Annotated in this window: 207 protein-coding genes, 3 tRNA genes and 1 pseudogene (2 of these 211 only partly in view); 91 read left to right on the top strand and 120 right to left on the bottom strand. The window is 62.1% G+C overall.

From position 1 onward, the window contains the following. Positions 1–142, bottom strand: the start of a protein-coding gene (locus CJ178_RS21055) for a GntR family transcriptional regulator (protein WP_095887569.1). 566 nt of this gene lie to the left of the window's left edge; only the first 142 of its 708 coding nucleotides appear in the window; the start codon lies at positions 140–142; the stop codon falls past the left edge of the window. A 233-nt stretch (positions 143–375) separates the two neighbouring features. Here CJ178_RS21055 and CJ178_RS21050 point away from each other — a divergent pair, with 233 nt between their 5' ends. Together CJ178_RS21050 and CJ178_RS21045 are read left to right on the top strand one after the other, a co-directional pair. Continuing rightward, positions 376–1,158: an enoyl-CoA hydratase/isomerase family protein gene (locus CJ178_RS21050; protein ID WP_095887568.1), complete on the top strand. Its 783-nt coding sequence runs from the start codon at positions 376–378 to the stop codon at positions 1,156–1,158. Between the two features lie 96 nt (positions 1,159–1,254). Further along, positions 1,255–2,133 (top strand): PaaI family thioesterase, encoded by an 879-nt coding sequence (locus CJ178_RS21045; protein WP_095888079.1) that lies wholly within the window; start codon positions 1,255–1,257, stop codon positions 2,131–2,133. On the opposite strand, the gene CJ178_RS21040 is transcribed toward CJ178_RS21045, so the two are convergent. Further along, positions 2,108–3,379, bottom strand: coding sequence for an HNH endonuclease signature motif containing protein (locus CJ178_RS21040; RefSeq protein WP_257013291.1), 1,272 nt, complete (start codon positions 3,377–3,379; stop codon positions 2,108–2,110). The two genes, CJ178_RS21045 and CJ178_RS21040, sit on opposite strands and share 26 nt — an antisense overlap. Positions 3,380–3,579: 200 nt before the next feature. Between CJ178_RS21040 and CJ178_RS21035 the strand changes: the two genes are divergently transcribed. Together CJ178_RS21035 and CJ178_RS21030 are read left to right on the top strand one after the other, a co-directional pair. Further along, the gene (locus CJ178_RS21035; RefSeq protein WP_218833739.1) at positions 3,580–5,334 is read left to right on the top strand and encodes a glycoside hydrolase family 13 protein; all 1,755 of its coding nucleotides are present in this window, start codon (positions 3,580–3,582) and stop codon (positions 5,332–5,334) included. After that, positions 5,300–5,899, top strand: coding sequence for a histidine phosphatase family protein (locus tag CJ178_RS21030; protein ID WP_033235356.1), 600 nt, complete (start codon positions 5,300–5,302; stop codon positions 5,897–5,899). Before CJ178_RS21035 ends, CJ178_RS21030 begins: the two co-directional genes overlap by 35 nt. 6 nt (positions 5,900–5,905) lie before the next feature. Here CJ178_RS21030 and CJ178_RS21025 read toward each other — a convergent pair whose 3' ends face one another. From CJ178_RS21025 to CJ178_RS21000, 6 genes are all read right to left on the bottom strand, one after another. Continuing rightward, positions 5,906–6,895, bottom strand: coding sequence for an ABC transporter ATP-binding protein (locus CJ178_RS21025; RefSeq protein ID WP_033235355.1), 990 nt, complete (start codon positions 6,893–6,895; stop codon positions 5,906–5,908). Beyond that, complete coding sequence (locus CJ178_RS21020) at positions 6,895–7,992, bottom strand: ABC transporter ATP-binding protein (protein ID WP_033235354.1); 1,098 nt, start codon at positions 7,990–7,992, stop codon at positions 6,895–6,897. The genes CJ178_RS21025 and CJ178_RS21020 overlap by 1 nt, the downstream gene beginning before the upstream one ends. Further along, complete coding sequence (locus CJ178_RS21015; protein WP_230590249.1) at positions 7,989–9,083, bottom strand: ABC transporter permease; 1,095 nt, start codon at positions 9,081–9,083, stop codon at positions 7,989–7,991. The genes CJ178_RS21020 and CJ178_RS21015 overlap by 4 nt, the downstream gene beginning before the upstream one ends. Then, the gene (locus CJ178_RS21010) at positions 9,076–10,032 is read right to left on the bottom strand and encodes an ABC transporter permease (RefSeq protein ID WP_033235352.1); all 957 of its coding nucleotides are present in this window, start codon (positions 10,030–10,032) and stop codon (positions 9,076–9,078) included. Before CJ178_RS21010 ends, CJ178_RS21015 begins: the two co-directional genes overlap by 8 nt. A gap of 111 nt (positions 10,033–10,143) precedes the next feature. Beyond that, positions 10,144–11,760, bottom strand: coding sequence for an ABC transporter substrate-binding protein (locus tag CJ178_RS21005; RefSeq protein ID WP_095887566.1), 1,617 nt, complete (start codon positions 11,758–11,760; stop codon positions 10,144–10,146). Between the two features lie 192 nt (positions 11,761–11,952). Then, positions 11,953–13,548, bottom strand: coding sequence for a Na+/H+ antiporter (locus CJ178_RS21000; RefSeq protein ID WP_095887565.1), 1,596 nt, complete (start codon positions 13,546–13,548; stop codon positions 11,953–11,955). A gap of 46 nt (positions 13,549–13,594) precedes the next feature. Between CJ178_RS21000 and CJ178_RS20995 the strand changes: the two genes are divergently transcribed. Then, positions 13,595–13,915: a UBP-type zinc finger domain-containing protein gene (locus CJ178_RS20995; protein ID WP_033235431.1), complete on the top strand. Its 321-nt coding sequence runs from the start codon at positions 13,595–13,597 to the stop codon at positions 13,913–13,915. Between the two features lie 99 nt (positions 13,916–14,014). On the opposite strand, the gene CJ178_RS20990 is transcribed toward CJ178_RS20995, so the two are convergent. After that, positions 14,015–15,637: an ABC transporter substrate-binding protein gene (locus tag CJ178_RS20990; protein ID WP_033235349.1), complete on the bottom strand. Its 1,623-nt coding sequence runs from the start codon at positions 15,635–15,637 to the stop codon at positions 14,015–14,017. Between the two features lie 175 nt (positions 15,638–15,812). After that, positions 15,813–17,438 carry an ABC transporter substrate-binding protein gene (locus tag CJ178_RS20985; RefSeq protein ID WP_095887564.1) on the bottom strand — a complete coding sequence of 542 codons (1,626 nt, stop codon included), beginning with the start codon at positions 17,436–17,438 and terminating at the stop codon, positions 15,813–15,815. Positions 17,439–17,570: 132 nt separating this feature from the next. Here CJ178_RS20985 and CJ178_RS20980 point away from each other — a divergent pair, with 132 nt between their 5' ends. Next, entirely contained in the window at positions 17,571–18,476 is a 906-nt protein-coding gene (locus tag CJ178_RS20980; RefSeq protein ID WP_033235347.1) for an SDR family NAD(P)-dependent oxidoreductase, read from the top strand. A gap of 8 nt (positions 18,477–18,484) precedes the next feature. Here CJ178_RS20980 and CJ178_RS20975 read toward each other — a convergent pair whose 3' ends face one another. Together CJ178_RS20975 and CJ178_RS20970 are read right to left on the bottom strand one after the other, a co-directional pair. Further along, entirely contained in the window at positions 18,485–19,189 is a 705-nt protein-coding gene (locus CJ178_RS20975) for a hypothetical protein (RefSeq protein ID WP_257013289.1), read from the bottom strand. 171 nt (positions 19,190–19,360) lie between these two features. Further along, the gene (locus tag CJ178_RS20970) at positions 19,361–19,972 is read right to left on the bottom strand and encodes a hypothetical protein (protein ID WP_257013288.1); all 612 of its coding nucleotides are present in this window, start codon (positions 19,970–19,972) and stop codon (positions 19,361–19,363) included. Here CJ178_RS20970 and CJ178_RS20965 point away from each other — a divergent pair. After that, the gene (locus tag CJ178_RS20965; RefSeq protein WP_257013287.1) at positions 19,965–20,231 is read left to right on the top strand and encodes a hypothetical protein; all 267 of its coding nucleotides are present in this window, start codon (positions 19,965–19,967) and stop codon (positions 20,229–20,231) included. The genes CJ178_RS20970 and CJ178_RS20965 overlap by 8 nt on opposite strands. Here CJ178_RS20965 and CJ178_RS20960 read toward each other — a convergent pair whose 3' ends face one another. From CJ178_RS20960 to CJ178_RS20950, 3 genes are all read right to left on the bottom strand, one after another. Then, positions 20,232–21,128: a cutinase family protein gene (locus CJ178_RS20960; RefSeq protein WP_033235346.1), complete on the bottom strand. Its 897-nt coding sequence runs from the start codon at positions 21,126–21,128 to the stop codon at positions 20,232–20,234. A gap of 66 nt (positions 21,129–21,194) precedes the next feature. Next, a complete protein-coding gene (locus CJ178_RS20955; protein ID WP_095887563.1) occupies positions 21,195–22,247 on the bottom strand; it encodes a 2,3-butanediol dehydrogenase in 1,053 nt (350 codons plus the stop codon). Next, the gene (locus CJ178_RS20950) at positions 22,244–23,410 is read right to left on the bottom strand and encodes an LLM class flavin-dependent oxidoreductase (RefSeq protein ID WP_095887562.1); all 1,167 of its coding nucleotides are present in this window, start codon (positions 23,408–23,410) and stop codon (positions 22,244–22,246) included. Before CJ178_RS20950 ends, CJ178_RS20955 begins: the two co-directional genes overlap by 4 nt. A gap of 87 nt (positions 23,411–23,497) precedes the next feature. On the opposite strand from CJ178_RS20950, the gene CJ178_RS20945 reads away from it, so the two are divergent. Then, the gene (locus CJ178_RS20945) at positions 23,498–24,262 is read left to right on the top strand and encodes a helix-turn-helix transcriptional regulator (protein WP_045066158.1); all 765 of its coding nucleotides are present in this window, start codon (positions 23,498–23,500) and stop codon (positions 24,260–24,262) included. Between the two features lie 85 nt (positions 24,263–24,347). Here the strand turns inward: CJ178_RS20945 and CJ178_RS20940 are convergent, their stop codons facing one another. Beyond that, on the bottom strand, positions 24,348–25,799 hold the full coding sequence (locus tag CJ178_RS20940) for a glutamate synthase subunit beta (RefSeq protein ID WP_045066156.1): 1,452 nt from the start codon (positions 25,797–25,799) through the stop codon (positions 24,348–24,350). Then, positions 25,792–30,390 carry a glutamate synthase large subunit gene (gltB, locus tag CJ178_RS20935; protein ID WP_095887561.1) on the bottom strand — a complete coding sequence of 1,533 codons (4,599 nt, stop codon included), beginning with the start codon at positions 30,388–30,390 and terminating at the stop codon, positions 25,792–25,794. Before gltB ends, CJ178_RS20940 begins: the two co-directional genes overlap by 8 nt. 485 nt (positions 30,391–30,875) lie before the next feature. On the opposite strand from gltB, the gene CJ178_RS20930 reads away from it, so the two are divergent. The 4 genes from CJ178_RS20930 to CJ178_RS20915 all read left to right on the top strand — a co-directional run bounded on the left by CJ178_RS20930 (position 30,876) and on the right by CJ178_RS20915 (position 35,548). Further along, positions 30,876–32,315, top strand: a complete 1,440-nt coding sequence (locus CJ178_RS20930; protein ID WP_095887560.1) for a phytoene desaturase family protein — start codon at positions 30,876–30,878, stop codon at positions 32,313–32,315. A 223-nt stretch (positions 32,316–32,538) separates the two neighbouring features. Further along, positions 32,539–34,203, top strand: a complete 1,665-nt coding sequence (abc-f, locus tag CJ178_RS20925) for a ribosomal protection-like ABC-F family protein (RefSeq protein WP_095887559.1) — start codon at positions 32,539–32,541, stop codon at positions 34,201–34,203. Positions 34,204–34,271: 68 nt separating this feature from the next. Beyond that, positions 34,272–34,823, top strand: coding sequence for a DUF6226 family protein (locus CJ178_RS32845; protein WP_179300790.1), 552 nt, complete (start codon positions 34,272–34,274; stop codon positions 34,821–34,823). Positions 34,824–34,903: 80 nt separating this feature from the next. Further along, positions 34,904–35,548, top strand: a complete 645-nt coding sequence (locus CJ178_RS20915; RefSeq protein ID WP_095888077.1) for a DNA alkylation repair protein — start codon at positions 34,904–34,906, stop codon at positions 35,546–35,548. A 66-nt stretch (positions 35,549–35,614) separates the two neighbouring features. On the opposite strand, the gene CJ178_RS20910 is transcribed toward CJ178_RS20915, so the two are convergent. Next, positions 35,615–35,700 (bottom strand) — tRNA-Leu (locus tag CJ178_RS20910). A 254-nt stretch (positions 35,701–35,954) separates the two neighbouring features. Here CJ178_RS20910 and CJ178_RS20905 point away from each other — a divergent pair. The 7 genes from CJ178_RS20905 to pknB all read left to right on the top strand — a co-directional run bounded on the left by CJ178_RS20905 (position 35,955) and on the right by pknB (position 45,651). Then, positions 35,955–37,364 (top strand): DUF3662 and FHA domain-containing protein, encoded by a 1,410-nt coding sequence (locus CJ178_RS20905; RefSeq protein WP_095887558.1) that lies wholly within the window; start codon positions 35,955–35,957, stop codon positions 37,362–37,364. Between the two features lie 188 nt (positions 37,365–37,552). Next, the gene (locus CJ178_RS20900; RefSeq protein WP_033235336.1) at positions 37,553–38,017 is read left to right on the top strand and encodes an FHA domain-containing protein FhaB/FipA; all 465 of its coding nucleotides are present in this window, start codon (positions 37,553–37,555) and stop codon (positions 38,015–38,017) included. Then, a complete protein-coding gene (locus CJ178_RS20895) occupies positions 38,014–39,456 on the top strand; it encodes a PP2C family protein-serine/threonine phosphatase (RefSeq protein WP_095887557.1) in 1,443 nt (480 codons plus the stop codon). Before CJ178_RS20900 ends, CJ178_RS20895 begins: the two co-directional genes overlap by 4 nt. Next, entirely contained in the window at positions 39,456–40,907 is a 1,452-nt protein-coding gene (locus CJ178_RS20890; protein WP_033235334.1) for an FtsW/RodA/SpoVE family cell cycle protein, read from the top strand. The genes CJ178_RS20895 and CJ178_RS20890 overlap by 1 nt, the downstream gene beginning before the upstream one ends. After that, entirely contained in the window at positions 40,904–42,370 is a 1,467-nt protein-coding gene (locus CJ178_RS20885) for a peptidoglycan D,D-transpeptidase FtsI family protein (RefSeq protein ID WP_033235333.1), read from the top strand. Before CJ178_RS20890 ends, CJ178_RS20885 begins: the two co-directional genes overlap by 4 nt. Positions 42,371–42,373: 3 nt before the next feature. Continuing rightward, positions 42,374–43,723 (top strand): protein kinase domain-containing protein, encoded by a 1,350-nt coding sequence (locus CJ178_RS20880; RefSeq protein ID WP_033235332.1) that lies wholly within the window; start codon positions 42,374–42,376, stop codon positions 43,721–43,723. After that, positions 43,720–45,651: a Stk1 family PASTA domain-containing Ser/Thr kinase gene (pknB, locus tag CJ178_RS20875; RefSeq protein ID WP_033235331.1), complete on the top strand. Its 1,932-nt coding sequence runs from the start codon at positions 43,720–43,722 to the stop codon at positions 45,649–45,651. The genes CJ178_RS20880 and pknB overlap by 4 nt, the downstream gene beginning before the upstream one ends. A gap of 15 nt (positions 45,652–45,666) precedes the next feature. On the opposite strand, the gene CJ178_RS20870 is transcribed toward pknB, so the two are convergent. Together CJ178_RS20870 and CJ178_RS20865 are read right to left on the bottom strand one after the other, a co-directional pair. After that, the gene (locus CJ178_RS20870; RefSeq protein WP_045066105.1) at positions 45,667–46,338 is read right to left on the bottom strand and encodes an aminodeoxychorismate/anthranilate synthase component II; all 672 of its coding nucleotides are present in this window, start codon (positions 46,336–46,338) and stop codon (positions 45,667–45,669) included. 22 nt (positions 46,339–46,360) lie between these two features. Further along, positions 46,361–47,002 carry a DUF881 domain-containing protein gene (locus CJ178_RS20865; protein ID WP_080711785.1) on the bottom strand — a complete coding sequence of 214 codons (642 nt, stop codon included), beginning with the start codon at positions 47,000–47,002 and terminating at the stop codon, positions 46,361–46,363. Between the two features lie 222 nt (positions 47,003–47,224). Here CJ178_RS20865 and crgA point away from each other — a divergent pair, with 222 nt between their 5' ends. The 3 genes from crgA (at position 47,225) to CJ178_RS20850 (ending at position 48,684) form a co-directional block, all read left to right on the top strand. After that, positions 47,225–47,488, top strand: a complete 264-nt coding sequence (gene crgA / locus CJ178_RS20860; protein ID WP_033235329.1) for a cell division protein CrgA — start codon at positions 47,225–47,227, stop codon at positions 47,486–47,488. Between the two features lie 107 nt (positions 47,489–47,595). Further along, entirely contained in the window at positions 47,596–48,087 is a 492-nt protein-coding gene (locus CJ178_RS20855; RefSeq protein WP_033235328.1) for a PH domain-containing protein, read from the top strand. Between the two features lie 9 nt (positions 48,088–48,096). Continuing rightward, complete coding sequence (locus tag CJ178_RS20850) at positions 48,097–48,684, top strand: TetR/AcrR family transcriptional regulator (protein ID WP_051730599.1); 588 nt, start codon at positions 48,097–48,099, stop codon at positions 48,682–48,684. Here CJ178_RS20850 and CJ178_RS20845 read toward each other — a convergent pair. Continuing rightward, positions 48,677–49,525 (bottom strand): TauD/TfdA family dioxygenase, encoded by an 849-nt coding sequence (locus CJ178_RS20845; RefSeq protein ID WP_095887556.1) that lies wholly within the window; start codon positions 49,523–49,525, stop codon positions 48,677–48,679. The two genes, CJ178_RS20850 and CJ178_RS20845, sit on opposite strands and share 8 nt — an antisense overlap. A gap of 107 nt (positions 49,526–49,632) precedes the next feature. Then, positions 49,633–51,033 (bottom strand): FAD-binding oxidoreductase, encoded by a 1,401-nt coding sequence (locus tag CJ178_RS20840; protein WP_045066097.1) that lies wholly within the window; start codon positions 51,031–51,033, stop codon positions 49,633–49,635. 97 nt (positions 51,034–51,130) lie between these two features. Between CJ178_RS20840 and CJ178_RS20835 the strand changes: the two genes are divergently transcribed. Then, positions 51,131–52,996: a helix-turn-helix domain-containing protein gene (locus CJ178_RS20835; protein ID WP_095888076.1), complete on the top strand. Its 1,866-nt coding sequence runs from the start codon at positions 51,131–51,133 to the stop codon at positions 52,994–52,996. Here CJ178_RS20835 and CJ178_RS20830 read toward each other — a convergent pair. The 8 genes from CJ178_RS20830 to CJ178_RS20800 form a co-directional block, all read right to left on the bottom strand. Continuing rightward, the gene (locus tag CJ178_RS20830; protein ID WP_045066093.1) at positions 52,987–54,330 is read right to left on the bottom strand and encodes an MFS transporter; all 1,344 of its coding nucleotides are present in this window, start codon (positions 54,328–54,330) and stop codon (positions 52,987–52,989) included. The two genes, CJ178_RS20835 and CJ178_RS20830, sit on opposite strands and share 10 nt — an antisense overlap. Before the next feature lie 132 nt (positions 54,331–54,462). Continuing rightward, on the bottom strand, positions 54,463–55,416 hold the full coding sequence (locus CJ178_RS20825; protein ID WP_179300789.1) for a rhomboid family intramembrane serine protease: 954 nt from the start codon (positions 55,414–55,416) through the stop codon (positions 54,463–54,465). A gap of 17 nt (positions 55,417–55,433) precedes the next feature. Continuing rightward, positions 55,434–55,961 (bottom strand): peptidylprolyl isomerase, encoded by a 528-nt coding sequence (locus CJ178_RS20820; protein WP_033235424.1) that lies wholly within the window; start codon positions 55,959–55,961, stop codon positions 55,434–55,436. Positions 55,962–56,056: 95 nt separating this feature from the next. Continuing rightward, positions 56,057–56,245 carry a hypothetical protein gene (locus CJ178_RS32840; protein WP_155276690.1) on the bottom strand — a complete coding sequence of 63 codons (189 nt, stop codon included), beginning with the start codon at positions 56,243–56,245 and terminating at the stop codon, positions 56,057–56,059. 69 nt (positions 56,246–56,314) lie between these two features. Further along, entirely contained in the window at positions 56,315–57,712 is a 1,398-nt protein-coding gene (gene hydA, locus CJ178_RS20815; RefSeq protein ID WP_095887555.1) for a dihydropyrimidinase, read from the bottom strand. Beyond that, on the bottom strand, positions 57,709–58,095 hold the full coding sequence (locus tag CJ178_RS20810; protein ID WP_095887554.1) for an allophanate hydrolase-related protein: 387 nt from the start codon (positions 58,093–58,095) through the stop codon (positions 57,709–57,711). Before CJ178_RS20810 ends, hydA begins: the two co-directional genes overlap by 4 nt. Positions 58,096–58,127: 32 nt before the next feature. Then, positions 58,128–59,288 carry an NAD(P)/FAD-dependent oxidoreductase gene (locus tag CJ178_RS20805; protein WP_143547529.1) on the bottom strand — a complete coding sequence of 387 codons (1,161 nt, stop codon included), beginning with the start codon at positions 59,286–59,288 and terminating at the stop codon, positions 58,128–58,130. After that, the gene (locus CJ178_RS20800; RefSeq protein ID WP_095887553.1) at positions 59,278–60,246 is read right to left on the bottom strand and encodes a dihydrodipicolinate synthase family protein; all 969 of its coding nucleotides are present in this window, start codon (positions 60,244–60,246) and stop codon (positions 59,278–59,280) included. The genes CJ178_RS20805 and CJ178_RS20800 overlap by 11 nt, the downstream gene beginning before the upstream one ends. Before the next feature lie 158 nt (positions 60,247–60,404). Between CJ178_RS20800 and CJ178_RS20795 the strand changes: the two genes are divergently transcribed. The 5 genes from CJ178_RS20795 to CJ178_RS20775 all read left to right on the top strand — a co-directional run bounded on the left by CJ178_RS20795 (position 60,405) and on the right by CJ178_RS20775 (position 64,548). Continuing rightward, positions 60,405–61,427 carry a LacI family DNA-binding transcriptional regulator gene (locus CJ178_RS20795; RefSeq protein ID WP_033235320.1) on the top strand — a complete coding sequence of 341 codons (1,023 nt, stop codon included), beginning with the start codon at positions 60,405–60,407 and terminating at the stop codon, positions 61,425–61,427. A 220-nt stretch (positions 61,428–61,647) separates the two neighbouring features. Beyond that, entirely contained in the window at positions 61,648–62,508 is an 861-nt protein-coding gene (locus CJ178_RS20790; RefSeq protein ID WP_033235319.1) for an ABC transporter substrate-binding protein, read from the top strand. 76 nt (positions 62,509–62,584) lie between these two features. After that, positions 62,585–63,325, top strand: coding sequence for an amino acid ABC transporter permease (locus CJ178_RS20785; protein ID WP_095887552.1), 741 nt, complete (start codon positions 62,585–62,587; stop codon positions 63,323–63,325). Next, entirely contained in the window at positions 63,322–64,107 is a 786-nt protein-coding gene (locus CJ178_RS20780; RefSeq protein WP_033235317.1) for an amino acid ABC transporter ATP-binding protein, read from the top strand. Before CJ178_RS20785 ends, CJ178_RS20780 begins: the two co-directional genes overlap by 4 nt. 12 nt (positions 64,108–64,119) lie before the next feature. Then, positions 64,120–64,548, top strand: a complete 429-nt coding sequence (locus tag CJ178_RS20775; RefSeq protein WP_257013284.1) for a hypothetical protein — start codon at positions 64,120–64,122, stop codon at positions 64,546–64,548. Positions 64,549–64,612: 64 nt separating this feature from the next. Here CJ178_RS20775 and CJ178_RS20770 read toward each other — a convergent pair whose 3' ends face one another. The 14 genes from CJ178_RS20770 to dnaA all read right to left on the bottom strand — a co-directional run bounded on the left by CJ178_RS20770 (position 64,613) and on the right by dnaA (position 82,465). Next, positions 64,613–65,878 carry a lipase family protein gene (locus CJ178_RS20770; protein ID WP_441346845.1) on the bottom strand — a complete coding sequence of 422 codons (1,266 nt, stop codon included), beginning with the start codon at positions 65,876–65,878 and terminating at the stop codon, positions 64,613–64,615. Between the two features lie 140 nt (positions 65,879–66,018). Further along, complete coding sequence (locus CJ178_RS20765) at positions 66,019–67,686, bottom strand: alpha/beta hydrolase (RefSeq protein ID WP_033235315.1); 1,668 nt, start codon at positions 67,684–67,686, stop codon at positions 66,019–66,021. 130 nt (positions 67,687–67,816) lie between these two features. Beyond that, positions 67,817–67,889: transfer RNA gene (locus CJ178_RS20760), tRNA-Ala, on the bottom strand. Between the two features lie 175 nt (positions 67,890–68,064). Then, a tRNA-Ile gene (locus CJ178_RS20755) sits at positions 68,065–68,138 on the bottom strand. A 75-nt stretch (positions 68,139–68,213) separates the two neighbouring features. Further along, on the bottom strand, positions 68,214–69,446 hold the full coding sequence (locus tag CJ178_RS20750) for a DUF3566 domain-containing protein (RefSeq protein ID WP_179300788.1): 1,233 nt from the start codon (positions 69,444–69,446) through the stop codon (positions 68,214–68,216). Continuing rightward, entirely contained in the window at positions 69,446–71,977 is a 2,532-nt protein-coding gene (gene gyrA / locus CJ178_RS20745) for a DNA gyrase subunit A (RefSeq protein ID WP_033235313.1), read from the bottom strand. Before gyrA ends, CJ178_RS20750 begins: the two co-directional genes overlap by 1 nt. A gap of 93 nt (positions 71,978–72,070) precedes the next feature. Continuing rightward, positions 72,071–74,107, bottom strand: a complete 2,037-nt coding sequence (gene gyrB, locus CJ178_RS20740; protein ID WP_033235312.1) for a DNA topoisomerase (ATP-hydrolyzing) subunit B — start codon at positions 74,105–74,107, stop codon at positions 72,071–72,073. Positions 74,108–74,304: 197 nt separating this feature from the next. Continuing rightward, the gene (locus tag CJ178_RS20735; protein WP_095887549.1) at positions 74,305–75,228 is read right to left on the bottom strand and encodes an alpha/beta fold hydrolase; all 924 of its coding nucleotides are present in this window, start codon (positions 75,226–75,228) and stop codon (positions 74,305–74,307) included. Between the two features lie 27 nt (positions 75,229–75,255). Beyond that, on the bottom strand, positions 75,256–76,275 hold the full coding sequence (locus CJ178_RS20730; protein WP_373557485.1) for a PDR/VanB family oxidoreductase: 1,020 nt from the start codon (positions 76,273–76,275) through the stop codon (positions 75,256–75,258). A 104-nt stretch (positions 76,276–76,379) separates the two neighbouring features. Then, positions 76,380–77,273 (bottom strand): metal-dependent hydrolase, encoded by an 894-nt coding sequence (locus tag CJ178_RS20725; protein ID WP_045066069.1) that lies wholly within the window; start codon positions 77,271–77,273, stop codon positions 76,380–76,382. A gap of 86 nt (positions 77,274–77,359) precedes the next feature. Further along, positions 77,360–77,893 carry a DUF721 family protein gene (locus CJ178_RS20720; RefSeq protein ID WP_033235309.1) on the bottom strand — a complete coding sequence of 178 codons (534 nt, stop codon included), beginning with the start codon at positions 77,891–77,893 and terminating at the stop codon, positions 77,360–77,362. Then, the gene (gene recF, locus CJ178_RS20715) at positions 77,886–79,124 is read right to left on the bottom strand and encodes a DNA replication/repair protein RecF (RefSeq protein WP_095887548.1); all 1,239 of its coding nucleotides are present in this window, start codon (positions 79,122–79,124) and stop codon (positions 77,886–77,888) included. The genes CJ178_RS20720 and recF overlap by 8 nt, the downstream gene beginning before the upstream one ends. Positions 79,125–79,146: 22 nt before the next feature. Continuing rightward, the gene (gene dnaN, locus CJ178_RS20710; RefSeq protein WP_033235307.1) at positions 79,147–80,331 is read right to left on the bottom strand and encodes a DNA polymerase III subunit beta; all 1,185 of its coding nucleotides are present in this window, start codon (positions 80,329–80,331) and stop codon (positions 79,147–79,149) included. A 580-nt stretch (positions 80,332–80,911) separates the two neighbouring features. Next, complete coding sequence (gene dnaA / locus CJ178_RS20705; protein ID WP_033235306.1) at positions 80,912–82,465, bottom strand: chromosomal replication initiator protein DnaA; 1,554 nt, start codon at positions 82,463–82,465, stop codon at positions 80,912–80,914. Between the two features lie 816 nt (positions 82,466–83,281). Between dnaA and rpmH the strand changes: the two genes are divergently transcribed. The 6 genes from rpmH (at position 83,282) to CJ178_RS20670 (ending at position 87,248) form a co-directional block, all read left to right on the top strand. After that, the gene (rpmH, locus tag CJ178_RS20695; protein ID WP_003942540.1) at positions 83,282–83,425 is read left to right on the top strand and encodes a 50S ribosomal protein L34; all 144 of its coding nucleotides are present in this window, start codon (positions 83,282–83,284) and stop codon (positions 83,423–83,425) included. Between the two features lie 26 nt (positions 83,426–83,451). Further along, on the top strand, positions 83,452–83,832 hold the full coding sequence (gene rnpA / locus CJ178_RS20690) for a ribonuclease P protein component (protein ID WP_092805317.1): 381 nt from the start codon (positions 83,452–83,454) through the stop codon (positions 83,830–83,832). Then, positions 83,829–84,182, top strand: coding sequence for a membrane protein insertion efficiency factor YidD (gene yidD, locus CJ178_RS20685; RefSeq protein ID WP_045066062.1), 354 nt, complete (start codon positions 83,829–83,831; stop codon positions 84,180–84,182). Before rnpA ends, yidD begins: the two co-directional genes overlap by 4 nt. A 4-nt stretch (positions 84,183–84,186) precedes the next feature. After that, positions 84,187–85,302: a membrane protein insertase YidC gene (gene yidC / locus CJ178_RS20680; protein WP_033235304.1), complete on the top strand. Its 1,116-nt coding sequence runs from the start codon at positions 84,187–84,189 to the stop codon at positions 85,300–85,302. A 20-nt stretch (positions 85,303–85,322) separates the two neighbouring features. Further along, a complete protein-coding gene (locus CJ178_RS20675; RefSeq protein WP_033235303.1) occupies positions 85,323–85,895 on the top strand; it encodes a Jag family protein in 573 nt (190 codons plus the stop codon). A 393-nt stretch (positions 85,896–86,288) separates the two neighbouring features. After that, positions 86,289–87,248, top strand: coding sequence for an IS481 family transposase (locus CJ178_RS20670; RefSeq protein WP_095887546.1), 960 nt, complete (start codon positions 86,289–86,291; stop codon positions 87,246–87,248). A 13-nt stretch (positions 87,249–87,261) separates the two neighbouring features. On the opposite strand, the gene CJ178_RS20665 is transcribed toward CJ178_RS20670, so the two are convergent. After that, positions 87,262–87,663, bottom strand: coding sequence for an SMI1/KNR4 family protein (locus tag CJ178_RS20665; protein ID WP_095887545.1), 402 nt, complete (start codon positions 87,661–87,663; stop codon positions 87,262–87,264). A gap of 561 nt (positions 87,664–88,224) precedes the next feature. On the opposite strand from CJ178_RS20665, the gene rsmG reads away from it, so the two are divergent. The 4 genes from rsmG to CJ178_RS20645 all read left to right on the top strand — a co-directional run bounded on the left by rsmG (position 88,225) and on the right by CJ178_RS20645 (position 92,051). Beyond that, complete coding sequence (rsmG, locus tag CJ178_RS20660; protein ID WP_033235301.1) at positions 88,225–88,905, top strand: 16S rRNA (guanine(527)-N(7))-methyltransferase RsmG; 681 nt, start codon at positions 88,225–88,227, stop codon at positions 88,903–88,905. 60 nt (positions 88,906–88,965) lie between these two features. Next, positions 88,966–90,021: a ParA family protein gene (locus CJ178_RS20655; RefSeq protein WP_233363932.1), complete on the top strand. Its 1,056-nt coding sequence runs from the start codon at positions 88,966–88,968 to the stop codon at positions 90,019–90,021. Position 90,022: 1 nt separating this feature from the next. Continuing rightward, positions 90,023–91,111 carry a ParB/RepB/Spo0J family partition protein gene (locus CJ178_RS20650; RefSeq protein ID WP_095887544.1) on the top strand — a complete coding sequence of 363 codons (1,089 nt, stop codon included), beginning with the start codon at positions 90,023–90,025 and terminating at the stop codon, positions 91,109–91,111. Positions 91,112–91,367: 256 nt separating this feature from the next. Beyond that, positions 91,368–92,051 carry a hypothetical protein gene (locus tag CJ178_RS20645; protein WP_033235299.1) on the top strand — a complete coding sequence of 228 codons (684 nt, stop codon included), beginning with the start codon at positions 91,368–91,370 and terminating at the stop codon, positions 92,049–92,051. 12 nt (positions 92,052–92,063) lie between these two features. Here the strand turns inward: CJ178_RS20645 and CJ178_RS20640 are convergent, their stop codons facing one another. From CJ178_RS20640 to nox, 5 genes are all read right to left on the bottom strand, one after another. Continuing rightward, the gene (locus tag CJ178_RS20640; protein ID WP_033235298.1) at positions 92,064–93,251 is read right to left on the bottom strand and encodes an N-acetylmuramoyl-L-alanine amidase; all 1,188 of its coding nucleotides are present in this window, start codon (positions 93,249–93,251) and stop codon (positions 92,064–92,066) included. Positions 93,252–93,379: 128 nt separating this feature from the next. Further along, positions 93,380–93,703: a thioredoxin gene (gene trxA, locus CJ178_RS20635; protein WP_033235297.1), complete on the bottom strand. Its 324-nt coding sequence runs from the start codon at positions 93,701–93,703 to the stop codon at positions 93,380–93,382. A 38-nt stretch (positions 93,704–93,741) separates the two neighbouring features. Then, positions 93,742–94,749 (bottom strand): thioredoxin-disulfide reductase, encoded by a 1,008-nt coding sequence (trxB, locus tag CJ178_RS20630; protein ID WP_045066055.1) that lies wholly within the window; start codon positions 94,747–94,749, stop codon positions 93,742–93,744. Between the two features lie 110 nt (positions 94,750–94,859). After that, on the bottom strand, positions 94,860–95,441 hold the full coding sequence (locus CJ178_RS20625; protein ID WP_033235295.1) for a TetR/AcrR family transcriptional regulator: 582 nt from the start codon (positions 95,439–95,441) through the stop codon (positions 94,860–94,862). Between the two features lie 56 nt (positions 95,442–95,497). Then, positions 95,498–96,682 carry a 4,4'-dithiodibutanoate disulfide reductase gene (gene nox / locus CJ178_RS20620; protein WP_095887543.1) on the bottom strand — a complete coding sequence of 395 codons (1,185 nt, stop codon included), beginning with the start codon at positions 96,680–96,682 and terminating at the stop codon, positions 95,498–95,500. A gap of 98 nt (positions 96,683–96,780) precedes the next feature. Between nox and CJ178_RS20615 the strand changes: the two genes are divergently transcribed. Beyond that, the gene (locus CJ178_RS20615; RefSeq protein WP_045066051.1) at positions 96,781–97,344 is read left to right on the top strand and encodes a helix-turn-helix domain-containing protein; all 564 of its coding nucleotides are present in this window, start codon (positions 96,781–96,783) and stop codon (positions 97,342–97,344) included. A gap of 1 nt (position 97,345) precedes the next feature. On the opposite strand, the gene CJ178_RS20610 is transcribed toward CJ178_RS20615, so the two are convergent. From CJ178_RS20610 to CJ178_RS20590, 5 genes are all read right to left on the bottom strand, one after another. Next, the gene (locus CJ178_RS20610) at positions 97,346–98,056 is read right to left on the bottom strand and encodes a hypothetical protein (RefSeq protein ID WP_095887542.1); all 711 of its coding nucleotides are present in this window, start codon (positions 98,054–98,056) and stop codon (positions 97,346–97,348) included. A gap of 63 nt (positions 98,057–98,119) precedes the next feature. Next, complete coding sequence (sigM, locus tag CJ178_RS20605) at positions 98,120–98,701, bottom strand: RNA polymerase sigma factor SigM (protein ID WP_095887541.1); 582 nt, start codon at positions 98,699–98,701, stop codon at positions 98,120–98,122. 49 nt (positions 98,702–98,750) lie between these two features. Beyond that, a complete protein-coding gene (locus CJ178_RS20600; protein ID WP_045066047.1) occupies positions 98,751–102,659 on the bottom strand; it encodes a murein biosynthesis integral membrane protein MurJ in 3,909 nt (1,302 codons plus the stop codon). After that, complete coding sequence (locus CJ178_RS20595) at positions 102,656–104,995, bottom strand: DUF6049 family protein (RefSeq protein ID WP_373557484.1); 2,340 nt, start codon at positions 104,993–104,995, stop codon at positions 102,656–102,658. The genes CJ178_RS20600 and CJ178_RS20595 overlap by 4 nt, the downstream gene beginning before the upstream one ends. A 2-nt stretch (positions 104,996–104,997) precedes the next feature. Next, positions 104,998–105,477: an NUDIX hydrolase gene (locus CJ178_RS20590; protein WP_080711774.1), complete on the bottom strand. Its 480-nt coding sequence runs from the start codon at positions 105,475–105,477 to the stop codon at positions 104,998–105,000. Positions 105,478–105,669: 192 nt separating this feature from the next. On the opposite strand from CJ178_RS20590, the gene CJ178_RS20585 reads away from it, so the two are divergent. Continuing rightward, positions 105,670–107,121, top strand: coding sequence for a CCA tRNA nucleotidyltransferase (locus tag CJ178_RS20585; protein ID WP_092805294.1), 1,452 nt, complete (start codon positions 105,670–105,672; stop codon positions 107,119–107,121). Here CJ178_RS20585 and CJ178_RS20580 read toward each other — a convergent pair. From CJ178_RS20580 to CJ178_RS20570, 3 genes are all read right to left on the bottom strand, one after another. Further along, a complete protein-coding gene (locus CJ178_RS20580) occupies positions 107,118–108,413 on the bottom strand; it encodes an MFS transporter (RefSeq protein WP_092805292.1) in 1,296 nt (431 codons plus the stop codon). The two genes, CJ178_RS20585 and CJ178_RS20580, sit on opposite strands and share 4 nt — an antisense overlap. Positions 108,414–108,439: 26 nt before the next feature. Then, positions 108,440–108,874 (bottom strand): SRPBCC family protein, encoded by a 435-nt coding sequence (locus CJ178_RS20575; protein ID WP_033235285.1) that lies wholly within the window; start codon positions 108,872–108,874, stop codon positions 108,440–108,442. 100 nt (positions 108,875–108,974) lie between these two features. Continuing rightward, the gene (locus tag CJ178_RS20570; protein WP_095887539.1) at positions 108,975–109,916 is read right to left on the bottom strand and encodes an NAD-dependent epimerase/dehydratase family protein; all 942 of its coding nucleotides are present in this window, start codon (positions 109,914–109,916) and stop codon (positions 108,975–108,977) included. A 153-nt stretch (positions 109,917–110,069) separates the two neighbouring features. Between CJ178_RS20570 and CJ178_RS20565 the strand changes: the two genes are divergently transcribed. Continuing rightward, entirely contained in the window at positions 110,070–110,765 is a 696-nt protein-coding gene (locus CJ178_RS20565; protein ID WP_095887538.1) for a TetR/AcrR family transcriptional regulator, read from the top strand. A 12-nt stretch (positions 110,766–110,777) separates the two neighbouring features. Continuing rightward, complete coding sequence (locus CJ178_RS20560; RefSeq protein ID WP_033235282.1) at positions 110,778–111,383, top strand: YqgE/AlgH family protein; 606 nt, start codon at positions 110,778–110,780, stop codon at positions 111,381–111,383. Between the two features lies 1 nt (position 111,384). On the opposite strand, the gene CJ178_RS20555 is transcribed toward CJ178_RS20560, so the two are convergent. After that, complete coding sequence (locus CJ178_RS20555) at positions 111,385–112,365, bottom strand: bile acid:sodium symporter family protein (protein ID WP_095887537.1); 981 nt, start codon at positions 112,363–112,365, stop codon at positions 111,385–111,387. 4 nt (positions 112,366–112,369) lie between these two features. Further along, positions 112,370–113,503, bottom strand: coding sequence for an MFS transporter (locus CJ178_RS20550; RefSeq protein ID WP_095887536.1), 1,134 nt, complete (start codon positions 113,501–113,503; stop codon positions 112,370–112,372). 174 nt (positions 113,504–113,677) lie between these two features. Here CJ178_RS20550 and CJ178_RS20545 point away from each other — a divergent pair, with 174 nt between their 5' ends. After that, positions 113,678–114,346, top strand: coding sequence for a FadR/GntR family transcriptional regulator (locus CJ178_RS20545; protein ID WP_095887535.1), 669 nt, complete (start codon positions 113,678–113,680; stop codon positions 114,344–114,346). Here CJ178_RS20545 and CJ178_RS20540 read toward each other — a convergent pair. Both CJ178_RS20540 and CJ178_RS20535 read right to left on the bottom strand, forming a co-directional pair. Beyond that, complete coding sequence (locus CJ178_RS20540; RefSeq protein WP_095887534.1) at positions 114,343–115,299, bottom strand: DUF1648 domain-containing protein; 957 nt, start codon at positions 115,297–115,299, stop codon at positions 114,343–114,345. The genes CJ178_RS20545 and CJ178_RS20540 overlap by 4 nt on opposite strands. 5 nt (positions 115,300–115,304) lie before the next feature. Then, positions 115,305–115,784, bottom strand: a complete 480-nt coding sequence (locus CJ178_RS20535; RefSeq protein WP_045066030.1) for an SdpI family protein — start codon at positions 115,782–115,784, stop codon at positions 115,305–115,307. 102 nt (positions 115,785–115,886) lie between these two features. Here CJ178_RS20535 and leuS point away from each other — a divergent pair, with 102 nt between their 5' ends. The 9 genes from leuS (at position 115,887) to CJ178_RS20490 (ending at position 125,711) form a co-directional block, all read left to right on the top strand. Continuing rightward, positions 115,887–118,733 (top strand): leucine--tRNA ligase, encoded by a 2,847-nt coding sequence (gene leuS / locus CJ178_RS20530; RefSeq protein WP_095887533.1) that lies wholly within the window; start codon positions 115,887–115,889, stop codon positions 118,731–118,733. Between the two features lie 62 nt (positions 118,734–118,795). Then, positions 118,796–118,981, top strand: a complete 186-nt coding sequence (locus CJ178_RS20525) for a hypothetical protein (RefSeq protein WP_033235276.1) — start codon at positions 118,796–118,798, stop codon at positions 118,979–118,981. 177 nt (positions 118,982–119,158) lie between these two features. Beyond that, on the top strand, positions 119,159–120,664 hold the full coding sequence (locus CJ178_RS20520; RefSeq protein WP_095887532.1) for an MFS transporter: 1,506 nt from the start codon (positions 119,159–119,161) through the stop codon (positions 120,662–120,664). A gap of 63 nt (positions 120,665–120,727) precedes the next feature. Then, complete coding sequence (locus CJ178_RS20515) at positions 120,728–121,408, top strand: hypothetical protein (RefSeq protein ID WP_095887531.1); 681 nt, start codon at positions 120,728–120,730, stop codon at positions 121,406–121,408. A 65-nt stretch (positions 121,409–121,473) separates the two neighbouring features. Then, positions 121,474–121,848, top strand: coding sequence for a nuclear transport factor 2 family protein (locus CJ178_RS20510; RefSeq protein ID WP_095887530.1), 375 nt, complete (start codon positions 121,474–121,476; stop codon positions 121,846–121,848). A gap of 1 nt (position 121,849) precedes the next feature. Then, positions 121,850–122,806, top strand: a complete 957-nt coding sequence (locus CJ178_RS20505) for an alpha/beta fold hydrolase (RefSeq protein WP_095887529.1) — start codon at positions 121,850–121,852, stop codon at positions 122,804–122,806. Between the two features lie 33 nt (positions 122,807–122,839). Beyond that, a complete protein-coding gene (locus tag CJ178_RS20500; RefSeq protein WP_095887528.1) occupies positions 122,840–123,796 on the top strand; it encodes an SMP-30/gluconolactonase/LRE family protein in 957 nt (318 codons plus the stop codon). A 56-nt stretch (positions 123,797–123,852) separates the two neighbouring features. Next, a complete protein-coding gene (locus CJ178_RS20495) occupies positions 123,853–124,920 on the top strand; it encodes a Dyp-type peroxidase (protein ID WP_095888072.1) in 1,068 nt (355 codons plus the stop codon). Further along, the gene (locus CJ178_RS20490) at positions 124,917–125,711 is read left to right on the top strand and encodes a family 1 encapsulin nanocompartment shell protein (protein ID WP_033235271.1); all 795 of its coding nucleotides are present in this window, start codon (positions 124,917–124,919) and stop codon (positions 125,709–125,711) included. Before CJ178_RS20495 ends, CJ178_RS20490 begins: the two co-directional genes overlap by 4 nt. Here CJ178_RS20490 and CJ178_RS20485 read toward each other — a convergent pair. The 6 genes from CJ178_RS20485 to CJ178_RS20465 form a co-directional block, all read right to left on the bottom strand. After that, the gene (locus CJ178_RS20485; RefSeq protein ID WP_095887527.1) at positions 125,700–126,035 is read right to left on the bottom strand and encodes a hypothetical protein; all 336 of its coding nucleotides are present in this window, start codon (positions 126,033–126,035) and stop codon (positions 125,700–125,702) included. The genes CJ178_RS20490 and CJ178_RS20485 overlap by 12 nt on opposite strands. After that, positions 126,032–126,856, bottom strand: coding sequence for a DUF692 domain-containing protein (locus tag CJ178_RS20480; protein WP_095887526.1), 825 nt, complete (start codon positions 126,854–126,856; stop codon positions 126,032–126,034). The genes CJ178_RS20485 and CJ178_RS20480 overlap by 4 nt, the downstream gene beginning before the upstream one ends. Next, positions 126,853–127,731, bottom strand: coding sequence for a TIGR04222 domain-containing membrane protein (locus CJ178_RS20475; protein WP_095887525.1), 879 nt, complete (start codon positions 127,729–127,731; stop codon positions 126,853–126,855). The genes CJ178_RS20480 and CJ178_RS20475 overlap by 4 nt, the downstream gene beginning before the upstream one ends. Continuing rightward, complete coding sequence (locus CJ178_RS20470; RefSeq protein ID WP_095887524.1) at positions 127,728–128,627, bottom strand: TIGR04222 domain-containing membrane protein; 900 nt, start codon at positions 128,625–128,627, stop codon at positions 127,728–127,730. Before CJ178_RS20470 ends, CJ178_RS20475 begins: the two co-directional genes overlap by 4 nt. Then, positions 128,624–128,773 carry a hypothetical protein gene (locus tag CJ178_RS32835; protein ID WP_155276689.1) on the bottom strand — a complete coding sequence of 50 codons (150 nt, stop codon included), beginning with the start codon at positions 128,771–128,773 and terminating at the stop codon, positions 128,624–128,626. The genes CJ178_RS20470 and CJ178_RS32835 overlap by 4 nt, the downstream gene beginning before the upstream one ends. 116 nt (positions 128,774–128,889) lie before the next feature. Beyond that, positions 128,890–129,564 (bottom strand): SDR family oxidoreductase, encoded by a 675-nt coding sequence (locus tag CJ178_RS20465; RefSeq protein ID WP_095887523.1) that lies wholly within the window; start codon positions 129,562–129,564, stop codon positions 128,890–128,892. A 77-nt stretch (positions 129,565–129,641) separates the two neighbouring features. On the opposite strand from CJ178_RS20465, the gene CJ178_RS20460 reads away from it, so the two are divergent. The 3 genes from CJ178_RS20460 to CJ178_RS20450 are packed head-to-tail and all read left to right on the top strand — an operon-like array spanning position 129,642 to position 132,229. Then, positions 129,642–130,565, top strand: a complete 924-nt coding sequence (locus tag CJ178_RS20460) for a metal ABC transporter substrate-binding protein (protein ID WP_092805261.1) — start codon at positions 129,642–129,644, stop codon at positions 130,563–130,565. Continuing rightward, positions 130,562–131,293 carry a metal ABC transporter ATP-binding protein gene (locus CJ178_RS20455; protein WP_033235265.1) on the top strand — a complete coding sequence of 244 codons (732 nt, stop codon included), beginning with the start codon at positions 130,562–130,564 and terminating at the stop codon, positions 131,291–131,293. The genes CJ178_RS20460 and CJ178_RS20455 overlap by 4 nt, the downstream gene beginning before the upstream one ends. A 3-nt stretch (positions 131,294–131,296) precedes the next feature. Further along, a complete protein-coding gene (locus tag CJ178_RS20450; protein ID WP_218833738.1) occupies positions 131,297–132,229 on the top strand; it encodes a metal ABC transporter permease in 933 nt (310 codons plus the stop codon). Here the strand turns inward: CJ178_RS20450 and CJ178_RS20445 are convergent. The 4 genes and pseudogenes from CJ178_RS20445 to CJ178_RS32830 form a co-directional block, all read right to left on the bottom strand. Further along, positions 132,153–132,836 (bottom strand): ABC transporter ATP-binding protein, encoded by a 684-nt coding sequence (locus tag CJ178_RS20445; RefSeq protein ID WP_095887522.1) that lies wholly within the window; start codon positions 132,834–132,836, stop codon positions 132,153–132,155. The genes CJ178_RS20450 and CJ178_RS20445 overlap by 77 nt on opposite strands. Then, positions 132,833–133,963 carry an ABC transporter permease gene (locus CJ178_RS20440; protein ID WP_179300787.1) on the bottom strand — a complete coding sequence of 377 codons (1,131 nt, stop codon included), beginning with the start codon at positions 133,961–133,963 and terminating at the stop codon, positions 132,833–132,835. The genes CJ178_RS20445 and CJ178_RS20440 overlap by 4 nt, the downstream gene beginning before the upstream one ends. 143 nt (positions 133,964–134,106) lie before the next feature. Further along, positions 134,107–134,823 carry a cyclase family protein gene (locus CJ178_RS33060; protein WP_045066818.1) on the bottom strand — a complete coding sequence of 239 codons (717 nt, stop codon included), beginning with the start codon at positions 134,821–134,823 and terminating at the stop codon, positions 134,107–134,109. Next, positions 134,824–135,225 (bottom strand): annotated as a pseudogene (locus tag CJ178_RS32830) (TIGR03668 family PPOX class F420-dependent oxidoreductase); the annotation flags it as partial. It abuts the gene before it with no gap. Between the two features lie 60 nt (positions 135,226–135,285). Here CJ178_RS32830 and CJ178_RS20430 point away from each other — a divergent pair. Then, positions 135,286–136,287: a PHP domain-containing protein gene (locus tag CJ178_RS20430; protein WP_095887521.1), complete on the top strand. Its 1,002-nt coding sequence runs from the start codon at positions 135,286–135,288 to the stop codon at positions 136,285–136,287. A 23-nt stretch (positions 136,288–136,310) separates the two neighbouring features. Here CJ178_RS20430 and CJ178_RS20425 read toward each other — a convergent pair whose 3' ends face one another. Further along, complete coding sequence (locus CJ178_RS20425) at positions 136,311–137,222, bottom strand: cation transporter (RefSeq protein WP_095887520.1); 912 nt, start codon at positions 137,220–137,222, stop codon at positions 136,311–136,313. Positions 137,223–137,349: 127 nt separating this feature from the next. Here CJ178_RS20425 and ggh point away from each other — a divergent pair, with 127 nt between their 5' ends. From ggh to CJ178_RS20410, 3 genes are all read left to right on the top strand, one after another. Further along, on the top strand, positions 137,350–138,687 hold the full coding sequence (gene ggh, locus CJ178_RS20420; protein WP_045065999.1) for a glucosylglycerate hydrolase: 1,338 nt from the start codon (positions 137,350–137,352) through the stop codon (positions 138,685–138,687). Between the two features lie 62 nt (positions 138,688–138,749). Then, positions 138,750–139,496, top strand: a complete 747-nt coding sequence (locus CJ178_RS20415; protein ID WP_045065998.1) for a glycoside hydrolase family 25 protein — start codon at positions 138,750–138,752, stop codon at positions 139,494–139,496. Positions 139,497–140,463: 967 nt separating this feature from the next. Then, positions 140,464–146,952 (top strand): isopeptide-forming domain-containing fimbrial protein, encoded by a 6,489-nt coding sequence (locus CJ178_RS20410; RefSeq protein WP_143547528.1) that lies wholly within the window; start codon positions 140,464–140,466, stop codon positions 146,950–146,952. An 80-nt stretch (positions 146,953–147,032) separates the two neighbouring features. On the opposite strand, the gene CJ178_RS20405 is transcribed toward CJ178_RS20410, so the two are convergent. Beyond that, positions 147,033–149,120: a PhoX family protein gene (locus tag CJ178_RS20405; protein WP_095887518.1), complete on the bottom strand. Its 2,088-nt coding sequence runs from the start codon at positions 149,118–149,120 to the stop codon at positions 147,033–147,035. Positions 149,121–149,353: 233 nt separating this feature from the next. On the opposite strand from CJ178_RS20405, the gene CJ178_RS20400 reads away from it, so the two are divergent. Genes CJ178_RS20400 through CJ178_RS20380 form a run of 5 tightly spaced genes read left to right on the top strand, consistent with a single transcriptional unit; the run spans position 149,354 to position 153,082 of the window. After that, positions 149,354–149,590: a hypothetical protein gene (locus tag CJ178_RS20400; RefSeq protein WP_257013279.1), complete on the top strand. Its 237-nt coding sequence runs from the start codon at positions 149,354–149,356 to the stop codon at positions 149,588–149,590. Beyond that, positions 149,587–150,525, top strand: a complete 939-nt coding sequence (locus tag CJ178_RS20395; RefSeq protein ID WP_095887516.1) for an ABC transporter ATP-binding protein — start codon at positions 149,587–149,589, stop codon at positions 150,523–150,525. Before CJ178_RS20400 ends, CJ178_RS20395 begins: the two co-directional genes overlap by 4 nt. Continuing rightward, positions 150,522–151,304: an ABC transporter permease gene (locus CJ178_RS20390; protein ID WP_045065990.1), complete on the top strand. Its 783-nt coding sequence runs from the start codon at positions 150,522–150,524 to the stop codon at positions 151,302–151,304. Before CJ178_RS20395 ends, CJ178_RS20390 begins: the two co-directional genes overlap by 4 nt. A gap of 21 nt (positions 151,305–151,325) precedes the next feature. Further along, positions 151,326–152,471: a sensor histidine kinase gene (locus CJ178_RS20385; protein WP_095887515.1), complete on the top strand. Its 1,146-nt coding sequence runs from the start codon at positions 151,326–151,328 to the stop codon at positions 152,469–152,471. Next, positions 152,468–153,082 (top strand): response regulator transcription factor, encoded by a 615-nt coding sequence (locus CJ178_RS20380; protein ID WP_033237040.1) that lies wholly within the window; start codon positions 152,468–152,470, stop codon positions 153,080–153,082. The genes CJ178_RS20385 and CJ178_RS20380 overlap by 4 nt, the downstream gene beginning before the upstream one ends. Before the next feature lie 12 nt (positions 153,083–153,094). Here the strand turns inward: CJ178_RS20380 and CJ178_RS20375 are convergent, their stop codons facing one another. From CJ178_RS20375 to dapA, 3 genes are all read right to left on the bottom strand, one after another. Next, positions 153,095–153,838, bottom strand: coding sequence for an amino acid ABC transporter ATP-binding protein (locus CJ178_RS20375; RefSeq protein WP_033237041.1), 744 nt, complete (start codon positions 153,836–153,838; stop codon positions 153,095–153,097). Positions 153,839–153,842: 4 nt separating this feature from the next. After that, a complete protein-coding gene (locus CJ178_RS20370) occupies positions 153,843–155,654 on the bottom strand; it encodes an ABC transporter substrate-binding protein/permease (protein ID WP_033237042.1) in 1,812 nt (603 codons plus the stop codon). A gap of 133 nt (positions 155,655–155,787) precedes the next feature. Further along, positions 155,788–156,696 (bottom strand): 4-hydroxy-tetrahydrodipicolinate synthase, encoded by a 909-nt coding sequence (gene dapA, locus CJ178_RS20365; RefSeq protein WP_033237043.1) that lies wholly within the window; start codon positions 156,694–156,696, stop codon positions 155,788–155,790. Positions 156,697–156,768: 72 nt separating this feature from the next. On the opposite strand from dapA, the gene CJ178_RS20360 reads away from it, so the two are divergent. Then, positions 156,769–157,695 carry a LysR family transcriptional regulator gene (locus CJ178_RS20360; RefSeq protein ID WP_095887514.1) on the top strand — a complete coding sequence of 309 codons (927 nt, stop codon included), beginning with the start codon at positions 156,769–156,771 and terminating at the stop codon, positions 157,693–157,695. Here CJ178_RS20360 and CJ178_RS20355 read toward each other — a convergent pair. The 6 genes from CJ178_RS20355 to CJ178_RS20330 form a co-directional block, all read right to left on the bottom strand. Continuing rightward, positions 157,675–158,883 (bottom strand): GTP-binding protein, encoded by a 1,209-nt coding sequence (locus CJ178_RS20355; RefSeq protein ID WP_095887513.1) that lies wholly within the window; start codon positions 158,881–158,883, stop codon positions 157,675–157,677. The genes CJ178_RS20360 and CJ178_RS20355 overlap by 21 nt on opposite strands. A 115-nt stretch (positions 158,884–158,998) precedes the next feature. Continuing rightward, entirely contained in the window at positions 158,999–159,637 is a 639-nt protein-coding gene (gene nthB, locus CJ178_RS20350) for a nitrile hydratase subunit beta (protein WP_092805235.1), read from the bottom strand. Between the two features lie 26 nt (positions 159,638–159,663). Beyond that, entirely contained in the window at positions 159,664–160,287 is a 624-nt protein-coding gene (nthA, locus tag CJ178_RS20345) for a nitrile hydratase subunit alpha (protein WP_095887512.1), read from the bottom strand. A 28-nt stretch (positions 160,288–160,315) separates the two neighbouring features. Next, positions 160,316–161,881, bottom strand: a complete 1,566-nt coding sequence (locus CJ178_RS20340; protein ID WP_095887511.1) for an amidase — start codon at positions 161,879–161,881, stop codon at positions 160,316–160,318. A gap of 22 nt (positions 161,882–161,903) precedes the next feature. Then, complete coding sequence (oxdA, locus tag CJ178_RS20335) at positions 161,904–162,953, bottom strand: aliphatic aldoxime dehydratase (RefSeq protein ID WP_045066813.1); 1,050 nt, start codon at positions 162,951–162,953, stop codon at positions 161,904–161,906. Positions 162,954–163,165: 212 nt separating this feature from the next. After that, positions 163,166–164,164 (bottom strand): helix-turn-helix domain-containing protein, encoded by a 999-nt coding sequence (locus CJ178_RS20330; RefSeq protein ID WP_095887510.1) that lies wholly within the window; start codon positions 164,162–164,164, stop codon positions 163,166–163,168. Between the two features lie 250 nt (positions 164,165–164,414). On the opposite strand from CJ178_RS20330, the gene CJ178_RS20325 reads away from it, so the two are divergent. From CJ178_RS20325 to CJ178_RS20315, 3 genes are read left to right on the top strand one after another with little or no spacing between them, the layout of a single operon-like run. Next, positions 164,415–165,050 carry a TetR/AcrR family transcriptional regulator C-terminal domain-containing protein gene (locus CJ178_RS20325; protein ID WP_095887509.1) on the top strand — a complete coding sequence of 212 codons (636 nt, stop codon included), beginning with the start codon at positions 164,415–164,417 and terminating at the stop codon, positions 165,048–165,050. 36 nt (positions 165,051–165,086) lie between these two features. After that, on the top strand, positions 165,087–166,592 hold the full coding sequence (locus tag CJ178_RS20320) for a class I adenylate-forming enzyme family protein (RefSeq protein WP_095888070.1): 1,506 nt from the start codon (positions 165,087–165,089) through the stop codon (positions 166,590–166,592). Between the two features lie 10 nt (positions 166,593–166,602). Next, positions 166,603–168,294, top strand: a complete 1,692-nt coding sequence (locus CJ178_RS20315) for an acyl-CoA dehydrogenase family protein (protein ID WP_095887508.1) — start codon at positions 166,603–166,605, stop codon at positions 168,292–168,294. A gap of 53 nt (positions 168,295–168,347) precedes the next feature. Here the strand turns inward: CJ178_RS20315 and CJ178_RS20310 are convergent, their stop codons facing one another. From CJ178_RS20310 to CJ178_RS20280, 7 genes are all read right to left on the bottom strand, one after another. After that, positions 168,348–169,142, bottom strand: coding sequence for an LLM class F420-dependent oxidoreductase (locus CJ178_RS20310; protein ID WP_095888069.1), 795 nt, complete (start codon positions 169,140–169,142; stop codon positions 168,348–168,350). Between the two features lie 64 nt (positions 169,143–169,206). Further along, positions 169,207–169,935, bottom strand: coding sequence for an ABC transporter ATP-binding protein (locus CJ178_RS20305; protein ID WP_092805221.1), 729 nt, complete (start codon positions 169,933–169,935; stop codon positions 169,207–169,209). Continuing rightward, a complete protein-coding gene (locus tag CJ178_RS20300; RefSeq protein WP_095887507.1) occupies positions 169,932–170,777 on the bottom strand; it encodes an ABC transporter permease in 846 nt (281 codons plus the stop codon). Before CJ178_RS20300 ends, CJ178_RS20305 begins: the two co-directional genes overlap by 4 nt. Next, the gene (locus CJ178_RS20295) at positions 170,774–171,775 is read right to left on the bottom strand and encodes an ABC transporter substrate-binding protein (RefSeq protein WP_033237055.1); all 1,002 of its coding nucleotides are present in this window, start codon (positions 171,773–171,775) and stop codon (positions 170,774–170,776) included. Before CJ178_RS20295 ends, CJ178_RS20300 begins: the two co-directional genes overlap by 4 nt. After that, a complete protein-coding gene (locus tag CJ178_RS20290; protein ID WP_033237056.1) occupies positions 171,772–172,125 on the bottom strand; it encodes a 4Fe-4S dicluster domain-containing protein in 354 nt (117 codons plus the stop codon). Before CJ178_RS20290 ends, CJ178_RS20295 begins: the two co-directional genes overlap by 4 nt. Then, entirely contained in the window at positions 172,122–173,798 is a 1,677-nt protein-coding gene (locus CJ178_RS20285) for an FAD-dependent oxidoreductase (RefSeq protein WP_095887506.1), read from the bottom strand. Before CJ178_RS20285 ends, CJ178_RS20290 begins: the two co-directional genes overlap by 4 nt. 58 nt (positions 173,799–173,856) lie before the next feature. Beyond that, on the bottom strand, positions 173,857–174,558 hold the full coding sequence (locus CJ178_RS20280) for a Clp protease N-terminal domain-containing protein (protein ID WP_033237058.1): 702 nt from the start codon (positions 174,556–174,558) through the stop codon (positions 173,857–173,859). A 225-nt stretch (positions 174,559–174,783) separates the two neighbouring features. Between CJ178_RS20280 and CJ178_RS20275 the strand changes: the two genes are divergently transcribed. Then, the gene (locus tag CJ178_RS20275) at positions 174,784–175,392 is read left to right on the top strand and encodes a ClpP family protease (RefSeq protein WP_033237059.1); all 609 of its coding nucleotides are present in this window, start codon (positions 174,784–174,786) and stop codon (positions 175,390–175,392) included. Between the two features lie 5 nt (positions 175,393–175,397). After that, positions 175,398–175,985, top strand: coding sequence for an ATP-dependent Clp protease proteolytic subunit (locus CJ178_RS20270; RefSeq protein WP_092805219.1), 588 nt, complete (start codon positions 175,398–175,400; stop codon positions 175,983–175,985). A 1-nt stretch (position 175,986) separates the two neighbouring features. Here CJ178_RS20270 and CJ178_RS20265 read toward each other — a convergent pair whose 3' ends face one another. The 3 genes from CJ178_RS20265 to CJ178_RS20255 all read right to left on the bottom strand — a co-directional run bounded on the left by CJ178_RS20265 (position 175,987) and on the right by CJ178_RS20255 (position 177,754). Then, positions 175,987–176,355 carry a helix-turn-helix domain-containing protein gene (locus CJ178_RS20265; protein ID WP_095888068.1) on the bottom strand — a complete coding sequence of 123 codons (369 nt, stop codon included), beginning with the start codon at positions 176,353–176,355 and terminating at the stop codon, positions 175,987–175,989. A 61-nt stretch (positions 176,356–176,416) separates the two neighbouring features. Beyond that, a complete protein-coding gene (locus CJ178_RS20260) occupies positions 176,417–176,914 on the bottom strand; it encodes a TIGR04338 family metallohydrolase (protein WP_033237061.1) in 498 nt (165 codons plus the stop codon). A 3-nt stretch (positions 176,915–176,917) separates the two neighbouring features. After that, the gene (locus tag CJ178_RS20255; RefSeq protein ID WP_095887505.1) at positions 176,918–177,754 is read right to left on the bottom strand and encodes a DUF2786 domain-containing protein; all 837 of its coding nucleotides are present in this window, start codon (positions 177,752–177,754) and stop codon (positions 176,918–176,920) included. A 113-nt stretch (positions 177,755–177,867) separates the two neighbouring features. Between CJ178_RS20255 and CJ178_RS20250 the strand changes: the two genes are divergently transcribed. From CJ178_RS20250 to CJ178_RS20220, 7 genes are all read left to right on the top strand, one after another. Continuing rightward, positions 177,868–178,941, top strand: a complete 1,074-nt coding sequence (locus tag CJ178_RS20250; RefSeq protein WP_033237063.1) for an ABC transporter ATP-binding protein — start codon at positions 177,868–177,870, stop codon at positions 178,939–178,941. 169 nt (positions 178,942–179,110) lie between these two features. Further along, on the top strand, positions 179,111–180,400 hold the full coding sequence (locus CJ178_RS20245; RefSeq protein WP_033237064.1) for an ABC transporter substrate-binding protein: 1,290 nt from the start codon (positions 179,111–179,113) through the stop codon (positions 180,398–180,400). Positions 180,401–180,420: 20 nt separating this feature from the next. After that, positions 180,421–181,599 carry a carbohydrate ABC transporter permease gene (locus tag CJ178_RS20240; protein WP_033237065.1) on the top strand — a complete coding sequence of 393 codons (1,179 nt, stop codon included), beginning with the start codon at positions 180,421–180,423 and terminating at the stop codon, positions 181,597–181,599. Further along, positions 181,596–182,432 carry a carbohydrate ABC transporter permease gene (locus CJ178_RS20235; RefSeq protein ID WP_033237066.1) on the top strand — a complete coding sequence of 279 codons (837 nt, stop codon included), beginning with the start codon at positions 181,596–181,598 and terminating at the stop codon, positions 182,430–182,432. The genes CJ178_RS20240 and CJ178_RS20235 overlap by 4 nt, the downstream gene beginning before the upstream one ends. A gap of 54 nt (positions 182,433–182,486) precedes the next feature. After that, the gene (locus CJ178_RS20230) at positions 182,487–182,696 is read left to right on the top strand and encodes a hypothetical protein (RefSeq protein ID WP_095887504.1); all 210 of its coding nucleotides are present in this window, start codon (positions 182,487–182,489) and stop codon (positions 182,694–182,696) included. A gap of 112 nt (positions 182,697–182,808) precedes the next feature. Then, positions 182,809–184,968 (top strand): transglycosylase domain-containing protein, encoded by a 2,160-nt coding sequence (locus CJ178_RS20225; protein WP_033237068.1) that lies wholly within the window; start codon positions 182,809–182,811, stop codon positions 184,966–184,968. A gap of 118 nt (positions 184,969–185,086) precedes the next feature. Continuing rightward, positions 185,087–185,923, top strand: a complete 837-nt coding sequence (locus CJ178_RS20220; protein WP_045065938.1) for a mycofactocin-coupled SDR family oxidoreductase — start codon at positions 185,087–185,089, stop codon at positions 185,921–185,923. Between the two features lie 11 nt (positions 185,924–185,934). Here the strand turns inward: CJ178_RS20220 and CJ178_RS20215 are convergent, their stop codons facing one another. Both CJ178_RS20215 and CJ178_RS20210 read right to left on the bottom strand, forming a co-directional pair. Continuing rightward, positions 185,935–187,209, bottom strand: a complete 1,275-nt coding sequence (locus CJ178_RS20215) for a T3SS (YopN, CesT) and YbjN peptide-binding chaperone 1 (protein ID WP_045065936.1) — start codon at positions 187,207–187,209, stop codon at positions 185,935–185,937. A gap of 121 nt (positions 187,210–187,330) precedes the next feature. Continuing rightward, positions 187,331–188,065 carry an MBL fold metallo-hydrolase gene (locus CJ178_RS20210; RefSeq protein WP_095887503.1) on the bottom strand — a complete coding sequence of 245 codons (735 nt, stop codon included), beginning with the start codon at positions 188,063–188,065 and terminating at the stop codon, positions 187,331–187,333. 88 nt (positions 188,066–188,153) lie between these two features. On the opposite strand from CJ178_RS20210, the gene CJ178_RS20205 reads away from it, so the two are divergent. Further along, positions 188,154–188,699, top strand: coding sequence for an AAA family ATPase (locus tag CJ178_RS20205; protein WP_257013276.1), 546 nt, complete (start codon positions 188,154–188,156; stop codon positions 188,697–188,699). Here the strand turns inward: CJ178_RS20205 and CJ178_RS20200 are convergent. The 8 genes from CJ178_RS20200 to CJ178_RS20165 all read right to left on the bottom strand — a co-directional run bounded on the left by CJ178_RS20200 (position 188,664) and on the right by CJ178_RS20165 (position 196,950). Continuing rightward, positions 188,664–189,326 carry an enoyl-CoA hydratase-related protein gene (locus CJ178_RS20200; RefSeq protein WP_095887501.1) on the bottom strand — a complete coding sequence of 221 codons (663 nt, stop codon included), beginning with the start codon at positions 189,324–189,326 and terminating at the stop codon, positions 188,664–188,666. The genes CJ178_RS20205 and CJ178_RS20200 overlap by 36 nt on opposite strands. Then, entirely contained in the window at positions 189,323–189,982 is a 660-nt protein-coding gene (locus CJ178_RS20195) for a TetR/AcrR family transcriptional regulator (RefSeq protein WP_095887500.1), read from the bottom strand. The genes CJ178_RS20200 and CJ178_RS20195 overlap by 4 nt, the downstream gene beginning before the upstream one ends. A 193-nt stretch (positions 189,983–190,175) precedes the next feature. Continuing rightward, the gene (locus CJ178_RS20190; RefSeq protein WP_095887499.1) at positions 190,176–191,897 is read right to left on the bottom strand and encodes a CocE/NonD family hydrolase; all 1,722 of its coding nucleotides are present in this window, start codon (positions 191,895–191,897) and stop codon (positions 190,176–190,178) included. A gap of 13 nt (positions 191,898–191,910) precedes the next feature. Beyond that, a complete protein-coding gene (locus tag CJ178_RS20185) occupies positions 191,911–192,852 on the bottom strand; it encodes an MBL fold metallo-hydrolase (RefSeq protein ID WP_095887498.1) in 942 nt (313 codons plus the stop codon). A 1-nt stretch (position 192,853) separates the two neighbouring features. Continuing rightward, complete coding sequence (locus tag CJ178_RS20180) at positions 192,854–193,771, bottom strand: alpha/beta hydrolase (RefSeq protein WP_095887497.1); 918 nt, start codon at positions 193,769–193,771, stop codon at positions 192,854–192,856. A gap of 12 nt (positions 193,772–193,783) precedes the next feature. Next, the gene (locus CJ178_RS20175) at positions 193,784–194,911 is read right to left on the bottom strand and encodes an FAD-dependent monooxygenase (protein ID WP_095887496.1); all 1,128 of its coding nucleotides are present in this window, start codon (positions 194,909–194,911) and stop codon (positions 193,784–193,786) included. 14 nt (positions 194,912–194,925) lie between these two features. Further along, on the bottom strand, positions 194,926–195,879 hold the full coding sequence (locus tag CJ178_RS20170) for a phosphotriesterase family protein (RefSeq protein ID WP_045066811.1): 954 nt from the start codon (positions 195,877–195,879) through the stop codon (positions 194,926–194,928). Positions 195,880–195,936: 57 nt separating this feature from the next. Further along, positions 195,937–196,950 (bottom strand): aryldialkylphosphatase, encoded by a 1,014-nt coding sequence (locus CJ178_RS20165; protein WP_095888067.1) that lies wholly within the window; start codon positions 196,948–196,950, stop codon positions 195,937–195,939. A gap of 148 nt (positions 196,951–197,098) precedes the next feature. On the opposite strand from CJ178_RS20165, the gene CJ178_RS20160 reads away from it, so the two are divergent. Further along, entirely contained in the window at positions 197,099–197,686 is a 588-nt protein-coding gene (locus CJ178_RS20160) for a TetR/AcrR family transcriptional regulator (RefSeq protein WP_045065917.1), read from the top strand. A 12-nt stretch (positions 197,687–197,698) separates the two neighbouring features. Here the strand turns inward: CJ178_RS20160 and CJ178_RS20155 are convergent, their stop codons facing one another. From CJ178_RS20155 to CJ178_RS20130, 6 genes are all read right to left on the bottom strand, one after another. Further along, entirely contained in the window at positions 197,699–199,360 is a 1,662-nt protein-coding gene (locus CJ178_RS20155; RefSeq protein WP_095887495.1) for an MFS transporter, read from the bottom strand. 222 nt (positions 199,361–199,582) lie between these two features. Further along, entirely contained in the window at positions 199,583–200,506 is a 924-nt protein-coding gene (locus CJ178_RS20150; protein ID WP_095887494.1) for a LysR family transcriptional regulator, read from the bottom strand. Positions 200,507–200,530: 24 nt separating this feature from the next. Then, positions 200,531–201,658 carry an NAD(P)/FAD-dependent oxidoreductase gene (locus CJ178_RS20145; protein ID WP_095887493.1) on the bottom strand — a complete coding sequence of 376 codons (1,128 nt, stop codon included), beginning with the start codon at positions 201,656–201,658 and terminating at the stop codon, positions 200,531–200,533. Next, the gene (locus CJ178_RS20140) at positions 201,655–201,849 is read right to left on the bottom strand and encodes a ferredoxin (protein WP_045065909.1); all 195 of its coding nucleotides are present in this window, start codon (positions 201,847–201,849) and stop codon (positions 201,655–201,657) included. Before CJ178_RS20140 ends, CJ178_RS20145 begins: the two co-directional genes overlap by 4 nt. Then, positions 201,846–203,021, bottom strand: coding sequence for a cytochrome P450 (locus CJ178_RS20135; protein WP_095887492.1), 1,176 nt, complete (start codon positions 203,019–203,021; stop codon positions 201,846–201,848). Before CJ178_RS20135 ends, CJ178_RS20140 begins: the two co-directional genes overlap by 4 nt. A 75-nt stretch (positions 203,022–203,096) precedes the next feature. Then, positions 203,097–203,864 carry an IclR family transcriptional regulator gene (locus tag CJ178_RS20130; RefSeq protein WP_092805019.1) on the bottom strand — a complete coding sequence of 256 codons (768 nt, stop codon included), beginning with the start codon at positions 203,862–203,864 and terminating at the stop codon, positions 203,097–203,099. Between the two features lie 57 nt (positions 203,865–203,921). Here CJ178_RS20130 and CJ178_RS20125 point away from each other — a divergent pair, with 57 nt between their 5' ends. From CJ178_RS20125 to CJ178_RS20110, 4 genes are read left to right on the top strand one after another with little or no spacing between them, the layout of a single operon-like run. Further along, the gene (locus CJ178_RS20125) at positions 203,922–205,058 is read left to right on the top strand and encodes a cupin domain-containing protein (RefSeq protein ID WP_095887491.1); all 1,137 of its coding nucleotides are present in this window, start codon (positions 203,922–203,924) and stop codon (positions 205,056–205,058) included. Beyond that, positions 205,055–205,891 carry a fumarylacetoacetate hydrolase family protein gene (locus tag CJ178_RS20120; protein ID WP_095887490.1) on the top strand — a complete coding sequence of 279 codons (837 nt, stop codon included), beginning with the start codon at positions 205,055–205,057 and terminating at the stop codon, positions 205,889–205,891. Before CJ178_RS20125 ends, CJ178_RS20120 begins: the two co-directional genes overlap by 4 nt. Further along, the gene (locus CJ178_RS20115) at positions 205,888–206,586 is read left to right on the top strand and encodes a maleylpyruvate isomerase family mycothiol-dependent enzyme (RefSeq protein WP_095887489.1); all 699 of its coding nucleotides are present in this window, start codon (positions 205,888–205,890) and stop codon (positions 206,584–206,586) included. Before CJ178_RS20120 ends, CJ178_RS20115 begins: the two co-directional genes overlap by 4 nt. A 12-nt stretch (positions 206,587–206,598) precedes the next feature. Continuing rightward, complete coding sequence (locus CJ178_RS20110) at positions 206,599–207,852, top strand: FAD-dependent oxidoreductase (RefSeq protein ID WP_045066809.1); 1,254 nt, start codon at positions 206,599–206,601, stop codon at positions 207,850–207,852. A 10-nt stretch (positions 207,853–207,862) separates the two neighbouring features. Here the strand turns inward: CJ178_RS20110 and CJ178_RS20105 are convergent, their stop codons facing one another. Beyond that, entirely contained in the window at positions 207,863–209,131 is a 1,269-nt protein-coding gene (locus tag CJ178_RS20105) for a reverse transcriptase family protein (RefSeq protein WP_095887488.1), read from the bottom strand. 327 nt (positions 209,132–209,458) lie between these two features. Between CJ178_RS20105 and CJ178_RS20100 the strand changes: the two genes are divergently transcribed. After that, positions 209,459–209,929 (top strand): NfeD family protein, encoded by a 471-nt coding sequence (locus CJ178_RS20100; protein ID WP_033237083.1) that lies wholly within the window; start codon positions 209,459–209,461, stop codon positions 209,927–209,929. Further along, entirely contained in the window at positions 209,926–210,783 is an 858-nt protein-coding gene (locus CJ178_RS20095; protein WP_080711885.1) for a slipin family protein, read from the top strand. The genes CJ178_RS20100 and CJ178_RS20095 overlap by 4 nt, the downstream gene beginning before the upstream one ends. An 11-nt stretch (positions 210,784–210,794) precedes the next feature. On the opposite strand, the gene CJ178_RS20090 is transcribed toward CJ178_RS20095, so the two are convergent. Further along, on the bottom strand, positions 210,795–211,472 hold the full coding sequence (locus tag CJ178_RS20090) for a pyridoxamine 5'-phosphate oxidase family protein (protein ID WP_095887487.1): 678 nt from the start codon (positions 211,470–211,472) through the stop codon (positions 210,795–210,797). An 84-nt stretch (positions 211,473–211,556) separates the two neighbouring features. Here CJ178_RS20090 and pdxR point away from each other — a divergent pair, with 84 nt between their 5' ends. Both pdxR and CJ178_RS20080 read left to right on the top strand, forming a co-directional pair. Next, positions 211,557–212,951 carry a MocR-like pyridoxine biosynthesis transcription factor PdxR gene (pdxR, locus tag CJ178_RS20085; protein ID WP_095887486.1) on the top strand — a complete coding sequence of 465 codons (1,395 nt, stop codon included), beginning with the start codon at positions 211,557–211,559 and terminating at the stop codon, positions 212,949–212,951. Positions 212,952–212,992: 41 nt separating this feature from the next. After that, positions 212,993–215,113 (top strand): NAD(P)/FAD-dependent oxidoreductase, encoded by a 2,121-nt coding sequence (locus CJ178_RS20080; protein ID WP_095887485.1) that lies wholly within the window; start codon positions 212,993–212,995, stop codon positions 215,111–215,113. Positions 215,114–215,151: 38 nt separating this feature from the next. Here the strand turns inward: CJ178_RS20080 and CJ178_RS20075 are convergent, their stop codons facing one another. The 6 genes from CJ178_RS20075 to CJ178_RS20050 all read right to left on the bottom strand — a co-directional run bounded on the left by CJ178_RS20075 (position 215,152) and on the right by CJ178_RS20050 (position 220,604). Further along, complete coding sequence (locus tag CJ178_RS20075) at positions 215,152–216,165, bottom strand: isopenicillin N synthase family dioxygenase (protein WP_095887484.1); 1,014 nt, start codon at positions 216,163–216,165, stop codon at positions 215,152–215,154. Positions 216,166–216,380: 215 nt separating this feature from the next. After that, on the bottom strand, positions 216,381–217,484 hold the full coding sequence (locus CJ178_RS20070) for an inositol-3-phosphate synthase (protein WP_033237087.1): 1,104 nt from the start codon (positions 217,482–217,484) through the stop codon (positions 216,381–216,383). Further along, complete coding sequence (locus CJ178_RS20065) at positions 217,477–218,040, bottom strand: PadR family transcriptional regulator (protein ID WP_033237088.1); 564 nt, start codon at positions 218,038–218,040, stop codon at positions 217,477–217,479. The genes CJ178_RS20070 and CJ178_RS20065 overlap by 8 nt, the downstream gene beginning before the upstream one ends. Positions 218,041–218,154: 114 nt before the next feature. After that, positions 218,155–218,925 carry a DUF1707 SHOCT-like domain-containing protein gene (locus CJ178_RS20060; protein ID WP_033237089.1) on the bottom strand — a complete coding sequence of 257 codons (771 nt, stop codon included), beginning with the start codon at positions 218,923–218,925 and terminating at the stop codon, positions 218,155–218,157. Between the two features lie 9 nt (positions 218,926–218,934). Further along, a complete protein-coding gene (locus CJ178_RS20055) occupies positions 218,935–219,744 on the bottom strand; it encodes a DUF1707 SHOCT-like domain-containing protein (protein WP_033237090.1) in 810 nt (269 codons plus the stop codon). A gap of 20 nt (positions 219,745–219,764) precedes the next feature. Continuing rightward, the gene (locus CJ178_RS20050) at positions 219,765–220,604 is read right to left on the bottom strand and encodes a DUF1707 SHOCT-like domain-containing protein (protein ID WP_095887483.1); all 840 of its coding nucleotides are present in this window, start codon (positions 220,602–220,604) and stop codon (positions 219,765–219,767) included. A 128-nt stretch (positions 220,605–220,732) separates the two neighbouring features. Here CJ178_RS20050 and CJ178_RS20045 point away from each other — a divergent pair, with 128 nt between their 5' ends. The 3 genes from CJ178_RS20045 (at position 220,733) to CJ178_RS20035 (ending at position 225,529) form a co-directional block, all read left to right on the top strand. Further along, on the top strand, positions 220,733–221,173 hold the full coding sequence (locus CJ178_RS20045; protein WP_072782680.1) for a DUF5318 family protein: 441 nt from the start codon (positions 220,733–220,735) through the stop codon (positions 221,171–221,173). 574 nt (positions 221,174–221,747) lie between these two features. Next, entirely contained in the window at positions 221,748–223,898 is a 2,151-nt protein-coding gene (locus CJ178_RS20040; protein WP_033237093.1) for a transglycosylase domain-containing protein, read from the top strand. 17 nt (positions 223,899–223,915) lie between these two features. Continuing rightward, positions 223,916–225,529, top strand: a complete 1,614-nt coding sequence (locus CJ178_RS20035; protein ID WP_373557459.1) for a glycosyltransferase family 87 protein — start codon at positions 223,916–223,918, stop codon at positions 225,527–225,529. 1 nt (position 225,530) lies between these two features. On the opposite strand, the gene CJ178_RS20030 is transcribed toward CJ178_RS20035, so the two are convergent. After that, on the bottom strand, positions 225,531–225,767 hold the full coding sequence (locus tag CJ178_RS20030; RefSeq protein ID WP_306453204.1) for a LuxR C-terminal-related transcriptional regulator: 237 nt from the start codon (positions 225,765–225,767) through the stop codon (positions 225,531–225,533). 263 nt (positions 225,768–226,030) lie between these two features. On the opposite strand from CJ178_RS20030, the gene CJ178_RS20025 reads away from it, so the two are divergent. Further along, positions 226,031–229,876, top strand: a complete 3,846-nt coding sequence (locus tag CJ178_RS20025; protein WP_095887481.1) for an nSTAND1 domain-containing NTPase — start codon at positions 226,031–226,033, stop codon at positions 229,874–229,876. 7 nt (positions 229,877–229,883) lie between these two features. Here CJ178_RS20025 and CJ178_RS20020 read toward each other — a convergent pair whose 3' ends face one another. Both CJ178_RS20020 and CJ178_RS20015 read right to left on the bottom strand, forming a co-directional pair. After that, positions 229,884–230,636, bottom strand: coding sequence for a DUF4190 domain-containing protein (locus tag CJ178_RS20020; protein ID WP_095887480.1), 753 nt, complete (start codon positions 230,634–230,636; stop codon positions 229,884–229,886). 47 nt (positions 230,637–230,683) lie between these two features. Beyond that, a protein-coding gene (locus CJ178_RS20015) for a GNAT family N-acetyltransferase (RefSeq protein WP_095887479.1) crosses the window boundary here: on the bottom strand, positions 230,684–230,686 show its final stretch. The gene runs 582 nt beyond the window's last position; 3 of the gene's 585 nt are visible here — the last part of the coding sequence; its start codon lies beyond the right edge, outside the window; the stop codon is at positions 230,684–230,686.

Below are 230,686 nucleotides of genomic sequence, written 5' to 3'. Positions count from 1 at the left end.
TATGGGAGACTTCGTACTCCTTGGCCAGTACAGACGGAGAGAGCCTGGAACCGGATTGATAGTCACCCTGCGCAATTGACCGCTCGATCCGCCGCTCGATGAAAGATACGAGCGTTTCCGGACGGCCATCTTTTGTTGTCATTGCGCTACGTCTCCTTCTCGACCGAAGGTGAAGTGTGCATTCACCGACGCCACGCCGCTTACTTCCGCCTCCAAAGTAATATTCTATACTATCTTCCGGAACGTTCGCGTCGAAATCCCGGCGCGAGCCGTGGCCGGCAAATCACTCGCATCGACCCGCATTCTTACGAGGTTCGACGTTCTATCGTAAAATACTATATTATAGAGAGTACATTCATCCGATGAGGAGTCCACATGTCTGACATCGAGTTCACCGTCGAAGACGGCGTCGGCAAGATCCTGCTGAACCGTCCCCACCGCAAGAACGCGTTCACCTTCGAAATGCTCAAGGAATGGGCAGCTTTCATCACCGACGCGCAGTACAACGACGCCATCCGAGTCGTGACGGTAACCGGTGCCGGCGGCGCATTCTGTGCCGGTGTCGACCTGGGTGATTTTGCCGACGATCGCTCAACGCCGTACTCCGACAAGGCAATGCTGACCGATCGAGTCCACATCGTGGCGCGAGCAGTGGAAAACTTCGACAAGCCTTACATCGCAGGCGTTTCCGGAGTCGCGGTTGGCGCTGGGATGGACATGAGCCTGATGGCGGACATCCGCGTTGCAGCATCAAGCGCCCGCATGTCCGAAGGCTACATTCGCGTCGGACTCCTGCCAGGCGACGGCGGTTGCCACTACCTGCCCCGCATCGTCGGCAAGGCCAAAGCTTTGGAATTGCTGTGGACCGGCGAGTTCATCGATGCCACAACAGCACTCGAACTAGGCCTCGTGAACCACGTCTACGACGACGCAGAGTTCGAAACCAAGCTCAACGAATTTGCACTTCGGCTTGCGGCCGCACCCCCACTTGCAATGCGCATGATCAAGCGCGCAACGGTGCACGGTGAGACCATGCCACTTGCCGCATCACTCGACATGATCTCGTCCCACCAGGCCATTATCCAGTCCACCAACGACTCGATCGAAGCTATGGCGGCGTTCAAGGAAAAGCGCTCAGGCGTTTACGTCGGGCACTGATCCGGCCGTCGGCAACCGATACGCCAGAGGCATGAGAATGATATTCTCATTTTCATGGTCCTCGCGAACGGCTCGTCGCCACAGGTGCTTGCAAGCATGAAAACCTTCACCTCCGACTTCGGGCTGGCCTCGTTCCAGCCGACGCCGGAGCGCTCGCTGATGCGCGCCGATCTCACCGACAAACTGCGGTCACACGGGGGCCAGGCTTCCCTGGGGGTCCTGGTCACCGTGGCGGATTATGTGACCTCCGACCCGGCATTAGTGGCCTGTCGGCCCGATTGGACTGCAACCCAAGATCTCTCACTTCATTCAGCCGGCCCGCTCACCGAGGGACCGATCGTTGTCGACAGTAACCTCGTGCGCATCGGCAAGAAGACGATCATCGTCTCCGCCGATGTCTACGACGGCCACGGCCTTACCGACCTCCGTGAGTTGGCCGACGCAATCGACTCGGGCAGCGGTCCCACCCTCGCAGCTCGCGGACTCGTCACCTTTGCCCGCATTCCTCGTTCGGCCGCTGGGGACGCGGATTCGTACACCCCGGACCAGTGGATCGGCACACTCAGGGAGCATCCGACCCAAGCGGTCGAGGGAACGATCTACTCCCGATTGGGAATGCGGGTCATCGATGCTTCGGCCGGCGTGCTCGAACTCGAACTCACTCCGTTTGTGGTCAATCAGATCGGCACGATCATGGGCGGCGCGCAGGCCCTGCTCGTAGAGTCGGCGGCCCAGGCCATGCGGCCCGAGCTGGTTGCAACAGATATGCAGATGCACTACCTGTCGCAAGTCCGAACTGGACCAGCGCGGTCCTACGGCACGGTGATCCGCGACGCCGCGGATCACGCAGTACTGAGCATCCAGCTCGTCGACGCCAGTGCTGACGATCGACTGCTCGCATTGGCAACGGTGACTCTCCACAAGCCGCTGCATACGCAGCCCAACCGTCTTACGCAGCCCAACCGTCCAGAATGACGCTGACTGCGTGATTCAGGCGGAGAGCGTCGCCGCCCCAGTCGGGCACTATCGCATCGTCAGCGATCTCACCGCTGAGCAACCGATCCGCGAAACCCACTGACGGCGGCGCCGGTTCCATCACCGAACCGCCACGAAGCCGGAACTCGAATTGTTGCTCTCCAATCGCAGTAATCATGAACTCATCGCGGTGCAACGCTCGATGGCACGTGCCGCACAACATGATCAGGTTGTCGAGATCCGTCTTCCCACCAGCACGCCAGAATCGAACGTGATGAGCGTGTAGGAAGCGCGTGCGTCCGCATCCTGGTGTGCGGCAACACCCGTCGCGGTACATGAGCGCAGTCATCTGCTTTGCACTGGTAATGCGGGTACGCCGACCCAGGCTGAGCATGCACCCCTGCTTGGTGGTTGCGGCCCGCACTCTGGCGTCACACAGCACTTCGTCGGCATCAGCGTCCTCGAGCGCGGGCCCACCGGACACGCGTACAACCTTCTCCTCACGTAGAAACACCACTTCGGCTGAGCGGCTACGCTTACCCGCATCCGTTGCTACCGCGGCGATATCAGCCATCGCGACCAGTGCCGGACCGATGTTGCGCAGTGGGCGCCGCACCGTATTGGCAGCCGGTGGCTCTTCAGGCTCTACGGATTCCCCAGTTTCTTCAGTGGTGCGCGTGCGATCCCGCTCCGCATTTGTCAACGCCGCCAATACCTTTGCACCGTCTTGCGCTGCGAGGCGTCCCCGGAAAACGAAGTCGCCAGTATCCGGATCCCAGTGCCACCGGGTTTCGAACCGGTCCAGTTTCGGCTTGCCCTGATCATCGCTCGTTGCCTTACGTAAGCCGGCAACAAGACGGTCGATCTGGCCGGACGGAGCACTCGTGCCGAGGCGCACCATCTGTTTGTCGTTGAGCGGCGTGGCGACACGAGTCAAAGATCGGACTTTGGAATAGGACAAGCGACCTTCTTCAAACGCAGCACGCATGTTCGGCAGCGTGGTGAGAGCTTTTGCAACCCGGACATATTCGCGCCCGGTATGCTGGCTGAGCCCACACTTCCAGGACAGCCAATGGGCGCACGAATGCAGGCCAGGCCCCGTCCAGCCGCGAGTCTCGTCGAATCGCGCCACCAAAGTCAGAAATCTGGCGGTAGCTGCCGCAATGTGCCCGGCAAGTGCGCAGATTTCGGTACCGAGCCGGTCGGCTGTATCCCTATCTGTTGCCGCAACACTATCCCTGGTCACGCCACTATCCCTGGTCACGCCTCTGTCTGTTTTCGTCATGATGTCCCCCCACCGTTACGAATGTGCGTCGACAGTAGACGCGGGTACCGACAGGTTTGCCGAAAACGTCCCCGCGGGGACGTCTCGACCTCGAAACCTCGAGCTTCTCACTCAACAAGACTGCCGAAATTTGGCCGCACTCAGCCTGTTAGAACGGAAGGGTGCCCCACGAATCCCTGAATCTCACCCTGCCCGATAACACCTTCCGCGACAACGAATGGTGGCGCAGCGCCGCGATCTACCAGGTGTACATCCGCAGCTTTGCCGATGGCAATGGTGACGGCGTCGGCGACATCGCCGGAATCCGAAATCGCTTGAGCTATCTGGCAGAGTTGGGCGTCGATGCCATCTGGGTCAACCCGTGGTACCCGTCGCCGATGGAGGATGCGGGCTACGACATCTCCGACTACCGCAGCATCGAACCGTCATTCGGCACAATGGAACAGGCCGAGGCCATGATCGCCGAAGCCCATGATCTCGGGATGCGCGTCATCCTCGACCTGGTGCCCAACCACGTCTCCGAGGCGCATCCGTGGTTCCAGGAAGCCCTGCTCGCGCAGCCCGGTTCGGCCGAGCGCGACCGGTTCCACTTCCGCCCGGGCAAAGGTGCGGCAGGCGACGAGGCACCTAATGACTGGGTCAGCTCCTTCGGCGGTCCCGCGTGGACGCGCGTCAAGGATTCGGACGGCAATCCAGGTGAGTGGTACCTGCACCTCTTCACACCCGGACAGCCGGATGTGAACTGGCGCAACGCGGATATCCGCGGCGACTTCGAGACGACGTTGCGGTTCTGGTTCGACCGTGGTGTCGACGGATTCCGCATCGACGTCGCCCAGTCACTGTGCAAAGACGCGGATCTGCCCGACCTGAACGGGCTGACCTACCCCACGCCGGTCCCCGCCGACGGTTCCGAACCGGTGGAGCATCCGCACTTCGACCGCGACGAAGTCCACGACATCTACCGTTCCTGGCGAGCGGTGGCCGACAGTTACGATCCGCCGCGCGTATTTGTCGCCGAAGCCTGGGTGGGCAACCCCGCACGCCTCACCCGTTACCTTCGCCCGGACGAACTCCACAGCGCCTTCAACTTCAACTTCCTGCTCGCGCCGTGGAACGGAGCGACGCTGCGCAGCGTCATCGACACCACGATCACGTCGCATGCTGCGGTGAATGCATCTCCCACCTGGGTACTGTCCAACCATGACGGCGTCCGTCATCTTTCCAAATATGCGAGGCCGCAGACAGATTCGCGCACCTGGTTCCTCAGCCAGATCCGCGACATCCCCGGCGACTTCGAACTCGGCGAGCGCCGGGCGCGCGCCGCGGCGATGCTGATGCTTGCACTCCCCGGCGGGGTTTACATCTATCAGGGCGAAGAACTCGGCCTGGCCGAGGTGGAAGACATCCCGGACGATCAGTTGCAGGATCCGATCTGGAAGCGGACCGGACACCGCGAGCGTGGCCGCGACGGCTGCCGTGTTCCGCTGCCGTGGTCGGGCGACACCGCCCCGTACGGCTTCAGCCCCCCGAACGCCAACCAGGCGCCCTGGCTGCCACAGCCGCAGGGTTGGGGTGAGCGCACCGTCGAGTTCCAGACGGGCAAGGCCGACTCCACTCTCGAGCTCTACCGCAGCGCGCTGTCCCTACGCCGCAGCCTGTCGGCGCTGGCCACCGAGCCGCTGACTACCGCGACGCTGACGTGGATGAGCGACGACAACGATCAGGTGCTGGACTTCCGGCGCGGCAGTGCGCTGCGCTGCGTCGTCAACACGTCTTCCAAGCCAATCGCGCTTCCCGACGGTGACGTTCTGCTTGCCAGTGGTCCACTACCCGGCAACGGCACGATCCCCGCCGACACGGCCGTCTGGCAAGGTGTCCCGTGTGCAACTACTCCTGATCCGACACGCGCTCCCTGAACTGGCAGAGGTCACCGAGGGTCGTGCTGATCCCGCGCTGACAGACGAGGGCCACGCCCAGGCACACCGACTGCCTGCGGCGTTGGCCCCGTACCGGATCACGGGGCTGTTCAGCAGCCCACAAAAGCGCGCTCTGGAAACCGCGGCTCCCGTATCGAAAGTTCTCGGACTCCCGGTCACCGAGCTTGCGGGTCTGGCCGAGTACGACGCCGAGCAATCCCACTACATTCCGATGCACCAGGTCTTGGAGCGAGCACCACAGACCTACGAGCGCATCAAAGCCGGTTGGCTACCCGAATCGATCGACGCCGACGCATTCCGCACTCGTGTCCTCGGAGCGATCGACGACATCGTGGCGTCAACGGACAACGACGCCACCGTGGCGGTGTTCTGCCACGGCGGCGTCGTCAATATCGTTCTGCAGGAGTTACTCGGCCTGGAGCGTCCGCTGACGTTCCCGATCGAGTACGTTTCCGTCACTCGTATTCTCGTGTCCCGCAACGGTAATCGACGGGTTGCGTCGGTCAACGAAACAGGTCACGTCCGAAACATGTTGCGCGTCTAGCTCAACTCACACGTTGTGGCACGCCACCTGGTGTCCGCCGTCGACGAGTCGTAGCTCCGGAACTTCCTCGGCGCAGCGATCCGTGGCGAGAGGGCACCGGGTGCGGAACCGGCAGCCGCTCGGCGGGTTCAGCGGCGACGGAAGTTCGACGACCTTCTGGTCGACGTTCTGCGCCGCGGTCACCGTTGCGTCGGGATCGGGGATCGAAGACAGCAGCAACTGCGTGTACGGATGCAGCGCACGGTTCTGCATGTCTTCTGCGGGAACGATTTCGCAGACGCGGCCCAAGTACATGATCATCACGCGGTCGCTGATGTTCTTCACAACGGCCATGTTGTGCGCGATGAAGAGCAGTGACAGCCCGTGCCGCCGCTTGGCATCCTCGAGCAGGTTGAGGATCTGTGCCTGCACCGAGACGTCGAGACTGGAGACGGGTTCGTCGCAGATCAGCACCTTGGGATCGAGCATCAAAGCTCTTGCGATGCAGACACGTTGGCACTGACCGCCCGACAATTCGCGAGGGGTGCGATCCCAGACCACGTCGGGGTCGAGGCCGACCTCGGCGAGGACGGCGCGGGCGCGGGCCTCGATTGCGGCCTTGTCCTCACCACCCCAGATCGACGGTCCTTCGGTCACGAGCGCCTTGACCTTGCGGCGCGGGTTGAGCGAGGAAATCGGATCCTGGAAGATCATCTGCAGCTGAGTACGGCTGCGACGCAACTCTTCCGAGCCCAGCTCCGTCATCTCCACGTCACCGAGCCGGATGGACCCCGATGTCGGCGAGGGCAACTGCATGATGGCTCGCCCGGCGGTCGATTTACCGCAACCGGATTCGCCCACCACGCCGAGGGTTTCACCCGCAGCGACGGTGAAGCTGATTCCCGAGACGGCGTGAACTGTCTGTCCCTTGCCGACATTGAACTCGACAACCAGATCTTCGACCGTCAATGCGTCGTCGAGCTTTACCGGCTTCTTGGTATCGGTTGCTGCAGTCATCAGACCATCTCCTTCACTGCGAGCGAGAGGCCCGCTGCGGTCTTGCCGGCCTTCTCGTTGGCTACCAATGCCGCTGTGCCCTCAGGGGTGTCGACGGGGAAATGGCACGCAAACGAGTGGCCGTCGGACGTGTTGTCGCCCGGTCCGCCGAGCGCGAGTGCCGGGTCGCCGGTCAGGCAGTCGTCCTGCGCGTACTTGCAGCGTGCTGCAAAGCGGCAACCGGTCATCGGCTTTGTCATGTCCGGCAGTCCACCCGGAATGGTTTGCAGCACCGTGTGCGTCGGCGATTCGAGTCGCGGAATCGCGGCCATCAGCGCTTCGGTGTACGGATGCCGTGGACGCGAGAAAAGCTCTTCCGTCGCCGATGTTTCCACGACGGAACCGGCGTACATGACGGCGACGCGATCGGAACGTCCCGACACCACGCCCAGGTCGTGACTGATGAGAATCACGGCCATGTTGAGCTTGTCGTTGAGCGAGGCGAGCAGATCCAGGATCTGCTTCTGCACCGTCACGTCGAGAGCCGTGGTCGGCTCGTCGGCGATCAGCAGCTTCGGCTCGCAGGCCAAAGCCATTGCGATGACAACTCGCTGGCGCATACCACCGGACAGCTCGTGGGGGTACTGGTCGAGGCGACGCTTGGGCTCCGGAATTCCCACCATCGACAGGAGTTCAGCGGCGCGGTCACGGGCCGCGTCCTTCTTGAGTCCGAGATGGAACTTCAAGGATTCGGTGATGTGCGTGCCGATTCGCTTGAACGGGTTGAGCGACGTCATCGGATCCTGGAAGACCATGGCGATCTCCGGGCCCCAGAAGTGCTTCATCTCCGACTTTTTCATCGTCGACATGTCGCGGCCCGCAAACGTGACCGTTCCGGTGATGTCGAGTGCCGGACCCTTCTCCAGCAGACCCATGATGGTGCGGCCGAGAACCGACTTGCCGGAACCCGACTCACCGACGATGCCAAGAGTCTCACCCTCGGATACGTGGATGGACACACCGTCGACGGCCCGCAGTTTGCCTCGGGGTGTCGCAAATACGGTTCGGATGTTGTCCGCTTGCAGCAGCGGTACGCCATTTGTCACTGAAGTGGTCACAGCTTGCTCCGATACTTCTCACCGATGAGGTTGAACGAGAACACCGTCAGGAAGAGGAAGACGCCGGGCACCAAAACGATGAACGGGTGCTTCTCCACGATGCCGCCCTGGCCTTCTGCAATCATGTTGCCCCACGTCGGATCCGGCTGAGCGATACCGAGCCCGAGGAAGCTGAGCGATGCTTCGGCGACGATCAGGCCGGACACGGCGACGAGGCCGAGTGCTGCAACGGGAACCAGAACGTTGGGTACCAGTTCTCGCCAGATGACTCTCCATTTGGTGGCACCCATTGCCCGGGCAGCGAGCACGAACTCACGTTGGGCGACCACTATCGTATTCGCTCTTGCTATTCGAACCATGCTGGGAATGCAGAGAATCGACAGTGCGAGCGTGATGTTGCGCAGGTTCGACGTGAGGACAGCAGCCAGCGCGATCAGCAGAACCAGGGACGGAATTGCGAGCAGCGAGTTGGTGAGGATCCCGACTACCGCGTCGATCTTGCCGCGGAAGTACCCGGCCATGACGCCGATCGTGCCGCCGATGACGATGCCGATGAGCACCGCGCAGATTGCGACGGTGAGCGAGGCACGCGCTCCGTACAGCGCGCGGGCCAGGAGATCGAGACCGAAGTTGTTGGTACCGAGCGGATGCTCCGAGAGCAGGCTCGGAGGTGCAAAGCCGGGCTCGGCCAAAGTCTTGACCGTGTCCTTGTATTCACCGAGCGGCAGGAGCGGCGCGACGATGGCCGCAACAACCAGCGCTACGAGCCAGATGCAGGCCAGCCAGTACGACAGGTCGAATTGGCTTCCCCACCTGGCGATACCGATCTTCCCCAGTCCCTTGAACAGGAACACGAGCGAGGCCAGGCCGATGACGATACGAACGATCATCATGATGCCGGACCCGAAGAGGGCGGTGCCGAGCAGAGCGATACCGACGACGGTCAGGATCGTGCCGATCAGGACCAGATTCTTCGGCTTCTCCAGCGTTTCTATCGGACCGGGCGCAAGCAGGACGGTCTGCTGCCGATATGTCATCACCTCGGACGGGGCCGGCGCGGGGGCCGCTCCGTCGGGCGTCACTTCAGACATGGACACGACGACTCCTCGGGTCAAGATAGGTGTACAGAACGTCGATCGCACTGTTGACGACCACGTAGATGACGGCAATCACGACCACCGCACCCAACAGCATCGGCGAATCGCCTTGTTGTGCAGCCCGAACGATGAGTGTGCCCATGCCGGGCAGCGAGAACAGTGTCTCGACGATGACGGTGCTGCCGATCATGCCGCCGAGTGCCAGACCCATCATGGTGATGAGCGAGAACGACGACGGCCGCAGCGCGTCACTGAACAGGACGCGCAGCGTGGGCATGCCCTTGGCCTTCGAAGCGAGGATGTAATCCTCACGCAAGGTGGTCACGAGGTCGCTGCGCAGAACGCGGGTGAACATCGCCATCTCGAGAAGACTGATGGTGATTGCGGGAAGTATTGCGTGCGAAAGGTTTCCGGAGATGCTGTCACCGATTCGCACCCACTGCGAGCGCGGGAACCAACCCAACCAGTTCACCGTCACCATGATGAGGAGCAAACCGGCCAGGAAGCTCGGAATCGAGAGAACACCGAACGTTGCGGCGCTGATGACGCGGTCGATGACGCCACCCTCGTGATGTGCCGACCACAGTGCGAGCGGAACGGCGACAACAAGAGCGATGACAAGGCCCATCACTGCAAGCTGAACGCTGACCGGGAGAGCCGAGCCGATTGCGGAGAGAACTTCCTGCTGCGGCGGGACCAGCGAGGTACCGAGATCACCGGTAAGGGCGCTCGTCAACCAGTCCCAATAACGAACCAGGAGTGGATCGTTGAGTCCGAGCTGCTGGCGCATTTCCTCGTATTCGGCGGGGGTACGACCCTCACCCAATACCGCGACCGCCGGGTCACCGGGGATCAACGACGCCAGCACGAAGGTTCCGAAACTGACGATGAGGAGCACAATGACGAGCTGGCCCAACTTCTTACCGATTGCGCCGATGTTCATAGATTTCGTCTCCTTCGGGCAGCCAACTCGCAATTCACAGCAATTCCTCGTATCTCATTCGTCTCGGTTAACGTGTCCGGCCCCGCGAGGGCCGGACACGTGTAGGTCGAGTCAGGACTTCCAAACGCTGTCGAACAGCATGATTCCGTCGATGCTCTGCTTCAGGCCGTGAACGTTCGTGTTCCACACGTCCAGCGTCGGGACGTTGCCCCAGACGATCCACGGCACCGTCTCGGTGGCGCGTTCCTGAATCTTTGCGAGAACAGCCTTCTTGTCCTCGTCGTTGGTGGCAACACCGAGCTGATCGAGAAGGACGTCCATCTCGGCGTCGGCGTAGTTGGTGACGTTGTTACGGCCACCGGACTTGATGCCCGTGTACAGACGCTCGAACGGGTCTGCCTCGGACAGTGAACCGGCTGCGGTGCTCATGTCGTAGTCACGGTCGACGTACATCCGCTTGACCAGATCGCCTGCGCCGGTGACGTACTCGATCTGCGTGTCGAAACCGACTGCGTTGAGCATTGCCTGCACGCCGAGAGCGGTCGACTGTGCGGACGGCTCCTGGATGGAGAGGAAGGTGACCTTGCCGTCGAAGCCGTCTGCCTTGGCCTGATCGAGCAATTCCTTGGCCTTGGCCGGATCCACACCGGTCGGAGCGACGTCGTTGTGCCAGCGGGAGGTGTCCTGGAAGATCACCTGTCCGGGAAGGCCCTTGCCGTTGTTGACGCGGGTGTTGAGGGTTTCGGGGTCGATCGCCATTGCCATTGCCTGGCGCACACGGAGATCCGAACCGGGGCGACCTTCGGCCATGTTGACGTTCGCGATGTAGCCGAGCGACGGGATGTCGATGAAGCCCGGGTTGCCGTTCTCGATCAGATCGAGGATCGGGGTGAGCGTACGCATGTACGCCGCGTCGATGCCACCGGTCTTGAGAGCCTCGGCGGTGGGCTGAGCTCCGACGATGCTGATGAGCTTGAGCTTGTCGACCTTCGGTGCGCCGCCGAAGTAATCGGGACGGGCAGCGAGCAACAGCTCTTCGTTGGGAGCAAAACGCTCGAGGGTGAATGCGCCGGCGCCGATCGGGGTGAACTGATCACCCTGCTGCGCAGCCGGAGCGACGATCATGCCGGGACCGGTAGAGAGCATCGACTCGATACCCGTCCACGGATCGACCAGGTTGAAGACAACCGTCGACGCGTCCGGAGCGTCCATCGAGGCAACCTTGGCTGCCCACAGGCTCGACTGCGCTGCCTTGTTGTTGACGTAGCGGTTGATGCTGTCGACAACTGCCTTGGAATCGAGAGACGTTCCGTCACTGAACTTGACGCCGTCACGAAGCTTCAGCGTCCACGTCTTGCTGTCCGAGCTCGGCTCGAGCGACTGCGCCAACTGCGGAACGAACGTCTTCTCGATGGGGTCGTAGCGCATCAGCACGTCGTAGATCGCGCTGAGCTCACTGCCACCTGTTGCGCCGGCAACCTGGATCTTCGCCGGATCGAGCGATGTCACTGCGGAATAACCGCTGAACGTCAGCGTCCCACCCGTGGTCGGGGTGCCGGGATCAGCCTGTTCGTTGACCAATCCGATCTTGAGCGCGGAACCCGACTCGACAGATTCACCGCCGCCGCTCGACCCGTTGTCGGCGCACGACGCCAGGAACATACTTGCGGTGATCGCCAGCGTGACCGCAGCTAATCTGCGATGCCCGCGGCGGGAACTACGACTCATTCTGATGCCTCCAAGGCAGGAAAAACTGTGACTTCTTGTTGAACAAGAAACAGTGTGTGATGCGACGCACAGAATGGTTCGAACGAGTCCCGCTCAGTGGAATTGGTTAAGTTGCGGTCCTCAACGGTTATCTAAATCGTCCTGGCCTGCGCATTCCGCCAAACCAAAGAGACCTATCGGTCTAGTCCCGATCTAGTCCCGATCCAAGGTCGCTTCCTCCAGATCCAGCTCACGTAGTACCTTCCGTAGGACCTCGTCATCGATGCGGCCGCCATCGCGTTCGGCAATGAACACAGTCCGCTCGGCGTCGATCATCTCGAGACGCAGAGCCCGGAATGCGGCCGACGGACTCTCCCCCAGATCGTCGTCGCTACGCCCCAGCCGCTCCCACGCCGAATTGGCTCGGTGCGTGTTCCAGGTCCGCAAGATGTCCGCCGCTCGATCCCGCACCGCGGGCACACCTCCGTCCTGCTCGGCAACCAACTCGTCCAGCCGCGCTGCTGCTGCCCGTGCCGCCTTGTCCTGCGCCGCCGCCTCCGCTCTCGCGTCGGACTGCGCTTCCTCCCCCTGAACACCGAGCGTGCGGATAACCCACGGCAACGAAAGACCGTGCAGGAGCAATGTTCCGACCACGACGACAAATGTCAGGAACAAGATCAGCGAACGCCCGGGGAACTCCTCACCACTGTTCACTGTCAAGGGAATGGCAAATGCCGCTGCCAGCGACACGACTCCGCGCATTCCTGCCCACGACACGACAAATACCGACCGCACCGACACGTCCGGTTCCCGCGCGCGGATCCGCGGCGACAACCACCGCGGCAGGTACGTGGCCGGAAAAACCCACGCAATCCGCACAACCACAACGGTCGCGAGCACCGCAATGGACGCCCACACCACAATCGAGGTGCTGTACCCCTGCAATCCACTCACGACACTGGGTAATTGAAGTCCGATCAACAGGAACACAAACGACTCGAGGATGAGGTCGACGGCCTTCCACACGGCCGTATCCTGCAGGCGTGTCGCATAACTGGCCCGAGTGGAACGCTGACCCAGGAAAAGGCCGGCCACCACTACGGCAATGACGCCCGACGCGTGAATCTCCTCCGCAGCCAGGTAGGTGAAGAACGGAACGACCAAGCCGATTGCGCTCTCCATCACCGGATCGCGAAGTTTGCCACGCACTTTGGAGATCACGAACCCCACCGCAAGCCCGATCGCCGTTCCGCCGACAGCGGCGATCACAAACGTCTCGAACCCGCTCGCCAATGTGGCACCCGTGCCAACGGCCGCCGCCAAGGCAACCTTGTACGCCGTCAGGGCGGTGGCGTCGTTGAGCAGGCTCTCACCGCCCAGGAGTGTCATGATCCGACGCGGCAGGCCAAGCCTGCGTCCGATTGCGCTCGCCGACACCGCATCCGGCGGCGCCACAATCGCACCGAGAACCAACGCCGCGGCAATCGAGAACTCCGGCACGATCAGATACGCGACCAAGCCGACCGCTGCGGTCGTCGCGAGGGGCAGACCCACCGCGAGCAACCCGATGGGACGCAGATTCGATCGCAATGCCAGATATGAACTGTCCAACGCCGCCGAGTACAGCAACGGTGGTAACACCACGAACAGAACAAGATCCGGATCGAGCTCGAGATCCGGTACGCCGGGTACCTGACACGCGATCAACCCGAAGACCACCAGTATCAACGGCGACGACAAACCGAATCGACGCGCAACCGCTGCGACCAGCAAAGCCGCTACTACAACCCCCAGTAATATGCCGTTCACTCTGGCAGCATGCAGGATCGGCGGCCACCGTGCACTATGGATGGTGATGAAAAAAATCCTGAAGCGCGTCGCCGCCCGCACACCGGCACCCGAACCGGTGGCAAGCGGTTGCGAAGAATTGGCTGAAACGCCCGAAACCGACCCGGCCGCTTTAACTCCCGGCGTCTGTCAAGAATGCGCCAAGCTGGGCGAGGACAACTGGTCACACTTGCGAATCTGCCTCACCTGCGGCCACGTCGGATGTTGCGACTCCAGCCCGCACCAACACGCCACCAATCACTATCGCGAGACCGGACACCCCGTGATGCGGTCCCACGAACCTGGCGAGTCCTGGCGCTGGTGCTATGTCCACGATCTGATGGACTAGATACCGCGAAATACCTGGACACCCCGAAATACACCGAAGCCGGAGATGCAGTGCGCATCTCCGGCTTCAGCTTTGCCGTACTCAGTTATTCACGTTCCGTCAGTTGGTCTTCCACGCCTCGTCGAAGAACATGATTCCGTCGATGCTCTGCTGGACACCGTGAACGTTCTTGGCCCACACGCCAAGCCACGGCGTGTTGCCGAGGATCTGCCACGGCACAACCTCAGTGGCGCGTGCCTGGATCTTGGCCAGGACCTCTTTCTTCGCGTCATCGGACGTCGCGACACCCAACTCGTCGAGCAGCGTGTCCATCTGAGCGTCGGAGAAGCTTGTTGCGTTGTTACGTCCACCGGTCTTGAGGTTCGAGTACAGACGCTCGAACGGATCGGCTTCCGGAAGGTTGGCGGAGCCGGTCGACATGTCGAAGTCGCGGTCGACGTACAAACGCTTGACGACGTCGGCAACCGAGTTGACGTACTCGATCTGGAAGTCGAAACCAACGGCATTTGCCATCGACTGCAGCGCGAGAGCCATCGCCTGAGCCGAATTCTCCTGCATTGTCAGGTACGTGATCTTGCCGTCGTAACCGTCAGCCTTGGCCTCGTCGAGAAGCTGCTTGGCCTTGGCCGGGTCGACACCGATCGGAGCCTCGTCGTTGTGCCAGCGCGAGCTGTCCTGGAAGATGACCTGCCCCGGTAGGCCCTTACCTTCGTTGAGTCGGTTGTCGAGTGCAACGGGATCCGTTGCCAGAGCCAGTGCCTGACGCACGCGCACGTCGGCGCCCGGGCGACCCGGAGCCGTGTTGAGCAGTGACAGGTACGACAGCGACGGGATGTCGACGTAGCCCGGGTAGCCGGAGTCGATGAGGTCGAGCACGTTCGGCAGTGATCGCATGTACGCGGCATCTGCGCCGCCACTCTTGAGCGACTCGCTCGTGGCCTGCGAACCGACGATGCTGATCATGCGCAACTTGTCCACGTTCGGGGCACCCGCGAAGTAATCCTCACGAGCGTCGAGAATCAGCTCCTCGTTGGGAGCGAACTTCTCGAGTGTGAACGCACCCGCGCCGATCGGCGTGAACTGATCACCCTGCTGCGCGCTGGGCGCAACGATCATTCCGGGGCCGGTGGCGAGCAGCGACTCGATACCCGTCCACGGGTCGACGAGATTGAAGACAACCGTCGACGCGTCCGGCGTGTCGACCGACGCGACCTTCGACGCGTACAGGCTGGACTGCGGTCCCTTGTTGGTGACGTATCGAGCCAGGCTCGACGACACTGCCGCAGAGTCGACCTGCGTGCCGTCACTGAACTTCACACCATCGCGCAGCTTGAGCGTCCAGGTCTTGAAATCCGAACTCGGCGACATCGAGTTGGCGAGCTTCGGAACGAACTTCTGCGACGTGGGATCGTAACGAAGCAGGGTGTCGTAGATCGCCCCGAGCTCCGAGCCGGCCACCGAGCCGGCAATCTGTGTCTTCGAGGGATCGAGACTTGTCACCGCGGAGTATCCACTGAATGTCAGCGTTCCCCCCTTGACCGGATCGCCCTCGTTCGTCGATGCGTTGACGGGACCGATCGTCAGAGCTGAGCCGGACTCGGGTGCGTCGCCGCTGCCGCCGTCCGCTCCACTGTCGGCACACGAAGCCAAGAACAAACCGGCGGAAACAGCCAGTGCGACTGCTGCGACCTTTCGACTGCCGCGCCTAGAACTGCGACTCATTTACGAACCTCCAGATCGGACCTTCAACTGTGATGTGATGCGAAGCTGTCACAGTTTGTGACCTAAGGCACAAGTATTAATTCTCAGTCCCACTCAGTGGAAAGTACGAGGCCAATGGCCTGTGCGCCTTTCTGGCAGTGGGGGCTACCAGAAAGGCGCACGGGGGCGTAGCCCCCTACTTCTTCCACACCTCGTCGAAGAGCAGAATCCCGTCGATACTCGGCTGAAGTCCGTGCACATTCTGGTTCCACACGTCCAAAGCCGGTCCGGTGCCCCACACCTGCCACGGCAGGGTTTCGTTGGCGCGTTCCTGAATCTTCACGAGGACGGCCTTCTTGTCGTCGTCGCTGATTGCAACACCCAACTCGTCGAGCAACTGATCCATTTCGGCGTCCGAGTAACCCGTGGTGTTGTTACGCCCACCGGTCTTGAGACCCGTGTAGAGACGTTCGGAGGGGTCCGCCTCGGTGAGGTTGAGAGCAGCGGTCGCCATGTCGTAATCGCGATCGGCATACATCCGCTTGACCAGGTCACCGACATTGTTGACGTTCTCGATCTGGACGTCGAACCCGACGGCGTTGAGCATGGCCTGCACAGCGAGTGCCGTGGCCTGCGCCGACGGCTCCTGCATGGTGAGGTAGCTGATCTTGCCGTCGTAACCGTCCGCCTTCGCCTGATCGAGCAGTTCCTTGGCCTTGGCCGGATCCACACCGATCGGAGCGACATCATTGTGCCAGCGAGACGTGTCCTGGAAGATCACCTGACCCGGAAGCCCCTTGCCGTCATTGGCCCGGACATCAAGGGTGGCCGGATCGACGGCGTATGCCATCGCTTGGCGCACACGCAGATCCGCTCCGGGTCGACCAGGGGCCATGTTGACGTTTGCGATGTAGCCGAGCGAGGGAATGTCGATGAATCCCGGGTAGTCGGACTCCACCAGATCGAGGATCGGCCCCAACGTTCGTATGTACGCGGCGTCGATGCCACCGGACTTCAACGCCTCGGAGGTGGGCTGTGCACCGAGAATGCTGACCATCTTGAGCTTGTCGACATTCGGCGCGCCGCCGTAGTAATCGGGACGAGAAGCGAGCAGCATTTCCTCGTTGGGGGCAAACTTCTCGAGCGTGAACGCACCGGCTCCGATCGGCGTGAACTGATCACCCTGCTGCGCAGCCGGAGCGACGATCATTCCGGGGCCGGTGGAGAGCATCGGCTCGATTCCCGTCCAGGGATCAACCAGGTTGAAGACGACCGTCGTTGCATCCGGCGTGTCCATCGAGGCGACCTTGGCAATCCACAACCCCGACTGCGGTCCCTTGTTGGTCATGTACCGGTTGATACTCGCCGTGACGGCCTGCGCATCGAAAGGTGTTCCGTCGCTGAACGTCACACCGTCGCGCAGCTTCAACGTCCACGTTGTGCTTTCCGCATTCGGCTCGAGCGACTCCGCCAGCTGCGGTTCAAACGTCTGCTCGATGGGGTCGTATCGCATCAGCACGTCGTAGATTGCACTGAGCTCGCTGCCACCGGTGGAGCCGCTCACTTGAGCCTTGGCCGGATCGAGCGTCGTCACCGGCGAGTAGCCGCTGAACGTGAGAGTACCGCCCTTGGTGGGCGATCCGGGATCGGCCTGCTCGTTGACCATTCCGATCTTCAACGACGACCCGGAATCAGCCGACTCGCCTCCGCCCCCGCCCTCGTTGTCGTCATTTCCAGCACATGATGCAAGGAACAAACTTGCGGTGATCGCCAGTGCGGCAGCTGCCGCGCGGCGACTACCTGATCGGGAATTGCGGCTCATCGAAACCTCCAGGTCGGTCGTACAACTGCGGTGTGAAGCGAAGTTCTCACAGTTTGTGACCTGAGACACAGTGTTTCGCAAAATAGCCTAAGCTGCGCAAAACGACGGGGGAAACACATGAGACTGAACCGCATGGGACTACTGAAGGACATCGGGAGCTGGCGACGCGGAGCAAAGCTGCAGCGACGCCTACGCGACCTCACCGGAACACTCGTGGTTGTCACCGGAGCCGGCAGTGGCATCGGCCGCGAGACCGCGCTCGCTTTTGCCGCCGAGGGCGCAATCGTCGTTGTGTGCGACGTCAACCTCGAAAGCGCCCAGGACACAGCCGCACTCGTCAACTCACCCGCAAGTGCCGGCGGAGCCGAAGCCGTCTTCGGTGGAGGCGCACACGCGTATCACGTGGACGTTTCCGACGAGCTAGCGATGACTCGATTCGCGGAAACCGTAGCCGCACACCACGGAGTTCCCGACATCGTGGTCAACAATGCCGGTATCGGTTTTTCGGGAACCTTCGCAGACACCACTGTGGCCCAGTTCGAGCGAGTCATGAACATCAACTTCTGGGGAGTTGTGTACGGCTGCCGCGCCTTCTCACCGATGATGATCAAACGCGGCTCCGGCGGACACATCGTCAACCTCTCGTCCGCCGCGGCATACACACCCCAAAAAGCGTTGACCGCTTACTCGACCAGCAAAGCCGCAGTGTTCATGCTTTCCGATTGCCTGCGCGCAGAACTACTTCCGCACGGAATCGGCGTCAGCACCATCTGCCCGGGGATTGTCGACACCAACATCGTCAAGACCACCGAATTTGCCGGAACCACTGCAGCGGAACAACTTCGTAATCAAACCAAAGCGGACAACTTCTACCGTCGTCGAAACTTCACACCCGACCGGGTCGCAAGCGCCATCGTCAAGGCAGTGCGAACCAACAAGGCAATTGTGCCCGTTACCCCCGAAGCGAAACTCGGGTACCGGCTCAGCCGGTTCTACCCGAGTTCCATGCGCGTCGGAGCCCGCATCAATGCTTTATGAGGCGGCTGTTAGCTCCCGAATGAAAGACTTCCCGTAAATCCTTGTCGGACGTCGTCTTTCGATCGGGGAAGCACTTCATACGTGTCCGCGTACTGCCCACTGAAGCCGGTCACGGTGATCGGTCGGCCAACCAGAATGGACGCCGGGTCGAGACCCGCCTGCGTGTTCACGAAGATGACAGTGTTTCCTCCCGCTCCCGACACCAAGATCTTGTGTCCGTACGGCAGATCGTCGATGACCGGCGCGCTGACGATGCCGGACACCGTGACAAGCCGTCCCTCACTGCTCTCTCCGATTGCACTGAGCGGCAACCGCTCCGGCCGTACCGCCGGGGCGGAACCAAGACGCGTGACCGCGCTCGGACGAATGACAAGCAGGCCCTCCTGATCCGCGAGAACACCACTGACCTCGACCTGGTCACCAACAGTTACAACCGAGTTGTCAGGATCACTGACATAAATGCCCGAATTGCCGCTCTGGAGACCAAATCCCTTGTCATAGAAGCTGGATTCGAAATCCCCGGACGACGTAGTCGCAATTCCCGACACCGTAACCTCGGCGCCGATTGGCAGCGAGCGAGCGAGCTCGATCGAATTGACCGCTACCACCGATGGCACCGGAGGCAAAGGTTCGGCAACTACAGGTGCGCCAGTGAATATTGCGACTCCCACAGCACCTGCAGCCGTCCAAGTCAGAACTCGAACATGATTCATCGATGAATCTCCCCCGTATGTAGTGAACAGCAGACAATGACTTCCGCTGACAATACTGAGCTACGGGCAAATATGAGGCAACCGAAGCCGAAGCGCGGCAAGAACGGTCAGGAACCCGAGCTACCGCTCGAACCGAGTGAGCCTGTTCCACCACCGAGGTCGTCGAGCGGATCAGATCCGTCGATACCGCCCGGGAACAGGTATGCCGTGGACACCGTATTGAGCGACGTACCCGAAGTTGCCGGCGCCTTGGCGCGCCAATTGACGATCGGATTCAACACTCCGAACGGGCCACAACCACTGGCAGACGGAATAGCGAAATCGGTTGTCGCACTCTTGACCGGGCTGACCTTCAACGAGCCCGACGGGCGCTACTTCGAAAGCCGGACTGGAGTCGGCCGTAGGTGTGAGGTGGAAGTTCACCGGCGCCGTTTCGGATCCCAGGTAGCAGTTGTTGCCGAGGAACGCGTTGTTGATCTTCATCCGAACCGGAAGGCTGATGTCCATGTTGGTGATCAGATCGTTGAAGACGGGCACGCCCACCGCCTGCACCTCAGCCGTGACTCCCGCCAAACCGAATAGATTGTTGAACGGAAGATCGATACCGAGTACTCCACCCGGCACGGTCATCGGCTTGGCGTAAACACCGAAATGACCGTCATCGCGTGGCAGAAGAACAGTACTCACACCCTCGCCCGCACCGGCCTCTGCCGCGATGATCATGTCACCGTCACCAATGGGCAGGTTGAACCCGTTGTTGTTGAAGGTCCCGCTGTTGACCACAACGGACACACAGGATTCGGCGGTCGCCGGACAAACAGCAGCCCCGGGAATCGACTCGGCCATCCCCCCGAGCGGCATGGATTCCGCCGAGATCCTCTATGCCGACGGAACCTGCAACGCAATCGCCCAGGGCATGCCGCGATCCGAGGTGCTCGCAGAGTTCAAGGCAGTTGGCGACGTGTATGCCCAGATCACTCCGATGCCGTCACAGCGAATCGCCGAAATCTATGTGGAGACAGCAGAAAACACGTATTGCTGATCAGGCTTTACCGGCCAGCCAGTTGTGCAGCCACGACGTCGCCGTTGTGCCCGAACCATCGACCACATAGCGGGTGTAGTCGGTATGGACCTGCGATCCGTAAAAATCGACTAACTGATCGACACGTCGATCGTTGGCACCGGGATCAAGTTGTGCCATGAGAGCGGGAAGCCCACCAGCAGTGATCAAGTCACGAACGATCACAGCCGCCTCGTCGCGCAACGAGAGAGCCGTTGCCGGAGTGGGATCGGAAACTTGCGCCATGAATCCGGCCAGACGCATCACAAAATCGTCTTCGGGCGTCGAGCAGTACAGATCGCCCGCAGCACACAGAGTGACGGTATCGGCTGACAGCCAACCGAATCCGCCGATCCGAGCACCACTGGCGCCGTTACCGCCAACCCACGGACCGATCAACACATCGGACTCGGCGCGACGCGGATCGGACAGCAGACCGACTCCCGCAACACGATTGGGCGGAACGACGCCGATGCCTGTCCCGATTTCGGCTGCGAGGTCGCCGGCCGCGTCGGCGCCCTGGCTGTACCCGACTATCGCGAATCGAGTGTCGCCGCACGACGCCGCCATCGCCCCGATCATGCCGCGCGCATTGTCGACCGCCTGCCTTTTCGACCTGGCGTAGACATTCGATTCCCATGGGAAAGCGGTGGCCGAGTACGTGACGTAGTCGGTTCGCACCGACGACGGGAGGCCACTGGTGACCGGCGCGAGCATGCCTGCACCGGGCGAAGCGCCTGAGGGCTCCCACGTTCCCGGAATCGCTACGACATACAGTTCGGGGCAGGGCGCTGCGGACGCCGTCGGTGCGCCGACGGCCTGCACTACACCAGCGGCCGCAACAACCGACAACATCGCAACAAAGCGCTTTGCACCCATCAAACACCCCGCATCCGATCGGGCAGACCCCTGTAGTCACCGCAGATATTTGAGCAGCATACTTGGTCAGAGCCCTCCTGTGGCGACCTCAACCAGTACTTTCATCCGGCGACCAGCGGACGCCGCCTCAACTCCTTCGACCACGATGTCCGCAAGGGGGACACATTCCACCCAGTGGTCGAGTGGATAAGCGCCCGACGCCATCCGGTCGATGACGCTCTCGAATTCCTTACGCGAACACGAGAGAGACGACATCACTCGTGCCTCGGTCAACATCAGCGCATACGGGTTGAACTGGAGCGGTTCCTTGTACGTCGCTACCAGGACGACTGCGCCGCGCGCTCGCACCGATGCCAGTGCACTCTCGACTGTCGCTGCGACACCGGCACATTCGAACACCGCGTCGGCGCCGTTCCCGTCCGTTCGCTGGGCGACGGCCGCAGCCAGATCATCGATGCCGGGATCGATCACGTCGAACCCCATCTTCGTGGCCACGGCTTGGCGTACCGGCGACGGCTCACTCAGCAGAATCCGGTCCACTCCACCGGCCCGGAGGTTGAGGGCAGTCGCGATACCGATGGGCCCCGCTCCCAGGACGAGCGCAAACTGACCTGCCGCCGCGCCGGAGAGGTCTACCGCATGCAGTGCGACGGATAGCGGTTCGATCACCGCGCCCTGCCTGAGAGTCACGGAGTCCGGAAGAACATGCACGGCACTTGCCGGAACTGCGGTGCGCTCCGACAATCCTCCGCCATGCGCGTTGATCCCATGGAAGGCCGTCATTACACACAGATGCTCGAGACCGCTACGGCATCGCGCGCATTGACCACAGCAATAGTTGGGCGCCACCACTACTCGGTCTCCGACAGCCACGTCCACGACACCGGCACCGATCTCACAGATGATTCCGGAGAATTCGTGGCCGAGGACCTGCGGTCCACACGCGCCAGTCAAGGGATGCGGCTGATCGGAAATCCCGTAAGCGTGAATCAAGCCGAGGTCGCTGCCGCAGATGCCGTTGAACGCCACCTCGACCATCACGTAGCCCTCGCGAAGCTCCGGTTCCGGAATATCCTCGACGCGAAGGTCGTCGACGCCATACAGGACAGCCGCCCTCATGCCTTTGCCGCCAATTCGTCTTCGTACTTCTTTGTCATGTGCGCAATCGCGGCATGTTGTGCCTCGTTGTGACTTTCGCGTACCTTGCCCGCCCTGGTCGCCGCGTCGAATGTGGGCTGCGACTGTCCCTGGAAGTGCGGCGCCACTTGCTGCGCGATCAACTCGAACGAGCGCCGAGTTGCGGCGGGGTTCGCCCAGTCGGTACCCATGATCAGCATCGATCCGAACCCACCTGACTGCTCGACGAGTTTGCCGACCAGTTCCCGCGCCTGAGCCGGAGTTCCGATAACGCCCATGCCGGAGTGGTTCATGTACGCGATCATCTGTTCCATGTCGGCGCCGCCGGAGCCGAAGTGCGGGAACGCCGCGACCTTGCCGAAGTAGTCGATCCACTCTCCGAGCCCGAACCGCACATCTTCCTGCGCTTGCTCTTCCGTCTCCGCAATGTGCATGGGGCACACCAGTCGCCACTGGTCACGATCGACGACGGTACCGAACTCGGTGGCACGTTCCTCCATGATCCCGAAGTGATGACCGAGCGCGTCGAAGCCTTCCGGCGTGAGGGTCGCACCGATCGAGAGCAACCCCAGACCGTGCTTACCGGCCAACCGGGGTCCGGTCGGCGAGGCCACTCCGGCGACCACGATGTCGAACATCGGGTGCGAGTACGGACGAAGCTGCAGTTGCGCGTCGACCAGATTGTGCGTCTTGGTCTTAGCGGTGACGCGCTCACCGTTCAACAGTCGTACCACGATGTCGAGGTTGTCCTCGAGCAGTTCGCGGCACTCCGTGGGATCGAGTCCGATCATCGACGAGTCGGTCGGCAGTGAACCTGGACCGACACCGAGCATTACGCGGCCACGAGTGAGGTGATCGAGAAGCACCAACCGGTCCGCGACCCAAAGTGGGTTGTGGTAACTGAGCGACGTCACACCGGTGCCGAGCTTGATCCGTTTGGTGCGTTCTGCCGCTGCGGCGATGAAGATCTCGGGGCTGCCGATGATCTCACTGCCCGCGCTGTGGTGCTCACCGATCCACGCCTCGTCGAAATCGAGACGATCGAGGTGCTCCACCAGCTCCAGGTCACGTTGCAACGCGAGCGTCGGGTTCTGTCCAACCGCATGATGCGGTGCTACGAAAGCACCGAAACGTAGCCTGCCCATGGAAATACTCCTCAATATCGATTGAACCAGTCGATACGACGCTAGAATTAGTTCTAGCTCAGCACCAGTGCACTTTGGGGGACATCAGTGAGTGACATCGCGTTGACCGCCGTCGAATACGAGCGGGTTTTCGCAGTCCTCGATCGCTGCGATTCGGTGCGAACGGTGACGGAGTTCCGGGACGTCATAGTCGAGGCGATACCCGCAGCATTCCCCATCCGGCACGCATCCTGTTTCGTAGGCGACACCTTCGAGAGCCAGTTCACCGACCGGAACGCCACGGTCACAGCTGCCGGCTCCGGCTCCGGCAGCTGGGAGACGATCAAGGCGAATTACCAAGAACATTGGGCACGCCACGACGTATTCAATCTCCCGCAAGCACGGCAGCAGCTCCAATCGACAAGAGTCGCGTCACTTTCCGAGTTGGGCGGGCTACCCAAGCCTGCGGCGGTTTACGTTCACGAATATCTTCATCCGCACCAGATGCATTCGATCACTGCGATGCACCTCGATCTCGCGGCGGGCGGGCATGCACTGATCGGGCTGTTCGATCCCGACAAAGATGCGATAAGGCCGAAAGATCTTCTGGCTCTTCGACTCTTGGCCCGGCAGCTCTCGATACTCACTCGCGGCCTCCAGACCCTGCCAGGACTCGACCTGTTTGCAAAGCTCACGGCACGCCAACGAGAGGTAGCAACATTGGTCGCCGACGGCCGCAGTAATGCCTCGATCGCCGGGCAACTGAATCTCACCCAGGACACCGTCAAGAAGTACGTCAGCCGAATCCTTGCTGCGACCGGATGCGCGTCCCGCACCGAGCTGGCGATCGATGTTCGACGCCAATCTTTCTGATCAGTCGCCACTCGGATAAACCGGCTTCACGAAAAACCGCACCCCACCGTCGTGGTGGGGTGCGGTTTTGTCTTATCTCGTGCGACTAGCGCTGCGGAGCCGCCGTCGGGAGGATCGGAGCCGGAAGCGCCGTCTCACCTTCGAGGTAGGTGTCCACAGCGGCTGCTGCGGAACGCCCTTCGGCGATGGCCCAGACGATCAGGGACTGACCGCGGCCCATGTCGCCGGCCACGAAGACACCGTCGACGTTGGTGTTCCACTTGGACGTACGGGCGACGTTGCCGCGCTCGTTCAGGTCGACACCGAGATCGGTGAGCAGACCCGGCTTTTCGGGTCCGACGAAGCCCATCGCCAGGAACACGAGGTCGGCTTCGAGCTCGAAGTCCGAGCCCTCGACCTTCTCGAAGCGACCCGACTTCATCTCCACCTCGTGAGCCTTGAGGCCGGTGACCTTGCCGTCTTCACCGACAAACTTCTCGGTGTTGACGGAGAACAGGCGCTCGCCACCCTCCTCGTGAGCCGAAGCCACGCGGTACATCAACGGGTATGTCGGCCACGGAGTCTGCTCGGCGCGAGTCTCCGGCGGGCGCGGCATGATCTCGAACTGATGGACGCTGGCAGCGCCCTGACGGTGCGAGGTACCGAGGCAGTCGGCTCCGGTGTCGCCGCCACCGATGATGACAACCTTCTTGCCCTTGGCATCGATGGTCGGAGCATCGAGATCACCGAGCTGAACGCGGTTGGCGATCGGAAGGTACTCCATAGCCTGGTGGATGCCGTCGAGTTCGCGGCCGGGGATCGGCAGGTCGCGAGCTGCGGTAGCGCCGCCGGCCAGAACCACTGCGTCGAACTGCTCGCGCAGCTCGTCAGCCGTGATGTCCACGCCCACATTGACGTTGGTCTTGAACACGGTGCCTTCGGCTTCCATCTGCTCGAGACGGCGGTCGATGTGACGCTTCTCCATCTTGAACTCGGGGATGCCGTAGCGCAGCAGGCCACCGATGCGGTCAGCCCGCTCGAAGACCGTCACTGCGTGACCGGCGCGGGTCAGCTGCTGCGCTGCAGCCAGACCGGCCGGACCACTGCCGACAACTGCGACGCGCTTGTTGGTGGAACGAGCGGCGCGAACCGGCTTGACCCATCCCTCGTCGAAGGCCTTGTCGATGATCTCGACCTCGACCTGCTTGATGGTGACCGGATCCTGGTTGATGCCCAGGACACAGGACGCCTCACACGGCGCGGGGCACAGGCGACCGGTGAACTCCGGGAAGTTGTTGGTCGCATGCAGACGCTCGATAGCGTCGTGCCAGTGGTCCTTGTACACCAGGTCGTTCCACTCGGGAATCAAGTTTCCGAGAGGGCAACCATTGTGGCAGAACGGAATTCCACAGTCCATGCAACGGCTGGCCTGGGTCTTGAGGTTTTCCTTCGGGAACTCCTCGTACACCTCTTTCCAGTCGAGCAAGCGCAGTGGAACGGGACGACGGACCGGCAATTCGCGCGAACCGTGCTTCAGGAAACCGCTTGGATCACCCACGAGCTGCCTCCATGATTGCCTCGTCGACGTTTGCGCCGCGGATTTCGGCGTCCTTGATTGCCATCAGTACCTTCTTGTAGTCACGCGGCATCACCTTGGCGAAGTGGGTCACCTGCTGGGACCAGTCCGCGAGGATCCGCGCAGCAACCTCGGAACCTGTTTCGTCGCGGTGCCTTTCGATGACACTCTTGAGCCAGACGTACTCGTCGCCCTCGAGGTCCTCGATATCCACCAGTTCGCTGTTGACGTTGGCTTCGAAATCACGGTCCGGATTGAAGACGAAGGCGACGCCACCGGACATGCCGGCACCGAAGTTACGTCCGGTCTTACCGAGAATGACCACCTTGCCGCCGGTCATGTACTCGCAACCATGATCGCCCACACCCTCGACGACGGCAGTGGCGCCGGAGTTACGGACTGCGAAGCGTTCGCCGACGATCCCACGCAGCAGAGCCTCGCCGCTGGTCGCGCCGAACAGGATCACGTTGCCACCGATGATGTTGTCCTCGGCGACAAAGCCTTCCGCTGCGTTGAGCGGCGGGCGTACGACGATGCGTCCACCCGAGAGGCCCTTGCCGACGAAGTCGTTGGCGTCGCCGTTCAGGCGCAGGGTCATACCGCGGGGCACGAAAGCACCGAAGCTGTTACCGGCGGAACCGGTGAACGTGATGTCGATGGTGTTGTCGGGCAAGCCCTCTCCACCGAACGCCTTGGTGACCTCGTGGCCGAGCATGGTGCCGACCGTGCGGTTGACGTTGGTGATCGCGGACTCGAATACGACCGGCTCACCCTTGTCGAGTGCATTGCGAGCCGAGACGATCAGCTGCTGATCGAGCGCCTTGTCGAGGCCGTGATCCTGCGTTCCGGTGCAGTGGACATCCTGATCCATGAACGCGGACTCGACCTGGGTGAGGATCGGCGACAGATCGAGATTGCCTGCCTTGCTTCCCTTCCAGTGATCGAGAGCGCGTGTGGTGTCCAGCATGTCGACCTGGCCGACTGCTTCGAGCAGCGTGCGGAAACCGAGTTCCGCGAGAAGCTCGCGAACCTCTTCGGCGATGAACATGAAGAAGTTCTCGACAAATTCCGGCTTGCCACTGAAACGCTTGCGCAGCACCGGGTTCTGCGTCGCAACACCAACGGGGCAGGTGTCGAGATGGCAGACGCGCATCATGATGCAGCCCGAGACCACCAGCGGTGCGGTGGCGAAACCGAACTCCTCGCCGCCGAGCAGAGCAGCAACAACAACGTCGCGACCCGTCTTGAGCTGGCCGTCGACCTGCACGACGATGCGGTCACGAAGACCGTTGAGCAGCAACGTCTGCTGGGTCTCGGCGAGGCCGAGTTCCCACGGTGCGCCGGCGTGCTTGACGGAGGTCAGCGGGGTGGCACCCGTGCCACCGTCGTGACCGGAGATCAGAACGACGTCGGCATGTGCCTTGGAGACACCGGCCGCGACGGTTCCGACGCCGACCTCGGAGACCAGCTTCACGTGGATGCGGGCCTGCGGGTTGGCGTTCTTCAGGTCGTGGATCAGCTGAGCGAGATCCTCGATCGAGTAGATGTCGTGGTGCGGCGGCGGCGAGATGAGTCCGACGCCAGGCGTGGAGTGCCGAACCTCGGCCACCCACGGGTACACCTTGTGAGCCGGAAGCTGGCCGCCCTCACCGGGCTTGGCTCCCTGCGCCATCTTGATCTGGATGTCGGTGCAGTTGGTCAGGTAGTGCGACGTGACACCGAAGCGTCCCGAAGCGACCTGCTTGATCGCACTGCGACGCGAATCACCGTTCTCGTCCGGCGTGAAGCGTGACGGATGTTCGCCGCCCTCACCGGAATTGGAGCGAGCGCCCAGACGGTTCATCGCGATGGCGAGGGTCTCGTGAGCCTCGGCGGAGATGGAACCGTAGCTCATCGCACCCGTCGAGAAACGCTTGACGATCTCGCTGGCCGGCTCGACCTCGTCGATCGAGATCGACGGCCGCTTGCCGATGTTGAAGTCGAACAGACCACGCAGAGCCGCAAGGCGCTCCGACTGGTCGTTGACCATGGTCGTGTACTCCTTGAACACCTCGTACTGACCGGTGCGAGTTGCATGCTGGAGCTTGAAGACCGTGTCCGGGTTGAACAGGTGGTACTCGCCCTCACGACGCCACTGGTACTCGCCGCCGACCTCGAGCTCGCGGTGAGCGCGCTCTTCCGGACGATCGAGGTACGCGACGCGGTGACGTGCAGCGACATCGGCCGCGATCTGATCGAGGCCGATACCGCCGAGCTGCGACTGCAGTCCGGTGAAGTACTCGTCCGTCAGCTCCTGCGACAGGCCGATGACCTGGAACAGCTGAGCACCGGTGTACGACGCGAGCGTCGAGATGCCCATCTTGGACATCACCTTCAGGACACCCTTGCCGGCTGCCTTGATGTAGTTGGCGATGCCCTTCTCGAGGGTCAGACCCTCGAGTTCCTTGTTCTGCAGGAACTCGTCGATGGTCTCGAAAGCCATGTACGGGTTGACCGCGGCAGCACCGAAGCCGATCAGGAGCGCCATGTGGTGCACCTCGCGGGCGTCGCCGGCCTCGACGATGAGACCGACCTTGGTGCGCGACTTCTCACGAACCAGGTGGTGGTGCACAGCCGAGGTCAGGAGCAGCGACGGGATCGGTGCGTAATCCTCGGTGGACTCGCGATCCGAGAGCACGACGAGGCGTGCGCCACCCGCGATTGCCTGCGAAACCTGGTACTTGATGCCGTCGAGCGCACGACGGATACCGTCGCCGCCTTCCTTGACGGGGTACAGGCCACGGATGACAACGCTGCGGAAGCCGGGGAACTCGCCGTCGTCGTTGACGTGAACAAGCTTCGACAGATCGTCGTTGTGCAGGATCGGCTGCGGGAGCGCGATCTGCTTGCAGGAATCAGCGCTCGGGTGCAGCAGGTCGCCCTCGGGGCCGAGTGTGGCACCGAGGCTGGTGACAACCTCTTCACGAATAGCGTCGAGCGGCGGGTTGGTGACCTGAGCGAACAGCTGCGAGAAGTAGTCGAACAGCATCCGAGGACGTGCGGAGAGCACGGCGATCGGGGTGTCGGTACCCATCGAGCCCAGAGCCTCGGCACCCGAGAGAGCCATCGGCTTGACGAGCAGGTTGACCTCTTCGCTCGTGAAACCGAAGAGCTGCTGACGCAGAACGACCCGCTCGTGCGACATGTACGTGTACGGGCGATCCGGCAGATCGTCCATGTGGATCAGACCTTCGTCGATCCACTGCTGGTACGGGTGCTCGGCAGCGAGTTCGGACTTGAGTTCGTCGTCGCTGATGACCCGGCCCTGAGCCGTGTCCACGAGGAACATGCGGCCGGGCTGCAGGCGGACCTTCTTGACCACGGTGGACGGATCGATCGGCAGAACGCCGACCTCCGACGCCATGACGACAAGGCCGTCTTCGGTGATCCACAGACGCGACGGACGCAGACCGTTGCGGTCCAGCACGGCGCCGATGACGGTGCCGTCGGTGAAGCACACCGACGCCGGTCCGTCCCAAGGCTCCATGAGAGCCGAGTGGTATTCGTAGAACGCCCGACGAGCGGGGTCCATGCTCTCGTGCTTCTCCCAGGCTTCCGGGATCATCATGAGAACTGCGTGCGGCAGGCTGCGGCCGGCGAGGTGCAGCATCTCGAGCACCTCGTCGAAACGAGCGGTGTCGGATGCGCCCTGGGTGCAGATCGGGAAGATCTTCTCGAGGTTCTCGCGGCCACCGAAGACGTCGCTGTCGATGAGGGACTCGCGAGCGCGCATCCAGTTCTCGTTGCCGGTGACCGTGTTGATCTCACCGTTGTGAGCGACCCGACGGAACGGGTGCGCCAGCGGCCACGACGGGAACGTGTTGGTGGAGAAGCGCGAGTGGACGAGGCCCAGCGCGCTCTCGACACGATCGTCCTGCAGATCCAGGTAGAAACCCTTGAGCTGCGGGGTGGTGAGCATGCCCTTGTATACGAAGGTCTGGCCGGAGAGGCTGGGGAAGTACACCGTCTCGCTACCCGGGCCGCCCTTGCCTGCGCCCGCGCTGCCGAGTTCGTGCTCGGTGCGCTTACGCACGACGTAAGCACGACGCTCCAGGTCCATGCCGGTGAACTTGTCACCCTCGGAACCGATAAAGATCTGACGGAACGTCGGCATCGCGTCGCGCGCCAATGCGCCGAGCGACGAGTCGTCGGTTCCGACCTCACGCCAACCGAGAACCGTCAGGCCCTCTTCGACGACGATCTTCTCGACCGCGGCAGCAGCCTCGTGAGCTTCGGCGTCGCCCTGGGGCAGGAATGCGATACCCGTTGCGTACGCGCCTTCGGCGGGCAGCGAGAAGTCCACGACAGCTCGGAAGAACTTGTCAGGAACCTGCAGCAGGATGCCTGCGCCGTCACCCGTGTTGGGTTCGGATCCGGCAGCGCCGCGGTGCTCGAGGTTCACCAGAGCGGTAATCGCCTTTTCGACGATGTCGCGACTGCGGCGACCCTTCATGTCGACAACAAATGCGACTCCACAGGAGTCGTGCTCATTGGACGGGTGATAGAGGCCCTGGGGGCCTGGAAGTTGCTTCATACCCAGCCTTCGTATGCCATAAATATGCACCGACGACCAGCAACGCTGATGGTCATCAACTTGCAATGCAAGTTCGTAAGCACCGGCACGACGATGTGTCCGGCACAGTCGGTTGAAACTTCTGCGAGTCAACCGTGTAACGAAAACGATAATTCAGAACCCCAGCATGCGCGCAACTAAGGTAGCCCTATATTTGCTCTGAACTGCGGCGATGCAGGACGCCCGAGAGCGCCTCGGAAAGATTCAGGGCTGCGTTCGTGCAGAAAAGTTCCGCTTCACAGGATACCGAATCCCCAGGCAACCGGCCTAAAAGTGCGATAAATGCAACAACTGGCCGCAGCGATAAAGATCAGCTGCGGCCAGTGTGTCTGAAACTGTAGCAAAAGTTGATCGATCAACCAAGGGCTGCTGCGGCATCAATTGTTAACGGAATCTCATTCGTGTGATTTCCCTACGCTCCCTGCGATTTCCGTACGCTCAGCCGCATGACAACAGCGGTGGTCGTGGGCAGCGGCCCCAACGGACTGGCGGCAGCAATCGAACTCGCCCGACACGGTATCGCGGTCCACGTCATCGAAGGCGCCGACAAGATCGGCGGCGGCACCCGCAGCAGTGAATACATTGTCGACGGACTCATCCACGACGACTGCGCGGGCTTCCACCCCACCGCGCTGGCATCACCGTTCTTCCGCGGGCTCGACCGGGAATTCGGCTTCGCCGATCACGGATTGGAGTGGCTCTGGCCCGAAATCGATCTGGTCCATCCACTCGACGACGGGACCGCCGGGGTTCTGTGGCGCGATATCGACCGAACTGCCGACGAGATGGGCGTCGACGGTAAGCGGTGGCGCTCGGTATTCGGGTATCTGTCGGAGCACTTCGACGCGTTGGTCGAGGACGTCTTTCAACCGATCGTCCATATCCCGAAACACCCGCTGATACTGGCCAGGTTCGGCGCCGGCGCGATTCTCCCCGCAGCTGGTTTCGCACGTATGTGGAAGACCCCACAGGCCCGGGCGCTGTTCGGTGGCAGCGCCGCGCACATGTTCGGTGCGCTGACTACCCCACTGTCCAGTGCGGGCGGACTCATGCTCACCGCAGGCGCCCACGCACACGGCTGGCCAGTCGCCCGCGGCGGCTCCGGCTCTATTGCCGCTGCTCTGACCTCCATTCTGCGCAGCCTCGGCGGCACCGTCGAAACCGGAAACCGGGTCACCGACTTCTCCTCGTTGGCCGGCTACGACATCGTGATGCTCGACCTCGCACCCGACGCCGCCGCTCGACTCCTCGACGGCCATCAGCCCGATCGAATTGCGCGGGCCTACCGCAAGTACCGCTACGGACCCGCCGCCTACAAAGTCGACTACGCCGTGCGCGGCGACTCCGACGGAAGCGTCGTACCGTGGACGAATCCACACGCCCGAAAAGCCGGCGCCTTGCATCTCGCCGGATCGATGCCGGAAATCGCCGCCGTCGAACGTCAGACCGCCCAGGGTGAAATGCCCTCAGCACCATTCATTCTCGTGGGTCAGCAGTTCCTGGCCGACCCATCACGATCAGTGGGAGACATCCACCCACTCTGGTCGTATGCACATGTCCCGCATGGATATTCGGGTGATGTCACCGAGTCCGTCACTCGGCAGATCGAACGCTTCGCACCCGGTTTCCGGGACCGGATCGTCGGCGTGCATGTTCGCAACGTCCCGCAGATGGAGGCCTACAACCCCAATTACGTCGGCGGGGACATTTCTGCCGGAGCAAACACACCGAGGCAGCTCATCGCCCGCCCCAGGTTCGGGTTGGATCCTTATGCCACCGGAGTTCCTGGTGTCTTCCTCTGCTCGTCCGCAACTCCCCCGAGCGGTGGCGTCCACGGGATGTGCGGCTACAACGCGGCGCAGTCGGCGCTGAAGACCAGGAACTGAAACGTCCCCGCGGGGACGTTATTTCGAATAAATACATCGCGCCGACTGATTAACGTCTGCTAGCTTCGGGCCATGGGTTCACTCAACTACTAGTACGGGACGCTGCGTCGAGTCTTCTCCGCAGCGGGTCTCGAACACGCCGACCGACCAGGTCGTAGCCGGCGCGTCGCCCTCCCGTACATCCTGCGCTCGACTACGCGCGCACAAGAGAAGAAGTACAACCATGAACTGCGTCATTCGTGGCGGCACCGTCCGCTTCGCCGAACGCGTTGTCCTGCGCGACATTGATCTTGTCATCGGTGAGACTGATCGTGTCGCAGTAATCGGCGACAACGGCGCCGGAAAGTCCACGCTCCTCGGCATACTCGCGGGCACAGTAGCGATGACTTCAGGTGAAAAGCAGATCGAACTCCCTGGTGGCATTGCCATGGCGGAGCAACGACCAACCTTTGCTCCCGAAGCGACAATCGCTGATGCAATCGACACACTTCTCGCAGACCTGCGGCAGATCGAGTCCGAATTGAAGGCAACCGCCGAAGATCTCGCCCATGCTGCGATCGTCGAACAACCCGAACTCCTGAACCGGCTCGGTGCACTAATGGAGCGTTTCGAGTCTCGGGACGGATACCGAGTCGAACAACGGGTCGATGCCGCCCTTGAACAGCTCGGTCTTGGTGGACTCGACCGCACGCGCTTCGTCAGCCAACTCTCCGGCGGCGAACGCGCCAGGCTCGCACTAGCTTCAGCGTTGTCCTCCCGCGCCGAGATGCTGCTGCTCGACGAGCCGACCAACGATCTTGACGACGCCGGCATCAGATGGCTGGAAGATCGCCTCTCGGAGCACCGCGGCGCTCTTGTGGTGGTAAGCCATGATCGCGCGTTCCTCGACCGATTCGCCGACAACATCATTCGCATCGAGGATGGAACACTACGCCGCTACGGAAATGGTTACGCTGGTTACCTTGCCGCACGTGCTGCCGAACAGCGACGAATAGCAAGCGAGTACGAGGCTTGGCAGCATGAAGTTGCACGCCACGACGCACTTGTCACTGCGAATGCGCTTCGCCTTAAAGCGATTCCACGAAAGCAGGAACAGTCAAGCTTTGGCCACGGCGCGTTCCGCGCACGCAGTCGCGATCACGGTGCGACGGGGCGGATCAGGATGGCAAAGGAACGTGTCGCGCGCCTGCACTCCCAACCTGCGGCGCGACCAGCTGACCCGCTCCGATTCGTGCATGCGTTTCCAGGTGACGCATCGCCACCGATCGACGATGCCGCAGACACACTCGTAATCGAGGCAATTGCAGTGCGTCTCGAACCTCACGACTCCATGCCTCGCCTCACACTCAGTTCGCTCGAGGTGCATGCGGGCGATCGATGGCTCATTTCCGGGCCGAACGGCGTCGGCAAGACCACGCTGCTGCGTGTGCTCGCCGGAGAACTTGCGCCCACCACTGGCACGCTGTGGCAGCGGTCCGGCCTTCGCGTGGCCTGGTTACGTCAAGATGTGGCGTCCAGTTCTCGACAGAACGTCCTCGACGCCTTTGCCAGTGCCACAGGCAATTATCGCGATGACGCCGCCCAGGCACTACTGCGACTCGGACTGTTCCATCCCGACGATCTGAGTCGCAGTCTGTCGGTTCTTTCCGTCGGTCAACGCAGGCGATTCGAGGTTGCGGTAGCCGTAACCGTGCCGAGTGACGTCCTGCTACTCGACGAGCCCACCAATCACCTTGCCCCGGAATTGGTCGAGCAACTGGAGGACGCACTGAACGACTACCCCGGCGTCGTCATCACCGTGACACACGACCGTCGGTGGCGAGAACGAGCCGAGGCGATCGGGCAGATACGTCACTTGAAAGTAATGTCTGGAGGCAACGTCCTCTGATTCGCGGAAATTGTGGCTGAAACGTCCCCGCGGGGACGTCTTTTCGGACAAAGCGGAGGGATACAACGTTGGACGACCCACCGGAAGAGGCATACGGGCGGGTGACGAATCCGGAGCGATTCGCTCCGTTGATATCGGCTGCCGAAGAGTTGATCCGCGATCTGGTATCCAGGTTCGACGTGACGATTTCCCGCGGTCCAGCGGCGCCGTCGAAGTCGAAGACTGTTGCGATGTTGGAGACGGTGCGGATAACTCCCGTTCGCCGGGACCAAGCACCGCTCACGATCACTTTCACGTCTTTTCCCGGGCTGTACCTCGACGCAGGCGCGTGGCAGCACATCGCGCTCCCCTCCTGCGGATGTGATGCGTGCGGTGAGGATGCCGAAGACGTCGTACGGGAATTGGCTGAATACACAGAAGCTCTGACCGCCGGGCAGCTCTCCGAACGCATCAGTGGCAATCTTCGGCCAGTGCTCGAACATTCCTGGGACGGCAATGGCTGGGGGCGTAGCGGCAAAACGCCTCTGTCCGGGGAGCGAGCCGCTGAGCTTCGGGTCACACCGGTGCAACCGCCAGCGGATGGGCGGTGGAGGCCGTGGTCAACGACGCTGCCCTCTTAGACTGAAATCTCAGACGCGAAAGAGAGGAGGCTGAGGTGGTCGATAAAACCGGGGTAGCCGCTACAACAGTGGCCGAGGTGATGGCCGAATTGGCCGCGCTCGAGGATCCGAAGGTCCGCGCGGTGAACGAGAAGCACGGCGACAACCACGGCGTAAACCTCACCAAATTGCGCGCCATCGCGAAGCGGCTGAAGACGCAGCAGGAACTCGCACAACAGCTTTGGAAGACGGATGACACCGCGGCTCGCTTGTTGGCGATTCTGATCTGCCGTCCGAAGGCGTTCGACCGCGACGAGTTGGACGCCATGTTGCGGGAGGCCCGCACTCCCAAGGTTCACGACTGGCTCGTGAACTACGTAGTGAAGAAGAACCCGCACTCCGAGGAACTGCGCCTCGCCTGGTCAGGCGATTCGGATCCAGTGGTCGCGAGCGCCGGTTGGGCACTGACCACCGAGCGCGTGGCGAAGAAACCCGAGGGCCTCGACCTAGCGCGTCTGCTCGACGTCATCGAGGCGGAGATGAAGGACGCCCCCGATCGCTTGCAGTGGGCGATGAACCACACCCTGGCTCAGATCGGGATCGAGCACGCCGAGTACCGCGCCCGGGCAATCGACATAGGCGAACGGCTGCGGGTACTCGAGGATTACCCGACTCCCCCGAACTGCACATCTCCGTTTGCACCCATCTGGATCAACGAGATGGTCCGACGACAGAACAACGCGTAATTTCCGGACTACCTCAACCAACAAAAAACGAGGCCACAAACTCGAAAGAGTTTGTGGCCTCGTCTGTGGTGGGCGAAGGGGGACTTGAACCCCCACGTCCCTAAGGACACTGGCACCTGAAGCCAGCGCGTCTGCCATTCCGCCACTCGCCCGAGCAACGTCGAAACATTATCACGACAACATTTGAAACTTCTATTCGTACTGGTCACGGCATGAAACGAAGAACACAGGGTACTTCAGTGGGAGGAACCGATATCATGCAGGAACCAGAGGCAGATACTGCCGAACAGCCGTTTGACAGTACCGTGGAACCTGACAGCAGTTCGAACGACACGCGAGTGGGCGATGCCGGCGCTAGTTGCCGAGCATTTTTCCACCGGGAAATGCGAAGCGAGAGGAGACCCCGATGGGCATCGTTCAGCGTTTTGAGCGAAAGCTTCAAGGAGCTGTCGGCGACGCATTCGCACGTGTCTTCGGCGGCGGCGTCGTACCGCAAGAAGTAGAGGCTGCGCTCCAACAGGAAGCGCGCGACCGCGTCGAGCACCTCGGCGGCGGAATTCTCCTTGCCCCCAACCACTATGTGATCACGATCAACAATTCGGATCACGAGGAGTTGGCGGCCGACCGCGACCTCACTATCAAGGCTTTCAGCCGGCATCTGCAGGATTTCATCCGAGATCAGGGCTGGCAGACGTATGGCGATATTTCGGTGACTTTCGAGCCCTCGCCTACATTGCATACCGGTCAGTTCCGCACCCGCGGCACTGTCGACCCGGACGACGATGCCGACCAAGCATCGCCCCGGTCCAATGTTCCGCAGGTATCGTCTCGACCGCCACAATCACCTGCACCTATTGTTCCCCTTGTTTCGAATCCAGTCCCGTCACAACCAGGAGCCGGCACCATGACGCAGAACTCAGGCTACGAGTCCAGCCGCGAACCGGCTGGTCGCCAGCCCGATCAGCAGCCGGCGCGCAACGGATACTCACACGACGACGGCAACTACCCGGCACCACGGGGCCAGGAAGCGCCGCCGCAGAACGGGTACGACCGCGGCGACGGTTACCGCACCGGTGACGATCAGCCGCAGCAGGCGCCCTACGACCAGGGCGGGTACAACCAGCAGGGCTATCAGCAGCAGCCGTACAACAACAACCAGCAGGCGTATCAAGGCAGCTACGACCAGCAGGGTTACCAGCAGCAGCCCTACGACGCTCAGCAGGGCGGCTACCAGCAGCCTGCCTACGATCAGCAGTCCTACGACCAGGGCGGTTACAACCAGCAGGCGTACCAGGGTGGTTACGACCAGCAGGGTTACCAGCAGCAGCCGTACGACGCCCAGTCTTACGATCAGGGCAGCTACGACCAGCAGGGTTACCAGCAGCAGCCGTACGACGCTCAGTCTTACGATCAGGGCAGCTACGACCAGCAGGCATACAACAATCAGGGCGGCAACTACGACCAGACACAGTCGTACGCCCAGCAGGGTTACAACCAGGGTGGTTACGCGCCCGCAGCCCCGCAGGCTGCTGTGACGGCAACCCTCCAGCTCGAGGACGGCAGTGGACGCCACTTCCAGCTCCGCGATGGCAGCAACATCATCGGCCGCGGCCAGGAAGCACAGTTCCGTCTTCCCGACACCGGTGTTTCACGTCGTCACATCGACATCCGCTGGGACGGCCGGACGGCAATGCTGTCCGATCTCGGTTCCACGAACGGCACCACAGTTAACGGGGCGCCGGTTCAGGACTGGCAACTCGCCGACGGCGACATCATTCGCGCTGGTCACTCCGAGATCTTGGTCCGTATCCTCTGAGTGTGACGAAGGTTGCTGGCGAATATTCCGATAACAATCGAACATAGGGCGGTCCGTCGGCGCGCCTCCGGCACTCCATGTCAGTATCGTGATCTTTCGGGGCCCCGTGCCCCATATGATGCTGCCAGTCGACAACGCTCGAACCCTTGCTGCGGCGGGGATCGAGCCATAGAAGGAGGTGGACAGCCGTGCAGGGCCTGATTCTGCAACTCACACGGGCAGGCTTTCTGCTCCTCTTGTGGCTGTTCGTCTGGGCAGTCCTGCGCACGCTGCGGTCGGATATCTACGCCGGCTCCGGAGTGCGTGTTCCTCAGCGGTACACACGCGCCGGGAAAGTCCTCCCCTCCCTCGGTAAAACGAAAGTGCCTCGCTATCTGGTCGTCACACAGGGCGCTCTCGCCGGCACTCGCATCACGTTGGGTTCGCAACCCGTCATGATCGGTCGCGCCGACGATTCCACGCTGGTCCTGACCGATGACTACGCGTCGACGCGCCATGCGCGGCTCTCCCAACGCGGGGCCGACTGGTACGTCGAAGATCTTGGTTCCACCAACGGCACTTACCTGGACCGCGCCAAGGTCACCACGGCTGTGCGGGTCCCGTTGGGTACCCCGGTCCGTGTCGGCAAGACGGTAATCGAGTTACGCCCGTGACCCTTGTTCTCCGCTACGCGGCGCGCAGCGACCGTGGTCTGGTGCGCTCCAACAACGAAGATTCCGTGTACGCGGGCGCTCGCCTCCTGGCTCTGGCCGACGGTATGGGCGGCCACGCGGCCGGTGAAGTTGCGTCGCAGCTGATGATCGCGGCACTTGCCCATCTCGACGACGACGAGCCCGGCGAGGATCTGCTCGGCAAGCTAGAGGTGGCAACGCGTGAGGGCAACGACTCCATTGCCGATCATGTCGAGGAAGAACCTGAACTCGACGGCATGGGGACAACGCTCACCGCGATTCTCTTCTCGGGCAGCAAGCTCGGCCTGGTGCATATCGGTGACTCGCGCGCGTATCTGCTGCGCGACAACCATCTGACGCAGATCACCCGCGACGACACTTTTGTTCAGTCCTTGGTCGACGAGGGCCGGATCACAGCAGAACAGGCACACACTCACCCGCAGCGGTCGCTGATCATGCGCGCGCTGACGGGCAACGAGATCGAGCCGACGCTCACCATGCGCGAAGCCCGCGCCGGCGACCGCTATCTCCTGTGCTCCGACGGATTGTCCGACGTGGTCAGCGACGAAACCATCGAGAACACGATGCGCGAGGGCTCGCAGGAAGAGTGCGCGGACCGACTCATCGAGTTGGCCCTGCGCAGCGGCGGTCCGGACAACGTCACCGTCGTCGTGGCCGACGTCATCGACCTCGATTACGGACAGTCACGTCCCATCGTCGCGGGCGCCGCGTCCACCGAGGAAGAAGAGTTCACTCCTCCTCCCAATACCGCTGCCGGACGCGCTGCCGCTATGCGTCCACCGCGCGCGACACCCAAACGTGTTGTTTCCCAGCCTGAACCCGAGCCGAAGAAGAAGCGGAACCGGTTGTGGTGGGTGGTTATCGCCGTTGTGCTGCTCGCGGTGATCGGAGTTGGCGCCGTCATCGGACGCACCGTTATCCGCAACAACTACTACGTCGGCGCCGACGAGGGCCGCGTCACGGTGCTGCGCGGAATTCCCGGTTCCGTCCTCGGTTACTCGCTGCAGGAAGCTGACCTGATCGGGTGCGTCGGCGACGACGACGTCCTGACGCTTGTCTCCCCGAACGAGATCCCGAGCGATTGCAACGTCCTCGAGGTGACCGATCTGCAACCGTCGGCGCAGGAACAGGTCAGGGCCGGGCTGCCGTCTGGCAATCGTACGGACGCGCAGAGCCAGATGATCCGTCTCATCGGCGGCGACCTTCTGCCTCGTTGTGAATCGATTCCGTCCACCACGACTTCGGCGACTCCGACGCCGCCGCCGGTGGGAACAGCGGTGGTTCCGACTACCGAAGCGCCGCCGCCACCGGTAGAGCCTGTGCCTCCCGTGGCATCAACCACCACTCCGACACCGACCCCGACCGGAATCCCCGGTCAGACTTGCAGGACGGTCAACTGATGTCGTCCAACGCCACTGCTGGGACGGCTTTTCCGAGCCCGCCCGGAGGTTTTGCTCCGGCGCCGGTCCAGTCCACTCGGCGCAACATGGAACTGATGCTGCTCGGGTTTGCCGTCATCATCACCACGGTGTCACTGCTGCTGGTGGAGGCAAGCCAGGAGCAGAAGATCACTCTGGATCTGGCGAAGTACGCGCTCGCGTACACGGGTCTGTTCCTGATTGCACACTTGGCGATCAGGCGATATGCGCCGTACGCGGATCCGTTGCTGTTGCCGATCGTGGCATTGCTCAACGGCCTCGGCCTGGTCCTGATTCACCGTCTGGACCTGGCCGACCAACAGACTGCGCTGTACAACGGCGTCGAAGCACCATCGCCGGACGCTAACCAGCAGGTCATGTGGACGGCCTTGGCGATTGCGGGTTTTGTTCTGCTGCTGGTGTTCTTGAGGGACTACCGGTTGATGGCCCGGTTCAGCTACACGCTGGGTCTGGCCGGACTGGTGTTTTTGGCGATCCCGGCAATCCTGCCGGCGAAGTTCTCGAGTGTGAACGGCGCGAAGATCTGGATTCGCCTGCCCGGATTCAGTATTCAGCCTGGTGAGTTCGCCAAGATCCTGCTGATCATCTTCTTTGCGTCGGTCCTGGTTGCCAAGCGCGATCTGTTCACCACGGCCGGCAAGCACTTCCTCGGCATGGACTTTCCGCGTGCCCGCGATCTCGGTCCGATCCTGCTCGCCTGGATCGTGTCCGTCGGGGTGCTCGTGTTCGAGACCGACCTCGGTACGTCGTTGCTGCTGTTCAGCACGGTGCTGGTGATGCTGTACATCGCCACCGAGCGCGTGGGGTGGCTCGTGATCGGTGGCGGTTTGCTCGCCATCGGATTCTTCTTCGCCTACAAGATGTTCGGCCACGTCCGCGTGCGCGTCGACACGTGGCTCGATCCGCTCGGCGACTACGCCAACACCGGTTATCAGATTTCGCAGTCGCTGTTCGGCCTGGCCACGGGCGGTATCGCCGGTACAGGCTTGGGCAGTGGCCGGCCCAATCAGGTGCCGTTCGCCAAGACCGACTTCATCATCGCGACCATCGGCGAAGAGTTGGGGCTCATCGGCCTGGCTGCTGTCTTGATGTTGTTCCTGATCCTGATCGTTCGCGGCTTGCGTACCGCTTTGGCTGTGCGTGACAGCTTCGGCAAGCTGCTTGCCGCCGGCTTGTCGTTCACCATCGCGATCCAGATCTTTGTCGTCGTCGGCGGCGTCACCAAGCTGATTCCGCTCACAGGTTTGACGACGCCATTCATGTCGTACGGCGGTTCGTCGCTTCTCGCGAACTACCTCCTGATGGCCATCCTCATCCGAATCTCCGACGCGGCCCGCGCGCCGGTAGTTGCCAAGAAGAAGGGTCCGCCCCCTATCGCCGACGCCAATACCGAGATGATGCCGCGCGTATGAACATTCCCCTACGCCGCGTCGCGATGGCCGTCATGTTGATGGTTGTCGCACTCCTCGCCAACGCGACTTACGTTCAGGTCATCAAAGCCGATGACCTGCGGGCCGACCCCCGCAACTCGCGGGTGCTGCTCGACGAGTACTCACGCCAGCGCGGTCAGATCTCCGCTGCCGGTCAGGTACTGGCCTCGTCCAGCATCACCGAGGATCGGTACAAGTACCTGCGCGAATACCCCAATCCGTACCCGTACGCGCCGGTGACCGGCTTCTACTCGATGCAGTACGGCAGCACCGGCCTCGAGCGCACCGAAGATCCGATCCTCAACGGTTCGGACAACCGGTTGTTCAGCCAGCGATTCTTCGATCTGGTGTCCGGTCGCGATCCGCGCGGCGGAAACGTGGTGACAACTCTCAATCCGGCAATGCAGCAGGTTGCCTACGACCAGTTGACCAGCAAGGGCTACACCGGTTCCGTCGTTGCGATCGAGCCGAGCACCGGCCGAATCCTGAGCATGGTGAGCACACCGAGCTACGACCCGAACCTGCTTGCGGGCCACGACGGCGCCGAGACGACAAAAGCGTGGGACGAACTGAACGCTGACCCAGCCGATCCGTTGGTGAACCGGGCTATTTCCCAGACCTACCCGCCCGGCTCGACGTTCAAGGTGATCACCACCTCGGCTGCGCTCACGAACGGTGCTACCCCGGAGGATCAGTTGACCGCAGCGCCGCAGATCACGCTGCCCGGAACCAGCACCACGCTCGAGAACTACAACGGAAGCACCTGCGGATCCAATCCGACGGCGTCGCTGCGTGACGCGTTTGCGCGTTCCTGCAACACCGCATTCGTCGAGCTGGGTATCAAGGACGGCGCCGACGCCATCAAGGACGAAGCCAAGGCATTCGGCATCGGCCCCAACACTCCCGCCATCCCGTTGTCGGTCGCAGACAGCACCGTCGGCGACATCCCCGACGACGCGGCCCTCGGACAGACCAGTATCGGTCAACGCGACGTCGCTGTGACGCCGCTCGAGAATGCCGTGATCGCCGCTACCGTCGCCAACGGTGGTGTGCGGATGGCTCCCAATCTGATTTCCCAACTGCAGGCACCGGACCTGACCGAACTCAGTGCACCGGCCCCGGTATCGATGGGCCAGGCGATTTCACCGACGGTGGCGGCAACTCTGACCGATCTGATGATCGGCTCGGAGAACTTCACCGGCGGCGAGGGCAAGATCCCCGGCGTCCAGATCGCATCCAAGACAGGCACCGCCGAGCATGGCGTGAATCCGCGCGAAACACCGCCGCATGCCTGGTACATCGCGTTTGCACCGGCTCAGAATCCGACGGTTGCAGTCGCCGTCATCGTCGAGAACGGTGGCGACCGCGGACTTGCCGCTACCGGTGGCTCGGTGGCTGCACCGATCGGTCGAGCAGTTATCGCAGCCGGAATACAAGGGGGCTGAACCATGGCGTTGAACAATGGCGCTTTGATCGCCGATCGTTACCGACTGAACCGTCTCATCGCCACCGGCGGTATGGGACAGGTCTGGGAAGCCACGGATTCCCGGCTCAATCGACGCGTTGCCGTCAAGGTACTCAAGTCCGAGTTCTCGTCCGATCCGGAGTTCTTGGAACGTTTCCGGTTCGAGGCGCGCACCACAGCGCAGCTAAATCATCCTGGCATTGCCGGTATTTACGATTACGGCGAGACGCGGGACAGCTCAGGCGATTCCACTGCCTACCTGGTGATGGAACTGGTCAACGGCGAACCGCTCAATGCCGTGTTGGCGCGCGTCGGCCGTCTTGCGGTTCCGCATGCGCTGGACATGCTCGAGCAGACCGGTCGGGCGCTGCAGGTTGCGCACGATGCAGGTGTGGTGCACCGGGACGTCAAGCCGGGCAACATCCTCATCACACCCGCAGGTCAGGTCAAGATCACCGATTTCGGTATCGCGAAGGCCGTCGAGAGCGCGCCTGTCACGCGCACCGGAATGGTGATGGGCACCGCCCAGTACATCGCTCCCGAGCAGGCCCTCGGGCAGGACGCCACGTCGGCCAGTGACGTGTACTCGCTGGGAATCGTTGGTTACGAAGCACTTTCAGGCCGTCGCCCGTTCACCGGCGACGGCGCTTTGACCGTCGCAATGAAGCATGTCCAGGAGATTCCGGCTCCGATGCCGGCCGACCTGGCGCCCAACATCCGCGAACTCATCGACATCACGTTGACCAAGGACCCGGCCGGTCGCTACGCAAACGGTGGCGAATTCGCCGACGCCGTCGCAGCCGTCCGCGCTGGAAGGCGTCCGCCGCCACCAGGATTGGGCCAGGGCGGCACGCTGCCGCCGACGGGCGCCACTCAGATAATGCCCCCGACCGCCGGCTACGCGGGTCCGGCCGCGATGGCCGCTGACGATGCGGCCGCAGCAGGTGGACTGACCAGTGGCCAGAAGGCGATGGCGTGGGCCGGCGGTGGATTGATCGCTCTGGCGTTGATCATCGGCGGCGTGTGGATCGCGACGGACGGCCCTGACAATTCCTCGCCGGCCGTCGTGACGTCGTCGACAACCACGCGTCCCACGACGACAACAACGCGGCCGACGACAACAACGACGCGTCCCACCACCACCACAACCGTCGAGCCGACCACCACGACAACGCGGCCGACGACAACAACGACCGAGCCGACCACCACGACAACAACGGTGCCGACTACGACGACCACCACCGAGCCGACCACCACAACGACCACAACCACCACGACAACTACAACCACCACGACAAACGCTGCAGAAGAACCGCTAGGACAAGACGAATGACGACACCTCGTAATCTCTCCTCCCGATACGAGCTGGGTGAGATTCTCGGCTTCGGTGGAATGTCCGAGGTTCATCTGGCACGCGACCTCCGCCTCAGCCGAGATGTAGCCATCAAGGTCCTGCGGGCCGACCTCGCGCGTGACCCTACGTTCTACCTGCGGTTCCGTCGTGAGGCACACAATGCTGCCGCACTGAATCACCCGGCGATCGTGGCCGTCTACGACACCGGTGAGGCCGAGACCGACGCGGGACCGCTGCCGTACATCGTGATGGAGTACGTCGACGGCGATACCCTGCGTGACATCGTGCGCAGCAACGGCCCGATGGCGCCGCGTCATGCGATGGAAGTGATCGCGGACGTCTGCGCCGCACTCGACTTCAGTCACCGCAACGGCATCGTCCACCGTGACGTCAAGCCGGCCAACATCATGATCAACCGCGCCGGCGCCGTGAAGGTGATGGACTTCGGTATCGCCCGAGCAATCTCCGACGCGTCCAGCCCGATGACGCAGACGGCTGCCGTGATCGGCACCGCCCAGTACCTCTCACCCGAGCAAGCTCGCGGCGAGCAGGTCGACGCACGTTCGGACGTCTACTCGCTCGGCTGTGTGCTGTACGAGGTCCTGACCGGTCAGCCGCCGTTCTCCGGCGACTCTCCCGTTGCCGTGGCGTACCAGCATGTCCGTGAGGATCCGCCGACGCCGTCGGAGATCAACCCCGACATTCCGCGCGAGCTGGATTCGATCATCCTCAAGGCGATGAGCAAGAACCCCGCCAACCGTTACCAGAGCGCGGGCGACATGCGAAGCGATCTGGTTCGGGTGCTTGGCGGCCAGCGTCCGAGCGCGCCGATGGTGATGAACGACGAGGATCGCACCACGATTCTCGGTGCCGTCGGCAGCGAGACCGGAAATCTCCGCACCGCAGCTGATCCCGTTGCTCCCGTCACCACCGCTGCCGCGAGTAGGCGGGCACCGGAGCCGCCGGCCAAGAAGAAAGGTCTGCGCTACGCGTTGATGGGCTTCGCCGCCGTCATCGTCATCGCGTTGATCGGTGCCTTCCTGTGGCAGGTGAACTCGCCGAAGACGGAAACCGTCGCCGTGCCGACTGGCCTGACCAATCAGCCCGCCGATTCCGCGGAGGCGACTCTCCGCAACGCCGGCTTCAACGTCGAGCGGCAGAACAAGACCGACAAGGTTGTTGCGCCGGGCAATGTGATCACCACGCGCCCGGTCGGCGGAGTCAACCTCGAAAAGGGCAGCACCGTCACGCTCGACGTCTCCACCGGACCGGAACAGGTCGCCATCCCGCGCTTGACCGGATTGAGCCAGGACGACGCCGAACGCAAACTCACCGCCATCGGCCTGCGACTCGATCCCACGATCGGTCAGGCCGCGTCGACGATCGCCGAGGTGGACAAGGTTGTCGGTCAAGATCCGGCGGTCGGGGTTTCGGTTGTTCTCGATTCGGCTGTCTCGATCACCGTCGGTTCCGGTCCCGAACAGGTCCGCGTTCCCGATGTCACTGGCCAGCGTGAAGAGGTGGCGCGACCCAACATCGAAGGTGCCGGATTTGTCGTTCAGATAACCGAGATCGACTCAGGCCTGCCTGCAGGCCAGGTCGTCTCCACTGATCCCGTCGGTGGAACGTCTGCCACCAAGGGCTCGACGGTGACGCTTCGGGTGTCAAACGGCAACAAGATCGCGATTCCCGATCTCACCAACAAGACCGTCTCCGAAGCGTTGACCACGCTGCGTGCAGCCGGTTGGGCGGGAACGGCCGGCCAGTTGGTGCAGACGCAGACCACCACACTGATACCGGAAATGGTCGGCAAGATTCTCTCGCAGACTCAGCCCGCCGGGTCCGAGATCTCCAAGGACGCGGTCGTCACGGTCAGTGTGGGAGCGTTGGGAATTCCCAACCGATAGGTCAGAGTCGGTAGATCAGAGTATTGCCGGCAGGGCTCCACCGAGCGCCGACGCGACCTCAGCTTCGAGGGCCGCGACAAGCGCTTCCGGTGGAGCCTCGCCGCATACCGTCAACCAGTTGGCCAGCATCCGATGCCCACCCTGTGTGAGGACGGATTCGGGGTGGAACTGCACGCAGTGAATGGGAAGTTCGCGGTGGCGCATCGCCATCACGACGCCACTCTCGGTGTGCGCGGTGATTTCCAGTTCGTCGGGAATGGTGTCCTCGAGAACCGTCAGTGAGTGGTAGCGCGTCGCAGTGAACGGATTGGGCAAACCGGCCAGAACGCCGACGTTCGTGTGAAGAACCTTGCTCGTTTTTCCGTGCAACAACTCCGGTGCACGGTCCACGGTGGCACCGAAAGCCGCGCCGATCGCCTGATGGCCGAGGCAGACACCGAGTACCGGCGTCTTGGTTTCGGCACATACCTTCACCAGGTCCATGGTCACTCCCGCACGCTGCGGAGTGCCGGGGCCGGGGCTCAGGAGAATGCCGTCGAACTGCTCTGCAGCCGCATGAAGCCCGCCCGGAGCGGTCAGTCGCGGATCGTCGTTACGCCACACCACGGCTTCGGTTCCGAGCTGACCCAGGTACTGAACCAGGTTGAACACAAAGCTGTCGTAGTTGTCGACGACGAGAATCCTCATAGGAGCAGGGTAAACGCCCGAGCTAACCGCCGGTGTACGCGGGCACTGTGATCTCGCCCGAACTCGCCTGGGTATAGCCGAGACCGAACCTGGTGGCGTACTGCTTGAACACGCGAATTCCCGGTTCGCCGGCCAACGCCGCCTCGAGCTGTTCGGTGTTGCCGATCGCTCGCATCACGTACGGCGGGCTGTACGTCCGACCATGCAGGAGCAGCGTGTTGCCGATACACCGCGGCGCCGACGTGTTCACGATTCGCTGGTCCTGCATCCCGACCGCTTCGGCTCCGCCCGCCCACAGAGCGTTCAGGACACTCTGGACGTCCTGCTGATGGACCACGAGGTCGTCCGGGGTGGCGTCGACGGGATACTTGCCATCCGCATTGCGCGGAGCGTCGGTCATGGTGACGACTACACCGGGACCGGTCATGGCCGTCAGACCCGCGTCGACGGCCATCGCGTCGAGTTGCGCAAGCGCCTCGGCAACGCCGTCGTCGGACCGCGCGGCCTCCACTTGCAGTTCATTCAGTTGCGCCGAGAGTTCGTCGCGCGTCGAGGAGATACCGTCGGCGTTTGCCTGTGCGCTGCGCACAAGATCGGAGAGCCTGGTGCTGTCGGTGACCTGAAGCTGATTTTCTTCGGCCGAACGCGAAGCGGTGGCGACCATCAGTCCCGCCACGAGGCAGACAACAAGGACACCGACGCGCCAGAAGGTGCGTGACCCGGTGTTGCGTGACCCGGTGGACCTGACGGTTTGTCCCACGTCACTCTCCTAGTTCCTGTCCTGGTTCTTCCGCTGTCATGCCCAGTCGGCCCGTGACCGGCCGGACCCAGCTACGTTAGCGTGTAGGTACACATATGCAGGTCACACCGTAAGAGCGAGGACGTTATGCCCAAGTCGAAGGTACGCAAGAAGAACGACTACACGATCAACCCGGCGAACCGCACTCCGGTCAAGGTGAAGATGGGTCCGTCGAGCACGTTGTACGTGTCGGTGATGCTCGGTTTCATGCTTGTCGGATTGGCATGGTTGATTGTGTATTACTTGGCCGCAGATTCGATCACATGGATGAACGACTTGGGAGCGTACAACTTCCTGATCGGCTTCGGTTTCATGGTTGTCGGACTCATCATGACCATGAAATGGCGTTGACCTGCGCGTTCTCGATTTAGTCCTGATCGTGACCGGCTTTCAATTACATGGGTGTCATTCATCCCCAGTGTGGATAACTCCTGTGGACAACCTAGGAAGTTATCCACATGCTCGAGGATGAATTTCATCCACAGCCTCGTGACAACGGCTCGGACGTAGTCTCGTGGGCCACTCCGATGGGTGCTGTCTACGCGATGTTCGCGGGTGGAATCGCGCTTGCGATCGCCGCGATCGTGGTGCCGACGGAGACTGCCGGACGGTTCCTTCTCGCCCTTGCCGTGATCGGATTGTTCGTGATGGCCGGGCTCGCCCTGAAGCAGCGTCCGCGACTCGCCGTGATCGACGACAACGGCACCCCAGCTATCGCCGTGCAGCGTCTACTAGCGCGCCACGTGTTTCCCCGGCCACAGATCGACCGGGTGCGCCTGGTGCGCTACCCGCGTCTGGGTCGACGCGTCCCCATGCTCGAGATCGACATCGTGGACCGTGCGACCGACACCGAGAAACTGTTGATCTTCGGACGCTGGGATCTGGGCACCAACCCCGAGGATGTCCTCGAGGTGCTCACAGTCCACGGCTTGGTGCCGCCCGAGAAGTAGAGTCGAGCGGTGAGTAGTCCGGAGAGCGCAGAGCGCGATCGCCTTCTCGACCTAGCTGCCGACTACGTGCTCGAGTTCGGCGTCTCCTCTGCAACGCTCCGCGGGTTGAGTCGCGCACTCGGCTCCAACAATCGCATGCTCCTCTACTACTTCGGGAGCAAGGCCGGTTTGCTCCTCGAGGCACTACGCCGCGCCGGGCTTCGCTTTTCCGGAATAGCCCACCTCCTCGATCTGATCCGCGATTCCGAGATCCCCATCGCGGACCGTCTCCACGGCGCGTGGGACATCCTCGCCGACCCCGAACTTGTTGCCTACCATCGGCTCTTCTTCGAACTCTTCGGAGTGGCCGCATTCGACTCGGAGCAGTACCGACCACTCCTCGAGGGCGTCGCAAACGAGTGGGCCGACGAAACCGCCCGTGCCATAGCCGAAACCGGCGTCGACGCCGAACTTGCCGAAACTTTGGGACACGAAATCGTGGCCGCGTGGCGCGGGTTCCAGATGACGCTGATCGGCGGTGGGGACAGCACACTGGTCAATCGCGCCGCTCGGCATCTGACGGAGTCGATCATCGCTGCTGCGGAACCGATTACATAGCCAGCGCCGCAAGGTCCGGTTGGACGATGTCGAGGGCCTGCTGCGGAACCGCGACGGCTTCGGTCGACCATCCCCAGATCGAGTACAACTCACGGTTCGGATCGGTGTATCCGTCACGGCCGTGCAGCACGCGGTAGTTGTCGATGCAGATCATCTCGCCGGCCTCGGCGCGAAACATCGGTCCGCTGTCACGCACGTGAGTCACCGTCTCGCTCCATCTACGGACCATCGGCCACTGCGCATCTTCGGATTCACCCTCGATCGGCGCGAGGAAGGGATGGTATCGCGCCTGCTCACGACCACTGGCAACCGTCCTGGCGATGGGCGAGAACGTGGACTGCTGAAAGTTCGGTTCGGAATGGTCGATGTCCACGCTCCAGCAGAAGTCCGCGAGCTCCGCCGTGGACGGATCCAGTGCCAGCAGTCTGGTGAGCTTGACCGCATCGATCAGGAACGAATCTCCACCACTGGGAAGCGCCGGCTGCTTGCACCACAGGAACAGATAATCGGGCGCGTAGTCGCCAAAGGCAAAGCCGTCGTTGTGCGCCGTCATACGGTCCGGCGACATGTCGAAATACCGCTTGCGGCCACGCTTGTCCACCGGCTGCTCGTCGACAACAGCAGCTTCCGCGTCCTGGCTGCGAGCTGTTGCCTCGAACTGGCGTCCGACGCGAATGTACTTGTCACCGAGTAGCTTCGACGCAAACGCAATGGCGTCGGCTTCCGTATGCAGTCCGCCGAACACCGCGGCGCCGTCAAGCGCGATGGCTGCCCGAACTGCCGCCACGGTGTCCACGCGCCGGGGAACGACACTGGCCGTGGTCAGTTGAGAAGAGAACATTCGTGACTCCCTACGTCGAGTTGAACCAAGTGGTTCAACTTCAGAGTAGGGAGGTGGGATTTCGCCGATGTAACTCCGGAAATCGATTCGGTTACGACTGGCGGCGCTCAGATCACCTTGCCGGGGTTCATAATTCCGTGCGGATCCAGAGCATTCTTGATCGCGTGGTGCATCGCGACCACGGCCGGCGAGAGTTCCTGGGCCAGACCACCCATCTTGAGGAGGCCGACGCCGTGCTCACCGGTGACGGTTCCACCCAACTCGAGGGCGTTGTCGATGATCTCGGCAAAAGCGGCCTGGGCACGCGCACGGGCCGCCTCGTCGTCGTGCGGCGTGATCAACAAGGGGTGCAGGTTGCCGTCACCGGCGTGAGCGATATTCGCGATGTGGGTGTCGTGCCGAGCCGAGATCTGTTCGATGCGGGCCAACATTTCCGGAACCGCGGCCTTCGGGACGCAGATGTCCTCGGTCAGCACTGGGCCCAGTCGCTCGAGCGCCGGATACGCGAGACGACGAGCCGAGAACAGCGCGTCGGCTTCTTCCTGGTCAGTGGAGCGGGCACTCCACGTAGCGCCGGAACGGTTGAAACACGCCAACATTCGTTCGGCTTCGGCGTCGCCGATCTCACCGGGAGTGTCGATCCGTCCGAGGAGCACCACCTCGGCATCGGCGGAGAGGCCCATGTTCTTCCACGCGTCGACGGCCAGCAGGCATTGCCGATCGATCAGTTCGAGGGCTGACGGTGTGAGACCTTCTGCGGCAACGGCTTCGACAGCTTTTCCGGCGGCAACAATGGAGTCGAAGTAGCCGACGATGGTGCGTTCGGGATCGCGCTGAGGGCGAAGTTTCACGGTTACCTCGGTGATCACGCCGAGAGTGCCCTCCGATCCCACCATAAGTGCCGAAAGATCGAATCCTGCAACACCTTTGGCTGTGCGACGCCCAAGGCGAACGAGTTCGCCGGTGCCGGTGACCACCTGCATCCCCAACACGTAGTCCTTGGTGACGCCGTATTTGACGCAGCACAGACCGCCCGCGTTGGTCGCGACGTTACCGCCGATAGTCGACCACGGGGCGCTGGCCGGGTCCGGCGGGTACCAGAGGCCTTGCTCGGCGCAGGCCTCACGCAGGTGATCGTTGACCACGCCGGGTTCAACGACAGCCAACCGCTCGAGAGTGTTGATCTCCTTGATGGCGTTCATCGCGTCGAAGGCAATCACTACACCACCGGAGACGGCATTGGCTCCACCGGACAGCCCCGTTCCGGCGCCACGCGTCACCACCGGCGCACCGTGCGCGATGCAGGCGCGGACAACGGCCTGGACCTGCTCCGCAGTGCGAGGACGCACAACGGCAACAGGCATGGCGTACGGAGCCCATTCGGCATCATCGTGCGCGTAGCTCGCCATGATGTCCGGATCGACGATCAAGCGATCCGCATCGATCTGCGAGCCGATCGCCTCGAGGAGCGCGGCGGAATCGACGGTGGCCTGATCAAGCGGAGTCATAATTCCACGATAGTGACACCCGAAATGCCAGCCCATGTAGATTTACTCCAGGAAATCGGCGAATGCATGGGCTATTTCTCCATGCACGGGAGTGACAATGCACGAACAATGGCTACAGATGCTCCTGACCGAGGCATCAACGGATGAACTGATTGCTCATCGTGATCAACTCGCCGAGGCCGCACCTCTTGGCGCGGTTCACGACATCGAACAGGCAGCACGATCCGCTCTCCAACTGCGCAGCCTCCTCGCCCAGCGCCGCCAGCGCGCCACCGAACTGTCCGCTCTCAACGACATCGCAACACTGTTGACCACGATGCACGACCATCACGCGCTACTGCAGGAAATCGTAGACCAGGCAAAACGACTACTCGGAGTAGATCTCTCGTACCTCGCGCTCATTCACGGCGACATCCTGATCATCGAAGTGACCAGCGGCGCGTATACGTCACAGCTACTCGGACTCACCGTCCCGTTCCGCGAAGGCCTCATCGGACGCGTTGTCGAAAACTCCTCTCCCGCATGGACACCGGACTACCGCAATGATCCGTCGTTTGCGCACATCGGCCCCGCCGACGACGCCGCTCGAGCCGAGAACATGCGCGGACTGCTGGCCGTTCCATTGCAGGTGGACGGCAAGATCCTGGGCGCGTTGTGTGCCTGTAAGCGCCAGGAGCGACGCTTCGGCAACGAGGAGGTTGCACTACTGTCCGCACTTGCCGCTCATGCGTCGGTGGCTATCGAGAATGCTCGCCTCCTCGAGCAGTACCGCGCGACGGTCGCGGAAGTCAACGCCGCCAATACCGAACTTGCCAAGCGCACAGCACTTCTCGAACAGACTCTGACGTGGGACCGCTCGCTTACCCAAGTTGTGTTGCGCGGCGGAGGAGTTCGCGAACTGGTGCAGGAGGCGTCGGCGTCGACGCGATGCCCGGTGTTCTTCGTGACCGGCCCGGCCGAAATCCCGTCAGGACTGCAGCACCTGCGTGGCAGTGTGGTGCGCGCCTTCGAAATTCTGGCCGCAGATCGACGTGAACAAGCGCTGACTCTGATCGACGGGGATCAGTTCCTGTTTGCCGTCGAGGTCCGCAGCGCCGGGGATCGCCTCGGCGTGCTGTTCCTGACTTCACGCCAAGATCCCACTGCGGCAATGCGATTGGTTCTCGAACGCTCAGCCCCGGCCGTAGCGCTGGCGCTGGTCGGCGAACGTGCGGCCCGGGAAGCCACCCGCCGCGCCCGCGACGCGTTCCTGGTCGACCTCATCACCCGGCCGGCACCGACGCCGGCCGAGGTGACGGGGCAGTTCCGGCTGGCCGGTCTCAATCCGGACCGCTCGTACACCGTGGTGGTGGCCCGCCCTGCCGACGCCGTCGAACGAACGCGTCGGAGCATCGAGGAGATCACCTTTCCTCCGGGAACCGTTGTTGCCGAACATGGTTCCCGCGTCATTGCCATGATTCCGGGGATGACACCCGCCGAGGTCGCTGCCGCCTGGGTACAACCACCTGAGAATCCCACCGTCGGTATCGCCGATCCAGCCGTCGGCGGAGAAGGTCTGGCGCGGGCATACGTGGAGGCACAGCGCACCGTCGACGTTCTCGAGACTCTGGGCCGAGAATCACAGGTCGAGGCCGCGAGTTCGCTCGGCATTTATCGAATCCTGCTAAGCCGCACCGGCCGAGACGAACTGGAAATGCTGACGCAGCGCTCCCTGGGGCCGCTCCTCGAGGAGGAAACCCGGCGCGGTGTTCCGTTGCTGGACACCCTTGCGTCGTACCTGGCTCACAGTTGCCGGCACTCCGCGACGGCAACTGCCCTCGCGATCCACGCGAACACCCTGTATCAACGACTCGAATCCATCGACCGATTGATCGGCCCCGAATGGCGTCAGCCGGACCAGGCGCTCGATCTTGCGCTCCTGATCCGACTGCGTGCCGGTGCGGGGAAGCTCGGTCAAATCTGAGCAGGATTGTCCGATCGCTTTGCCAACATCACAACAAGGGTTGCAGCACAGAGCATCACGCCGCCCACCACCCACAGGCCCGCCTTGGCGTTTCCGGTCACATCGGTGAGCCATCCCGTGATGTACGGAGCGCCGAAGCCCGACGCGTTGCCGATGGAGTTGATCATCGCGATACCGGCGGCCGCACTCGCGCCCGTGAGGAACGTGGTGGGCAGGTACCAGAAGACCGGCAGCGCGCACAGTACGCCCACAGCGGTGAGCGATACGGCGATCATGACGGTGAACGGCGAATCCAGGTACAGCGCAATCGGAATAGAGACGGCACCGAGGAGCGTCGGCGCAGCCACGTGCCACATCCGCTCACCGGTCTTGTCGGAGTGACGGCTCCACAGCACCATCGCCACGGCGCCGATTGCGTAGGGAACTGCCACGATCAGGCCGGTCTCCATGAGCGAGAAGTCGGTATCGAATGTCTGCTTGAATCCGGCGACGATGCTGGGCAGGAAGAAACTCAGGGCGTACAGGCCGTACGTGATGCCGAAGTACACCAAACCGAATCCGATAACCCGCGGATCACGCAGTGTCTTGGCGGCCGACTGGTGACCGGCGTCGCCGAGTTCTCGTTCCTCGTCTTCCATCGATCGCATGAGCCACGTGCGCTCTTCCAGGGTCAACCACTTGGCGTCGGCGGGTCGATCGGTGAGATAGAACCACACGACAAACGCCAGGATCACCGCGGGTAAGCCCTCGATCAGATACATCACGCGCCACCCGGCCAGGCCGAACAAGCCGTCGCCGTACTGGATGATCGCAGCGGACAGCGGTGCGCCGAGGGCCGACGACAGGGGAAGTGTCAGCAGGAACAGGCCCATCAAACGAACGCGGTACTTCTTGGGGAACCAGAATGTCAGGTAGAGCAGCACGCCGGGGAAGAAGCCGGCCTCGGCGATACCCAAGAGAATTCGCAGGAAGTAGAGACTTCCCACATTCGGTACAAAGGCCAGAGCCGCGGCCAGAATGCCCCAGGTGAGCATGATGCGCGCGATCCACAAGCGTGCGCCGAAACGGTGGAGGGCCAAGTTACTCGGCACCTCGAACAGGAGATAGCCGACAAAGAAGAGGCCGGACGCGAGCCCGAACATCGTCTCGGTCATGCCGAGGTCGGCGCTCATGGTGAGCTTGGCAAACGCGATGTTCGTACGATCCAGATAGTTCACGAAATAGAGCAGGATCAAGAACGGAATGAGCCGCCTGGCTACCTTCTTCACCACACGAGATTCGATCTCGCTTGGCGCAACTCCACCGTCAGGGGTGGCGCGATCGGTGGAGGTCATTGCGGGTGGTACTCCTAAGAATGGCCGGAAGCATCGCTTCTACTTACGTGACTCGAGCCACAGTAGAATTCATTGCTTCGTCGCACTATGTGGATTATCTCCACAGAAGAAGTACCGCTATGTGCACTATCTCTAGCCGCTGGTGAGGAACAGCCCCTGCTCGCGCAGTTGCACGACACGCATCACGATGATTCCGATCGTGACCACGGTGACGGCACCAAAAGCGATCCAGCCGATCCGGACTGCTTTCAGCCGATCTTGACCCGCACCCAACCACTGCGGCACGTACAGGAATGCGGCAGCGGCAGCGGCGCCTGCCAGCAGACCACCCGCGTGTCCCCAGAACGAGATGCCTGGCAGCGAAATGCTGATGATCACATTGATCGCGATCACCGAGATGATCGGGACCGGGCTACGACGCAGACGCAGCAGCAGAACCGCCTGCGCGCCCATGATGCCGAAAATCGCACCGGACGCACCCGCGGTCCACGACAGCGACGTCACCGACGCAAAGACCGGTTGAAACGCCATCACCGACGCGCTGCCACCGACCAGCGACACGAGATAGATGCTGATGTACCGGGAGCGGCCCATCACGATCTCCGTGTCGCGGCCCAGGATGTAGAGCGCATACATGTTGACGGCCAGATGCAGGATTCCGAAGTGCAGGAATCCCGACCCGATCAGACGGAACCACTCGCCGCCCGCAACCAGTGCGGGGTTGAGGGCCCAGTTCGCGAAGATCGACGAATCGACCTGATTGTTCATGATGCTGCGCGACTGCACGAGCGTCGCCAGGAACGCCAGGACGTTGAGGCCCATGAGCGTGTACGTCACGACCGGCACCGGCCGCGCCTGCGTCACGGTATTGCCCGCGACGCCACGCACGGGTCGAACATCGCGTTGACCGGCAGCTACACAGTCAACACATTGGTAGCCCACCGCCGCCTCACGGAGGCAATCGGGGCACGCTGGGCGGCCGCAACGATTGCAGGAGAGAGCAGTGGATCGATCTGGATGGCGGACGCACCGCGGTTGGGGCGGGAGGCCCTCACTCGCACCGCCGCCCCAACCGGGGTTAGTCATCTTCGTTGTTTACCTGTTCAGGAGATGGTGATGCTGTTGATGACGACCGGCTCGACCGGGCGATCGGAGCGATCGACCGCGGTGGAGGAGATAGCGTCGACAACCTTGCGCGACTCGTCGTCGAGAACCTCACCGAAGATGGTGTGGCGACGGTTCAGGTGCGGCGTCGGGCCGGTGGTGATGAAGAACTGCGATCCGTTGGTGCCCGGGCCGGCATTAGCCATGGCGAGCAGGTAGGAGCGGTCGAACTGCAGTTCCGGGTGGAACTCGTCGCCGAACTGGTAACCCGGGCCGCCACGGCCGGTTCCGGTGGGGTCGCCACCCTGGATCATGAAACCGTCGATGACGCGGTGGAAGACTGCGCCGTCGTAGAACGGTCCGGTCTTGGCGCCGGATGCGTTCTCGGTGGAGTATTCCTTCGAGCCGTCGGCCAGGCCGACGAAGTTCTCGACGGTCTTCGGCGCGTGGTTGCCGAACAGAGCGATCTTGATGTCGCCGCGGTTCGTGTGCAGCGTTGCGGTTGCGGTCTGATGAGTTGAAGTCACCACCCCATCGTGCCATTGTCTGGCTTCCGATGGATGTGAGGCTGCCAAACCGGGGCAAAAGCCAGCGTTCAGGCTTTCCCAGGCGATCGCCAGTTTCACGGAACCTCGTTACCAGGGAGCGCTGGAATCATTCGAGATGCGCACATCAGCGCAATCACCAACGAAAGGCACACACCATGGACCTGAGCTACCTGACTGATCTTTTCGGCGCCTTCACCGATCTCTTCAGCGCCCTCGATTTCTTCAGCGGATCGCTCGGCTGACACCACACCTGCACTGACCACGCGCTGTTGAACTGTGGGGCTGCGCTCCCGCCCGACTGTGGCTCCACAGCTCAACTACCGCAACAAGATCTAACACATCGACGTGAAATCCAGCGGCGCGGCGGGTAGATGGCGTCCCCGTGGAGTGTCGTCCACCAGAATCCCGTCATGGACGACGACGTGACCACCGACAACAACGGTCACCGGCTTTCCGCGCAGCCGCCGACCTTCGTAGGGCGTGTAGTCGGTGGCCATGTGCAGGTCGGCGTCCGAGACGGTCCATTCCAGATCCGGGTCCCAGATAGCTACATCGGCATCGGAACCCGGCATGATCGAACCCTTGCGCGGATAGAGCCCATTGGTGCGAGCCGGATTGGCAGCCGTCAACTGCACAAAACGACTCGGCGACAGACCGTTGGCCGCAACAAACTTCGAGAATACGACGGGCAGGCGAGTCTCGACGCCAGGCAAGCCGTTCGGCATATGACGAACATCGTGGCGGTGTTGACGCTTCTGAACGGTGTCGTAGCAGCAGTGATCGGAACCGATGGTCGTGATGTGACCGGTGAAGAGGTGCTTACCCAATCCGTCGACGGTACCGCGTGAACGCAGCGGTGGGCAGCACACAAATCGTTCCGGTTCTGAGCCTTGGTACTCCGAATCATCCAGTGTCACATGATGTGCCACGACCTCGGTGAAGGCTACCAACCCACGCTTGCGAGCATCGGCAACCAGTTCGACAGCCGCCGCCGACGATTGATGCACAAAGTACACCGGCGCCCGTTGCGATTCCGCAATAGCCAATACTGCTGCTACCGAGGCTGTTTCAGCTAATTCCGGACGCGTGGTCGCCATCCCGGCCGCATCGATGTGCCCACAACTGGCGGCGGCATTCTGCGCGTCACCGACAATGGCGTCCGATTCGCAGTGAATGATCACCATGCCACCAAGATCACGCGTGGTTTGCATGGTGCGCAGAATGGTGTGTTCGTCGGCCATCGACTCGCCGGCATAGGTCGTGAACATCTTGACCGTGCGGATTCCGGCGGCAGCCATCGTTGCCAGTTGATCGGCCGTTGTATCGTCCCACTCGACGACACATCCATGCAGAGCCGAATCACACAGACCCTCGGTGGCTTTGGTTCGGAGCTTGTCCGCAGCATCCAACGGATCCTCACCCGGCCGGGGAATCGCAAAATCGATGATGGTGGTGGTGCCGCCGAAAACAGCGGCGGTGGTGCACTCGGCGTACGAATCGAGCGACGTGAACTCGCCCGACGTGAATCCGACATGACAGTGCGGATCCACCCCACCCGGCATAACCAGCTTCCCCGTAGCGTCGAGCACCGTCGCACCGTCCGGAATCAGCCCGCCCGGCTCGGCTATTGCAATGATTTTGCCGTCGCGCATCACCAGATCGGCAAGCCCGCTCCACGACGACTCCACCACCGTTCCGCCCCGCACAACAGTGAGTGGGGAGGTGGTCACGACTTACTCGCAAGGTACGCACGCCAGCCGCCGCGGTCGCTGATGTCCACCACTTCGGGACGATCCAGCCACTCGGCCCGTATGCGCATGGACAACGACCCTCGTCCGTCGGCAAGAAGAATCACGCCCAGTTCCAACTCCTCCGGCTCACGGGGCAGCAGTTCGAGTCGAAGGAGGTCGTAGTCGACCTCGTACAGCTCACCGGGCACGGTGAATCCACCTTCGGCCACCGGGTGCAATCCGGGGAATTCGTCTCGCACGGAGAAGAACTGGTAGTTCGGCGCGGTATCGGCCGCACCCAGGAACGTTGCCCCTGCCAGCGCGTCGTTCAGTGTTCCGCCGGACAGTGCTTGCCCGTTCACGAACATCGTCACGGTTGCCATTCTTGTCTCCTCTAGTTCGAATAACGTTGGTATCAGTGAGAGGCGGTCAGTCGCGCCGGCCCGAAGGAACTGACATCGACAGCCGGTTCCTTGCCCTGGACCAGAGCTGTGAGGACGTCGGCCCACAGCGACGCAAAGGTGAACGAATAGGTTCCACCCGCAACAAAAACGCCTGGTGCACTCTCGAGTTCACCGATGATCGGCAATTCGTCCGGTGTGGTCACAACCGGTCCGGTCCAGACGTCGGACAGCTCGATCTCACCGAGGCCCGGCATCAACCGCCCAGTCTGGGCGAGATTGCCCGCGATGCTCTCCTCGCGGATCGGTGCCGCACCTGCAGTCCGGAACTGTCCTGCGGGCCATCCACCGCCGAGCACTATGCGATTGCGCCTGTCCTGCTTGATCGAAATACCCTCACCGACGTGCTGTACCAACACATTCAAGGTTTCGGGCGGGGCGGCAAGGGTGTGCATTTGCAGCGACAGAGCCCGCAGTTCCAGTTGCACGTCGACCATCGCGGCGACCTCTGCCATCCACGGACCCGCAGCATTGACCACGTGGGGTGCCTGCCACGTCCCCTTCGCGGTACTGACGTTCCAGGATTCACCGATCCGCTCGATTGCCGTGACCTTGGTATCGGTAGCCAGCTGCGCACCACGAGCGACCGCTTCCGCCAGGAGAGCCGGGCCCGCGATATCGGGTTCCGCGTAACCGTCCAAGCCGCACCAGCTGGCACCGGCAATGGTCGATCCGAGCAACGGAAGCTCTTGGCGTGCTTCGTCACCGGTGAGAAGACGGGTCGGAATTCCAACTTCCCGTTCCCATTCGTGCTTCTGTACCAGAGCGGCACACTGCTCCTCGGTCTCGGCAACCATGTAACCGCCGCAGCGGACGAGGCCGACACCGCCGGGAACATCGTGCTCGAGCTGATCCCACAACTGACTCGCCGCTAGCTGCAGTGGCAGCAGACGACGCACATCCAGTGCCACACCCTGACCGGGTCGACGCGTGTGAATCGTCTGAATGTGCAAATTTCCGGCCGTCGTTCCCGATCCGGCGCAATTGGGTACCGACCGATCAAGCACCACGACGCGGAAGCCTGCATCGGTCAGTCGAAATGCCGCTGCAGCTCCCACAATTCCGGCACCGATGATCACGACATCGACCTCGCTGGTCATGAACTCAGTGGACATGTGTGAACTCCTTCGACGTATGTGCGCTGGCTTCGGCTATGCCGGATCGATCGATGATCGACTGCAGGGCTTCGATGATGCTCGGGTCGGTGACCGGCAGCAGCGGTTCCCGCACGTGACCGCCTGGCTGCCCCAGCAGGTTCATGACCGCTTTGAGCTGGGGAATCGGTGACGCGTGAATACCGCTGTAGTCACCGTTGATCAGCGCACCGGAAAGTGCGCGGTAACGGTCGGCCCATTCCTGCGCTGCCGCAGCATCTTTTGCGGCAACAGCGCGATAGAAGGGGACACCGAAGGGAGCGCCGACGCCACCGCCGTCGATGTTGCCGTCACCACCGAGTTCGAGAAGCGCGGCCAGTCCGCGGCGATGCAGGAAACTACCGAAAACCCTTACCTGCGAAGAGAACTGCTCGACGGTGTCGAGCATGCTCAGCCAATCGCCGGTGCTGTCCTTGATCGCCACCACATTCTCTAGATCCGCGATGCGGGCGAATAATCCGGGAATCTTACCCATGTCCACCGAGACCCCGCGCGGCCAGTTGTACGCCATGAACGGTAGATCTGTTGCTGTGGAAACACTTTCGTAGTACGCAACCGTCTCGTCGGCCGACGTGTGAACGTACGGCGGCGGGGTCGCAAGAATTCCGTCCGCACCGGTGCCGGCCGCGTGCTTCGCGAGTCGCCGTGATTCGTCAGCCGTGTATGCGCTCACTCCGATCAGCACGGGGAAGCGACCACTCACGGCGCTCACTGCCACCTCGGCGACAAGTTTGCGCTCGGCATGGGTCTGGGAAAACCACTCACCGGTGCTGCCGTTGATCAGAACTCCGTCGACGCCCATACGTGCGTAGAGATCCATGAGCTCGGCAAATGCATCGACATCCACCGCTCCAGCAGCGTCGAACGGGGTGGGAGACGCGGGCCAATAGCCCGACCAAGCGACATCGTCGCGATTCATAGAAGTAGACCTCTCGATGGAGATGCACAGACTGTGCGAATGGGATCGATTCCATACATTGCTCCGAACCGGTAAAATCGTCAAGCCAGGAAACAGACTCGTAACACGGGCATAGTCGAATGAAGCAACCACGCAGTCAATGAAGCCAAGAGGACACGATGACAGTCACCCTGATCGATGTCGCAAACGCCGCCGGTGTTTCGCGAAGCACTGCATCACGCGCATTGAGTGGATCGGCGTTGATCTCTCCGCAGACCAGGGCGGCCGTGCAGGAAGCCGCGCGCAAGCTGCAGTACCGCCCCAATCGCGCCGCGAGCGCGCTGCGCTCCCGGCGGTCACACCTCATCGGTCTCGTGATGAACAACCTGCTCAACGCGTCGTTCCACACGGTCGCCGAAGTAGTGCAAAAAAGAGCGTCGGACAAGGGTTTTCAAGTCATCCTCTGCATCACAGACGCTGATGTGTCGCGTGAACGTGACGTGCTCGAGATGCTGGCCGAGCACGGCGTGGACGGGACGATCGTGATCGGTAGCGGCCGTAACGCCACCGCGACCAACGACCTGCTCTCGGGAAGCGCCGTCGTCAACCTCATTCGGACTGTGGAAGGCAGCAAAGCACCCAACGTTCTTGCCGACGACATCGACGGTGCCATGTTCGCTACCCGTCATCTACTCGCACTCGGCCACCGCAACATCGGCTATATCGGCGGCACCGACGACGCGACGTCCGGCCGTGAACGGTTCGAGGGATACCGCCGCGCGCTGGCAGAGTACGGCGTCGAGGTGGATGAATCACTGGTCAGAAAAGGCTCTTTCACAACGTATTTCGGAGCCGAGGCAATAGGTTCCCTGCTCGATCACGCGCCGAAGATGACTGCGTTGTACGCCGCCAACCACGAAGCGGTTTTCGGCATCCTTCCCACCCTCGTCGGCCGTGGCGTGAGCATTCCGAACGAGTTGTCCCTGGTGTGCCACGAGGACATGCCGTGGCTAGAGATGTGGCAACCCGCGATCACCACGATTGACAACGGTGCAGTACAACTGGCCAATGTCGCAATGGATCTTCTTTTCCAGCAAATAGATTCGGGGAAACTCGGCAAAGAAGACCATGGCCGTACCTACCGGATCGGCTCGACGCTGATCGACCGAAATTCCTGCGCGCCACATGACGGAGGTCACTGAAAACAGCAACGATCGTGGCGCACGACACGCTGTTTCGTTAACAGTTCGTTTCGTCGGTATCTCTCGCGTTAACGGCGTTGACCCTTCATCAATCGCGTGCCAAGCTCAGTGCAATCGATCCCATGAAACTGATTCGGACGATTCAGAGCCTCCCCAAAATGTGCTTTGGAGCCCGAAAAAAAATGTACGCGGAAGCCACTCCCGAAAGGCAACTCGAAAAATGCGCAGAATCCTCGCAGTCGCAGCCGCCACCGCTTTGGCAGCCACCCTCACAGCCTGTGGATCGGGAAGCGACGACACTGCCGCTCCCACCGACTGCACCCCCACGCTGGGATCATCGGACCTCGCAGAAGAAGGCACCCTCACCATCGCCACCAACGCCACGCTCCCACCGATGCAGTACGTGGACGAGTCAGGCAAGGTCGTCGGAATGCGCGTTGACCTGGGCAAGGAGATCGCGAACCGCCTGTGCCTGCGCGCCGACTTCGTCAACATCGAGTTCGACGCCCAGATCCCCGGCGTGCAGAGCGGCCGTTGGGACATGATCGACACCGGGATGTTCTACACACCGGCTCGCGCCGAGACCATCTCGCTCGTTCCCTACGAGGTACAGGCGGTATCCGTCTCGGTGCCGGCAGGAAACCCCGAGTCCATCTCGTCCGTCGACGATCTGGCCGGTAAGACCATCGCCGTCGAGGCACCGGGATACGAGTTCGACACGCTCAACGCATTGAACGAGACATTCAGCGCCGCCGGCAAGCCGACCATGAACGTGCAAACATTCAAGACGAATGCTGATGCTTACCAAGCACTTTCGGCAGGACAAGCGGACGGGGCGGCGATCGTGAGCTCGGTAACCTCCTTCTATCAGAAGGACGGCCGCTTCGAGACGGGCGTCGACGGTATCAACAACTCACCCTTGGCCCTCGGATTCTCCCAAGGCAGCAAAACTGCCGTCGAGGTGGCGCGCGTCCTCACCGACATGCGTGCCGACGGCTACCTCCCCGCTCTGTTCGAGGAATACGGCGTCGACGGTTACGACGGCGATATCTCCGTCAGTACCGGCCCGCTGCAGCCCTGAGCTCCGCTCATCTTCAACCCTGAGCTCCGCTCATCTTCAACGCTGAGCTCCGCTCATCTAGCCGAAAGGTAACCCCATGTGGTCCTGGGATGCATTCTTCTCGATCTTGACCAGTAAGCAGCTGCTCGAGGGCGCATGGGTCACCATCTGGCTCACTGTCGTCAGCATGGTTCTCGGCCTGATGCTGGCCGTCGTCGTTGCTGCGGCACGCTCCTCCCGCTGGTGGATTCTGCGGGCAATCGTCGGCTTCTACGTGTGGTTGATGCGCGGCACTCCCCTACTGGTGCAATTGGTCATCATCTATACCGGCTTGCCTCAGGTGGGAATCAAGCTCGGAGTCATCGAGTCCGCCCTCCTCGGGCTTGTTCTCAACGAAGCCGCCTACCTGTCCGAGATCGTCCGGTCCGGACTGATGTCGGTGCCGGCCGGTCAGACCGAGGCGGCCCGGGCGCTGGGCATGTCGCCGTTCAAGGTATTCCGAGTTGTAGTGCTACCCCAGGCATTTCGCGTCATGATTCCTCCGCTGGGCAACAGCTTCAACGGATTGCTCAAGACCACAACCTTGGTATCGGTCATCTCGGTCCAAGAGTTGTTGCGGCGCACACAGTTTCTGGTACAGGTCAACTTCCGAGTACTCGAAGGCCTGTGCGCGGCGGCCCTGTACTTCCTCGTCCTGACCACTGCCTGGGGAATGATTCAGCGTGTCCTCGAATCCCGCGCCGGCCGGGGATACGACCGTAACTACAAGCGCAAGAACACTTCCGGCGATGCAAAAGTCGCCGAGTCGGCTCAGCTAGCGGAAGCAGTGAACAGATGACCACCACCGACATTGCCGCCGCCACAACGGTTGTTCGCGTCGAGAACATGATCAAGTCCTTCAACGACGTCCGGGTACTCGACGGCATCGATTTCAGCGTCGCCGAGGGCGAAGTTGTACTGCTGCTCGGACCGTCCGGTAGCGGCAAGAGCACCCTCCTGCGCACCCTCAACTGCCTCGAGATCATCGACTCGGGGATCGTCGAAGTATGTGGCGAATCGATGGGCTACGTCGACAGCAACGGCAAACGGCGCTTGCGCAGCGAAGCACAGATCGCGAAACAACGGCAGGGCACCGGGATGGTGTTCCAGAATTTCAACCTCTTCCCGATGATGACCGCCGTGGAGAACGTCGCAGCCGGCCCACGTCACGTACAGGGAGTACCCAAGGACGAAGCCCAGGCGCAGGCGCGCGAACTCCTCGCCCTGGTCGGGTTATCCGACAAAGCCGAGAACTACCCCTCCCAGCTCTCCGGCGGACAACAACAACGCGTGGCCATCGCCCGAGCACTGGCCATGAAGCCGAGCGTCATGCTTTTCGACGAGCCGACCTCGGCGCTCGACCCGGAAATGGTCAAGGAGGTGCTTGACGTGATGGTCCGGCTTCGCGACGAAGGTATGACCATGGTGGTGGTCACCCATGAAATGGCATTTGCCCGCGCTGCCGCGGATCGCATCGTTTTCATGAGTGACGGCAAGATCGTCGAAGACGCTGCTCCGGATCAATTCTTCGACAACCCTCGGAATCCTCGCACCCGGGCGTTCCTGGGGCAGATCCTGTGACAAAGTGGAGTCATGACACGAGTGACCGAGTCCCTCAGCAGCCAGATTCCCGACACGTTCGACCAGGCCGTGGCCCGCGTCGAAGACTCTTTCGAGGAAACAGCAACCCGCATCAAGGAATCTGACGCAGCCGACAACGCCCGTCGCATCGCCGCTGTGGTCGCCACGGCAACTGCCCGTGGCGCCGGACAGCTCGGCCTGTTCCTGGGCCGTCAGAGCGCTGTTCTCGCCAAGAAGGGCGTGGAGTGTGCAAAGTCCCTCCCCGCCAAGTCAGCGGCGCGCGCAGAGCGTGAACCGAAGCCCCGCGGACGCAAGCGCGTCGGCCTGTTCGTCATTGCCGGTGTGGCTGTGATCGGTGGAGCTGTTTTCTACAAGAGCCGCCACCGCGAGCACCCGCCGGTGGCGTCGGCTCCGCCGCGAGTTGACGAACAGACTGCGTAGATCTTGAAGCAAAGAGGCCCGGAACACAGTGTGTTCCGGGCCTCTCTTCGTTGGTGAGCGCCAGTCAGCAGTTCGACGGCGCCGGAACGTTGTTGAACCGATCGATCATGTAGCCGATGGATTCCGGGGTTCCCGTGATGTACGGGGCTAGATGGCCCAGTGCAACACCCGGAGCGACAGAGGGCAGCTCGTTGACGGAGAACTGCACCGTCGCGCCGTTGCTGCACCATTCCCGCGCGAGTTCCTGTCCCTGGCCGAACGGCACGATGTCGTCAGCTCGCCCGTGCTGGATCAGGACCGGCGACGTCGGCGTCAGGTTGCCGATCTTCTGTTCTGCCAGGATCCCCTGTGCAACGGGCAAGCGATCGAGCACAACCGACAAGGATTCGCCCGATTTCGTGAACTCCGACGTCTTCTGGAAGGCAAATTGCAGGCCCGTCTCGCCGACGCACTGATTTTTGGTCGCCGCGAGCATCGCGCGTCCACGATCGTTGATTTCCGCGTCGAGTAGCGGCTCCACGTCGGGGTACTGAGCCACGATTCCGTTGAGCGCGTATCCGATCAAGCCGGTGAGAAATGTGCCGTCGATCTGCTTGAGGGTGGCTTCCAGATCAGCCGGAGGAGCGCCCGCGTACGTGCCCTTCAGATCGAGCTCCGGGGCGTACGACGGCTTCAGCTCCGTTGCTGCAGCGGCAGCGCCGCCACCCTGCGAATAACCCCACAGGCCGACGGGCCCGTTGTCGGGAATGCTGGTGTTCGGCAGTTGCTGCGCAGCCCGCACCGAATCGAGGACGGCGTGCGCTTCGGCGGCGCGGTTCACGTACGTGTGGTCGCCCGGCGTTCCCAGCCCGTCGTAGTCGGTGACCACAACGGCAATGCCGTTGAGCAACAACATATTCACCCAGATGGACTCGTAGCCGACCATCACGTCCGTCGGAAACCTGTATTCCAGTCCGGTGTTGAACAGCTTGGACGGGGCACACTGGTCACCTTGTCCGTGAGTACCTACTGCGCTGGCAACCAGTGGACGCGCCCCCTGCCCGGTCCACGGGTTTGTCGGCTCGAGGTACGTGCCGGTGACTGCAACGGGAGCACCAGTGGCGTCTTCGCTGCGGTACATGATCTTGGTGGCGGTAGCCGGCCACGGACCATTCGATCCCGGCACGCTGAGAAGCAAGGGCGTCGGCTCACTGCGAATGAGGTCGCCGTTGTCCCCGGCGGGCAGTTCAGTCGGCGGAGTGTAGAAATCCGCCGGCTCAGCTGCCGCGAACGGCGCCGTTGCAGCACTGACCACCAGTGCTGCAACGGACAGGCCTGCTGCCCACCACATTCGGTTCTTCACGTTCACGTTCTCCCCACGTCGTTTGCACTGTGCTCTGACACACAGTGAACGCAGGGTAACATATACCGCAAAACAAACTTACCGGTAAGGAAAGAACCTTAGAGTCGTTGCTGTACAGCTACTTTCACCTATTTCGTCGGCTCCACATTGTTGGTCAGGAGCGCACGCAACTGCTCGGTGTTCTCCGGCGTCCACGTCGTCGGATGCAAGATGTTGGCCCACATGTCCGCGGCATCTTCGCCGTAGTTGTGCCCATGACCCGACGGAACATCCGCCGAGAACACCATGTCGAGCGTGACCTGCCAGAACGTCACAAGAGGAATCCACGTCATCCCCGGATCGACGTCGCGGCCCTCCGGCTTTTCGCTCAACCAGTCCGGCTTGTTGAGGAGGAGGTCGAACGACCACCACGTGATGGGGTCACTGGCGTGCTGCCAGTAGACGATTCGATCGTCAGCCCAGTCGGCCTCGAGCTCCAGGTCGATCGGATCCGCGGCAAAACGGATCGACTCGCCGCCGTCGATCACGGGAAGAATCTCCCGCGAACCTGAGTCACGATTGTTCGTGATCTCCTGCCACTGCTCCGTGAAGTTGGGTGTGCCCACCCACAAAGCTCCGTCCACGCGCGTCATCATGTCCTGGTCCCCGGCAAAAGCGGCCTGGCCGCCGTACGAACCGAGGCTCTCGCCGAACACGACCAACTCGGGACGCGTCTCCACGGGCAGGTTGATCCACTCCGCAAAAACAGCGTTGAACAACGCGCGGCCGGCAACCATCGGAGTTTCGCGGTCCGCGATGAAGGCCAACGGACTCGGCAGGAACGAGTACTGCATCGACGCAATGGCGGTGTCACCGTCCTCGACATATTCGAACGCCGACGCCACATCCTCGTTGACCCAACCACGACCCGTGGTTGTCACGACGGCCAGAGTTCCGCGGTCGAACCCACCGGTGCGCTTGAGTTCGTCCACAACCCGGTTTGCCACGCCGCGAATCGAATCCGAGGACTCACGCCCGGCATACACGCGGATCGGCTGCTTCGCCTCACGCCCCGTCAGCGCCGTGATCTCCGCCGCGGTGGGGCCACTACCCATGAAGGTGCGCCCTTCCTGCCCCAGCGAGTCCCAGGCTTCCGCAGACATCGGTGAACCACTGCGTTCGGCAATGAGCGGCTGTTCGATACCGTCCGGAGTTTCGGTATCCGCACCCGAGAAGCTCCAGTTCGCGAACGCGATCAACCCGTTGTACAGCGCACCGTTCACGACAAAGACAGCAAGAGCGAGAACCACAACAAGGCTGGCGACCTTCGCCGCTTCCTTCGGGACGAACCGCAATGCGAACTGCGAAAGGCGGTTCGTGGAATGGCGAATGCCGCGCGATGCCTCGAGCAGGATGAACCAGATGAACAGCGAAATAAGCGCAACCAGAAGGTAGTTTGCCGCACTGTCACGCGGCATACCGACAAGTTCACGGACGATCCGCTGCCACCGCGCCCCCAGAATCAAGAAGAGCGGAACTGCGATCACGGCCACCACCGCCATCGTCCGCCACGCGATCTTCTTCGTGCGCTCCGACCACTGCGGTTCGACGCCACACTTGCGAACCGTCCACGCGACCAGAGTTCCGATCGCGTAACCCATTGCCAGAGAAATACCCGTCGCGACGCCCTGCAAATACCACACTCGAGGCAGCAGCGACGGGGTCATCGACCAGGTGAAAAACACCAGCGCAAAGGCAAGGCCGACAGGATGAAGCGTCCCGCAATAGCGGCGTATGCGGTCCCACACAGATCTCATGCGGGAATCGTAAGCGCAGAGCGTCCCATTTCAGGCACCGTACCGCCCAGTCGGCATGCTAATTCTCACGATCTGGGTGCGCACAGACAAAAACACCCTCCCAGTTTCCCGGGAGGGTGTTTTCTTACTGTGGAGCCTAGGAGATTCGAACTCCTGACATCTGCCTTGCAAAGGCAGCGCTCTACCAACTGAGCTAAGGCCCCGTTCGGTTTTCCGACCGGAGTCAGAGTACCTATGTTCTAGCTTGTTTCCAAATCGTGCCAAACCTTGTCTCCGCGCTGACTTTTGATCAACTTGGTGACTACGAGAGACACCAGAATGCTAGCCCCGACAAGCAGGAAAACCTTCATTCCAGCAACCCTTCTTCGGCACAAGGAGTGGGCCTAGGAGGACTTGAACCTCCGACCTCTTCATTATCAGTAAAGCGCTCTAACCACCTGAGCTATAGGCCCCTGAACCGGTTTCAAAGATTACCCCACCGGCCCGCTAACACCAAAACGGGTCCGGTGGGGCAACGTTTATGCAGGTCAGTCGCGGTCTGCGAGAGTTACCTCGACGCCGCCAACCAAGTCGCTGCAGAGGTTGTAGATGAACGATCCGATCGTGACGAGCGCGGTGAACAACACCATGTTCGCCAAACCGATCACTGCGGAATAGCCGAAGACTTGCCCCGCTGTCACCAGTCCGTCGGATCCGCCATCGGACACGATGTCCGTAAAAGCGTTGTTCAGGCGGTCCCAGACGCCCATACCGTCCAAAACGACGTACAGAAGACCGACAGCCACCATCCACACGAAGAAAAGTGAAACCGAGATCACAGAAGTGATCTTGAGCGTGGACCACGGATCGATACGACGAATCTGCACCGTCGCCCGTAAAGGCCCCCCGCCGGACGCAGCCGCAACGGCAGCGACGTGATTTTTGTCACCAACGGCCGCCTGCGGCAGGGGATGCTTCGCCTCGGAGAGGTCCGGCATGTCCTTCGGCAGATCCTTACGGCTGATATGCCGAGTCGGACCGTCGATCGCCGCAGCCTTGGCCCGGGGACCGGCCGGAGCATTTCCGGCCGGTGCGTTGGGCCCCTTCGGCGGGGCAACCGTCTTATTCGCAACCGTCTTATTCGCCACAGTCTTGTCGGCGACGGTCTTGTTCGCGACGGTCTTGTTGTCGACCGCGTTGTTCATGGCCGCGTTGTTCGTGACCTTCGGAGCAGCCGTTCCCGTGACCACCGGCCGAGCCGGCGGCTGCGACGGAGATCCAGGACCTGTTGGCCGCTGGTTCGGCGGACCGACCGGCGGTTTCCCGGCAGCAGGTGCAGGCCCCTTCCGAACATCGGGTCGCGGCGCAGCCGGACGGGTGATGTTGGTCTGGGGTTCGCGCTGCTGCACCCCAGGCTGCTGAGAAACAGGCTGCTGCGTAACAGGCTGCTGCGGACCTGACTGCTGCTGACCACGCTGCCACGGCGGCGCCTGATTACCCCGTGCCTGATTAGCCGGCGCAGGCGCGTCAGGTGCCTTCGGGGCAGCGGGAGCAACCGGTGCACTCTTCCCAGCCGCAGGCTGTGCCGACTTGTCGGCCACAGCCTTGGAATCGGCGGCAGAGCCGCTTGGCTTACCAGCGGCCGGAGGTTTCGAAGCCTCAACGGGAGACTGCGAGCCCCCTGCACCCGCCGGAGCAGCTGGCTGCTCCGGCTTTGGGGGCGTCGAACCGGAAGTGCTCGTGCTCTTCTGGTCACTGCCCGGCTGGTTGGGAGTGCTCACTAGGACTCCTTAGCTCCATCGGCATTGTCTGCACTGTCGGTGTTTGCGGCAGCGATCTCTTCGGGTTCGTCGGCGTTGCGCGCAATTGCGAGCAAGGTGTCGCCTTCGCCGAGGTTCATCAGACGCACGCCCTTGGTCTGGCGTCCGGCCTTACGAACCTGCTTGGCAGCTGTCCTGATGACGCCGCCGCCCGAGGTGATCGCGTACAGCTCGTCGTCGTCGTCGACGATGAGCGCTCCGACCAGAGTGCCACGTTTCTTGTCGTACTGAATGGTGAGTACGCCCTTGCCGCCGCGACCCTGGACCGGGTAGTCCTCCATGCCGGTTCGCTTGGAGTAACCACCGGAAGTGGCGACCAGCAGGAACTTGCCTTCACGGACGACGTTGAGCGAGAGCAGCTCGTCCTCGCCGTTGAAGCGCATGCCCTGGACACCGGACGTTGCGCGACCCATGGGCCGTAGTGCTTCGTCGGTGGCCGAGAAACGGATCGACTGGCCCTGTGCCGAGACGAGAAGCAGATCGTCGTCAGCGGAGCACAGAACAGCTCCGACCAATTCGTCGTCGCCGCGCAGGTTGATGGCAACGATGCCGCCGCTGCGGTTGGAGTCGAAGTCCGTGAGCTTGGACTTCTTGACCAGACCGTTGCGGGTGGCAAGTACCAGGTAAGGCGCGTCGTCGTACGTCTTGATCTGGATGACGGACTGGATGCGCTCGTCCGGCTGGAAGGCCAGCAGGTTGGCGACATGCTGACCTCGAGCGGTGCGGCTGGCCTCGGGCAGTTCGTATGCCTTGGCGCGGTAGACGCGGCCCTTCGTGGTGAAGAACAGCAGCCAGTCGTGCGTCGAGCTGACGAAGAAGTGCGAGACGATGTCGTCCTGCTTGAGGCCGGCACCCTGAACGCCCTTGCCGCCGCGCTTCTGCGAGCGGTACAGGTCGGTCTTGGTGCGCTTGGCGTAGCCGGTCTCGGTGATCGTGACAACAACGTCCTCACGGGCGATGAGGTCTTCGTCGTTGACGTCGCCGTCGGCGGCGATGATGCGAGTACGACGGTCGTCGCCGTACTTGTCGACAATTTCCTTGAGCTCGTCACGAACGATCGCGCGCTGACGCTCAGGCTTGGCCAGAATGTCCTTGTAATCGGCGATTTCGATTTCGATTTCGGCCAATTCGTCGACGATCTTCTGACGCTCGAGGGCGGCCAGACGTCGCAGCTGCATCGCGAGGATCGCGTCGGCCTGAATCTCGTCGACGTCGAGGAGGTTCATCAATCCGGCCCGGGCGACGTCGACGGTCTGCGACGCACGGATCAAGGCGATGACCTCGTCCAAAGCGTCGAGAGCCTTGACCAGACCACGCAAGATGTGAGCGCGCTCTTCGGCCTTACGGAGCAGGTACTGGGTACGACGGACGATGACCTCGAGCTGATGCGTCGTGTACAGACGAATCATCTGGTCGAGGCGCAGTGTGCGCGGCACACCGTCGACGATGGAGAGCATGTTGCAGCCGAAGCTGGTCTGCAGCTGCGTGTGCTTGTACAGGTTGTTCAACACAACCTTGGCAACCGCGTCACGTTTGACGGTGACAACGATGCGCATGCCGACGCGGTCGGAAGACTCGTCGTGAATATCGGAGATGCCGGCGATCTTGGCGTCACGAACCTGATCCGCGATGGAGGTGATCAGGTTGTCCGGGTTGACCTGGTAGGGCAGCTCGGTGATGACAATTGTGGTGCGGCCCTTGGCATCTTCTTCAACCTCGACCACACCGCGCATACGGACGGAGCCGCGACCGGTGGTGTAGGCGTCCTGAATACCCTGGCCGCCCACGATGAGGCCGTGCGTCGGGAAGTCCGGTCCCTTGACCCGCTCCATGACGGCAGCGAGAGTGGATTCCTCGTCGGCTTCGTAGTTCTCGAGTGCCCAGTAGATGGCTTCGGCAACTTCACGCAGGTTGTGCGGCGGAATGTTGGTGGCCATACCGACGGCAATACCGTTGGAGCCGTTGATCAGCAGGTTCGGAACGCGGCTGGGGAGAACCGTCGGTTCCTGCGTCTTACCGTCGTAGTTCGGTGTGAAATCGACTGTGTCGTGGTCGATTTCGCGCAGCATCTCCATGGCGAGCGGCGTGAGACGGCACTCCGTGTAACGCATGGCGGCGGCGCCGTCGTTGCCACGGGAACCGAAGTTGCCCTGACCGTCGACGAGGGGGTACCGCAGCGACCACGGCTGGGCCATACGGACCAGGGTGTCGTAGATCGAGGAGTCGCCGTGGGGGTGGTAATTACCCATGGTCTCGGCGACCGGACGGGCAGACTTCACATATCCGCGATCGGGGCGATTGCCGGTGTCGTACATCGCGTACAGCACGCGGCGGTGCACGGGCTTGAGGCCGTCGCGCACATCCGGCAGAGCGCGACCGACGATGACGCTCATGGCGTAGTCGATGTAGCTGCTCTGCATTTCCTGCTGGATGTCGACCGGTTCGATGCGGTCGTGCTGCGGTCCGTCCGGTGGCAACGTGGTGTCGGTCATGAGTTCACTTTCTTAAGAAGAAGATGGGGGCGAGCCCCTTGTGCGCCTTTGTGGTTGTCGGAGCTACCGGAAAGGCGCACAGGGCCGTAGGCCCTACACGTCGAGGAAACGGACATCCCTGGCATTGCGGATGATGAAGCTGCGCCGGGCCTCGACGTCCTCACCCATCAACACGCTGAACAGTTCGTCGGCGGCAGCGGCATCGTCCAACGTCACCAAGCGCAGAACGCGCACCGTCGGGTCCATCGTGGTTTCCCACAGTTCCTTGGCGTTCATCTCGCCAAGGCCTTTGTAACGCTGGATGCCGTCGTCCTTGTTGATCTTCTTGCCGGATTCGAGACCAGCCTTCACCAAGACGTCGCGCTCACGATCGGAGTACGCGAATTCCGGCTCGCTGCGCTGCCACTTCAGCTTGTACAGCGGCGGCTGGGCCAGGTAGACGTGACCGTGCTCGACCAGCGGGCGCATGAAGCGGAACAGCAGCGTGAGCAGCAGCGTCGCGATGTGCTGACCGTCGACGTCGGCGTCGGCCATGAGCACGATCTTGTGATAACGCAGCTTCGCGATATCGAACTCGTCGTGGATGCCGGTGCCGAAGGCGGTGATCATCGACTGGATTTCGGTGTTCTTCAACGCGCGGTCAAGACGGGCCTTCTCGACGTTGAGGATCTTGCCGCGCAGCGGCAGAATTGCCTGGTACATCGAGTCGCGGCCGGACTTGGCCGAGCCACCTGCCGAGTCACCCTCCACGATGTAGATCTCGGACTTTTCCGGATCGTTGGAGCGGCAGTCCGCAAGCTTGCCTGGCAGGCCACCGAGATCGGTCGCGCTCTTACGGCGAACCAATTCGCGGGCCTTACGGGCAGCGATACGGGCCTGCGCCGACGAGACCGCCTTGTTCACGATGGTCTTGGCGTCAGCGGGGTTGGCCTCTAGCCAGTGCTGAAGATGCTCGTTGCACGCCTTCTGTACAAAGGACTTGACCTCGGTGTTGCCGAGCTTGGTCTTGGTCTGGCCCTCGAACTGCGGCTCACCGACCTTGACCGACACGATGGCTGCGAGACCCTCACGGATGTCGTCACCGTTGAGGTTCTGCTCTTTTTCCTTGAGCAGCTTCTTGTCACGGGCGTACTTGTTGACGACCGTGGTGAGCGCCGCGCGGAAGCCCTCTTCGTGCGTTCCACCCTCATGCGTGTTGATGGTGTTGGCGAAGGTGTGCACGGACTCCGAGTAACCGGAGTTCCACTGCATTGCTACCTCGAGCTCGTGGCCCGTGCCCTTGGCCGTAAATCCGACCACCGAGTTGTGGATGGGGCTCTTGGACTTGTTGATGTGACGGACGTAGTCCTCGAGTCCACCCGGGTAGTGGTAGACGCGGGTCTTGGCCTTGCGCGGAGCGGCAGCAGCCGCTTCCTGCGTCTCGGCTGCCGACTTGGGTGCCTCCGCGACGTCGATCGATTCCTCGTCGACATCGATGACCTCGGCGCGCTCGTCGGTGAGCGTGATCGTCAGACCCTTGTTGAGGAAAGCCATTTCCTGCAGGCGACGCGCAACGGTCTCGAAGTTGTAGCGCGTGGTCTCGAAGATCTCGGGATCCGCCCAGAAGCTGACCGTGGTTCCGGTCTCCTTGGTGGCGGGACCTTGAATCAGCTCGCCGGGCTTGGAATCCGTGTACGTCTGATGCCACTCGTAGCCGTCGACCTTGATGTCGACGTCGAGCCTGGTGGAGAGCGCGTTGACCACCGAGATGCCCACACCGTGCAGACCACCGGAGACTGCATAGGAATCGGAGTCGAACTTGCCACCGGCGTGCAGCTGAGTCAGCACGACCTCGACGGTGGGAACTCCGGACGCGTGCATTCCGACCGGGATGCCACGACCGTCGTCGACGACGCGAATTCCGCCGTCTTCGAGGAGGGTGACCTCGACCTTGGTGGCGTGTCCGGCCATCGCCTCGTCGACAGAGTTGTCGACGACCTCCCAAATCAGGTGGTGCAGGCCGCGCTCACCGGTGGAACCGATGTACATGCCTGGGCGCTTACGTACCGCTTCCAGTCCTTCGAGGACTGTGATGGACGACGCGTTGTAGTCCTTGCTGGAAGTGCTTGTATCTGACTTCTGGGCAGCCACGGGTTGGTAGCTCTCCTTCTCCGTCAATACTCGAGCGCAGCCGTCAGCAAGCCCTTGCGGGTGTCGTCGGAGCGGGTTCGAGAATGTTGCCGCTAGTTACCGGAGACCATCTTACTGGTAAGCACCGACAGGAACCGCCCAATGACACCCCTGGCTGCGCCACAGGCGAATTATTTTGGTCCTGGGAGGGTGAATCGCTAGGACGTTTGCTTCTCCCGGCGACGCTCTCTCAGGCTCGCAATAAAGGCCTGCGCATGTTCGGCAACCTCGCCGGCGTGTGAAATCGGCGACCAGTGACCGGCCGCAATTTCGGTTCGCCGCAGGTCGGAGACCCATTTTTCTGTATCTTCGAAGCCCACCGGGCGAACTGCCTTGTCGTACTTGTTCAGGATCAACTGAACGGGAACGTCCGTGTACCGTTCACGCGGTTTGCCCAGAGCAGGCCGAATATTTGCTCGGTACAACTTGAGACCGTTAACCATGTCGTCGGCAATTGTCGGCGCGGTCACCACCGATTTCGGGTCGAGACCGTCGAAAAATCCCAGAAACGCCGGCCAGTGCTTGGAAAACCACAGCCGCAACGGCACCGTGCACAGACCTGGAATCTGAAACAGCACCGTGTACGCCGACGCCACAGCTTGCGCGGCCGGACCGCGGAACCGCCGCTTGGACGCACTGGAACGGATCCATTTACCGAGATGGTCGAGATTCGGTCCCGATATGGAACTGAAGGATGCGATCTTTTCCTCGGCGCCCGGCTCGCAGACGGCCTCCCAGGTTTCGACGGATCCCCAGTCATGAGCAACGACGTGAACCGGCTCGTTCGGACTGACGGCGTCGATCACGGCAAACAGATCACCGGCCATCGCACTGAGTTGGTAGTCCTGCACTCGCGACGGGATCGTGCTCTCGCCGGCCCCACGGCTGTCGTAGGTGACAACACGGAAATTGTCGGCCAGCAGCGCCGCGACGCGGTTCCACAGTTCGTGAGTGTCCGGCCACCCGTGAACGAGGACGATCGTCTCACCGTCCACCGGGCCCTGCTCGAATACGGCAAGGCTGACGGCACCGTTGGTGACGCTGCGTGCATTTACGGCGTGGAGAGGCGCGTGCTTGGTCATCTGCAGACCCTTCGTAGGTGAGTAGAACTAGAGATCGAGTACCAGTCGTCCGCCGTCGGAACGCGACACACAAATCAGCATCTCGTTTTCGCGTTCGGCATCGGTCAGTCGGTTTTCGCGGTGATCCGGAGTGCCGGCGAGGACCTTCACCCGGCAGGTCCCGCAGAAGCCTTGCTGGCACGAGTAGCCGACACCGGGCAGGGTTTTCCGGACAACGTCGAGTGCCGACTGGTCGGCATTCACGGTCAACACTTCACCGGAGCTGACCAATTGAACTTCGAACGGGACCCCGCCAACTACCGGCGGAGCTCCAAATCTTTCGAAATGCAAAGCCGTGGAGGAGGTTTCACGAAAACTCGTGCGCACTGCGTCGAGCATGGGCGTCGGGCCGCAGCAATACACGGCTCCACCTTCCGGAGCCTTCTCCAGAAGATCTGTGGCAGTGGGTAATCCGAATTCATCGTCAGGCCGCACGAATACTCGTTCCGGTTCCCAGGTAGCGATCTCCTCGAGGAACGGCATGGACTCGCGGGAGCGGCCCGAGTACACGAAGTGCCAGTCCATTCCCAATTCCCTTGCAGCCCGCACCATTGCAATGATCGGAGTAATTCCGATACCACCGGCAATGAAGAGTGCACCACCCTCGCCGACAAAGGGAAACCCGTTCCGCGGACCACGAACTGTCACGCGCTCGCCTGGTTGCAGTGCATGCATTTCGACGGAACCACCACCACCATCGGGAATTCGGCGCACAGCGACGGTATATCCCCAGCGATCAGCGGGGTCACCGCAGAGCGAATACTGTCGACGCAAACCGGAAGGCAAATGGAAATCCAGATGAGAGCCGGGCTGCCACGGGGGAAGCGGCGAGCCGTCTGCAGACTCGAAGCGCAGGCGGACAACATTGTCGTCTGTTGCCACCACTTCACGGGTACTGACCACCATGTTCAGCGCGGTATCCGGGTTGTGACCGGCGATCTTCGGGTTGTAGTCATAGGCCGTCAGAACGCGAAGGTACTTGTCCGCCAACAACTCTGTGATCCGCATAGCCCGATCGGGGCGACCGCGGCCCGCGAGATCTGGCGGCGCCGGATGCCGCGGAAGACCGTCGTGCCCGATCAGGACGTCCTTGATCCTGGCGATCGACGGAATCACCGTGCCGCCGCCTGCGCGGCCGGCGAGGATGCCAGGTACTTCACTGCCTGAGCCGTCGAGCCTTCTTTGCCGGGGTGATACGACTTGGAGAAGTACGTCGACATCCGCTTGACCAGTTCGAAACTGGTGGGGACGGTGCCGCGCTTGCCGGCTGCCACAAAATCCGACAAGTGAGGGCGACGCCGACTCGGCGCCTGGTTGGCAAGTTCGGGATCGTTGCGCATCAGGAATCGGGTTCCGCGGATCCACAACCACACGATGACGGGCGTGACCATGATCTGAGTGCGGATACGGCGGGTTTCACGCTTGTCGAAGTAGCGCATCACGTCGTACGCGACGGAGCGGTGTTCGACTTCCTCGGCTCCGTGCCAACGAAGCAGGTCGAGCATCGTCGGGTGCATACCGGCCCGATCCAGACCGTCGGCGTTGAGAACCCAATCACCGAGAAACGCTGTGATGTGTTCGATGGCTGCGATGATCGCAAGACGCTCGACCAGGTGATTCTCGGCTCGCAAGCCTGTCAGGGGACGGGGTCCGAGCAGTTTCGAGAAAGCCCATTCCATCTGCTGCGTGTACGGCGTCGGATCAAGTCCGTTTTCTTTCAGATGGACCAGCACACCGGTGTGAGCACCGGCGTGCATGGCTTCCTGGCCGATGAAGCCGACAACGTCGTCACGAAGTTTCTCGTCCTCGATGAGAGGGAGTGCTTCCTTGAACGTTTCGACAAACCACTCTTCACCGGCCGGGAGCAGCAGATGCAGCACGTTGAGTACGTGAGTACTGAACGGGTCACCCGGAATCCAGTGCATCGGCAGGTCGGACCAGTCGAATTCGACATTGCGTGCCTGCAACAAGATGTGATCAGGCTCGGCATGTACCTTGCTCGGCATCTGACTACCCCTTCATGCTCTGTGACACAGTTCACCCAGAACTAGGGTAACTGTAACATGAAGTAATAGGTACAACCAGGCCTTGCTCAGCCGTACGTATCGCGAGGTCCGCGGCCTTTGACGTGCCTTTCGCCCTTACGCCAACTGGGCGCGCTCGGCCCGGTAATCCGTAGTGTCTTCACGACGCCGTCACCCACAGCCACTGCGATTTTCGCGAGAATCTGGGACTGCATCATCCGCAACTGAGTCGCCCAGGCCGTCGACTCCGCCGAGATGCTCAGAACCCCTTCACGAAGGGAAATGGGCTCGGCGTGCGCCGAGATGTCTTCACCGACAACCTGCGGCCACCGGCCGAGAACCGTCCCTTCGGACACTCTCGGGGACCAGCCGCGTGATTTGGATACCGCGCTGGTCAGTGCACCGAACGGTTGTGGGTCGCGGGCATCGGGGCCGGGGCCGGACCACCCTCCGCGTCGACGCGGCCTACCGCTACCGAACTTGGGCGACGACCGGCCCTGGCCGACAGCTTTGCCATTGGCCTTAGCCGCAGCGCGGGCCTCCTCGAGGGCTCGGCGAGCCAAATCGATACCCCGAAGTTCGGGCTCTTTTTCGTCAGTCACGATTCTCGACCCCCTCGGACAAGTCCGTCGTCGCAGACCAGTCTTTCGAGACTATCCGTGAAATACGACCTTCGGGTGTTTCCGATGCTTCGACGCCGAACTTGGCTGCCTCGAGTTCGTCCGGAACGTCCTCCGGAACTGCGGCGGTGACAATGACCTGTTCAGCGGTGGCGGCGACCGCAGCCAACGCACGGCGACGGCGCCGATCCAATTCCGCAAAAACGTCGTCGAGCAGCAATACGGGGTCACTGCCTTCTGTTCGCAGCAACGCAAACCCCGCTAGCCGCAGCGACAACGCAAACGACCACGATTCCCCATGACTGGCAAAACCCTTTGCGGGGCTGTCCCCGAGAATCAACTCGAGGTCGTCACGGTGCGGACCGACCAGACATACACCCCGATCAATTTCCTTGGTTCGCATCACCGACAGTTCGTGATGGAAACGCTCCTCGAGGTACGCGACGTCGTCGATTCCGGGAATCCTTGTGGGATCGGTGAATTCAGGATCCAAGGACATTCCGAGGCTGCTGCGGTATCGCATCGACGCTGGCCTCGATTCCGGCGCTATCGAGCGATACGATTCGGCAAGGTGCGGAGCGAGATCGTGAACCAACTCGAGGCGTCCGGCCAACAATTGTGCGCCGTGCGCCGCCAAATGCCCGTCCCACACCTCGAGGGTGGAGAGAACATTCTCGCCGCTACCGGAACCGCGTCGTAGTGCCCCGCCCGCCGTTTTCAGCAGCGCTGAGCGTTGACGTAACACCTTGTCGTAATCCGCACGTACAGCGGCCATTCGAGGGATGCGGAACGTCAACAATTCGTCGAGATATCGCCGGCGGTCACCAGGATCACCGCGAACCAACGACAGATCCTCCGGCGCAAACATCACGGACTGAAGGATGCCGAGTACTTCGCGGGGACGCCGCGCCGGCGACTGATTTATCCTGGCGCGGTTGGACTTTCCCTCGATCAGCTCGACGTCGATGGTGAGTTCACGACCGGAATTGACCACCGTTGCACCGGCAAAAGCGCTAGCGGAACCGTTGCGAATCATCGGGGCATCAGAAGAAACCCGATGAGAAGACAGCGTCGACAAGTAGCCGAGCGACTCGAGGATGTTGGTTTTACCGTGCCCGTTGGAACCGAGGAACACAGTGGTTCCCGGTACCAGATCGAGTGTCAGGGAATCCCACGAACGGAAGTCCCGCAACGAGAATCTACGAACGAACACTCATGCCGCCCAACAGCAATTATCAGCCTGGAAGTCGAACCGGCATCAGCAGGTAGGTGTATTCGCTCGAGGGCGCAGCGAAGTTACCCGACTCGTCCGGTGTCGGATCTTCGTCGGTAGCCGGACGCAGAACTGCGGGACGGCTGGGCGTCGTGAAGCCGAACAGGACGTTCTCGCTGTGCAGCGAGTTCAGTCCATCCGTGAGGTATCCGGGGTTGAACGCAATGGTCAACGGCTCACCCTGGAACGTTGCGTTGAGAGTTTCCTCAGCGCGGCCGGCGTCGTCGCCACCAGCGGAGAGCAGCAGTCCCTCGGAAGAGAACTGCAAACGCACCTGAGCGCCACGCTCTGCCACGAGAGCTACACGCTTGATGGCTTCGATCAGTGGAACAACCTCGACGGTTGCCATAGCCGTGTGCTGCGCCGGCAGAAGCTGGCGGAACTTCGGGAACTCGGCATCGAGGAGGCGAGTCGTTGTGCGACGGCCGTCGTTGACGATACCGAGGAGGCCGTCGTTGCCGATGCTCGAGCCGGAACCGAGAGCCAGCTCGACCGGTGAACTTGCGTTTCCGGCAAGCGTTTTCGCGGATTCGGACAGGGTCTTTGCCGGGATGAGAACCGCAGCCTCGACATCGGGGTTTGCCGGCATCCATTCGAGCTCACGGACAGCAAGACGGAAACGGTCGGTCGCAGCCAGAACAATGGAATTCTGGGCGATCTCGACGCGAATACCGGTCAACATCGGCAGGGTGTCATCTTTACCGGCTGCGATGGCAACCTGACTGATCGCTTCGGAGAACAGATCTACCGGGATGGAACCCGACTGCTGCGGAAGCGTCGGAAGCTGCGGGTAGTCCTCGACCGGCATCGTCGGCAGGGAGAACTTTGCGCTTCCGCACGAGATCAGAACGCGAGTGCCCTCGAGGGTGACATCGACAGGCTTGTTGGGCAAGGACTTGGTGATGTCGGCAAGGAGGCGACCGGAAACCAGGACCTGACCGACAGTGGTGACATCTGCGGAAACGCGAACCTGAGCGGATACCTCGTAGTCGAAGCCGGAGACCGTGAGTCCCTGTTCGGTTGCATCGAGAAGAACGCCACCGAGAACGGGAACCGGCGGCCTCGAGGGGAGGCTACGGGCAACCCATGCAACTGAATCTGCGAACTCTTCCCGGGATACGCGAAACTTCAGGCTTCCAAGCTCCATCGCCGGGTAATTCCTCTCGGTAGGCATGTTCTGGTGACAGCAAGTCTGGCACAGACGTCAGATGACAAGTTTGGCACAACGGGGTGCGACGCCAACCGTATGCCCTCGAGGGGCGATCAGGAAAGCCGAGACGGGGACGAGCGAGGCCCGTTCCGAGGTTCCTCACAGGAGTTGTCCACAAATCTACTTTTAAAGAGCTTTTCCTAGAAATTTCTCAGTAGTAGTAATAAGTCCTGTGCAATCTGTGGAGTAACGGTTGTCGATGCAGGTCTGCCCCCTCGAGGGCTTGTGGACTTCTCGAGGACAGACTCGAGGAGCGATCAGGCCCCTCTGTGCACAGACAAGAAGTTTTCGGATTACTCCTCGAGATCTCCACAGACTTTCGAAGTTATCCACACAGTTATCCCCAGATGTGAATACTTTCCAGAAGAAACGAAAGGTTTAACTAAATCGGCGTGTCGAACCCTGGCGTGTCGTGGGTTTGGAGGAATGACACGCCCTCGAGGGACGCAGTCGACACAGCGGTGCCCCCTCGAGGGAAGGACTTTCCCCCTCGAGGGGGCACCGGTAAAAATGCAGGTCAGCGCTTGGAACGCTGCTTGATCCGAGCCGTCAGCTCTTGTACCTGGTCGTACACCTTGCGACGTTCGGTCATTTCCTTACGGATCTTCTTGTCCGCGTACATGACCGTGGTGTGGTCACGCCCGAACGTCTGACCGATCTTCGGCAATGACAAATCCGTCAGCTCACGGCACAGATACATAGAGATCTGGCGTGCCTGAGCGAGCGGACGGGCCTTACCCGGCCCGCAGAGGTCGTCGATCGACATATTGAAGTATTCGGCCGTCACGGCCATGATCGTCGCCGCATTGATCTCGAGGCTCGACGAATCAGGCATCAGGTCCCGAAGGACAACTTCCGCCAACGTGAGATCCAACGGCTGCCGGTTGAGCGAGGCAAACGCGGTGACACGAATCAACGCGCCCTCGAGCTCGCGGATGTTGCGCTCGATCCGGCTGGCGATCAGCTCGAGGACGTCGTGCGGCACCTCGAGGCGATCCATCCGCGCCTTCTTGCTCAAGATCGCGATACGCGTCTCGAGTTCCGGCGGCTGAACGTCGGTGATCAGGCCCCATTCGAATCGCGTTCGCAGACGCTCCTCGAGGGTTGCCAACTGCTTGGGCGGCCGGTCGGAGGAGACGACGATCTGTTTGTTCGCGTTGTGCAAGGTGTTGAAGGTGTGGAAGAACTCTTCCTGGATACCTTCCTTGCCTTCGATGAACTGGATGTCGTCGACGAGGAGGACGTCCGTCTCGCGGTAGCGGCGCTTGAATGCCACCTTGCGGTCGTCGCGAAGACTGTTGATGAAGTCGTTCGTGAATTCTTCCGTGGAGACGTACTTCACGCGCATACCGGGAAAGAGCCGTTGCGCATAGTGGCCGGCCGCGTGCAGCAGATGCGTCTTGCCGAGCCCGGACGCGCCCCAGATGAAGAGAGGGTTGTAGGCCCGGGCGGGCGCCTCCGCGATCGCGACCGCGGCGGCGTGAGCAAATCGGTTGGACGAACCGATGACAAACGTGTCGAACGTGTACTTCGCGTTGAGGCTGTTTGCACCGGAATTCGACGAGGATGGCGTCGACGGCGGTTTCGTGAAGTACGACGGCCACGATTCGTGAACGCTCGCCAATGCTTCCCGGTCGTCGTCGACCTCTTCGCTCTCGGCGGTCTCGGAGTCGGATGGTTCTCCGTCGCCTTCGGTGAATCGGCGTCGACGGTAGGCGCCGGAACTGCTGACCGATTCGAACTGCCGGCTTCCTGTGCGCTCTTCCGGTTCTGCCGAATCTTCGTCGGGAGGAGCGATACGGACGCCGAGGCCCTCGACCTGTCCACCGAGATGTCGTCCGAGTGCTTGCAGAATCGGTTCGCGCAGATCGCGCTCGATGGTCTCCTGAGCGAAGGACGACGGAACCGAGAGGAGTGCAAATCCTTGCGCGAGTGTGAGTGGTCTCACCAGGCGGACGAATGCCTTCTGCTTACTACTCAGTATCGGAAGATCGTTCCCGGGGTCATCACTCGTGAGTTCTGCAACCACGTCGACCCAGGCACGTTCGAGCGCGTTGGGATCGTCGTTCACGTGGTTCCTTCCGTGTTTCACCGACAGCGAGTTCGCTGGCGCTACCGAGCACGTTGCTGCGGCATGGATGTTCGGTGGTGGGGATGTGCGCTGGTGTGACACTTTTGTTATGTCTGTTGGTGTGTCTGCCACCTGAGGTGAGAAACCTCGTAACAGCCTACGAATATGCCACCTGAACTGTGTTTCCACACAATTATCCACAGATGTGGACAAACGTGCACCGAGTCGGTTTATTTGTGGGATTTTTCCTGAGAATCCGACCCGAAGTCGATCTACCTGGCCTTTTGATGTAACTCGAGGCGTTGGACACTCGGCGGTAGCCGTGCGTTGATACTCACAGCCCTGTGGATGAATGCCAAAACTTGGGTTTCCGCGTCGCAACCTGACCCCCGGACCGAACGTGCAGATGAGGCCTTGTCGAGTGCTTCTCTGCCGGAATTGCGTACACCGGGTTTTGTATGCTCTGAGCACCGTTGCGAAAATGTTGCCAAGGTCACACTCGGTGCCTCGCTCGAGGTCAACGACCTATGCACATCCGGGTTCGAAAATCGGGGATTCGAGGACATTCGGCGTGTCGCTTCTGCTTCGGAGGAGTGCCCGCCGAATGCGCTGGTTTGACCTTGGCAACGGTGGTAAGTAACCTCGAACAGTCACCCGCTGGTGGTGATCGTTTCGTGCTGACTACATATGTCGGGTCGGAAGGATTATCCAAGCCGCTTGCCGGGTGGAGAAGACCGTTAGATCCAAGGCGCTCAGGTGGCGCCGATCAATTAGAGGGCGCCGGGAGGCGCCAATGAACTTCGAGGAGTGTTGACCGTGGCCAAGGGCAAGCGGACGTTCCAGCCGAATAATCGCCGCCGCGCGCGTGTTCACGGCTTCCGTCTTCGTATGCGTACCCGTGCGGGTCGTGCAATCGTTTCGGCGCGTCGCCGTAAGGGCCGCGATTCCCTGACAGCCTGATCTGATTCTGAGATCAGGAGCTCGGGGTGTTGCCTGAGCCGTACCGGTTGCGCCGCCACTCGGATTTTTCCGTGGCGGTGCGACGTGGTCGTCGTATGGGAAGACGCGACCTTGTCGTGCACGCGTTTAATCGCGAGCAGGTAGAGGCGTTGGTAGTAACAAATCACGGTCCCCGATTCGGGCTGATCGTGAGCAAGGCTGTCGGGCCGGCGGTGATTCGACATCGAGTCGCGCGCCGGCTTCGTCATATATGTGCAGACCTCGCACAACAGGTTTCACCGGAAACCGATGTGGTTATTCGTGCACTTCCAGGTAGCGCGAGCGCCAGTTCCGATGAGTTGGCCAAGCAGTTGCGCGCAGGTCTGGGCAAAATGAATCTATTGGTGTCGGTAAGTGAAGAGCCATGAGTACTCCGCTCGATGAGCAGATCGAAACTCCCCAAGCCTCCCGTTTTCTGACGGTTTTGAAGGCTGTGCGTCGCGCTCCCGCCACTGTTCTCATCTTCTGTATCGAGTTGTACCGGACGTATGTGTCGCCCCTGCGGATGCCGACCTGCCGGTTCACCCCCACGTGTAGCGAGTATGCGGTGGATGCCCTCCGTACGCACGGGGCGATCAAAGGCCTTTTCTTGACTGTGGTGCGGTTGGCGAAGTGTGCCCCCTGGCATTCTGGAGGGTGGGACCCCGTTCCGCCCCGTCGTGGCCGTGATGCGGGTTGCCGCCACCGCGGTCCTATGGACGAACAGAGGAGTACTTAGAGCCGTGCTCAATTTCATTTACTATCCGGTCTCCGCGATTCTGTGGGTCTGGCACAAGGTCTTCGGCTTTGTGTTCGGCGCAGACAGCGGTTTCGCCTGGGCACTCGCAGTGGTGTTCCTGGTGTTTACGCTGCGTGCGGTTCTGTACAAGCCGTTCGTGAAGCAGGTCCGCACCACCAGACAGATGCAGGAACTGCAGCCGCAGATCAAGGCTCTGCAGAAGAAGTACTCAGGTGACCGTCAGCGTCAAGCTGTCGAGATGCAGAAGCTCCAGAAAGAGCACGGATTCAACCCGATCATGGGTTGCCTCCCGGTCTTGGCTCAGGCACCCGTCTTCATCGGCCTGTTCCACGTTCTACGTTCGTTCAACCGAACCGGAACCGGTATGGGTCAGCTGGGTATGGATCCCGCTACGAACGCCAGCACGCCTAACTACGTGTTCAGCGCTGCGGACGTGCAATCCTTCCTGGACGCACGTCTGTTCGGTGCACCGATCTCGGCTGCGATCACCACCCCCGTCGCACAGCTTCAGGCTTACGTCACCGAGAACGTTCCCGAGTTGCCGTCACGACTGAACATCATCCTGGTTGCAGCTCCGCTGATGATCATCGCGAGCATTGCTACGCACTTCAACTCCCGCGCATCCGTCGCCCGCCAGTCCGAAGCTGCCGCAGCGAATCCACAGTCCGCGATCATGAACAAGCTCGCGCTCTACGTTTTCCCGCTCGGTGTTCTGGTCGGTGGACCGTTCCTGCCTATCGCAATTCTTCTGTACTGGGTTGCCAACAACATCTGGACCTACGGCCAGCAGCACCTCGTCTTCCGCAAGATCGATGCCGAAGAAGAAGAGAAGAAGCAAGAAGCGATCTCACGTCGAAACGACAATGCTCCCAAGCCCGGTGCTCGCCCGAATCCCGCCAAGAAAAAGGGATCTCCGGCAGCACTGAGTGCGACGGAATCATCAGACGAATCCGAGTTGCCCGAGGTATCTCTCAACAAGGCCGACAAGCCAGCGACCAAGCCCACCGGCTCGGGGGGTGGCGGCGCTTCGTCGAAACCGAAACAGAACCGGCCACAGAGCAATCGCGGTAACTCCCCCAAGCGCAATAAGCGGCGCTGATCGAGGAAAGAGAACGACCAATGTCCAGTGATGCTGACACCGCTTTGGATGGAGAAAACGCAGACGTGAGCACTGAAATCGCTGCGCCCGTTACCGACGTCGACGTCGAAGATTCAGACATCGACGATTCTGACGACGACCTGATCGAAGAAGGCGAAATCGCCGGCGATTACCTCGAGCAGTTGCTCGATGTACTCGACTTCGACGGTGATATCGACCTGGACGTCGAGGGCGATCGCGCGATCGTCAGCATCGACGGCGGGGACGATCTGACCAAGCTGGTTGGCCGTAAGGGCGAGGTTCTAGACGCTCTCCAGGAATTGACCCGCCTTGCCGTCCAGCAGTCCACAGGCGAACGTAGCCGCTTGATGCTCGACATCGCCGGGTGGCGTGCCGGCCGTCGTGAAGCACTCAGTGCCCTCGGTGCCGAGGCTGCTGCACGTGTTCTCGAAACCGGTGAGCGTGAAGAACTGGCGCCGATGACGCCGTTCGAACGCAAGATCGTGCACGACGCCGTCGCCAAGGTGAAGGGCGTATCGAGCGAAAGTGAGGGCGCTGAGCCGTCACGTCGAGTGGTTGTTCTAAAGGACTGACACTCCCCCAGCAGTACGAGAATGCGAGCCCCGGATTCGATCCGGGGTTCGCATTCTTTTTGCATTTTCCGGCAATCGGTTTCACGTGAAACGGTCGCGAAAACGGCACCCTCTTCTGGTATCTCGTGAACGATCACCTCGTTGCCGATACCCGTCACCACGGCAACGAAGGTTACAGTCCGTGTGTCGATCCCGACGAGCCAACTGACCGAGACACCTCGTTGGGGGGACACTTGGCGGTAGATCGCTGTACAACCGTCGATGATTGCTTTCGGATACGACGCCTAGGTGTACCCGGCCAGGACGTTGGTAGCGGGCGTGTCGGCTTGATGTGAAGAGAACCTCCGGTTGGGGTGTGGCTTGTGGAAGGCCCACTTCCCACCGGAGGTTCTCGTGTCCCACGGTAATGCCCGCACCACGTATCTCGGGAGAATGCTCATCGTCGAACGCCACCGGGACGGCTGGCCCAAGGCCCATATCGCCAGCGCGATGGGGGTTTCCCGTAAATGTGTGTCCACTTGGGTGGACCGCTTCGCGGCCGAGGGTGAGGCGGGATTGTACGATCGGTCCTCTCGTCCGCACATGATGCCGACCCGAACCGCGGCCACAGTCGAGACGCGGATCGTCGAACTACGCATGCGTGAACGACGCGGACCGGACTGGCTCGCAGCGGAACTCGGGGCGCCGGCCCGCGCCGTCTCCCGCGTCCTGCGACGACACCAGGTGCCGTATCTGGCCGACTGCGACCCGTTGACCGGTGAGGTCATCCGCTCGTCGAAGACCACCGTGGTGCGCTACGAACGTCAGCGCCCCGGCGAGCTGGTGCACATGGACGTCAAGAAGCTCGGCCGGATCCCCGACGGCGGCGGATGGCGTGCCCGCGGCCGCGAGCACCGGGAGCGGGACTACTCGACGAAGGTTGGATTCGACTACGTTCACTCGCTCGTCGACGACCATTCCAGGCTCGCCTACTCGGAGGTCCTGCCGGACGAGAAAGGCGCCACCTGTGCGGGTTTCCTGATCCGCGTGATCGACTACTTCGCCGGCAACGGGATCACCAGGATCGAACGGCTGATGACCGACAACGCCTGGGCCTACCGGTGGTCATTGCGTGCGGTCTGCGCCGAGCACGGCATCCGTCAGAAGTTCATCAAACCGCACTGCCCATGGCAGAACGGCAAGGTCGAACGACTGAACCGCACCCTGCAGGCCGAGTGGGCCTACCGGCAGGTGTTCACCAGCAACGCCGAGCGCACCGCCGCGCTTGCGCCCTGGATCGAGTACTACAACACTCGACGCCGTCACAGCGCACTCGGAGGCCTGCCGCCGATCAGCCGGCTGTCACCAACCTGATGGCCGGGTACACCTAGGCCGTGTCGATGATTGCTTGCCTGACGACGTCGAGATCGATCAGGTCATCTTCGGGACCGATCTGTGACGGCAGAAAGCTCGTTAGGGCGAACGGTATTCGAATCACAGTTGGTTTCGGCGGAGGTACCGGCGGAGGGCTGTCGCTGTAGTCGACGTCCCATATGAGCGCGCCTTCCTCGAAGGTCGGAAGCAGGCCGGAATGTTCGGTGCCCGATTCGACACTGATCCGAACCGAATCGACATAGTCCGTCAACGACGCCGATACAGGATTGCAGTCATCAGCGACCTCCCAGCCGAACTCGCGAACGAAACCTTGTTGCTGACCCCCGCGGGTGTCGACGTATAACAGGTCGCCGGATCCGTTCTCTGCGAACGGAAGATAAGTATCGAGGAACATGTGCGCGACTTCCCGGCTTGTTGCTGCCGAGCGACCTGAATCCAGTCGTCGCCGAGTCCTTCAGTGTCATGGAGTGTTTCCGGATCTCGGCAGTATTTATGGTTGGCGAAGAATTCGTCGAGACCGAGCAATCCGAAGTTCGGGAACAGGCTGCCGATTAAGTCCCCTCCCCCAGTCGGCTGTTCCTGGCCGTCATGAAGTGAGTAGAACCCGCACCCACGTACGTGAGCCATGAGTCGGTAAGTGTCATTTTCAGAATGTCTGGGGCGGGATGAATGCGCCGGATGGTTTCACGTGAAACGCCTCACCTCAAGTTCAATGAATTGGACAATTTCCGGGACGAAATTCTCCCATATAGGAACCCTGCTTAGTTTCGTCACTGTGATGATACTGCTCGAAGGGATCTCTCTTTGAATGAGCATGTTTCACGTGAAACCTGGCGCGACTGCGAATGAGTTGGCAGACTCACAGCGAGTCGACGCGTAGAAGTGAACACTTGTCGGCGATAACACGGATAATAACTTTGGTCTTGATTGTTGATTTCGCGGTATACGCGGGAGGATGTTTCACGTGGAACAAAATGGTGCGGCGTCGGTTGACTGGGATGAACAAGCGACTGCGCGCGCTGTGTTCGGCGATCGATACGACATTGCAGAACGCTACTACCAATCTCTGGCAACGGACGGTGTTGAGCGTGGGCTCATCGGACCTCGCGAGGTGCCGCGACTCTGGGAACGTCACTTGCTCAACTGTGCTGTCATTGGTGAGTTGATCGCCGAAGGTGAGTCTGTTGTCGACGTAGGAAGTGGAGCCGGGTTGCCGGGTATCCCTCTCGCAATCGCGCGGCCGGACCTCAAAGTCACTCTGGTCGAACCGCTTCTACGACGGTCTGTGTACCTCGCCGAGTTCATCGAATCCAACGGATTGGATGTTCTGGTGGTCCGCGGGCGCGCCGAAGAATCTGGCGTAGTGAAGGAAGCGGGCGGCGCCGACGTAGTGACGTCGCGTGCTGTTGCGCCGCTGGAAAAGCTGGCCCGTTGGTCACTCCCCCTCATTCACGAGCACGGTCGGATGCTTGCGCTGAAGGGTTCGAGCGCTGCGGAAGAGATCGAGCGTGACCGAACCGCGTTGACCAAACTCGGCGCGGGCAAGTTCGAAATACTCGAGTGTGGATCCAAATTTCTCCGGACACCCACAGTCGTGGTCAAGGCCGAGCGTCTCCCCAAACGGCGTCAGCGATGACGAAGGAAGTACACATGATGAGAGCACGCAGTGGTCGATTCGCAATCGAAGGAGCAGTCAATGTCGGGTCGATCTGAAGCCGTGGTTTCACCGGAAATTGTTACTACGTCCGAAACCGCTCCGTCGCCGGAGACCGCTGTTTCACGTGAAACAGCAACACCGCAGCCGAGCGTGAACGCGGATCCGGTGATCAATGACGACGAGAATTTCACGGCTCCCTATTCCGAGATCTCCTCGGAAGAGACTCCGATCGGCGCTGCCGCGCATCGCGCAAGCCAGGTGCTGCACCCGCACTCGGTGACCCTGCCCAAGCCCGCTTTCCGTCGGGTAATCACGATTGCCAACCAGAAGGGTGGCGTCGGCAAGACAACAACAACCGTCAACCTCGCTTCTGCGCTCGCCCTTCAAGGGCTTACCGTCCTCGTGGTCGATTTGGACCCTCAGGGCAACGCCAGCACCGCTCTGGGCGTCGTTCACACCTCGGGTACCCCTTCGAGCTATGAGCTCCTCATCGGCGAAGTGAAGGCCGTTGACGCGGTTCAGACAAGCCCGCACAGTGAACGGCTTCTCTGCATCCCCGCGACAATCGACTTGGCCGGCGCCGAGATCGAACTGGTGTCGATGGTGGCTCGCGAGAATCGTCTCAAGGGCGCGCTGAACGACAAGGTGCTCGCGGAGCTGGACGTGGACTTCGTCCTCATCGACTGCCCGCCGTCTCTCGGCCTTCTGACCGTCAACGCGATGGTCGCGGCCAAGGAAGTTCTGATCCCGATTCAGTGCGAGTACTACGCTCTCGAGGGTGTCGGCCAGTTGCTGCGAAACATCGAATTGGTGCAGGCACACCTGAATCCCGATCTGCATGTCTCGACCGTTCTCCTGACGATGTACGACGGCCGCACCAAGCTCGCCGACCAGGTGGCAGAAGAGGTGCGTAAGCACTTCGGCGACACCGTTCTCCGGGCTGTGATTCCCCGAAGCGTCAAGGTTTCCGAAGCTCCGGGCTACGGCATGACCGTTCTCGATTACGACCCGGGTTCACGCGGGGCGATGAGTTACCTCGATGCCGGCCGCGAATTGGCCGGACGCTCTGTCACCACTACGACGCAGGAGCAGTGAGATGAGCCAGGCACGTAAAGGCGGATTGGGCCGCGGCCTTGCCGCACTGATTCCTACCGGTCCGGCCACTGCACCCGGACTGGGGGCGGCAGCAGCGGATCTCATCATCGGCGGCGAAGTGGGAAGCGGTGACATCGGAAGCCGTGAAAACGGCGGCGAGAAGGCCAACCCCTCCCCTCCCCCACCGAAGACAGCGGCCCCCAAAACCGCAAAATCCAAAGCTGGCGCCGCAAAGACTGCAGTGCCGACCGCGGATGAACTCGAGTCTGAACTGACATCCGCTGGCGCTGTCTACCTCGAGATCGAACCGAGTCTGATCGAGACCAACCCGAAGCAGCCGCGTCACGTTTTCGACGAAGAAGCACTTGCGGAGTTGGTGCATTCCATCCGTGAGTTCGGTTTGATGCAGCCGATCGTGGTTCGCCGCAACGGTGACAAGTACCAACTTGTCATGGGTGAGCGCCGCTGGCGCGCGAGTCAGGAAGCCGGCCTCGAGAAGATTCCGGCGATCATTCGTGAGACCGACGACAACTCGATGTTGCGTGATGCGCTCCTCGAGAACATTCACCGTGTTCAGTTGAATCCCCTCGAGGAGGCTGCCGCGTATCAGCAGTTGCTCGAAGAATTCGAAGTGACGCACGAGGAATTGGCGAACCGTATCGGTCGCTCGCGCCCCGTCGTGACCAACATGATCCGTCTGCTGAAGCTGCCGGTGGCTGTCCAACGACGCGTCGCTGCTGGCGTCCTGTCGGCCGGGCATGCTCGTGCATTGCTCTCCCTCGAGGCGGGTGCCGACGCTCAGGAAGTGATGGCGGCGCGCATCGTGGCGGAAGGAATGTCGGTCCGAGCGACAGAAGAAGCTGTCACTTTGGCCAACCGCGCAGACAGTGAGATCGCTCCCCCACAGAAGCGGAAGCCGATCGTGATGCCGGGTCTGCAGGATGTGGCGGAGCGGTTGTCCGACTCGTTCGACACCCGCGTGACGGTCAGTTTGGGTAAGCGGAAGGGCAAAATTGTGGTCGAGTTCGGCTCGGTGGATGACCTTCAGCGCATCGTGGGCATGATGGAAGCGCAGAAATCGAACAAGTGACGAAACATCGACATCCATCCATACCAGCTAGTTTCGTCACTGTGACAAAATGTTGATGCTGAGCGGTTCCTGGAAGTGAAATACTTTGAACCGCAACAGTTTTGATGTGGCGGGTGCAGCGGCAGCGCAGACGGAGTTGTGGTGGCTTATTCTGGAGAAGGAAAACGCGTCGGGTAGGGCAAAAATGTGCGGCGGAGACCTAAATGTTCGGCAGATACCAAAATTGAGATCGCGACCTACGGAAGTGAGTTAGCCAGTGTCGACTCACGTCATCACATCGCTGCGGCTTGACGGTCTCGATCAACTTTCGGCACACGCTCGCCGCTGTGTGTTCTGGGAGATGGATCCGGCGGCCCTTCACGATGCGCGGGGATTCTGCGATCAGGAATTCGAAAAAGAAGCGTGGCTGTCGATGGTTATGCTCGAGTGGGGATCCTGCGGCCAGGTCGCGGTCAAGGACGGCAAACCACTCGGCAGCGCTCTCTACGCCCCTCCCCGCACCATTCCGCGCGCCCAGATGTTCCCCACCAGTCCCGTCAGCTCTGACGCCGTTCTGCTGACCAGTCTTCGGCTGGAGCCGTCGGGCGTCGAGGAAAGCCTCGGGCCGGCCCTCATTTCCGCTGTGGTGACCGATCTCGTTCGACGCGGTGTCCGAGCCCTCGAAGCTTTTGGTATCCGCGCACATGAGCAGGAGTCGGCGTCGGATATCGCGTCGGCAACTGCAGCATTGGAATGTTCACCGGAGGAATGCATGATCAGCGCAGATTTCCTCGAGGATTACGGCTTCGAGGTTGTTGCGCCCCATCATCGGTACCCACGCTTGCGGCTCGAACTCGATCGGGACCACGAGTGGAAAGTCGACGTCGAGGAAGCCCTCGATCGACTCCTGCAGGCCGCGGCCCTCGAGATGATTCAGGTCGGTGAACTGACACGCGTGTGAGTAACGCGCGTGTCAGTTGCGGTCGGATACCGAAAGTTCTTCTGCAAGAAGCTCGGCAAACGTGAACGTGCCGGTGGGCTGATCGTCCTGGCCAAGCAGGTACAGGCGTTTGACCGAAATCAGGATGGCCTCGGCGATGGTGTCACGCATGCGCGGATTGGTAAGCACCGCAGCATCATTCGCGTTCGAGAGGTATCCGAGGTCGATCTGTACCGTCGGCATGTTGGTCAGTCGCAGCAATTCCCACGTGCGACCATGAGTCCTGTTGTCCTGCAACGGAGTTCGGGCAACGATCTCGCGCTGGACAAACCCCGTGAGAATCTGACCGATCTTCGAGACCGAACCGTGTGAATTTCCGAAATGGAAACTCGCCACACCGTTTGCGGACGGGCTGGGATTGCTGTCGCACCGCAGCGAGATCATCAGGTCTGCGTCGAACGCGTTGGAAGTTGATGCCCGATCAGCCTCTGACGGATCGACATTGTGCGGCCGCGAGAGGAACGTCTCCATTCCGGTTGCAGCCATACGCCCCTCGAGACGCATCGCAAGATCCCACAGCACATCGGACTCGGAGATACCGTTCACAATCGCTCCGGTGGACGGGCCGCCCAGACCGGGATCGATGACGATCCGCTTTCCGCCCAGCTGCGGGCCCTTGCGCCGCACCAGTTCTTCCTCGCTGATCGCGTGGGGTGAACCGCCAGTGACACGAGTTCCGAGAAGGTCGAGCGAGCGCAGAGTCTGGGGGCCGCAGATGCCGTCGGCGGCGATGCCGATCTCACGCTGGAAGGACGACAACGACTCGTGCGTCATCGGCCCGAAGAAGCCGTCGACGCGCCCCGAGTAGAAGCCGAGATCCTGGAGTTTGGTCTGTAGTGCTGCCACGTCGTCGCCGTACAGCGGAGCGGACAGCTGGTAGATCAGAGTGCGGGCGCCTAGGCGGTACGACGCCTCACGAATGGACCGATACGTTGCCGGGCCCACGATGCCGTCGACAAGTAGCCCACGTTGCTGCTGGAAGGCACGAACGGCGCTGTCGAGGTGATGATCGAAGATGACGTCCGGCGCAACCCAATGGGCACCGTCGCCGCTTTCACGTCGAATGCTGGACGGGATGTGGTGCAGATATCCCAGCTTCGTCAATGTGCCCCGAATCTCGGCGACGGCCGGGCCGTGATCACCGTGTCGGAGTCGATGCATGCGTGAAAACCTCTCGGATCGGCAAAAGAATTCGATCGATGTGCCTGGAAGTGGATCTGATCAGGCACATCGATCGATTATCTCAGAAAACCTGGGGATTGCGAGAATCCCCTACGTTCACAGGGTACTCAGAGTACGTCCGAGAGTTCCTTGAGCAGCGCGGCCTTGCCCTTTGCGCCGACGATGGTCTTGATGGGCTGTCCGTCCTTGAACAGGATCAGTGTCGGGATCGACATGACCTGGAAGTCGCGGGCTGCGGCCGGGTTGGCGTCGATGTCGAGCTTGGCGATGGTCAGCTTGTCGCTGTTCTCACCGGCGATTTCCTCGAGAACCGGGGCGACCATCTTGCACGGGCCGCACCAGGTTGCCCAGAAGTCGACGAGAACGGGCTTGTCGCTGCCCAGGACGTCCTGCTTGAAGGAATCGTCGGTGATGGTGACGGTATTCGACACTGTTACTCCTCGAGGGTTGGGTACGACAGCTGGGTGAATCAGGGGGCGCCGACGACGTCGACCGTGTGACCGGCGGCGTCGAGGGTGTTTGCGGTGATGTCGCCGCGGTCGGCGAGCCAGCGTTCGGCGTCGATCGCAGCGGAGCATCCGGTGCCGGCAGCGGTGATGGCCTGACGGTACGTGTGATCGACCAGGTCGCCGGCCGCGAAGACGCCGTCGACCGAGGTTGCGGTGGAACCGGGTGCAACGCGGACGTAGCCGGCGTCGTCGAGGTCTACCTGGCCCTTGACGAGTTCACTGCGGGGATCGTGGCCGATGGCGACGAACATGCCGGTGATCTCGAGGGTGGAGGTCTCGCCGGTCACGGTGTCGCGGACCACGAGGCCGGTGACACTGTTCTCGCCAAGGACCTCGAGGGGTTCGGCGTTGGTGAGGAAGCGGATCTTCTCGTTGGCCTTGGCGCGCTCGAGCATGATGCGTGAGGCGCGGAACTCCTCGCGGCGGTGCACCAGGGTGACCGAGCGGGCGAAGCGGGTGAGGAAGGTTGCTTCTTCCATGGCGGAGTCGCCGCCGCCGACCACGACGATGTCCTGGTCACGGAAGAAGAAGCCGTCGCAGGTGGCGCAGGCGCTGACGCCGCGGCCGAGGAGACGCTCTTCACCGGGAATCCCCAGGTAACGCGCTGCGGCACCCATCGCGAGGATGATTGCGTGCGCGGCGTAGGTTTCGCCGTTCGCGACGACGGTTTTGATCGGGCCGCTCAGGTCGATCTCGTCGACGTCCTCGGTGCGGATGTCGGTGTCGAAGCGCAGAGCCTGCTCACGCATCTGTTCCATCAGGTCCGGTCCCATGATTCCTTCGCGGAATCCGGGGAAGTTCTCGACCTCGGTGGTGGTCATGAGGGCGCCACCGAACTGGGTTCCCTCGAACAGCAGGGGCTGGAGCTCAGCGCGCGCGGTGTAGACACCAGCGGTGTAGCCGGCCGGTCCGGAACCGACAATGATGACGTCATGGACCGCGGGCGTGGTTTCCAGCTGGGTGGTCATGCGAGCCTTCCAATAGTGAGTGCAGACCCTCCGCTTCTTGGAGAGCCGTACCGATCAACACCAGGATAAGGGGTGTTGTTCCCGGGCCCGGCGCAAAAGTGGTCAGGCGCTCAGCTGGGATCGTGTGCATACGGTGCGACCAGGGCGCCAGCACTGCGGCGCACCTGATCCGGATCGGTGCCGCGTTCGATTTGCCGGACACCGGTGTGAACTATCGCGTTGATCAGTTCGGCAGTGACGGCGGGGTCGCGTGCGCCGAGTTCCTGCAGCGTGTGCAGCAGAGGAGTGACAAGATCGCCGTGCAGTGCCCGGCTCTTCTCATCGAACTTCGGGCCGGGTGCGATCTGGCTCAGCGACGCCGCGATCGCGTGCTCACCGTCTGCGGCCAGGATCAGATTGGCGTCGACGTACGCGAGGATGCGACCGGCGGGGCCGTCGGCCTCCGCCATGGCCTCAGCCAACTTCTGCGACCACCGCGGGAATGAATCCTCGACCAGTGCGTCGAGTAGGTCCTGCCGGGAGTTGAAGTACTGATAGACGCTCGATCGGGCCAGTCCGGCGCGCCTGGCTATCTCACCGAACGACGGGATGTCCGCGGTTCCTTCGGCAAGAACCTCGCGGGCAGCGTTCAGGAGCGCACGACGCTGCGCTGCGCGATGCTCGCCGACGGTAGCGGCGTTGATGCGTGGCACGTGAACTCCTTTCGTACGCTGCTCGGTCGTCGAACAGCCTAGTGGGGAGTTGCGCGCTATGTGGTCGCTGGGCGCAGAGCCTCTCGGACGACGCAGCGAGTGCCGGTGTAGATGGTGGGCATGCACTTGTTGCAGTGGACGCACAGCCCTTCGGAAACCGATTCGGACTGAAACTTGTTGACCAACTGCGGATCTCGAAGCAGTGCCCGAGCCATGGCTACAAACTCGAAACCTTCACCGAGTGCGCCCTTGATGGTGTCGACGCGATTGATGCCGCCGAGCAGGATCAGCGGCAGACTCAGCGCCTCGCGGAACTGGCGGGCGAATGGAAGGAAGAACCCTTCCTCGAAGGGGTACTTGGGAAAGAGCGTCGGGCCGTACAACTTGAGACCGTAACCCACGAGTTTGGGCTGGGACGCAACAAATTCCGCCATCGGAACGTCGCCGCGGAAGAAGTACATTCCGTTGAGAAGTGAACTGCCGCCGGTCAATTGCATGGCGTCGAGATGGCCGTCGGCCTCGAGGATCTTGGCGATGGGCAGGCTCTGATCGAGCCACAGTCCTTTGGGGACGCCGTCGGACATGTTGAACTTCGCCGTGACGGCAACCGACGGTCCGGCTGCGCTGCGGATTGCTTCGATCACCCGACGCGGATATTCGGCACGCCTGGCGACGGTTCCGCCGTATTGATCGTGGCGTTTGTTCAGATTGGGGCTCATGAACGAACTGAGCAGATAGTTGTGGCCGAGGTGCACCTCGATGGCGTCGAATCCGGCGTCGACGGCAATGCGCGCGGTGCGCTCGTAGTCGGCGACAACGCCGTCGAGTTCCGCGAGTGTCGCTCCCTTGACGAGACCCATCGCGGGCGGACTCAATCGCGTCGACGGGGCCAGGGTTTTCGTTTTGTTGGAGAGGGTGTTGGCCACTAGTCCGGCGTGGCCGATCTGTGCTGCGGCGAGCGCTCCTTCGGCGTGGACCGTCTCGGTCAGACGGCGCAGTCCGGGCAGCGACTGTTCGTTCATGACGAGGGTGTCGCGGTGGACGCGGCCACCGGGTGAGACTGCGCAGTACGCGACGGTGGTCATGGCGGCCCCACCGCGAGCGACCTCGGCGTGGAAGTTGATCAGGTCGTCGGAGATCGCTCCTCGCGGCATCACTCCTTCGAAGGTTGCAGCTTTGATGATGCGGTTCTTCAAGGTCAGCGGCCCGAGACGGGCCGGTTCGAAGATCGTGGGGGTCATGTTCTTCTTCCTGCTTCGGCAGATCCATTACGATGCCAGTGGACTCGTATCTACGACGATATAGCGCTGACGCCAAATCTGTTCGACAATTCGAGACGATGAACACCACAGGATCTGGTCGCCCCCGAGACCCACGCATCGACGACGCAGTCCTCGAAGTCACCCGCACCATGCTGCTCGAGGTCGGCTGGGAGCAATTGAGCGTGCGCGCCATCGCCGCCCGAGCCGGAGTCAGTAGGGCGTCGATGTCGCGTCGATGGTCGTCCAAAGCGCACTTGGTTCTCGGATCGATCCTCGGCGCCACCCCGGATCTGACGCCCTTCGAGGGAACGGATCGCGACGGGTGGATCCGCTGGGTGGTGGCCGGTAGCGCGCAGTTGTTCGCCCGCCCCGAGGTTCGTGCCGCGGCGCCCGGACTATTGGCAGCATTGCGCGATCACGACGATCTACGTAACGAGCTGTGGCGCGGGTTCAGTGGGCCGAGTACTCAGTTGTTCCTGGAAGATTCGGAAGACCGCGACGCCGCGCTGTTGGACGCAAAAGCTGTGCTGGTGATGGCGGCAGGAGCTGCGATGTTCTCGAGTCTTATTGCGGTGGAGGATGATACGGAGGAACTTCGCGAGCGCATCCTGGCACTGCTGTTGCCGGTCGCAGAAAAGTGAACTAGCCGATAGTGTTGACGGACAGCGTGTTCGGTTTGTCAGCGCTACATTCCGGGCCGACGGCAAGGATGGTGATCTGACGTGGCTGCGTGCCGCGCAGTAGGAGCACCACGGCTGGGTTGCCGTCGACGGTGACCTCGCCCGATCCGAGAAGTGGCTCATCTTGCGAGAATCCGTTTGCCTGCAGGCAACCTGCCAGTTTGAGTGGATCCTCGAGTGGACCAAGATCTTTGGATCCGATCAAGGTGAGGAATCTTTCGGGAGTCGGGTTTTCGCTTACGGTAGGAGTGGGTTGCGCAGTGATGACGGCGTTCGGTTCGGTGGGGCGTACCGCAATCAACACAGCCACAACCGCTACGGCTGCTGCAGCAGCGGCACCACCCATCAGTAGCCGGCGTCGCGAGCGGGCGATGGAGATTACATTCGAATCGGAATCATGTTGCGTCTGTTGCTGTTTCCACTCGCTGTCCAATGCGCTGTGGATGCGCGCTGCCAACTCGGGCGGCATGGGCTCGTGCGGGGCGATGCGCTCGTCCCACGTCCGCAGTGAATGACTGACGTTGTCGAGTTTGCTGACGAACGCCACCGCGTCAGGATCGTCGTCGACGAGGACCCACAAGGCAGCACTGGTTTCGGGGTCGAGAACACCGCCGTGAAGATCGGCCAGCAAGTCTTCGGAGAAAGGTGGGGCAGGAACGTACGAATCGTTCACGAGCCTCCCCTTTCTGCGCGCGGCTACCTGTTCTGGTGCTCACAAAGATTAGACGCGTCGATATCACGATCGGTTCCCTCGGCCACCCAACTCGGCCAATTCGGCGGCTAGACGCTTGCGCGCGCGAGCGCAGCGACTCTTCACCGTTCCCACAGGGATGCCGAGCCGAATTGCGGCCTCGGCTACGGGATAACCCTCCATGTCCACCGCAACGACGGCAGCGCGCTGCTCAGGCGGCAGCAGGGCCAAGGCTTGATCGACGGTCATCCTCATGTCCACGGCTTCGACATGATCGTGAGAATCGCGAGGTTCCTCCACATTGTCGGCTGAGAGCGAAAAGGCTTGGCGTGACTTGTTTCGCCGAATTCGATCCAGGCACGCGTTGACAACTATCGCGTGGAGCCAACTTCGCACAGCGGCATCGCGACGGAACTTGGACGCGTTGCGGTGCGCAGACAGCAAGCCTTCCTGCAAGGCGTCACTGGCGTCCTCGTCCGAATAGCTGGTACGCCGGGCGACGTGCCATAGATGATCCTGATGCCGGGTCAGCAATTCACGGAAAGCATGTGGATCGCCCGCCACATGTGCTGTCAGTAATTCGACATCCGTTACCTCGCCCCCGGTGCCCCCCCGATAAGTGTGCACCGGCGGATGTTAACCCAGGAGCGGGCCATCGGGAGGGGTCAGGGACGGGCTATCGAGCGGCGTTGAACGTTATGTCCGAGATGGCTGTTTGGTTTTGTCCGGATTGCGTGCTGAGTTCGGTAATCCAGATGAGAACGTACTGACTCGGGCTGTCGGTGGTGACCGGAATATCCGTGACACCGTTCTTCAATGTTCCGGTCCCGATTTGCTTCGTCTGATCGAGAGTTGTTCCGGCAGAAGGGGCAGAACGGATTTCAACGACGCTACCCGGCGAATCGGACGTGATGGCAACGTTCTTCAGAGTCGCGGCGTCGTCCAGCGTGACCATCAGGCCGACGCCGTTCTTCAGCGCCGGGAACGGCTGGAAGTACGAGTCCGTCGACCACTCCGTTGTGGGGTTTCCGTCGATGGCGTTCTTGGCCGTAGCCGGCTGATCCGGGGTGCCCTGCGGCGAGAACACCGCGACCGTCGACGCACCGACAGGGGCCGTGGCAACCGGCGGGGCGGCGGGAGCCGAACTTTCCTCGGGTGCAGCAGCTTCCGAGGTCAAGCCGAAGCTCTGTTCACTCAAGGGAGTGTTGGAACTGCTCCCGGAGAGGAAGCTGGCAACCCACACGCCGAGCAGGATCAGCACGATGACGGTGAATACGCCCAGCGCGGTCAACGCGGCGAGCATGCGCGTCGACTTCTTCTTCTCGGCTTCGATGGCCTCGGGATCCGTCAGAGCGTGTCCGGAGTTGCCGGGGTCGCGATGTCCGAGGCGCAGGGCGGGAATCAGTTCCGTCTTGTCGTTGACGACGGATGCCTGATCGAGAATGTGTTGCACCGTTGCGGCAGTGCGGATTCCGCTCTCTGCTTGCAGTGCGCGCGTGGCAACGGCCGAGATGTCGAACGGCACCTCGGGACGAATTCCTCGCACCTCGACGGGATTCCCGGACGCGTCGCGGCCGGCCGGGAGCAACCCGCCGACGGGTCCGGCTGACGGCTTTGCCAGCGGCCACCGAGCCGTGATGAGGGCGTAGAGCATGGCGCCGAGACCACGAACGTCGCTGGTGGAATCCGCGTCGGCAAGCGTTGCGGGGAACGCGAGTACGGCGTCGCCGTTGATGCTGATGCGCACCCGATCCGGGTGATCGATGGACAGCGCGCCACCCGAGCGGTGAGCTGCCTCGGCAGCGGCCGCGAGGCTGCGGATCGCGCGTGCGGCGCCGATGGGCGACGGCGTCGTCTCGGCCATTTCACGCAGTGATCGGCCAGGCGTCCACTCGGCGACGACGATGCCGCCCGAGCTGCCGCGGACGACGTCGAGGACCCGGGCCAGGCCCGGCGAGTTGATCCGGCCAAGGCGCAAGGTGCGGGAGAGCACGGCCTGTGGACCGGACTGGGCGTTGTCGTCGCCGCGCTGTTCCGCGTCGACAAACGTCAGGGCTACTTCGCGATCGAGTTTGACGTCGAGTGCTTCCCAGAACTGCAGTCCACGAGTGCCACCGTGCGGGGCGAGCAGGCGGTAGCGACCGCCGGCGACGGATGCACCCGGAATGAGCTTCGGTCCGCGGGGAGAGGGCCGGGAAGTAGAGGTGGGTGCAGCGGGCGGCGTCTTGGCAGATCCGGCGGGCGGCACAGGGTTGGGGGGCGCAGCCTTGTTCGGCACAGCCTTTTGCGGCACCGCCTTGTTCGGCACAGCCTTGGGCGGCTCGGACTTGATTGCCTGTGTCTGCGGCGCCTGTTGCTGTGGTGTTTGCTGCTGTGGTGTTTGCTTCCGGGGAGCCTCTGCTCGCGGCGCACCCGTAGGCGCTGCCCCAGCCGACGTGGACTCTTTCACGGCAGAAGTTCCGGCATTCTTGTCGTCGGAGACCTTGTCGTCGCTCACCCTCGCTCCTTCACTTTCGGTTGCCCATCCCCGTGTCTGTGCGGGTTGCGACCTTGTGGTTCCAGGACCAGGGTACGGCAGCGCACCTGGTCGTTCGTGCTGGTTCGATTCCGTTCGCACGGCGGGGATCAGCTCGGTTACAGCATCGTCGTCGCGCTGCGCCGAATTACCGGTGGCGGACTTCGAGGCTGGTTCGGGGCGACCCAACACAGAACGAATCTTGCGGGAGACCGCAACCGTTACCGAGCGCACTTCGGGGATCTTCTTGAAGTACAGGATCGTGAAGGTGATGGCGAGCATAAGAATGCCGCCGACGGCTACGCGAATGAAGGATCCGGGACCGCCCAGGTTCTCGGTGAGTTTGTGGAATCCGAGTACCCGGTCGACGGCAATCATTGTCAGTGAACCGGCCAGGGAGGCGACGACGACGGACCATACGGTCTTACCGACATTGGCCATCTGGAGGTTTCCGAGGCTGCGGTGCAGAAGGTATCCGCCGATGACCGCACCGGTGATGTAGCCGAGTCCGTTGGCTGCACCGAGCAGGATCACGACCTGATCGGTATCGGATGCAACCAGTGGGACGAGAGCGGAGAAGGCGATCTTCACAGCGGTGATTCCGAGAACGATCCACGTCGGCGTCCAGGCTTGTTCGCGGGCGTAGAACACTCGGAGTTGGATCAGCACCAGCGCGTACGGAATCAACGTGAATGCCGACCAGCTCACGGCAGTGCCGAGACGTTCGGCCTGTTCAGGTCCGAAGCGGCCGTAACCGTAGAGCGCTTCACCGACCTGGGGGCCCATGAAGGTGAGGAACATGATGATCGGAACGAGCGTGATCATGGTCAGACGCGTGGCGACCGACAGATCGTCGACGACGGCCGGGGTGTCGTCGGCTGCGGCGTTGCGGCTCAGGCGCGGCATGATCGCGGTCAGAACCGTCACACCGAGGACGCCGTACGGCAACTGCAGCAGCAGCCAGGCCTGGCTGTAGATCGCGGGGCCGGCTTCGTCGGCGTGCGAGGAGATTCGCGTCGCGAAGATCATGCCGATCTGACTGATCAGGACGTACAACACGATGGCGACGGCCATGCCGCCGAACTGACGTAGGCGGTCGTCGAGACCCCACAGCGGCTTGAGGGAGATGTTCTCGCGTCGTAGCGCGGGAATGAGGCTGGCAGCCTGCACGATGACGCCGACGGTGATGCCAATGCCGAGGGTGAGCAGTTTTGCGTCACCCATCGAGACCGGATTCAGCGAGATCTCACCTGGTGTCAGGCGGTAGATCACGAGCACCACGAGGACGACCATGTTGTTGAGCACCGGCGCCCAGGCTCCGGGTTTGAAGACCTGACGGGTATTGAGGAACGCCGTGAACAGCGCAGACAGTCCGTAGAACAGGATCGCCGGCAGTAGCAGGTACGACAGGGCCGTCGTCAGATCGGTGCTGACCTTGCCGTCTTCGGACAGGAAGACGTATTTGGTGAGCACAGGTGCGGCGAGGGTCGCGAGGAGCGCGGCCATGCCGAGAAGGACAAGGGACGCCGTGAAGAGGCGTCGGATGAAGGCTTCGCCTTTGTCTTTGTCTTCGCGTTCGGCGCGGACAAGGACCGGCACGACGATCGCGGTCAACACTGCACCGAGAACCAGCTCCGCGATCATGTTCGGGATCTGGCTGGCGACCGTGAACGAACTGGCGATGGCCGGACCGAGAACCATCAGGATCATCAGCTGCTTGGCGAATCCCGTGATGCGGCTCGTCAGTGTCGCGATGGCGATGGAACCCGTCGCCGCGAGAAGTCGCGAGTTGGATTCCTTGCGGTCTCCTGGCAGGACATGCGAGTCGGGGTCGACGTCACCGGACTCGGAGACGGGACGGTTCGCCAACTCCATTTCCGCTTCCCGGTACCGCGGGTAGTCGCGGATGACCGGAATGGTCATGGTGGGTGAGTCGTCGAAACGTGCGTCCGGGTTGACCGGCTGGATCGGGTACCCGCGTTCCCACGGTGGCATGCGCGGATGTGACGCGGTTGCGGTGCTCCGGCGCGTGATCGCGGACCGTTTGCCCTCAGGCGGATTCCCGGTCATGAACGTTTGTACCCTTCATCAGCTGGGTCGGGCTGACCCCGATATCGATGCCACAGCCGTCGTCCGGCCAAGAACAACAACAATCCTCCTGCTGTGGCTGTCACAGCGGCCAACGGACGACCGTATGCATTCGACCGTACGGTCACGCTGGTCGGGCTGCCCAATTGGAACCCGTCGGTGGTGGTGAGCGAGAAGCTCACGACCACCTTGCGGGAATCGTTCATTTCCGCTGGCACAGTCAATTGTCGGCTACCGCGCGGCGGCAATTGTTTGGGACCGATGTCACTGATCTTCATCTCCGGCGGCGCGTCCACCCGCAGGTTGACGTTGATGGCGATCGGCAGTTCGTTGCGGGCCACGAGGAGCAGCGGGCTTTGACCGGACGCCAGTGTGTACACGCCGCCCGGCGATACGACGCTGACGGCTTGATAGAGACCGTTGACGCTGGTGGTCACGTTGCCTGCGCGGATGCTTGCGGCACGTTCGGCATTCCGGACGGACAAGATACTGGTATCGCGCCGGTTGGCCGAACTCATCGCGCGCAGCAGATCCTCACGCAGCGGGGCGGTGAAGGAGCGCGGCGTGAGCAGAACCTGCGGGTCGTCGACGAGTGAGAGTTCGAGAGCATCGATTCGGGGCAGTTGAGCCTTCGCCGTGTCGATGACCGCTGTTTGCGGACCGTCCTGAGTTGCCCGCTCCGGATATTCGAGAGTTGCCGTGTCCGTAGCGCCGGGTTGTGTGCCGAGCAGCGCCGGAAGGGACTGTGGTGTCGCCAGGCCGGAGCGGATGAGCGTGGCGAGCATCGACAGCATCGCGCCGGCGTCCTCCGCGTCGGCGCTCCACAGTTGCGGCGGCGCCAGAATCTGATTGCGCGGCACGGCGGTGGGAGTCAACGCGGACCACGCCATCGCGCCGAGTGCGTCCTGTCTCCGGGCAACCCGCGATTCCGTCTCGAGTTGCGGCGCGGTGTCCTCGTCGATGTACGACGGCGTCGACGGGTTGGATCCGGTCGCGGCAAAAGCTGCGGCCGCCGCTGTGTCGAAGGCAAGTGCGTCGACGGTGTCGGTGATGCGCGAGGACAGTTGTGCCTCGCTCGAATCCACGGACGAGGCCGCTACGAGGGTGGTTGTCGGCCTGGTGCTCAGAGTGTCAACGGTGACGGAATCGAGGACTCCGGAATCCGGCCACACGAAATTGCGGAGCGAAGTCACGCCGAGAATGGTGTCGACGATGTCGGCCGGCCGGTCGATGGCCGTCGCCGTCAGTTCGGGATGGGCGACGGTACCGACTGCCGCGAGATCTGCCTGCGCAAACGGAACCGACGTCGTACACATCGATGCTGCCAGCGTCTTGATTCGCGACAACCAATTGGACGCCGCATCCTGTCCGCGACCGTCGTGGGCTGCGCCGGTGGGGTCTGCCGCGTTGTCGACGACCAGATAACCGCGGGTCATGTTGTCGACCGTGATCACGAGGTCGGGGTCGATGGCGAGGCACAGCGAATCCCGCACCTTGTTGTCGGCGTCGATCTCGGGTTTCGTGGCATTTTCGACGGCGTCGACAAGCGCGTCGAGGCGTCCGCCGTCCGAGAGTTCGGTGGCGAGGTTGTCGTTGATCAGTCGAACGGGGTCATTGACGGATCCGGGGATTCCGCCGACCAGGCTGGGAGCGGTAGCGAGCGGCCACATCATCGTCACGCCGACGGGGTTGGACGTGTCGGGTGCGACGACGGCTGTAGCCGAGGTGCTTGACGTTCTTGTGTTGGTCGCGCTGGGAACGCCGAGAACCGGGAGGAGGAAACGTGCGTCGTCGAGCCGGGCTGCGCCGCCGTATTCGGGGGTGCCGTTGACGTTGACAAGCATCGGGTAGACGCCGGGCTCGGAGATCTCGAGTGAGGTTCCGGTAGTGCTGCGCAGTGGCAGCGAGAGGGTGAACGGTCTGGATTCGCCCCGCTCGAGGCTGGTGGCGACGGTGTCGAACTCGCCGACTGTGTCGAAGATGGCTTGGTCGAATTCGAGGGCATCGCGTACGTCGGCTGCATTGTCGATGGCCGGCGCTCGTTGCAACCGCACTCCGACGTCTTCGACTGGGCGGTCGCCGACGTTCTTGACCGTGCCCTTCACCACGACGGTGGGCGTGCTGGTTGTCGTGACGGTGGTCGGTGTCGTGGATTCGATGGACAGCTCGAGGAACTTGCCGTCGGTGCTGGTGCGTGGTGCCTGAACGTGTTTGTCGTGCGAGGCGGGGAGCGCGTGTGCCGGGCCCGCCCCGAGCGATCCCGTCACACCGACAGCGGCCATCACCAGAGCGGCGATGCCCGCTCGCCGTAGAGCCATTTTCATCCTGCGTCCGGTTCCTTCGGAAGCATGGGGGCGTGGGGCATCTCGGCGATCATCTGTGCGGCAAGTTCGGCTAGTTTTCGTTCGTCCGCGTACGCCAGGCGTGAGTGCAGTTCCGCGAGCGGTACCCAGGCCACTTCGGTGACTTCGACGTCTTCGTCGGACAGTTCGCCGCCGAGGAATCTCAAGAGATAGTGGTGCACCGTTTTATGGACGCGTCGGCCCTCGGTGACAAACCAGTAGTCGATGCTGCCGAGTGGCGCGAGGACGGTTCCCTGAATGCCCGTTTCTTCCTCGACCTCACGCATTGCCGTCTGCTCGGCGGTCTCGCCCTGCTCGATGTGTCCCTTGGGCAGTGACCACAACAGACGACCACGGCGGTCGGTTCGTCCGATCAGTGCAGCACACAGGCGTTCGGGCGGGCCGCCCCAGCCGTCGACGACCAATCCGCCCGCCGAAGTTTCGCGGACTGTACGCATCGGGGATCGTTCAGGATTGCCGACGGCAGGACGACGCCGCGAGTTGCGGCGGCTCCTGTTCGTTCGTTCGGCACCTGACACCCCATCGATACTAGTTGGCATCGTCTGGTTGGCCGGTAACCCGCGCAAACCGGGTGCTCGCGTTGATATGCGCGTTCTGCTATTTGCGCACCTTAAGTAAGCTCAATCGACGTGACTGCCCCTACCTCCGATGCCGATCGCCGTGCACGGCTCCTTGCCGACGCTTCCGACACATTGCGCACGCTCTCCGATGTGTTGACCCCGCTGGGTGAGCGCTTCGCAGCGGCCGGCCACGAGCTGTACCTGGTAGGTGGCAGCGTGCGCGACACAATCCTTGGCCGGTTCAGCGGTGATCTGGATTTCACGACGGACGCGCGCCCCGAGAAGGTGCAGGCTCTCCTCAAGGGCTGGGTCGACAAGCAGTGGGATACCGGGATCGACTTCGGCACGATCAGCGCCATCAAGGACGGCCAGGAGATCGAGATCACGACGTTCCGGGCCGATGCCTACGATCGTGTGTCGCGTAATCCGGTAGTCCAGTACGGCGAGAATCTTGCCGACGATCTGGTGCGTCGTGATTTCACGGTCAACGCGATGGCTATGGCGATAGGCGCCGACGGTTCGTTCACGTTTGTCGATCCGCTGAACGGCATGGACGCTCTGCTCGCCGGGGAACTCGATACGCCGTCGGCTCCCGAGAACTCGTTCAACGACGATCCGCTGCGGATGCTGCGCGCGGCACGGTTCGTATCTCAGCTTGGTTTCACGTTGAACAATCGCGTTTTCGACGCCATCAAGGACATGGCTTCGCAGATCGAGCGGATCACGGCCGAACGCGTGCAGACCGAGCTCAACAAGCTCATGCTCGGCATGTACCCGTTGGATGGCATCAACGTCATGGTCGATTCCGGTTTGGCGGATTACGTGCTGCCCGAGATCCCGCAGATGAAGCTCGAGATCGACGAGCATCACCAGCACAAGGACGTCTACCAGCATTCTCTGACGGTGCTGCAGCAGGCCATCGACCTCGAGGATGGCGACCCGGACCTCGTATTACGTTGGGCCGCACTGCTTCACGACATCGGTAAGCCGGACACCAAGCGTAACGAGCCCGGCGGCGGCGTCAGCTTCCATCACCACGAGGTTGTCGGTGCCAAGCTCGTGCGCAAGCGTTTGCGTGCCCTCAAGTTCTCCAAGCAGATGGTGGACGACATCTCGCAGCTCGTGTTCCTGCACTTGCGTTTTCACGGTTACGGCAAGGGACAGTGGACGGACTCTGCCGTGCGCCGGTACGTCACAGATGCCGGTGAACTGCTCCCCCGGTTGCACAAGTTGGTGCGCGCCGACTGCACCACCCGCAACAAGCGTCGGGCCGCGCAGTTGCAGGCCACCTACGACGATATCGAAGAGCGGATCGCCCGTATCGCCGAGCAGGAAGACCTCGCTCGGGTGCGTCCGGACCTCGACGGCAACGCCATCATGGAACTGTTGAACATTCCTGCCGGTCCCCAGGTGGGTAAGGCGTGGACCTTCCTCAAGGAATTGCGTCTCGATCGTGGTCCCCTCGACCGGGACGAGGCCGAGGCCGAACTGTTGAAGTGGTGGGCTGCCCAGCAGTCCTAGCCTTCTCGCTTTTTGCGGTTGATCAACACCGCCGACAATCCGGCGGCGTAGACGCCCGCACCGGCAAGGGCTAATCCGACGCTCTTACCGTCGGGTGCGATCACCGTCGACGCGGCGGCGATCGCACCGATGAACGCGACGTTGAACACGGTGTCCTGCAAGGAGAAAACCTGGCCACGACGGTTGTCGTCGATGTCGATCTGCATCGCCGCGTCGCCGGCCAGTTTCACGGTTTGGCCGGCAATGCCGAGAAGGAATGCAGCGATCAGGAGTGATCCCTGCGTCAGCGTGGTGACAAAAACGAGTTGGATGATCACGGCGGCCGTCAGTGCGTAGGTGACGGTTCGCGAGCGACCGAGCCGCGGAATCACAAACGGTGTGATCAGTGCGGCGATCAGCATGCCGATGGCCGTAGCGCCAACGGCAACACCGAATCCCGCCATCCCACCAGGGAGCGCCGAGCCGTTGGACGTGTCCCGAAGCACCAGCACCATGATCAGTGTGTTGATGCCGAAACAGATTCTGTGCGCGCCGATTCCGATCATCGTGGTAGTGACGCCGGGAGCCTCCCAGACGGCAGTGGCTCCGGTTTTCAGGCCCGTCAGAACGGAATGAAGAGCGCCCGTGTTGGTTCTTTCCGAGGTGGTGGGGCCAAGTGATCTGGCGGTAAACCGTGCAGCTGCCACAGCTGCGACCGCCGATCCGACGGCAGCGCACGCAACGGCGATTGCGGACGCCCGATCACCGGCACCCACAATCCCGATAATGCTCACCGCCGCGGTTGCGCCCAGTGCCGACACCACTGAACCTGCGGTTGTGAGAACGGAATTGGTGGCCACCAACCAGGATTGCCGAACCACTTTCGGTAGTGCAGCCGAGACTCCGGCGCCAACAAATCGGCTGACCCCGATCGCCGCCAATGCGCACAACAGCAGCGGCGTGTCCCCTCCCCCGCTGGCGAGCAGAACAGCGGTCGTGAGGATCAGCAGACCGCGCAGAACACTTGCCCACAGTAGGACGAGGCGCCGGTCGAGGCGATCGAGTAGCGCACCCGCAAAGGGTCCGATGATCGAATAGGGCAGCAGCAGTACGGCAAACCCCGCCGCAATCGCCACAGGATCCGTCTCGCGTTCCGGGTTGAACAGGATCGCGCCGCCCAGCGCGGCCTGAAACAACCCGTCGCCGAACTGGCTCGAGAAGCGGACAAGCGCCAACCGTCCGAGGCCCGGGGATTCCCGCACGGTGTGGAGCGTCCGGGACCAAGCCTCGCGGCGGTTCGAGGCTGGGGTCATGTAGTGAAACTCTAGCGGGAACCGAACTATCGGCCGTCGAACCGGTCCCGCAGTGCATCGAGGCCAACCAGGTACACGTTGTCGCCGAAGGCGTTCTCCACGACGGGGATGATCTCGTCGCCTCCGTCGTAAGTGGCGGTCCACCTGACTTCACAGCCGTCAGGCGTCGGCACTACTTCGATGCGCGCAATGTAGTTCTTGACCGGAAGCGGTTGGTCGAGTACCTCGTAGCTGTAGGTTCGGCCGCTGTTGTCATGCTCGATCAACTCTTCACGTGCTACGACATTGCCGTCGACGATGAATCGGCGTACGGCACCTGGCGTGGTCGGGTCTGCGCTTTCTTCCATTTCGGAAGGGGGGACGCGCGGGTGCCAGGAGGCGAGTTCGTCGAATCCTTTGATCACAGACCAGATCTGGTCCGGCTCGACGGGCAGAGTGGTTGTTCGTAGAAGCGTGGGCATAAGTACCTCTCTAGTGCTTCGCTTGGTGTGACGTGGACACTAGGGAGCTCGTGGGCCGGGTGGGAACGCAAATCCCATTCATTGGAAAGGTGCGTGCTCTTCAGGCTGCCGCGGTGCGGGCCTGTTCTGCTCGCCACCAGCCGACAGTTTCGCGCGCTGCCTGATCGAGTGGCGTCGGCGACAGCCCGAGGAGGGCTTCGCTGGCAGTCGAATCCATCACGAAGGGCTTGGTGAACTGGTAGTTCATCTCTGCGAGTTCGCGGGTATCGGCGTGTACCTTGCCGACGGTATCGAGAACCCAGGCCGGGAGTACGCCCACCTTGGCGGCGGGGGCTCCTGCGGCGTCGGCAAACGCCTCGGCAATGGTGCGTTGGGTGAGCGCGGGTCCGGTGGGTGCGTGCAGGACGGAGTTCCACAGTTCCGGGTGGTGTGCCGCGGCGATCATCGCTGCCGCAAGATCGGGTACGTACGTGAAAGAGTGTGGCTGATCTGCGGATCCGATTACCCGAATCTTCTTTCCTGTCATCACTTTCGGAGCCATGCGTTCGCCGGCGTGAGCTGTGCGCACGTAGGGGCCGAAGAAGTCCGACGCCACCACGCTGACGGTGGGTGTGGCAGAGGCTTCGCGGGCGCGCAGTAGCATCGCGCGCACTCCGCGCTTACCGCCGGTGACGTTGCGGGGGTCGGATTCCGTCATCACGGTGTCGGAGTTGTACGCGTAGAGGCTTTCGGGGAACACCACAACGGCATTCAACGAGGCTGCGACGTCGAGGATGACTTTTTCTGCCGCGGGGAGTTCGCGTTCCCAGTCCGCGGCGTTGTAGGCGGCATGAATGCAGTGGTAGATCGCGGTGGCGCCCTCGGCGGCGGCGCGCAGTGCGTCTCGATCCGACACATCGACGCGTCGACGCTCGATCCGTGGGTGCTTCGGTCCGCTTCCGGATCTGGTCAGGAGACGGACGTTGATCCCCTGCTCGGCGAGTTGTAGCGCCACGGTGGATCCGACTGGTCCTGCGCCGGTGACGATTTCGAGGTTCGACATGATGTCTCCTACCTGAGGTTCGTGGGTTGGAGAGCACTGCTCTCGATTTCTAGGATGCGCCACGTGGATGGCTATGTCAAGAGCACTGCTCTCTTTTATCGACACTGCTCTCGTTTGTTGGCTCTGCTCTCGGAATTGAGGCAAGCTGTTCCCATGGCCGGTACCCCCCGCGAACGCGCGCGTGAACAGACCTTGCAAGACATCACCCGGATCGGCCGCGAGCATCTGGCAGCGGTCGGCGCTGCGGCTCTGTCGCTACGCGCGGTGGCGCGAGATCTGGGCGTCGTATCCTCGGCGGTCTACCGGTATGTGGCCAGCCGCGACGAACTGCTCACCCTTCTTGTCGTGGATGCTTACACCGAGCTGGGCGCCGAAGTGGATGCTGCAGTGGATGCTGTTGCGGCAGAAGATTATCGGGGGCAGTTTTTGGCGTTGGGCCGAGCTGTGCGGGCCTGGGCGATACGCGAACCCGCTAGATACGGACTGCTGTTCGGCAGTCCGGTGCCCGGCTACAACGCACCGGGTGAGCAAACCACCGGGCCGGGCACGCGGGTGGTCACCAGGCTGATCGCAATAGTCGACAGCGCGCATCGGGCGGGTGCCCTCACATCGTTCCCCGACGCAGCAGTCGGTGAACCCTTGAAGGCGGATCTGGAACGTGTGCGCGCGGAGATGGGCGTCGAATTGCGGCCCGAGGCAATCACCCGCGGAACCTTGGTGTGGGTGTCGATGTTCGGTTCTGTGAACTTCGAGGTGTTCGGGCAGTATGGATCGGACACCTTCACCGAACCGGCCGAGCTTTTCGAGCGGCACCTCGCCTTGCTCGCGGGAATGGCGGGCTTGGAGTGAGATGATGTAGGTGTGTCGCACGCAGAAGAACCCGAAGACCGTATGGCCTGGATCGAACCCGAGGTTGGGCCAGGCAGCTTGTTGGTGTCGTCCACCGACCTCGTTGAACCTGCGTTCCGTCGCACCGTCATCTACATGATCGAACACAACGACGCGGGAAGTCTTGGGGTCGTGATCAATCGGCCGAGCGAGACGACTGTGCAGAACGTCCTTCCGCAGTGGGCGCCACTGGCCGCCAATCCGTCGGCCCTCTACGTCGGCGGGCCGGTGAAACGCGATTCCGCACTGTGTCTCGGCACCGCGCGCAACGGGGCAATCATCGACGGTGTCGCGGGTTTGCGGCGCGTCGACGGCAAGGTGGTGATGGTGGATCTGGATTCCGATCCCAACGTGATTGCTCCGCTGGTCGAGGGAATTCGTATCTTCGCCGGGTATTCGGGTTGGACTGTTGGGCAGCTTGATTCGGAACTCGAGCGCGACGACTGGATGGTGACCGCTTCCTTGCCGTCGGACGTTGTGACGCCGTCGCGTATCGATGTGTGGGCCCGGGTGCTACGACGCCAACCATTGCCGCTGGCCATGTTGGCCACTCATCCCATCGAGGTTGAGCGGAACTGATCTAATCAACTCTGATGGGATCCCGGTTCGCGAAGCGTTGCGCCAGCGCGGCACACACGATCAGCTGGATTTGATGGAAGATCATCAGCGGCAACACGATCAGGCCGACAGGTTGACCCGCGAACAGGACAGCCGCCATCGGCAGGCCCGTCGCCAAGGATTTCTTCGATCCGCAGAAGATGATGACGATCTGATCGGCTAGATCGAAGCCGAGCCTGCGCCCCGCGAAGGTTGTCACGGCAAGCACCACCGCGAGGATCACGCAGCACACCGCCACCAGGATCAGGATCTGCCAGATCGTGATCGTGCTCCAGATGCCTTCCTTCATGCTCTCGCTGAAGGCGGCAAAGACAACCAGAAGGATGGACCCGCGGTCGACGAACTTTGTTGGCTCTGCGTACTTTTGAAGCCAGCCGATTACCAGTGGCCGGATCAGCTGGCCAATGATGAACGGGATCAGCAACTGCACGACGATGTCGAGGATCGACGAGAAATCGACGGTTGCCTCGCCTGTGGTGTTCATCAGGAGAACCACCAGCAGCGGGGTGATGAAGACGCCGATCAGGTTGGAGAACGACGCACTGACGATCGCGCCCGCAACGTTTCCCTTGGCAATTGACGTGAAGGCGATCGACGACTGAACCGTCGACGGAACCAGGCACATGTAGAGGATGCCGGTGTACAGCTCGTCGCTGATCAGCGTCGGCGACAGGAATCGCAGTGCCAGGCCGATCAAGGGGAACAGGATAAACGTCGACGCCAACACGACGCTGTGCAGCCGCCAGTGTTTGACGCCCTTCCAGGCTTCCTGCGGCGAGAGGCGGGCGCCGTAGAGCAGGAACAGGAAGCCGATGGCGATCTTGGTGGCCCAGTCGAGCACTGTCTCAGCGGTGCCCGATACCGGGAACACACTTCCGAGCACTGCGGCGATGATGATGCCGAGGATGAACCCGTCGATGTAGAACCTGCTGAGAAACTTCACCTGGCTAAGGATAACGACGTGCTGCGCGGGCGTTGAAGGTCATCATGACCAGGCACAAGAGTGCTCCGATGATCGACAGTTCGATTATCGCGGTCTGCATCCCTTGGACGGTGATGGCGATGCCCGCGAGAATGGACGGTATCGCCAACCCCGCGTAACTGACGGTAAAGAACGCCGCGAGGATCGCGCCGTGGCTTTCGCGGGCGTGTGCTCGCGCCGCGGCGTTGACTCGTTTCATGCCGCCGGCAAACACCAATCCGTGCCCGGCGCCGACCACAATGGTGACAACGCTCAGCAGTGCGAGGCTCGGAACGATATCGACGACAAGCAACCCGATCATCCCGAGAGCAAGAATTCCGAGACCGACGATCGTGGACGTGCGGGGGTCCATCCGGCTGCCACCGAGTTGAGCGATCACGGAGCAGATCATGACCAGTGCGGCAGCGCCGCCGGCAAGTAGAAGATTGTTGATCCCGAGCAAGCTGGTCATCCAGGACGGGACTACGGATTGGAACAGGCCGACCGCTCCCCAGGAGAGTGCGACAGCAAGTGAACTGAGCCAGAACGTTTGCTGGATTACCGCGGGAACGCGGGGAATCTGGAACAGGCTCTTCGGGCGAGCGGTCCTTGTGCCGCGCGGTAGCAGCAACAGAACGATCAGGGCGGGAACAAACGCGACAAGGAAAATCAGGTACGGCAGGCGCAGCGGCTGGGGCAGGTATTGCGCAATTGCGCCCGAGACGAGCGGTCCCAGCGCGCCCCCGAGCGCACCCGTCACAGTGGAGACGAGAGCTGCGCGACGGTGATCGAACGTCGGCTCCTGTTCAACGAGCGCAGCGCTACCGGCCGCGCTGACTGCGCCCACCGCAATTCCTTGTGCGATCCGACCGAGAAACAGCCAGACGGTGGCGTCGGCAAAAGCGAGGACAAGCGTTCCGACGACGCTCAAAGCCAGTGACATCAGGAGCACGGCGCGTCGGCCGAGAAAGTCGGAGAGTGGGCCGAAGAACAGCAGCGCCGGCACCAACCCAGCGACGTAGACGCCGTAGATGAGCGTCTGGATTGTGGGCGTGAATCCGAACTCGCTGCGGTAGAGCCCGTAGACGGAGGTGGGCATGTTCGCGCCGAGCAGGATCACGGTGAGGACGTAGCCGACACCGTAGAAGTGTCGATTGGTCCGGCGGGTGGCGGTTTGCGCGGCGAGTGCTGTCGTGGACGTGGGAAGCCCTCCTCAAATACATGGGTCGTCCTACGTATCGTAAGGGAGTGGAACGAATGGCGCGAATGGCGCAAAAGCTGTGAGGATGGGCAGATGACAGTGGTTCGCAAGGAATCGGCGTACGAACAATCCCTCGAGTGGATGCGTGCGCAGATCGCGGATGGTTCGTGGACCGTCGGTAATCGCATCCCGACGGAGCCGGAGCTGATGAGCGTCCTGGGCGTCGGGCGGAACACTGTCCGAGAGGCAATCAAGACCCTGACGTCTACCGGGGTGCTCGAGATCAGGCGGGGATCGGGCACCTTCGTCCGCGCGCGGACGGATATCGGCGGTCTGCTGGGCCGCCACGCCGCGGTCGAAGAGATGACGTACGTCTTCGAGGTGCGTCGTGCGCTCGAGGTCGAGGCGGTCCGATTGGCGTGCGAGCGGCGCACGGACGAGGACGTCCGGATTCTGCGTGAGCTGGCGGAGAAGCGAGACCACGCCGGGGACGATTTTGTCGAGGTCGATCTCGGCTTCCACATCGCGGTTGTCGAGGCCGCACACAATCCGGTTCTGAAGGAATTGTTTGCCGGCATCCTCGAAACCGTTCGAGCCACCTACAACGTGACGGAAGGTGTGCACCCGCCGTCATTGACGTCGCTGCATCACCGAGGAGTCGCGGCAGCCATCGCGGACCGAGATGTCAACAGAGCGCGCAGTGCCGCGTGTGGCTATCTCGAGAAGACGAAGGAAGCGATCGGGTCGAGCGCGATCGATTAACTGCTCCGGGCGTCGGCGAGGCTGTTCAATGCGCCGGCGATGTCGTCGGCTTTCGGGGTGGTGACGGTGAGCTTGTCGCCGCCCGCAAAAGTAATGACGACCGCGGGGCCGGTGCGTGTGACGATGCCGTAGTTGCGACGCCCCTTGCTCTTGAGTCCCCAGCCGCCGAAATCCGCAAATGGTTTGATCTCCGCGACCTTGGCACCGACAACCTCGTCGACGCCGTAAGTCATCGCAGGCATGCCCATGTTGAACACCTTGATCTCGGTGGTGTCGACAACAACGCGGAAGCGAACGAGGGTCACGCAGAACACGGCAAGCACGAGGAACAGTGCCAAGAACCAGACGGAGCTGACCAAGCCGAGGATGATTCCGGGCGCCGCCATGATCAGTCCGAAGATCACGGAACCCTTGGTAGAGAACCCGACGTCGTCGGTGATGGGCAGTGCAGCGTCGCTACGGGGCAGAGCGCGGTTCGGAGCTTCCGTCGCCGCGGTGCGCTGGCGATAGTCGCGTAGCAACGACGCTCCGAGCAGGCCGACGACGCATCCTCCGAGCGCTCCGGCCGCGAGGGCTCCGATGGGCGCGGGAACGGACGACGGGTCGACCACGTCGAGTTGAGCGTGGAGCGATGCGGCCTGGCCACCGGTGATGATGCCCACCACGATCAGGCCGAGGACGATCATGAATCGACGCATCATCAGCATCGCGGGCGCGAGAGCTGCGATTGCCGAGAGTCCGGCGCCGAACAGAATGGTCAGCAGAGCAAACGTCCACGCGCTGGTCGTGGGTGTCGCAAAGCCGTCGGCCGACGTCATGGACCAGTGCGTGGCGATCTTGTCGGGGAGCCGGGTGTCCCACAGTGTTGTGAGTACAACGCCGCCGAGCGCGCACAGCACGGGGACAAGGAGACCGAAGAATGCCCCGGCGGGATCGATTACACGATGTTTCACGTGAATCAATGAGTCGGCTGGCAAGCATCCTTGAGCGAGCAGGCACCGCAGGAGCCGGTGCCGCAGTCGGCGGCATTTGCCTTGGCTTCGGGGGTTTCGGCCGCGGGTTCTTCGGTGTGTCCGCAGTTGCAGTCGTTGCCGCAACCGCTCTGCTCGGGCAGGGCTGCGGCCGCTCGGGCGCCGATGCTGCCGCCGAAACCAGCGGTGAACACTGCGCCCACCACGGCGACAAGAGCGATGCCGAGGCCCATGGCGGTGCTCATCGTCAAAGCGCCGATGCCACCGAGAACGAGGAGGCCTGCCGCAGCGGCCATCGTCGGGCCTGCCACCTTGTTGGCGAGCGCAAACGATTCTTCGCTTCGCAACGTATCCGGGGTTCGGATACCCGCCCAGCGGTTACGCGGAAGCTTGCCGATCAGTCCGGCAACAGCGACTCCACCAACGGCAAGAGCGAGCACGAACAGCACTACAGCAACAACGATCACCCATACAGGATAGGCGCGAGTGGAGTTGATGGTATGCCCGGGTGGCGCAGGCTCTACCCTGGTTAACGGTATTCAACGGCAGCCAAGTAGATAGCGACCACAGTGACCGAGTCTCCGCAGTCCCCCGATTCACCAGTCGACGCCACCCCGCAGCACCGCTACACCGCGGAGCTTGCCGGCCAGATCGAGCAGCGCTGGCAGGACCGCTGGAGCGAGGAGGGCACGTTCAACGCGCCCAATCCGGTCGGTCCGCTCTCCTCCCCCGACGGCGTGCCCGCCGACAAGCTGTTCGTTCAGGACATGTTCCCGTACCCCTCGGGTTCGGGTCTGCACGTCGGCCACCCGCTCGGCTACATCGCCACCGACGTCTTTGCGCGCTTCCATCGCATGCACGGCCGCAACGTCCTGCACACCCTCGGCTACGACGCCTTCGGTCTGCCGGCCGAGCAGTACGCCGTGCAGACGGGTACCCACCCGCGCACGACCACCGAGGCGAATATCGCCAACATGAAGCGTCAGCTCCGACGCCTGGGCCTGGGCCATGACGAGCGTCGTAGCCTGGCGACGACGGATGTCGACTTCTATCACTGGACGCAGTGGATCTTCCTGCAGATCCACGGCGCGTGGTACGACAAGGCGGCCGGCAAGGCCCGTCGTATCTCGGAGCTGGAAGCCGAGTTCGAGTCCGGTGAACGCGCTGTCGACGACGGCCGCGACTGGGCTTCGCTGACCGTGGCCGAGAAGGCCAAGGTTGTGGACTCGTACCGCCTTGTCTACCAGTCCGATTCGATGGTGAACTGGTGCCCCGGTCTGGGTACCGTGCTGGCCAACGAAGAGGTCACTGCCGACGGTCGTAGCGACCGCGGCAACTTCCCCGTCTTCCGCAAGCACCTCCAGCAGTGGATGATGCGCATCACCGCGTACTCCGACCGCCTGGTCGACGATCTCGAATACCTGGATTGGCCGGACAAGGTCAAGGCCATGCAGCGCAACTGGATCGGCCGCTCGTACGGCGCCGAAGTTACCTTTGCGGCAGGTGAATACGGCATCGACGTGTTCACGACGCGTCCCGACACGCTGTTCGGTGCCACGTACGTGACGCTGGCTCCCGAGCACGATCTGGTCGACAAGCTTGTTGCCGACGAATGGCCGGAAGGCGTCGACGCACGCTGGACCGGTGGCGCCACCACTCCTGCGGAAGCTGTTGCGGCATACCGTAAGTCGATCGCTGCCAAGACGGACCTGGAGCGTCAGGAAAACAAGGAGAAGACCGGCGTCTTCCTCGGTTCCTACGCGATCAACCCCGTCAACGGCCACAAGGTTCCGGTCTTCATCGCCGATTACGTTCTGACCGGCTACGGCACTGGCGCGATCATGGCTGTTCCGGGACACGATCACCGTGACTGGGAGTTCGCCAACGCTTTCGGTCTCGATATTCTCGAAGTTATTGCCGGCGGCGATGTTTCGGAGTCCGCGTACTCCGGTGACGGCGCTCTGGTGAATTCCGACTACCTCGACGGTCTGGACGTGGCTGAGGCCAAGGCCACCGTCATCAGCAAGCTCGAGGAGTCCGGTCACGGCAAGGGCACCATCCAGTACAAGCTGCGCGACTGGCTCTTCGCGCGTCAGCGTTACTGGGGCGAGCCTTTCCCGATCGTGTACGACGCTGCCGGAAATGCGCATGCTCTGCCGGATTCGGCTCTGCCGGTGGTTCTTCCGGAGGTCGAGGACTACGCACCCGTGTCCTTCGATCCGGACGACGCCAACTCAGAGCCCTCTCCCCCGCTGAACAAGGCAACCGACTGGGTCAACGTCGAACTCGACCTCGGCGACGGCCTGCAGACCTACCACCGCGACACCAACGTCATGCCGCAGTGGGCCGGTAGCTCGTGGTACCAGCTGCGCTACATCGACCCCACCAACCAGGACACGTTCTGCGATCCGCAGAACGAGGCCTACTGGACGGGCCCGCGTCCGGAGCTGCACGGCCCCAACGATCCCGGTGGAGTCGACCTCTACGTCGGCGGCGTCGAGCACGCGGTGCTGCACCTGCTGTACTCGCGGTTCTGGCACAAGGTGCTCTTCGACCTGGGCTACGTGTCCTCGAGCGAGCCGTACCGTCGCCTGTACAACCAGGGCTACATCCAGGCCTTCGCGTACACCGATGCCCGTGGCGTCTACGTGCCCGCCGAAGAGGTCGTCGAGAAGGACGGCAAGTACTTCTACGACGGCGCCGAGGTCAACCGTGAGTACGGCAAGATGGGCAAGAGCCTGAAGAATGCCGTTGCGCCGGACGAGATCTGCGCCGAATTCGGTGCGGACACTCTCCGTGTGTACGAGATGTCGATGGGTCCGCTGGACACCTCGCGTCCCTGGGCGACCAAGGACGTCGTCGGTGCTTCGCGCTTCCTGCAGCGCGTGTGGCGTGTTGTCATCGACGAGGAGACCGGCAAGCCCCGCGTCACCGACGACGCCCCGGGCGAAGAGACGCTTCGTGCACTCAACAAGGCAATCGCCGGTGTCAGCGAGGATTACACCGCACTGCGCGACAACACTGCGGCCGCCAAGCTGATCGAGTACAACAACCACCTCACCAAGGCCTTCCCCGGCGGCGCTCCGCGCTCCGCCGTCGAACCGCTGGTGCTGATGCTCGCTCCCCTGGCACCGCACCTGGCAGAAGAGCTGTGGTCACGCCTCGGTCACACGGAATCCCTTGCGCACGGGCCCTTCCCGGCTGTCGAGGAGAAGTGGCTCGTCGAGGACACCGTCGAGTACCCGATCCAGGTCAACGGCAAGGTGCGTAGCCGCATCAGCGTCCCGGCCGACGCCGATCGCAAGGCTGTCGAGGAGATCGCGCTGGCCGACGAGAAGATCGTTGCCCTGCTCGAGGGCAATGCGCCCCGCAAGGTGATCGTCGTGCCCGGCAAGATGGTGAACATCGTCCTCTAGGGCCTTCGGCCCCGTGCGCCCTTTTGGTAGTTCCGGCTACCAGAAGGGCGCACTTTTTTGTCTTGAATCCGACGACACGATCGGGATGGCCGCTGAGCGTCATCGTCAAGTACTGGGTGGTCGGTATTCCATTAGCCAAGACCGCCGAATACTTCGGCATCCAGTTCGACCTGGAAATCGTTGCCTTGGCTCACAATTCAGTCACTGCCAGGCTCGCGATTGAGGCTGCCGTTCAGTCGTTGTCCTGATTGTCCCGCTCCGCGGAACATTCTGTAGCGCGCGTTCGACGCGAGGGCTGTGATGCAGGTAACACGTTACCGAGATCGGTAGCTGTCGTTCACCGCACTTCCCAGCAAGGCCCCCGGTTGGCTGTATTCGACAGGGGGTCAATCGAATTCGCAGATTTCCCGAAAGGATCTCCAGCCATGGCGTCTGATATCCACAGCTCCGGTTCGTCTCCCAGTCTGTCTGAACCGACATCGATACCGGAGCGGTGGACTCCGCGACTGGTGTTCTCGCTGGCGTCAATCGTTCTACTCCTGGAAATGCTCGCAGTGAGCTACATGATGATTTCCACGGCGTTGCCCGCAATTTCGGTGCACTATCAAACGACGCAGGGAGCCTGGCTGCTGACGTCGTTCCTGCTGCTGGGTGCGGTTGCGTCGCCACTGCTCGGCAAGCTGGCAGATATGTACGGCAAGCGAAAAATCCTGCTTCTGGCGGTTGCGGGTGCAGCAGTCGGATCCTTCATCTCGGCGATCGCGCCGAGCTATGCCGTCCTGATTCTGGGCCGGGCGCTGACGGGTCTGCTCGTTCCATGCTTGTTCTTGAGCTACTCCCTCATTCGAGATGTGTTTCCGCCGAAAACTGTTGCGCTGGCTGTCAGTATCGCAACTTCCGGTATGGGTCTGATCGCTATTCCGGCGCCGTTCCTCACGGGTTGGTTGATCGACAACCACGGTTTCCGGAGCATCTTCTGGTTCTTCTTCGTCGGGTTGATAATCCTTGGCGGCATGATCTTCGCTTCGACGGCGGAATCTGCTGTGCGACTACGCTCGTCGGTCGATCTGATCGGTGCGGCGCTCCTCGGATCGGGTATCGCAGGAATTCTGATCGGCGTCAGCTTCGGTCCGACCTGGGGCTGGACGAGTGGTTCGACGCTGGCTTATCTGATCGGCGGCGTCGCGCTACTGATCGCGTGGGTGGCCTCTGCTCGCGCCATCCGTGAGCCGCTGATCGACCTGCGCTACTTCGGTAAGCGTTCGGTGATGCTCACTGCCGTCGGCGCAGGGTTCTGCTACGGCGCTTCGGGCGTATTCACGATTCTGCTACCGATGATGGTGATGACCCCAGCAGTCCTCGGGTTGGGATACGGATTCGGCGTCACGGCAGAAGGATTCGCGATCTTCCAGGCGCCTCTGGGCGGCATGGTAGTGGTCGGTGGCTTGATCGTCGGCTTCCTCGTTGGCCGCAACATCCGACCTCGTCTGCTGATGATCATCGGCATGACCCTCATGGCGGTCGGGTTCACCTTGACAGCGACCATCCACGACAACAAGCCGCTGCTCATCATCTTTGCCGGAATCTTCGGCGTCGGTATGGGTATGGGCTACGCGTCGATTCCGAACCTGCTCATCGAAGCAGTGCCGCCGCAGTTGCAGGCGACCACGGCGAGCATGGTCGCGGTCTTCCAGAGCATCTTCCCCGCAGTGCTTCCCGTCATCGCCTTCACGGTCTTGAACTCGCACATCGCGATGGCGATGGAGGGCGCTGTGTTCTACACCGACGAGGGCATGCGTATCGCGTTCCTGATCGGCGCTGCTGCAGCAGTTCTCGGCGCGATCGCAGCTGTGTTCCTGCCGCGAAACATCGTCCAGATCGGCGCAGAAGACGGCGCGGCGCAGGAGACGTCCCTCCTACCTGCTCACTGAGCGGACACGCTGCGCGTGTAGATCCGGGCTGACAGGATTGGGTGTACCGACGAAAGGACTCCCATGACGTTCGCGGATCTGGACGGCGATGAACTGTGGAGTTATCTGCAGGAGCGTTCAGGATTGCCCGGCCCGCGCGCGAACCTCGCGCTCATGCTCGAGTTCGCGCGCGGCGCCGACAGCGACGACATCCTGCAGGCGGTGGAGTCCGAAGACGAATACATCCGCTGCTGTGGGATCGTCGGGTTCGGATTCATCCTTGTTCGTTCGCGCGACGAGGCTGTCCTGGACAGTCTGACGGAGGCAACCACCAGTGCTTCGTGGCGTGCACGTGAAGCTGCCGCGACGGCCGTTCAGGCGATAGGCGACACGGATCCGGAATTGTTCCGGGCGATCATCGAGCAGTGGGCACGCTCCACCCATCCATTGACGCTGCGCGCAGCGGCTGCCGGGATCTGCGAGCCGCGGCTGCTGAAGGACAAGACCAACGCTGTGCTGGCCGTCCGGGTGTGCCGAGACGCTACCGAGTGGATCGTCTCGCAACCAGCTGATTCCCGTCGTGACGCCGACACACGTACTCTCCGGCAGGCGCTCGGATACTGCTGGAGCGTCGCGGTCGCGGCGGATCCGGAGAACGCCCTGCCGGCATTCGTCTCCCTGGAGGCGTCGGACGACACCGATGTCGTCTGGATCGTCCGGGAGAACCGGAAGAAGGCTCGCTTGCGTAAGGTGCTCGAAACCTGACTCGCGGACGGGAGACGTAGGTTATCCTCAGAATTAGAACCTGTTCTAACTACGAGGGGTAGACCATGGCACCGTCCGCAGAGGTAATCCGCAAGACCGTCGACGCCTACATCGAGACAGTTGCCACGGGCACTGCCGTCCAGGTTGTGGCCCTGTATGCCGAGGGTGCAACGGTTGAAGACCCGGTTGGTACCGACGTGCGCACCACCCGCGAGGCCATTCTCGAGTTCTACTCCGTGATCGAGAACTTCGACCAGGAAGCTCACCTGCACACCCTCCGCATTGCCGGAAACGAAGCGGCCTTCCACTTCTCGCTGATCACCAAGCTCGGCGAGCAGACGCTGACCATCGCGCCCATCGACGTCATGACCTTCGACGACGACGGAAAGATCCTGTCGATGCGCGCATTCTGGAACCAGGAAGACATGATCAGCGCCTGACATGACGGTGAAGACGATCGATGTCGACGGATTCCGTTGGCAGATGGACGATTCCGGTTCAGGGACAGCTGTGGTTCTGTGTCACGGCTTCCCTGGCCTCGGCTACAGCTATCGACATCAGTCGACGGCCTTGGCAGACGCGGGTTTTCGGGCGATCGCGCTCGACATGCCCGGTTACGGCGGCACTACACGCCCCGATGCGATCGACGAATACACCAACGACGCGGTCGCCGCCCGGATGATCGCGCTTCTCGACGCTCTCGGAATCGACAAAGCCGTCTTTGTCGGTCACGATTTTGGCGCACCGGCTGCGTGGACCACCGCTCTGCGCTACCCGGATCGTGTTGCGGGGCTGGTCTCCTTGGCGGTTCCCTATGCGCCGGACCGCTTTCCGGCCAGGCCGTCCACAATCTACGCCGCCATGGCGCGCAAGCACTTTCTGCACATCCACTACTTCCAAGAACCAGGTGTGGCGGAGCGGGAACTCGACGCCCAGCCGCGTGAATTCCTGCAGCGACTCTTCCACGCTTTGTCCGGTGCCTATCGATACCTCGATGTGTGGGATCACCCCTCCGAGGGAAACGGCTACCTGGACGTACTCCCCGAGGCGCCCGCGTTGCCGTGGTCGTGGCTCACGGAAGAGGACTTCGATGTCTACGTAAAGACTTTTACTGCAACAGGATTCACTGGAGGATTGAGCTGGTACCGAGCCTACGACGCAAACTGGGAACGCAATGAGGATCTCGACGGCGCTCACATCGGTGTTCCGATGCTCTTCATCGCCGGCGCGGACGATCCGGTGATCACGATGAGTGGGCCGAAGGCGCTGGACCGTATGAAGGACACCGTCCCCGACTTGCGAGGTGTGCACCTTCTCGGCGGCGCGGGGCACTTCGTACAACAAGAACGTGCTGCCGAGGTCAATGAACTTTTGATCTCTTTCCTTCGGTCTCTCTAGGCGAAATCGGGCCGAAGGTCTAGCGTTGCGCAGATGCGCACCAGGATCTTCGATCACGGTATTCGAGTGGGTATCACCGGTGCTCTTGTTGCCGGTTCGCTTCTGGCTCTGGGGGTGTCCGGTGCCGCCGCCGCTCCGCCCTGCCCTGGATCGTCCCCCGCAATCCTCAGCGCCCAGATTCCGGGCGCGGCCCTCGAGGGTGTCACCGTGGACGGGCAGGGTCGCCTGTACGCGACAGACCTGGTGAGTGGGCGAATCTTCCGAGTCGACGCGCCGGGTGCGGCAGCAGTCCCGATTGCGACGGTTCCGGGCGGGGCGGGTGCGTTGGCCTGGGATACGGACGGTTCGCTGCTGGTGGGAACCGGAGCCAACGCCGGCGTGCTGATCGGCGATCTGACGCGGGCTGCGTCGGTCGCACGGGTGGACGTGAACTCGGGTGTCGTGACGCCGATCGCCGGTGGTCTGAGCGCTGCAAATGGTCTTGCCGTGGCACATGACGGAATGATCTATGCCACCAACGATTTTGGTTCGCTGATCGGAAAGGTCAGCCCCAACGGCGCCGTAGACCCGGCGTGGGCGAGCCTCCCGAGTGCTAACGGGGCCGCATTGAGTGCCGACAATCGCTGGCTTTACGTGTCGCGCACGTTTGCCAATCCGGGGGTCAGCCGCATCTCCGTCGACAATCCGGGCTATTCGGAGTCGCTGGTTGATCTCAGTGGTCTCGAAATATTCTCAGCCCCAGATGGTTTGACGTTGGATTCGCATGACCGCGCGATCGTCCCCACGGACATCAGCGGTGAGGTGTGGCGTATCGACGGCCCCGGTCAGTACTGCGCGCTCACCAGCGGACTTCAGGCATCGAGCGTGTTGACCTACGGGCGCGGCAATTCCGGATTTGCGGCCGGACACCTCTACCGGGCCGGGTTCGACGGAAAGATCTTCGAGATTCCGGCGGGATTCGACGCGGGTGCTCAGGCGGCGACACCGTAAGTCGGACTTCTCGACTACTGCTGCCGGGAGTGTCCAAATCGGCCATACTGGTCTGCATGGCGGAAACGAGTGCGATCGACGAGGCCGAGAGAGCTGGGACAAGCCTGCCCGCGGTACCCCAGCCACTGCTGACGCCGCTCACGGAGGCTGCGATCTTCCTGGTTTTCACCATCGACGAGGGTGGTGAGCAGGCAGTTCACGACGTTCTGGCTGATATCTCGGGGCTGCAGCGATCCATCGGATTCCGGGTTCCCGCAGGTGGCTTGGCCACCGTGGTCGGCATCGGTTCGGATGCCTGGGACCGATTGTTCGAGGGCCCGCGACCTGCGGAACTGCATCCGTTTGTCGAGCTGACGGGTGACAAACACCACGCTCCCCGCACGCCGGGTGACCTGCTGTTCCACATCCGGGCCCGTCAGATGGATCTGTGCTTCGAGTTCGCTTCGGTTGTGACGACGAGGTTGGCCGGGGCGGCTTCCGTGGTCGACGAGGTGCACGGATTCAAGTATTTCGAGCAGCGCGATCTGATGGGGTTCGTGGACGGCACCGAGAACCCGTCCGGGCAAGCGGCATATGTCGCGGTCACTGTCGGCGACGAGGATCCGGAGTTCGCGGGCAGCAGCTACGTCATCGTCCAGAAGTATCTCCACGACATGTCGGAGTGGAATGCTCTGCCCGTCGAGGAGCAGGAGAACGTCATCGGACGCTCCAAGCTCGAAGACCTCGAGATGGACGACGACACCAAGCCCTCCAACGCTCACACCGCACTCACCGTCATCGAGGACGAATCTGGCGAGCAGATCCAGATTCTGCGTGACAACATGCCGTTCGGCCATGTCGGCTCGGCGGAGATGGGCACCTACTTCATCGGTTACTCGGCATCGCCGACGGTCACCGAGCAGATGCTCCGCAACATGTTCATCGGGAATCCCGTCGGCAACTACGACCGCATTCTCGATTTCTCGACCGCCGTCACCGGTATCAATTTTTTCGTTCCGACGGCGGATTTTCTCGATGATCCCCCGGACGTGCCTGCCAGGCTCGTCCCCGAAGCGACGTTCACAAAGCCCATCTCTGACGGTTCTCTCGGAATCGGCAGTCTCAAAAGGAGTGCCCAGCAATGACAAACCTGCACCGCGACCTAGCACCCATATCGGCAGCAGCGTGGGCCGAGATCGAAGAAGAGGCCAGCCGCACCTTCAAGCGTCACGTTGCCGGCCGCCGGGTTGTCGACGTCGAGGGTCCGTCGGGCGACGATCTTGCCTGTGTTGCGTTGGGGCATCAGGTTCCGATCAGTTCACTCGCGGACGGGGTGATCGCACACGCTCGTCAGTCGCAGCCGATCATCGAACTGAGGGTGCCGTTCACCGTCAGCCGCCAGGCAATCGACGACGTCGAGCGCGGCGCAAAGGATTCCGATTGGCAGCCGGTCAAGGACGCGGCTCAGAAGATCGCCTTTGCCGAGGATCGTGCCGTGTTCGAGGGATACCCGGCGGCAAATATCACGGGTGTGCGCGCGAGTGGTTCCAACCCTGAACTGAAGCTGCCTGCCGACGCCAAGGATTACCCCGAGGCCATCAGCCAGGCTCTCACGGCGTTGCGTCTGGCCGGTGTCAACGGCCCGTATTCGTTGCTGCTCAACGCAGATGCGTTCACTCAGATCAATGAAACCTCCGACCACGGCTACCCGATTCGCGAGCACATCAGGCGGGTGCTCGACGGCGACATCATCTGGGCTCCGGCTATCGACGGTGCGTTCCTGATGTCCACGCGCGGTGGCGATTACGAGTTGCACATCGGGCAGGATCTGTCGATCGGATATCTGTCGCACGATGCCGAATCGGTGGAACTGTACTTCCAGGAGTCGATGACATTCCTCATGTACACCAGTGAAGCCGTTGTCTCACTGACGTAATCGTCGATACTGAACTGGTAACCGTCGATACCAGGGCCGGCGCGGCAGTTCGCCGCTGTCCTGCAGGTGGGCGACAAACGCTTGGGCGTCGGCATGTGACGACGTCTTCGGTCGCCCGACGGCCCAGGCCGTGAACAACTCGAGATATCGATCGCCAAGGGTGTGGCGCACCATCGGAAGGTGGTGCGCCACTTCTCCGGCGCGCTTGCGAATCAGGGCCACCGACGCGACAGTGGTGTCCGCTGCATTGAATCCCGGCGGTAATTCACCGCCCGCGACCAACGCCCGTATCAGGGCCTCTTGACGTGCTCCGAGGCTGCTCATGTGCGTGACCACTCGGTATTCGCGGTGATACGACGCAGTCCTGCAGCATCGGCTATGGCATCGAGTTCGCCCAGAAGTTCGTGCGCTGGTGGGTAATTACCGTCCCGCTCGAGCATGATCGCGGGATGGTGCCCCGTCGCGGTGAATTGCTCGAGCAGTTCCACGACCTGCCGGGGAACGGGATCGGTGTGGGTGTCGTGGTACTTGCCGTCGTGCACGCTGCCACCGGCGATATGGCAATACGCAATGTGTTCCAGGGGTAGTCGGCACAATTCGGTCCATGCATCCAGGCCACGGTTGAGCGCATTCGCGTAGACATTCGCGATGTCGAGTACCAACCGAACCTCGGTGCGTTCGATCAGTTCCGACAGAAACTCGGCCTCGGTGAGTTCGTCGTCCGGCCAGTCGAAGAGAGCCGCGATGTTCTCCACCGCGAGTGGTACGGGGAGATTCTCCTGGGCGTGGGTGATGTTGCGCGTCAGGACGTCCAGAGCCTCGTACGTCCGGGGAACCGGCAACAGGTGCCCCGCTTCGATGCCGCCGGCGCGGACAAACGCGATGTGTTCGCTGACCATCGGCACGCCGCGCAGCCCGGCTACCTGGGCCAGGTGCTCGACGCGCCGAGGATCTAGCGGGTCCGCGCCACCCAGCGACAGGGAAATGCCGTGTGGGATAACCGGAACGGCTAGCCGTTCCAGTTCGGGCGGCAGTGAACTGCCGAGGGATTCCGCAATCACCTCACAGAACGCGAGGCCGTCCAGCTGAGCGATGATCCCCGAGATCTCGGGGCGCCATCCGATTCCCAGGCCCCGGAGAGTCATCCCCCGCACCCTCCGCCGCCACCACCACATCCGCCACCGCCACCGCCACAACTACTTCCGCTGCCGTCGCCGCCTCCACTGCTCCCTCCGTCGGCGCCGATTCCCGCTGCGGACGCCAGCGCCGGATTGATCATCAGGAACGCCGATCCGGCGAAGAGAGCCGCGGACATGCCGGCCAATCGTGGTCCGTAGGCGGAGAACGCGGGGTTGTTGCGTGGAGCGAGGTAGTCGTGAGACTTCGTCAACGCAGACCGCGCCGCGTTGCCTGATGCTGTGCGATCGAACGTCAATCCGAGGACGGGGATCATGAAGCCTGTGGCGATCACAGCGAGAAGCAGGAACTCGAAAGGCTTGTCGCCCACCACCCCGAACACGATTCTCACGACTCCGACTGCCACCAGGATTTTCAGGGGAAGAGTGGCGAACCAGATCGACCGCCGTGTACTCGGCGCCGTCAGATATCCCTTGTCTACCAGTGAGTCCCGCAGCTGCGCCGATTCCACCGTCATTCGTTCGGCCAGTTGGCGTCGACGGTGGGGTGAGGCGTGCTCAGCCAACTTGTCGTAGACCGTGCGGGTGTACCAATCGAGTGTCGCGTCACCTGGTCCCAGCGGCCGGAGAACCGCGCCGTCGATCGTGATCAGACCGGCGCCGCGCAGGATTGCCAACGATGCTGCGATAGCGCGGGCCTCACCCGTGAGCATGCCGACTTCGGGTGGGGTGAGCTGATCGATGAACTCGACGGGGACCTGGCGTGCTCGAAGCGTCAAGCGCCACAAGACGGTCAGAATCGCCAGCGTGATCGCGACAATGATGTAGCCGTACAGGAATTCTCGGCCGGGGATTCCCCAGGTGTCGGCGGCGTAGGCGTTCATCCTCCGCACCCCCCGCCTCCACAACTGCTGCTGCTACCGCCACCATCCGAACCCGAGAACGAGCCGCAACTGTGGGAACTCGAGCCTCCACCGCCGGGGCTGTACGCCGCGCCGGCAGCCACAGCTCCTGCCAAAGCCGGATCAACCAGAACCAGTGCGCCGGAACCGAACAGGGCTGCCGACAACCCGGCGAGAGATGGCCCGTAGCTGGTGAACGACGGCCGCAGTTTGGGTGAGAGGTACGAGTTCTCATGCTTGAGTCGACGCAGTTCGCTTTCACCCAACGCAGTGCGTCGACGATTGATGCGTAGCAACGGAATCAACGCTGCCAACACGACGATCGTCAGAAGCAGAAATCCGACGGGCTTGCCACCGGCCACGCCGAAGATCAACCGGACCACGCCGAGGCCGATGACTGCGACCAGAGGGGTGGTCCGCAAGAGTGCGTCGACGCCCTGCTGCGGGCGCTGAAGGTAGCCCCCGTCGATCAGTCCAGTACGGAGTTGGGCTAGCGCGACATTCATCCGCCCGAGCAGGCGCACTTGACGTAGCGGTACTGTGCCGCTGCCGAGCCGCTTGTGGAGAGTGCGGGTGAACCAGTCCAGGCGGCCCTTGTCCTCCTTGGTCAGGACTCGTGCGGCTTTCCCGGCGGTGGTGATGAGATCGGCGCTGCGCAGTATTGCCATCGAGGCGAGGATGGCCTGGTAGTCGCTCGTCAGGGCACCGACTTCGGGGGGCGTCAGTGGCCGTCGAACCGCGTCGACAACTGTTGGTGACCGGCGTGCTGCCGTTCGGCTGTAGAGAGACAGTCCAACAGCGACTGCAGCGGCTACGAGGTACCACTGCAGGAAGGTCTGGCTGGGAATTCCCCAGGTGTCGGCTGCGTAGGTGCTCATCCTCCCCACCCCCCGCTGTCGGTCAGGATGCCCATTTCAGCAGGCGTCAGGGGGCGGGCGATCGCCAACGCGCCGTGGGTGGCGGCGACGTATCGCGCGCGGCAAGGTTCAGTGGAAAATTCCCACTTGTCCGTATGATTATTCATTGCGCTCCACCTTTCAACGTCCTTGTCCTACAACTGATGTCAGTATCGGGGCGCGTTGCGAGAAAGCGATATCCAGGGGTCGATCGTCACCATTCTGTTACCGTCGAACAGGAGTTTTACCGGCCGGTAGGTCGGAGAACTACCTCCGTCGGATGAGCGTCGGCGGGAGTTTCGACGGCAGTGCGCACCGCACGTGCCACAGTGGAGGCCTTCAGGAAGCTGCTCGGTTCGTAGTTTCCGCCCTCCCCGGCAACAATCTCGCGCTGCATATCGGTGTCGATTCTGCCCGGGTGGATGGACGTCACGCGCAACGACGGTTCCTCGAGCCGCAATGCGTCGCCGAACGCCCGGAGTGCAAACTTGCTGGCTGCGTACGATCCCCAGCCGGCATTGGCGCGCAGTCCGGCGCCGGAGTTGATCAGCACGACGTGACCGCCGGCGGCACGGAGAGCGGGAAGGAGTATGCGAGTCAGTTCGGCTACGGCGATGACATTGGCCTCGAATGTGCGCCGCCACTGATCGACCGAGGATTCCTCGATGGTCCCGAGATCCGCGATACCGGCATTGTGCACCAGGACATTCAGCTTGTTGACGGGAACGGATGCGGCGACGGCGTCGTAATCGGTGAGGTCGACGGGCCACGATGTGGAACCGGGCAGTTCGGCGGTGATCGCCTCGAGGGAAGCCGCGGAACGGGCGCCGAGCACCAGGTCGTGGGTCGGTGCGAGTTCGCGCGCTATCGCAGCTCCGAGGCCGCGGCTGGAACCGGTGATCAAGGCAGTAGGACGCATGGGCTGAGCTTAACGACCCATGATTGTTCGGCTACCCGAACTTGTGTATTTGATAGCCCTGACATTAGAGTTTTACTATGACGACTCGCGACGCGAAAAACTACCGCCGCCTGGGGATTGTTGCTCTGGCGGCAGTGTTCCTCGCTGGATGCTCTGCGGTGAACTCCGCCGACGATGACCGCCCGGTAGTACTGACGACGTTCACCGTCCTCTCGGACATCGCGCAGAACGTCGCGGGCGACAATCTTCGCGTCGAGTCGATCACCAAGGCCGGAGCCGAGATCCACGGATACGAACCGACTCCCGGTGACATTCGTCGTGCCAACGAGGCCGATTTGATCCTCGACAACGGCATGAATCTCGAAGCGTGGTTCGCCAAGTTCGTAGACGGCCTCGACGTGCCGCACGTCGTGGTGAGTGAGGGCGTCGAGGGCATTCCCATCGCTGGTGACGCCTATGCGGGCAAGCCCAATCCGCATGCGTGGATGTCGCCGTTGAACACACAGATCTACGTCGACAACATGGTGGCCGCGTTCAGCGACCTTGATCCGGATAATGCAGCAGCATTTGCCGAGAACGGGGCGAAGTACAAGGCGGAACTCCAATCGGTGCAGGATCGGCTGGTCAGCGGACTGGCAACGCTGCCTGCCGGTCAACGCGCGCTGGTGAGCTGTGAGGGCGCGTTCTCCTACCTCACCCGAGATGCCGGGCTCAGTGAGGCGTACATCTGGCCCGTCAACGCCGAGCAGCAAGCCACCCCGCAACAGATCATTGCGGCCATCGACTTCGTCCGGGCCAACGCAGTTCCCGCGGTGTTCTGCGAGTCGACGGTCTCGGATGCCCCGATGCAGCAGGTTGTCGGCGCAACGGGAGCGAAATTCGGCGGCACTCTGTACGTCGACTCGTTGTCCGAAGCAGACGGCCCCGTGCCCACGTACCTGGACATGATTCGTCACGACACCGACGTCATCCTCGGCGGACTCACCGGAGGGACATCATGAGCGAAGCGATCCGCGTCGAGAACGTCAGCGTCCACTACGGCGACGTGCATGCGCTCGAGCACGTCGACCTGACGCTGAACTCGGGCAGCGTGTGCGGCCTGATCGGGATGAACGGCTCGGGAAAGTCGACGTTGTTCAAGGTGATCATGGGAATGATCAAGCCGGACAGCGGGTCTGTGCGTATCGCCGGCATCGAGGCGGTGGTGGCCCGCAAGAAGGGGTACGTCGGATACGTTCCGCAGAGCGAGGACGTCGACTGGAGTTTTCCGATCAGTGTTCGCGACGTGGTGATGATGGGCCGGTACGGGCACATGGGGTTCACCCGGCGTCCACGACGCGCTGATCGAGATGCTGTTGCCCATGCTCTGGAGCGAGTGCAACTGACAGAATTCGCGGACCGCCAGATCGGGCAGCTGTCCGGTGGTCAGAAGAAGCGCGCGTTTGTTGCGCGCGGCATTGCGCAGGACGCGTCGATCCTGTTGCTCGACGAGCCTTTTGCGGGCGTCGACAAGCGTTCCGAGGCAACTATTTCCACACTTCTTCGGGAATTGGCGGCCGACGGACGGTCGATTCTGGTCTCGACGCATGACCTCCACGCGGTTCCGAAACTGTGTGACGAAGCGGTACTTCTCATGCGGAAGGTACTGGTCCATTCCGACCCCGATACCGTGCTTCGGCCGGAGAACCTTGCCCTCGCCTTCGGCCTCGACGTGATGGACAGGACCTGATCGATGAACATCGTGGAACTACTTCTCGATCCGCTCGAATACGGATTCATGGTGCGCGCCTTGGCTGTTGCCGTGGTCGCCGCGGTGGTGTGCGGCGTGCTCAGCTGCTGGTTGGTGCTCATCGGGTGGTCGCTCATGGGTGATGCCGTGTCCCACGCCGTCCTGCCGGGAGTGGTGCTGGCTTACGTCGTCGGAGCACCGTTTGCCATCGGCGCTCTGATTTTCGGGCTGATCGCCGTCGCGTTGATCGGATTGATACGCAACACGAGTCGCGTCAAGGAGGACGCCGCGATCGGGATCGTCTTCACCACCCTCTTTGCCTTCGGGTTGGTGTTGATCTCGGTCACGCCGAGCCAGACCGACCTCAATCACATCATCTTCGGTAACTTGCTCGGCGTGAGTTCGTCGGATCTTCTGCAGGTGGCAGTGCTCGGTGCTGTGGCCCTTGGCGTACTACTGGTCAAGCGCCGCGATCTCACGCTGTTTGCCTTCGATCCCGTCCACGCCAACGCAATCGGGCTCTCCCCCAAGCGGCTCAGTGCGTTGCTGTTGGGAGTTCTCGCGCTCACCGCCGTGGTCGCGCTGCAGGCCGTCGGGGTCGTGCTGGTGGTTGCCATGCTGATCATTCCCGGTGCAACGGCTTACCTTCTGACCGACAGGTTTTCGCGGATGTTGATGATCGCGCCCGCCATATCGGCAGCATGCGCGATCACCGGCATCTACATCAGTTACTACCTCGACACTGCGTCCGGCGGCATGGTGGTGATGACGCAAGGGATCGTCTTCACTCTGGTCTATCTGTTCAGCCCCAGTCACGGGGTTCTGGCCAAGTGGATTGTGCAGCGGCGCAGACGATCGCTCAGTGCGCCTGCAGGCGCCCGTCAATCATCTCCAGAACTCGATCGCAGTGACGAAGCACTTCGTGATCGTGGGTGACCATGACGGTGGCGACGCCGCTCGAGTGAGTTTCGCGGGCAAGTAGTTCGACGATGTCGTGGCTGCGTTGCCGGTCGAGCGCTGCGGTGGGCTCGTCCACCAACAGTACGGAAGGATCGCTGATCAGAGCGCGCGCAATGCCCACTCGTTGACGCTCACCACCGGACAGTTGACCCGGTCGTCTGCTGGCGCGGTGGGTCATCCCGACGGCCTCGAGCAATTCTGCCGGTGTTTTCGATCCCTTTCGGCCGGTGATCTTCTCGACCAGACGCAACTGATCGGTCGCGCTCAACGCCGGAATGAGATTGCCGGACTGGAACACGAATCCGATGTTGTCGCGGCGAAACTCGGCGAGTTTCTTCTTGGACAGGCCGGTAATGGCGGTGCCGTTCACGGTCACGGTGCCGCCCGTCGGGGTTGTCAGTCCACCGGCAACGGCAAGCAGACTGGATTTTCCGGCACCGGACGGGCCGACGACGGCTACGATCTCGCCGGGCAACACACTCAGGTCGACATTGTCGAGTGCGGTGACGTTGTTGTCGCCGTCGCCGAAACAGAGCTGCGCCGCAGCAAGATTCAATCCGAGCGTGGTAGTTGTAACGGTCATCGGTTTTCTCCTAGCGCGGCAAGGGGGTCCACAGACGAGATGCGGGCGATGGCAACAACGGCTCCGGCAAGACCGAGGACGGTGAGCAGTGCTGCACCGCTGACGACGGGGCCCGCCTCGAGAGCGAACGGCATCCCGGATCCGGTGAGCAGGCTACCGAGACCCAAACCTACGGCCACACCGGTCAATACGGATGCAACGAGGATGATCACAGCCTGCATCAGACCGTCGCGCAGCAGAAATCCGGTGGACGCTCCCATGGCGCGCATGACTGCGATTTCGCGGCTGCGCTGCACCGTCCAGATGGTGAAGAACGCACCGACCACCAAGGCTGATATTGCGTACAGGAAGGCCTTGATCATCGTCATCGTCATCATCTCGGCGCTGTAACCCGGTGAGGATTCGAAAGATTCAGTCAACGTCTTCGATGCGGTTCCCGCAGCAGCGTCGCCGGCACTCAGATCGGGAAGTACACCGTCGACGCCTTGGATGGCGATAACACTGCCCTCGTTGTAGGCGTCGGCGCGCGGCGCCTCACCGGCCTTGGTACCGGCATGGATCTGTTGCCAGGTGCTCAGCGGAACATACGCAACGTCGACGTGGCCGAAAGTTCTTTGGTCACTGGTGAATCCGACAACTGTCAGATCGGTGCCGAGGCGGTCGACGGTGACTGTATCGCCGAGTTTTACACCCTCGTCGCGGGCGGTGTTGCTGACGATGACGGTGTTCTCGCCGCTCAGCGCGGTACCTTCTGCGGCCGCAGGTTCGAGGAACGAGCCAGGCTCGATCCCGAAAAGTGTGAGGTCGACGGGGGTGCCGTTCTGGGTTTTTGCATTCACGATCATGTTTCCGAACAGGGCTGCATTGGCTACGTCGGGACGCTCACGCCAGGCTTGGGCCTGCTCTTCGGTGACCACCGAACGGCTGAATGCGGAATCGGATTTGGTGCCTTCGGCAAATGCAAAGGCTTGTGCCGGTGTGCGTTGCAGGCCCGATACGCCGTCGTTGACGAGGCCGGAAGACAGTCCGGCCATGATCACCATCAGGATCGAGATGAGGGCGATCACGGCGCCCATCAGCAAAAATCGAGTTCGCGCGAACACGAGTTCGCGCACGGCCAGAAACATGATGCCTCCGAAGTGTGTCGGCGACCTGGCCGACGGTTGTACGACAATTACGACGCTGTAGCTATTACGACACTGTGTCGTAATCATACCGACGCCCTGTCGGGAACATGTCGACAGGGTGTCGGTAAGTGTCGTTATCTACGTCAGATCAGCGCATACACCGTCGCCGGCGACCCGGAACCGCCACGATTGACAGTGCCTCCCACAAGCACATGCGCACCCGTGGTGGGGAGGGCACTCAGGTTGGCAAGATTCTCCAGACTGATGCGATGGGCGCCGTACAGCAGGGTGGAGACGGCGTAGCTGTCGTCGCTCCCGGCGTCGGGTCCGAAGGTGTCGGTACCCAGGGCGCCTCGTCGGCCCAACCGTCCGGAATCGAGGAGCCACCGAACTGCGTCGACGCCAAAGCCCGGCTGATGAATACCGGAGGCGTCGATGTTCGCGTACAGATCTGTGCCCCAACGGGATTCCCAGCCGGTCCACAAGATCACCGCAGCGCCGTCCGGTATCCGCCCGTGCCTCGATTCCCAGTCGACCAGATCGTCGACCCTGAGAATGTAGTCGGAATTCCGGGCAGACTTCTCCCGGATGTCGATTTTCACTGCGGGTAAGTACAGGTCGGCAGGATCCAATTGATCCGCGGTCAGGCCGCCGAGTTCAAAATGTGCCGGTGCGCCCCAATGGGTTCCGGTGTGTTCACCCTGCTTGACGTACTGCAGGTAATAGCCGTCAGCTTCGACGGTGGTGGCCGTCTCGAGGGCGAACTCCGGGTCGCCGGGAAAGATCGGCGTGGATGCGGGGTCGTTGACATGTGAGAGCGAGACGATGCGATGAGGTGTGCCAAAGCTGTTGCTTTGCAGCGATTCCCACGAAGACCAGCGGACATTGCGTACCGCGATCACCTGCCCGTTCGGGCGGGTGTCAACGTATTGAGGATATTTCGAAGCCAGGGCGTCGATCGCGCTCTCCGCCTCGTCGGTTCCCGGCTCCAGAATTTCGGCATCACCGTCCGCCCGTACCCACCACAGCTGCGACCAGTCGTCGTCGTAGCGATCGACCAGCAGGCTGACGTGGCCCGTCGCGGCTATGTTCTTCAGCCGGCGAAGTGCGGTTGTGGTTTTCGGTTTGTGGTCGACACACGAGTAGACGGTGTTGCCGACAACAACAAACACGAGCGGCACGATGTGGGGAACACTGTTGGTATCGGCGGTCGCCAGTCGTGCTACTCGTGCTGTGGAGAATCGTGCTTTCGGATCGTCCATATCCACAGCGTAAGTGGATCAGGGGTTGCCGCGAGCGCCTGCTGACGGAACAGTGGACCCATGGAACCGGATGAAGCGCTTCGGGAGATCGCCTACTGGCTCGAACGATCGCGGGCCGAGACGCACCGAGTGAAGGCCTACCGGCGTGCCGCTGAGGTCTTCGCAGGGCTGTCGGACGACGAGAAGGAATCGCGTCGCAAGGCCGACAGTTGGAAAGCCCTCACCGGCATCGGACCCAAAACAGCGACGATCATTGCCCAGTCGTACGACGGTGTTCCCGAGTACCTCGCCGAGTTGCGGGGACAGGCGCAACCTATCGGCGACGGCCCGCTGCGGCAGTCTTTGCGCGGCGATCTGCACACGCACTCCGATTGGTCCGACGGCGGCAGCCCCATCGAGGAAATGATGCGACGGGCTGCCGCGTTGGGCCATGACTACTGCGCGCTCACCGACCACTCACCGCGTCTGACCGTCGCCAACGGGCTGTCCGCGGATCGCCTGCGAGCTCAACTCGACGTCATTGCCGCATTGAATGCGGAACTGGCCCCGTTCCGGATCCTTACGGGGATCGAGGTCGACATCCTCGAAGACGGTTCCCTCGATCAGGACCCGGATCTGCTCGACGAGCTCGACATCGTGGTGGCGAGTGTGCATTCCAAACTGCGATCCGGACGCGAGGCCATGACTCGCAGAATGCTTGCCGCGGTGCGTAATCCGCGGGTAGACATTCTCGGCCACTGCACCGGCCGGCTTGTCGAGGGTGGTCGCGGTACTCGTCCCGAATCGCAGTTCGACGCCGAGAAAGTGTTCGAGGCCTGCCGCGAATCCGGTACTGCTGTGGAGATCAATTCCCGGCCCGAACGTCGTGATCCGCCGTCGCGGTTGATCGAGTTGGCCCTCGATCTCGACTGCATGTTCTCCATCGACACCGACGCTCATGCTCCCGGCCAATTGGCATGGCAGGGCTACGGGTGCGAGCGCGCCGAAAAGTGCGGCGTCGACGCCGATCGGGTGATCAACACGTGGACGGCCGACGCGCTCCTCGAATGGGCTGGCAACTAACGCCGCGTTTGAGTGCGATGGTTCTACAGCATCAAGGCAGGATCTGTGGTCAGTTCGATGTTGAGCCATGGTTCGTACGGCAGATCGGCGAGGTGTTTGGCGAATGTGCGTCGTACCGCATCTTCGTCGTCGATCTCCCACGTATGGGGAGGGACCATGAACATGGCTTCGACGTACAGCTTGCGGCCGACCTTGCTCATCGTCAGGGCTGGTTCATCCAAATCGAATTCATCGCGAACAGCTGCGATCGCGTCGTGGACATGCGCCTGAACCTGTTGACTGGGAGCGCCTTCGAGCAGTTCCACCAGAGCAGTTCGCAACAGAGCCAAGGGTTGTGGGACCAGCATCGCACAGCCGATCAGGACGAGCACGGAGTCGACGTATCGATCGGCATCGGAGAAATCGGTGCGTCCCAGGATCATTGCGACAACGGCGCCTACGGCAACCAGCGCGCTGAAGGCGGCCGAGGCTCCCCACTGCCTGGCCTCGGCCACCAGGAGATCGGATGTGCGGTCGACCTTTCCGACGTAGCGCCAGATCAGTACGGACACTGCTGCACTGATCGCGCCGTAAGCTGCGAGCGACCCGGCCGTCACATCGGCTCCGCCGGCCAGGATGACCCGTACGGCCTCTACGGCGGCATACGCGAGAGTCGCCAACAATGCCATGCCCTGAATTGCGATCACCACCGGAATCAGAGCTTCCTTGCCGAACGGGAAGCGCGCCGTCGGGCCTGAATCTGCGATCCGGGAGACGCGCAGCGACATCCAGGTCAGAACCATGCCGATCAGTGCGTACACACCGTCGAGCAGGATTACCTGAGACTGCGAGATCCACCCCCACACCGCGGCCAGGACTGCCAAGGCTGTCGCAACCATCAGCGAGTACCGCAGGGTCTTGCGCTCGCGCTCCGCTGACTCTTCTTTGATGCCCATGACCCGCAACCGCCTTGTCGGTTTAGTAACTTCTTCCCGTAGGAATACCAGCAAAGTGGTTCCGAGAAAGACTCACCGCGCCACTCCGATGAGCGCAGAAGCCGTACTCGACGCAAAATAGACTTCTATGGCCGACCGTGGATTCACCCCGACACAGCTCGCTGCCCGAGCCGCCTATCTGCTGCGCGGTAATGATCTGGGCACGATGACTAGCGCTGCTCCCAAGCTTTATCCACATATGTGGAGTTGGGACGCGGCGTTTGTTGCTGTCGGATTGGCTCCGTTGAGTGTGGAACGAGCCGTTGTAGAACTCGATACCTTGCTCGACGCGCAGTGGAAGAACGGAATGATCCCGCACATTGTTTTTGCAAACGGCGTCGACGGCTATTTTCCCGGTCCGACGCGGTGGGACGTCAATGCGTTGGCTGCGCATGCGCCGATAGGCACGGCGACATCCGGGATTACCCAACCGCCGGTACATGCGATTGCCGTGCAACGAATCCTCGATCATTCACGTCGTCACGGCCGTACGACGCGAGCGGTTGCCGAGGAGTTCTTGGATCGGCGGTGGAATGATCTGGTTCGGTGGCATCGTTGGCTTGCCGAGGCACGAGATCTCGACGGTAATGGTCGGATAGCGCTCTATCACGGCTGGGAATCGGGGATGGACAACTCTCCACGTTGGGATGCGGCGTACGGGAATGTTGTTGCGGGACAGGTTCCTGCGTACCAGCGAGCCGACCTTGCTGTTGTAACGGACCTGACGCAACGTCCCAAGGATCACGAATACGATCGCTATCTGTGGCTGCTCGAAGAAATGAAATCGGTGCGCTACGACGACCAACAGCTTTCTACCGCAATGAGTTTTGCAGTCGAGGACGTATTTGTCTCAGCCGTCTTCTCTATGGCCTGCGATGTCCTGGCGACCATCGGTGAGGAACATTCGCGGCCGAACTCCGATGTGCGAGATCTGCGCGGTTGGGCAGACCGATTCCGTCGAGGTGTCATAGCCACGACGGACGAAAGAAGCGGCGCGGCAAAGGATTTTGATCTCCGTACGGGACGCTGGGTGAATACCGAGACCATCGCGATGTTTGCGCCATTGTTGTGTGGTGGACTTAGTCGCGATGCTGAACGTTCGCTGTTACGAACGTTCGAGGGGCCGAAGTTCTGCGGGCATCCGGACATGAGATTTGCCGTCCCGCCGTCCACTTCCCCGGTGTCCGGCGATTTCCGTCCGCGTGAGTATTGGCGTGGACCTGTCTGGCCGGTGATCACCTGGCTGTTCTCATGGGCGTTTGCGCGTCGTGGATGGGCTGAACGATCGTATGTTCTCCGGGCGGAGGGACTCAGGCAGGCCAGTGACGGCAGTTTTGCCGAGTATTACGAACCCTTTACGGGTGAGCCGTTGGGCAGCATGCAGCAATCCTGGACGGCGGCAGCGGTTCTCGATTGGTTGGGATGACCAGCGTCTGAATAGTTCGTGAAACAACAGACAAATCCGGCAGCAGTCCCTACGCTCGGGGAATGGCCGAGCGACGCACCGTCAGGACCTTAGGCAGACTAACCCCGATCGTGATGGCTGCGGCCGTTGCATTGACGGCCCCGGGTCTCGCTGCGGCGGATGCTCCCCGCGGGCCGGACGTTTCGTCTTGGCAGCATGTGGATGGAACCGGTATCGACTGGTTCCAGGTGCGGGCGTCGGGGCATGAGTTCGCGATGGTCAAAGCGACAGAGTCGCTGAACTACGTGAATCCGTATTTCGTCCAGGATTGCCTTCGCATGCGCGTTGCGGGCGTTGCGCGCGGCGCCTATCACTACGCAGACGTGCGAGCGTCGCCGGAAGCGCAAGCTGCGTTCTATGCGGCAATGGTCCTCGGTATCAACGGTCCTGGTGATTTGCCTCCCGTCCTCGATCTCGAAGACGCAAAAGGCTTGCCGGCATCGCAGGTGATCGACTGGACTCACCGGTATCTGAACACCGTCCAGGCGTTGACCGGACGGCAGCCGATCATCTACACGTATCCCAACTTCTGGTACACGCAGATGGCGAACACCACGGAATTCAACCACTATCCGCTCTGGATCGCTGATTACAACGGTCAGAGCGCTCCGGGACCCTTGCCTGGTGGGTGGTCGAATTGGACCTTCTGGCAGTACACGAGCACAGGACGCATACCGGGGATTGTCGGTAACACCGATATCAATGTCTACAGCGGAGCCCAGGGTGACTTCGGCCGTTACTCCAACAGCGTGGGGCTCGGCAGCAGCTAGGCGTGTGCGACTGCTTGCGCTCTTGCAGTGTCCTTTTCGGGCCCTCTGGCCCTATTCAGGACCTGGAATGTTGTTTGCTGTGTCCCGTGATGCGTGACCGATTGGTCCGCATGTAGCTCTGTGGTTACGAGAAATTCAGCGGAACGGTAGCCAAAATCGGGGAACACTTTGCTAGCTACGTGGGCTCAGATGATAGCTATGGTGGGAAATTGGCTGAAATCCCCCGTAGAAATTTTCACAAAACGGACTTGAAGTTTGGTCTTACTGGATGGTTACTGGCACCTACTAGTGGCGTTTTGATCCCCCTGCCATCCGTCTATCGGGGCTTCCCCTCACTTCGTTACCTACAGCCCTGAATGAATTGATCGCGATCGTTCATTCGATTTCGGCGCGTTCGGGCTGCCGACGGAACCATCGTCGGCTGTAAGTGTTCTGGGTCGAAGTTCATACGCTGTGGTGCATTCAACAGCGGTTATGCATACTGGTCATTTGTCTAGATCGGCCGGGTTGCTCCATCGTTCCAGCAACCTGGCGTATCCAGCCAAAACGCCGCTTCAAGTCGTGTGTGACCCAGCGACGGCCAATTTTGTCAGATTGTCCGGTTGGCCAAAGCTACCCAGCGGACCTTGTTCGATCAACGAAGGAAAGCGACTATCAGTCTGCTTTGTCCATCTTTCGGTGGGCAAGCTCCCGGTTATCTGTTATCTTGATCGAGATAACTGGAAGATTGCTCTCGATTTGCATGGATTTCGAGGGCCAAAGTCCTGCACAGGACGGCTCTTCCAACACGCAGGTGTTACCCGAAGAGGAGCTCGAATGGCAGGACCGGCAGCAGCGTCCGGTGCGAGGTCGATCAGCCGAAAACCGGCGCACCGACCCGAACCAACCGATCAAACGGGAGTTCGCGCAATCGCTCTCGCATCTCCGTCCACCGAATATCGATCAGGCACATCCTGGGGAGCTAGAAATGCCTAACGACTTACCGCCGACAAGGTCGGCTTTATTCACCGCAGGGCTACCGCCCTGGGTGCGAGCGTGGACGGTGGTGTGGACCACCATCGCGTTGATTCTCGGCCTCTCCGGCGCGACGGCAGTAGCTGCATCAGCACAGCCGGCCGCGACGCTCGGCGGTCCCGTTCAGGCTCAGACGCCGGCTCGCGCCGCTGTTCTGCCGGACGAGCAACCGCCCACTGGTTGTGCGTTCAGTGCGCCCAACACCGGCAATCTCTCGCAGAACATCTGCTGGATCGATATGTCGACGTTCAACCAGGCTGCCGCAACCTCAGCAGCTGGACAGCCGATGACAGTCAAGCTGACGGATATCTACTCCATCAGCTTCAATGCCAAGCTGGTCAACTCGATTGACGGATCCACGACAAAGCCGCATACGGGCGTCACTGCGCGTCCCTTGCCTGCCGAGGCGAAATTCTCGTCGCTCGGCACTGTCGCGTATACGGGTGTTCCCAACACGGTCAAGCCTGCTTTGTACCAAACGGTTCCGGACATGAACGGGTCGACGAGGGTCCAGTCCGGCGGAACAATCAAGCTCGACAATATCGTGATGAATGGGCCTAACGGATCCGTCAACAATTACGGGCTTGTTGTGGCGGATGCCGAATCGACGGACCCTGTTGCCGATAACAACAAGGAGTTCCTGTCCTTCCAGTCGGACAAGAACTTTCGTCAGATCGATCGCACCATGGGTATACCCGGAACTGCCGGATGGCCGCCGATTCGGGCCTGCAACGGCACGGTCGGGGGCGCCGATGGACTGACCGGGTTGGGAACGAACTCGGTTCGGTGCGACTCGTGGTGGGACAACGATTTCAGCAAGAATTACTCACCTGGAGCGGTAGTACTGGCTGCGACAGCGCCGACTTCCTTCGCGGGCACTTTCGGAAACACCACGGATTCAACGTCCCGACAGGGTGTTGCGTTCGGCATCTTGTTGCCGAGGGTCAAGATCGACAAGGAACTTACGCGAGTCAGTCCTGGCGACGACTTCACCATCGGAACAAGCACCGGTACTTTCGCCGATGCAAATGCTGCGAGCGGACAGGTGCTCAAGACCACCGATACCGGAGCTACGGATACCACCGCGTCCACCGGTTGGCGGATGCTCCTCGCTGACACGACGCCTACCCCCGTCACGTTCTGGGAGAAGCCCACTACTTCGGCGACCAAGACCGCGAACTACGCGACGAAGTGGGACTGCCAGGTCAATGGTGTGGCCAAGAATCTTCAAGCTGGTGGAGTTGCGCAGACAGCATTGGCACCTGGTGACAACGCGTACTGCAAGATCATCAATACCCCGGTTCTCGTGAAGAAGTCGTCGTCACCACCTACCGGTGAGACTGTCAATATCGGCCAAACAATCACCTACACTCTGAATTTCGAGAATCCCGGCACTGCGCCGGCAACGATCGACTACACGGACTTCCTTGCCGACGTCATTGATGACGGAACGGTTGCGGTCGGTGCTGCTACAGGCGGACTCACCGCTGCATTGGATGGCGCCGACAAAATCAAAGTCGGCGGCACATTGCCAGCCGGCGGCAAAGGGACAGTCACCTACACCGTCACGGTCAAAGGCGGTGGTAACAAAGTCCTGAACAACTACCTCGTTCCGGGGACAACAACTCCTCCCACAACATGTGATCCTGCAACCAATCTCTGCACGACGCATCCCATGCCCGGGTTCACAGTCGCGAAGACCGCTGTGCCCGCGACAGGTTCGACGGTTCAGGCCGGCGATACAATTACGTACACCGTCACCGGTGCTAACACCGGCAAGACGGCCCTAACTCCCGCGACGATCAAAGACGATCTGAGTGCGGTTCTCAACAATGCTGCTATCGTTCCGGGCTCGCTGAAGGCGACCGTCGACGGTGCTGCTGTCGCTGCTCCGACCCTGTCGGGCAGCATTTTGTCGTGGTCCGCCAATCTCCAGGCTGGTAAGTCTGTTGTTCTGAGCTACCAGGTGAAGGTCAATGCCGGCGTTGCCGCGGGCACGGTTCTGAACAACAAGGTCACGGGTACTGCGAAGCCGCCGACCGGTCCGGACATCACTCCTCCTACGGTGGAGACGAATCACTCGGTTCCCGGCTTCAAACTGGAGAAGACTGCTGATCCGATTTCCGGTTCGACGGTTCAGGCCGGCGAGTCGATCAAGTACACCGTCACCGGAACCAACACCGGCAAGACGAACCTTGATCCGGTAAAGATCAACGATGATCTGGGTGCGGTTCTCAACAATGCTGCTGTCGTTCCCGGTTCGCTGAAGGCGACCGTCGACGGTGCTCCTGTCGCCGCCCCGACGCTGTCGGGCACCACGCTTTCCTGGACCGGACTTCTCGAAGCCGGTAAGTCCGTTGTTCTGACCTATGAGGTGAAGGTCAACGACGGCGTTGCCGCGGGCACAGTCTTGAACAACAAGGTCACCGGTACTGCGAAGCCGCCGACCGGTCCAGAGATCACTCCTCCTTCGGTGGAGACGAATCACTCGGTTCCTGGGTTCACGGTCGCGAAGACAGCGGATCCGGCGCCGGGTACCGGCGTCAATGCTGGTCAGACGATCACGTACACGGTGACGGGTGCGAACACCGGTAAGACGACCCTTGATCCGGTGGTGTTGACCGATGATCTGTCGAAGGTTCTCGACAACGCGACGCTCGTGGCCGGTTCGCTCAAGGCGACGGTCGATGGTGCTCCTGCCGCTGTTCCGACTCTGTCGGGGACCATGCTCTCGTGGACTGGTGCGCTCGAAGCGGGTAAGTCGGTTGTTCTGACCTACCAGGTGAAGGTCAACGACGGTGTTGCCGGCGGCACACTGATCAACAACAAGGTCACGGGTACTGCGAAGCCGCCGACCGGTCCGGAGATCACTCCTCCGCCGGTGACGACCGAGCATCCTGTCCTGTCTCCGAAGATCGCTGTGGTGAAGTCCTCTGATCCGGCTTCGGGTTCGAATGTTGTTGCCGGTCAGGACATCAAGTACACGCTCACGTTCACGAACACCGGTAACGGTGCGGGTGAGGTCGCGTACTTCGACGATCTGCGTCAGGTTGTGGACAAGGGTGTTCTCAGTGGTTTGACTGCTGATGCTCCGTTGGCTGCGACGATGGTCGGCACGGATGGTTTCTCGGTGACGGGAACCCTGGCGGCCGGCGAGAGCAAGACGGTGACGTATTCGGTGAAGGTCAATGCCGATGTCGTCGGTGGGGTGTTCTTGAACAACTTCGTTGTTCCGGGTACGACTCCTCCGGTTGATCCTCCGGAGGTGTGTGATCCGGCGACGCAGCTGTGCACGACGCATCCGGTGGTGTCTCCGAAGATCGCTGTGGTGAAGTCCTCTGATCCGGCTTCGGGTTCGAATGTTGTTGCCGGTCAGGACATCAAGTACACGCTCACGTTCACGAACACCGGTAACGGTGCGGGTGAGGTCGCGTACTTCGACGATCTGCGTCAGGTTGTGGACAAGGGTGTTCTCAGTGGTTTGACTGCTGATGCTCCGTTGGCTGCGACGATGGTCGGCACGGATGGTTTCTCGGTGACGGGAACCCTGGCGGCCGGCGAGAGCAAGACGGTGACGTATTCGGTGAAGGTCAATGCCGATGTCGTCGGTGGGGTGTTCTTGAACAACTTCGTTGTTCCGGGTACGACTCCTCCGGTTGATCCTCCGGAGGTGTGTGATCCGGCGACGGCGCTGTGCACCGAGCATCCGGTGAAGGTTCCGGGGTTCACGGTCGCGAAGACTGCGGATCCGGTGTCGGGTACCAATGTTGCTGCTGGTCAGACGATCACGTACTCGGTGACGGGTGCGAACACGGGTAACACGACCCTTGATCCGGTGGTGTTGACCGATGATCTGTCGAAGGTTCTCGACAACGCGGTGTTGGTGGACGGTTCGCTCAAGGCAACGGTCGACGGTGTCGACGCGACTGCTCCGACCCTCGAGGGCACCACGCTCTCGTGGACGGGTGCACTCGAAGCGGGTAAGTCGGTTGTTCTGACCTACCAGGTGAAGATCAACGACGGTGTTGCCGGCGGCGTTCTGATCAACAACAAGGTCACGGGTACTGCGAAGCCGCCGACCGGTCCGGAGATCACTCCTCCGCCGGTGACGACCGAGCATCCTGTGGTGTCTCCGAAGATCGCTGTGGTGAAGTCTTCTGATCCGGCTTCGGGTTCGAATGTTGTTGCCGGTCAGGACATCAAGTACACGCTCACGTTCACGAACACCGGTAACGGTGCGGGTGAGGTCGCGCACTTCGATGATCTGCGTGGTCTGCTCGACGATGCTGATCTGGTTGCGGGCAGCTTGACTGCTGATGCTCCGTTGACTGCTGCGATGGTCGGTGCGGATGGTTTCTCGGTGACGGGAACCCTGGCGGCCGGCGAGAGCAAGACGGTGACGTACACCGTCACGGTCAAGGCTGATGCCGATCGCGTTGCGGCGAATGCCGACAACACGGTGCTCAACTTCGTTGTTCCGGGTACGACTCCTCCGGTTGATCCTCCGGAGGTGTGTGATCCGGCGACGGCGCTGTGCACCGAGCATCCGGTGAAGGTTCCGGGGTTCACGGTCGCGAAGACTGCGGATCCGGTGTCGGGTACCAATGTTGCTGCTGGTCAGACGATCACGTACTCGGTGACGGGTGCGAACACGGGTAACACGACCCTTGATCCGGTGGTGTTGACCGATGATCTGTCGAAGGTTCTCGACAACGCGGTGTTGGTGGACGGTTCGCTCAAGGCAACGGTCGACGGTGTCGACGCGACTGCTCCGACCCTCGAGGGCACCACGCTCTCGTGGACGGGTGCACTCGAAGCGGGTAAGTCGGTTGTTCTGACCTACCAGGTGAAGATCAACGACGGTGTTGCCGGCGGCGTTCTGATCAACAACAAGGTCACGGGTACTGCGAAGCCGCCGACCGGTCCGGAGATCACTCCTCCGCCGGTGACGACCGAGCATCCGGTGAAGGTTCCGGGGTTCACGGTCGCGAAGACTGCGGATCCGGTGTCGGGTACCAATGTTGCTGCTGGTCAGACGATCACGTACTCGGTGACGGGTGCGAACACGGGTAACACGACCCTTGATCCGGTGGTGTTGACCGATGATCTGTCGAAGGTTCTCGACAACGCGGTGTTGGTGGACGGTTCGCTCAAGGCAACGGTCGACGGTGTCGACGCGACTGCTCCGACCCTGTCGGGTACGACGTTGAGTTGGACTGGTGCACTCGAGGCTGGTAAGTCGGTTGTTCTGACCTACCAGGTGAAGATCAACGACGGTGTTGCCGGCGGCGTTCTGATCAACAACAAGGTCACCGGTACTGCGAAGCCGCCGACCGGTCCGGAGATCACTCCTCCGCCGGTGACGACCGAGCATCCGGTGGAGGGCACTCCCGCAATTGAGGTACTGAAGTCCTCTGATCCGTCCACCACAAACCGTGTGGTTGGCGGCCAGGAGATCACGTACACGCTCACGTTCAAGAATGTGGGCACCGCGGATGGTGAGATCAGCTTCTACGACGATCTGACCGATGTTCTCGACGATGCAGTAATGACGAAGGATCCGGCTACCACTTCCACGCTGGTTGTTTCGGGTGTCGTTGACAACGTCTTCACGGTCACCGGAAAGCTGGCCAAGGGTGAGAGCGCGACGGTGACGTACACCGTCAAGGTCAATCCTGAGATCGGAACGTTGTCAGGTCCCGGATTCACTCCGGGTGTTCTGAACAACTACCTGGTGGTTGGTGGCGAGAACCCGCCGGTGGACTGTGTCCCAGGCGACGCTCTCTGCACCGAACACCCGATAGACCCGCCGGAGACCACCACTACGGTGCCGCCGACGACCACCACGACGCCGCCGGTCACGACGGAGCCTTGTGTTCCTCCGACGACGACCACGGTGGTTCCGACCACCACGGCTGCGACGACGACGGCTAGCGCGACCACTGCCGGTGATGCTGATGTGACCGGTACGGAGGAATCCACCACTACGGAGGAGACCACCACGGACGAAACCACGACAGAAGAAGTTGTCGCGGAAGAGATTGTGGATCCGTGTGGCGTGACGACAACTACGCCGCCGACGACACCGGTCACGACGGACCCGCCGACCACGACGCCGCCGACCACGACGGTGCCGGTTACGCCGACGATCATCATTCCCCCGATCGTCGTTGTTCCTCCGATCGTCATCCCGCCGACGGTTCCGGGTCAGCCGGTTACGACCACGGTTCCGGGACAGCCGAAGCCGCCGACAGCAACCCCGGGTCAGCCGAAGGCGACGACGTCTGCTCCTAAGGGTGGAACGATCAACTCGGGTGGTGGCGCTGGTGAGAGTGGCGTGAACACCACGTTGCTTGCAGCGGGCGGATTGGTTCTGCTGCTGGCGCTGGGAACGGGTGTTGTTCTCCTGACGCGTAGGCGTCGCGAGGATGGTGACAACTGATTCTCGTGAGAATCTGAGGTAAACGATGTGGGGCAGATCGCAGAGTATGCGATCTGCCCCACAGTCGTTTTCGTGGAGTGTTACGAGCCGATCCGAGAGCCGTCCTTCTTCCAGGCGGCGACTACCGACGGGCGAGGCTGGGAGGCGCCGCCATCGGGCCAATGGGAAGCGGGGCTTTCGATGCTGGCATCGTCGGTTTCACCGGGGTGCTGGACGCAGACGATGACGCGCTTCTCGTCCACGATGGGACCGCAGGTTTCGGCGCCGACGGGAACAGTGAGGAACTGCTTTGTCTCACCCCGATTTTCGCCTTCGAGGACGACGCTGAACAGTCCGTCGTTGGACTTCAGTGCATTACCGTCCGTCGAGATCCACAGGTTGCCGTGTGGGTCGAAAGCAAGGTTGTCCGGGCACGAGATCGGGCTGACCTTGCTCTTGTCGAATCCACCGAAGTAGGTATCAGCTGTAGCCGGATCTCCGCAGACGAGAAGAAGATTCCAGCCGAAGGTGGTGCCGGCGTGATCGTCGGCGATTTCGAGGACCTGACCGTTCTTGTTGTTGTTCCGGGGGTTTGCCTCATCGGCCGCTGCGCCGCCGTCGACTCCGCGCTTGGTGTTGTTGGTCAGCGCGACGTATACCTTGCCGCTCTTCGGGTTTGCCTCGAAGTCTTCGGGGCGATCCATCTTCGTTGCCCCGACCTTGTCACCGGCCTGGCGGGTGAAAACGGCTACCTCTTCGGCGCTCAAGCCGTCGACCAACGATTCGCCCTTACCGTCTTCGCCGGTCCGCAGGATGGCTACCCACTCGCCGGTTCCGTCGAACTTACCGTCCGACGGAAGCTTGCCGGTTCCGTCGATCTCGCCGGCAGAGTTTCCGCTGAGCTTTGCGACGTACAGTGTTCCGGCGTCGAGCAGGGTCATGTTGTGGCGCATGGCCGCTTGGCTCTTACCGTCCTGCATCTTTCGGCTCGAGACGAACTTGTACATGTAGTCGAAGCGCTCGTCGTCACCGCTGTAAGCCACGACTGTGCCGTCGGAGGTGATGTAGATGGTGGCGGCTTCGTGCTTGAAGCGGCCGAGCGCGGTGTGCTTGACGGGAGTCGAAGACGGATCCCACGGGTCGACCTCGACGACGTATCCGAAGCGGTTCACCTCGTTGGGTTCTGCCACCAGATCGAAGCGCTTGTCGAAGCGTTCCCACTTACGTTCAGACGCACCGCCGGCCAGGCCGTATCGCTTCAAACGTGGCGCGACAATGGGATCGGTGACGGCCTCCGCATTGGCGAAGTACTGATTGAAGTTTTCTTCGCCGGAAAGCACGGTGCCCCAGGGGGTTACGCCGCCGGCGCAGTTGTTGAGCGTGCCCAGTACCTTGGTGCCGGTCGGATCGGCGCTGGTCTTGAGGAAGTCGCTGCCCGCGGCGGGCCCGGTGACAAGGAATTCGGTTGTCCCGGTGATGCGACGGTTGTTGGCGCCGATTTCGGGAACCAGCTTGCCGGACCCGGAGTCGCCCTTGACCTGTACGACGGAGAGTCCGTGGCTGGCGAGGCCGATCTTGACCTGCTCTTCGGTGGGGTTCTCGGCGTCGTAGCCGCGGAACATTGCCGGTTCCGTGGAGTACTCGTGATTGACTACGAGCAGATAGGTGTTCGGCTGCCCCTCGACGGGCAGGAGGCCGGCGAAGTCGTTGTTGAATCCGAACTGCAGCGCCTGTGCTGCCGCGGTCTGGTTCTCGAAGTCGAAGGCCGGTGCTCCGGCGAGAACGGCGTCACCCCAGCGGATGACGACGCCCTGTTCGTACCCCTCCGGGACGGTAACCGCATCGGCTTTGTTGGGGGCGACGGCGGTGAAGTTGGTGCCGGCCGGCGTGCTCCCGGTGCCACCGTCGCTGCTGCCTGCCGAGCCGGTTCCGGGCGCGGCTTCGGCTGTTCCGTCCGAGCAGCCGGCGAGTGCGCTACCCGCCCCGACTGCCAGCACAGCCATGCCACTGCCGCGCAACATGCCGCGTCGGCTCAGGGCAGCGCGGGCGATATCGCGGAAGTACGCACCTTCCGAGGTGTTGGGTACCTCGTGCGAGCAGGCGTTTCCACACTTGTACTGGCAGGTGATCGACGCGCGTGAGGACACACCGTCGTGTTTGACAAACAGTGCCAAAGGCTTGATAGCCACCGTGAACTCCCGAGATTCGTTGAATGGTCTCGGGAACCGTAGAAGCCGTAAGCGAGGGTAAAGGAACGTAATAATGAACGGCAAAACAACGAGGCGACCCTTACCTGTAATTCATGAGGCGTCCCCGCGGGGACGCCTCATGACATTTGTCATCGCCGATCCGTGACAGTGTCACCGTAGGTGATGATGCTCTGCACTGTTTTTGGCTCAGACTTTCCGCGAGGCTTGGTGGCATGAGAGAACCACATGAAGGAAGCCTCCTGACGGACCTGATGGACATCGGACCAGCGCCCACGATGGGCCGTGAACTTGTTGTGATCGTTGTGAATATCGCGCTCATCGGAGTGGTGTTCGCGATCATCGGCTCCAATCCCGTGTTCTGGATTCTTGTTGCTGCTCTTGCTGTCTATGCGGGTATCCGATTCGCCATCGGGCTGCGCGACTGGAACCGATCGGAGGCTGCGCGATGAAGGGCGATCCGGTTATCGAGGTTGAGGCCATGTCCCGGCGCTACGGTTCCGGAAAAGACGCGTTCTACGCGGTCCGCGATCTCGAACTGACTGTCGCGGAGGGTCAGCTGTTCGGACTGCTCGGAACTAACGGCGCCGGAAAGACATCTAGTCTCGAAGTAATCCAAGGACTTTCGCGGGCAACGGACGGATCGGTGCGCGTGCTGGGTATGGATCCGGTTCGGGAGCGCCGAGAACTCCGTCCGAGCTTGGGCATCATGCTCCAAAAGGGCGGCCTCCCTCAAGATCTCACAGCTCGCGAGAGTCTGTCGATGTGGGCCGGAACCTGCTCGAATCCCCTGCCGGTCGACGAGGTGCTCGAGCGAGTCGACATGCGCGATCGCAGCGACACCCGCGTGAAGTTCCTCTCCGGCGGCGAAGCACGTCGACTCGACTTGGCTTGCGCCATTATCGGCCAACCGCTCGTGCTGTTCCTGGATGAGCCGACGACGGGTCTCGACCCCGAAAGTCGGCGTAATACTTGGCAATTGATCGCGGAGTTGAAGTCCTCTGGCGTCACCATCATGTTGACGACGCATTATCTGGACGAGGCCGAGTCGTTGTGTGATCAGTTGGCGATCATGCACCGCGGAACTGTCGTGCGCAGTGGAACGGTTGCCGAGGTAGTTGCGGATCATCCCGCGCAGATCAAGGTGCGCAGGCCGGATCTCCTGCTTCCGAACCTGCCTGGTGCCGAGATGCGCGTCGAAGGTGACGAGGTAGTCATCACTACTGCCACCGTGCAGGAAACGCTCACCGACCTTCTGATCTGGGCTCAGCACAACAACGTGGCTTTGTCCGGGCTGGATGCGCGGGCAGCATCCCTCGAGACCGTATTTCTGTCCATAGCAGATCAATTCGACCATCACGTCAAACTCGAAGGGGTGCCGGTATGAACCGCATAGCAACTCTCTCTCGTGCGGAGTTCACCCTTCTGGGCCGAAACCGTCTGTTGCTCTTCAACGCTATAGTCCTACCTCTGATCTTCCCGATCGGAATTCTGATCATCTCGCGTGAGGATGGTCTGTCCGACACAGCGGTAGCGTCGGGCCTCGAGATCTTTGCTCTCTTCCTGCTCGTGTTCGTCGTGTTCTACAACCTGCTGTCGGTGTATTCGACGCGGCGCGACGAACTGGTGCTCAAGCGTCTGCGCACCGGGGAGTGCAGTGACGCCGAGATTCTGGCCGGCCCTGCAGTGCCGTCATGGGTGCTGACGGGCCTGCTGACGGTGGTTGTAGGGATTGCCGTGGTGGTTCTGGGTGGGCGGGTGCCGGTCAATCCCGTACTGGTGCTGGTGGCGTTCATCGGTGGCGCTGCCGTGTTCACCGCGTTGGCACTCATCACCTCGGCGGTAACTCGCAATGCCGAAGCCGCGCAGATCACGTGCATGCCGATCCTCATTCTTGCAACTGCGGGGATGTCGAGCATCAGAAATGTCGTGCCGGACAACATCGCTCGCGTTCTCGACTTCACTCCGATGGCTGCGATTCTCGATCTCGTGAATCTGGGATGGGTAGGGCGTACGTCGTCCGAACTGGCTGACGACGGCGCCGTCGCAGCGAGTTTTGCAGACACTTTCGTATCGGCCGGTCAACCGCTATTGGTTCTGGTCGCGTGGATCGTCGGATCGGTACTGATCGCCAATGTGTACTTCCGCTGGGAACCTCGCTCCTAGAACTCTGAGAAGGTAGTAGGCATGATTGCGGAGAGCTTCGGACGCTGGAATCCGACCCGAACGTGGCGAACGGCGTCCAGTGTCGACAAGGTTCGCCTGTACACGCGTCAGTCGTTCTTTGTCCTCGGCATTTTCTTCGGGATATTCGGCGGTATCACCGAAGCGGCCATGCATCGCTACCTCGGGGCGCTCTTCGTTGTGATCAGCGCGGCCGCAGCCGTTGTCGCAGTGGATCGAATCCCCGAGTTGGGTGGGACCAGGACCGCATCGGTGAAGGTGCCAGTGGTGGTCATGACCGTGGCGGCGCTCTGCTCTGCGGTTATTGCCTTACCGGCTGACGACGCGGGGCAGGGTCCGTATTTCTGGCTGGCGATGATCGTCCCGGTGCCGTTTGCGGCTTTGGTGTCGTGGCGATGGGTGATGCTGGGAGCAGCCGTTGCTGCCGGCGTGTGTGCGCTTGCCGGGCGACCCGAGATCGGCATCCTGGTGGCATGTGTGGCGGGTTTCATGACCTTCACGGTGCAGCTGTCGGTGTGGCTTTTGCGCATGGTCACCGAACTCGACGAGGCACGGGGCGCCGCGGCCGCACTGTCGGTAGCCGAAGAGCGCCTGCGCTTTTCGCGTGACCTGCATGACGTGGTGGGGCGTGCGCTGTCGGCAATCGCGGTGAAAAGTGATCTGGCAGCTACATTGTCGCGTCGCGGGGACGATCGCGCTGCCCAGCAGATGGACGAAGTGCGTGATCTCGCACAGGAATCCCTCGCCGAGGCGCGCGAGTTGGTGCGCGGCTACCGATCCATTGCACTGGCGTCGGAGCTGGCGGGTGCGCGATCACTGCTCGAGGCGGCGGGAATTACCACCGACATTCGCGGATCTGCAGATGCCCTGCCCATCGAATTGGCGGAAACCGCAGCGTGGGTTGTCCGCGAAGGCGTGACGAACATACTGCGTCATTCTTCCGCGCAGCAGGCAGTTATCGAGGTAACAGGTGAATCCGTGTCGATAGCCAACGACGGTGCAGTGCAACAACGCGCAGGTGACGGTACCGGTGTGAATGGGCTACGGGAACGCGTCACAGCTGTTGGTGGCATCCTCGAGGTCATCCACGATGAAGGTACCTTCACGCTGACCGCACATTTTTCTTCCCCGATCAAGGAGTCTCGGTGACCGAGCCGATCAAGGTATTGCTTGCCGACGACGAAAATCTCATCCGATCTGCACTTGCGATGATGCTCTCGCTCGAGGACGACATAGTTGTTGTGGCCGAAGCGGAATCGGGAGAAGCAGCCGTTGTCGCCGCTGTGGAATTTCAGCCGGACGTTGCCGTTTTGGATCTTCAGATGGCCGGTATCGACGGGATCGAAACGGCGCAGGAGATCGCACAATCCGTGCCGGGATGTGCGTCGATCATTGTGACGAGCCACGGCCGTCCGGGCTACTTGAAGAAGGCGCTCGCGGCCGGTGTCCGGGGATTCCTTCCCAAGACGACGTCGGCAACGACCCTCGCGGAAGTGGTTCGCAGCGTTCACTCCGGTGGACGATACGTCGACCCGTCGTTGGCAGCCGAAGCGATCGGCGCCGGTGATTCACCGCTGACACCGCGGGAAGCGGATGTGCTCGAGTACGCGGCCGACGGTGCATCCATAGAAGAGATCGCGACCCGCGCACACCTGTCGGCGGGCACCACACGCAACTACTTGTCTTCAGCCGTCACCAAACTCGGTGCGGCCAATCGACATGAGGCTGCGGTGATCGCCCGCCGACAGGGGTGGATTTAGGGCCGAAGGCCCCTACAACACCTGCGACAAGAACGCCTGCAATCGTTCTGTTTCCGGATCGTCGAATAGCTGTTCCGGAGTTCCTGTTTCGACAACGGCGCCACGATCCATGAACAGCACCTTGTCGGAAACGGAACGGGCGAAGCCCATTTCGTGGGTCACGACCACCATCGTCATGCCGGATTTCGCGAGGTCTGCCATGAGGGCCAACACGCCCTTGACCAGTTCGGGGTCGAGGGCCGATGTCGCTTCGTCGAAGAACATGACCTCGGGCTTCATGGCCAAGGCCCGGGCGATCGCCACACGTTGCTGCTGGCCACCGGACAGGTTGCCCGGGCGGGAATCCGCCTTCTCCCGCAGTCCCACCAGTTCGAGCTGCTCGAGGGCCAATGCGCGAGCCGCGTCCTTGGACAGTCCCTTGAGCTTGTTCGGTCCTAGCGCGATGTTCTCGGCCACCGTCTTGTGCGGGAACAGATTGAAGTGCTGGAACACCATGCCGATGCGCTGTCGCAACTCGTCAGGGTTGTCCTTCAGGACGGACTTCCCGTCGAGGAGAACGTCACCCTGCTCGGGCTCGTGCAGGCGGTTCAGCACGCGCAAGAGCGTCGACTTGCCCGATCCGGACGGCCCGATGACGGTGACGGTATTGCCGGCGTCGACGTGGAGGTTGACGCCCCGCAGGACCTTGTTGGTACCGAAGGACAGGTGCAGGTCCGTGCCGGTGAGGGAGACGGATTTCAGTTCAGAGCTGGTCATGTCCTCAGCCCCTTTCCACGACGATGGCCTGCTCGAGCGGATCCAACGTGCCGGAAGTGTCGGCGCGTCCCGTCCGGAGGCGATTGTCGATGTAGTTGACGAGGTGGGTCAGCGGGATGGTCAGCGCGAGGTAGAACAGGCCGGCCGCGACGAGCGGTGACAGGTTTCCGGTCTGGGCGTTGAGGTCGCGTCCCACGGCAAAAAGTTCGCGCTGTGTGACGAGCAGTCCGAGGAAGTAGATCAGCGACGAGTCCTTGATCAGCGAGATGAACTGATTCATCAATGCAGGCAGAACGCGTCGTACACCCTGAGGAATGACCACAAGCGACATGGATTTGCGGTAGCTGAAGCCCAACGCGCGAGAGGCCTCGAGCTGGCCAGGTTCGACGCTCTGGATACCCGATCGGAAGATCTCGCCGATATACGCCGACGCGAGTAGCGACAGCGCCGCGACGCCCAGCCAGTACGGGTTGCTGCCGGTGATGTTCTTGACGATGGGGCCGACGCCCAGGCCGACGATCAAGATGATGACGACGGCCGGCAGGCCGCGGAAGATGTCCGTGTAGACGCGCGCCGGCCAGCGCAGCCAACGCGTCCGCGAGATTCCCGCGACTGCCAGCAGCATGCCTAATACGGTGCCGATAACGCCGGACGCGAGCGCCAGAATGATGGTGTTGGGCAGACCGGTCTTCAGGAGATCCGGGAACGCTTGCTTGTACAGCTGCCAGTCGAAGAACGTGTCCTTGAGCTGCTGGAACGTCGACTTGGGCTGGTAGGTCGTCGTCTCGTCCGTCGTGGCAGGCTTCTCGGCTGCGAGGGCGGCGAAGTCCGGCAACTCAGGCGTCGCGGCGGCCTTGGAGCCGGGTTTCCAACCCTCGGGAAGTTCGCGCGGAACCCAGTCGGAGTAAAGCTCGGCCCAGGTTCCGTCGGCGATGACGGCGTCGAGACCCGAGTTCAGGGCGTCGATGAGCGGCTGATTTTCCTTGTTCACTGCCCAGCCGACAAAGTTGTTCACCGAGAAGGTGTTCTGGATGATCGACGTGGGATCACCCGGGGCGATGGCGCCTTCGGCCTGCTGTGACGGTGCGACCCAGGCGTCGATCTGGCCGGATTTGAGGTTCGCGTACGCGGTTGCGTAGTCGGGGAACTTCACCGGATCGAGCTTCAAGGTGTTGACGACGTAATCGTCCTGAACCGTTCCCTGTACGACGCCGATGCGTTTGGACGCGTCCAGATCGCCGAAGCCGGTGATGGGGCTGCCGTTGGGTACGACGAGGGAGAAGTAGCCGAAGTCGTAGCCGTTCGTGAAGCCGACGGTATTACGACGCTCATCCGTGGTGGTGATGGACGAGGAGCCGACGTCGAAGCGGCGTCCGGCGACCTGCGCGAGCAGACCGGCAAACTCGGTGCCGACAAACTCGACCTTCAGGCCCAGCTTGTCTGCGATGGCTTTGAGGAGCTCGTTGTCGTAACCGGTGTACTGATTCTCGGAGTTGACGCAGATGCTCGGCGGCGCGTCGCCGAGCGTGCCGACGGTGATGACACCCGGTTTGATCAGGTTGAGTTTCGAGATGTCGATCTGGTCGATCGGGGTGACGGTGGCCGTGGTGTATCGGTCTTCGGCGCCTGCACCTGCGGCTGCGTCCAGGTTTGTGGGCGCTGCGGTTGCAGCTCCCACTCCGGGAGGCGCACACAGGTCTGTGGGGGCTGCCGATGATTCCGAACTGCTCGAGCACGATGACAGAGTTAGCGCCAAGAGTGCGGTGAGGAGCAGTGCCACCACCAAGCGGATCTTCGCTGCGACGGAGGAAAACATGCGAGCAGCGTAGTCCTAACCGTAGCGATCTCCGGGTGGAAGAACGCTTGCAGATTTTGGACATCAGGCTTCTGCACTGGGCGCACGCTTTCAAATCAGCGTGATTTTAAGTATCAGCGGGTGCGGGAAATGGTCAGACTGCTATCGACAGAGTACCCATTGCTTCGGTGAGGCGACGCCGGTGAGCGGGCGGCGACTCGATCAGTGGAAGGCGCACGCCGGCGTGCGGGATGATTCCGAGTTCTGCCAGGGCGGCCTTGGCCATGACCGCACCTTGGGACGTGCGCATGATGGCGTCCACGATCTCGAGTAGCGAGCTTTGGACAGCGTTAGCGGAGCTGAGGTCGCCGACCCGGACGGCGCTGATGAGTTCGGCGTTGCGGTCGGCGAGGACGTTGCCCACGACGCTGACCACGCCTGCGGCGCCACACGCGAGGTAGGGCAAGTTGAGTTCGTCAATACCGCAGTAATAGGCCAGCGATGTTCGGGACATGACCGTCATTGCTTCGAAGAGGTCCCCCTTGGCATCCTTGACCGCCCGGATCAGGGGGTGGTCGGAGAGTTCGATCAGTGTGGAGGTTTCCATGGCGACGCCCGTCCTGGCGGGAACGTCGTAGAGCATCACGGGCAGTTCGGTGGCGTCTGCAACCGCGACGCAGTGGGCCACGATTCCGGCCTGAGTCGGCTTGGAGTAATAGGGGCAGACGAGAAGCAATGCGTCCGCGCCCGCTGCCTCGGCGTCGCGGGCACGTCGGATGCTGTCGGCGGTGTTGTAGGTGCCGACACCAGCGATCACCCGAGCCCGATTGTTCGACTGTTCGCTCACTGCTCTGACCAATCGCGTCATTTCGGGTTCGGTCAAGGTGGGCGACTCGCCGGTGGTTCCACCGACGACGATGCCGTCACATCCGGTGCTCAACAGGTGATCGACGAGACTGGTGATGCCCGTTTCGTCGAGCGTTCCGTCGGGGCGCATCGGAGTCACCATGGCGACGAGGTTGGTGCCGAAGAGTAGTTCGGCGCGGTGCTGCGAGATGGTCATGAAGTGATCGTGCCTGTGCCGATACCTTCGGTCCAGCGATGGTTTTTTCGCAATATTGCGTAGCCTGGCTTCATGATCGATGTCGGAGCTTTGCGGGCGCTGCGGTCGGTGGCCGCTCTCGGAACGCTCGCGCGAGCCGCAGAGGAACTCGGGTTCACAGCGTCGGCGATTTCGCAGCAGATCAAGAGGCTCGAGCGTCAAGTCGGTGTACCGGTGCTTGCGACTGCAGGCCGCGGAGTTGTGCTCACTCCCGCCGGGCAGGCCATCGTCGATTCGGCGCCAGATGTGTTCGACGCACTGGAGCGTTGCGTCGAAGCGGCACAGTCGGTTTCGGACGGTGCGCCGCGCGGAGTACTCCGCGTAGCGGCATTCTCGACAGGAATCCGGGGGCTGCTTGCGCCGGCGATCGTGCGATTGTCGACCGAGTGCCCGGACCTACAGGTGCGCGTCACCGAACAGGACCCGGACCAGGCGCTGCACAGCGTCGACGCCGGTACCGCGGACTTTGCGGTTGTTCACGATGCCGATGGATTGCCGCCTTCGCTTCCTTCATCGCTGGCCGAGCGTCACATTCACACTGATGTCGGTGATGTCGTGATGAATCGGACGCATGCACTTGCGCAGCTCGACCGACCTCTGACCAGTGCCGACCTAGCGGGTCACGCGTGGGTGACAAGTCCGCCGGGGACCGTGTGTCACCAGTGGTTCCGACGGTTGTTCGCCGACGTGGGCGAGGATGCCGATGTGCGACATCTGGTCGACGATTTTGCCACGCAGCTGTCGCTGGTTTCTTCGGGAGAGGTGATCGCTTTGATTCCTCGCCTTGCCCGTCCGCCGTTGGGGGAAGAGTTGGTGTCGCGGCCATTGGCGCGGGCGCCGAAGCGTGAGGTGCATGCAGCGTGGCGCCGAAGCGCGGATTCCAGCCCGGCGATTCGGGTAGTGCTGCAAGCCCTTGATCCGGCAACCCTCGGTGACGGCTCAGGGGGCCGCAGCGGTTGACTCGCTGTGTCCGGCTCCGAGTGGGTCTTGCCACGTGGTCCACACGTCTGGCCCGAGTTCGATCTCCGCTGTGGTGAGTAGGCAGGCATCGAGTTCTCTGCGTAGTCGAACCGGGTCGATGCCCTGGCCGATGAAGACGAGCTCCTGCCGGCAGTCGCCGACGGGTTCTTCCCACTTGTCGAGGATTCCCGAACGACGGTAGTCATCGGCGGGCCAGAGATCGTCGGAAAGAAACTTCCACCATCGTCCGACGTATCCGTGCCGGATGAGATGTCCTGCCTGAGAAATACTCCCGATCTCGGTGAACCGGAAGGCATTCCAGAAATAGCCCTTGGCCCGAAGTAGCCTTCCGTTTGTCCACTCGCTCGTGAGGAAGTCGTGTAGCCGTTGTGGGTGGAAGGGTGCTCGCTCGCGGTACACCACCGAACTGATTCCGTACTCTTCGGTTTCGGGGGTGTGTTCACCTTGAAGTTCTTGTAGCCAGCCAGGGGCCTGCGCAGCTCTCTCGAGAGAGAACAAACCGGTATCGAGAATGGTGTCGAGTGGAATTCGGCCATGAGTCATCGGCACTATCGCGGCAGTCGCATTCAAAGATCGTAGGACCGCTGTCAGTTCGATCAGGTGTTGTGGCGTCACGAGATCGGCTTTGCTCACCAGGATGACGTCGGCAAATTCGATCTGATCGACCAGCAGATCCGAGATATCGCGTTTGTCTTCCGGCGCTTCGGCTTCGACGCGACCCCCAGCCGCGTAGTCACGGAGAAAACTGTGTCCGTCGACGACGGTCACCATGGTGTCGAGGCGAGCGATGTCCGCCAGAGCGTGACCGTCGGTGTCGATGAAAGTGAACGTTTCCGCGACGGGCAGCGGTTCGGAAATGCCCGAAGATTCGATGAGAAGGTAGTCGAAGCGACCGTCGGCGGCCAGCGTCGCAATCTCAGCGAGAAGGTCTTCACGCAGAGTGCAGCAGATGCAGCCGTTGGTCATCTCGACCAATTTCTCCTCGGACCGACTCAGCGATATCTCGCGCTCGACTTCTGCACTGTCGATGTTGATTTCGCTCATGTCGTTGACGATCACCGCCACTCGTCGACCCTCACGGTTACGCAGAATCTCGTTGAGGAGTGTCGTTTTCCCGGCTCCCAGGAAGCCTGAGAGCACCGTGACCGGAAGTCGTGTGTCGACCATGATTTCCAGAGTCCTTCCGGATGAGTGGATCGCTGTGGTTTGGCGGCGGTCGTGCAAAACGGTGCGATCGCATGACCGCCGCCTGGCGTTGCGGGAAGATCAGGGTTGGTGGAAATCAGGCCGTCGGCTCGAGGTACCCCTCGAAGAGATCGACAACGACGCTTCCGCCGTCGGTGTCGCGGCCGAACAGTTCCTCCGCGGCGAACTTCACGTGGTAAGTGGGTTCTTCGCCGGCGTCGTTGCGCCCGTGACCGATTGCGTCGGGGAACGGCCACTTCTGGGTGGTCCGATGAGAGATGGTTCCCACCCGTCCACGGCAGTACGCAGGCATTCGAATATGCCCCGGAACGTACTCGTCGCGCACGCGTACTCGCTGACCAACTTCGAAGGTGGTCGTCTCGACGGGTGCAGGCCGCCCTTCGGATTCGCTGGGTCGTGACAGCGGGAACGGTCCGCCTGCAAGAGTTTCGAGCTCGTCTTGCGTCAGGATCCCTTTTTCGACCATCAGAGTAGCGACGCCGATGACGTACCTCTCGTAGTACGGGGTCATCATGTAATGCCGGGGTTCCATCCGCTCGACGACGTATCGAACTTCGTCGACGCTGAATGCGCCGAGTTCGGCGACACCAGCGAACATCAGGCTGTACGGCAGGTGTTCCCACTCGGCGTGGAAGGTGGGGCCGATGTCGGCGTTGACGGTATGCGGGACTTTGCCGAAGCCTTGAACTCCGGCAAGATCGTGTACTCCATCCATGGTGTGCTTCTTTCTTGTCGGTGTGATCAGACGGTGGGGACCTGCGGGATTGCGACCCCGATCAGGCAGTCCTTGGTGACGATTTCCTGCAGCTGCGCCTGGCTCCAACCCTCGGTGCCTGCGGGGCGTTGTGGGAGGACCATGTAGCGAGTTTCGGCGGTGGTGTCGTAGACGCGAACCTCGGTATCCGACGGGATCTCGGTTCCCATCTCGGAGAGAACCTTCCGTGGCTCACGGACCACCCGCGCACGGTATTCGAAACTCTTGTACCAGGTGGGCGGCAGACCGAGAATCGGCCAGGCGGTGCACGAACACAGTGAGCACACGATCACGTTCTTGAGCGTCGGAGTGTCTTCGACGGCCACGATGTACTCACCCTGAGGTCCCAGATAGCCGTACTGAGCCACTGCCGCAGTACCGTCGGTGAGGAGTAACTGCCGGAATTCGGGGTCGGTCCAGGCTCGCGCGACCAACTCGGCGCCGCGTTTGGGGCTGAAATCCTCTTCGAAGGTCTTCTTCCATCCCTCGACGTAACCGGCGGGGACCAATCCCTTGCCGTCGAGTGCGCGGAACAACGCCCACGCGCGATCGGAGACCGGTGCCTGGGCTGGTGCCGCATTCTCCGTTGTGTGGTCGACCGTTACTGACATTGTGTTTCACCTTTCCTGTGGGGGCTGATCACGTGTGAATCGGTGGAATAAGGACTGTGGACGTGTGGCGGGCTGGCGCCGGAAATGCACCGCGAATCTTCTCGAATGCGCGACCGACATGTAGTACCTTTGCGTCGTCGAAACGCTTGCCGGTGATCATCATTCCGGTCGGCAGACCGTTCACCAGACTTGCCGGGACAGAGAGAGAAGGGTGGCCGGTGACGTCGAACGGTGCGGTGTTGGCGACCATGCCGAGGGCCTTGGTGATGAAGGTGGCGCGGTCGACATTCGCAGCGGGCAACTCGGATGCGACATACGGCAGAGTAGGCATCACCAGCACGTCGTACTGTTCCAGCGCGGCATCGTAGGCGGCACGGGCATGGGGCACCAGGTTGCGGGCTTTGCCGTAGGTGGCACCTGCAAGCGCGGTAACACCGTGATGTCCGGTCAACGCAACCAGTTTGACAGTTTCCGACAAGTCATTCGCATGCTGAACACGGCGAGAAGCAAAGTGTGCCATCAGTTCCGGGTCGTAAAGACCTTCGACATTGAGTCCGTATCCGTTGCCGTCGAGCATCTGGTAGGCGCCACCGTCAGTGGCAATGACATTCCAAATATGGAAGGCGTGCACGTGCCAGGGAATGCTCACTTCCTCCACAACGCATCCGGCCTCGGTCAAGCTGTACGCCGCTGAACGGATGGCGTCGTCGACCTCTGGTTGCGAGACGGTCTGACCGAATCCTTCTCGCACAACACCGATTCGCATCCCCGCTACACCGGAGCCGAGGTTGGACAAATAGTCGCCCGCCTCGAGATTCTCGGGCTGTCGGGGGTCGTTGCCGTCGCGGCCTGCAATGACCGAAAGCATCAGTGCCGCATCGTCGACGCTGCGAGTGATCGGCCCGAGGTGGTCGATGGTGCGCTCGATAGGGAAAGCGCCCGTGTAGGGGACAAGTCCGAAAGTGGGCTTGTGCCCGACGACGCCACAAAATGCAGCAGGGATACGAATCGATCCACCCTGGTCGCCGCCGATGGCAATGTCGACGTCACCGTTGGCCACGAGAGCTGCACTGCCACCCGATGATCCACCGGCTTCACGGTGCGGGTCCCATGGATTGCGGACGGGTCCGCTAGCCGGGGTGAAACTGGAACCGGAGAAGCACAGGTCTTCGCACACTGCTTTGCCGGCAACCGTCGCCCCGGCTGCGAGTAGTCGAGTGACGACAGTGGCGTCGCGGGAGGGAACAAATCCTTCGACCGACCGTGACCCGTTCATCATCGGCACGCCCGCCACACTGACGTTGTCCTTGATCGCTACCCGACGATCATCCAGGGCACCGTCCGATGTCGGAAGAATCTCGGTTGTCACATACCAAGCGCCCAAAGGATTTTCGTCAGATTCGGGTGTCCGGTATTCGCGGGAGATCGGCGTTGGTGCTGCTTCGTCGGCATACAGTTGATCGACTGCATCGTAGGAGCCGAGCGCTCCGTCGATCAGGGCCGGCCACTCCCGCTTGGCTGTATCGTCTAGGACGATTCCGTAATGCTGTGCAGCAGAATCTATTGCGTTGTCATCTGGTCGAATTATTGCCATGAGAAGTGTGCTCCTGATCTGATCAGTGTGTGGCGTCGCGCAGCATTCCGGTGTGTGGATGACAGTTGATGTACTCGTACTGCTGTGCGTCCGCGTCGAATACCGAGACCTCGTGGTAGAGGCGGAGTTTCTCCAGATTTTCGGCTACACGAAAGAACGTGGTGAAAATGCGTAGATGGGTCGGGTGGGACTCCGACCAGCGTTCGAGATTGTCGAGCGAGGCCCAGTGTCCGATGTTGTAACTCAGGTCGAGAAAGTTGCCGTCGATGTCGATGTTGCGCACAAACCTGTTGCTGTAGCAACCCACTGCCTGGCCGTTGTCGCGGAGGAAGTCCATTCCCGCTTCGAGAGTCGGCAGGATTTCGTCCAGGTACAGACTGCGTTCGTCTGCTTCGGCATCGGCCCAATCTTGACCGGATCGAATCAATGCGATGTTGTCGTGCCCGCGCACCACTACACGGCCACCTGCTGTGGGATCGCCTGCGATCACACGTAATTCGCCGGACGGCTGCATCCAGTCGGTTTGGGAGATCGGAAATCGTTCGCGCATCGAACCCCAGTAGCCGTGTTCGTTTATGTCGCCGCTGATGCCGTCCATCACCGCTCCGACACCGGGGAGATTATCTTGGAACGCGTACAGCGTTTCGAACTGCTCGGCCCGCGGTGCCACGATCTCGCGGAAGAAACCCAAGCCGTCAGACAGGCGGTCAGCAGATTCCCACCAGTCCGCCACCGCTCGGGAATTGCTCCAACGTTGTTGGGACACAGGGTCCGTCCAGTACCCTGCGACAATCAAGTTCTCGTAGCCTTGGTTGTCGAGGTGGTGGGTCAGATCGTGGTGTAGCGCGCCGTCAGCCAGATCGAGACTGGCGACTATGTGGCGCATGGCTGCCAGTGCGTCCGAACGCTGTTCGTCTCCGCGGAATTGGACGCCGAAGTAGCCCATCACCACTTGGTGCAATTTCTCGTCCGAGCGTCCCACCCACATGGGAAACGGCGGTGCGTACGTATCCGGAACCCTACGAGTCAAGGTCCGTGGGCATTTGAGATGTTCACTGATCGCAGATTCCATGAGCACTCCATCCGAGTAGGTCATCGGTTGCCTGACGCTTCGGCAACGGCGTATCGAAAATCTACGCCCGCAACGCCCGGCAAACTTGACCAGAAATGCCAGAAACATGGACCACAGTGCCAAGAACCTCGGATTGTTCCTGTAGTGCCGGATTATCGCGGCGATCTCGAATAGATAAGTAGCGCAGTAGGTTACGTGCGCGTTACCGTTTGTTACCGGGGTGAGGCAGGGTTCGCGGAATCGAGTGACGCAGCGAGTGATTCCGAGCGGTATCGGCGAGGACTCATCCCGAACTCGGCTTTGAACGCTCGACTGAAGGTAGAGGGGTCCGTAAATCCCCATCGGTGAGCAATTTGAGTCAACGACCGCTCTGCGGTCCCGTGTCGCACCATCTCTCGGCGACAGACTTCCAGGCGACGACGTCGAATCGAGCGTGAGACAGTCGTGCCGTGTTCGGCGAAGACCCGATGCAACTGTCGAATGGAAACCGCGACCGATTCAGCGATGTTTACCGGCGACAGCGACGGGTCCTCGATGCGGTCGTCGATGACCGAAAGTGCCATCTCGTAGAGGTCGTTGCGATACGAGGCGACCGGACGGATTGTGGTGTGCAGGAACGATTTCACCAAACCGCTGATTTCCTCGATGATCTCAGCCTCGGCTCCGGCGACATCAGAGGCCATGCGGACTGACGCAAGATCGTGAAGAAAGCGACCTAGAAGTCCACTCATGCCGGTGTGACCGTCAAACGCAACGGCGGTAAGGCTCCGGATTTCAGCGTCGGCGAGCGCCAGAGACGGCCTTGGCCAGGTGAAGACCTCGAGGCCCCAGAACCCGTCGTTGGGATGTCCCTCGAATTGCCAATCGAATGGACGGGTGGTGTCGTACAGCACGTAGTCACCGCATCGCAGTACGCATTCTCGCTCGTCCTGCCGCACTATCGCGCTACCGCGGCGGATCATCCCGATTTGCAGGTAGTCGGCGCCGTCATCCCTGATCAAACTGTTGCTGCGCACTATTCGTTGTTCCATCGACTGAACGGCAGCAACCTTGACGTGGGCAAGCTGAGCCGATTGGACAGCGCCGGTGAAACGTGTGCGGTCGTCGATATCGGATACGTCCAGAGCAACAAAGTGTTCGCGCAGTAGGTCTGCCCAGTCCCCGGCGATAGTTGCCCGAGTGGCAAGCGGAACATCAGAATTCTCGAGCATTGACGGGCACCTCCTCGCAGAAGAATCGAGTTGTTCGGTTGGCTAAACATCGAATGTGCTTAGTCTGGCGTTCATCCCGATCGAGTAGGAACGGGCTTCGCTCTGTGGGAGAAGACTAGTCCGCTGTGTGTGAGGTGTCGATCGACATCACTCGTAATTCTCACTCGGGCGTTCGCGTTCGAAGAAAATTGTTTGCCATACAAACAACACCAAGTTATTGTTTGTCATACAAACAAGTAGGAGTGCGTCCATGGCCACCGAAGCAGTACCGGCAGCGCGAGCAACACGGCAATCCGGGAAGCAGACCCGTCAGGCTCTGTTCGACGCGGCCACGGAACTGTTTCTCGAGCATGGTGAGTGCGTATCCATCGCCCAAATTTGCGCGGCCGCCGGCGCTCATCCCAATCAGGTGACGTACTACTACGGATCCAAAGAGAAGCTTTTTGTCGAGGTCGCCTGCGCTGCTGTTCTCCGGGCAGGTAAACGCGCCGAGGTTGATGCCGCGGACGCCGCTACCGTCGGTGACTACACCGAGAAACTTGTCGGATCGCTGCTCGGTACGGGAGCTCCGAGCGTCGAGATCTTTGTCGAAGCGATGATGATGACGGGGCGGCGCGGCGAGCTACGCGATCTCATCTCCGAGACGCTCCGCACCTTGCACTCCTCAGGCGAAACTGCCCTCCTCCGAACTTTGGTCCGCACCGGTTGGCAGCTGCGCGCGGGCATCGACGTCGAATCGAAAGCCTTCTGGTCCGCGATCTTCGGCCTCGTCATTCAGAAGACCGCAACCGGCGAGAGCTTCGGCTACTCGCTCGAGGAAGCGGTAGCCGTCATCTTCGCCACCCTTCAGATACCCGACGCAGTACTGAACAGCTCGATGGATTGAAACTCTCTCTCCATCAGGACTTTTAAGGATTTGCCGATGAACATCGTTCGCGTATTCGACAGCAATGTCACCAAGACGCCCGACAAGCCGTTCCTGATCGCAGGCGGCCACGAACACTCGTATCAGCAGGTTCAGGACGGAAGCCGGCGTGCTGCCGCGTATCTGGAAAATCTGGGTGTGGGGCGTGGCGATCGTGTAGCTCTGATGTGCTTCAACACACCAGGTTTTGTCTACGCGATGCTGGGAGCCTGGCGTCTGGGTGCCGTCGTCGTTCCCATCAATCACAAGATGCAGACGCCCGAAGTCGCCTACGTGCTTGGACACGCCAAGGTGTCGGTGTGTGTCTTCGACGGCGAACTGGCACCCGTCGTCAGTCGCCTCGAAACCACTGCAAAGTTGGTCAGTACAGACTCTGCCGCAGACGGTTTCGACTTCTTCGATGACGCCATCAGCAGCGTGGACGGTGTGGACGGCGTCGAGATCGACGAAAACGATCCGGCCGAAATCCTCTACACCTCGGGTACAACCGGCGCTCCGAAGGGCTGCGTCCACAGCCACCGCAACGTGGTCGGGGTGGCGATCACTGCCGGCCTTGCCGTCTCGACGACGCGGGATGAGCGGCTGCTCATGGCTGTTCCGATCTGGCACGCGTCACCGCTCAACAACTGGTTCATGTCCACGCTCTACATGGGCGGAACGGTTGTGCTGGTTCGTGAGTACCATCCGGTGACTTTCCTGGAAACGGTTCAGGAACAACGTATTACGCTTTGCTTTGGTCCTCCGGTCATCTATACGACAGCCCTCAACATGGTGCCGAACTTCGCCGACTACAACCTCGGTAGCGTCCGTGCGTGGTTGTACGGCGGTGGCCCCATCGGTGCCGATGTCGCCCGCCGACTCGTGGAGTCCTACGGCACCACCGAGTTCCGCCAGGTTTACGGCATGACCGAGACCGGTCCTGTCGGCACGGTGCTGTACCCAGAAGAGCAGTTGACCAAGGCCGGGTCTATCGGCAAGTTCGCGCTTGCCGGTGTGGATCTTCGGGTCGTTGGTGACAATGGTATCGACGTGGAGCCCGAGCAGATCGGTGAGATCTGGTTGCGTGCCGACACCGTCATGCAGGGTTATCTCGATGATCCCGAAGCCACTGCGGCCGCGTTTGCCGACGGAGATTGGTACCGCACAGGCGATCTCGCGCGCACCGACGAAGACGGTTATCTCTTCATCGTCGATCGCGCGAAGGACATGATCATCACCGGCGGCGAGAATGTCTACTCCAAGGAAGTGGAGGACGTGATCTCCGGGCACCCCGATGTTGTCGACGTGGCCGTTGTCGGCAAGCCCAACGAGGAGTGGGGCGAAACCGTCGTTGCGCATGTCGTGTGGCGTGAACCTGGCGTCATCGATGCCGACGACATCAAGACCTACCTCTCGGACAAGCTGGCGCGCTACAAGATTCCGCGTGAGGTGGAATTTGTGACCGTGCTCCCGCGCACACCCACCGGCAAGATCCAGAAGCACCTCATCCGCAGCGCGAGCTGAAAGGTTTGTCATGACTGAACTTTCCGAAAACACCATCACGCATCCGGCGCCGCATCGCACGCATGCGGTGCTCAATCAGTCGGTGCCGCGTACCGACGTCAACGAGTTCCTTCTCGACACCGTGCTTGCGGAAGGCGTCGTACGCCATGATGCAGACTGGGCAACAGAGGAACTCACCGGAATCGGTGAACTTGTCGGCAGTGCGGGCTTCCAGCACGATGCCGAGTTGGCAAACACCGTCCTCCCCGAACTGCACACCTTCGACCGGTGGGGTAACCGCATCGACGAGGTGGAATATCACCCGTCGTACCACCGCATCATCTCGGCCGCGGTCGCTCACGGAGCGCATACCTCGGCGTGGGAAAACCCCAAGCCCGGTGCCAATGTTGCTCGCGCAGCGGCATTCATGCTGTTCTCCCAGGTCGAACCCGGTCATGCGTGCCCCATTTCCATGACACATGCCGTAATCCCGTCGCTCGAGCTGCAGCCTGATGTCGCCGCCATCTGGACGCCGCGCGCACTCTCACGCAGCTACACGCCCGAGTTGGACGCCCCCGGAAAGGCATCCGCCATCTTCGGTATGTCCATGACGGAGAAGCAGGGCGGCTCCGACGTACGCGCCAACACCACCATCGCGAAGCCCGCGGGCCGCGGCGGTCCGGGTGCCGATTATCTGCTCACCGGCCACAAGTGGTTCTGCTCGGCACCGATGTCCGACGCCTTCCTCGTACTGGCTCAGGCTGAAGGTGCTGCAGGCGAAGGTCTTTCGTGCTTCCTGCTCCCGCGCATCCTGCCTGACGGCACGCGCAACGTCTTCCGCATCCAGCGTCTGAAGAACAAGCTGGGCAACAAGTCCAACGCGTCATCCGAGATCGAGCTCGACGGCACCGTCGGCACCATGATCGGTGAGCCAGGCCGTGGTGTGCGGACCATCATCGAGATGGTGTCGCAGACGCGTCTCGACTGCATTCTCGGCAGTACCGCCGGAATGCGGCAGTCGGTCGCTGAGGCAGTGTGGCACGCACGCCACCGCAGCGCTTTTGGTGCCGTCCTGGCGGATCAGCCTGCCATGACGTCGGTGCTCGCGGACCTGGCGCTTGAATCCGAGGCCGCGACCATCACCGCACTGCGTTTGGCACGGGCACAGGACAACGACGCCGACGAGCAGGAAAAGGCGTTCCGTCGCCTCGCGACAGCCGTCGCGAAGTACTGGATCTGCAAGCGCGGCCCGCATCACTCGTACGAGGCTCTCGAATGCCTGGGTGGCAACGGGTACACCGAGGACTTCCCGCTGGCTCGTCGCTACCGCGAACAGCCCGTCATGGCCGTTTGGGAGGGTTCAGGCAACGTCATCGCGCTCGACGTATTGCGCGCGATGACTCGTGAACCTGATTCCGTCGCCGCTTTCGATCACGAGGTCAACCTCGCCCGTGGCAACAACCCGGTTCTCGATCAGCACCTCGACCGGGTACGACGCCAGCTCGGTGAGCTCGCCACGATGGCACCCGCTGACGCGCAGCTGAGGGCTCGAACCGTCGTCGAAGCCATGGCGCTCGCGCTGCAGGCGTCGCTGATGGTGCGTTACGCGCCGGCCGCGTCGTCGGAGGCGTTCATTGCCGCTCGACTGGGCGAGGATCGTGGTCACGAGTACGGAACCCTGCCGGTGGGAACTGATTTCGCAGGGATTCTCGCTAGGGCGTAACCGCCCCGTGCGCCTTTCTGGTAGTTCCCGCTACCAAAAAGGCGCACAGGCCTTCAGGCCAACCCACTCAACGCAGTAGCGGTGTTCTCATCGCGCCACCCGATTGCCTCGACGAGGGTTGTCAGGTCGTAATCCGGTCCGCTCGAACTGACTGTGAAGAGAGTGACGCCGTCGGCCACCAGGTCGGCGGCGTTCTCCAATCCGGGCCACGGGGCGGAATGCTCCACATCCAGGGGATTGCGTCCGACAGCGGCGCAGTGATCGGCCAGGATGCCGGACTTGCGCAGGTGCGTCTCGCGGTCACCGAAGCTGTGCCACACATCGGCATACTCGGCGACCAGTCGCAGGGTCTTCTTCTCTCCGCCACCGCCGATCAGAACCGGGATATTGCGCGTCGGCGGCGGGTTGCCACCGGCCAGTCGCCGTGTGATGCGAGGCAGGTACTCGCCGAGCAGTTTCAGCCGTGAACCAGGGGTGCCGAAGTCGTAGCCGAACTGGTCGTAGTCCTTCTGGAACCAGCCGGCGCCGATGCCGAGGATGAGGCGTCCACCGCTCATGTGGTCGACGGTTCGCGCCATATCGGCCAGCAGATCGGGATTGCGGTAGCCACCCCCCGTGACCAGGGCACCGATCTCCACACGTTCGGTCTGCTCGGCCCAGGCCCCGAGCATGGTCCAGCATTCGAAATGGGCTCCGTCAGGATCGCCGGTCAACGGGTAGAAGTGGTCCCAGTTGAAGACGATGTCGACCCCCGCGTCTTCTGATCGCAGAACCGCGTCGCGGATCAGCCCGTAGTCGGGTGCGTGCTGGGGTTGGAGTTGAACACCGATGCGTACCGGACGAGTCATGCCGCGCTCCTGCCGAGAGGAAATGGTTACTCCCTTCATCATGGCCGGGAACACCCGGTTGCCGCTACGTGTGTGCAGCACCAACCGACTCGTGGACCCCCAATTCTTCGAGTAGGCGAGTGCGCAGAGCTGTATACCCCGGTTGCGCTGGATTGCGCGGTTGCGCGAACGAGACGTTTTCGAGGATGCTCAAACGACCGTCGCGCAACACCGCAATACGATCCGCGAGCAGGATTGCCTCGTCGATGTCGTGAGTCACCAGCAGCACTGCCGGACGATGTTTGCGGCACAGTTCCGCCACCAAGGCCTGCATGCGGAGTCGGGTGAGCGCGTCGAGTGCCGCAAACGGCTCGTCCAGCAACAACAATTGTGGGTTGCGTACCAACGCCCGGGCCAATGCGACGCGCTGCGCCTCACCGCCGGACAAGGTTGTGGGCCAAGCCCGTTCGCGCCCGGCTAGTGACACCTCGGCCAACGCAGCTGTTGCGGCTTCGCGATTCTTCCGGGTAGCACGCTGACCCAGTATGACGTTGTCCTGGACGCGCTTCGACGCAATGAGGCGAGGCTCCTGGAAGACGACCGTCCGTGCGTCCGGTGCATGTACCTCTCCGGCGTCGTATCCCTCGAGGCCGGCAAGAATTCGCAGGAAGGTTGTCTTGCCACTGCCGCTGGCTCCGAGGAGTGCAACGAACTCCCCCGGTTGCACGTCGAGCGAGAAACCGTCCAGGATTGTGCGATCACCAAAAGTCTTGACGATGCCACTGGCGCGTACACCGGTGTCTCGAATGTTCATGCGGACTTCCCCCATTGCTTGTACGGCATCAGGATTCGCTCGATAGCTCGAACGAGAAGGTCGACCGACAACCCCCAGATTGCGTAGATGATCACGACAACCACCAGGATGTCGGTCTGGAAATACTGCTGAGCTGAGGTCATCAGAAAACCCAGGCCCTTGGGGGCATTGCTCAACTCGGCGACGATGAGCGCGAGAAGCGACACCGACAGCGAGACCCGCAGTCCGACAAGCACCGACGGAATCATCTCCGGCAGAATTACCTGACGGATCAACCCGATGCCACGGAGCCCGAACACCCGTCCGGCTTCGATGACCTTGCGATCCACGTTTCGCACGCCGCTGTGAGTGTTGATGTACAGCGGAAACAGTGCTGCTGCTGCGATGATGATGATCTTGGGGCGTTCGTCGATGCCGAACCACAGGATCAGCAACGGAGTGATTGCGAGAAACGGGATGGTGCGGAGCATTTGCAGCGTCGGGTCGAGGAGTTTGTCGGCCAGAGCAAACAGACCGGAGATGATGCCGAGCGATAGTCCCAGTGCCCCGCCGATGGCAAATCCGATGGCAACACGGACAAGCGATACCGAAAGGTTCTCCCACAGAACCCCTGTCGTCAGCAGTTCGACAAATGCGGACCACACCGACCACGGCGACGGAAAGGTCTTCTCGTCGATCTTGCCGGTCGCCGATCCCACCGCCCATAAGGCGAGAAGGGCAACCGGGACGCTTGCGCGCAGCGTGACATCGGTCAATCGTGAGCGTCGTCGCCGACGGGTAGGTGCCGGCGCGAGATGCTCAGGCGCTCTCACCGTGGGCAGTGCCGGTGCTTCCACACTCATGACACTGCCCAGGTCGTGACGTCGAAGGCGTTGGGGGCCTTACCGGACTTGACCAGGAAGTCGAGCGTCGAACGCACCGTGTTCAATCCGTCCGGATCAACTGGTTCGCTCTGGAAATTCCACAGTGTTGCTTCCTTGACCACATCTACCGGTGAGCCGGTGGCATCAAAAACGAACTGAGCATAGGCGTCGTGGTTCGCATCGATTGCTTTGTCTCCGGCCTGAATGACCTCCCAGACCGCCTTTGCCAGTTCGGGATTCGCCGCAAAAGTCTCACGCGAAGTCAGGGCGACGCTGGTGGCCAGCAGATCGGGGTCGTCGACGCTCGCCTTGGACAGAATGGGGAAGTTGATCTGCTTGCGCCAGATGCCGGCCGTCGTCGCGGGAAGTGGAACGGCGTCGATATCGCCGCGCTGCAGGGCGGGAAGCGCGTCGGCGAAGAGCAGATTCACCAACTCCACCTGATCTGCAACACCGGCACGTTCGAGTACGGCGCGTCCGTACTTGTCGAAGTTGGAGCCGAATTGGAGTCCCACCTTCTTTCCGGCAAGATCTTCGATTTTCGATACTCCACCTTCTCGGCCGAGGAACCAGATATCGGACGCGGGCTTGTCGATCACCAAGGCGGGCACGTCGATTCCACTGGCCTTGGCTTGAACGGCGGGCGTGTCGCCGATCAGGCCGACCTGTACGTCGCCAGTCTGCAATGCCTGCACCACCGGCGGACCGTTGTTGAAGCCGACGAAGGCTTTGTACTCGAATCCGTACTTCTCGAGAATCGGTTGTGCCAGACCCTCATGGACGGCGTAACCGAACGAGGTTGTGTCCGTGGGGGATTTACCGGCCGCACCGTTCCACGGAGCGCCCACTGTCAACGGAACCAGTGACGCCGACGTACCCTCGGTGGCTTCCGAGGTCGACGAGCACGCGGTCACCGTTGCGAGAAGCGCGATTCCCAGCAGTGCGGCAAGGCTTTTGGTGCGAGTGCGGATGGTCATGGTGTTCTCCTGGCATTCTGGGCAAGCTGGTGATAGTCGGCTGTGGATTGTGTCGGGCGGGCGGACGATTTGCGCCACCCGACGCGTTCGCGGTACATCCCGAGCAGGTTCTGCCCGAGAAGGTGCTCTTCGTCGAGGAACTCGGAGCCCTGCGGTTCCGGTGTGCGTGAGGGCGAGACGAACATGGCGTCGGCCGGGCAGTACGCCTCACACTGGAAACACGTCTGGCAGTCCGAATGTCTGGCGATCACGGGAGGGGCGTCCGGGACGGCTTCGAAGACGTTCATCGGACAGATCCGGACGCAGATGTCGCACGTAGTGCAGCGGTCGGCGTTGATGATCTCGATCATGACGCACTCCCCTGCGTGGCCAATGTGACACCAACACGGGGTAATTCGGTATCCGGCTCCACCCAGATATCGTCAAGCCCGCCACTGAGTAGCCGGTGAGCTTGGCTCGAATCCGTGTCAGGGAAATCGGTGCGGGTATGCATGCCACGGGTTTCCGTGCGCGCCATGGCCGTACGTACCGCCCACCGGCCCATCGCCAGCATTCCGGCGCTCTCGCGTTGCGCGATTGCCTCCATGCCGGAGTATTCGACGATCGGGGCGGAAGATGCGCTCTCCCACAGTCGATCGAGGCGAGCAGCCGAGTCGGCAAGTCCGTCGTTGCTGCGGAAAACTGCCTTGTCGATCGGCAGCATTTCGGACTGGATCGAGCGAACAACGTCGTCGACGCTGTTGACACCTCGACCACGAAGACCGAGGGTTCCGGACGGTTCGACATCGAATCGGGTTGTTAATCCACGATGTGCGGAGAATCCGGCCGCCGCGCGTCCAGCCCACGTCCCGGTCGCAATGGCCCACGACAGGTTGGGGCCACCCGCTCCGGTGGCAGCGCCGACTATGCGGTCGCGCGCCGCGATATCGCCTGCCGCGTAGAGGCCGGACACTCCCGTCGACGCCTCGTAGTCGAGAATGTGTATTCCGCCCGTACCCCGGACAGTTCCTTCTTGGACCCAATCCATCGGGAACCGTTCGTTGAATGGATCGATCCCGAGTTTGTCCGTCACCATGAAGAAGTTGGGCATCGCAGCGCGCAGCGCCGGCCATATCTCCTTGTCGAACTGAGTGAACTGTGCGGTGATCGTGCCGCGCAGCGAAGCACCGAGAAGCTCTGCGCGGCTTTGGTGAAGGTCGTGATACCGGATCGGTTCACCGCGGTGATCCCAGTACGACGCGGAGACGAAGAATCCGTTCTTGTCCATGCTTGTTCCGAAGGGCACCATTCCGTAGAAGTTCGAGAACTCCATGCTGGAGAGATGGGCTCCGACTTCGACGGCCATCAAGTGCCCCTCGCCGGTGTTCACGTCACCGCCGAGTGAGTGGCTCTTCCACGTGGTGCCGCCAGTCGCGAGGATCACGGCGCCGGCGTCGACGCGCCAGGGCCGTTTGACCTGACGCTGGTAACCCGTTGCCCCGGAGACAGTTCCGTTGGAATCCACGAGAAGTTCCAGTGCCGGGCTGTGGTCCAGTACATGGACTCCGGATTTCTTGACCTTCCCACGCAGGAAGCGGAGGTAGTCCGGGGCGGCGCCGGAAAATGATCGCTCGCCGGGACGGGCGCCGAACAGTGAGCCGGGACCGCGCGGGTTCCTGCTGGGCTTGTATCCCCATTCCGGGATGAGAGCTGTTCGCTCCCACGCCTCGTCGAGAACCGCTTCGGTCCAGACTCGATCGGTGATGAAACCACCGGAGCGTTCGCGCCGCGAGATTTCTTCGTCGCGACGTTCCGGAACCGGGGGCACGAGCCAATGGCCGACTCCCGCCGTCGCGGCTACACCGCTTGCGCCGACATAGCCTTTGTCTACCAACGTGACACTGGCGCCGGATTCGGCAGCGGCAACTGCCGCCCAGGTTGCCGCCGGTCCGCCGCCGACAATCAGCACGTCGGTCGACACATGCAGACTCTCGGAATCGTCCGTGACTATCTGTCCGTGAAAGCGAGGGAGTGAGCGCGCCATTACAGCGCACCTCCATTCTGGAATGCGTGAGAAGAGAGGGGGCTACGAGTTTTTCGCTCTAGCTACACGAAGACGAGAGAGAGGCCTCGAGGCGCGCGAGGCGATCGGTGATCTTGGCCAGTTCCGTGAGGATCGCAGCTTGGCCGGCCGGTGCATATCGGTTTGTGTGGCCGACACCAACTTCGATCAAGCCGAGGGCTTGGTGAGTGGTCACCTGGAAGAATCCGAGGTGGTCCAGGACGTCGGCGGCATATCCTGTGGAAGCGTTTGCCAAGGCCCACACCAAATTTGCGCCGTTTACGACGGAGTTTCCGGCCAAGTGCGCATCGGCCACTGCTGCTTCGAGAATCACGCGGGCCGCGGGGCCGTACGTGACGTCGCTGTCGTCGACCGGTGCCTTGTCGGGTACCACCAGATCGAGAGTTTTCTGTATGGATGCGCGGGTCAGCCCGAGGTGGTCGAGACCGCGCAGTATGAGGTTCTCTTCCTCGTCGAGGAGAGCTTGCAGCAAGTGTTCGGAATCAACTGTCAACGAACCTTTTCTGGCCGCAGCGGCCGGAGCCAGGGATATCACCGATGCCAGGTGAGGGCTGAACGGCAGATCGGTCTCGATGTGCTCGGTGATGCGCACCGAAGAATCGGGTGCTTCGCGATCGAGTGCGCCGCGAAGCGCCATTTGGCAGATCGCCGAGATCGGGAGTTGCCGGGCACGTACCGCTGCCGCGAGGTCGTCCGGAACATAGACGTTGATCTTTGGCATCTGCCCGGCCTCTCTCGCAACTCGACACCCTGACCTGCACTGATGTGCATAACCCCATATAACCCCCACTGCGTGGCGACGACAATGGCGGTTGCCGTCGATAAGGCGGAAAAGTGCTGCTCACGGGTTTAGTTCAGGCTGGTCCGAATCGTCGGGTTCAGGTCCGGGTCTGCCTACAGCAGACGATCTGGATTCCAGCGCCGCGGCGCCGGTAGGAATGGATTCATGACTACTCCAACCCTCACCGACACCGGATATCGTGACCTGCTGACAGACAGGCTCTTTCGTCAACGAACAATCTTGCTGACCGGCGAGGTGAACGACGACATGGCCGAGCGCGTGTGCTCGGAATTGGTGCTCCTCGCCACTACCGACCCCAAGCGCGACATCGTGCTCTACATCAATTCACCCGGCGGATCGGTGTTCGCCGGTCTCGCCATCTACGACACCATGAAGCTCATCCCCAATGATGTCGTGACGGTAGCGATGGGATTTGCCGCCAGTATGGGTCAGGTGCTTCTCTGCTCCGGTACACATGGCAAGCGAATCAGCCTGGCGCACAGTCGCATCATGATGCACCAGCCGTCAGCGGGTATCGGTGGCACAGCGGTGGATATCGCGATCCAGGCCGAGAGCCTCGAGTTGATGAAGCGTCAGTCGCAGGAAATTCTGGCCGCCGAAACGGGCCGGACCGTCGAAGAAATCGAGATAGACAGCGACCGAGATCGTTGGTTTACCGCCGAGCAGGCACGCGAATACGGAATCGTCGACCGCGTCGTGACGACGTTCGCCGAGATCGCACCGCAGGCTACCTTCCCCAAGATCGGATTGTGAACATCATGTCCCAGTACACGATTCCCAGCGTCATCGAGCGAACACCAACGGGTGAGCGATCTTTCGATATCTTCAGCAGGCTGCTCAACGAGCGCATCGTCTTTCTCGGCACCGAGATCGACGACGGCGTCGCCAACGTCGTGATGGCTCAGATGCTGCACCTGCAGGCCGACAACCCGGATCGCGAAATCGGTTTGTACATCAACTCTCCCGGCGGTTCCACCACTGCGATGCTCGCGATCTACGACACGATGCAGTTCTTGAAACCCACGATTTCGACGTACTGCATGGGGCAGGCGGCGTCGGCTGCTGCGGTGCTGCTCGCCGCCGGTACTCCGGGCCATCGGCATGTTCTCGCCCATTCCCGGGTGCTGCTGCACCAACCGTCGACGCAAGGTAGCGGCACCATCTCGGACCTGGCGCTTCAAGCGGCTGAGATCCTGAGAATCCGCGAGCAGACGGAGACGATCTTGAGTAAGCACACCGGTCAGAGCGTCGAGCGACTTCGAAAGGACACCGATCGGGACCGGATATTCACCGCCCACGACGCGATCTCCTACGGCCTGGCTGACACCTTGATCGAAGGGAACTGACTCAGGCCGCCATCAGGACGGGGCCGGAGATCGGTGCCGGAGAGTGCCCCAACGTGAGGGAATTGAGTGCAATTATCTTGTTGCCCGATCGGAACAGCAAGTGCTCCAGCGGCATCCCCAAGGCTTCACAGATCGCGCGCAGGATTTCCGACGACGGTTCCTTCTTGCCTCGCTCGATCTCGGACAGGTATTGCTTCGACATTCCGACCTGGGCGGCTACGTCGCCGAGTGTCCGGTCCTGATCGCGTCGGACCTCACGCAACACTCGTCCGTACGCTTCGCGGATCAGTGGGGGCTTACGCGCAGGTGCATCCGGATTGGGCGGTTCCGACCCACCCTTGACCAGGACCAATCTGCGCTGCGCATCCATACGCCGAGTATTCCAGCCGACCAGTGCGGCCACTACCGGGTTCGCCGAGGGCAGAGAGGGCTCAGTCGGTTCGAACACCACCGGCAAGGAACATCGCACGCAGGACGAAGGCAGCCTCGGGCCCGATGATTTCGTCGACCAGCGTGAGGTATCGGTCGACGAACTCCGGCCCGTGGGAAGCCTCGTCGGAGTCGGGGTTGCCGAGGTGGTGTGCGAGTTCGTGCAGGACAACAAGTTCACGCAACGCCCAGCGCCCGTCTCGATCCTCGGGGACGGCGATGGTGTCATTCGAGTAGTGGGCGGCAGTGTTTCCGGCGCGGGCGCGCACCATTACCGAAACAGTTGCGCGGGGCCAGGTTTCCCCCACCCAGTTCAGTGCAAGAACCTGCTCGCAATATGTCCGCACCGATTCCACGGATCCGAATTTGCGCTCGACCGGCAGTGTGATGGTGGATCCCAGAACCTCGACGCTACGTGTCCCCCGCTGGTCCGCGCGGTCGAACATGGTGCGCACCAAGGTTTCTGCTTCGTAGACGGCGGACTGCTGCTTGTCTCTCATCGCTCACCTACCCCCGTCGCTTCGCTCGCCCCGTCCGATCTGCCCCTTGACGCCACCGATCTCCGGGAGGTTTCCCAGCCGTGCTGATCTGGCGGCCTTGTCCCCTGCCTGACGTGCATGCGACGAATGCCCGGCACTTGCCCGGCCGCCGCCCTGCCATGTACCGCGTGCCTTGGAATTGGACGAGTAGTAGTCCTTGAGTTCGATTTCCTTGTTACGCAACACCAGTGCGGTTTCCGAGGATGACGCAGTCGACACTGTTTCCGTCTGCTTCTTCGTTTCCGCCAACCGGGCGCCGATGCGCGCCGCATAGGCCATCTGGAAGTTGAGCCGTGCGGTCACTCCGGCAACAGGCTTGCGGACCTGAGTGCTGACGCGTCGTCGTCCGCGAGTTTCGACGACCGTCCGCACGGACGTTTCACCGCGGTACGCACCGGAGCGCACATACGCGTCGGAATCTCGCACCATCTGGAACAGAAGGCTCGAGTACAGGGCCTCACACACGTCGATGTCGCCGGCAAATCCGTACGCGAAGATGACGGCAGACGTCTGCGCGATGTCGCACTGCACGTCGTTGGCGGCCGCGATGGCGATGAACAGCTGAGCGTAGGTGCGCAAGCCACGCTTGCCGGGCTCACCGATCGTGATGAGCCGTTGGGTGGGCGTCGCCCGTTTTTCCGACGACGCCGTGTGTGCACGGGCCACCGCCAGGTCGATGGCCGAGTTGGTGGCCAACCGCTGTGCGGCCGCCATGAAGGCTTCACCTTCGTGGGGATTATCGGTGGATTCTGCCTGACGAAGCAGAGCACCGATGCGGGTCAACATCTTCTCCGAACTCACCGCAGAAGGGTACTCCCGGATACCGACAGCGGCGCTTATGCTGCTGGGGCACACACTCACCCTCAACTTGGATCGTCCGGCACGTTCCTGCCGGTAGAAGGGATCAACCCGTCATGGCTTCAGTGACATTCGAGGGAACTACCTGTCTGTTTCCCGGATCGAATTCCCCCGCAGTCGACAAGCTCGACCTCCAGATCGAGGACGGCGAGTTCCTTGTACTCGTCGGACCGTCCGGTTGTGGAAAGTCGACGACGCTCCGCATGCTGGCGGGTCTCGAGGAGGTCCACAGTGGCCGCATTCTCATCGGTGACCGCGACGTCACGGGTCAGGAACCCAAGGAACGCGACATCGCGATGGTGTTCCAGAACTACGCCCTGTACCCGCACATGACGGTCGCCGAGAACATGGGATTTGCGCTCAAGTTGGCGGGTACCAACAAGACGGAAACCCGGGCTCGCGTCGAGGAAGTTGCCAAGATGCTCGACCTGGAGCCGTACCTGGATCGCAAGCCGAAAGCGCTGTCCGGTGGTCAGCGTCAGCGAGTTGCGATGGGCCGCGCCATCGTCCGCCAACCGCAGGTGTTTCTGATGGACGAGCCGCTCTCCAACCTCGACGCAAAACTACGGGTGCAGACGCGTACGCAGATCGCGCAATTGCAGCGACGCCTCGCGACCACGATGGTCTATGTGACGCACGATCAGGTGGAGGCCATGACCATGGGTGACCGCGTCGCCGTCCTCGACAAGGGAATCCTGCAGCAGTGTGCGTCGCCGCGGGAGCTCTACAACCGGCCGAAGAACGTGTTTGTTGCCGGCTTCATGGGTTCGCCCGCGATGAATCTCTTCACCCTTCCCCTCACCGATCGCGGTGTGGCGTTCGGTGACGTGGTTGTTCCTGTTTCCCGTGAAACATTGAACGGAACACCCGAGACCGAAGTTGTGCTCGGAATTCGTCCGGAACACCTCGAGATTGCCGCTGCGGGAATTCCGATGGACGTCGACGTCGTCGAAGAACTCGGGTCCGACGCCTACGTCTACGGCCGCACGACTATCGGTGGCAGCCCACAACAGATCGTGGCGCGAGGTGACTGGCGTAATCCGCCGCAGAAGGGTGATCGCGTGAATCTTCGAGTCGACCCGGGCAAGGTGCACATTTTTGCATCCAGCGACGGCCGTCGCCTCGGCTGATTCGACGTTCTAATCCGACACATGAACGATTCAGGTTCGCCGTAATACCAACAAGTAGGGGTGTCTCGTGCCACAGTAGGGGCCGATGCCGGGAGCCGGCACTCATGGCGCATGCCGTGACGTCGGCTACCGGGATGTCTTTTGTCGTATACAAGCGGGGAGCGAATCCATGGTTCTGAACTCGAAGGCGATGCGTCGGGCTGCAATTGCAGCCTCGGCAGTGTCGATGCTGGTACTGGCCGGTTGTTCGTCCGATTCGGACAACGGCGGCGACACCACCACCACAGCCGCATCCGGGGGATCGTCCTCCAGCGAAGGCCGCGGCCCCATCACGATCGTCGAGGGCCAGGATGCCCTGAATGAGGCGCTCGAAAACATCATCTCCGACTGGAATGCCGAGCATCCGGACGAGAAGGTCACCCTGAAGCCACTGGCGAAGGAAGCCAACGCGCAGGTCGACGACATCACCCAGCGCATGCAGGCCAAGAGCGACGAGTACGACCTCATCGGCGTCGACGTCGTCAACACCGCGCAGTTTGCTGCCAACGGCTGGCTGGCTCCGCTCGAGGGTGACCTGAAGATCGACACGTCGGGCCTCCTCGAGTCCACGGTCGCGTCGGGCACGTACAACGGCAAGCTCTACGCAGCGCCCAAGAACACCAACGCCGCGTTCCTGTACTACCGCAAGGACCTCGTCGAGAAGGCTCCCACCACGTGGGCCGAGCTCAAGGAAAACTGCCCGAAGGCTGTCGAAGCCGGCATCTCCTGCTACGTCGGTCAGTTCAAGAACTACGAAGGTCTGACGGTCAACACCACCGAGATCACCAATGCCTACGACGGACCGTGGGTCGCAGCTGACGGCATCACCCCGGCGATCGACGACAAGACGAAGGAAGGCGTGCAGTTCATCGTCGATTCCTTCGCCGACAACACGATCCCGCAGGAAGCACTGACGTACTCCGAGGGTGAGTCGCAGAGCGCCTTCGGTGAAGGCAAGGCCCTGTTCATGCGTAGCTGGTCCGGCTTCTCGGTCGACGGTGAAGAGACGTCGGTCGCCGGCAAGTACGGCTACACCGTCCTTCCGGGTGTCGACGGACCGGGCGCGTCGACGGTCGGCGGCTACAACGTCGGCATCAGTGCCTTCTCGGACGCTCCGGCCACGGCACGCGACTTCCTCGAGTTCATGCAGACCAAGAAGTCGCAGACGTACTTCACCGCGGTCGGCGGCGCGCCCGTCCTCTCGGCTGTCTACGACGACCCGGCAGTACTTGCAGAGTTCCCGTACTTCGCGACACTGAAGGAAGCGCTTGCCACCGCGCAGCCGCGTCCCGTCACGCCGTACTACACGCAGGTGTCGAAGTCGATTTCCGACAACACCTACGCTGCTATTCGCGGCGAGAAGACCGTCGAGCAGGCTTTGGCGGACACCAAGGCCGGCATCGAAACAGCCGGTAACTGATCTACCAGGAGCAATAAGCAATGGCAGAACCGCAGGATCCTTCCGCGGCTGTGCCTGCCAACCCCACGGTCGGGGCCGGGTCAACCGGTCCCGACCGTTCGGGCGTTGGTGGGAGACACCGAGCGCCGGAACCTCTCGAAGAGCCGTCGGTATCCGAGGGCACAGGGATGTCCCTGACCAAGGTTCTGCCTGACTCTGCAGATACACCTCCGCCCCCTCCGGATATGCCGGCGCCACCGTCGGCCGACAAGCCGAAAAAGCGTCGACGCGTCCCGCCGTGGGCCTTTGTCGCTCCGTCGTTGATCGTGCTCGCAGTCATCATCGTGTACCCGCTCGGGCGCGCGATCTGGATGTCGATGCACAGCGACGGCAAGAAACTCGATCCAGAGACCGGCATGTTCGTCACCGGTCAGTTCACGTGGTTCGACAACTACAAGAACTGGATCACCCAGTCCTGCAACACTGCGAACGGCGCGATTCCGTGTCCTCCCGGCACGCTCGGCTCGCAGTTCTGGCAGTCGATCGGCAATACCTTCGGTTTCACGATCGTGACGGTTCTGCTCGAGACGCTGATCGGCCTCTCGATGGCGTTGATCATGGCCAAGACTTTCCGTGGACGCGGTCTGCTGCGCGCCTCGGTCCTGATTCCGTGGGCCATCCCCACCGCTGTCACCGCGAAGTTGTGGTTCTTCATCTTTGCCAACGACGGCATCGCCAACAAGATTCTCGGCACCAACATCCTGTGGACGGCCGATCCGTGGCCGGCTCGATTCGCGATCGTCGTCGCCGACGTCTGGAAAACAGCGCCGTTCATGGCTCTGCTCATCCTCGCGGGTCTGCAGATGATTCCCGCAGACGTCTACGAAGCAGCCAAGGTCGACGGCGCAACGGCGTGGCAGCGCTTCCGCATGATCACGTTGCCGTTGGTCAAGCCCGCACTCATGGTGGCCGTGCTCTTCCGCACCATGGACGCCCTGCGCATGTACGACCTGCCCGCAATCATGATGGGATCCAATCCCGCCACGTCCACCATCTCGGTCCTGGTGGTCGATCAGATGCGCGTCGGCGCCAATTCGGCATCGGCACTGTCCACCATCACGTTCCTCATCATCTTCGCTGTGGCCTTCATCCTGGTCCGATTCCTCGGAGCCAACGCGGTCAGCACGCAGGAAAAGCAGCGGAAAGGGGAGCCGGTATGAACAAGGCACTACGCGGCAAGATCGGCACCTACATCGGCGTCGTCCTGATCATCGTGTGGGGACTGGCTCCTTGCTACTGGATGATCGTGACGGCTCTGCGTGACCCGTCTGAGACCTTCTCGACCTCACTGTGGCCCGAGAACCTCACATTCTCCAACTTCACGGCAGCGCTCGATCCAGACGCCAAGGTGAACTTCACCCGCGCTCTGATGAACAGCCTCATCATCGCCGGCGCTACCACTCTTGTCGCTCTGGTCGTCGGTGTCTTCACGGCGTACGCACTCTCACGGTTCGACTTCCGTGGCAAATACTTCGTCACCGGAATCATCCTCGGCGCGTCCATGTTTCCCGTCGTCGCACTCGTGACGCCGTTGTTCCAGATGTTCACTGACCTCGGGTGGATCGGCAGCTACAAAGCGCTGATCATTCCCAACATCTCGTTTGTCCTACCGCTCACGGTGTACACGCTGACCTCCTTCTTCTCCGAACTCCCCTGGGAACTCGAAGAAGCCGCACGCATCGACGGTGCCACCCGCGGCCAGGCTTTCCGGCTGATCATGCTGCCGCTCGCCGCGCCGGCACTGTTCACCACCGCGATCCTCGCGTTCATCGCGACGGTCAACGAGTACCTGCTGGCACTGCAGCTCTCGAGCGACAAAACAGCGCCCGTCACCGTGGCGATGGCCAAATTCTCCGGCACCGATCCCTTTGTCACGCCGTACACCTCCATCATGGCTGGTGGCACCCTCGTGATGATCCCCCTCGTGATCATGGTGCTGATCTTCCAGCGACGGATCATCGCAGGCCTGACCGCAGGTGGCGTCAAGTCGTGATGCGGGCTTCGCGCGCGTGGTGCATATGAGGCGGGCTTCGCGCGCGTGGTGCATATGAGACGGGCTTCGCGCGCCCAGCGAATGGAGCTCATCGCCGGCTTCATCTCGGTGTTTGCTCTCATGGCGTTGATCAGCGCTGTGGTCGCAATCGTCAAAGGTGACCCAGGGGTGACGCCGTCGCTGGTGCTGCTCGGTTGCGTCATTGCGCTGGGCTTTGCGTACCGCGGATACCGGAAAGCGGTTCGCGCGGAGCGTCGGCAGTAGAGCTCCCGGTAGTGTGACGTTTCGGTATCGCAGTTGCCGGGAGTTATCTGATCGAGACAACACCCTGGTGCAATGATGCTGTGAGGTCATGTCCCCGACCGGGAGTGTGTAAGTGAGTCCATCGAACAGATCGAATGCGGCAGGTGGTGCTGCATCGACTTCGCGTCGCTCCGGCAACCCGGGGAAACCGGCCAAGAAGAAGCGCTCCAAGTGGCGGTTCGTCCGGCGGACGATCTACGTGCTCGTACTGCTCATGATCATCGTGCCAGCGTCGGTGTTTGCTGTTGCCTACAGCCGCACGGAGGTTCCTCGTCCCGCTGACATGCAGACCAAGCAGGTTTCCACCATCTACATGGCCGACGGCACCACCGTGCTCGGGAAGGTGGTCCCCCCGGAGGGCAACCGCACCGAAGTTGCGTTGTCGGCCATCCCGATTCATGTTCGCGACGCCGTCCTCTCCGCCGAGGACCGCAATTTCTACACCAACCCTGGCTTCTCGATTTCGGGATTCGCGCGCGCGGCCCGCGACAACATCATGGGCAAGGAAAGCGCCGGCGGTGGCTCCACCATCACCCAGCAATACGTGAAGAACGTGTTGGTCGGCGACAAGCGCAGTATCGACAGAAAGATGCGTGAGCTTGTCATCTCCGCCAAGATGGCGCGCGAGTGGTCCAAGGACGACATCCTCGCGGCGTACCTGAACACCATCTACTTCGGACGCGGTGCGTACGGCATCGCAGCGGCGTCGAATGCGTACTTCGACAAGCCGGTCAGCGACCTGACCGTCGGCGAAGGCGCTGTTCTCGCTTCCGTGATCCAGAGTCCCTCGTTCCTCGATCCGGAGACCAATCTCCCCGCGCTCGAAGCGCGATGGAACTACGTGCTCAACGGAATGGCCGACTTGGGGACACTCGCCAAGGCGGATCGTGACGCGATGACGTTTCCCGTTGTCGCCGCGGCCAACCGCCCCACTGATCTGAATCAGGCTCCCGGCCCGGAAGGCCACATCAAGACGCAGGTTCTCAAGGAACTTGCCGAAGCCGGTATCAGTGACGAGACGCTGAACACGGCAGGCCTACAGATCACGACCACTATCGATCCTCAGGCGCAGGAAGCCGCGCTCAACGCGGTGAGCAAGAACCTCGACGGAGAACCGGAGGAACTGCGCACCGCAGCGGTATCCATCAACCCACGGACCGGTGGAGTTTCCGCCTACTACGGCGGCACGGACGGCGCTGGTTTCGACTACGCCCAGGCGCCGTTGCAGACGGGTTCGGCGTTCAAGGTCTTCGGACTGGTGGCCGCGTTGATGGAAGACATCCCGCTCTCGGCCCGCTTCGACAGTTCGCCGCTCACAATCAATGGTGTGACCATCGGAAACGTCGGCGGTGAATCCTGCGGAACCTGCACCATCGCGGAAGCGCTGAAGCGTTCGCTCAACACCAGCTTCTACCGCCTGATGCTGTCGATGGAGAACGGTCCGCAGAAGATCGCCGACGCGGCTCACCTGGCCGGTATCCCCGAGCGAATTCCCGGGCTCGACTACCCCACCCTGACCCAGGAGGGTGACCCGCCGGAGAACGGAATTGTGCTCGGGCAGTATCAGTCCCGCGTCATCGACATGGCGTCCGCTTATGCAACTCTTGCCAACTCCGGGGTCTACCAGCAGCCGCACTTCATCCAGAAGGTGGTGACGGCCGAAGGTGAAGTTCTACTCGATCGTCCGGTCTCCCCCGGTGAGCGTCGACTCGACGCTGCCGTCGCCGAAAACGTCACGCAGGCGATGCTGCCGATCGCGTCGTACTCCAATGGACACGCGCTGGCCGGTGGTCGCGCGGTTGCTTCGAAGACCGGAACCGCTCAGCTCGGTGACACCGGTCAGAACAAGGACGCCTGGATGGTCGGTTACACACCGTCCTTGTCCACGGCGGTGTGGATCGGCACTTCCGATGCCCAAGCCATCACCAACTACAACGGCGGCTTGATCTACGGTTCGGGGCTTCCGGCCGATATTTGGAAGAGCACCATGGACGGCGCTCTCAAGGGGTCCGACGTCGAGACCTTCCCGTGGCCGGATCCGATCGGTGGACAGGCCGGTGTTCCCGCCAACTCCGGTGCGACGTCGCCGAACGACCGCAGCACTGGGGCAGCTACCCCGCCTTCCACCACGCTGAACATTCCGGGGTTGCCGCCGGTGGAGATTCCGCAGATCCCGCAGCGGCCCCGTTCGATCGAGATCCTTCCCGGCATCGTCATTCCGTTGCCCGGCTGACCTTTTGCAGAGCGGCGATCTTCGCAGATCGCCTACCTGGCGACAGGCGGTGACGTAACGTGATGCGCGAGTTGCAGAATGCACTCGGGCGTCGTCGCACGGTCGAAGGAGCAGTCGAATGGGTCAGCTGGACGGCAAAGTTGCCTTCATCACCGGTGCCGCGCGGGGTCAGGGACGCTCTCATGCAACAACATTGGCGCAGGAGGGCGCGGATATCATCGCGATCGACCTGTGCGATCAGGTGGGATCAGTGGGATATCCCCTGGCCACTGCCGAAGATTTGAACGAGACGGTTCGGCAGGTCGAAGCACTGGGTCGTCGAATTATTGCCACCCACACCGATGTTCGTGATTCAGCCGGCTTGAGAGCCGCAGTCGACGATGGTGTGTCGCAACTCGGACGCCTCGACATCGTGCTCGCAAACGCGGGCATCGCGAGTTTCGCTCCGGCTGAGAACCTCACCGACGACATGTGGGACGACATGATCGCGATCAACCTCACCGGTGTGTTCAAGACAGTGAGGGCCGCGCTGCCGCACCTCGAGGCACACGGCGACGGTGGCGCGATCGTCCTCACCAGTTCCACTGCCGGGATCAAGGGCCTGGGAAACCTGGCACACTATGCCGCTGCCAAGCACGGCGTGGTTGGCCTGATGAAGTCGCTGGCGAACGAGCTTGCGCCGCACATGATCAGGGTCAATTCGGTACACCCGACGGGCGTCAACACCGACATGATTCACAACGAATACACGTACGCGCTTTTCCGCCCGGACAAGAAGCCATCCGAGATCACTCTCGATGATGTCAGTGACGCGTTCCGAAGTTCGAATGCGCTCCCTGTCCGGTGGGTCGAATCAAGCGACGTCAGCAACGCCATTCTGTGGTTGGTCAGTGATGCCGCACGCTACGTCACCGGGGTTCAATTGCCGGTTGACGCTGGTTCGGTCATCAAGTGATTCCGTCTGAGTTACTGCGTGCCGCTACCTTTTCGCGGAAGAACGACAACGCGCAGTGCTTGGCGTAGGTGGGCAATCGTCTGAGTCCACGCGAGTTTCTCGCCGGTGCACAGTTCGATATCTTCGCCGCCGACTGCGACAGCGTTTGTCAGGGCGTTATGCCACTCGGCTTCCTGTTCCTGACTGATGCGCAGATACTCGAGGATGGTGTCGCGGTCGCGTCCGCAGATTTCTGCGACGTCGTCGGCGGTGAGTCCCCCGCTTTGGTCGGCGTCGAGTTCGAGGATGGACATGAGTGCGGGCGGAAACTCGAAGCACTCGTGCCATTCGACGGCCGATCCGTCAAAAACCGCGCTGAGTCCGTCGCTGTCCGATCCATCGGTGGCGGCGAACTCTCCGTCTGCTCGAATAGGTTGCCCGCCAAGCTCTTCGGCGAGCTCTTCCGATGCGTCGGCCAGTTCGGCAAAGGATCGGATCGTTCGCAGTAGATGATCGGGTGCAAACGGAGCAGCGTCGACCCTGGCGACGCCGAGGACGCTTTGTTCCACCAGGATGAGCTTGATGGTGGGCCACTGTCGATTGAGCTGGGACAGAACAAGAGCGGCATGGTTTGTGTCGGGTATCGAGTGAACAACCCGCGAAAACACTTCTACGTACTGGTCGTCTTCGAGCACGCGGACATACGTGATCTGCTCGCCCCGAACGAGCGGGATGTCGCCGTCGTCGTCACGCTCGGGGGTGTAGTCGAGAAGCCGGCCAAGGGCGTTGTCGACCAACTCGTTCAGCGAATCGTATTCGCTGGCCTGAGTCTGACCGCTGTCGAAGGCTGGAATGTCTTCGCGGCCGCTCACCTGTACGCGGAGAAAACTTGGGTGCGCGATGCTCCACATGTCGCCGAGCACCCGCAGTGCTTGGGCGACCACGCCGTCGGGCCGGGAACGATCGACGTCGATGTAGAAGGACATGGAGCCGTTGCCGGTGGCGTCGTGCTCGCATTGGTCGGGGCGATTGAATCCCCAGCCGATCAGCGACTCGTGATCCTCGGGTTCAAGCATCCGCAAGGGGTGCAGGAACTGATTGGACGGTACCTCGCACCTGACGCGGGTCTGGTCCCACGCGAAGAACTGGATGCAGGCGGGGGCGTAGTCGAGGTTGTCTTGCGAGTCGTGCTGCGATTCCACGACCAGGGTGTCGTTGTCCTGCATTGCCGCGATGTATCGAGACACACGAGCCCCGAATGCAGTCCACGCGGCAGTGATCTCGAGATCGAAAGTGTGCTCCGACATCGACGCTCCTTCACGGGTGGGGTTCTTACCGGTCAAGGGGCTTGCCGACGTTTTGTGAACCCCTGCCGTCAAGCCCTTGGCGTGAGAGTAGCGGTTGGGGCCGACAACTTCAGCGAGGCGCTTAGTCCATCCGAGAAAATTTTTCGGTTTCGTTGTCGAATCGTTCTTTGTAGGCCGTCGCCAGATCGTGGAGGGCGCCGACGCAGTCGCCGTAGTAGGTCGGTGCGTGCATGGTGGCAAGAATTCGTGGTTCGAGGTCGGCGAGGGCGCGGATGGTGGGTGCGAGCGCCGGCGTCAGGGCTGTTGCATGCCCCAGATCCTCGGCCGCAAGTGCGGGGCCGACGATTTCCTGTTCGGTTGTTGCGGGCGGGGGTCCGAACGCGGTGAACAGGTCGCCACAGAACAACGTCGACGTTGTCTCCTCGAACATCAGACCCGCGTCCCAGCCGTGCGGGACGTGTGGAGTGTCGATATGGCGTACGCGTCGGCGGCCTGTTTCGAGAACATCGCCGTCCTGCAACGGAACTGGCATTCGGTCGGCTAGATCGTTGACCTGGACGAAGCACCCCATTGCGCAATGCGCGACCTGCGCGCCGGGGGCTGCGGCGAGCCACGAATTCATCGCCCCACACTCGTCGGCTTCGACATGACCGAACGTGATCCATTTCAGCCGGGCTGGGTCGAGGAGACGGGACAGTGCGTCGGACGACGATGTGAACAGCGCTCTCTGCCCGGTGTGGAAGAGCAGTGGTTCTTCACCGTCGACAAGAAATTGGTTCATCGCGAGGTTCGCTTCCGGAACGAAGGTCGAGAGTCGGTAGATATCCGGGGCGATCTCGGTGATCGTTGTGCTCATCGCTGTGCTCCGATCAGGGCTGTAATTCCGTGATCTCCAGCTTTCTCGTCGCTCAGTCCGGGCACAAGGCTCTGGAATAGTGGAGGACGTGTATGTACTGCTGCTGACAGGCCCGCCGGGCGCGGGGAAGAGTTCCGTCTCGACCGCGCTTCACGATCGACTCGGCGAGGCCGGCGTGAGAAACGCGATGATCGAGGTTGACGAACTGGAGCGGTGTTACCCGCCACTGGGACCCGAACGAGCCATCGCGCACGTCGAGATGCTCTGCACGTCGTACCGTGAGGTGGGTTATGAACTCCTGTTCCTCACTGCTACCGTCGAAGACGACGACTACGGGCGTGCTCTGCTGGCCGCGACCGCGGCTGACGGGCACCTGCTGGTACGGCTAGAGGCCGATCCGGATACGTTGCGCAACAGGATCATCGAGCGTGAACCGGCCAACTGGGCAGGGTTGGAGCAGCTGGTGGAAGCGTCACGACTCCTGGCCGGTTCGATGCCGTCGTTGATCGGAGTTGACCTGGTTCTCAGCACCGAAGGTCGAGACCCCGAAAGTGTTGCCGATGACGTGGAAGCGTCTCTGCGAGAGCATTATCCGTCGTTACGGGCGCTCAGTGTGCAGAGCGGTGACCACTGAAGCGAACATCGTCGATTTGATGGAGCCAAGTGTGCCCGGATTCTTCGGGCCGATCGGTGCGACGATGTCGATTGCCTTGGTGGTCAGCGCTTCGGCGGAAGCCGTGGCGTCCACCAGACCTGCAGCAAGCGCGTCGCTTCCGCCGTACCGCCGCCCGGTGGTCATGGCGACGACGGCCGATGCAGGACTGAGTTTGGCCTGAATGAGCGCTGCCATTCCTTCGGTGAAAGGGATGTTGATGTCAACTTCCGGGAAGCAGTAATAGCCTCGATCGTCGCGCATGACGCGGTAGTCGTGCGCGACCCCGAGCATCGCGCCCGCTCCGAAGGCGTGACCGTTGACTGCAGCGACGGTCGGCATCGGGAACGTCAGCATCCGCGCGAACAATGATTGCACTTGCTGCACATGCCAATTTGCCTTGTCAGTGTGTGCGCCAAGCCAGTCGAGATCGAGTCCGTTGGAATAGAACTTACCCGTTGCCGTGGTGATCAGGGCGTGTGCGCCTTCGCCCAGAGCCTGGTCGAGCAGCTTGTCGACGGAGTCGAGCCAATCCGGGGAGAAGCGATTTTCGTCGTCGCCGAGATCGAGGACGGCGATCTTGTTTTCGAAGCGGAGCGTAGGGGTCATGATTGGCCTTTCATGTTGCGGGACTTGGGGAGTGGTGGGTCGAGACGCAGAACGGCTCGAACAGCAGCGTCCAGCCGCGCGCGTGCTGCTGTATCGGGTACTCGCCAACCGTCGGCGCGTTTGGTCGGGTGGATGAGCAGTCCGGTAGGTAGGCCGACAACACAGGCTTCGATTGCTTCGACTGCTCTTCCGTCTTTACGGCCCCAGAGTGCCGTCGACAACCGGATGAACAACTCGACGAGCGCCCGGTCGAGTTGTGTGAGTTGCTCTGCGATATCGGCAGGGACGTCGGTGCCGAGTAGTTCGTCGCGCCTGATCGTCAACAGAAGGAGTGCGGAATGTGGGTAATCCAGCGCGAAGATCGCCGGCACTTCCGCGGCGGCGACCACTGCGTCGACTGCGGCGGACGGTGAGGGATTACGCAGGGTGTCATCCACTCTCGACTGCTGGAGTGCGAGAAATCGCTGTGCGGCGCGTAGCCACGCGCTACCGACCAGGCCACTGCGAGAACCGAATGCGTGATAGATCGCGCCGTTGGAAACGCCGGTTGTATCGGATACGGCTCTGACCGTGACTGCGGCCGGCCCGGCAGTGGCGGCGAGATTTTCGGCAGCATCGAGCAGTGTGTCGAGATCGTGGACGCGTGGCCGAGGCATGAACGCACAGTAACAGAGCGTCTGCTCTGTTACTAGTGCGTGGTCGGATCATGCAGCCGTCAAAGCCTGCTGAAGTGAGCACCCCTTCTGTAAAGCTCACACCCCTTCCAGAGCCCTGGAAGGGGTGCGAGCTTGATGAAAAGGGTGCTCACTCGGCCAATCAGCGCTGGCCAATCGCGCTGGCCGTGCGCGGCTAACTAGTCGTGGTCGTGAACGGAAGCACGAGCCGTGAGCGATGCGCCGCGTCGCGGTAGATCTTATGAGTGACGGGACGACCGACGGGCAGGTGGAACGCGTCCGGCGGGAGCAGCGCGTTGTGCTCGTCGGCCAACGGCTCTGCGTTGGACAACTCCACTGTGAGCTTGTGGCCCGGCTTGAAGGTATTCGCGAACGGGTAGAGGCGCAGCACGTACTCCTCGATCTTGCCCGGCTCCACAGGCACCGCACGGGTGTGCGGGTGGTGCGGGTTGCCCTCGGTGGTTCGCTTGTCCAACTCGCGGTGCGAGGCCTTCAGATAGCCGGAGGTGATCAGCTGACGCTTTCCGTTCGGGGCGTAATCCCACAGGCGCAGAATGAAATTCGAATCGATCTGGTCGATCTCCGCAAAGATGTGCGCGGCTCCGGTGCCGATCATCTCCGTCGACTCCTCGAAAACCGGTGTGCTCCAGGCCAGGATCTCGACCTTGTCGGTCACAGTGAGTGGGGCCTGGTAGAAGCCGTCAGGGGCGGCGTACTCGGCGCCCATCGGCTCCGGTTCGGTGGCGAGTTTGTGACGCGGGCGCAGGTACAGCGACTTGTACTCGATATCCTTTGGTGGCCACTGGTTTCCGGTGGCCAGTTCGCGTGAGCCTTCGACGAAGACGCTCACGGCCGGCTCGTCCATGACACCGTTGTCGATGCCCTTGATCCAGTAGTCGTACCAGCGGAACATCTTGTCGTGCTCTTCGATGAAGGGGCGCGACTGCATCGGCGGGTATGGGCCGATATCCAGCTTCTTGGGACCCTTCAACGCGTCGAAGAGCTCGATCGTGCCGTCCATCGTCCAGCCGCGGCCCTGGTCGATCTGCAGGTAAACCGGGATATCGATGTTGGGAGCCAGCGTGATCGGGTTGCGCTCTTCGTACCAGTCGCCGTCCAACTCGTTCATCACGATGTCGAACCAGGCTTCGTGGTTCTTCGGATAGTTCAGCACGTGAACCAGATTCGGCCAGGCGGCGACGTCGGGATCCTGGAGGCGCTCGGCGACGCGCTTCTTGACCTCTTCGGGGCTGTACGCCTCGAGCATGCGGGACTTGACGTTGTCGGTGAATGCCCAGCCGGAGTCGCCGCCGCGACCTTCACGGGCTGCGCGCGGCATGAACCACATGATGCCACCGTGGTAGGTGGTCTCGTAGAAGTCGTAGTGGCCGCCGCTCACGAAGATCGCCTTCAGATGCGGCGGACGCTCAGCGGCGGCCAGCACCTGCATGGAGCCGAAGTACGAGATGCCGACCATGCCGACGTTTCCGTCGCACCACGGCTGTGCCGCAACCCATTCGATGAAGTCGTAGGCATCCTGTCCGAGCGAGACGCCACCGGCGTTGTAGTTGCCGATGTGCTCGCCTTCGGACGCACCGGAGCCGCGCAGGTCACCGATGACGTGAACGTAGTCCTCGCTGACGATGCGCGCGATGTCGCCGGCTTCGATGCAGCCGTCCCACATCGGGCTGGGGCGTCGTTGCGGCGGCGTCGTCAGGGCAAGCGCCTGCAGCTCTTTGCCGTATGGGCTCAGTGCAACGAGTGCCGGCCGCGGTTTTCCGTCGACGCCCTCGTAGGCGTCTGCCGCCAACTCGATCCCGTCGCGCATCGGGATCCGGAGATCTTTGCGGATGTGGATTGCCTGTCCACCTGCGTTGAATGTTTCGAATTCGGCCATGGGTCAACGACTCCTATTCTTCTTCGTCGTACTGAGTGCGGTAGCCGTGCATCGTCGTGAAGAACGGGGACGGTTCGAGGCTCGGGTCGCCCTCGTAGCCGAGTTTGTCGGCGACAGGTGCAAACGGTGAGTACGCCGAGTCCGTCTCCGGCAGACCGCCGCACAGGCACTGGTGAGCTGCGCCGCGCACGCCGACCTCGATGTCGACACTCTCGCGCAGTGCCTCGGATGCCTGGTCGCGGTCGAGTTCGACGCCGTAGGCGACGCCGTCGGCCCGGCGGTACGGATGCCCCAGATACAGGTGGTTCGGACGGATCTCGTCACGCAGGTACTGAAGACTCGACCGGTACGCGAGAGGATCTTCGTAGCCGGGGAAGCCGTTGGCCGCTCCGTGGACCTGCACGGCGTCGCCGACGAACACGTCGTTCTGGCCGTCAACCACGTAGGCAACCGATCCGGCCGTGTGGCCGGGGATGGAATGCACCGATACGGTGACACCGCCACCGAGGGAGAGGGTTTCGCCGCCTCGAACCAAGATGGACGGCTCCATCTCGCCGGAGATGACAGCTTTCGCCGACGCCATCTGCTTCTCCACACCCTGCGGGTCGTCGAGGTATTGCCCACGCCCCGTCAGATATTCGTCGACGTGCGCCTGCCGCGAGCGCAACAGGTGTGCGTCGGCCTCGTGGATCACAACCTGCGCACGCCTGCCCGTGAGTTCCCACAGAGCGTGAGCGCCGCCGATGTGGTCAATGTGGCCGTGAGTCAGCAGGATCCAGCGAACATCCTCGATTCGGCGTCCGATTGCCTCGAGTGCCGGGGCCATTCCCTGCGCCGGCGACGACGCGATCCCGGTGTCGACGATTGCGAGTTCGGGGGCGTCGATCAGGAAGCTGTAGAGGCCGAATCGGCCCCACGGCGAGACGAGCGGATGAATCTTCACGTCGTCTGTCATGTCACTCACCGGTGGAACGAATGAAGGCGGCAGTCTCCCCGAACACCTTGTGGTACTCCGGGATCCAGGAGAAGTTCTGCGCGAAACCGTGGTTGGCACCGGCATAGCGGCTCACCGTCACCTCGACTCCGGCTTCCTTCAGGCGCTGGCCGTACAACTCGCCCTCATCACGCATCGGGTCGTATTCGGCCGTGACGATCAGTGCCGGGGGTAGCCCGGAAAGATCCTCACGCTTGATCGGTGAGACAAGCGGGTTCGCCGCGTCCGCACCGCTCTCGAAGTAGAAACTGTTGAAGCCCTTCAGTCCTGCAGTCTCCACGCCGTACCCTTCGGCGTTCTCCCGCAGGGATTCGTAGCGATCGACGTCGAAGTCCAGATCCAGCGAGGGGTAGAGCAGTACCTGGTGCGTGATGCGGTCGAATCCCTCGTCGTGTGCCAGTGCAGCGACGGCGGCAACAAAAGTGCCACCAGAACTGTCGCCGGCCAGTGCGAGCGTCTTCCCGTCCCACTTCAGAGCCTCGCCGTTCTCCGCTGCCCAGCGCACTACCGCGTGGCAATCCTCGAGCCCGGCCGGGAAGGCCGCCTCGGGAGCGAGACGGTAGTCGACGGAGATGACCTTGAGGCCGGTCTCCTTCGCGAGGTTGCGCGCAACGTGGTCATGCGTGTTCAGGCTGCCGAGGAAGAACGCGCCGCCGTGGAAGTACACCAACAGTCCGTACGCGTCGGCGTCGACCGGTGTGTAGATCCGGACGGGCACATCGCCCGCGGTCGTGTCCTCGACAGCGTGCAGTGGCAGACGTTCTTTCAGCGGAGCTACGTGCGTCTCATCGCCGGCGCGCATGAGCGCCGGGTCGAGCGGTCCCTCGGGCGGGGCCGGCAGGGTGGCGATGAGCTCAGCGATCTGGGGATGCAAGGGCATGTCGTGGCTTCCTTACTTGGTCGCAGCCGGGTGAGCTGCCGTCTTCTGGCCGGGGAACACGTCGTTGACTTCGTCTTCGGTCCAGCCCTGACGCGAGATGCGCTGCAGCTCGTCCGTCACCGGCTTGCGGTTTGCCTGGTACAACGCCAGTGCTTCCTTGACGGAATCTGCTTCCTTCAGAGCGTCGGCGAGACCGCCGGCGTCCAGGATCGCCGAGTTCGCGCCCTGGCCCTGGTGATGCAGCATCGAGTGGGCAGCGTCGCCCACGAGGGCAACAGAGTCGGTGTGCCACACGTCAACCGGGTCGATGTCGTAGACCGCGCGAATGCTCACCGTGTCCATGTCGAGGTCGCGAGCGATGTTCACGATCCGCTCGTCGAAACCTTCGAGTGTCGCCAGGATGTCTTCCTTGGTGATCGTCGGCGCCCACGTGCTGTCCGGGCACAGCGCGGTGATGTCGAAGGAGACCTGGCCGCGGTGGCGCAGTGGCAGCAGGTAGACCTTCGTGCCCCGTCCGATGTACATGCGGAGGTTGTCGTCCGTCGCCATCCCGTAGGCGTCGTCAACCGAGATGACCGTGCGGTACGCGTGCTCACCGGAGAACACGGGGCCCTTGTCGCTGAAAAGCTGTTGACGCACAACCGACTTGATGCCGTCGGCGCCGATGACCAGATCGGCTTCGACGGTGGTGCCGTTGGTGAAGGTGAGGACGGAGCGATCGCCCTTGTCCTCGAGGGTCTCGAGTTTGTGGCCGAGATGCACCATGCCTTCGGGGAGTACGCCGAGCAGAGCGTCGATGAAGTCGCCGCGGTGGATCAGGTGAGTCTTGGTGCCCTCGGTGTCGCCGGGGACGGCGGGCCACTCCTCCTTCATGATCGGATCATTTGTGCCGGTGAGGATTTCGAAGTAGTCACTCGGCGAGCTGACCTGCGCGACGGCGTCGAAGATGCCCCACTGGCGGAAGCGATCCATGGTGGACGGACGCAGGCCGATGCCGGCGCCGACCTCCCGGATCTGGCTTGCTTGCTCGTACACGTTGACATCGGCGCCGAGCAGGCTCAGGGCCTTGGCTGCCGCAGCACCGGCGTATCCCGCGCCGACGATGGCGATTTTCAGGTTCTCGAGCTCTGAAGACTGCATTGTTCTTGTCCTTGTCAGTTCTGGATGGTCAAGAAGTCGGCCGGGTTCTCGACGAACAACTTGGTGATGGTGGCTTCGTCCAACCCGGCTTCGCGCAGGTCGGGAATGAGGTCTTCGAAGAGGTAGTTCAGGGTGTGGCCCTTGACGCCGGGCCATCCGAGCGGGCTGCAGTTGGCGTCGACGCCCGCGAGTGCCTGATCCAAGTGGCCTTTGCCGAGGAAGCGCAGGAAGTGGTCAAGACGCTCCTTGCGGGGGCGCGCCCAAAACGGGGGGTCCGGGAGTTCGGTCTCGTAGCCGAACGTGTCGAAGCCGACGCGTCCACCCTGTTCGGCAATCCAGGTGTCACGCGTCTTGTCGGCGTTCACACCGTCGTCGACGTGCCCGAACAGCACCCGATCCAGCGGCAAGCCCTCGTCGTTGAAGATTTTGATTGCGTTCTCGGCGTCGATAGCCAGGTGCGTCAGGATCGGCACGCCGGTGCTCAGCGCAGCGCGAGCGGCCGCGCGGTAGATGCGCTTGTCCAGATCCGTCATTCGGCCACCGCGGCTTACGCCGACCTTGATGACACCGGCCTTGCTGCCGGTATTGCCGATACCGACGGTGATCTCGTGAACGAACTGACTGGTGAGGTACTCGACGCTTGCTCGTTCGAAGAACGGAAGTGCGGTGTCGCCGCCGACAAAGCCGGTGCACGCGATGATGTGGACGCCGGTCTTGGCGGACAGTGACTTGTAGTAGTCGACGTCACGGCCGTTGCAGATTCCGGTGACGTCGACGAAGGTTCCGCCGCCGTACTCGTGGAATTTCCGAAGCTTGGGGACGGTCTCGGAGTACCGCTCCTCGGGGGTCTTCCACCACTTCGTGTCCAGCTCCGAGCCCGGCATGCCGTACCCGATGTGCTCGTGGATGGCCACGATCCCGAGTTCCTCGGCGGGGATCGACCCCAGAACGGTGTTCACTCTCGACACAACACTCACCTCTAAGAAGATTCGAAAATTGGATGGTTATCCGTTGTCGCGGTGGGGTCAGCCCACGGCTCGCGTCGGCGTAGCCCCTGACGCACTGAGCAAGTCGCGCGGGTTGTCGACGAGGATGCGCTGCACATCCAGCTCGCTCAGTCCCTGCGCTGTGAGGGCGGGGACAAACGTCGACAGGATGTAGCTGAACGGCAGATCGTTTCCGGGATGACCCTTGGCGACGCCGGTTGCGTTGCTGGAGAGCAGAATCCGGTTTCCGTAGCCGGACTTGACCAGCTCGCCAACCAAAGCGGCACGCTCGGCGTCGGTGATGTGGACGTCATCTGCTGTGCCTACGTGGTCCAGCGCGACATAGGCGCCGCGGCGGGCGATTTCGGCCGGGGCGCCGGCGGCGACGGCATCCTTGCGGTCGAGTCCGCCGACGATGACGCGCTCTGCCGGTAGCTTCTCGTCCGCGAGGATCTCGAGGTCGGCCACCGCGTCGTTGCCGTAGCGAATGGAGACAGGGGCGCCGGTGGCGAGCGCGGCGCGGGCCGCTCCGCGGAACAGGCTTTCCTCGGTGGCGGTCATTCCCTCGTGATTCGCGGCGGTAGCCACCAATCCGGGGATGCCGCGACGCTCTACGCGCGGAATCACCATGCCATCGGTGATTTCCTGAGTGAAGAGCTCGGCGAACTTCTCCGCCGGCCAGGGCGTCGGCGGATTGGTCTGCGGCGTAAGGAAATAACCGCCGAGCATCTCCTCCGGGCCGAGGCCCGTCGACGTGACGATGTGCACGCCGGTGGTGCGTGAGAGAGCCTCGTACAGCTTGACGTCGCGACCGTGGAACATGCCGGTGGCGTCGACGATCGTCGCTCCGCCGTGTTCTCGGAAATCCTTCAGTTTGTCCGCCAGGGTCTCGAAGATGTCGGCGCGGTCCATCGTGATGTCGAATGCGTATTCCGCACCCGGAAGCACTGACAGCAGTGCTTCGTGGACCGCGACAACACCCAACTGGTCGGCGGGAACGGGGCCGAGAACGGTGTTGACGGTGTTGCCTTCAGCGATCTGGTCGACCTTCATCGGCATTTCCTTTCGTCATCGTCATGCCTGCATGACGTGGTAGCGATCACAGTAGCCATTAACATTACAAAGCGTCAAGTGAGTTGGTTAACAGACATCTGACTTGTCGCGCTGGTTTGTGGCTTTGCTGCGGCTAGAATCTGTGGCCATGTCGCTTCGCGCCGCTCAAAAACAGATGACCTACGAGCTCTTCCTTGCCAAGGCGCTGGAATTGTTCGGCGAGAAGGGTTACTCCGCGACCACGATCGACGACATCGCGTCGGCCGCAGGTTCGACCCGGACTACCTTCTACCTGCACTTCTCGTCCAAGGCCGACGTGATGAGTGCGTTGCTGACAAAGGTCGACGCGATCCTCACCGCGGCCGACAACCCCACGCTGACCGCGGTGGTTGCCTCCGGCTCGCGAGGCGAGATCCACGCGTGGCTCGACCGCAAGTTCTCCCAATGGGACGAGATCAAGCCCTACCTCACCGCGTCCTACGAGGCGTCGTACGAGCCGGACGTCGAGGCCAAGACCGAGCAGTGGTTCGAGTCCGCCGTCGAGGACATGACCGCGGGGCTGGACACGGCAAAGCGTCTGCCGGCCGACCGGCGCCGGATCCGCTGCGTGCTGGCTTTCGGTCAGCTCGAGCACCTCTCGCGGCGCTACTTCTCCATCGGTTGGCGGACCCCGCGCGAGATCTGCCTCGACGAAATCACCGAATCCTGGTGCTACCTGCTCGCAGCGGACAACTGAGGTTCACCGGCCTTATCGGACGTTGACGTCGTCGGCCACATTGGCGATCTCATGCAGTACGTCGGTGCCCAGATCGACTGCGGCTTCGGACTCCGGGCGGCTTCCGAAGAGTCCGAACAGGGTCAGGACACCGGACGCGGCGGCGCACAGCGCGCACACCAGGAATGCCAGGCTGTAGCCGCTACCGAGCGACGAGAACGCCAGATCGCTGATCGCGGAAGGCATTGCAAGCATTGGATTGTCGGGTCCGGGTGCCAGGCTCGGATCGGTCGGCACCGGAATGACCGGCATCGAGTTGAGCGCCATCGCGCCGCCCTGCTCGCCGATCCCCATGACAGCGCCGGCATGAGCCTGACCGAGATCGGATTCACCGACAGCCGCGCCGAGGCCGTCCCTGACCTCGTTGTTGGCGACACTGTTCGCAATAGCGGCGACGAGAACGGGTCCGAGAGCAAAGCCGAAGTCACGCAACAGGTTTGTCGTGGCACTGGCCATGCCGGCCAAGCGCAACGGCACGGTGTTGATGGCCACCGCGGTGATCGACGCGACCGTGAAGGCGAACCCGACGCCGAGCAGCAGCATCGGCACGATGAAGTCCGTCCACGTCGAGGTCCGGACGTCGAACTGCGAGCAGATGAAGCCGGCGATCGCGATCAGTGCAAAGCCCGACGTCAGCACCCAACGCGGTGAAACGCTGTGGATCAGGCGGGATACGAGCGGTACCAGCAGGAACGCGGGACCCTGGATGACCAGGAACAACACGCCGATTTTGAGCGGTGAGACATGCTGAACCGCACCGAGCCAAATGCTCATCGAGAAGCAGAGGCCCAGGAACGCGAACATGCCGACGACGGCGGTGATACCCGAGATCGCGAAGACCCGGTTGGCAAACAGATTCAGGTGCAGAAGTGGCACTTCGGTGCGCAATTCGATGACGACAAACGCGGCCAGGGATACGACGCCGATGACAAAGCCGACGACGATCGTGGTGTTGCCCCAACCGATCTCGGATCCCTGCGTCAGTGCCCAGAGGAGGGCGATCAGGCCGACCGCCAACGTTGCCTGGCCGGGCAGGTCGAGCTTGCGGCCTTCCGGCGACGACGAGTCCTGCGCGCCCAGTGAAACGACAAACGAGATCAGTGCTGCGGCGATCACTGCACCGAAAGCCCAACGCCAGCTGCCGAATTCGGTGAGCACGGCGGCCATCATCGGTGAGAGTGCGGCACCGAGGGACAGGAAGCCCGCCCACAGTGCGATCGCCCTGGCGCGGGCCTGGGCGTCGGGCGCTGCAGCGGCGATCATCGCCAGCGAGATCGGGTAGAGCGCGCCGGCGCCGATGCCCGCGATGGCCTGGCCGATCCACATCAGGTGAACTTCCTGCGCACTTGCACACAGGGCTGCGCCGACGACGATCAGCAGCGCTCCGCCGAGTAGCAGTCGTTTGCGGCCGAACATGTCGCCGAGCACGCCGAAGGTCAGTTCGAACACCACCATCGTCGTGGCAAAAGCGGCGCTGATCCACGTGAGTTCTGCGCCGGAGATGTTGAAGTCCTGCTGGAAGGTTCCGTTCAGGGCGCCGGGCAGCGAGTACGCCACCTGGGCCACCATGACGGCCAGGCATGCGGCTACGAGAGTCGCTACGTAGCGCGATGGCCGCGCAGTCGGGTTACTCATTTCTGTGAGCTCCTTGCTCGAGGATTCCGAACCGCTCGATCGGCAGTCCGAGCGCGCTTGTGATACGTGTCACGCACTGAGTGAGCAAGGTGTCACATCGGTTTACTCTCTGTCAAGCGAATTCTGTATCGCGGGTAATGGTGGACAGAGCGAGCATGTTTTCGGCAAAGTTCACACCCCTTCCAGTGCGCTGAAAGGGGTGTGAGCTCGAGGAAAAGGGTGCTAGCTGGGCGCGGCTACTTCGACGAGAATCCCCCGCAACCAGGATTTGAACTCGGCATCAGCCAGGCGGGGGTTCCACACCATGTCGACGACCAGTGGTGCGACCGGTAGCGGGAACTCCTCGATCCGCAGGTCAACTCGCTCCGCCATCGCGACCGCGACGCGATAGGTGTGCAAGGCAACGCCACCGGCCGTTGCCACGAGGTGCGGGATGAGCAGGTGATCGGAGATCAACGTCCCGATGCGGTAGTCCACTCCGTGCGCGTCCATCGAGGCATACGGCGGCACGCGGTGACGGGAGTCGTACGTGACATGAGGCAACGACGTCAGCAGTTCCAGTGCAGATGCCTCGGGGTCACTGTCTCGGTGGGCGATCACCACCCACCGGTTCTCGTACAGACGCTCGCGCGGGTACGGCGAATGAAATGCCTCTGACAGAAGTACGACGTCCACACCGTTGTCGGTGAAGTCGGCAGCCTGCGGCGCGACAAAATTGCGGATGCGCAGCGTCGCATTCGGGGCCCGCTCGGCGATCAGTCTCGCCAACTCCGCCCCGACCACGAAGGCGGTGCTGGTAGTCATCGCGACTGTGATGGTGCGGCTGTCGTGAGCTGGGTCGAAGCCTGGGAAGTTCACCACTCGCGCAGTCTGGCGTAGCACTTCACGCAATGGATCGATCAGCTCCAGCGCGCGCGGAGTGAGCACCAGTCCGCTCCCCTGCCGCACAACCAGATCGTCCCCGATCATCCGGCGCATCCTGCCAAGGGCATGACTCATCGCGGGTTGGGTCATGCCAACCCTTGCGGCGGCTCGCGTGACCGAACCCTCTTCGAGCAGTGCAAGCAGCGGCACCAGCAGGTTGAGGTTGACCCCGCCGAGGCGATCCAGGCCGAGATCGCCTTCGTGGTTCCGGGGTTGGTTCATCCACACGAAGTTACGCGGCCTGCGTCATCCGGCGGTCGAGGCCATGCGTCGCAGTCTCGGGATCGCGATGCGGTGGTTGACCGCGACGGCGACGCCGCGGCCGTCGTCGTGAGTCCAGCGCATCACCGACGGTCCTTCTGGGCGCTCGCCGACGAGGAACTTGGGTTCGCCCACCACCGGCAGGTGACCGGTGGCCTTGAGGTTCAACCCGAACTGCTCGGTCCAGAAGTACGGATCGAGGTCGAGCTCCGGCGCGTCATCGCCGCTCAAGAGTGCGACGGCGGCAACTTTTGCCTGTTCTATTGCGCTGCTCCACAACGGAATCCGTCGTATTCCTTGACGCGTGGGGATGGCCGTGACGTCCCCGGCTGCCACGATGTTCGGCCGAATCCGCCCTCGTGAATCTGCTTCGAGACGGCCGTCTGCGAGTCCGCTGGTAGCCAACCATTCCGTGTTGGGTATGTCGCCGATCGCAGTGACGATCAGCTCGGCCTCGATCCGCGTTCCGTCTCGCAGGATCACTCCGCGAGGGCCGTCGATGCGAGCGGCCGACCCGTCGACGATGGTCAGTCCCTGCGCTATCGCGGTCGCGGTGAACGCTTCAGACAGGTGTGGACCCAGATGCGAGAGCATCGACCTGCCGTCGGCCACCACTGTGACCTGGCAACGCGCGGCCATGGCCGCTGATGCGATCTCCATGCCCAGCGGGCCGGCCCCGACGACTACGACGGATGGCTGGGCGGCCAGTCGTTCGCGAAGAACCCAGGCATCGTCGAGCGTGCGCAGCGTCAGCTCCGCACTCTCCGTACCTCCCAGTCGGCGAGCCCGTGAACCGGACGCGATGACCAGTCCGTCGTACGGCAAAACTGTACCGTCATCGAGGTGCACCCGCCCTGATTCGACGTCGAGGCCGACTGCCGCCACCCCGAGCAGCTCGGTGGCCTGGTGCATCGGCGAAGCCAGTTCGTGGGAGCCACCGTCGACCAGGAGTGCCTTGGAGAGTGCCGGCCGTGAATATGCCGTCCGGGGTTCGTCCCCCACGATGGTCAGGCTGCCGTCGAAACCAGCGGCCCGAAGGCTGTCGCAGGCTGTCTGGCCTGCAATTCCATTGCCGACGACCAGAATTCGTCGACGAGTGTCAGCGCCGTTCATGCCAGTTTGAGTGCGGCGACGGGGCAGACCCGGACCGCTGCGCCGGCGTCGGCGAGCTCGCGGCTTCCCTCGGCGAACTCTTCGAGGTCGAGGACCAGTTCGCCCTCGTCGTCGAGGTGCATCAGCTCAGGGGCAACACTTTCGCATAGACCATGGCCTTCGCAACGGGGCCGATCGAGCACGATTCTCATGCGGGGATCACTTTCAGGACGTCGAGTTGATTGATAGAGCGAGTGATGTTGCTGGGCAACAGAATCGGATCGGCAGCCACAATCCGTCGAGCGTGCTTGGCCAGTGCCCTGATGACAGCCTGGCCTTCCAGACGAGCCAGCCCTTGCCCGGCGCAGCCGTGCGAGCCGTAACCGAAGGAGAGATGGTCCACCGGATTCCGTTCGACCGAAAAGGCGTCGGGATTCTCGTAATGCCGTGAGTCGCGATTGCCCGCGCCGAAGAGAATCGCAACCTGGGATCCGGCCGGGACCAGCGTTCCGTCGATCTCTACATCCTTGGTGACAAAGCGCCCCCACGCATGCACCGGCGCCCAGAATCGGAGAGTCTCGTTGAATGCTGCCGGTGCCAACTCGGGATTCTGGTGGACTAGATCGAATTGGTCCGGAAATGCTGAGAACAGCGCGACGATGTTGCCGATCGCGGCGATCGTCGTATCGACTCCCGCGCCCAGATACTGGTGGATGATCTTGCCTGCAGTATCGGGCGGGATCGCTCCCCGGGCCTCGGCATCGAATATGCCGCGGCCCACAGATTCTGGTGCCAGATCCTCGGCGCGGACTTGCGCGCACCAGCCGTAGAGCTCTCCGGCAATGGGGAAGTTCTCGGCAGTTCGTTGGTTCATCGGGCCGATAACCTCCATCGCGGCTTGTCCCCAGCGCAGCATGTCGTTGCGCACCGAGCCGGTGAAGCCGATCAGGTCAGCGACGATCTCGAGGGGAAATGCGCGTGCCAGCGCATCGATGGCGTCGAACGATCCCTGGGTAACCAGGTCCGCGACCAGGGCATCGGCCTTGCTCTGGATCTGGCCCGCGAGCCCGCGCAACGCCCGTGGGGAGAGGTTCTCCGTCAGTGTCGCCCGTAGTTCGGTGTGAACAGGTGGATCCGACGCCAGCGACGTGCCTTGTAATGCCTCGTTGACCATCGGGTTGAATCCGATGCTGCGGGACGAGAACGTGCCGGGATCAGCCAACGCGTCGCGGATCGCGTCGTAGCGCGTCAGGGCGTAGACGTCATTGGTGGTCAGATGCACCACTGCGCCGAGTTCGCGGAGTTCGGCGTACATCGGATAGGGATCGGTCAGGACGTCGTCGGCGAACAAGTCGACGGTGGAAGTGGCGGGAGAATTGGGCATACACCCAGTGAAGTGACTGCAGTCACATAAATCCAACTCATATTTTGCATAGAGAAACATGCATCAAATTGATGTTCAGTGAGCCAGGTCCGCCTCGATGCGATCGGCAGCCATGCGCAGGGTCGCTACCAGGGACGGCAGCTGCTGCCGGTCGTAGCGCACGGAGGGGATTGAAACAGACAGTCCAGCAAGGGCTTTGCCGTTGGCATCACGCACCGGTACTCCGACGGCCACGACACCGCGCTCGGAGCGGCCCTGGTTGACCGCAAACCCTTGCTTGTGGATCCGCGCCAGCTCGGTACGCAGTTTGGGCAGGTCCGGCTGGTCGGTCACATCCGCGTCGGACCTGCTCTCGTAGGCCTGGCCCAGTTCGTCGGCGGAGAGTTCGGCGAGCAATAACAACCCGCCGGAAAGGCGGTGTGCCGGAAAGACCATGCCCTCGCGTGATCCGACGCGCAGTACCTGGGCGGACTCCACCGAGACGATGAACCGGGCCTCGACGCCGGTGCGAATGGTCAGATTGGCAGACTCTCCGACCGCCTGGACCAGGAGTTCCATGTGCGGCAGCGCGGCCGATCGAAGCAACGAGGTCGCGGAGCGCGAGTGTTCGGCCAGTTCCAGGACTGGTCCGGCGCCGTACTGACGGCCGGGGTGCTGCACCGCGAAGTCCCGGTAGACCAGCATTTGCAGTAGCCGGTGTGCTGTCGATCTGGCGACCCCGAGTCGCTCGGCCGCTTCCGCGACGGTCAGGTTTCCCTCCAGTTGCAGGATTGTCGCCAATCTCAGTGCATGGTCGACGCTGGCGATCGCATACGCCGGCGGGGTCTTCTGTGGCTTCTCCATAATTCTGTATAGCAGAATCTAGTGTTCTGTCTTGAATAATCCAGTCACTCTTATGTCATGACTTCGACCGACTCCCCCGTCCGGCTCCACGCCGTCGACGCGCCAGGCCAGCCGGATGTGACCCCAGCGCTCGAGGAGCTTTACCGCGGCTTCGAGTCAGAACTGTTGGTGCCGTTGTGGACTGAGATCGGCGATCTCATGCCGGCTCATCCGCGCTCGCGCGCTGTCCCGCACCTGTGGAAGTGGGAGAACCTGGTACGCCTTGCCGAGCAAGCCGGCGAGATCGTCCCGGTCGGCCGCGGTGGTGAGCGTCGTGCGATTGCGCTGGCGAACCCGTCGCTGGGTGGCCGGCCCTTCGCCACCCCCACCTTGTGGGCGGCGATCCAGTACTTGATGCCGGGCGAAGATGCTCCCGAGCACCGCCACACGCAGCACGCATTCCGATTTGTCGTCGAAGGCTCCGGCGTCTGGACGGTCGTCGGCGGTGACGCCGTCTCGATGAACCGCGGCGATTTCCTGCCGCAGGCGGGCTGGAACTGGCACGCCCACCACAATGCCACCGACAAGCCGATGGCGTGGATCGACGGCCTGGACATCCCGTTCCAGTACCTGACGGAAGCGCAGTTCTTCGAGTTCGGCCGCGACGAGATCAGTGACGCCGAGCGCATCACTCCCGAGCGCTCCCGGTCCGAGCGGCTGTGGGGTCACCCCGGACTGCGCCCGCTCAGTGCCACGCAGGTCGCTCCCGGCAGCCCACTGCTCTCGTACAAGTGGGAGTTCACCGACCGCGCACTGCGCGATCAGCTCGCGATCGAAGCCGAAGGTTACGGCGGCACAGTCGAACCCGGCCACGCGGCGGTTCGCTACACCAACCCGCACACCGGCGGCGACGTCCTGCCGACGATGCGCACCGAGTTCCACCGCATCGTCCGCGGCGCCGAAACCGCTCCGGTGAAAGAGACCGGTTCGAGCGTCTACCAGGTGTTCGACGGTTCCGGCACGGTGACGGTTGGTGACCGGACCTGGACAGTGACGCGCGGCGACATCTTCGTCGTTCCGTCCTGGACGCCGTTCTCCGCGAAATCCGAAGCGGGAAAAACGGACTCGGATTCCGGCGCACTCGACCTTTTCCGCTTCGGCGACGCCCCCGTCTTCGAAGCACTGCAGCTCAACCGAATGGAGATTTCACGATGAGGCTCACGACAATTCGCACCGGCGCAGCGACGCGCGCAGTCAAGCTCGACGGCGACCGCCTGGTCGACCTCGGCGAGAGCGATCTGGGAATCTTTCTTGCCCATGAGGATTGGAAGCGTCGCGCAGAAGCTATGTCCGCCGACGATGCCACCACGTACCCGCTCGAAGGTGCCGACTTCGCGCCGGTAGTTCCGCAGCCGTCGAAGGTCATTTGCGTCGGTCACAACTACACGAATCACATCAAGGAGATGGGCCGCGAACTCCCGTCGTATCCGACGCTGTTCCCGAAGTTCGCCGACAGCCTGATCGGCGCGAACGACGATATCGTCCGGCCCGACGAGACCGAGGCCTTCGACTGGGAGGTCGAGCTCGTCATCGTCATCGGCAAGCAGGTGCGCCGCGCCGACGACGCTCAGGCCGAGGCTGCGATTGCCGGTTTCACCGTCATGAACGATGTGTCGGTGCGCGACTGGCAGTTCCGCACGATCGAGTGGACCCAGGGCAAGATCTGGGATTCCACGACTCCGGTTGGGCCGTTCCTCGTGACGCCGGACGAGGTCGGCGGAGTCCGCCCGGCTCTCGAGGTCACGACAACCGTCGACGGTGAGGTCATGCAGCGTGACGACACCGGCACACTGCTTTTCGATCCGATCACGCTCGTGAAGTACATCTCGACCATCACACGCCTCAACCCGGGCGACATGATCGCAACCGGAACACCCGCAGGCGTGGGTCATGCCCGCGATCCGAAGGTCTACCTGCTCGGCGGCGAGACCGTCGTGACCGCTATCTCGGGCCTCGGTGCGTGCACCAACAAGGTAGTGAAGGAATGACTGACGCCCGGCGCTGGATGGAGCACGGAACGCAGCTGTTCCTGAGCGGCGTCGACGGCCTCGATGACGCCGGCGTGGCTGCGCCGTCTGGGCTTCCGGGCTGGAGCCGGCGCCACCTCCTTGCGCACGTCGCCGCCAACGCCGAAGCGCTCGGTAACCTCGTTCATTGGGCCGAAACCGGCGAGGAGACACCGATGTACGCCTCCTCCGACGCCCGCGCCCGTGGGATCGAGGAAGGTTCCCAGTTGCCGGCGGCCACTCTGCTTGCGTGGCCGCGGTCCTCGGCCGAGAAGCTCGACGCTGCTATGGGGTCACTCTCCGATGAGCAGTGGACCCAGCTGATCGTGACGGCCCAGGGTCGGACCGTCCCAGCCACGGAGATCCCGTGGATGCGGGCGCGGGAGGTGTGCGTCCATGCCGTTGATCTCGGTACTGGCGTCACTTTCGCCGATCTTCCGGCCGATTTCCTTGTGGCACTTGGCAATGACATCGTGGGCAAGCGCGGCGCGGTGCCCGGCGTGGCGCTTCGGATCGAAGCCACTGACGCTTCGGTGGCCTGGGACCTCCCCGGCGCGGATGCACCGGTTAGCGTCGCCGGTCCGCTTGCCGACCTGGTCGCCTATCTGAGCGGCCGCCCTCACGATTTGTCGACCAATGACGGATCTCCCGTGCCGGTACTGCCGGCGTGGCTGTGAACGGAGCACATCATGAACACACCTGACGTCATTGTTGTCGGTGGCGGCATCGGCGGCCTCAGCGCTGCATTTGCCCTGACGCGCCAGGGTCTTACCGTGCGAGTGCTCGAGCGGTCCGCCGAGTTCGGTGAGGTCGGCGCCGGCCTGCAGCTCGCACCGAACTGCACCCGCATTTTGAACGAGTACGGCCTACTGGACGAGGCCAAAAGCCTTGGCGTCGTGCCCACGTCGATGGTGATGCGTGATGCCGTCGACGCGTCGGAGCTGACGAAGCTGGACCTGACCGATCTCGAACGCCGGTACGGGTTTCCGTACCTGGTCATCCACCGCAGCGACTTGCACGGACTGTTCCTGCGTGCGTGCGAGCGTGCCGGAGTCGAACTTGTCACCGACGCCAAGGCTGTTGCCTACGAAAACTCCGATACCGGTGCGCAGGTGCGTCTTTCGAGTGGTGAAGTGCACGAGGCCGGTGTGGTCATCGCGGCTGACGGTCTGCACTCGGTTGCACGCAAACTGTTGATCGACGACGAACCTGTGTCGTCCGCCTACGTCGCTTACCGTGGCACGGTGCCGGTGGCGGATTTGGCCGACCGTCCCGTCGATCTGTCGGAGGTCGTGGTCTACGTCGGGCCAGGGCATCACTTTGTGCACTACGGTCTGCGCGGCGGCGAGATGCTCAACCAGGTTGCCGTCTTCGAGTCACCCAAAGCAATTGCAGGTGAGGAGGACTGGGGCACACCTGATGAACTCGACGCGGCATTCGCTGATTCTTGTTCGGAGGTGCGCGAGGGTATCCCGTTCATGTGGCGTGACAAGTGGTGGCGGATGTACGACCGAGACCCGATCATGACGTGGGTTTCGGGCCGGATCGCTTTGCTCGGCGACGCGGCACACCCGCCGTTGCAGTACATGGCGCAGGGCGCGATCATGGCGATCGAAGACGGCTGGGTGCTCGCCGAACATGTTGCCCGTCTGCGGAGTGCCGACGGCGTGATCGACTGGGACGCAGCTCTCGCGGCCTATGAGGCCGTTCGCCCTGAGCACTGCCGCCGGGTACTGACGACGGCACGCGTCTGGGGCGAGTTGTGGCACCTCGACGGCGAGGAACGGCAGCAGCGAAATCTGTTGCTGCGAGCCCGCGGCACACAGGACTACACCTACACCGACTGGATTTACGGGCCGACCGCCCTGGTGCCCGAGGACGAGCCGCCGCTGTATCCGATCGTCCCTCTGGCCTCGGCCGCCGAGTTGGTCGCGAATCGCTGAAATTCATGGGTCAGTCCGACTCGAGAATCTCGGCGCCCCAATCGACACGGTCGGCCAACCGCAATAGCGTGCGTCGGCGCGTAGGGCTGGTTTCGCCGATGTGCGCGATCCGGCCGTAGATGTGAGCGCGAAAGTTCCCGACTCCCTCTCGATTCTGTTCCTGGGCAGAGGTATTGGCGGCGTTGTGGAGCAGGGCGCGCAATCGGTCGTATTCGTCACGCGGATACGACGGTTGGTTGTTGATGACCAGGCCGGTGAGGTGCTGGCGCCGGTGCGGACGCATCACTTTTGTCTTCCGTGGATGGACGGCGAACCCTTCGTCTCCGGCGATCTGTTCGACCGTCCACAGGAGGGTGCCGACGTCAGTCACTTCGATTCCGGAGAACGCCAGGTCGTCGGCGTAGCGGGTGTAGGTGAGCCAGTTCGTCTTCGCCAGCCCACTCAACCGGATATCGAGCCCCCGCGCTACAAGATTCGCGAGCGCAGGCGACGTCGGCGCACCCTGAGGCAGGTGCGCCGTTCGCAACTGTGACGCCTGTGCGTATGGCACTCCGCGCAGGGTATCGGCAGGCGTTGCAACAGTGCACAATCCGGTGAGAACTTCCGCGACGGCGGGCGGGTAGCCGAGGGCGGTGAAGATCGCGTGAACACGGTCGCCGGTGATGGACGGGAAGAACTGAGCGAGGTCCACACCGATCACGATTTCCGACAGTGCGTGCGGCGCTGCAAATGTCAAGGGACTTCGACCACGGACAAATCCGTGTGCCACCTCGTGTGCTGGTACTTGATCGAGTATGCGGCGCAGGATCTTCCGCTGAATTTCGCGCAGCCTTGGTTTGGGTATCTCGAGTAGTCGAGCGCCGGCCTTCTTGCTGATCTGCATGGGCCGGTAGTGGCGCAGCGGGAGAGGTTTCGTGCGTAGCCATTCACCGCGATCGGCGAACCACTCGAGTTCCGAGATTGTGAGATCGAGGGAGCGGGCCAGGTCGGCGCTGGTGTTGTATCGCGGCACATCGAAGCGCCACACCGAAGATTCGTTTGTGTCCAACGATAGGGGAACTGGTCGCAGGCGCGGTAATTCGCGCAGCAATCGGTAGAGCGTCTGAGGTTCGAACGGTGGGGCCGGCATGAGGTCGAGGACTCGGACCGCCAGGAGTGTCGGGGAAATCCCGAAGACCGTCCCGAATGCCTCCTCGAGGCCGCCGACGGTCCACGGTGCGTCGTCGGCTGCGTCTGCCAGCCGACGCGCCAATTCGGCGTCGAGTTCGAAGTCACTCATGATTCGACTCCGGGATGCGGCGGCGCGGGGTGACCAAATCCTTTGTCCGGGGCGGCGGGGAGCACGCGGAGCGTGCCGAATGCCGTCGGACGCAGTATCCAATTCTTCTGGCCGACCCAGGGGTTACCCCTGAGACTGGTCGCGTGGACCAACTCTCACCCACGCGCCGCCGCATCCCTTCACAATGGCAGACCGTCCGGTATCTGTCACCTGGATCACTTCAGGTTGTGGCAGATCCGGACAAACGTGATTACCGTTGATGTCGAGGGCCCGATCGCACGATGGCTACGCGACGCGACCGAGTCCTCGTGAGCGTGGAGACGAGTGATGACGACATTGGGTATCGCGGCCCTGCTGTTGGGTGTCTTGTTGATGGTGGTCGAGGCACATGCCCCGACTGCGGGGGTGCTCGGCGGTCTTGGTGCGCTCCTGATCGGGGCGGGTGTCTGGTTGCTCTTCACCTCCGGCGATGCGGGCCAGGTGATTGCAATTCCGGTGACGGCAGGGGTTGCAGTGGTCGGCCTGGGTGTTACCGCGGTGGCGAGCCGGAAAGTTCTGACCGCCCGGCATGCGCCCGTGCGCACCGGAGTGGAATCGCTGATCGGATCCGATGCGACGGTTCGCAGTTGGGACGGCTCGCGCGGACAGGTCGAGGCTGCGGGTGGATTGTGGAACGCCCGAATGGATTTCGGGTTCAGCGACGATTCTGTTCCGAAGGCCGGCGATCCTGTCGTAGTGGAGCAGGTCCGGGGTCTGACCCTGACAGTGCGCCGTCGTGAACCGTGGGAGTTGCTATGACCACCATTCTCATTTCCCTGTGCATCGTTGTTCTGCTTCTCGTGACGCTGGTCGGCATGTCGATTCGGGTCTTGCGAGAGTACGAGCGTGCAGTGGTGTTCCGGCTCGGACGGTTGATCGCGTTGAAGGGGCCGGGTCTGGTAATCCTCATTCCGGCAATTGATCGGATGGAGCGGGTCGGCCTACGGACCGTGACACTGAAAATTCCGGTGCAGGAAGTCATTACGCGCGACAACGTGCCGGCAAAAGTCACAGCCGTCACCTATTTCCGAGTGGTCGATGCCGATCGCGCAATCGTCGAGGTCGAAGATTTCCTGGCAGCTACGTCGCAGATTGCGCAGACAACTCTGCGGTCGATCCTCGGCAAGGCCGACCTCGACGCCTTGCTCTCCGAACGTGAACGTCTCAACGAAGACCTGCAGAAAGTGATCGATCAACAGACGGAACCGTGGGGAGTCAAGGTCACCACGGTGGAGATCAAGGACGTCGAGATTCCTGCCAACATGCAGCGCGCCATCGCCCGTCAGGCGGAGGCCGAACGAGAACGGCGAGCCAAGATCATCAACGCGCAAGCCGAATTCCAGGCGTCGGCTACGCTCGCCGACGCAGCCGACGTGATCAGCCGCAACCCGACCACCCTGCAATTGCGTTACCTGCAGACGTTGCACGCGATTGGGGCCGAGAACAATTCGACCGTCGTATTCCCGCTGCCCCTCGACCTGGTTCGTCCGTTCCTGGGGAACCGGGGCGAGGACAAGCAGGACGAGTCCGGATCGGCCACGCCGGTGACTTCCGAGCCGCGACCTAATGGTCTGGATATTCGCCCGCCGTTGTCCCCGCCGATCCCGCGGTAGCGTTGCTTCGGCTACATCATTGCCGAGACATGTTCCGGCAGCGTGATATCCGCATCGAGGTCTTCGGCTCGGATGGGTTCACCGAACTGTACGGATGCCGGAATGACACCTGCCCAGACCTTTTCGACACCGATATCTGATTCGTCGTCGCCGGGGCCGCCGGTTCGTGCCTTCACCGACGCCTCGAACAGGGGCAGTGCAAGCACCACTGTTGCCGCCAGTTCCTTGCGTGTTGACGCCCGCAGGTGTCCGGAACGGTCGGGAACTACTTGATCGACAATCAAATTCAGTGCACTGAGCCGTTCGTCCGGATCCGTGACGATCCGGGGTCGACCGAGAATCACGGCGCTGCGGTAGTTCATCGAATGGTGAAAACCGGAGCGCGCCAGAACAAGTCCGTCGAGCACTGTGACGGTTACGCAGATCTCGCTGTCGGGTACGAGGCTACGTGACGCTACCGAACCGTGCAGGTAGAGGGTGCCGTCTTGATCCGGGCCCTCGGGATCAAATCCGTACGCCGTCGGCAGCACGAGAGGCACACCGTCGGTGGACACGCCCAAGTGGCACAGCTTGGCGGAGCGCAGGACGTCGAAGAGCGCTGCTCGATCGGTGACACCGTGATGACGCGCGCGCTTATGGGTTGTACGTGCTGTTGGGGACAGTGGGGCGAGTGCGACGGTGTGTGTCATGTGAGCAATACTCCTAGCCAAGTGGCTTTGCGTCATGGTCCAATTTGTGGGCACTTTGGTAGGCCACTTAGGGAAAGGGAAACGATGCTTCTGCCCTCGGCGGTAGCGGTGGTGCTCGACCGGACCGATCGGCGACCGCTGCCGATCCAGGTTGCCGATCACCTGCGAGCAGACATTCGCGGTGGATCGGCAGTTGTGGGATTGCGGCTGCCGAGTTCGCGGAAACTGGCTGCCGAACTCGGCGTTGCACGCGCCGTGGTGGAACGAGCCTACGAGCAACTGATTGCCGAGGGCTGGCTCGTAGCGGTGCGCGGCTCGGGAACCTTTGTGGCCGAAGCTCCTTCATCCGTTGTGCTGTCTACTCCCAAGCCTACAAAGGTAGTCGCTCCCGCACCGCCGCAGGTTCAATTGCGCCCCGGAGTGCCATGGACTCCGCCGCGGGCGAGTGCGGCCTGGCGTCGGGCCTGGCGAGATGTCGGTTCCATGCCACCACCTTTCGGAGATCCTGACCCGGCGGGCGACGTCGAATTGCGCTCTGCGCTGTCGCAACTGTTGGGCCGGGCTCGCGGCATGGCCGTCGAACCCGAGCGCATCGTCATTACCTCCGGGGCTACACACGGCCTCGGACTGGCGTTGTCCGCCCTGCGCTCCCCCAACGCTGTACTGGCAATGGAAGATCCGGGCTATCGAAGCGCGTCGACGGCGGCGCTTGCCACCGGATGGTCACTGCTCGACGTGCCGGTAGATGCACACGGACTTTGCGTCGACGAGCTGGAATCGGCGCCCCGGAATGTTCGTGGTGTGTACGTGACCCCGTCACATCAGTATCCGACCGGTGGACTTTTGCCGGTGAGTCGGCGAAATCAGTTGATCGACTTTGCACGGGCTCGGGACGTCCTCCTCTTCGAGGACGACTACGACTCCGAATTCCGTTACGACGTAGCGCCTTTGCCAGCGCTGGCGCAACTCGCGCCGGATCGGGTGGTGTATCTGGGTACGGTCGCCAAGACGCTCGGCGCCGGAATTCGGCTGGGTTGGTTGGTTGCGCCGGAAGGGCTTGCCCGTCGAATTGCGGCGCATCGGGTTCGCATCGGGGATTTCCCGTCTCTTCCGCTGCAACGGGCTCTGCTTTCACTCCTGCGGGACGGTGAATGGGACAGAACGGTACGGGCTGCGCGTCGGCGATATCGGGAGCGTGATCGGTTGGTACACGCTGCGCTGTCCCGCTTCGGGGAACTGCGCGGGCTGGGAGCCGGCATGCACACGACGCTGGTGTTGGATGCGGATCTGGCCGAGACCGTCGCACGTCATGCGCTCGAATACGGAGTGGAGGTACCGACTCTGACGGAGTCTGCGCGCAGTCACAAAAACCCGGGCGGACTCGTGATCGGATACGGCAGAGTGGACGCACGCGACCTGGAATATGCACTCGAGGTGATCGCTAACTGTCTCGCAGATCACGGCGTTGAATCCCGTTGATCGGGAACGGCGCCCCGAGGTGCGGCTCTCGGTTCTAGCGTTTGCTCGTGATCCGCAACCAGACCTTCCCGCACTTGCTCGCACCCGGGACCATCGGTCCCATCACCGTGCCCAACCGCGTTGTTCTGCCCGCCATGGACATGAACCTCTGCGAAGACGGTGAAATCGAGACGGGCGACATCGACCATTTCGTGGCGCGTGCGGCCGGTGGAACCGGGCTGATCATCACCGGCTGCTGCGCTGTTGCGTATCCGTTGGGCTGCACCAGCCGCAAGGAACCGGGGCTCTCGGAAGACCGGTTCATCCCCGGACTCAAGGCCTTGGCCGACGCGGTGCACGACGCCGGCAGCAAGCTGTGTGTGCAGATGACGCACCACGGCAAGGTGGCGCGAATCGACACCCTTGACGGCCGACCCCAGCTGGTGCCGTCCATGCCGAAGCCGCCGGGTGACATGAGTGCGATGGCCGATTGCACACCCGAAGAACTGGGCAAGATGGCTGCCATCAACGAGGGCAAGAGGGCGACCTACCACGAGGCCGACCAGGAAGATCTCGATTGGCTGGTCCGCATGTTCGCCGAGGCTGCCGGACGAGTGAAGGCGGCGGGCGGCGACGCCGTCGAGATTCACTGCGCCCACAACTACGTCCTCGGAGCGTTCCTGAGTCGGTACACGAATCAGCGCAGCGACGAGTACGGCGGTTCCATGGAGAATCGGGCTCGCCTGGCCTGTGAAGTTATTCGCGCAGTCAAGGCGGAGGTCGGCGGTTCGCTTGCCGTCATCGTGCGCCTGGCCGGTCAAGAGTACGGCGAAACCGACGGGCTAACCGTCGACGAGGCTGTTGCTGCCGCCAAGATGTTCGAAGAGGCCGGCGCTGACGCCATCCACGTCACCGGTACCGCACTGAATGCTTTTGCCAACTTCACAGACGGCCCCCTGCCAGACAAGGTCGGCTATTACACCGACAATGCAACGCGAATCAAGCAGGCGATATCGATCCCCGTGATCACCGTCGGACGTATGCTCCCCGAGGTCGGCGAGAAGATGATCGCGGAAGGACGCACGGACTTCGCCGCAATGGGCCGTCAGCTCCTGGCAGACCCACAGTTGGTGAACAAACTCAAAGACGGCACACCCGAGCGGGTTCGGCCTTGCATCAATTGCTACGTCTGCGTGCAGGAGAACTTCTGGGACGAGACCCCGCTGTGCGCTGTCAACCCGGCGCTCGGCAACGAGGCGCTCGTACCTTTCGTCAAGTCGACGACACCCAAGCACGTCGTGATTGTCGGTGCCGGACCAGGTGGCCTCGAGACCGCGCGAGTCGCCAGTGAACGCGGACATCGAGTTACCTTGGTAGACAAGGCAGATCGGCTCGGCGGCACGCTCTGGTTCTCGAGCCTCACGACGCCGGACAACGGTCGTCTGCTGGACTGGCTCAAGGTGGAAACCTCGCGCCTGGGCGTCGATATCCGGCTGAACACCGAGGCCACGGTCGCTTCGATCAAGGCACTGGGCGCCGACGTAGTTGTAGTGGCCACCGGCGCTGTTCGTGACCGCCCGTCCGTTCCCGGCGGCGACCTCCCACACGTGCACACCGGTGACACGTTGCGCGCCTTGATGACCGGGGCCGGCGACACCTCGCAGGTTCCGCCGTTCCTGCGGACCATGGCGAAGCTGGGCAAGCTCTCCGGAATCACCAAGAGCCCCGCCGCGATTCGTGCGGTAACCCGCAAGTTCTTGCCCATGGGCAAGAACGTCGTGGTTATCGGTGGTTCGCTTGTCGGGCTCGAACTTGCGGAGTTCCTGGCCGAGCGCGGTCGCAACGTGACGCTGATCGAAGAAGGTCAGCAGTTGGGCATTCCGATGGCGATGCCGCGTCGCTGGACCGCTGTGCGCCACGCCAAGCATGTCGGTGTGAACATTCACCGCAATTCGACGGTGCAGCGAATCACCAAGGAACACGTCGAATTCCGTTCCGGTGACAAGACACTGACAGCCCCGGCCGACATGGTTGTCGTCGCGTCGGGTGTGTCGGCTCAGGCGCCGCTGGCCGATGCATTGGCAGGTGTGGTGCCCGACGTACGTGTTGTCGGTGACGCCTCTGAGGTCGACTACATCGAGGGCGCAATGCACACCGCGTGGAAAGCTGCGATGGATATCTGAGCACTCTGCTGTGCGCCTTTAGTAACCGCGGGCGGTCACTAAAGGCGCACAGCAACAATGTCCGGCCACCATCGTGCGGCAACATCGGGATGCGCCCGCAAGCGACTCTTGAGCGCGTTGGCGCCATAGGAATCGTGGATCGGGTTGTTCGCATCGACGGTGACGCCGGTAGCGTGCTTCGCCAATTCCGGTGGGAGATCGAACTCCGGGACCTGGGTGGCGTAGTTCGGATTGAAGAAGAACGGCACGGAGATTCGCTCGCCCGCGCCTTCCGGTGAAATAACCCGGTGCACAGTGGCTTTCAGATATCCGCCCGTTGCGACCTCGAGTAGTTCGCCGATGTTGACCACCAGCGCGCCTTCGAGTGGCGGTGCGTCGATCCAGTCGCCGTTGTGCTCCACCTGCAGGCCGGCTTTGCCGGGTTCGACGTACAGCAGGGTCAGTACGCCGGCGTCCTTGTGGCCGCCGACTCCCTGAGTTCCCGCGTTCTTCGGTCGGCCTGGATAGCGCACCACTTTGATCAGGATCGACGGATCCTTCGCAAACGCGGCATCGAAAATGTGCGGATCCTGCCCCAGAGCGACAGCCCACTCCCGGAGCAGTCGCAATGCGACGCCGGTGAGTGCGTCATTCCATTCGGTGATGACTTCGCGTAATTCGGGAAGGGCGTCTGGCCATTGATTGGGCCCCTGCAGGATCTCCCAGTCCGGCGACGTGGCAGTCCGCGTGGCAGCAGGTTGCTCGGCGCCGATGTCGATCTGCTCACGCCAGTCCTGCTTACCTTCGGTGAGTTCACCGCCCAGGCGTGTGTATCCACGAAAGTGTGGGCTGCGCAGATTCTCGATCGCCAGCTTCTCCGTCAAAGGGAGAGCAAAGAACTCGCGAGCGACCGTGAGGAGGCGTCGTTGCAAAGCGTCGGGAATTCCATGGCCGACGAGGTAGAAAAAGCCCATGTCGTGGGTCGCGTCGCGGAGCTGAGTCCGGAACTGCTCGGCAGTCTCGGGATTCTCCGCCAGTGCGAGGTCGAGAACAGGCAGGGACGCAATCGACATGGGGTCCTCGATTCGTGTGATGGTCCTTACCGTCCATCATTCCACGCAGCCCGGCACCTGGCCCCGCGCGGCGATTCCGCATCCGCAGGCGTGATCAGCCGCGCGGCTGCGGAAACGCCCTGCGGGAAACAGAAATCGGGGCCCTGCGCCAGTGGCGCAAGACCCCGAATCCGTGTGAGCTGAAAAGACCTACGCCTCGTCAGCCCGGCGTCTAGCTACGCCTCATCAGCTCCGATGATGAACGCTTCGAGCTCGGTGCGAGCCTTGTCGTCGGCCATCTGTACCGGCGGGGACTTCATCAGGTAAGCGGATGCCGGGTAAACCGGTCCGCCGATGCCGCGGTCCTTGGCGATCTTGGCTGCGCGGACGGCGTCGATGATGATGCCTGCGGAGTTGGGCGAATCCCAGACCTCGAGCTTGTACTCCAGGTTGAGGGGAGCGTCACCGAAAGCACGGCCTTCGAGGCGCACGTATGCCCACTTGCGGTCGTCGAGCCACTCCACGTAGTCCGAGGGACCGATGTGGACGTTGCGGTCGTGGACCTTGCCGGCGAGGGAGCCGGTGAGGTTCGACGTGACGGCCTGAGTCTTGGAGACCTTCTTGGACTCCAGGCGATCGCGCTCGAGCATGTTCTTGAAGTCCATGTTGCCGCCGACGTTGAGCTGGTACGTGCGGTCGAGCACGACGCCACGGTCTTCGAACAGCTTCGCCATCACGCGGTGGGTGATGGTGGCGCCGACCTGGCTCTTGATGTCGTCACCAACGATCGGGACGCCGGCGTCCTTGAACTTGGCAGCCCACTCCGGGTCGGAGGCGATGAACACGGGAAGCGCGTTGACGAACGCGACGCCTGCGTCGATGCAGCACTGTGCGTAGAACTTGTCAGCAGCTTCGGAGCCGACGGGCAGGTAGGACACGAGGACGTCTACCTTGGCGTCCTTGAGTGCCTGGACTACGTCGACGGGCTCGGCGTCGGACAGTTCGATGGTCTCGGCGTAGTACTTGCCGATGCCGTCGAGTGTCGGGCCGCGCTGGACGGGGATGTCGAGCGGCGGGACGTCAGCGATCTTCATGGTGTTGTTCTCGCTGGCGAGGATTGCCTCGGAGAGGTCGAAGCCGACCTTCTTGGCGTCCACGTCGAAAGCAGCGACGAACTGCACGTCGCGGACGTGGTACTTACCGAACTTGACGTGCATGAGGCCGGGAACGGTGCCGGTCTCGTCTGCATCCTTGTAGTAGTGGACGCCCTGAACCAGGGACGAGGCACAGTTACCCACGCCCACAATTGCTACGCGCACCGCGGTGCTGTTCTCACCCATGGTCGGGCTCTCCTTCTTTCTTGGATGTTCCTGGTATCGATTGCTCGGCTGCGATCAATTCGTTGAGCCAACGCACTTCGCGTTCACTCGACTCGAGTCCGAGCTGGTGGAGCTGGCGGGTATATCGGTCCAGCGATCCGCTGGCCCGGCCGACGGCGTCGCGAAGGCCTTCGCGGCGCTCTTCGACTTGGCGTCGTCTGCCTTCCAGGATCCGCATCCGCGCTTCTGCGGGGGTGCGGCTGAAGAAGGCGAGGTGAACGCCGAAGCCGTCGTCGGTGTAGTTCTGCGGTCCCGTGTCGGCAACCAATTCAGTGAACCTTTGCCGGCCTTCCGGGGTGAGCTGGTAGACGCGACGGGCCCGACGCTTGAGTGGGCCGGTGGTGTTGTCGATGTCTTCCGAGATCAAGCCGTCGGCCTGCATGCGCCGTAGTGCCGGGTACAGCGATCCGTACGAGAACGCACGGAATGCGCCGAGCAGACCGGTGAGCCGCTTACGCAGCTCGTATCCGTGCATCGGTGACTCGAGGAGTAGCCCGAGAATTGCGAGTTCGAGCAAGTGACACCTCCCGAGTCTGTGGATCTAACCGCTTGATGCGATAACCAACTATATCGCGCCGATATATAAAACCATACTGCGGCCCGATACGTGTACCAAGGTGTCACGGCTAGATCAGGGGGTGAACGGGTTGATCGACATGATTTCCCCATCGAGGGCAGCGGTCAGGGACCCGCTTTCGTCGAGGTCGTTGCGGACGTGAATCTCGATGGTCGGCTCAGTTTCGGTGCTCTCGACAGAGATGTATCGCGTGGTCGGATTTTGCACCGACGTCGTGGTTCCGGCGCCGTCGAGCAGGGCGATCACGATGCGAGGATCGAGCTGTGTGACGTCGATCTGTGCCACGTCGGGTTCGCGCGATCCTCCCGAAGTCGTGTCCTCGAGGTCGCCTCGGTAGTAGCTGTCGAGGGCCTTGCGAGGTGCGGCAGGATCGGCGCGCGTTACGCGTGCGTAAGTGGGATAGATGGTCATCTCGTCGACCAGTCCGCTGCCGTACTCCGTTTCGATGGCACGGAACATCGCACCCAGGCCGTCCACGGTGTGCAACTGTGGCTCGGGGCTCGAGAAGATCGTGGCGTCGGACGCGGCGTATTTGATTCCGAAACCGATAGCCGAGACCAGTGACAGAGCGATGATCGCAAGGGCGATCCAACGCGTGTCGAGCGAAGGTTCCTTCCGGAGAACAGGCAGAGACGCTTCGGTCTGCAGATCGGACGTCAAATCTTCGAGATCGCCGAGAGTCACTGCAACCGCGGCGAGTTCGGTCAGTTCATCGTGTTCGGTCGCGGTGAGTTGCCCGTCGGCGAAGGCGGAGTCCAGCACTGCGCAAGTGGCCTCGCGATCGGCATTGCGAGCACGGGTGGTCCTGGTCAGATCGTTCGGCATGTCCGGGGCCTATCGAGGAGTGAAGGGAGCCAAGCGGATCGGGCGGCCATCCGGGGTCAACTCCATCGAGCCGCTCGCGCCGAGGTCGTTGCTGGCGTAGATGGAAATGCGTGGATCCTGGCTCGACGAACTCATGCTGATGTGTGTGATCTCGGCGTCGGGGACGTTGAGATTTGTCGACGCTCCCGCCAGATACCCGGCGAGTTTGTCGATGTCGACGGTAGCGAGGTCGAATGTTGTGGTGCTGGCCAATCGGGAGGTGGACCCCTCGCTGGTCGTGAAACCGCCTCGAAAGTCGATGTCCTCCTCCAAATTCGGCGAGATGGCGGCTGCGCGAGTGACGCTTGCATGGTCGTCGAAGAAGTTCGCAGAATCGATCACCGTCGTGCCGAACTTGTTGTTGTACCGGGTTATGAACTCCCGTATTCCGCTTGCGGTGACCGTGTTCAGCGTCGAACTCACGATGGGGGCAAGTGGTTCGGCCCCCTGGGCTGCAACCGGCAACGGCGCCGGGGACGAATCGTCGGCGGACAAGGTGAGGAAGCCGACCATGGCCGCGAGGACAACCGACGCGGCCGCGACGTACCAGATCTTGTCGATACGACGAACTTTCGCGACGGCGTTCCGCAGCGTCGCTTTCTGCAGATCGTGGACCAATAGGTCGAGCTGTCCGAGCGTGGTCGCGGTCATGGCCGACGCCGTTCGGGTCGCGTGCTCGTCGACCGTGATCTGGCCGTCGGACAGGGCGGCATCGAGCACAGCGCAGGTATCGGAACGATCGACGTCACGCGCTCGCGTACGCGAAGAGTTAGTAGTCATGTCCCGCTCACCCACCCACCCTAGTTCTCGTACGGGTACGAACGAGCGATCTCGCCCCATGGCGTGACCTCGATGCGACCTTTGTGGCCAAGTCCGTTCTCGCCGTAGATCCTGATCTTCGGTACGCCGTTGTTCACGTCCACGATCAAGTGCGTGATCGCGGCGTCCGGCACATTGATGTAGCCGCCGATGTTCACCATGTACAGCGCGAGCTTGTCGATCTGGATGGAACCGAGATCGAAGGTCGGCTGGTCCGTTCGCCGCGGAATGGACGTCACATCTCGCTCGAAGCCGTCGCGAAAACTGATGGATTCGGTGAGAGCTGGAGCATCGGGGACCGCCCGGCTCACCAGAGAGTGGTCGCCGTGGAAGCTGACGTCATCGATGAACATGTCGCCGAACTCGTCTCGATACCTCTCGATAAATGCGCCGATACCCTCGGGAGTCAACGTGTCGATGTGTGCGATCAGGATCGGTTCGACGGTCGGCTCCGGCACCAGGGTGGTGGTCGGCAACGGTGGCGCGAGCGAAGTGCTGCTGGCATAACTGGCGGTGATGTGTTCCGAAGGCGTCAACGGTGAGCGACTCCAGGCCACAGCGGCGACGGCGCCGACGACGATCAGAGCAGCGCCACCGATGTACACAGCCTTGCGCGTCACCGACGTCCGAGGTGCCGTTGTCGTATCGATCTTCGGCACCTGCAGATCGTTGACCAGGCGCGCGAGCTCGAGCAGGGTCTTCGCGGACTTCGCCTTCCCGGTCCGTTCGAAGTAGTCCTCCGCGCTCAACTGCCCTTCGGCGTACGCGGCGTCCAACACATTGCACGTTTCGACGCGATCGAGATCACGAGCACGCGTCATCGGGGAACGGGATGACTTCACAGGAAGTGATCGTAATGGCTGGTCGCCATGCCTCCGGACCACAAAATGTGTTCATCGTGACCCTCCCGAACCGTCCGTGACCGGTTGGACGCACGTACTCTGGTCAAGTGCGGATACAGCGGCAAGTTGTGGACTACGCGCTCGCGCGTCGGTCTGTGCTGGCCGAAGTGTCTGCGGGTAGGACTGGCGTCAAGCAGGTATGCGACGCCGATCCCTACCTACTCAGAGCCGCGAAGTTCCACGGCCGGGGCAGTGACGTTCTCTGCCCCATCTGCCGTAAGGAACAGTTGACGCTCGTGTCCTGGGTGTTCGGCGAGAAGCTCGGCCAGGTTTCGGGATCAGCCCGAACGACGGACGAGCTCGCTCGGCTTGCGGAGACAGCAGAGGAGTTCACGGTGCACGACGTAGAAGTGTGCCGTTCCTGCAGCTGGAACCATTTGGTGCAGTCCTATGTGCTCGGCGCAGTACCTGCGCCGCCGCGCCCGCGGAGAGCACGTCCACCGAGCAGACGAACGCAGTCTGCGAGCCGGCGCACCGCCAGCGAGTAACGCCACACCCGAAAAAGGGCCCGATCGAAGTCCCATGTGATCGGTCCATGACCACTGGAGATTTGATTTCGTGAGTTCCCCCGACAACACCCCCGGCGACCGTCCCTCGGGACCAGGTGGTCCGAGCGGTCCGCCGCAGGGGCGCCCCCCGCAAGGCCGTCCGCCTCAAGGTCCGCCGCAGGGCCGCCCGATGGGCCCGCCCCCACAAGGACGCCCGCCTCAGCAGGGACGCCCGATGGGCCCGCCGCAGCAGGGTCGCCCGATGGGCCCGCCCCCGCAGGGTCGACCGATGGGCCCACCCCCGCAAGGGCCCCAGCAAGGACGCCCGCCGCAGGGCCGCCCGATGGGCCCGCCGCCGCAAGGTCCGCAGCAGGGCCGTCCGCAGCAAGGCGCACCCCAGAATCGACCGGCACCGGGCGCCGAACCCACACAGCGCGTCGCAGCTGCTGCGGCACTGCCTCGCACTGATGCCGGTTCCCGTCCGCCCGCTGGGCCCCCGCCGACGAAGCCGCCGACAGGCGGTCCCGGTGGAGGCGACGGCAATGGTGGCGAGCCCCCGAAGGGACAGAAAGCAGTGAAGAAGAAGTCGAAGTGGCGCACAGTTCGCCGCTCGGCGTACGTGTTGGTGGCGCTCGGCCTGGTGCTGCCGGTGCTGGCCTTCATGGCGGCGTACATCGTGCAGGACGTACCGAAACCCGGCGACCTCCCGACCAATCAGGTTGCGACGATTTACGCGTCGGACGGAAGTTCGGTGCTCAGTACCGTTGTTCCGCCGGAAGAAGGCAACCGTCGCGAGGTGGCGCTCGACCAGATTCCGGTGCACGTGCGTAATGCAGTGCTTGCTGCCGAGGACCGGGATTTCTACACGAACCCCGGATTCTCGATTTCCGGTTTTGCACGCGCGGCCCGTGACAACGTCCTCGGCCGAGACAGTGCGGGTGGTGGATCGACGATCACGCAGCAGTACGTGAAGACGGCGGTTGTCGGTTCCGAGCGTTCGCTGACGCGAAAGATGAAGGAACTTGTCATCTCGTCGAAGATGGCAAACGAGTGGTCCAAGGACGACATTCTTGCCGCGTACCTGAACACCATTTACTTCGGTCGTGGTGCGTACGGCATCGAAGCCGCGTCGAACGCGTATTTCGGTAAGCCTGTCGACCAGCTGACCGTCGAGGAAGGCGCCGTCCTGGCGTCGTCGATCCAGCTGCCGTCGCTTCTCGATCCGGAGACCAATCCGACTGGCGCGGAATCGCGTTGGAACTATGTGCTCGACGGCATGGTGTCTGCGGGGACGCTGGATCAAGCCGCCCGTGCGCCCATGAAGTACCCAGGTTTCATTCCACTTTCCCAGGTGGAGAACGGAAGTCAGGGTACAACGGGGCCCGAGGGCCTGATCAAGAACCAGGTACTCCGCGAGATCGCGGATGCCGGGATCACTGAGCAGTCGCTCAATACCGAAGGCCTGCAGATCACTACGACTATCGATCCGCAGGCTCAGGCCGCGGCGATGGACGCCGTGCGCACCAATATGGAGGGTGAGAACGAGGAGCTTCGGACCGCCGTTGTTTCCGTCGATCCACGTACCGGAGGCGTCCGCGCGTACTACGGCGGCGACGACGGAATCGGCTTCGACTACGCAAATGCCGGCTTGCAGACCGGTTCGTCGTTCAAGGTTTTCGGTCTGGCGGCAGCGCTCGACCAGGGAATTCCGCTCTCACAGATGTACGACAGCTCGCCGCTGACGATCAACGGCATCTCGATCGGCAACGTCGAAGGTGAAAGCTGTGGAACCTGCACCATCGCAGAGGCTCTCAAGCGTTCGCTGAACACCAGCTTCTACCGTCAGATGCTCAGCCTCGACGGCAACGGACCGCAGGAAATTGCGGACATCGCGCACAAGGCAGGTATCCCGGAGAACATTCCGGGTATCGGCGAGTCGCTGACCGAGCCCGACGGTTCCGGCCCGAACAACGGAATCGTGTTGGGTCAGTACCAGTCTCGGGTACTGGATATGGCGTCGGCGTATGCAACTCTCGCGGCGTCAGGCACGTTCCACGCTCCGCACTTCGTGGAGAAGGTTGTTGCCGCAGACGGAACGGTTCTCCTGGACCGTGGTACGCCGACCGGTGAGCAGCGGATCGATCCAGCTGTCGCGGACAACGTGACTGCGGCGATGCAGCCCATCGCGGCGTACTCACGTGGCCACAACCTGGCCGGTGGACGTCTGTCCGCATCGAAGACGGGTACCGCTCAGCTCGGTGACACCGGGCAGAACAAGGACGCCTGGATGGTCGGCTACACGCCGTCGCTGTCGACTGCTGTGTGGGTCGGTACCGCGGACGGTCAGGCGATCACCAACTCGAACGGCGGATTGATCTACGGTTCCGGGCTACCTTCCGATATCTGGAAGGACACGATGGACGGTGCGTTGGACGGTACGGACAACGAGACGTTCCCCAAGCCGGGCAAGATCAACGGCCAGGCCGGTGGTGTTCCCGAGTACACGGCTCCCGCTGCTCCGAAGACGTCGGCGCCGCCGACAACCACGGCAGAGCCCAGTACGACTACGGCGCCGCCGGTTGTCGTGACCACGACGGACGTGGAGATCCTGCCGGGCATCACGATTCCGATTCCGGGAATCTCGAGGCCGACCACGGAAACCGAGGAACCGGGCGCCGTCACCACGACGGAAGAGGCTCCGGCGGGTGTCAGTCCCGGCCGCTAAGGCGGTAGCCTCGCGGAGTGGCCGCCAATGTAGATGATGCCGATGCGACTTCTGTGACAGACGATGCGGAGTCGCAGGCGATCGAGTCTCCTGCGCCGTTGGCGGAGGACACGCGGTCGGCAGATTGGCGTGACGTTCCCAGTCGTAACGATGTAATGGTGTCTGCGTTGTCAGGCACGGTAGGTGGTCCGGTCGGTCGGCATGCGCTGATCGGCCGGACCCGTTTTTTCACCCCGATGCGGGTCATCTTGCTGTTGGCCGTCGTGTTCCTGGCGTTGGGGTGGTCGACCAAGGCTGCGTGTATTCAACAGGCGCCGTTCGGTGAGCAGGGGCAGCTGGGTCTGGACTGGGGAGGCTCCCGCCAGTACGTCGCCTTGTGTTACTCGGACACAGTTCCTCTGTACGGTGCGGAGCGCCTCGATCAGGGTGCGTTCCCGTACAAGAAGTCGTGGGAGGAAACCCGATCCGACGGTTCCGTGCAGACGCGGTACATGGAGTATCCGGTTCTCTCGGGGCTCTATCAGTACGGCTCCATGAAGGTCGCAAAGGCGTGGGATTCGATCACGTGGCTGCCGGGCGCAATTCAAGTTGCCCTGTACTTCAACGTCGTTGCGTTCGGCTTGGCGTTGGCGTGGTTGGTGACAGTGTGGGCGACGACGCTCTTAGCCGGCAGGCGGATGTGGGACGGCGCGTTGGTCGCGTGTTCACCGCTCGTGATCGTGCACGTGTTCACCAACTTCGATCCGTTGGCGACGGCATTTGCCATGGGCGGTTTGTTGGCATGGGCGCGTAAGCGACCGGTCCTCGCGGGCATTTTGTTGGGGTTGGGCGGCGCCGCGAAGTTGTATCCGCTGTTGTTGCTCGGCCCGCTGCTGGTTCTGTGCCTGCGGGCGGGCAAGACGCGTGAGTGGCTGGTGACGGCGCTCAGCGCGGCCGCGGCGTGGCTGGCGGTGAATCTTCCGATCGCAGCGCTCTACCCGCACGGTTGGTACGAGTTCTTCCGGCTCAACTCCGAGCGCGGCGCCGATCCGGACTCGATCTACAACGTAATCGCGTCGTTCACGTCGTGGACGGGCCTCGACGGTCCCCTGGCGCAAGGTGAATCGCCGTCGAATCTCAATGCCGTGTCGTTCATTCTCTTTGCTGTGGTCTGCGTGGGAATCGGTTACGTCGCCTTGACGGCGCAGCGACGCCCCCGCGTCGCGCAACTGTGTTTCCTGCTTGTCGCGGGGTTCTTGCTGACCAACAAGGTGTGGAGTCCGCAGTATTCGCTGTGGTTGGTGCCGCTCGCGGTTCTTGCGCTACCGCATCGCCGACTGCTTCTTGCCTGGATGACCATCGACGCGTTGGTGTGGGTACCGCGGATGATGTACTACCTCGGAGTCTCGAACAAGGGTCTGCCCGAGCAGTGGTTCACGGGAACTGTTGTGCTGCGCGATATCGCGGTTCTCGTGCTGTGTGCGGTCATTCTTCGCCAGATCTACCGCCCCGACGAAGACCTTGTGCGGTACGGGTTCATCGACGATCCGGCCGGTGGTGTTCTCGATCAGGCACCGGACAAGCAGCCGTCGTGGTTCCCGGGGTGGCTGCGTCCGAAACCGGTGCGCGAGCCGGAGCTTTCGCCCGTCTGAATCACCATTCGTCGAGAGTGGTGTGACCGTCCTGGATGGCGCGCGCGAACAGTGCCGCTTTGGTCGGCGCGGGTCGCCCGACGTTGATGTACTTGGTCCTGATCCGGGAGATGTGCGTGTTGACAGTGCCGACGCCCACGCTCAGTTCGAGCGCAACTTCCTGTTTGGAATCTGCCCGAAGCCAGGTAAGCAGGACTTCGATTTCGCGGGCGCTCAAGCGCGGTGTACGAGAGTTCACGCGGCGTCCCCTGACGAGAACCATGCATGTTGGGGCCATTCGCGTCGACTGGACAAGCTCCATGACAAAGACACCTTTCGGCTGAGGTTCCAAGGGAGGAAGTGCCCGCATCGGCGCAACTTTGCAGAAGGGCTGCGGGCGGGCCGGAATGCGACGTGATCAGTATGTCCAGGCGTTCGCTCGAAATTCCGGTCGAAGGCGCGATCGATACACAGTCCATACAACGCGCGATTCTCTGACCTGGTCGGATAAAGTGCCTCGCTATGAACTCGAAGGCGGAATCCGGCACCGAAAATCATGTCGATCCCGCAAATATCGAGTCGCGGGGGCAGTTTGCTGAATCGCTAACTGCGTTGCGGAAGTCCGCGGGGCTGACAGTCCGCGACGCCGTCGAACGGTCAGGCGGTCTCCACGGAACCGTGGCCGGGTGGTTTTCCGGGCAGCACCTTCCGACACCGAACAGCATGCCGAAGTTCGTTGCGCTGTTGAAAGCATGCGGAGTCGATTCGGGCGAGCAACAGGAGAGCTGGATCAGCGCGGTCCAGCGCGTGCGGCAACTGACTGCCCGCCGCCGCGGCGACACCGTCGTTCCGTATCGCGGACTCGAATCCTTCCGTCAGGAGGACGCCGAGTGGTTCTTCGGGCGAGGCGAACTCACCGCTGCTCTGGTGGAACGAGTCGCGGCGGCGACGCGGGGTGAGGGCAGCCGTCAGTTCATGGTCATCGGAGCGTCTGGCTCCGGTAAGTCGTCGTTGCTGCGGGCTGGTTTGGCTCCGAAGATTGCCGACGGCGATCCGCGGTTCGGCGGTTGGCACGTGGAGGTTCTGCACCCGGGTTCGGAGGACATTCCGTCGTCGATCGGCGACACTCCCGCGGTCCTGATCGTCGATCAGTTCGAGGAACTGTGGACGCAGCGCGATCGTGATCGTCGCGAGGAATTCCTTCGGGCGCTCGCTGATCTGGGTGAGACCACGATCGTCGTGATCGGGATGCGGGCCGATTTCTACGGGCTTGCGGCCGAGGAGCCGTTGCTGCTTCCGTTGCTCGACGATTCGCCGATGGTGGTCGGTCCGCTCACCGAGGAGCAGTTGCGTGACGTGATCGTCGAGCCGGCAGTGAAGGCCGGGATGACGGTTCAGAGTGAGCTGGTTCAGGTTCTGGTCGGTGAGCTGACGCCGCGCGGTTCGCACACGGCAAGTGACCCGGGGGCACTCCCCCTCCTGTCCCACGCACTGCTGGGAACCTGGCAGCGCTCCACGCGTAAAACCCTGACGGTGTCCGACTACTACGCAACCGACGGCATCGCGGGTGCAGTTCAGCAGAGCGCCGAGGAGGTGTACGGCGAGCTGACCGAGCGGCAGCAGAAGTTGGCGCGCAGGATCTTCCTCCGGTTGGTCAACGTCGACGAGGTCACGCAGACGCGTCGACGAGCTCCCCGTACCGAGCTTTTTCTCGGCGACAACTTCGGCGACGTCAATACCGTCATCGACCTTTTTGCGCTGAGGCGTCTGTTGACTGTGGACGAGGAGACCGTCGAGGTTTCGCATGAGGTATTGCTGTCGGCGTGGAGTCGGCTGCGCGATTGGATCGATTCGGATCGCGCCGGTCTGGCGGTCCACCGCCGATTCACCTATGCGGCGCAGGTGTGGGAAGACAGTGGCCGCGACCCCGGTGCTTTGCTCGGGGCTGCCCGCCTACATCTGACCGAAGAATGGCTACGTACCGGTGAATTGGGGCTCGAACTGGAACCAAGCGAGACCCGCATCGCCGATCTCAACGCGACCGAGCGAGAATTTCTCGCCGCAAGTATCGCGTATCGGGATCAGCAGGAAAGTGCAGATCGGCGACGGACCCGCGTGCTACGACGGCTTGTCTCGGCGCTGGCTGCCGCGTCGGTGATCGCTTTGGTGCTGGCTGTTGTTGCGATGGTCGCCGGGTTCAGTGCCAATCATCAACGCGTCGAGGCAGATACGGCCCGTGACGAAGCGATGTCCCGCCAGGTTGCCACCGAGGCGACTCGGATGCGCGCCAAGGATCCGTCGTTGGCGGCGCAGCTTGCGCTGGCCGCGTATGACGTCAGCGAGACCACGGAAGCCCGCTCGGCGCTGCTCGACGCGTCGGGTGTGCATGCGGCGACGCGCATCGTCGGCCCGCCCGGTGCCATGAAAGCTCGAATCAATCCCGCGGGAACCATTGTGGCCGTGGCAAGTTCCGACGGAATGGTCCGCCTGTATCCGATAGTCGAGGGTGCCGCGTCGGTAACGCCGGTGTCGGAATTCTTCGGGGTGGCGGCAGGGACGGCTCTGTTTGCGGCGTCGTTCAGTCCGGACGGGCGTTTGCTGTCGACCGGTGGAGCAGGCGGCGGCGCGCTGTGGGATGTGTCGGACCCGGCCAACCCGGTGCGCGGAACACTGTTCGTCGACGCGGATCACGTGGTGCAGGACATGGAGTTCAGTCCGGACGGAACCAAGTTGATTGCCGGCACGTCGACGCCGGACGTGTTGCGATGGAACATCGACGACACTGCCGACGCGGTTGCACTGCCACCGCTTCCGCATCCGGCTTCGGGAACCGTCACTGCCACGTTCAGTCCCGACGGCCGTTTGCTCGTGGCCGGTGGGCGCCAGAGCACTCTGCGGGTGTGGGATGTGACGCAGTGGGACAATCCCACTGCGCCACCGATTTTTGCAACCGAACCCGACGGCACCACCAATCACTATCTGGGTGTTGCGTTCAGCGCCGACGGGCGGGAATTTGCTGCGGGATCTACGGCGCGAGAAGTGGTGCGCTGGGACATGGCAGATCCGGCTCGCCCGCGCCCATTGGCTGCGCTCACCGGGTTTTCCAGCTACGTCAACGAAATCAACTACAGCAACGACGGAACCCGTTTTGCTGCAGGTAGTTCCGACAACACCGTGCGAGTGTGGGATCCGCGTACCGCAGCGCTGATCGAGGTGCTGCCGGATTCCGGCGCCATCACCACGGTCGACTACAGCGAGGACGGGCAGATTCTGGTCACCGGCGGACTCAACGGGGTGACACGCGTGTGGTCGATGCCGGGGCCCGTGTGGGCGGGAGCACGAGACACCATCTACACCAGTCCTTTTGCCGGTGACGGTTCGCGACTTCTGGCTGGCGTCGGCGCCAAGGGTAGTGCGTTGCTGGCGTGGAACACCGAGGATTTCGACAATCCGGTGTTGATGCCCGAGATGACACCCCGCGGTGAGGACAGGTTCACCGGGGCGTCGGCGATATCGGCAGATGGCCGGCTGGCGGTGGCCGGAACAGGTACGGGTGGAGCGTATTTGTGGGACATCAGCGATCCGACGACGCCGAGACTCGCCAGTGACCGGCAGGAGTACGTCGATGGCATCGTGGCCGTTGTTGCACTCGACCCGTCGGGAACGCTGTTGGCGGTGTCGTCACAGGATGACAACGTCTTTGCCTTGGTCGACGTCTCCGATCCTGCGGCGCCCGAGCTTCTGTCGAGGACCGATGCCGGGTCGTACCCGCAGATGATGGCGTTCCGGCCGGGTGACACCACGCTGGCCGTTGCCAACGCCAAGAACGAGGTCGATCTGTGGGACATATCCGATCGAGCTGCTCCGCGGATTGTTGCCAGTGTCGGCGGTTTCGAAAGTTATGCCCAGGCGGTGATGTTCAGTCCGGACGGTACGCTCATGGCGACCGGTAGTGCGGACCACAGTGTGCAGTTGTGGAATGTCGAGAACCCTTCGGAACCAAGGCAACTCGCACGAATGGTCGGTCCCGAATCGGCGATCTACTCAGTGTCCTTCAATCGGGCAGGTGAGTTGCTCTCGGCCGGCGTGGGTGATGGCACGGTGTGGTTGTGGGACATCACGGCGCCGCAGGACCCCGAGCGGTTTGCAGTGTTGACGGCGCAACCCGTGCGAGTCAACGATGCACAATTCGCGGGTGCGGCCGACCTGATTGCGGGTAGTGGCACCGAGAAGACAATTCGCGTGTGGGGCACCGATCCGGATGCTGTCTCCGCGCGGATATGCAGTACCGCCGGAACTCTCATCACCGAGGCCGAATGGGAGCGATACCTCCCCGGTGTGCCGTACCGAGATCTGTGCGAGGCCTAGAAGCCTCTCAGTTCAACCAGACTTCGACGGCCGGTTCGCTGCCCAGTTCACTTCCGCCGTCCAGGACAAGTAATCCACTGGGGCTGAGTTGGTAGGTGACGTCGTCGTTGCGGGCGGCAAAGCCTTCCCTGGTACGGATCGGATCGTCGATCTCGATTGTTGCTCCGTCACTGAGTCTTTCACCCTTGTAGTAGTAGCGGCCGACACCGGTTTCACAGACGACGACTCGTGAACCGGTAGTGATCGCAACAGCAACGGCGGGGTTGGACGCATTGCAGCGGGGACCGTTCGAGATGAAACCTTGCCGGTCCGTCCCGGTGACGGTGGGAAGGGGGCCGGACACCGTCGTGGTTACCCGGGGCGCGGTGGTTGTTTGTGGAACCGTTGTGGTCCGGGGTGCCGTGGTCGCTGCGTACGACTGCGCGGTGGTGTAGCTGTAGGCATTCGACCGGGCGTCGTCAGCAGCCTCCGTGACAGCGGTCGCGAACAGTCCCCAGAAGGCGATCCACGCGATGAAGAAGAGTATGCCGATCGCGGTGAAGATGTAACCGAGGATCAGGCCGGCGAGTGCCAAGCCGTCGCCCTGCTCACCGGTCCGTTTGATCTGACTGCGCGCGATGTGGCCGAACACGATTCCCAGTGGGGCAAAGAGGAACGCGAATACCAGCGCCAGGACCGCCAAGACGTTCGTTGGCTGCGGTTGCTGCCAGTTCTGTTGTGGGTACTGCTGCTGGTATCCGTACGGTCCCGGTTCGCTCATGCACTGATTTTGCGGTACGAAGTCAGGCAAACCGCGCAGGCGGTTGGTTA

The sequence above is a fragment of the Rhodococcus sp. ACPA4 genome, assembly GCF_002300185.1.
Taxonomy (GTDB): domain Bacteria; phylum Actinomycetota; class Actinomycetes; order Mycobacteriales; family Mycobacteriaceae; genus Rhodococcus_F; species Rhodococcus_F globerula.
The sequence above is the reverse complement of the archived record's forward strand: the minus strand, read 5'-3'. Positions and strand labels throughout refer to the sequence as shown.

What these genes read in the sequence shown, in the direction of transcription:
- CJ178_RS21050 (WP_095887568.1), top strand. Translation starts at nt 376, where the DNA reads ATGTCTGACATCGAGTTCACCGTCGAAGACGGCGTCGGCAAGATCCTG.
- CJ178_RS21045 (WP_095888079.1), top strand. Translation starts at nt 1,255, where the DNA reads ATGAAAACCTTCACCTCCGACTTCGGGCTGGCCTCGTTCCAGCCGACG.
- CJ178_RS21025 (WP_033235355.1), bottom strand. Translation starts at nt 6,895, where the DNA reads ATGACTGCAGCAACCGATACCAAGAAGCCGGTAAAGCTCGACGACGCA.
- CJ178_RS21015 (WP_230590249.1), bottom strand. Translation starts at nt 9,083, where the DNA reads ATGTCTGAAGTGACGCCCGACGGAGCGGCCCCCGCGCCGGCCCCGTCC.
- CJ178_RS21010 (WP_033235352.1), bottom strand. Translation starts at nt 10,032, where the DNA reads ATGAACATCGGCGCAATCGGTAAGAAGTTGGGCCAGCTCGTCATTGTG.
- CJ178_RS21005 (WP_095887566.1), bottom strand. Translation starts at nt 11,760, where the DNA reads ATGAGTCGTAGTTCCCGCCGCGGGCATCGCAGATTAGCTGCGGTCACG.
- CJ178_RS20995 (WP_033235431.1), top strand. Translation starts at nt 13,595, where the DNA reads ATGAAAAAAATCCTGAAGCGCGTCGCCGCCCGCACACCGGCACCCGAA.
- CJ178_RS20990 (WP_033235349.1), bottom strand. Translation starts at nt 15,637, where the DNA reads ATGAGTCGCAGTTCTAGGCGCGGCAGTCGAAAGGTCGCAGCAGTCGCA.
- CJ178_RS20985 (WP_095887564.1), bottom strand. Translation starts at nt 17,438, where the DNA reads ATGAGCCGCAATTCCCGATCAGGTAGTCGCCGCGCGGCAGCTGCCGCA.
- CJ178_RS20980 (WP_033235347.1), top strand. Translation starts at nt 17,571, where the DNA reads ATGGGACTACTGAAGGACATCGGGAGCTGGCGACGCGGAGCAAAGCTG.
- CJ178_RS20975 (WP_257013289.1), bottom strand. Translation starts at nt 19,189, where the DNA reads ATGAATCATGTTCGAGTTCTGACTTGGACGGCTGCAGGTGCTGTGGGA.
- CJ178_RS20960 (WP_033235346.1), bottom strand. Translation starts at nt 21,128, where the DNA reads ATGGGTGCAAAGCGCTTTGTTGCGATGTTGTCGGTTGTTGCGGCCGCT.
- CJ178_RS20955 (WP_095887563.1), bottom strand. Translation starts at nt 22,247, where the DNA reads ATGAGGGCGGCTGTCCTGTATGGCGTCGACGACCTTCGCGTCGAGGAT.
- CJ178_RS20950 (WP_095887562.1), bottom strand. Translation starts at nt 23,410, where the DNA reads ATGGGCAGGCTACGTTTCGGTGCTTTCGTAGCACCGCATCATGCGGTT.
- gltB (WP_095887561.1), bottom strand. Translation starts at nt 30,390, where the DNA reads ATGAAGCAACTTCCAGGCCCCCAGGGCCTCTATCACCCGTCCAATGAG.
- CJ178_RS20930 (WP_095887560.1), top strand. Translation starts at nt 30,876, where the DNA reads ATGACAACAGCGGTGGTCGTGGGCAGCGGCCCCAACGGACTGGCGGCA.
- abc-f (WP_095887559.1), top strand. Translation starts at nt 32,539, where the DNA reads ATGAACTGCGTCATTCGTGGCGGCACCGTCCGCTTCGCCGAACGCGTT.
- CJ178_RS20915 (WP_095888077.1), top strand. Translation starts at nt 34,904, where the DNA reads ATGGCCGAATTGGCCGCGCTCGAGGATCCGAAGGTCCGCGCGGTGAAC.
- CJ178_RS20905 (WP_095887558.1), top strand. Translation starts at nt 35,955, where the DNA reads ATGGGCATCGTTCAGCGTTTTGAGCGAAAGCTTCAAGGAGCTGTCGGC.
- CJ178_RS20890 (WP_033235334.1), top strand. Translation starts at nt 39,456, where the DNA reads ATGTCGTCCAACGCCACTGCTGGGACGGCTTTTCCGAGCCCGCCCGGA.
- CJ178_RS20885 (WP_033235333.1), top strand. Translation starts at nt 40,904, where the DNA reads ATGAACATTCCCCTACGCCGCGTCGCGATGGCCGTCATGTTGATGGTT.
- CJ178_RS20880 (WP_033235332.1), top strand. Translation starts at nt 42,374, where the DNA reads ATGGCGTTGAACAATGGCGCTTTGATCGCCGATCGTTACCGACTGAAC.
- pknB (WP_033235331.1), top strand. Translation starts at nt 43,720, where the DNA reads ATGACGACACCTCGTAATCTCTCCTCCCGATACGAGCTGGGTGAGATT.
- CJ178_RS20870 (WP_045066105.1), bottom strand. Translation starts at nt 46,338, where the DNA reads ATGAGGATTCTCGTCGTCGACAACTACGACAGCTTTGTGTTCAACCTG.
- CJ178_RS20865 (WP_080711785.1), bottom strand. Translation starts at nt 47,002, where the DNA reads ATGGTCGCCACCGCTTCGCGTTCGGCCGAAGAAAATCAGCTTCAGGTC.
- crgA (WP_033235329.1), top strand. Translation starts at nt 47,225, where the DNA reads ATGCCCAAGTCGAAGGTACGCAAGAAGAACGACTACACGATCAACCCG.
- CJ178_RS20855 (WP_033235328.1), top strand. Translation starts at nt 47,596, where the DNA reads ATGCTCGAGGATGAATTTCATCCACAGCCTCGTGACAACGGCTCGGAC.
- CJ178_RS20845 (WP_095887556.1), bottom strand. Translation starts at nt 49,525, where the DNA reads ATGTTCTCTTCTCAACTGACCACGGCCAGTGTCGTTCCCCGGCGCGTG.
- CJ178_RS20840 (WP_045066097.1), bottom strand. Translation starts at nt 51,033, where the DNA reads ATGACTCCGCTTGATCAGGCCACCGTCGATTCCGCCGCGCTCCTCGAG.
- CJ178_RS20835 (WP_095888076.1), top strand. Translation starts at nt 51,131, where the DNA reads ATGCACGAACAATGGCTACAGATGCTCCTGACCGAGGCATCAACGGAT.
- CJ178_RS20830 (WP_045066093.1), bottom strand. Translation starts at nt 54,330, where the DNA reads ATGACCTCCACCGATCGCGCCACCCCTGACGGTGGAGTTGCGCCAAGC.
- CJ178_RS20825 (WP_179300789.1), bottom strand. Translation starts at nt 55,416, where the DNA reads ATGACTAACCCCGGTTGGGGCGGCGGTGCGAGTGAGGGCCTCCCGCCC.
- CJ178_RS20810 (WP_095887554.1), bottom strand. Translation starts at nt 58,095, where the DNA reads ATGGCAACCGTGACGATGTTCGTGAACGGGCAAGCACTGTCCGGCGGA.
- CJ178_RS20805 (WP_143547529.1), bottom strand. Translation starts at nt 59,288, where the DNA reads ATGTCCACTGAGTTCATGACCAGCGAGGTCGATGTCGTGATCATCGGT.
- CJ178_RS20800 (WP_095887553.1), bottom strand. Translation starts at nt 60,246, where the DNA reads ATGAATCGCGACGATGTCGCTTGGTCGGGCTATTGGCCCGCGTCTCCC.
- CJ178_RS20795 (WP_033235320.1), top strand. Translation starts at nt 60,405, where the DNA reads ATGACAGTCACCCTGATCGATGTCGCAAACGCCGCCGGTGTTTCGCGA.
- CJ178_RS20790 (WP_033235319.1), top strand. Translation starts at nt 61,648, where the DNA reads ATGCGCAGAATCCTCGCAGTCGCAGCCGCCACCGCTTTGGCAGCCACC.
- CJ178_RS20785 (WP_095887552.1), top strand. Translation starts at nt 62,585, where the DNA reads ATGTGGTCCTGGGATGCATTCTTCTCGATCTTGACCAGTAAGCAGCTG.
- CJ178_RS20780 (WP_033235317.1), top strand. Translation starts at nt 63,322, where the DNA reads ATGACCACCACCGACATTGCCGCCGCCACAACGGTTGTTCGCGTCGAG.
- CJ178_RS20775 (WP_257013284.1), top strand. Translation starts at nt 64,120, where the DNA reads ATGACACGAGTGACCGAGTCCCTCAGCAGCCAGATTCCCGACACGTTC.
- CJ178_RS20770 (WP_441346845.1), bottom strand. Translation starts at nt 65,878, where the DNA reads ATGTGGTGGGCAGCAGGCCTGTCCGTTGCAGCACTGGTGGTCAGTGCT.
- CJ178_RS20765 (WP_033235315.1), bottom strand. Translation starts at nt 67,686, where the DNA reads ATGAGATCTGTGTGGGACCGCATACGCCGCTATTGCGGGACGCTTCAT.
- gyrA (WP_033235313.1), bottom strand. Translation starts at nt 71,977, where the DNA reads ATGACCGACACCACGTTGCCACCGGACGGACCGCAGCACGACCGCATC.
- CJ178_RS20735 (WP_095887549.1), bottom strand. Translation starts at nt 75,228, where the DNA reads ATGACCAAGCACGCGCCTCTCCACGCCGTAAATGCACGCAGCGTCACC.
- CJ178_RS20730 (WP_373557485.1), bottom strand. Translation starts at nt 76,275, where the DNA reads ATGCGGATCACAGAGTTGTTGGCGGACAAGTACCTTCGCGTTCTGACG.
- CJ178_RS20725 (WP_045066069.1), bottom strand. Translation starts at nt 77,273, where the DNA reads ATGCCGAGCAAGGTACATGCCGAGCCTGATCACATCTTGTTGCAGGCA.
- dnaN (WP_033235307.1), bottom strand. Translation starts at nt 80,331, where the DNA reads ATGGAGCTTGGAAGCCTGAAGTTTCGCGTATCCCGGGAAGAGTTCGCA.
- yidD (WP_045066062.1), top strand. Translation starts at nt 83,829, where the DNA reads ATGAGTACTCCGCTCGATGAGCAGATCGAAACTCCCCAAGCCTCCCGT.
- CJ178_RS20675 (WP_033235303.1), top strand. Translation starts at nt 85,323, where the DNA reads ATGTCCAGTGATGCTGACACCGCTTTGGATGGAGAAAACGCAGACGTG.
- CJ178_RS20665 (WP_095887545.1), bottom strand. Translation starts at nt 87,663, where the DNA reads ATGTTCCTCGATACTTATCTTCCGTTCGCAGAGAACGGATCCGGCGAC.
- rsmG (WP_033235301.1), top strand. Translation starts at nt 88,225, where the DNA reads ATGTTTCACGTGGAACAAAATGGTGCGGCGTCGGTTGACTGGGATGAA.
- CJ178_RS20655 (WP_233363932.1), top strand. Translation starts at nt 88,966, where the DNA reads ATGTCGGGTCGATCTGAAGCCGTGGTTTCACCGGAAATTGTTACTACG.
- CJ178_RS20650 (WP_095887544.1), top strand. Translation starts at nt 90,023, where the DNA reads ATGAGCCAGGCACGTAAAGGCGGATTGGGCCGCGGCCTTGCCGCACTG.
- CJ178_RS20640 (WP_033235298.1), bottom strand. Translation starts at nt 93,251, where the DNA reads ATGCATCGACTCCGACACGGTGATCACGGCCCGGCCGTCGCCGAGATT.
- trxB (WP_045066055.1), bottom strand. Translation starts at nt 94,749, where the DNA reads ATGACCACCCAGCTGGAAACCACGCCCGCGGTCCATGACGTCATCATT.
- nox (WP_095887543.1), bottom strand. Translation starts at nt 96,682, where the DNA reads ATGACCCCCACGATCTTCGAACCGGCCCGTCTCGGGCCGCTGACCTTG.
- CJ178_RS20615 (WP_045066051.1), top strand. Translation starts at nt 96,781, where the DNA reads ATGAACACCACAGGATCTGGTCGCCCCCGAGACCCACGCATCGACGAC.
- CJ178_RS20600 (WP_045066047.1), bottom strand. Translation starts at nt 102,659, where the DNA reads ATGACCGGGAATCCGCCTGAGGGCAAACGGTCCGCGATCACGCGCCGG.
- CJ178_RS20595 (WP_373557484.1), bottom strand. Translation starts at nt 104,995, where the DNA reads ATGGCTCTACGGCGAGCGGGCATCGCCGCTCTGGTGATGGCCGCTGTC.
- CJ178_RS20590 (WP_080711774.1), bottom strand. Translation starts at nt 105,477, where the DNA reads ATGCGTACAGTCCGCGAAACTTCGGCGGGCGGATTGGTCGTCGACGGC.
- CJ178_RS20580 (WP_092805292.1), bottom strand. Translation starts at nt 108,413, where the DNA reads ATGACCCCAGCCTCGAACCGCCGCGAGGCTTGGTCCCGGACGCTCCAC.
- CJ178_RS20575 (WP_033235285.1), bottom strand. Translation starts at nt 108,874, where the DNA reads ATGCCCACGCTTCTACGAACAACCACTCTGCCCGTCGAGCCGGACCAG.
- CJ178_RS20570 (WP_095887539.1), bottom strand. Translation starts at nt 109,916, where the DNA reads ATGTCGAACCTCGAAATCGTCACCGGCGCAGGACCAGTCGGATCCACC.
- CJ178_RS20565 (WP_095887538.1), top strand. Translation starts at nt 110,070, where the DNA reads ATGGCCGGTACCCCCCGCGAACGCGCGCGTGAACAGACCTTGCAAGAC.
- CJ178_RS20545 (WP_095887535.1), top strand. Translation starts at nt 113,678, where the DNA reads ATGACAGTGGTTCGCAAGGAATCGGCGTACGAACAATCCCTCGAGTGG.
- CJ178_RS20520 (WP_095887532.1), top strand. Translation starts at nt 119,159, where the DNA reads ATGGCGTCTGATATCCACAGCTCCGGTTCGTCTCCCAGTCTGTCTGAA.
- CJ178_RS20515 (WP_095887531.1), top strand. Translation starts at nt 120,728, where the DNA reads ATGACGTTCGCGGATCTGGACGGCGATGAACTGTGGAGTTATCTGCAG.
- CJ178_RS20510 (WP_095887530.1), top strand. Translation starts at nt 121,474, where the DNA reads ATGGCACCGTCCGCAGAGGTAATCCGCAAGACCGTCGACGCCTACATC.
- CJ178_RS20505 (WP_095887529.1), top strand. Translation starts at nt 121,850, where the DNA reads ATGACGGTGAAGACGATCGATGTCGACGGATTCCGTTGGCAGATGGAC.
- CJ178_RS20500 (WP_095887528.1), top strand. Translation starts at nt 122,840, where the DNA reads ATGCGCACCAGGATCTTCGATCACGGTATTCGAGTGGGTATCACCGGT.
- CJ178_RS20495 (WP_095888072.1), top strand. Translation starts at nt 123,853, where the DNA reads ATGGCGGAAACGAGTGCGATCGACGAGGCCGAGAGAGCTGGGACAAGC.
- CJ178_RS20490 (WP_033235271.1), top strand. Translation starts at nt 124,917, where the DNA reads ATGACAAACCTGCACCGCGACCTAGCACCCATATCGGCAGCAGCGTGG.
- CJ178_RS20485 (WP_095887527.1), bottom strand. Translation starts at nt 126,035, where the DNA reads ATGAGCAGCCTCGGAGCACGTCAAGAGGCCCTGATACGGGCGTTGGTC.
- CJ178_RS20480 (WP_095887526.1), bottom strand. Translation starts at nt 126,856, where the DNA reads ATGACTCTCCGGGGCCTGGGAATCGGATGGCGCCCCGAGATCTCGGGG.
- CJ178_RS20475 (WP_095887525.1), bottom strand. Translation starts at nt 127,731, where the DNA reads ATGAACGCCTACGCCGCCGACACCTGGGGAATCCCCGGCCGAGAATTC.
- CJ178_RS20470 (WP_095887524.1), bottom strand. Translation starts at nt 128,627, where the DNA reads ATGAGCACCTACGCAGCCGACACCTGGGGAATTCCCAGCCAGACCTTC.
- CJ178_RS32835 (WP_155276689.1), bottom strand. Translation starts at nt 128,773, where the DNA reads ATGAATAATCATACGGACAAGTGGGAATTTTCCACTGAACCTTGCCGC.
- CJ178_RS20465 (WP_095887523.1), bottom strand. Translation starts at nt 129,564, where the DNA reads ATGCGTCCTACTGCCTTGATCACCGGTTCCAGCCGCGGCCTCGGAGCT.
- CJ178_RS20460 (WP_092805261.1), top strand. Translation starts at nt 129,642, where the DNA reads ATGACGACTCGCGACGCGAAAAACTACCGCCGCCTGGGGATTGTTGCT.
- CJ178_RS20455 (WP_033235265.1), top strand. Translation starts at nt 130,562, where the DNA reads ATGAGCGAAGCGATCCGCGTCGAGAACGTCAGCGTCCACTACGGCGAC.
- CJ178_RS20450 (WP_218833738.1), top strand. Translation starts at nt 131,297, where the DNA reads ATGAACATCGTGGAACTACTTCTCGATCCGCTCGAATACGGATTCATG.
- CJ178_RS20445 (WP_095887522.1), bottom strand. Translation starts at nt 132,836, where the DNA reads ATGACCGTTACAACTACCACGCTCGGATTGAATCTTGCTGCGGCGCAG.
- CJ178_RS20440 (WP_179300787.1), bottom strand. Translation starts at nt 133,963, where the DNA reads ATGTTTCTGGCCGTGCGCGAACTCGTGTTCGCGCGAACTCGATTTTTG.
- CJ178_RS20430 (WP_095887521.1), top strand. Translation starts at nt 135,286, where the DNA reads ATGGAACCGGATGAAGCGCTTCGGGAGATCGCCTACTGGCTCGAACGA.
- CJ178_RS20425 (WP_095887520.1), bottom strand. Translation starts at nt 137,222, where the DNA reads ATGGGCATCAAAGAAGAGTCAGCGGAGCGCGAGCGCAAGACCCTGCGG.
- ggh (WP_045065999.1), top strand. Translation starts at nt 137,350, where the DNA reads ATGGCCGACCGTGGATTCACCCCGACACAGCTCGCTGCCCGAGCCGCC.
- CJ178_RS20415 (WP_045065998.1), top strand. Translation starts at nt 138,750, where the DNA reads ATGGCCGAGCGACGCACCGTCAGGACCTTAGGCAGACTAACCCCGATC.
- CJ178_RS20410 (WP_143547528.1), top strand. Translation starts at nt 140,464, where the DNA reads ATGCCTAACGACTTACCGCCGACAAGGTCGGCTTTATTCACCGCAGGG.
- CJ178_RS20400 (WP_257013279.1), top strand. Translation starts at nt 149,354, where the DNA reads ATGAGAGAACCACATGAAGGAAGCCTCCTGACGGACCTGATGGACATC.
- CJ178_RS20395 (WP_095887516.1), top strand. Translation starts at nt 149,587, where the DNA reads ATGAAGGGCGATCCGGTTATCGAGGTTGAGGCCATGTCCCGGCGCTAC.
- CJ178_RS20390 (WP_045065990.1), top strand. Translation starts at nt 150,522, where the DNA reads ATGAACCGCATAGCAACTCTCTCTCGTGCGGAGTTCACCCTTCTGGGC.
- CJ178_RS20385 (WP_095887515.1), top strand. Translation starts at nt 151,326, where the DNA reads ATGATTGCGGAGAGCTTCGGACGCTGGAATCCGACCCGAACGTGGCGA.
- CJ178_RS20375 (WP_033237041.1), bottom strand. Translation starts at nt 153,838, where the DNA reads ATGACCAGCTCTGAACTGAAATCCGTCTCCCTCACCGGCACGGACCTG.
- CJ178_RS20370 (WP_033237042.1), bottom strand. Translation starts at nt 155,654, where the DNA reads ATGTTTTCCTCCGTCGCAGCGAAGATCCGCTTGGTGGTGGCACTGCTC.
- dapA (WP_033237043.1), bottom strand. Translation starts at nt 156,696, where the DNA reads ATGACCATCTCGCAGCACCGCGCCGAACTACTCTTCGGCACCAACCTC.
- CJ178_RS20360 (WP_095887514.1), top strand. Translation starts at nt 156,769, where the DNA reads ATGATCGATGTCGGAGCTTTGCGGGCGCTGCGGTCGGTGGCCGCTCTC.
- CJ178_RS20355 (WP_095887513.1), bottom strand. Translation starts at nt 158,883, where the DNA reads ATGGTCGACACACGACTTCCGGTCACGGTGCTCTCAGGCTTCCTGGGA.
- nthB (WP_092805235.1), bottom strand. Translation starts at nt 159,637, where the DNA reads ATGGATGGAGTACACGATCTTGCCGGAGTTCAAGGCTTCGGCAAAGTC.
- nthA (WP_095887512.1), bottom strand. Translation starts at nt 160,287, where the DNA reads ATGTCAGTAACGGTCGACCACACAACGGAGAATGCGGCACCAGCCCAG.
- CJ178_RS20340 (WP_095887511.1), bottom strand. Translation starts at nt 161,881, where the DNA reads ATGGCAATAATTCGACCAGATGACAACGCAATAGATTCTGCTGCACAG.
- oxdA (WP_045066813.1), bottom strand. Translation starts at nt 162,953, where the DNA reads ATGGAATCTGCGATCAGTGAACATCTCAAATGCCCACGGACCTTGACT.
- CJ178_RS20330 (WP_095887510.1), bottom strand. Translation starts at nt 164,164, where the DNA reads ATGCTCGAGAATTCTGATGTTCCGCTTGCCACTCGGGCAACTATCGCC.
- CJ178_RS20325 (WP_095887509.1), top strand. Translation starts at nt 164,415, where the DNA reads ATGGCCACCGAAGCAGTACCGGCAGCGCGAGCAACACGGCAATCCGGG.
- CJ178_RS20320 (WP_095888070.1), top strand. Translation starts at nt 165,087, where the DNA reads ATGAACATCGTTCGCGTATTCGACAGCAATGTCACCAAGACGCCCGAC.
- CJ178_RS20315 (WP_095887508.1), top strand. Translation starts at nt 166,603, where the DNA reads ATGACTGAACTTTCCGAAAACACCATCACGCATCCGGCGCCGCATCGC.
- CJ178_RS20310 (WP_095888069.1), bottom strand. Translation starts at nt 169,142, where the DNA reads ATGACTCGTCCGGTACGCATCGGTGTTCAACTCCAACCCCAGCACGCA.
- CJ178_RS20305 (WP_092805221.1), bottom strand. Translation starts at nt 169,935, where the DNA reads ATGAACATTCGAGACACCGGTGTACGCGCCAGTGGCATCGTCAAGACT.
- CJ178_RS20300 (WP_095887507.1), bottom strand. Translation starts at nt 170,777, where the DNA reads ATGAGTGTGGAAGCACCGGCACTGCCCACGGTGAGAGCGCCTGAGCAT.
- CJ178_RS20295 (WP_033237055.1), bottom strand. Translation starts at nt 171,775, where the DNA reads ATGACCATCCGCACTCGCACCAAAAGCCTTGCCGCACTGCTGGGAATC.
- CJ178_RS20290 (WP_033237056.1), bottom strand. Translation starts at nt 172,125, where the DNA reads ATGATCGAGATCATCAACGCCGACCGCTGCACTACGTGCGACATCTGC.
- CJ178_RS20285 (WP_095887506.1), bottom strand. Translation starts at nt 173,798, where the DNA reads ATGGCGCGCTCACTCCCTCGCTTTCACGGACAGATAGTCACGGACGAT.
- CJ178_RS20280 (WP_033237058.1), bottom strand. Translation starts at nt 174,558, where the DNA reads ATGCCAAAGATCAACGTCTATGTTCCGGACGACCTCGCGGCAGCGGTA.
- CJ178_RS20275 (WP_033237059.1), top strand. Translation starts at nt 174,784, where the DNA reads ATGACTACTCCAACCCTCACCGACACCGGATATCGTGACCTGCTGACA.
- CJ178_RS20270 (WP_092805219.1), top strand. Translation starts at nt 175,398, where the DNA reads ATGTCCCAGTACACGATTCCCAGCGTCATCGAGCGAACACCAACGGGT.
- CJ178_RS20265 (WP_095888068.1), bottom strand. Translation starts at nt 176,355, where the DNA reads ATGGATGCGCAGCGCAGATTGGTCCTGGTCAAGGGTGGGTCGGAACCG.
- CJ178_RS20260 (WP_033237061.1), bottom strand. Translation starts at nt 176,914, where the DNA reads ATGAGAGACAAGCAGCAGTCCGCCGTCTACGAAGCAGAAACCTTGGTG.
- CJ178_RS20250 (WP_033237063.1), top strand. Translation starts at nt 177,868, where the DNA reads ATGGCTTCAGTGACATTCGAGGGAACTACCTGTCTGTTTCCCGGATCG.
- CJ178_RS20245 (WP_033237064.1), top strand. Translation starts at nt 179,111, where the DNA reads ATGGTTCTGAACTCGAAGGCGATGCGTCGGGCTGCAATTGCAGCCTCG.
- CJ178_RS20240 (WP_033237065.1), top strand. Translation starts at nt 180,421, where the DNA reads ATGGCAGAACCGCAGGATCCTTCCGCGGCTGTGCCTGCCAACCCCACG.
- CJ178_RS20235 (WP_033237066.1), top strand. Translation starts at nt 181,596, where the DNA reads ATGAACAAGGCACTACGCGGCAAGATCGGCACCTACATCGGCGTCGTC.
- CJ178_RS20230 (WP_095887504.1), top strand. Translation starts at nt 182,487, where the DNA reads ATGAGACGGGCTTCGCGCGCCCAGCGAATGGAGCTCATCGCCGGCTTC.
- CJ178_RS20220 (WP_045065938.1), top strand. Translation starts at nt 185,087, where the DNA reads ATGGGTCAGCTGGACGGCAAAGTTGCCTTCATCACCGGTGCCGCGCGG.
- CJ178_RS20215 (WP_045065936.1), bottom strand. Translation starts at nt 187,209, where the DNA reads ATGTCGGAGCACACTTTCGATCTCGAGATCACTGCCGCGTGGACTGCA.
- CJ178_RS20210 (WP_095887503.1), bottom strand. Translation starts at nt 188,065, where the DNA reads ATGAGCACAACGATCACCGAGATCGCCCCGGATATCTACCGACTCTCG.
- CJ178_RS20200 (WP_095887501.1), bottom strand. Translation starts at nt 189,326, where the DNA reads ATGACCCCTACGCTCCGCTTCGAAAACAAGATCGCCGTCCTCGATCTC.
- CJ178_RS20195 (WP_095887500.1), bottom strand. Translation starts at nt 189,982, where the DNA reads ATGCCTCGGCCACGCGTCCACGATCTCGACACACTGCTCGATGCTGCC.
- CJ178_RS20190 (WP_095887499.1), bottom strand. Translation starts at nt 191,897, where the DNA reads ATGGCCGAATTCGAAACATTCAACGCAGGTGGACAGGCAATCCACATC.
- CJ178_RS20185 (WP_095887498.1), bottom strand. Translation starts at nt 192,852, where the DNA reads ATGACAGACGACGTGAAGATTCATCCGCTCGTCTCGCCGTGGGGCCGA.
- CJ178_RS20180 (WP_095887497.1), bottom strand. Translation starts at nt 193,771, where the DNA reads ATGCCCTTGCATCCCCAGATCGCTGAGCTCATCGCCACCCTGCCGGCC.
- CJ178_RS20175 (WP_095887496.1), bottom strand. Translation starts at nt 194,911, where the DNA reads ATGCAGTCTTCAGAGCTCGAGAACCTGAAAATCGCCATCGTCGGCGCG.
- CJ178_RS20165 (WP_095888067.1), bottom strand. Translation starts at nt 196,950, where the DNA reads ATGAAGGTCGACCAGATCGCTGAAGGCAACACCGTCAACACCGTTCTC.
- CJ178_RS20160 (WP_045065917.1), top strand. Translation starts at nt 197,099, where the DNA reads ATGTCGCTTCGCGCCGCTCAAAAACAGATGACCTACGAGCTCTTCCTT.
- CJ178_RS20155 (WP_095887495.1), bottom strand. Translation starts at nt 199,360, where the DNA reads ATGAGTAACCCGACTGCGCGGCCATCGCGCTACGTAGCGACTCTCGTA.
- CJ178_RS20150 (WP_095887494.1), bottom strand. Translation starts at nt 200,506, where the DNA reads ATGAACCAACCCCGGAACCACGAAGGCGATCTCGGCCTGGATCGCCTC.
- CJ178_RS20145 (WP_095887493.1), bottom strand. Translation starts at nt 201,658, where the DNA reads ATGAACGGCGCTGACACTCGTCGACGAATTCTGGTCGTCGGCAATGGA.
- CJ178_RS20140 (WP_045065909.1), bottom strand. Translation starts at nt 201,849, where the DNA reads ATGAGAATCGTGCTCGATCGGCCCCGTTGCGAAGGCCATGGTCTATGC.
- CJ178_RS20135 (WP_095887492.1), bottom strand. Translation starts at nt 203,021, where the DNA reads ATGCCCAATTCTCCCGCCACTTCCACCGTCGACTTGTTCGCCGACGAC.
- CJ178_RS20130 (WP_092805019.1), bottom strand. Translation starts at nt 203,864, where the DNA reads ATGGAGAAGCCACAGAAGACCCCGCCGGCGTATGCGATCGCCAGCGTC.
- CJ178_RS20125 (WP_095887491.1), top strand. Translation starts at nt 203,922, where the DNA reads ATGACTTCGACCGACTCCCCCGTCCGGCTCCACGCCGTCGACGCGCCA.
- CJ178_RS20120 (WP_095887490.1), top strand. Translation starts at nt 205,055, where the DNA reads ATGAGGCTCACGACAATTCGCACCGGCGCAGCGACGCGCGCAGTCAAG.
- CJ178_RS20115 (WP_095887489.1), top strand. Translation starts at nt 205,888, where the DNA reads ATGACTGACGCCCGGCGCTGGATGGAGCACGGAACGCAGCTGTTCCTG.
- CJ178_RS20110 (WP_045066809.1), top strand. Translation starts at nt 206,599, where the DNA reads ATGAACACACCTGACGTCATTGTTGTCGGTGGCGGCATCGGCGGCCTC.
- CJ178_RS20105 (WP_095887488.1), bottom strand. Translation starts at nt 209,131, where the DNA reads ATGAGTGACTTCGAACTCGACGCCGAATTGGCGCGTCGGCTGGCAGAC.
- CJ178_RS20100 (WP_033237083.1), top strand. Translation starts at nt 209,459, where the DNA reads ATGACGACATTGGGTATCGCGGCCCTGCTGTTGGGTGTCTTGTTGATG.
- CJ178_RS20095 (WP_080711885.1), top strand. Translation starts at nt 209,926, where the DNA reads ATGACCACCATTCTCATTTCCCTGTGCATCGTTGTTCTGCTTCTCGTG.
- CJ178_RS20090 (WP_095887487.1), bottom strand. Translation starts at nt 211,472, where the DNA reads ATGACACACACCGTCGCACTCGCCCCACTGTCCCCAACAGCACGTACA.
- pdxR (WP_095887486.1), top strand. Translation starts at nt 211,557, where the DNA reads ATGCTTCTGCCCTCGGCGGTAGCGGTGGTGCTCGACCGGACCGATCGG.
- CJ178_RS20075 (WP_095887484.1), bottom strand. Translation starts at nt 216,165, where the DNA reads ATGTCGATTGCGTCCCTGCCTGTTCTCGACCTCGCACTGGCGGAGAAT.
- CJ178_RS20070 (WP_033237087.1), bottom strand. Translation starts at nt 217,484, where the DNA reads ATGGGTGAGAACAGCACCGCGGTGCGCGTAGCAATTGTGGGCGTGGGT.
- CJ178_RS20060 (WP_033237089.1), bottom strand. Translation starts at nt 218,925, where the DNA reads ATGCCGAACGATCTGACCAGGACCACCCGTGCTCGCAATGCCGATCGC.
- CJ178_RS20055 (WP_033237090.1), bottom strand. Translation starts at nt 219,744, where the DNA reads ATGACTACTAACTCTTCGCGTACGCGAGCGCGTGACGTCGATCGTTCC.
- CJ178_RS20050 (WP_095887483.1), bottom strand. Translation starts at nt 220,604, where the DNA reads ATGACGCGTGCTCGTGATCTCGATCGCGTCGAAACGTGCAATGTGTTG.
- CJ178_RS20025 (WP_095887481.1), top strand. Translation starts at nt 226,031, where the DNA reads ATGAACTCGAAGGCGGAATCCGGCACCGAAAATCATGTCGATCCCGCA.
- CJ178_RS20020 (WP_095887480.1), bottom strand. Translation starts at nt 230,636, where the DNA reads ATGAGCGAACCGGGACCGTACGGATACCAGCAGCAGTACCCACAACAG.